This window comes from Jannaschia sp. GRR-S6-38 (genome assembly GCF_029853695.1).
In the GTDB taxonomy this organism is placed as follows: Bacteria; Pseudomonadota; Alphaproteobacteria; order Rhodobacterales; family Rhodobacteraceae; genus Jannaschia; species Jannaschia ovalis.
The window spans coordinates 1,768,963-1,992,349 of the sequence record NZ_CP122537.1 but is presented as its reverse complement, the minus strand read 5'-3'; the positions used below and the strand labels follow the sequence as shown (position 1 = coordinate 1,992,349).

Genomic DNA, 223,387 nt, shown 5'->3' with positions numbered 1-223,387 from the left:
AAGGACGAGCTTCTGGACGCCATCGAGGCGGCAACCGACGAGAACGGCCGCGGCAAGGGGCGCAAGGTCTCGCTGGAGCAGAAGACCAAGGACGAGCTGATGGACATGGCGCAGGAGCGCGACATCGAGGGCCGCTCGAAAATGGACAAGGACGATCTGGTGAAGGCGCTGGCCGATGACGACTGAGCTGAAGGACCTCAACGTCGACGCACTGAAGGATCTGGGCCGGGTGCAGAAGCTCGAGGGTCACAACGACATGACCCGCGACGAGCTGCTGGAGGCACTGGACGGCCCCGTCGACGACGCGCTGGCCAAGTGGCTCGGCAAGCCGCGCTCCGAGATCTACGAGGCCGCGGGCGAGGCCGGGATCGAGGACCGGAAGGACAAGCAGAAATGGGAGCTGCTCGAGGCGCTGGCGAAGAAGGGCTAGGGCTGCCGGGCCCTCAGCCGCCCAGCAGAAGCCCGATCCCCAGCCAAAGGTAGGAGAGCATCGCCAGGCCGAACAGCGTCTTCTCCAGCGCGCCCTGCCCGGTGGTGAAGGCGAAGCCGCTGCGCGCCACCTTCCAGGCGACGAAGCCGGCGCTCAGCACGACGAAGCCGAGGTTCAGCCAGAAGGTGTAGTCGATCGCGAAGAACTCGCGCTCGGTGACCGAGCGGACCTGCTCCGCGCTGGGCAGGATCCCCAGAAATGCGAAGCCGTAATGCAGGATCAGCGCCGTCGCCACGAGCACCACGAGGAAGACGCCCAGGATGTAGAGCGCCATGCGCCAGCCGTAATAGGTGGCGTTCATGCGCAGGACCGGGATCACCACGAGGTCGGAGAAGATGAAGGCCATGATGCCCGCGAAGCTGACCCCGTTGCCGTAGAGCACGGCGGCCAGCGGGATGTTCCCCATCGAGCCGATGAAGGTGAAGAAGGCCGCGACCGGCCCGACGAGCGCCTGCGCCAGCAACTCCCAGAAACCGGGGTCCGCGCCGCCGACGAACAGCCATTCGAAGAAGGCGCGCGGCACGAAGGCCGCGATGATGCCCGCGACGGTGAAACCGATGGTCACGTCCTTCCAGACCATCGCCCATTCCATGAAATAGCGTTGCGCCACTTCGGCCCAGCTCTCGCGCGACCGGATCCGGTCGGTCCAGTCGTCCTGCGCACCGCCCTCCGCCTCCGCGTCGCCTTGGCTTTCCTGCGCGCGCTCGCGCGCCGCGGCGACCGGCGCGAACCCGCGGGTCAGCCGGACGACCAGCCACATCAGCAGGATCAGCAGGACCCCGCCCACGTATTCCCCGACGACGAATTGCCAGCCCAGGAAGATGGCGATGATGATGCCCAGCTCGACCACGAGGTTGGTCGAGGCGAGCAGGAAGGCCAGCGACGGGACCAGCCCGGCCCCCTTGGCGAAGAGGGCCCGCGTCCCCGACAGGGCGGCGAAGCTGCAGGACGAGCTCAGGAAGCCGAAGACCGTGCCCATGGCGACGGCGCGCGGCCCCGCCTCGCCCATCTGCCGGCGCATGGCGGCGCGGGTCACGAAGACCTGAATCATCGCCGAGATCAGGTAGCCCAGCCCGAAGGCCCAAAAGGCGGTCCAGAACAGCCCCAGCGCGGTCGTGGCCGCCTGGTGCCAGGTGTCGAGGAAGGTGCCGTCCATTCCGCCTCCGGATCGTCGGGCCCGCATCGCGCGGCCCGGGGGGGAACGTGGCGCGGCGCCCGCGGTTCCGGTGCGGGGGGCCGCCCGGGCCTGTGCAATCCCGCCGAAATCGCTAAAGGGGCGCGCAGGTGCCGCAGGGCACGCCGGATTGCCGCGAAGGAGCGCCCCCGATGACCGCCGAGACCCGAATCGTCCTCTCCAGCGACCACGCCGCGATCCCGCTGCGCCGCGCGGTCGCCGACCATATCGCGGCGCAGGGCTGGGAGGTGGTCGATATCGGCCCGACCACGCTTGAAAGCACGCATTACCCCGAGCGCGGCGCCGAGGCCGCCCGCCGCGTCGCCGCGGGCGATTGCCGCCTCGGGATCTTGCTCTGCGGCACGGGACAGGGCATCATGATGGCCGCCAACAAGATCGACGGCGTCCGCTGCGGCGTCTGCGGCGATCCCTTCTCGGCGCGCATGATCCGCCAGCACAACGACGCCAACATGCTGGCCATCGGGGCGCGCGTGACCGGCGAGGGGCTGGCGCTCGAGATCGTCGACGCCTTCCTGTCGGCCGCCTTCGAGGGCGGGCGCCACGCCACCCGCGTCGCGATGATCGCCGAACTGGAGGGCTGACGCCCGGCCCGTTGCCGCTTGTCCCGGGGGCCCATCCCGTATAGCTGCGCCCGCGCTCCCCAACCCTTCGGAGGATATGATGGGCTACAAGGTCGTCGTCTGCGGCGCCACGGGGAACGTGGGCCGCGAAATGCTGAACATCCTGGCCGAGCGCCAGTTTCCCGTCGACGAGATCGCCGCGCTGGCGTCGCGCAAGTCGATGGGAACGGAGGTGAGCTTCGGCGACAAGACCCTGAAGACCAGGGATCTGGAGCAGTTCGACTTCACCGGCTGGGACATCGCCTTCTTCGCCATCGGCTCGGACGCGACGAAGAAATACGCCCCCGTCGCCGCGAAGGCGGGCTGCGTGGTGATCGATAACTCCTCGCTCTACCGCTACGACCCCGACGTGCCGCTGGTGGTGCCGGAGGTGAATCCCGAGGCCGTGGACGGCTACGCGAAGAAGAACATCATCGCGAACCCGAACTGCTCGACCGCGCAGATGGTCGTGGCGCTGAAGCCGCTGCACGACCGCGCCCGGATCAAGCGCGTCGTGGTGTCGACCTACCAGTCCGTCTCGGGCACCGGGAAAGAGGCCATCGACGAGCTCTGGGACCAGACCAAGGGCATGTACGTCCCGGGCCAGGAGCGCGAGCCGTCGGTCTATACCAAGCAGATCGCCTTCAACGTCATTCCCCATATCGACGTCTTCATGGAAGACGGCTCGACCAAGGAGGAATGGAAGATGGTGGCCGAGACCAAGAAGATCGTGGACCCGAAGATCAAGGTCACCGCGACCTGCGTCCGCGTGCCGGTCTTCGTGGGCCATTCCGAGGCGATCAACATTGAGTTCGAGGACCATCTCGACGAGGACGAGGCGCGCGACATCCTGCGCGAGGCGCCCGGCGTGCTGGTCGTCGACAAGCGCGAGGACGGCGGCTACGTCACGCCGGTCGAATGCGTGGGCGATTACGCCACCTTCGTCAGCCGCATCCGGCAGGATTCGACCATCGATAACGGGCTGAACATTTGGGTCGTCTCCGACAACCTCCGCAAGGGCGCGGCGCTGAACGCCGTGCAGATCGCCGAGACGCTCGGGAACCGGATGCTGAAGAAGGGGTGATCGCCCCGGCGGCGGCCCCGGCGGGGCCGTCGCGCCCGCCACCGGCGGCCCCCGTCATCCGATAACGCCCGCCCGGCTGCTGACAACGCGGCGGCGCCCTGCGACACTCCGCGCCGACCCTCAGCCGGAGCCCGACCATGCGCCTTGCCCTCGTCCTCGCCATCCTGCCCGGCCTCGCCTTTGCCGAGGACGTCACGGTGCTCGCCCCCGTCACCGCCGCGACGATCTTCCCCAACGGCCTGACCCTGACCCGCGAGGGCCGCGCCGAGCTTCCCGCCGGCCGCCACCGTCTGCTCATTCCCATGCCCGAGGATGCGGGCTTCCTGCCCGATCTCGCGCTCACCGGCGCGGCGCTCGGCCCGGTCGAACGGCTGAGCGACGCCGTGGCCGACGGGCGCGGCCTGTTCGATGCGGCCCAGCGGGCCGCCTTCGACGCCATGGAGACCGCCGAGGCCGCGCTGGAGAACGCCCGCGACGCCGCCGACCGGGCCCGCACCGAGGCCGAGGCGGCGGAGGCGGCACAGGCCTTCTGGCGGTCGATCACCGGCGAGGCGCTGACCGGGCTCGACCCGCAGGCGCTGGCCGCGACGGCGGCACAGGTGGCCGAGGGCGTCGCCGCCGCGCAGGCCCGCGCCATCGCGGCGCGCGCCGCCGTGCGGCAGGCGCGGGACGCGATCGAGGCGGCCGAGCGCGACCTCGCCCAGGCCCGCCGCGACCTCGCGGCGACCGGGCCCGATTTCGGACCCGTCGACATGCTGGCCGTCGCCGTGACGCTGGAGGCGCCGGGCGCGGTCGCCGTGACCTTGACCCAGCCCGGCGCGGGCGGCTGGGCGCCGGTCTACGACGCGACGCTGGACGAGGATGCGGGTCGGCTGACGCTCGCGCGGAAGCTGCGCGTCACCCAGCGCTCGGGCCTGCCGATGCGGGACGTGGCGCTGACGCTCTCGACCGCGGACCCCTACGCCCAGACCGCGCCCACCGAGCCGCAGCCCGACCTCGCGCGGATCGTGCCGCAGGACGCGCCCGCGCGCGGCAGCTTCCGCGAGGCCGAGATCGCCTCCGACATGATGCGCGCCGCCCCGGCCCCGGCGTTGGCCGAACAGGTCGTGGCGGGCGTGCGCCTCGACGGGCCGGTCGTGACCTATGCCTATCCGCGTCCCGCGACCCTGCCGACGGGCGGCGACCCGGTGGTGCTGGCGCTCGACGACCTCGTCTTCGACGCCCGCCCCTTCGCCCGGGCGGTCCCGCGCCGCGACACCACCGCCTTCCTGATGGCCGAATTCGAGAACACCACGCCCGAGCCGATCCTGCCCGGCGCGCTCACCCTGTTCCGGGGCGACGCCCGGGTGGGCGAGGCGCGGCTGCCGCTGATCCCGGCGGGCGACGAGGCGGAGCTGGCCTTCGGGCCGCTGCCCGCGATCCGGCTGGAATTCGTCGCGCTCGACAACGAGACAGGCGATCGCGGCATCATCACCAGCAGCGCGACGCGGGTGCAGGACCTCGTCTACCGCATCCGCAACCTGTCGGACGCGCCCGAGACGGTCGAGACGCGCATCGCGCTGCCCTTCTCTGAGCAGGAGGCGCTGGAGCTGGATGTCCGTGTCCGCCCCGAACCCGACCGGACCGATATCGAGGACAAGCGCGCCGTGGGCGAATGGGTGTTGCCGCTCGCGCCCGGGTCGGAGACCGAGATCCGCGTCCGGATCGAGGCCGGCTGGCCCGAGGGGCAGATCCTGATCTGGGAGCCCTGAGCGGCGCGGCGGCGGCTAGAACCGTTCCGCCCGCAGCACCTCGCAATCGGTGACCGAGACGACGCCGATATGGCTCTCGACCACCTCGAAGGCGGCGTCGAGCAACCCGTCCAGCCGGTCGGGCCGGACGATGCAGACCACCGCGACCATGCCGCCCGCGCGGCCGATCTGGCCCGCGCGCGTCCAGTGCCCCGACCGCCCCGATCCGCCATGCACCGGCAAGACGGTGAAGCCCGTCACCTCGGCGGCCAGCAGCGCCTCGGTCAGGCGGCGCTCCATCATAGCCTCGATGATGATCTCGACGCGCTTGGCGGAATGGGTCTGCATCGCATCAGCCTCCGGTGATCAGGCGGGCGGCGGCCAGGTAGATGGCCAGCCCCAGCGTCAGGTTGAAGGGGAAGGTCACCCCCAGCGAAAGCGTCAGGTAGATCGACGGGTTGGCCGCGGGAAGGGCGACGCGCATCGCCGCGGGCACCGCGATGTAGCTGGCCGAGGCGCCAAGCACCATGAACAGCATCGTGCTGCCGGTGCCGAGGCCCAGCATCACGCCCGACAGCCCGCCCGCCGCCGCGCCGATGAGCGGCATGGTCAGCCCGAAGATCAAAAGCCCCGGCCGCAACACCGCCCGCGCTTCGCGCAGGCCGCGCCCCGCGACCAGCCCCATGTCCAGAAGAAACAGACAGAGCACGCCCTGGAACGGCGCCACGATGAAGGGCGCGATCCGGTCCAGCCCCTCGGCGCCGGTGATCCAGCCGATCACGAAACTGCCCACCAGCAGCACGATCGAGCCGTTGAGCAGGATCTCGCGCCAGAGATCGGCGTCGAGGCTGCGCCCCTCGCCCGAGCGTGCCACCAGCCAGAGCGCCGACAGGATCGCCGGCGCCTCCATCACCGCGGCCACGGCCACCATCCAGCCGTCCGAGGCGATGCCCGCCCCTTCCAGCACCGAGGTGCCTGCGACGAAGGTCACGATCGAGATCGAGCCGTAATGCGCCGCCACCGCCGCCGCATCGAGCGCCGAGAGCCGCGTCATCACCCTGAGCAGCGCGAAGGCCGCGAAGGGCAGCGCGAAGGAAAGGACCGCCCCCGCCAGCAGCGCGCCCAAGAGCGTGGGGCCGAGCCCCGCCTCGTTGACCGCCGCGCCGCCCTTGAAGCCGATCGCGAACAGAAGATAGATCGACAGCCCCTTCGCCACCGCCTCGGGCACCGACAGCTCGGAGCGCGCGAGCGCCGCGAACAGGCCCAGCGCGAAGCTGAGGATGATGGGCGAGGTCAGGTTGCCCAGCGCGAGCGACAGGAACTCCATGGCGGCCTCCGGGTCAGTCTGGCCCCGTTGGTTGCCCGGCCGCGGCGTGGGGTCAACATCGGTACTGAACGCGCGTTCAATTGGCCGGGCGGCGTTGCAGCCTCACCCGCATCCGCGCTCAGAGCGGCGCGAAGGCATCGGTCCGGGCATCGTAGATCTCCAGCGCGCCCCGGGTAATGTCGTTCCACAGCCCGTGCAGCGCCAGGTCGCCGGATTTCACCGCCTCGGCGACGAAGGGGAAGGTCATCAGGTTCTCGAGCGAGATCAGCACCGCCTGCTTCTCCAGCGCCTCCATCCGCGCGTCAGCATCCGCGATCCCGCGCACCGCCTCCCAGCCGGGGCGCAGCAGGTCCATCCAGCGGCCCACGAAGCTCTCGGCGCGCTCGAGCTCGGGCGCGTGGCCCGAACACATCGCCTCGCAGCCCTTCACCCCGCCGCATTGCGAATGGCCCAGCACGATGATCTGGCTGATATGCAGCGCCGTCACCGCGTATTCGATCGCCGCCGAGGTGCCGTGGCGCAGCCCGTCGGGCTCGTGCGGGGGGACGAGATTGGCGATGTTGCGGTGGATGAAGAACTCGCCCTGCTCGGCCCCGAAGATCGAGGTCACGTGCACCCGGCTGTCGCAACACGAGATCACCATCGCCCGCGGCCGCTGGCCCTCCTGCGCGAGGCGCCGATACCACGCCTCGTTCTCGGCGAAGGTGGTGGCCTTCCAGCCGTGGTACCGCTTGACCAGCGAGCCGGGCAGAGGCTGAGCGTATCTCATTGCGTCCCTCGTTTGCGCATCCGTTCGCGCATCGTCGCCGTTCTAAGCAGCAGATCCCCTCAATTCGAGCGAATTCTCCGGATCATCGTCACCTTTGCGCCGCCGTCTCGCCCGCCGCGCCCGGCACTCAGGCCGCGAAGCAGCCGGCCTGCGAGCGACGAGGACCCGAGACCATGCAAGCGACGATCACGCCCTTCCGGCCAGCCCCCGAGGCGCTGGATTTCGACCACGACGCCCTGGCGGCGATCTGCCGGACCCACGGCGCGGAGGCCGAGGCGGTGATCGCCGAGACCCTCGCCGAGATCGAGACGCGGCTGAGCACGCTGCGTGACGGGCCCGCGGGCCGCGCGGGGCTCGGCCGCGAGGCCGAGGCGCTGCTGGCGCTGGGCCAGCGGATCGGGATGCGCAACCTCGTGGTCGCGGCCGAGGCGCTGGGCCGTTGCCTCGCCGCCGGCGACGCCGCCGGCCTCGCCGCGGCGCGGGCCCGGCTGGTCCGCCTGGCCGAGCCCGAGCGCGCCCGCCACTGGCATGTGCAGACCGACAACGCGGGCTGACCGACCCGCGCCTTGCGCTTGCAGCGCGGACCGCCTCGGCTAGTGTGTGCCGCGCCGCGATCCGCGCGGCGCGAGAGGTCCCGCATGACGCCACGCTTCGCCGCCCCAGACACCCGCGCCGTCCCGGTGCGGCTGATCCCGCAGGACGGGTTCGACGACTGGCTCGACCGGCAGGACGACCCGGTGCGCGACTGGGTCACCGCCAATGCCTTCACGGGCAAGGCGGGACAGGTGCTGCGCGTGCCCGGCCCGGATCTGGGGCTGGCGCGCGTGCTGATGGGCTGGGGCCGCCGCAAGGACCGCCAGCGCACGCGCTTCCTCGCCGCCCGCGCGGCCGAGGCGCTGCCACCCGGCACCTACGCGCTGGAGGGTGAGCTGACCGCCAACGAGGCCGAGGAGGCCGCGCTGGGCTGGCTGCTCGCCGGCTATGCCTTCACCCGCTACAAGGCGAACGGCCGCGAGGCGCCGATGCTGCGCGCGCCCCGCGGCGTCGATGCCGCCCGGGTCGAGGCCATCGCCGCGGGCGAGTGCCTGACCCGCGACCTGATCAACACCCCCGCCGCCGACATGGGCCCGGGCGAGCTCGAGGCCGCGATCCGCGACCTGGGCGAGCGTTTCGGCGCCAAGGTCGTGACCACCACGGGCGACGCCCTGCAGGACGCCAATTTCCCGTTGATCCACACCGTCGGCCGCGCCGCCGCCCGCGCACCGCGCCTGGTCGAGCTGACCTGGGGCGACGAAGGCCCGGCGCTGACGCTGGTGGGCAAGGGCGTCTGTTTCGACACAGGCGGGCTCAACCTCAAGCCCGGCGGCTCGATGGCGTTGATGAAGAAGGACATGGGCGGCGCGGCCACGGTGCTGGGGCTGGCGCAGATGATCATGGCGTCGGGTATGCGACTGCGGCTGCGCGTGCTGGTCCCCGCGGTCGAGAACGCCGTCTCGGGCGACGCCTTCCGGCCCGGCGACGTGCTGACCGCGCGCGACGGCACCACGGTCGAGATCAACAACACCGACGCGGAAGGCCGGCTGGTTCTGGCCGACGCGCTGGCGCTCGCGGTCGAGGACGCGCCCCCGGACCTGCTGGTCTGCATGGCCACGCTGACCGGCGCGGCGCGGGTCGCCGTGGGACCCGATCTCGCGCCCTTCTACACCGATGACGACGCGCTCGCGATGGCGCTCGCCCATGCCGGCACGCGGGTGCGCGACCCGCTCTGGCGGATGCCGCTGCACCGGCCCTACGAGAAGATGATCGAACCCGCGATCGCCGATCTCGACAACGCGCCCTCGGGCGGCTTCGCGGGCTCGATCACCGCGGCGCTGTTCCTCGACCGCTTCGTGCGCGACCGCGCGCGCTTCGTCCATTTCGACATCTATGGCTGGCAGCCGTCGGCCGCCCCGGCGCGGCCCAAGGGCGGCGCGGGACAGGGCGCGCGCGCGATCTTCGACGCGCTGCCCGGGGTGCTGGACCTGTGAGCGCGCTCGACCCCCGCATGACCCCCGCCAACGGCCATGCCGCCGCGCATGAGCTGCGCGGCGTGGTCGAGGCGACGCGCTACGTGAAGGGCACGATCCGCACCGTGCAGCAGCCGCTCGTGAACCTCTCGGACGCGCCGCGGGGCGAACGCGCGAGCCAGCTTCTCTTCGGCGAGGCCTTCCGCGTCATCGACGAGCGCGACGGTTTCGCCTTCGGCCAGTCGCTGCGCGACGGCTATTGCGGCTACGTGCTGGGCGGGGCGCTCACCCGGCAGGACGCCGCGACCCACTGGGTCGCCGCGCCGGCGACGCATCTCTATCCCAAGCCGCGGCTCAAGGCGCCGCCCGAGGTCGCGATCTTCTTCGGCAGCCATGTCCGCGTCACCTCGGACATGGGGGATTTCCAGAAGATCTCGACCGGGCATTTCGTACCCACCGGCCACCTGCAGAAGCTGCGCGCGCGCTTCGCCGACCCGGTGGGCGTGGCCGACATGTTTCTCGGCACGCCCTATCTCTGGGGCGGATCCTCGCGCTGGGGCATCGACTGTTCGGGCCTCGTGCAGCAGGCGCTCATCGCCTGCGGCCATGACTGCCCGCGCGACAGCGACCAACAGCGGGGCCTCGGCCGCGAACTGCACCCCGAGGAGCCGCTGCAGCGCGGCGACCTCGTGTTCTGGGACGGCCATGTCGGCTTCATGTCCGACGCGGAGATGCTGCTGCACGCCAACGCCTTCCACATGGCCGTCGCCTACGAGCCGCTCTCCGAGGCGCGCGCCCGCATCGCGGCCAGCGGCGGCGCCGGCCAGGGATCGGGCGAGATCGCGGCGCGGCGGCGGATCGAACCCACCCGCTAGGCCCGGCTAACGCAGGGCCCGCTCGGCGTTGTCCTGCATCCGCGTCAGGAGGTCGAAGGCCGCCGCGCGCTCGCGCTCGGACAGGCCATCGAGCAGCACCGCGTTCACACGTTCGTGGAAGTCGCGAAGGTGGTCGAGCGCCCGGCCCTTCTCGGTCAGGCCCACGATGGTGGCGCGGCGGTCGGTGGCGTCCCTGTGCCGAGTGACGAGGTCGCGGGCGACCATGCGGTCGACGATCCGCGACATGGCCGGCAGCCCCGTCCCCACCCGTTCGGCCAGCGCGCCGACGGTCAGGTCCCCCTCCCGCCACAGGCATGACAGGACCACCCATTGCGGCAGCGACAGCTCATGCGGCTCCAGCAGGCGCTGGCACAGCGCGTTCATGCGCCCGGTCGCGAAATTGAGCTGCCGGCCGATGGAGCGCAGGCTCGGCCCGTTTTTTGTTGCCATGTAAATCGATTCGCGTTTTACTTTACGTGTAAAGCAACTCTAGCCACCCGCCGCGCCGCGCTCAACCGTCTCCACCCGGGGGCGGAGGCCGCTGCCGCAGGAACGAGAAGGACATGACATGGCCAAGAAGGTTCTTATGGTCGGCTGGCACCCGAGCGTCGTCGATTACGCCAAGTATCCGGGGCTCACCCCGGAAAAGCTCGAAGGCGCGCTCCGCGCCGATGAGCGCAAGCTCAACGATCAGGGCTACGACGCCGCCATCGGCTTTCTCTTCGACGGGGACGGGGCCACGGACCAGCTGGTCGAGACGCTGAAATCCGACTCCTACGACGTCGTCATGATCGGGGCGGGCGTGCGCAAGGATGACGACCATTTCCTCGTCTTCGAACGGCTCGTGAATATCGTGCACGAACACGCGCCATCCGCGCGCATCGCCTTCAACACCGGACCCACGGATTCCGACGCCGCGATCCAGCGCTGGGCGTGACGGCCCGCCCCCGGTCGCGCGCCCCATTCAGTCCACCGAACGGATCAGCTTGCGCTCCAGCACGCGCAGCACCGTCTTCAGGTCATGGCCGCGGCGCAGGATGCGGCCGTCCATGCCGACGACGCTCCACATGCCCTGGCGGCTTGCCATCTTGGGACGCTTCTCGATGCGGTAGATCGGATGCTCGGCGGTGCGGCGGAAGACGCTGAACACCGCTACCTCGCGCAAGGCCGAGATCCCGTAATCGCGCCACTCGCCCGCCGCGACCATGCGGCCGTAGAGCGACAGGATCGGCCCCAACTCGGTCCGGTGAAAATGCACGGCGTCGGAGGCGGGGGGCTGACCCGGGGGCATCGCGTTCATGGACCGAAGGTGGCCCGCCCGGCCCGGCCTTTCAAGCGGCTTGCCACCGCCCCCGCCGGAAAGCCTGCCACGCCACCGCCCCGAAAAGACCCCAAGCCGGACCCGATGACGTCATCCGGGACTGGCAGAGATGGAGTCGTAGGAGCGAAAGCTCAAAGCCTTCCGGGCACGGCGCAACATCGCCCCCACCCAGTGCGCCGTGTCCGGGGGCCTACGATTGACACCCTGTCTCTCAGCGCGGCCCCGTCTCCCCCCGGCGGGGCCGCTCGCGTTTGCGGGGGCCCGCGCTCAGGCGCGGACCAGCGCCTCGTAGCCTTCCGCGATATTGCGCGTCAGCGATCCGACCTCGAAATTGTAATCGCCGATCTGGCCCACCGGCGTGACCTCGGCCGCGGTACCGGTCAGCCAGCATTGCTCGAAGCCTTCCAGTTCGCCCGGCTCGATATGGCGCTCGTGCACCTTCACCTGACGCTCCTCCAGCATGCCCAGAACGGTCTGCCGGGTGATGCCGTTGAGGAAGCAATCCGGCGTCGGCGTATGCACCTCGCCATCCTTGACGAAGAAGATGTTGGCCCCCGTCGCCTCGGCCACGTAGCCGCGGTAATCCATCATCATCGCGTCCGAGCAGCCCTTCGCCTCGGCGGCGTGCTTCGACATGGTGCAGATCATGTAGAGCCCGGCCGCCTTGGCATGGCTCGGCGCCGTCTCGGGCGAGGGGCGCTTCCACTTGGCGATGTCGAGCTTGGCGCCCCGCGTCTTGGCGTCGCCGTAGTAATTGCCCCAGGCCCAGGTCGCGACCGCCATCCGCACCGGGTTGCGCCGCGAGCTGACGCCCATGTCCTCGCCCGCGCCGCGCCAGGCCAGCACGCGGACATAGGCATCCTCCAGCCCGTTGGCCGTCATCGTCTCGTATTTCGCGGCCTCGATCTCGTCGACCGTCCAGGGGATCTCCATGTCGAGCTGGCGGCCCGAGAAGAGCAGCCGCTCGGAATGCCTGCGGCTTTCGAAGATCTTGCCGCCATAGGCGCGCTCGCCCTCGAAGACGGCGCTGGCGTAATGCATCGCATGCGTCAGCAGGTGGACATTGGCGTCCTGCCAATCGACCAGCGCGCCGTCCATCCAGATCTTGCCTTCCAGTTCCGCGTAAGACCCAGCCATGGCCCCCTCCCTTCCACATGTGTCGCAAATCAGTCCGGTGCGGACATAATGTTGCGTCAAAACTGAGCGTGGCTACCAATCCGGTCTTGGAATGTCAACAACACTGACGTAGTTTCCCGGTCAGGGAGGGCTTCATGGCCGACGACCGCATCGATAGCGAGAACCTGCTCTTCCTGACCGACGAGCAGCTGCGCCGCGCCATCGAGGCGATGTTCTTCGCCTATCGCGGCTTCACCGCCGATCCCGACCGGATCCTTGCCGGCAAGGGTTATGGCCGCGCCCATCACCGCGCCATCCATTTCATTCACCGCATGCCCGGCACCACGGTCAATAACCTCCTGTCGATCCTGGGCGTCACCAAGCAGTCGCTCAACCGCGTGCTGCGCACCCTGGTTGAGGATGGACTGGTCGACAGCCGGGTGGGCGAGCGCGACCGCCGCGAGCGCCACCTCCACCTCACGCCCGAGGGCGCCGCGCTGGAGCGCGAGCTCTCCGACGCCCAGCGCACCCGGATGCGCGCCGCCTTCCGCGAGGCGGGCCCGCAGGCCGTCGCTGGATTCCGCCAGGTCCTCGAACATATGATGGACCCCGATATGCGGCGGCACCTGGCTGCCGGGCGGGAGGGCGAGCGGTGAGCGACAGCGGGGCCCAGGGCAGCGGCGCGCAGGCGCAGCAGGCGCATGTTTTGCTGGTCGATGACGACGACCGGATCCGCGACCTCCTGCGCAAGTTCCTGGGCCGCCACGGCTACCTGACGACCGGCGCGCGCGATGCCGACCACGCGCGGCGCCTGCTGGCGGGGCTTGATTTCGACCTCGCCGTGCTCGACGTGATGATGCCGGGCGACAACGGCTACGTGCTCTGCGCCGAACTGCGCGAGACCCGCGACATGCCGATCCTGATGCTGACCGCAAAGGGTGAGACCTCGGACCGGATCACCGGGCTCGAGGCTGGCGCGGACGACTATCTCCCGAAGCCCTTCGAGCCGCGCGAATTGCTGCTGCGGCTCAAGGCCCTGCTGCGCCGCGCGCCGCAGGCGGCGGGCGCGATGCCGAAGATGCTGCAGCTCGGGCCCGTGCGCTACGACCTGGAGCGCGGCGAGATGTGGCGCGGGCAGGACCCGATCCGCCTGACCGCGACCGAGATGACGCTGATGCGCATCTTCGCCGCCACCCCGCACGAGCCCGTCAGCCGCGCCACGCTGGTCGAGAAGCTCAGCCGCGACGGCGAGGCCACGGGCGAGCGCGCGGTGGACGTACAGGTCACCCGCCTGCGCCGCAAGCTCGAAGCCGATCCCAAGCAGCCCCGCTACCTGCAGACGGTGCGCGGCGAGGGCTACATGCTGGCGCCCGACTGAGCGCGCGGGAGCGAGGGGCCGGCCCCTCGCGCTCCCCGAGGTATTTCCGGCCAGAGGACGACCATGACCCTGCTGATCGACCATCCCGACACGGATGCCCATGCCAACCCGCCGGGCCACCCCGAGCAGGTCGCCCGCCTGCCCGCCATCCGCGCCGCGCTGGCCGACATGGCGCTGACCCGCGAGACGGCGCCGCCCGCCGCGCCCGAGGCGGTGCTGCGCTGCCACCCGCAGGATTTTCTCGACGGGCTGGCCGCGGCGGCGCCCACGGAGGGGTTCGTGCAGCTCGACCCCGATACCTGGCTCTCGCCCGGCACGCTGCGCGCGGCCTGGCTGGGCGCCGGCGCCGCGGTCCGGGCGGTCGACGCGGTCCTCGGCGGCGCAGCCCCCAACGCCTTCTGCGCCATGCGCCCGCCCGGCCACCATGCCGAGCGTACGACGCCGATGGGGTTCTGCTATCTTGGCAACGTGGCCATCGCCGCGAAACACGCGCTCGCAGCGCATGACTTGGCCCGCGTCGCGGTGGTGGATTTCGACGTCCATCACGGCAACGGCACGCAGGACCTGCTCTGGGACGAGGCGCGCACGCTTTTCGTCTCGACCCACCAGTCGCCGCTCTGGCCCGGCACCGGCGCGGCCGACGAGACCGGGACGCAGGACAACGTGATGAACCGTCCGCTGCCGCCGGGCAGCGACGGCGCGTTGATCCGCCAGGTCTGGGAGGCCGAGATCGCCCCCCGGCTCGACGCCTTCGCGCCGGAGCTGGTAATCGTCTCGGCGGGCTTCGACGCCCATGCCGACGACCCGCTGGCGCAGCTGCAATGGGATACCGACGACTTCGCCTGGCTCACCGACCGCATCTGCGACCTGGCCGCGCGGCACGCCGACGGGCGGGTGGTGTCGTGCCTGGAAGGCGGCTATGACCTGCCCGCGCTGGCGGCTTCCGCGGCTGCGCATGTGGACGTGCTACGGAGACGGGGCGATGGCTGACGAGATCGGGAAGATGAGCTTCGAGCAGGCCATCGCGGCGCTGGAGGAGGTGGTGACCCGTCTCGATTCGGGCGAGGTCCCGCTCGACGAGAGCATCGCGCTCTACGAGCGGGGCGCGAAGCTCAAGGCGCGCTGCGAGGCCAAGCTGAAGGAAGCCGAGGCGAAGGTCGAACAGATCACGCTCGACGCCGACGGCGCCCCCACCGGCACCCGGCCCGCCGACCAGACGTGAGCCTGGAGACGACCCTGCGCGACGCGCAGGCCGGGATCGGGGCGGCGCTGGACGGGGCGCTGGCCGGGTTCGACGGGCCCGTGGGCGACGCGATGCGCCACGCGCTCGCGGGCGGCAAGCGGCTGCGCGGGATCCTGGCGCTCGAATCGGCGGCGCTGTTCGACGTGCCCGCCGACCGCGCGATGCGCGCCGCCTGCGCCATCGAGGCGGTCCACGCCTACAGCCTGGTGCATGATGACCTGCCTTGCATGGACGATGACGACCTGCGCCGCGGCCGGCCCACGGTGCACCGCCAATGGGACGAGGCGACCGCGGTTCTGGCCGGCGACGCGCTGCAGACGCTGGCCTTCGAGCTGCTGGCCGATCCCGCGACCGACCCCGACGGCGCCATCCGCGCCGACCTCGTGTTGACGCTGGCGCAGGCCGCCGGCGCAGCCGGCATGGTGCGCGGCCAGGCGCTCGACATCGCCGCCGAATCGGCCGCCGCGCCGTTGAGCCTCGACGAGATCAAGGCGCTGCAGCGCCTCAAGACCGGGCGGCTGCTGGAATGGCCCTGCCGCGCCGGCGCGATTCTCGGCCGCGCCGATCCCGCGCCGCTTCTGGACTATGCCGCGAAGCTGGGCCTCGCCTTCCAGATCGCGGACGACCTTCTGGATGTCGAAGGCGATGCCGATGCCGCCGGCAAGGCGCTGCGCAAGGACGCCGCCGCGGGCAAGGCGACCTTCGTCTCGCATCTGGGCGCCAAGGCCGCGCGCGCCCGGGCCGTCCAACTGGTGGAACAGGCCGAGATGTCAGTTTTGATTTACAGCGAAAAGGCGGCTACCCTGCGGAAGATCGCCCGCTACGTCGTGGCCCGCGACAGGTGAGGATGACATGACCAACCAGACCAACCGCCCCGCCACGCCGCTTCTGGACCGCATCGGAAGCCCGGCCGACCTCAAGGCGCTGACCGACCGCGAATTGCGCCAGGCCGCCGACGAGCTGCGCGCCGACACCATCTGGGCCGTCAGCCGCACCGGCGGGCATCTGGGCGCCGGGCTCGGCGTGGTCGAGCTGACCGTGGCGCTGCACGCCGTGTTCGACACGCCCCGCGACAAGCTGATCTGGGACGTGAGCCACCAGTGCTATCCCCACAAGATCCTGACCGGCCGCCGCGACCGGATGCTGACCCTGCGCCAGAAGGACGGGCTCTCGGGCTTCACCAAGCGCAGCGAATCGCCCTACGACCCGTTCGGCGCGGCGCATAGCTCGACCTCGATCTCGGCGGCGCTTGGCTTCGCGATGGGCCGCGAGCTGGGCGCGCCGGGCGTGGGCGACGCCATCGCGGTGATCGGCGACGGCGCGCTGTCGGGCGGCATGGCCTACGAGGCGCTCAACCACGCGGGGCACCTCAAGAAGCGCCTGATCGTGATCCTCAACGACAACGAGATGTCCATCGCGCCGCCGGTGGGCGCGATGTCGTCCTATCTTTCACGGCTCTACGCCGGCGCCCCGTTCCAGGAGTTCAAGGCCGCCGCCAAGGGCGCCGTCGGCTTCCTGCCGCCGCCGCTCCAGGAAGGCGCGCGCCGCGCCAAGGAGATGCTCAAGGGCCTTGCCGTCGGCGGCACCCTCTTCGAGGAGCTGGGCTTCTCCTATGTGGGCCCGATCGACGGCCACGACATGGATAGCCTGCTGCAGATCCTGCGCACCGTAAAGGTGCGCGCGACCGGGCCGATCCTGATCCACGCCATCACCCAGAAGGGCAAGGGTTTCCGCCCCGCCGAGGGCCGCTCCGACAAGGGCCATGCCACCGCCAAATTCGACATGATCACCGGCGAGCAGAGCAAGGCGCCGTCGAATGCGCCCAGCTACACCAAGGTCTTCGCGCAGAACCTGATCAAGGAGGCCGAGCATGACGACCGCATCGTCGCCATCACCGCGGCCATGCCCGACGGCACCGGGCTGAACCTCTTCGCCGAACGCTTCCCCAAGCGCTGCTTCGACGTGGGCATCGCCGAGCAGCACGGCGTGACCTTCTGTGCCGGTCTCGCCGCCGCGGGCATGAAGCCCTTCGCGGCGATCTACTCGACCTTCCTGCAGCGCGGCTACGACCAGGTCGTCCACGACGTCGCCCTACAGAACCTGCCCGTGCGATTCGCCATCGACCGCGCCGGGCTGGTGGGCGCCGACGGCGCCACCCATGCCGGCAGCTTCGACGTGGCCTATCTCTCGAACCTGCCCAATTTCACCGTGATGGCCGCCGCCGACGAGGCGGAGCTCTGCCACATGGTCGCCACCGCTGCCGCGCATGACGCGGGCCCCATCGCCTTCCGCTTCCCGCGCGGCGAGGGCGTGGGCGTCGAGATGCCCGAGCGCGGCCAGCCGCTGGAGATCGGCAAGGGCCGCATGATCCACGAGGGCGAGCGCGTCGCGATCCTGTCCTTCGGCGCCCGCCTGGGCGAGGTGCGGGCCGCCTGCGAGGCTCTGCGCGCCCGCGGCATCGACCCGACCATCGCCGACGCGCGGTTCTCCAAGCCGCTCGACCGCGACCTGATCCTGCGGCTAGCGGCCGAGCACGAAAGCCTGATCACCATCGAGGAAGGCGCCGTCGGCGGCTTCGGCAGCCACGTGGCGCAGCTCCTGGCGCAGGAGGGCGTGTTCGACACCGGCCTGCGCTTCCGGTCGATGGTGCTGCCCGACGCCTTCATCGATCAGGGCGGCCCGCGCGACATGTATGCCAGCGCCGGGCTCAACGCCGAGGATATCGAGGCGCAGGTCCTGCGGCTCTGCGATGTCGAGGTGATCGGCAAGCGCGCCTGAGCGCGGGCCTTAATCGTATCGAAAGGCTTGGCGGCTAGCCCGGGCGGGTTCCCGCGCCCGAGGTGCCATGATCCGCTCCGCCGTCTTCTTGCCCCGACTGCCGCGGGCGCGTTCCCTGCCGCGCCCGGGCTACGGCCGCGCGGGCAAGCGCGCGCTGGACCTGGCGCTGGCGCTCTTGCTCGTCCCTCTGCTGGCGCCGGTCGTCGCGGGGATCGCGCTGGCCATCCTGATCCGCGATGGGCGCCCGGTCTTCTACGGCTCCGAACGCATGGCCGCGCCCGATCGCGGCTTCACCCTGTGGAAGTTCCGCACGATGCGCGCCGCGGCCGGCGGGCCCGGCATCACCGGCGGCGATTGCGCGGGCCGGATCACGCCGCTCGGCCGCTGGCTGCGCCGCCACCGCCTGGACGAGCTTCCACAGCTCTGGAACGTACTGCGCGGGCAGATCAGCTTCGTCGGCCCGCGCCCGCCGCTGCGGCGCGTGGTGGCGGCGAACCCGCGCCTCTATGCGCAGGTGCTGCGCGCGACGCCCGGCGTCACCGGGCTCGCAAGCGTCACCTGCGCGGCGTGGGAGGGGCGGCTCCTCGCCGCCTGCCCCACCCGCGCCGCGACCGAGGCCGCCTATGCCGCGCGCTGCGTGCCCCGCAAGGCGCGGCTCGACCTGCTCTACCTGCGGCGCCGCTCGCTGGCGCTCGATCTCTGGCTGATCGCGCGCACGGCGGCGCGATTCCTGCCGCGATCCGCGCCGCGGCCTCAGCCCCGGTCGAACCGCGCGAAGAGCTCGACATGCGGCGACCAGCGGAACTGGTCCACCACCATGACCGGCCCCATCGCGAAGCCCGCCGCGACCAGCGTGGCCGCGTCGCGCGCGAAGGTCCCGGGATCGCAGCTCACGAAGGCCACGCGCCGCAAGGTCGAGGCTGCGATCTCCGCCACCTGCGCGGCCGCGCCCGCGCGTGGCGGGTCGATCACCGCCGTGTCGAAGCCGGCCAGCTCGTCGGATGTGAGCGGTGCGCGGAACAGGTCGCGCCGCACGGCGTCCACCGCCTTCAGCCCCGGCGCATGCCGCGCCCCGGCCGCCAGCGCGGCGACTTGCGGCGCCTCGCCTTCGACCGCTTGGACGGGCGCGATGGCGGCCGCCGGAAAGCTGAAGGTCCCGCAGCCCGCGAACAGGTCGACGATCCGCCCCGCCCCCGCGACCGCCGCGGTGACCGCGGCGACCAGCGCGGCCTCGCCCTCCGCCGTGGCCTGCAGGAAGGCGCCGGGCGGCGGCACGACGCGCACCCCGCCGAACAACTGATAGGGCGGGCTCTGCTGCAGCGCGGTCTCGCCGTTCCAGGTGATCCGCGCGAATTCCGCCCCAAGCGGCGCCAGCGCCAGCATCGCCTCGCGGTCGAAGGGCTTCGCCCCCGTGATCGCCAGGTCCAGCCCCGCGGGCCCCTGCGTGACATGCAGCGCGATCTCGGCCCCGCGCGGCGCGGCGATCCGGGTGATCGCCTCCAGATGCGGCAGGGCGGCCATGATCTCGGGGCGCAGAAGGCGGCAGTCGGGGATCGCCACGATCTCGGTCCCGCCCGCGACGTGGAAGCCCAGCTGTGCGCCCTTCTTCGTCTTGCGCCCCGCCAGAACCGCCCGGCGGCGGCTGCCCGGCGGCGAGGTCACGGGCGCGCCCACCTCCGCGGCGAGGCCCGCGCGGGCCAGCGCCCCGCGCACCCGCTCCGCCTTCCAGGCGGCGACGAAGCCGTCCGCGGCATGCATCAGCCGGCAACCGCCGCAGCGGCGGAAATGCGGACAGGGTGCCGCCACGCGGTCGGGGCTGGGCGTGACGATCTTCGGCGCCGCGATCCGGTCGCCCGCGATCGCGCCCGTCACCACCTCACCCGGCAGGCTGCGCGGCACGTAGACCGGCCCCGCCGGCCCCTCGGTCACCCCATCGCCGAGCAGGCTCAGCCGCGCGACGGTCAGGGTCGCGTCCTCCGCGTCACTCGGCGGCGACATCGTCCTCGGTCCCGATGAAGCCGCCCGATTGGCGGTTCCAGTAGCGCGCATAGACCCCGCCCCGCGCCAGCAATTCGTCATGGGTGCCCTGCTCGGCGATGCGGCCCTCCTCCATCACCACGATCCGGTCCATCCGCGCGATGGTGGACAGACGGTGGGCGATGGCGATGACGGTCTTGCCCTCCATCACCCGCTCCAGCGCCGTCTGGATCGCGGCCTCGACCTCGCTGTCCAGCGCGCTCGTCGCCTCGTCCAGCACCAGCACCGGCGCGTCCTTCAGGATGGCGCGGGCCAGCGCGATGCGTTGCCGCTGCCCGCCCGAGAGCTTCACGCCGCGCTCGCCCAGATAGGCGTCGTAGCCGCGATTGCCCTTGTGGTCGCGCAGCCCGGTGATGAAGTCATGGGCCTCGGCGGCCTTCGCGGCGGCGACCATCTCGGCCTCGGACGCGCCGGGCCGGCCATAGAGGATGTTGTCCCGCGCCGAGCGGTTGAACATCGCCGTCTCCTGCGTGACCATCCCGATCTGATGCCGCAGGCTGTCCTGCGTCAGCTCGCGCAGGTCGTGCCCGTCCAGCGTGATCCGCCCGGCCTCCGGGTCGTAGAGCCGCAGGAGCAGCGCGACCAGCGTCGACTTCCCCGCCCCCGACGCGCCCACAAGCCCCAGCTTCTCGCCCGGGGCCAGTTCCAGCGACAGGCCGCGGATGCCGCCCTCCTCGCGCCCGTAGGTGAAGGTGACGTCCTCGACCTCGATCCGGCCCTCGGCCCGCGGCAGGTCGCGCGCGCCGGGCGCGTCGGCCAGCGTCCAGCGCGGCGTCAGCGTGTGCATCCCGTCCTCGACCTCGCCCACATTGGCGTACATCTCCATCAGCGTGAAGCTGACCCAGCCGGTCATCTGGGCGATGCGGATCGCGATGGCGCCCGCGGCGGCGATGGCGCCGGGCGTGGCCTGCCCCGCCTGCCAGAGCAGGATCGTCCCGCCGATCAGCAGCACCGGCAGGAACCCCGCGATGGCCATCAGCGCGAAGCGGAACCCCGCCGAGACATAGCCGAAATCGATCGCCCGCTCGCGAAAGGCGGACATTGCGTCCAGCGCGGCGCGGTCCTCGTGATCGGCATGGCCGAACAGCTTGACGGTCTTGATGTTGGTGATCGTGTCGACGACCTGCCCGGTCACCATCGCCCGCGCGTTGGCCCGCGCCTTGGAGCGCTTGCGGATATGCGGCATGAACCCTCGGATCAGCGCGATATAGGCCGCCATCCAGACCGTCAGCGCCAGTGCGATCCGCCAGTCGATGGCGATCAGCAGCACCGCCGAGCCGATCAGCGACGATGCCGCGAAGGCCACCACGTTGATCGTCTCGGAGGTCACCGCCGTCACCGCGCGCGCGGTCTGCATCTGCTTGGTCGCGATGCGCCCGGCGAAATCATTGTCGAAGAAGGTGACCGCCTGCCCCATCGTCCAGCGATGCAGCCGCGACTGCACCAGCGGATAGACCGAGGGCTGCACCGACACGCCGTTGAACGCCGCCGAGGTGCCGAAGATCAGCGGTCGCAGCACGGTGTAGAACAGCACGAAGCCCGTGAGCAGCATCACGTTGCGGGCGAAATACCCCTCCGGCCCGGCCAGCGCGCTGTCGATCACCGCGCCCAGCAGGAAAGCGGTCACGACCTCGGTCACCCCTGCCGCCGCCGAGGCCGCGAAGGCCACCCACAGAACCGGCCAAGCGCCCGACAGGCACCAGCGCATGAAGGCCATCAGCGTGTCGGGCGGCGGCCCGTCGGCATGTTCGAACGGGTGGATCAGCCGCGCGAGGGGGCGGAACGGGTTCATTCCGCGGCCTCGGTCGCCGCGCGCGTATCGATGAACCCGCCCGATTGCCGCTTCCAGAACGAGGCGTAGAGCCCGCCCTGCGCCAGAAGCGCGTCATGCGGGCCCTCCTCGATCACGCGGCCCTCGTCGATGACGAGGATGCGGTCCATATGCGCGATGGTGGACAGCCGGTGGGCGATGGCGATGACGGTCTTGCCCTCCATCATGCCGTAAAGCGTGTCCTGGATCGCCGCCTCGACCTCGCTGTCGAGCGCGCTGGTCGCCTCGTCCAGCACAAGGATCGGCGCGTCCTTCAGGATGACGCGGGCCAGCGCGATCCGCTGCCGCTGCCCGCCCGAGAGCTTCACGCCGCGCTCGCCGACATGCGCGTCGTATCCGCTGCGCCCCTCGGGGTCCTGCAGATCGAGGATGAACGCATGCGCCTGCGCCTTCCGCGCCGCGGCCTCGACCTCGGCCTGGCCGGCATCCGCTCGCCCGTAGCGGATGTTGTCGGCGACTGAGCGATGCAGCAGCGAGCTGTCCTGCTGCACCATCCCGATGGCGTGGCGCAGGCTGACCTGGGTCACCCGCGCGATATCCTGGCCGTCGATCTCGATCCGCCCCGCCTCCGGGTCGTAGAAGCGCAGCAGAAGCTTCACCAGCGTCGACTTGCCGGCACCCGACCGGCCGACGATGCCGACCTTCTCGCCGGGCGCGACCCGCAGGTCCAGGTCGACCACCCCGCCGGTCCCGCCACCATAGCGATGCGTCACGTCGCGGAAATCGATCGCGCCCGCCGTCAGGACCAGCGGCTTCGCATCGGGATCGTCGGTCAGCCGGATCGGCTGGGCGATGGTCTCCATGCCCTCGGCCACGACGCCGAGGCTGCGGAAGAAGGTCGACAGCGCCCACATGATCCAGCCGGTCATCGCGTTCAGCCGTAGCACCAGCGCCGTCGCCGCCGCCACCGCGCCCACCGAGGCCGCGCCCTGCAGCCACAGGATCACCGCCCAGCCGACCACGCCCACGATCAGCAGCCCGTTCAGCGCGACGAGTGCCACGTCCATCAGCGTGAAGATCCGCATCTCGGCGGCGAAGGTCTCGCGCGTCGTCTCGATCGCGTCGCGCGCGTAGGACAGCTCCTGCCCCTCATGCGCGAAGAGCTTGACCGAATGGATGTTGGTATACGCGTCCACCACCCGCCCCGTCGTCATCGACCGCGCGTCCGAGCTGGCCTTTGAGGCGGGGCCCACCTTGCGCATCGTCCAGCGCACCAGACCGCCGTAGAGCACAAGCCAGCCCGCCAGCGGCAGCAGCAGGCGCGGATCGGCGTCGAGCAGCAGGATCGCCGCGCCGATCACATAGGCCAGCGCGAAGGTGATCGCGTCGAAGACCTGGAAGATCGCGTCGCCCGCCGCGGTGGGCGTCTGCATGATCCGGTTCGCGACCCGGCCGGCGAAATCGTTCTCGAACCAGCCCACCGACTGGCGCAGCACCTGGTTGTGCGCGCGCCAGCGGAACATCGCGCCCATCTGCGGCAGCACGCCGTTGTTCAGCAGGAGCACGTCCAGCGCCTGCACCGCGGGCCGCAGCAGCAGCACGAAGAGCGCCGCGGCCAGCAGCTCCAGACCGTGATCGGCGACCAGATCGGCGGGCGTCGTCCGCGCCAGCAGGTCCACGATGCGCCCCATGTAGAAGATCAGCCCGATCTCGATCGCCGCCACCAGCACCGACATGATCCCGCTGAGGACGAAGAGCTTGTGGAACGGCCGCGTCCACGTCCTCAGGAACGGCCAGAGCCGGTCGGGAGGCGTATCGTCCTCGACGTGATCCAGGTAGGGATCGACAAGTCTTTCGAAACGGCGGAACATTCGGGAGGCCCTCGGGCTGCCCTCTCCGATATAGCCTCTCAGGCCAGAAAAACCATCAGCCCGGAGGCCGCCAGTGCCGCCGCCATGACGGAGGTGAAGACCCGCCAGGCCAGCGGCGTCGTCAGGAGATAGGCCAGGAGCGTCCCCGCGAAGGTCCAGAACAGGCAGACGAACAGGTTGATGCCCGAGAACGCGCTGCCGATCCGCAGCGCCTCCAGCCCGGCGGGCAGCCCGCTGGCATAGCCCGAGGCGGCGGCCAGCGCGACGATCCAGATCTTGGGATTGACCCACTGGAACAGCACCGCCTCGACGAAGGTGAAGGGGCGGTCCTTCTCGCCGTCGACCTTCGCCCCGCGCGAGCGCAGGAGTTTCCAGGCCATCCACAGGATCCAGCCCACCGCGATCACCTGCAGCGTCAGCTTCAGGGCGGGCAGCGCCAGCAGTACCGCGCCGACCCCCAGCGCCGTCAGCGCCGAGGTCACGCCCACGCCCGCCGCCACGCCCAGGACATGCGGGATCGTCGGGCGGAATCCGAACCGCGCGCCCGAGGCGGTCAGCAGGATGACGTTCGGGCCGGGGGTGAACAGCCCCGCGAAGACGAAGAGGTAGAGCGGATCCAGCATCCCGGCTTGGTGACGCCCTTCGCGCCCCGATGCAATCGCGCTCGCATGCGGATCGGCCGGGCCGGGGGCCAGCCCCCGGACCGCCGAGGTATTTCCGGCCGGAGGAAGCTCAGCCCCGCGCGATGGCCGCCAATGCGTCGCGGTCCAGCCGGCCTTCGCTGTCGCGCCAGGCCGTGCGCGCCCGCTCCAGCGCTTCGCCCAGCGCCGGGCCGGAGAGGTCCGGCATCAGGTCGCGGGCCGTGAGCGGGAAGGCCGCCGCCGCGCCGGCCGCCGCGCCCGCGAGCGCCGCCGGATCGACCGGCTGACCCGTCAGCGCGGCGCGGATCCGGAGCGCGTCCCCGGCCCGCGCGCCCAGCGCATCGCCCAGCGCGAAGGGCGCCATCCCGTCCCGCGCGCCCTGCGACAGCGCCGCGAGCTCCCGCGTCTCGGCCTTCGACAGCCGCAGGCCCGACGCGTCGCCCCCCAGCGCCGCCATCCGCGCCACCCAGTCGTCCACCCCCAGATGCACCGCCGGGGCCAGCACCGCCGCATCGGCGCCGGGCAGCACATGCGCCAGGATCCCCGTCTGCGCCATCGCCGCCACCGCCGGCGCCGGGTCGGGCGCGGCCAGCAGCCGGCGCATCTCGTGGCCCACGCGCTCGGCGCTCAGCCGGTCCAGCCCCGCCTGGTGGGCCGCGCAGGCGGCCAGCCCCTCGGCATCGAGCCCCAGCGCGGGATCGCCGTACCAGGCGGTGAAGCGGAAGAAGCGCAGGATGCGCAGGTAATCCTCGTGGATGCGGTCGACCGGGTCGCCGATGAAGCGCAGGTGCCGCGCGCGCAGGTCGGGCAGCCCGCCCAGCGGGTCCACCACCGCGCCCGTGGCATCCGCGTAAAGCGCGTTCATCGTGAAATCCCGCCGCGCCGCGTCCTCGGCCACGTCGTCCGAGAAGGCCACGCGCGCGCGGCGGCCATCCGTCTCCTCGTCGCGGCGGAAGGTGGTGACCTCGTGCGGCTTGCCGGCCGAGACGACGGTCACCGTGCCGTGGTCGATCCCCGTGGGCACCGGCTTCAGCCCGGCCGCGCGGGCCAGCTCGGCCACCGCCTCGGGGCGCGCATCGGTGGCGATGTCGATATCGGCCACCGGCGCACCCAGCAGCGCGTTGCGCACGCAACCGCCGACCGCCAGCGCGCGATGCCCGGCCCCCTCCAGCATGGCGAAGACCGCCTGCGTGGCCGGGTCCGTCAGCCAGTCATCCTCGATCCGCATCCACCCGTTCCGCCATGCCCCGCAGGATGCGCGCCGTGGCACCCCAGATGTAATAGGGACCATAGGGCACGGCGTAGTAGCGGCGCCACTCCCCCCGCCAGCGGCGGCGCTCCACGACATAGGCGCCCCGGTCCAGCAGATGCGCCAGCGGCACGTCGAACACCTCGTCGACCTCGCCCGGCTCGGGGACCGGGTCGAATCGCGCGACATGGGCCAGCACCGGGGTCACGGCGAAGCCGGTCACCGTCTCGTGGGCGGGCAGGCGCGTCAGGATGCGCGCCGCGCCCGCGGGCAGGCCCACCTCCTCGGCGGCCTCGCGCAGGGCGGCGGCCTCGGGCGTCTCGCCCGGCTCGTGCTTGCCGCCGGGAAAGGCGATCTGGCCCGGGTGGTGGCGCAGCCGCGAGGACCGCTTGGTCAGCAGCACCCGCAGCCCGCCATCGCCCTCCAGCAGCGGCACCAGCACGGCGGCGTCGCGCAGCACGCGGCGGCCGGGCAGCACGACATCCGGGTTCAGGTCAAAATCCGACGAGGGCGGCGCCGGGCGATCCAGCGCCGCCAGAAGGGCCTCAGGCGTCATCGGCGCCCTTCGTGGCCTCGAAGCCCAGCGTCTCGGGGTCAAACTCGTAATGCGCCCCGCAGAACTGGCAATCGGCGGTGACGATGCCGTCATCGGTCGTCATATGGCCGATATCCTTGGCCGAGTAGATCGACAGCGATTCGCGCACCTTCTCGGCGGAGCAGGAGCAGCCGAAGCGCACCGGCTGCGGGTCGAAGACGCGCGGCCCCTCCTCGTGGAAGAGCCGCAGCAGCAGGTCGGTGGGCGCGAGGCCCGGGCCGATCAGCTCCAGCTCGTCGGTGGTGTCGAGCAGGATGTTCACGCGGTTCCAGTTCTCGCCCGCATCCTCGTCCAGCACGTCGGAGGCCGAGAGCAGCCCGCCCTCGCCCGAGCCGCCATCCCCGGCGGCGCCCATGCCCAGCTTCGGCATGTGCTGGATCATCACGCCGCCCGCGCGCCACTGCTCGTCCCGGCCGGCCAGCCGGGACCGGCCATGGGCCAGCGCGAAGCGCGTGGGCAGCTGCTCGGATTGCGCGAAATAGGTCTCCGCGCAGCTCGACAGGCTCCCGCCCGAGATGGGCGTGATCCCCTGGTAGGGCTGCATGTCCGGACCCTGGTCGATCAGGATCGCGAAATAGCCCTTGCCGATCAGGTCGAACGGCTGCGCCCCGTTCAGCGTCATCTGCCCCAGCCGGTCGGAATCGTAGCTGGCATAGGCGCGGATCCGCGCCGGCGCGCCGTCATCGGTGGGGCTGTAGTAATCGGTCGCGATCAGCCGCGCCGGCCCGTCGCCGCGCACCTGCAGCGACAGCTTCCAGCGCAGCTTGATCGTCTGGCCGATCAGCGCTGTCAGAAGCGCCATCTCGGCCACCAGCGACTCGATGGCGGGGGGGTAGGCGTGTTGGGCCAGCACCTCCTCCAGCACGCCATCGAGGCGCGCGACGCGCCCGCGGATGTCGCTGGCGTCGAGCTGGAAGGGCAATACGGTGTCGTCCCACAGAAGGGTTGTCGCGTCGCTCATGGCGGGATCCTCGTCTCGCGGCCCGGGGTGCCACGGGGGCGGCCGGGCGGCAATGGTTGGGCCCTAGATAGGCCCGCCGCCGGGTGACGCAAGGCGATGGCGGCGGGGGCCCGGCCAGCCGGCGCGCGGCCGCTCCGGGGGCCCGATCCCGCGCCGCCGGTCCGGGCGTCGCCGGGCCGGTCGCCTTCGCGCCGCGCAGGGAGGGCGAGGATGATCCTGCCGACCTCCGTCGCCCTGCCCAACCGCAGGTGCTGGGTTATGCACCCGGCGCCCGCGCCTTGCATCGCAAAAAGCCCGACCGGTTCGGTCAATCGGGTTTTGAGGCGTCCGGCCCGGGCGGCCCGGCCCGCCCAGATCCGGCCCCCTTAAGCGACCACCCGCCCGGTTGCGCCCCGGCCCGGCGGGGCCCAGACAGGCGGCATGCTCCCCGTCTTCGGCCCCCCGCCCCGTCCCGCGCAACGCTGGCGCCACCGCCCTGGCGCCTATGCCGTGCTGATCCGCAACGGCCGCGTGCTGGTGACCGAGCAAGACGACGGCACGACCGTCGAGATCCAGCTTCCGGGCGGCGGCATCGACCCGGGCGAATCGCCCCTGCCCGCGCTGGCCCGCGAGGTGCTCGAGGAGACCGGCCATTCCTGCCGCATCCTGCGCCATCTCGGCAGCTTCCGCCGCTTCACCTTCATGCCCGATTACGGCTTCCACGCCGAGAAGCTCTGCCATGTCTTCCTCGGCCGCCCGGGCCTGCGCCTCGGCCCGCCGCGCGAGGCGGGGCATCGCGGGCTCTGGCTGACGCCGCAGGCGGCGCTGGCGCGGCTGGCCAATGCCGGCGACGCCGCGATGCTGGCCCGCGCGATCCGCTAGGCGCCCCCGAAGCGCAGCATCAGCATCGAGATGTCGTCGTCGAAATCGCGCCCGCCCGCATGGGCGTCGAGCGCCGCGCCGACATGGTCCAGCGCCGCCTCCGTCGCCTCGGGCACCCGGCCGAGGATCGCGGCCAGCCCGTCCTCGCCCAGCATTGCGCCGCCGCGATCCATGCATTCGGTCAGCCCGTCGGAATGGCACATCAGCATGTCGCCCGGAGCCATGCGGTCGCGGACGCATTCGAACCGCGCCCCGGGCAGAAGCCCCACCGGCGGCCCGCCGCCGCCCAGCGTCTCGACCCGGCCGTCCGCCCGGCGCAGCAACGGGTGCGGATGCCCCGCCTGGCACAGCTCCACCGCCCCGCTCTCCAGATCGACATAGGCCAGCACGGCGGTGAAATAGATATCCGAGCCCAGCTCGCGCAGCATGAAATCGTTGAGCCGGTCGATCACCCGGTCGGGCCGCGACGGCGGCGCGCCCGGGTCGTGGAAGGCGATGTTGCGCTGCGGCGACCTCCAGGAGAATTTGCCCGCCAGCCGCCCGGTCAGCAGCGCCGAGGCGATGCCGTGCCCCGACACGTCGATCGAATAGAGCGCGATCCGCGTGGGCGAGATCGCGAAATGCCCCACCAGGTCCCCGCCCACCTGCCCCGAAGTCACCAGCCGCAGGCTCACCTCGGACCCGGCGACGCGGATATGGGCCGGCGGCAGGAAGGCGCGCTGCAGCTGGCGCGCCTCGGCAAGGTCGCGCTGGATCAGGTCGTGCATCCGCTGCAGCTCGCCCAGCGCGGCATCGGTCTGCGCGTTCCGCTCCAGGAGCTGGGCCTCCATCTGCAGGATGCGCCGCCCGGTCTGCACCCGCGCCCGCAGCTCGGCGGGATCGAGCGGGCGGGTGACGAAATCATCGGCCCCCGCCTCCAGCCCGCGGGCCTTCTGCGCCCGGTCGGTGACCGAGGTCATCAGGATCATGTAGACGTATTCGTCGCGCCCGAAGGCGCGCACGGCGCGGCAGAAATCGGGACCGTCCATGCCGGGCATCTGCCAGTCGCTCAGGATCATGCGGATCGACGGGCCCGGCTGCAGAAGCCGGCTCAGCGCGACGCCGGGATCGGGCGCCGTCTCGACCTCGAGCCCGGCGCGGCGCAGCACAGCGCTCAGAAGCCCGCGCTGCGAGGCGCTGTCGTCGACGACCAGGACCCGGATCGGCGCGAGCGGGACGAAATCGGCGGGCACGGGAAAATGGCGCATGGGGCAGATCGCAGCGACGGGGGCCGGACCTGCCTAGAGGCCGCTGCCTAACGCAATGTGAAGACGCGAATTGCGCCGATCCCGGGCCGCGGCGTTAACCGCGCCTTCACCCCCCGCGCGCCAGGCTCGCGCCATGATCGATCGCAGCCGCCTTGCCGAGCTCGAGGCCGAAATCGGCGCCGAGGATACCGCCATGATCTTCGCCCTCTACCTCGAGGAGGCGGAGGAGGCCGTGGCCCGCATCGCCGCCGGGCTGCCGCCCGACGACCACCGTCGGGCACTGCATTTCCTGCGCTCGGGGGCGCTCAATATCGGGCTCATCGGCGTGGCCGACGCCGCGGATGCGGGCGCCGCGCCCGTGCCCGCCACGGCGCAGACGCTGGCCCGCGCGCTGGCCGATGCGCAGGCCGCCTGGCCCGGGCCCGCGACGCCGTATGTGGGCCCGCCCTGATCTGCGCGGGCCGCGCGGCTCAGATCACAAGCTCGCCCAGCATGGGATCGTCGCTCAGATCGGTCCAGGTGAAGCCGCTTTCGCCCATCCGCGCCTCCAGCCGGGCGAAATTCTCCGGCGCGCTGGTCTCGATCCCGATCAGGACGCTGCCGAAATTGCGCGCCGATTTTTTCAGGTATTCGAACCGCGCGATATCGTCCTCGGGCCCCAGGATATCGAGGAAATCGCGCAAGGCGCCGGGCCGCTGCGGCATCCGCAGTACGAAATACTTCTTCAGCCCGGCGAAGCGCATCGCCCGCTCCTTGACGTCCGGAAGCCGCTCGAAATCGAAATTACCGCCCGTGGTGACGCAGACGACCCGGCGGCCCTCGATCTCGGGACCGAGATCGCGCAGCGCGTCCACCGACAGCGCGCCCGCCGGCTCCAGCACGATGCCCTCGGTGTTCAGAAGCTCCTGGATGGTGATGCAGATCCGGTTCTCGGGCACCCGCAACACGTGCTGCGGCGGCACCTGGCGCAGATGCGCGAAGGTGCGGTCGCCGATCCGCGCCACCGCCGCGCCGTCCACGAAATTGTCCAGCCGCTCCAGCGTCACCGGATGGCCCGCGGCCAGCGCGGCGGTCAGGCTCGCGCCGCCCATCGGCTCGACCAGCCGGATCTCGGGCATGCGCGGCAGGTCCGGCCCGCGCGCGCGCAGATAGGCCAGCATCCCCGCCGACAGCCCGCCCCCGCCCACCGGCAGCACGATCATATCGGGCGGCTCGGGCATCTGCTGCAGCATCTCGACGGCCACGGCGGCCTGCCCCTCGATCACGTCGTCATCGTCGAAGGGCGACAGGAAATGCGCCCCGCTCTCGGCGCAGAAGGCCTTTGCGGCGGCCAGCGTGTCGTCGAAGAAATCGCCCGTTAGCCGGATCTCGACCCGGTCGCCGCCGAACAGCCGCGTCTTGTCGATCTTCTGGCCGGGCGTGGTGACCGGCATGAAGATCACGCCTTCCATCCCCAGGTGCCGGCACATCCAGGCCACGCCCTGCGCGTGGTTGCCGGCGCTGGCGCAGGCCACGCGCCCGCCGCCCAGCTTGCGCATCGCGTTGAACGCGCCGCGCAGCTTGTAGGACCGCACCGGGGTCAGGTCCTCGCGCTTGAGCCAGATATCGGCGTTGAACCGGTTCGAGAGATAGTCGTTGCGCGCCAGCGGCGTCGCCGGGAACAGGTCGCGCATCGCCGTGGCCGCGGCCTCGGCGCGGGTGACGAAGTCAATCAACGGGCCGGCCCTCGACCACGTGGCCGTAGAGCACCGTCAGCAGCGACACGCCCAGCAGCAGGCCGATCCAGCCCACCACCGCCTGGTAGATCACCGTGATCAGCCCCATCGCCCCGTCGATCGCCGTGGGCAATTGCAGCAGCAGCGAAAAGCCCACCGTCAGCAGCGCCAGCACCGCGAGCGTGCCGAAATGGCCCTTGGTGTACTCCAGCGCCTCGCGGAAGCTCATGCTGCGGCCGATCGCGCAGGCCGGCAGCACGACGGCCAGCCGGTAGAAGACGATCATCGCCGCGAACATCGCGGCCGAGCCCATGACCAGCGTCGCGAAACCGCTCGGCATGGCCATGGCGAGCGTCGCGATGGGGATCGAGACGACGAGAACGGTCGCCGCGACCAGCAGCCCGATCAGGAAGGTGCGGCCCAGATAGCCCAGGATCTCGGGCCCGTGCAGCGGCGGCACCCAGCCCGTCGGACGCTCCTCGATCAGCACGTAGCGGTGCCAGGCCAACGCCACCCAGATCGTCACCGCCAGGTTCACCAGCGCGACCAGGAGGCTGTCCGTGATATAGCCCGGATCGACCTCCGCGCCCTCGGCGCCGATCAGCGTGCCCATGCCGGCCGCGTCGGGATAGCGCGTCGACAGCCACAGGCCCGCCCCCACCACCAGCGCGTAGGGCACCGCCGAGACGCGGAGCGCGTCGGGCAGGTTGTCCAGCAGGAGCGTGATGGCCCTGACGAACATCTTCCAGCCTAGCATGGGTCTCTCCGGGGATGGCGGTTCCCGACGTGCCTAAGCCGCGCCCCCGGTCCCGTCAACGCGGCCCCGTCGGCACGGTCCCGCCGGAACGCGCCGACGGGCGGCGGCGTTGATACCGGTAACAAACCTGCAGGAGAACCAAATGCTTCGTCCCCTTACCGTCGCCGCCGCCATCGCGCTGACCGCCCCCATGGCCCTTGCCGACGCGCATTCCGACAGCCCCTTCGCCGACGGCACGCTGCAATACGGCGAGGATTACCTCGCCACCACGCTGATCGGCACCCGCGTGCACATCACCGAGGACGAGCTCCTGCCCGGCGTCGCGCTGGCCACCGGCACCGTCGACGAATGGGACGATATCGGCGAGATCGGCGACATGATCATCGGGGTGGACGGCACGCTCGACGCCGTGATCATCGATGTCGGCGGCTTCCTCGGCCTGGGCGAGCGCGAGGTCGCCATCAAGTGGTCCGCCCTGCGCGGCGTCTACGAGGAGGACAACCTGCAGGAGTATTTCCTGGGCCTGAACCTCACCCGCGAAGAGCTCGAGGCCGCCCCCGAAGTCACTCGCGTCCCGGTGCAGTGACGCCCCCGCGCGGGGGGCCAAGCGCCCCCCGCGCCCCCGATGCGCCCTTGCGATGGCTGCGCGGACGGCCTACCCGCGTGGCCAAACATCGGAGGACCGCATGGACGCGCCCAAGAAAGTCGTGCTCGCCTATTCCGGCGGGCTGGACACCTCGATCATCCTCAAGTGGCTGCAGACCGAATACGGCTGCGAGGTGGTGACCTTCACCGCCGATCTGGGCCAAGGCGAGGAGCTGGAGCCCGCCCGCAAGAAGGCCGAGATGATGGGCGCCGCCTCGATCCATATCGAGGATCTGCGCGAGGAATTCGTCCGTGATTTCGTCTTCCCGATGTTCCGCGCCAATGCCGTCTACGAGGGGCTCTACCTGCTCGGCACCTCGATCGCCCGGCCGCTCATCTCCAAGCGCCTGGTCGAGATCGCCGCCGCCGAGGGCGCCGACGCCGTGGCCCATGGCGCGACCGGCAAGGGCAACGACCAGGTCCGGTTCGAACTGGCCGCCTACGCGCTCAACCCCGACATCAAGGTCATCGCACCCTGGCGCGAATGGGACCTGACCAGCCGCACCAAGCTCATTGACTTCGCCGAGAAGCACCAGATCCCGATCGCCAAGGATAAGCGCGGCGAGGCGCCCTTCTCGGTCGACGCGAACCTCCTGCACACCTCGTCGGAGGGCAAGGTGCTCGAGGATCCGGCCGAGGAGGCGCCCGATTACGTCCTGCAGCGCACCACCCGCCCCGAGGACGCGCCTGACACGCCCGAGATGGTCGAGATCAGTTTCGAGAAGGGCGACGCGGTGGCCATCGACGGCCAGGCCATGTCGCCCGCCGCGATCCTGACCCGGCTCAACGAACTGGGCGGCAAGCATGGCTGCGGCATCCTCGATCTGGTCGAGAACCGCTTCGTCGGCATGAAGTCCCGCGGCATCTACGAGACGCCGGGCGGCGCGCTCCTCTTGGAAGCGCATCGCGGGATCGAGCAGATCACGCTCGATTCGGGCGCGGGGCACCTAAAGGACTCGATCATGCCGCGCTACGCCGAGCTCATCTATAACGGCTTCTGGTTCTCGCCCGAGCGCGAGATGCTGCAGGCCCTGATCGACAAGAGCCAGGAGCACGTCACCGGCACCGTGCGCCTGAAGCTCTACAAGGGCGCGGCCCGCTGCGTGGCGCGCTGGTCGGACCACTCGCTCTATTCCGAGGCGCATGTCACCTTCGAGGACGATGCCGGCGCCTACGACCAGCGCGACGCCAAGGGCTTCATCCATCTCAACGCGCTGCGCCTGAAACTGGTGGCCAACCGCAACAAGCGGGTGGGCTGAGACGGCGATGGCGGCGGGCCGGTTCCTGTCCGGGAATTGGACCGCCCCCCGCCGCCCCCGGCACATCGCCTGATGGCCGCGATCCCCCGCCTCTTGCTGACCTTCGCGATCTGCGTCGCGGGCGTCGTGGCGTTCCGGCTTCTCGCCCTGCCGCTGCCCTTCCTGCTGGGCCCGCTCTTCGCCTCGTTGATCGCCGCGCTGGCGGGGCTCCGGCTCGCCAGCTGGCCCCCGCTCACCGATACGATGCGCACGATCCTGGGCCTCGCCGTCGGCGCCTCGCTCACCCCGGCGCTGGCCGCGCAGCTTCCCGCCATGGCCCTGTCGCTGATCCTCGCGCCGCTCTTCCTGATCGCGGCGGGGGCGGCGGGCTATCCCTATCTCCGCCGGGTCTGCGGCTTCGACAAACCCACGGCCTTCTACGCCGCCATGCCCGGCGGGCTGCAGGACATGCTGATTTTCGGCGAAGAGGCGGGCGGCGACCCCCGCGCGCTTTCGCTGCTCCACGCCACGCGGGTCCTTCTGATCGTGACGGTCGTGCCCGCGCTGCTGACGCTGATCTGGTCGATCGACCTGACCGCGACCCCCGGCGCCCCCGCCACCGAGTTCGACCCGTCCGAGCTGGCGATCATGGCTCTTGCCGCCGTGGTCGGCTGGCGCGCGGCGAAATGGATCGGCCTCTTCGGCGCCTCGATCCTCGGGCCGATGATCCTCGCGGGCGGGCTCTCGCTTTCGGGCGTCATCACCCAGCGCCCCCCGGCCGAGGCGATCCAGGCGGCGCAGTTCTTCATCGGCATGGTCGTGGGCGTGAAGTATTCCGGTATCACCATGGCCGAGGTCCGCCGCTTCCTCGTCGCCGGGCTGGGCCACGGCCTCGTCCTCACCGTCATCGCCGCCATCTTCGCCGAGGCCGTGGTGCTCGCGGGCCTCGCCCCGCAGCTCGACGCGATCCTTGCCTTCTCGCCCGGCGGTCAGGCCGAAATGGCGCTTATGGCCATCGTCGCGGGCGCCGACGTGGCCTATGTCATCATGCACCACCTCGTGCGCATCATGCTGGTCATCACCTGCGCGCCGCTGGTGTTCCGCTGGCTGCGCTGACGCAAGGAAGGCTCCGCGATGCAACTCGATCTCGACTGGGAATTCGTCGCCGACACGGTGATGGGTGGCGTCTCGCAGGGCCGCGTGACGCGCGAGACCGTGGACGGGCGCGACGCTGCCCGGCTCACCGGCCAGGTCTCGCTCGACAATGATGGCGGCTTCATCCAGATGGCCGCCGATCTCGACCCCTATGGCCGGCCCGTCGATCTGTCGGCCTATTCCGGGCTGACCTTCGACGCCTTCGGCAACGGCGAGAGCTACGAGCTGCGGCTGCGCACGGCCGACCTGACGCGGCCCTGGCAATCCTACCGCATGAGCTTCACCGCCCCGCCGCGCTGGACCCGCGTGACCGCGCCCTTCGCCGAACTGGACGCGCACCGGACCGACGCGCCCTTCGATCCCGCACGGGTCCGGCGGCTGGGCATTCTCGCCGTGGGCCGCGCCTTCGCGGCGGATGTCGCGATCACGGGCCTCGCGCTCCTGACCACGAAGCCGTGAGGGGGGCTGGCGCAACCCGCCCCGCCCGCCGCACGTTCGGAAGTCAAAGGAGACCTGCAATGCCCCTCGCCCGATCCCTCGCGCCCGCCCTCGCCCTCCTCGCCCTCGCGCCCCGGCCCGCCGCCGCGCAGGACACCGACGCCACCGCCATCGTCGCGGGCGGCTGCTTCTGGTGCGTCGAGGCCGATTTCGAAAGCGTGGGCGGCGTGGGCGACGTCGTCTCGGGCTTCACCGGCGGCACCACGCCCGATCCCGAATACCGCGCTAGCGGCGATCATATCGAAGCCGTCCGCATCCCCTTCGACGCCTCGCAGATCAGCTACCGCGAGGTCGTGGACCTGTTCCTGCGCTCGATCGACCCGCTCGATGCCGGCGGGCAGTTCTGCGACCGCGGCCTCGAATACACCACCGCGATCTTCGTCGACGGCCCCGAGCAGCGTGCCGCCGCCGAGGCCGCCCTGGCCGAAGCCGAGGCCGAGCTCGGCCGCGAGATCGTCACCCCGATCCGCGACGCCTCCGAATTCTACCCCGTGGGCGACTACCACCAGGACTACTACAAGTCCGACGAACGGCTCGCCTTCTCCTCGGTTGGCTTGGCCGTCCCGAAATCCGTGGCCTACAAGCGCTACCGCGAAGGCTGCGGCCGCGACGCGCGGGTGCGGCAGGTCTGGGGCGACGACGCGCCGTTCCTGCCCGACGCCAAGGGCTGAGCGCCGCAAATCACGTCCGACACGGATCACCCGCAGATCACCCGTGGATCACCCACGAAATTCAGCGCCGTTTCCACCCCCGCCGCGCCCCCGGCGTCTTCGAGTGGAACTCGGGCGGCCGCTTGCGGATCCAACCGATGAACTTCGCCAGCCTCGGGTGACGGCGCAGGTCTTCCGGCGTGTTCCAGACCCGCGCCAGCTCCGCTTCCGAGGCGCTGGCGTGGATCTCGTTGTGGCAGATCTGGTGCATCAGGACGACCGGCCCGCCCTTGCCCCCGCGCAGCTTCGGGACGAGGTGATGCAGGCTCTGCTTCGCCGCCGCGGGGATCGGCCGTTCGCAGAGCGCGCAAAGCGGCAAGCCCGTCTCCGGGTCGACCGCGTTGCCTTCGGGGATCGTCTGCGCCATGGCCCACAGGATGGAGCGAGAGCGCAGACAGGCAAGCGTCGCCGTGATCGGCGCGGGGCCCGCCGGGCTGATGGCGGCGGAGGCGGCATCCGGCGCGGGCGCGCGCGTCGCGGTCTACGACCACATGCCCAGCCCCGCCCGCAAGTTCCTGATGGCCGGCAAGTCGGGCCTGAACATCACCAAGGTCGAGCGCGATTTCGCGGCGGCCTATGATTGCCCGCACCTCCTTCCGTTCCTGCGCGATTTCGGCCCCGACGCGGTGCGCGCCTGGATGGCGGGGCTGCGCCAGGAGAGCTTCGTCGGCTCCACCGGCCGGGTCTTCCCCACGGCGATGAAGGCCTCGCCCCTGCTGCGCGCCTGGCTCGCCCGGCTGGACGCCGCGGGCGTCACCCTGCACCGCCGCGCCCGCTGGACCGGCTGGGACGGCGATGCGCTGACCTTCGCGGACGGCACGAGGGCATCGCCCGACGCGACCGTTCTGGCGCTCGGCGGCGCGTCCTGGCGCAGGCTCGGCTCGGACGGGGAATGGGCAGCGCGGCTCCCCGATCTGGTCGCACCCTTCGCGCCCAGCAATATCGGCTTCCGCGTCGACTGGTCCGCGCATATGGCCCGCCATTTCGGCAGCCCGCTCAAGAATATCGGCCTGATCGTCGGCGGCCGAACCCATCGCGGCGAAATCACCCTCTCGGCCGAGGGGCTGGAAGGCGGCGGGCTCTATCCGCTGACGCCCGAGCTGCGCGCCGGCGCGCCGCTCGCGCTGGATCTCAAGCCCGATCTCGCCATCGACGCCCTGCGCGGACGTCTCGCCCGCGCGACCGGCAGCTTGTCGAACCGGCTCCGGAAGCTGGGGCTGACTCCGGCGATGATCGCACTGGTCCACGAGGTCGCGCGCCCCCTGCCCGACGACCTCGCGCCCCTGCTCAAGGCCCTGGCCATCCCACTGCAGGGCCCACGCCCCATGGACCAGGCGATCAGCACCGCGGGCGGGCTGCGCTGGGACGCGCTCGACGGCGACCTGATGCTGCGCGCCCGCCCCGGCACCTTCGCGGCCGGCGAGATGATCGACTGGGAGGCGCCCACCGGCGGCTACCTGCTGACGGCCTGCCTCGCCACCGGACGTCATGCGGGGCGGGCCGCGGCGGCCCATGCCGGGGCCCGTCTTCCTCTGGCCGGAAATACCCTCGGGGATCCGGGGGGCTAGCCCCCGCGGTCCGACCCCTCAGCGCCAGTCCCGCAACCAGTCCAGCGATGCCTCGGTCGCGCCCTCGGGCCGGTATTCGGCCCCGAATGGCGCGTCCCAGTCCAGCGCGGGCAGGAGCCGATCATAGGCGATCTCGCCGCGATCCGGGCGGCCCCGGTCGGGCACGCCCGCGAATTGCACATGGCCCACGATCTCGCGGATGTCGCCGAAGCGGCGGGTCAGGTCGCCCTCCATCACCTGCACGTGGTAGCAGTCGAACATCAGCTTCAGGTTCGCCCGGCCCATCGCGTCGATCAGCACGGCGGCCTGCCCGGTCGTGGTCAGGAAGTAGCCCGGCGCGTCGTAGCGGTTGAGCGGCTCGATCAGGATCGTCAGGTCGGGCGCGGCGTCGCAGGCGTAGTGCAGCGTCTCGCGATAGGCGGTCTCGGCCTGCGGGCCCTCCGCTATACCGGCCATGACATGCACGGCACCCGCGCCAATGGCGCGCGCGTAGGCCACCGCCTCGTCCACCGCCTCGCGCGCGGCGACGCCCTGGCCGGGGATCGCCGACAGGCCCCTCGTCTCGCCCCGCCGCGTGTTGAGCCCGAGGCAGGGCAACCCCGTCTCCTCCAGCGCCGCCTTCACCTCGCCTGCCGGCACGTCGTAGGGCCAATGCATCTCGACCGCGTCGAAGCCCGCGTTCTTCGCGGCGCGGATGGCGTCGGGCAGCGGCGTTTCGGGCCAGAGGAAGCCCAGATTGGCCGAAAATCTCATGCGTCCCACTCCAGGTCGAAGCGCGCGATCACGGCGCGCTGCTGCGCCCCGGTCAGCGCGCGCGGGTTCAGGCCGCGGGTCAGGAGCGCCAGCTGCGCCGTGGCCTCCAGCTCCTCGATCGCGTTGCAGGCGGCCTCCACGTCACGGCCCGCGACCACGGGCCCGTGATTGGCCAGCATGACCGCCGAGCGTTTGCCCGCCAGCCCGCGCACCGCCTGTCCCATGGCCGGATCGCCGGGCAGGAAGAAGGGCAGCAGTTCCACCGGGCCGAGCTGCATCATGCCGTAGGGCGTCAGCGGCGGCAGGAATTCCTCCCCCGGCTCGGTCAGCAGCGACAGCGCGACCGAATGGCAGGAATGCAGATGCACCACCGCGCCCGCCGTGCCCCGCGTGTCGTAGAACGCGCTGTGAAGCGGCATCTCCTTGGTGGGCCGATCGCCGTCGACATGATTGCCATCGGCGTCGAACCGGGCCAGCCGGCCGGGGTCGAGCCGCCCAAAGCTGGTGCCCGTGGGCGAGACGAGGAGGCCGCCATCCTCGGTGCGCGCCGAGATGTTGCCCGTCGAGCCATGCGTCAGCCCCCGCTCGAAGAGCGACCGCGCCAGAAGGCAGAGCGTCTCGCGCAGGCGCGCCTCGGCGCTCACGGCAGGGTCACCCCGGCCTGGGCGGCGTAGACCTTCGCGACGGCGGCGTCGTCCTCGGCCTGAAGCCCCATTTCCGCGGCGGCGCGGAAGCGGGCCAGCGCGGTCTCGGTCAGCGGCATCTCGATCCCGGCGGCCTTGGCGATGTCGCCCACGATGCCCAGATCCTTGAGCCAGATCGGGATGGCGGAGCGCGGCGTGTAATCGCCGTCGCGTATATGGGGACCGCGGTTCTCGAGCATCCAGGACGTGCCGGCACAGGCGGGGATGACCTCCATGAACTGCGCCGGGCTGACGCCCTGGGTCATGCCGAAGACCATCGCCTCGGCCATGGCGGCGATATGGGTGCCCGCCAGCATCTGGTTGACCGCCTTCATCGCCGAGCCCGCGCCGACCGCGCCCAGCTCGAACACCGTCTCGGCCATCGCGTCGAGCGCGGGGCGCGCGGCGGCGAAGGCCTCGGGCGAGCCGGCGGCCATGATCGACAGCTTCCCCTCCGCGGCCTTCACCGCCCCGCCCGAGATCGGCGCGTCGAGATAATGCAGCCCCAGCGCCGCGCAGCGGCCGGCCATGTCGCGGGCGAAATCGGGCGCGACCGTCGCGCAGGCGATGACGACGGCGCCCTTGCGCATCTCGCCCGCGATGCCGCCCGCGCCGAACAGCACCTCCTCGGTCTGCGCGGCGTTCAGCACGACCAGAACCGCGGCATCCAGATCGCCGACCGCGATCTCGCTGCCGCCATCCAGGACGGCATCGGGCCGGACGTCGTGGCCCACGACCCGGTGCCCCGCGCGCAGAAGCGACCCCGCCATCCCGAGGCCCATCGAGCCCATGCCCCAGACACCCAGATCAGCCATGTGCGACGGCCTTCCGGAAGGCGGGGCGCGCCCGCATGCGGTTCATGTGCTCGCGCAGCCCCTCGGGCAGGTCGAACTTGAGGCCCGCCGCCCAGCCGCAGCAATGCGCCAGCAGGAAATCGGGGATCACCGGCTCCTCGCCCATCAGGAAGGGGCCGTCGCCGAGGATCTTCTCCATCACCTCCGCGTAGCGGCCGAACTGCCAGCGCAGGCTGTCCTTGACCGCCGGGACGCGCTGGTCCTCGGGCAGCACGAAACTGTGCTTGGCATAGGACCAGAGCACGGCGTCGAAGGTCTCGTTGATGGTGTTGGTCAGCGCGTCCTGCCGGGCCCGCAGATAGCTGCCCGCCGGATGGGTGAACCGGCCGGCGCGGTCGGCCAGCATGGTCATCATCGCGACCGAGTCGAAGAGCGGCCCCTCCTCGGTCTCCATCACCGGGATCTTGCCGTGCGGCGACACGGCGAAGGCTTCGGGCGATCGCGGCATGACGGGGACGAATTCGAACTCGGCCCCAAGCTCCTCCAGCAGCCAGAGCGGCCGCATCGCCCGGGACTTCACCTGGCCGTAGAGTTTCAGCATCGCCCCTCCCCGGCGGCCCCGTCAGGACCGCGCCATCATCGCGAGCCGGATCAGCGCCCGCTCCATCACCGCCATCTGAGGCGCGCGGGAGGATGAACGCAAGGTCAGGTCGGTCTCCATCAGGAGGGCGAGCGCCTGCTCGAGCTTCGCCGCGCCCCAGCCGCGGACCTGCCGGTCCATCGCGTCGCGGCGCGGGCCGAAGACCGGCGGGCGCAGGTTGCCGACGCCGCCGCCAACCGCCGCGGCATGCAGCTGCTGGAAATGCCGGGTGGCGAAGATCACCAGCTGCACCGCGGCGACGCCCTGCCCGCCCAGGCGCTGCATCAGCGGGCCGATCGCCTGCGCGCGGCCCTCGGCGGCGGCGGCGATCACCTCGTCGGTCTCGGCATCGACGGTGGCGGGGGCCATGGCGGCGACGGCCTCGGGGGTTGCTTCCTCGGCCCCTGCATAGAGCGCGATCTTGGTCAGCGTCTGGCGGAAATCGCCCGGGTCCAGCGCGGCGGCCAGCGCCTCGACGTCGCGCCGCGCCTCGGATGTCAGGCGCAGCCCCTCGGCGGCGATGGCCGCCTCGATCTCCTCCTGGCCCATCGGGTCGTCGTAGAGCGCGACGGCCACGGCCTTGGCATGGCCCTCGAACCCCTTGCGCAGCTTGGAGGTCTTCTTGAGCGAGCCGGCCGTCACCACCAGCGCGGCGTCGCCCTCGGCCCAGTCGCCCAGCGCGGCGAGGATCGGGGCAGCCTGAAGCTCGGTCACGCCGTCAACGAAGACCACGCGCGGGCCGGGGAAGAACCCCACGGCCTTCACAGCGTCGGTGACCGCGGCGGGATCGGCTTTCGCATCGGCCCCGGTCATGCGGGTCAGGCGAATCTCGGCCTCGGCCTCGGGCCCGGCGAGATTGGCGATAAGCTCCTGCCGCTTCAGCGCGACGCGCATCGCGTCGGCGCCGTAGATCAGCGCCCCCGCCGTGCCCGGATCGGGCCGGGCGAAGAAGCGCGTGGCGGCCGCGCCGTGCAGGTTCACGGGTCGAGGCGCGGCGCTTCGGCGAGCAGCCGGGCGACCACGGCATTGGCGAGGATCACGGCGAGGCGGCGCTGGGCGTCGCGCTCGGACTCGAGGGTCGAGATGGTCGAGCCCGTGGCCGAATAGGCGGTGAAGCTGGTCTCGCGCCCCGAAAGCACCGGCGCGTCGGTGCCGACGGGCGACAGCGTCCAGTCGAGCCGGCCCTCGATGTTGAAGCGGGTGATGTTGTTCGACCCGTCGATGGCCAGCGCGACCTCGTCGGTGACGAGCGCGTATTCGAGGTCGTAGCGGGGCGTCGCGGGCAGGCCCAGCCGCTCCTCGATCTGGCGGACGAAGGCGAAGGCGATGTCGGTATCGGGCTCGGTCGCAAGCACCGCACCGCGCAAGGCGGCCGCCTCGCCCGCGGGGCCGTAGACCGGCGCGAAGCCGCAGCCCGCCAGCACGGCCAGCGCCGCGGCCAAAAGGCCCCGGCGGGAGATCTCAGACCACGACATTCACGATCCGCCCGGGCACGACGATCAGCTTCTTCGGGCTGGCCCCGTCGAGGATGCGCTGCACGGCGTCGTCGGCCATCACCGCGGCCTCGACACCCGCCTTGTCCATCGCCTTGGGCACCGTGATCTCGGAGCGTTTCTTGCCGTTGACCTGGATCGGCAGCGTCACGCTGTCCTCGACCAGAAGCTCGGGATCGGCGACGGGCCAGGGCGCCTCCATGACGTAGCCCTCGCCGCCCAGCAGGTGCCAGACCTCCTCGGCCAGGTGCGGCGTCATCGGCGCCATCAGCTGCGCCAGCACGCGCATCGCATCCTTACGGGTCCCTGCGCCGGCATCGGATCGGTTCAGCGTGTTCGTGAACTCGTAGAGCTTGGCGACGGACTTGTTGAAGGCGAAGCCATCGATACCCTCGGTCACCTCCCGGATGGCGCGGGCGGTGGCGCGGCGCAGCTCCAGATCGGCCGCGTTCGGAGCGCGGTCGGCGCGGGCGATATCCTCGGCCAGCCGGTGGACGCGGCGCAGATGCTTGTGCACCGCCTCCGCGCCCTCGGGCGTCCATTCGAAATCGCGCTCGGGCGGGCTGTCGGAGATGACGAACCAGCGCGCGGTGTCGGCGCCGTAATTGGCGACGATATCCATCGGGTCGACGACGTTCTTCTTCGACTTGGACATCTTGATCGCGGGTACGATCTCGATGGCCTCGCCCGTCGCGGTGACGGTCTTCGTCGCAAGGTCGACCTCCTCGGGGAGGTGATAGACCGTGCGGCCGCGATCGTCCTTGGTGACATAGGCCGGATGCGTGACCATGCCTTGCGTGAACAGCGCCTCGAAGGGCTCGCGCGCGCTGTCGGGCAAGTGGCCGGTTTCGTTCATCGCGCGGGCGAAGAAGCGGCTGTAGAGCAGGTGCAGGATCGCGTGTTCGACGCCGCCGATATACTGGTCCACGTTCATCCAGTAGGCGACGTCCTCGGGCACGGTGGGCGTGTCGGCATCGGGCGCGGTGAAGCGGACGAAATACCACGAGGAGTCCACGAAGGTGTCCATCGTGTCGGTCTCGCGCCGGGCCGCCGCGCCGCAGGCCGGGCAAGACACGTCGCGCCAGGTCGGATGCCGGTCCAGCGGGTTGCCGGGCATGTCGAAGCTGACATCGTCGGGCAGGCGGACGGGCAGGTTCGCCTTCTTCTCGGGCACCACGCCGCAGGCGTCGCAATGCACGACGGGGATCGGACAGCCCCAGTAGCGCTGGCGCGACAGGCCCCAGTCGCGCAGGCGGTATTGGACCCGGCCCTCGCCGATACCCTGCGCCTCGGCCCAGTCGATGGTCGCCTCGATCCCTTCCGTCCCCGTGGCGGTGCCGAGGCCCGCGGGGCTGTCGATATAGGCGACCGTCTCGGTCTTGGGCGGCACGAAGGCCTCGTCGGCGATCGCGAAATCCTCGGCCCCGACCGGCTTGAAGGTCGCCACCACGGGCAGGTCGTATTTGCGCGCGAAGTCCAGATCGCGCTGGTCATGGGCGGGGCAGCCGAAGATCGCGCCGGTGCCGTAATCCATCAGCACGAAATTCGCGACCCAGACGGGCAGCGTGCCGCCCAGCGGGTTGGCGACCGTCAGACCGGTGTCGTAGCCACGCTTCTCGGCCTTCTCCAGCGCCTCCTCGGTGGTGCCGCCGCGGCGGACATCGACGGCGAATTTCGCCAGATCAGTATCGTCCCGGGCCAGCGCCTTCGCCAGCGGATGCTCGGGCGCGATGGCGATGAAGGACGCGCCGCGCAGCGTGTCGGGGCGAGTGGTGTAGATCTCGATGCCGTCATGGCCGTGGACGGGCTGCGACAGCGCGAAGGTCATCTGCAACCCGCGGGAGCGCCCGATCCAGTTTTCCTGCATCAGGCGGACCTTTTCCGGCCAGTCCTTCAGCCCCTCGAGCGAGTCCAACAGGTCCTCGGCCATGGTCGAGATGGCGAAGGCCCATTGCGTCAGCTCGCGCCGCTCGACCTCCGCGCCGGAGCGCCAGCCCTTGCCGTCGATCACCTGCTCGTTGGCGAGCACCGTCATGTCGACCGGGTCCCAGTTCACGACCGCGGGCTTGCGGTAGACCAGCCCGGCCTCCAGCATGTCGAGGAACAGCGCCTGCTGCTGGCCGTAATATTCCGGATCGCAGGTGGCGAATTCGCGCGACCAGTCGATCGACAGGCCCAGCGGCTTCATCTGGCCGCGCATCACCTCGATGTTCTGGTAGGTCCAGTCTTTCGGATGCCCGCCCGAGGCCATGGCCGCGTTCTCGGCCGGCATTCCGAAGGCGTCCCAGCCCATCGGGTGCAGCACGCTGAAGCCGCAGGACGCCTTGTAGCGCGCGATCACGTCGCCCATCGTGTAGTTGCGCACATGCCCGATATGGATGCGCCCCGAGGGATAGGGGAACATCTCGAGCACGTAGTATTTCGGCTTCTCGCTGCGCCGGGCCCGGAACAGGTCGGCCTCGGCCCAGGCCTGCTGCCATCGGGCCTCGATGGCGGAGGGGTCGTAGCTCATCGCGTCGGTCCTCGGGATCCGGCCGCGCGGGCCGGTCGGAACAAAAGGTCGTCGGGCGCGCGCTTACAGCGTGCTGTCGCGGATGCGAAGCTGGCGCGCGCGAGTCAGGATCGCGTCTTCGATGGCGCGTTGCGTCTCGCGGCTGACGGGTCCGCCGCGGGTGCGGAGCGCGACGTTCAGGCTGCGGGCGTCCAGCGCGGGGTCCTGGACGTAGACGGTGGCCTGGTAGGCGCGGCCGCCGCCCGGGGGCGTGCCGTAGCCGAACTGGATGATCCCCGAGAAGGGATCGGCATTGGCGACCGGCATGAAGGACAGAACGTCCAGCGAGGCGGCCCAGAGATAGCGGTTCACCTCGAGCGTGACGTTCGGGTCGTCGTTCACCTCGAACAGGTCGAACACCGAGGATTGCCGCGAATTGGCGCGCCGAGCGCGCAGTTCGGCGGTCGGGTTGCTCTGGTTGGCGATCCGGGTGTCGCGGTCTTGCCCGAAGATCGATCCGCCGCAGCCCCCCAGGAGCGTCACGAGCGCCAGCCCCCCGATGGCCGTGATTGCGGTTGTGCGCGGCATCCTGCGTCCCCCTGTGATCCTGCGCAGATGCCTAGCCCATTCGCCCGCTTGCGAACAAGCCCGCGCGCGCGCCGCACGCCCGGGCTCGCGGGCACGGCGGGGCCGGGAAAGCACTGTTGCGCCCTTGCACCATGGCCGGGGGCAAAACCCGTGGCGGTGCAGGGGCTTCCTTGCGGCAACATGCGGGATGTTGGAAATGCTCCCTACGCCCAACGCGATTCCCGTGGTGGGGACGAACTTCTAACGAGGGAAAACTATGAAAAAAGTTCTCTTTGCTTCGACCGCGCTGGTTGCCCTGACGGGCGCTGCCTCGGCCGACGTCACCCTCTCGGGCTTCGCCGAGATGGGTATCTTCGATCCGGGTGGCTTCGTCGTTGTTGACGCTGTTACCGCGGGCGGCACGACCGTCGTCACCGGTGGCTCGATCTCGGAGGCCGAAACCGACATCGGCTTCTTCACCGATATCGGCGTGACGTTCACCCTGTCCGGCGAAACCGACAACGGCCTCGTCTTTGGCGCTTCCATCGGCCTCGAAGAAGCTCAGGACGGTATCGCCAACGACGTCGAGGACGACTTCTCGGTCTTCCTCTCGGGCGCCTTCGGCACCCTGACGATGGGCGACACCGACGGCGCGCTCGACTGGGCCCTGACCGAGGTGGCCTTCGCCGCTGGCGCCATCGCCGACGACCACACCGAGCATGCTGGCTACAACGGCAACTCGGGCCTCGACGGCCTGTATGATGGCCAGATCGTCCGCTACGACTATTCCTTCGGCAACTTCGGCTTCGCCATCTCGGCCGAGCTGAACGACTCGCAGGACACGTTTGCTACCGCGACGACCGGCGACGGCTTCTTCAGCCCGCGTGACAACGACGATGTCTTCGGCATCGGCTTCAAGTATGACACGTCCTTCGGTGGCACTGACTTGGCTTTCGGCCTGGGTTACCAGATGGCGTCGATCTACTTCGACGACGACTCGGATAGCGGTCCGAACGCTGCTCAGGACATCGACGTGGACGCGCTGGGCGCCTCGGTTACCGCCACCTTCGCCAACGGCTTCACCGCTGGCCTGAGCTATGTGACCTACGAAAACCATCTTCCGGTTCAGGGCGCGAATGTCGCTGCTTTCGCTGGCGGTGATCTTCCGAGCGCCGGTGTCGTCGGTGGTCGTTTCCTCACCCCCGGCGAAGATACCGATCATATCGGCGTCGGCATCGGCTACTCCTTCGGTGCGTTCTCGGTCGGCGTGAACTATGGTCAGTATGACCATGACGCCGGTGTCGAGATCGAGGGTTACGGCATTGCCGCCAACTACGATCTGGGCGGTGGTGCGATTATCCAGGCCGGCTACGGTCACTCGGATATCTCGATCCCCGACCTCGATGGCGACCCGCTCGACACCACTTTCGACGCGGACTCGGCCGACGCCGACCGCTTCTCGCTGGGCGTTCGCATGAACTTCTGATCCACCCGGATCGGATCTCAGTCGAAGGGCGGGCCTTGTGCCCGCCCTTCTTCGTTTGGCATGACCGGGGCCTCCGCCAGTCCCGAGGTGCCGCCTTGTCCCTGCCCGACATCACCGCCCGCATCGAAGCTGCCTGCGACCGCGCCGGGCGGTCGCCCGCCGAGGTGACGCTGATCGCCGTCTCGAAGGTCCAGCCGCCCGACCGCGTCGAGGCGGTGTTGCAGGCCGGCCACCGCGTCTTCGGCGAGAACCGCGTGCAGGAGGCGCAGGGCAAGTGGCCCGACTGGATGGCGCGCTACAAGGGTATCGAGCTGCACCTGCTGGGGCCGCTGCAATCCAACAAGGTGCGCCCGGCGCTGGAGCTGTTTCACGCCATCCACTCGGTCGACCGCCCCAAGATCGCGCGCCGCATCGCCGATATCGCGCAGGAGATCGGGCAGTGCCCGCAGCTCTTCCTGCAGGTCAACACCGGCGCGGAGGCGCAGAAGGCCGGCATCCTGCCCGCCGAGGCCGACGCCTTCATCCGCGAGGTCCGCGCGATGGACCTGCCCGTCGCGGGGCTGATGTGCATCCCGCCGGTGGACGAGACCCCCAGCCTGCATTTCGCGCTGCTGGCCAAGATCGCGGAACGCAACGGCCTCGCGGGGCTCAGCATGGGCATGTCCGCCGATTTCGAGGCGGCGATCGCGCTGGGCGCCACGCATGTGCGCGTGGGCTCGGCCATCTTCGGCGAACGGGTGACGGCCTAGCCGCGCACCACCAGCCGCGTCCCGAAACCGATACGCCGGGCCATCCAGCGCAGGTCGCGCGGATCGAGGCCCACGCAGCCCTCGGTCGGGGCGCCCGGCCGCCGCCAGCGATGGATGAAGATCGCGCTGCCCCTCCCGCGTTCGGCGTGCGGCCAGTTCCAGCCGGTCAGGATGACGAGGTCGTAGAGCGGATCGGGCCGCATCAGCCGCTCGGCCGAAGCGTCGAGCGGCGCGCGCGCCATCAGGTTGTAATCCGCGTGGCGCGGGTCGTCGCACCAGAGGTCGCGCGGCCGGATTGGGACGGCCCAATCGGCGGGCCGCGCCATTCGGTCGGGGCGGTAGAGCATGCCGACGATCCGGTGCACCCCCGAGGGCGTCGCGCCGTCGCCCTCGCGCTTGTCGGCGCGCACGCCGCCGCGCCCGACCGTACAGGCCAGCCGCCGTCCCCGGAACCGCAGGCCCGCGGGCGTAACGACCAGATCCTCGGGCCCGGTCTTCCTCTGGCCGGACGGAGCGGCCTCGGAGCCCGCCCCTGTCGCCGCCCCCCGGGCGAGCCAGCCGGGCTGGCGCGCGCCCGTCACTCCAGATGCCCCGACTTGCGCCGCTTTACGTCCAGATAGGCCGCGTTCTCGGGAGTCAGGCCGACATGAAGCGGAACGCGCTCGGCGACCGCGATCCCCTGCCCCTCCATCATCTGCAGCTTGCGGGGATTGTTGGTCATCAGCCGGACGGACCCGATCCCCATCCGCCGCAGCAGCGCGGCGCCGATGCGGAAATCGCGCTCGTCATCCTCGAAGCCCAACCGGTGATTGGCCTCGACCGTGTCGAAGCCCTGATCCTGCAGGTCGTAGGCGCGCATCTTGTTGGCGAGCCCGATGCCCCGCCCCTCTTGGTTGAGATAGAGCAGCATCCCGCCCCCGGCCCCCGCCATCGCCGCCATCGCGGCATGCAGCTGCGGGCCGCAATCACATTTGAGCGAACCCAGCACGTCGCCGGTGAAACAGGCGGAATGCAGGCGCACCAGGACCGGGGCCGCGCGATCGACGCGGCCGATCTCGATGGCGTAATGCTCCTCCCCGGCCAGCCCCTCGCGAAAGACATGGACGCGGCCGGCGCGGTGCACGGCAAGCGGCACGCGCGCGGCGGCCACCTCGTCGGGCGGCGGCTCAAGCGGCAGGTCGGCGGGCAGCACCGTGATCCCCGGCGGCGGCGCTGCCGCGACGCCGATCACGGCGGGCAGGAGCTGCGCGGTCTTGGCGAGCGCCACGCCGCGCCGCCACGGGTCCGCGTCGCCGTTCCGCAGGGTCGAGAGCGGCCCCTTCATCGGCATGCGCAGATCGTCCGCCGGGTCGGCCACCGCGCGCAGCCAGGCGGCGTCCGCCCCCTCGGGCACGGCGATACGCGCGATGTCGCCATCATAGGCGCGCGCCTTCAGCGTCGCGGCCCGGCGCCCCGAAACGCCCATCACCAGCGGCCCGGCAGCCCGCATCGCCGCCAGGCGTTCGGGGCGGATCGTCTCGACACTGGCCATCAACCAGTCGCCGATCGCGACCGGCAGCCCCACGCGCAGATCGCCCCGCGCGCGGGCGAGCAATTCGGCGGGCTGCGGCTCGAGCATCGGGACTCCCTGTAACATTGCGCGCGGCGGGCCCGCACGCCGCCTTCACATATGAAACAATTCGCCCCTTGGCGACACGTCGCCGTGAGTCGCGCGCCCGCCATCTTGGCGCGGCGCGGTCCTTGCGACACTTTCGGGGCGAAGAGTTCCGGAGGCGACGATGGCCAATTTGAAAAAGATCCTGCTGGTGGACGACGATGACGACCTGCGCGACGCGCTGGCCGAACAGCTGGTGATGACCGAGGATTTCGACGTGTTCGAAGCCGATAGCGGCGCCACCGGCATGGCCCGCGCGAAGGAGCAGCCCTACGACCTCGTGGTGCTGGATGTGGGCCTGCCCGACACGGACGGGCGCGAGCTGTGCCGCCTGATGCGCAAGCAGGGCGTCAAATGCCCGATCGTGATGCTGACCGGCCACGATACCGATGCGGACACGATCCTCGGGCTCGACGCGGGGGCGAACGACTACATCACCAAGCCGTTCAAGTTTCCCGTGCTTCTGGCGCGGATCCGCGCCCAGCTGCGCACGCATGAGCAGTCTGAGGACGCGATCTTCCAGCTCGGGCCCTACACGTTCAAGCCGGCGCAGAAGATGCTGGTGACCGAGGACGACCGGAAGATCCGTCTGACCGAGAAGGAGACGAACATCCTCAAGTTCCTCTACCGCTCGGGCGACGGCACGGTGGCGCGCGACGTGCTGCTGCACGAGGTCTGGGGCTACAATGCGGGCGTCACCACGCACACGCTGGAGACGCATATCTACCGCCTGCGCCAGAAGATCGAACCCGACCCCTCGAACGCGCGGCTGCTGGTCACCGAGAGCGGGGGCTATCGCCTGATGGCGTGATTCCCGGGCCACAGGCTGGGAAATTCGCGATTGCGTAGTTTTGATTTACCTTACGGAAAGGAATTTCACGCCCTACTCTGAGGATACCGACGCGTTCGCGGTCTATCGGACGCACCTCCCTGTTGGACTGGCCGGGCGTCCGCGTCCGGCCCTTTTTTTGGCCGGACCCAGCGCGCGCTGGCCGCGATGGCGTCGCCGCGCTAGCTTTTCGCCGAAAGGGGACGGCGCATGTCCGACGGGTTCGACGACTGGCTGGATCGCGTTCAGGCCTTCTACGGCGACCTGGCCCGCAACAACACGCGCGACTGGTTCGAGCCGCGCAAGGACGCGTGGAAGCGCGATATCGAAGGACCGGCGAAGCTGCTGGCCGAGATCATGGCCGAGGAGATCGCCCGGATCAGCGGCGATGCGCACCGGCCCAAACTGTTCCGGATCCATCGTGACGTGCGCTTCTCGAAGGACAAATCGCCCTACAAGACGATGCTGGCGATGCTCTGGGCCCCGCCCGGCGGCGGCGAGACCGCGCCCGCCTTCTATTTCGGCGTCGAGCCCGCCGCGACCTTCGTCGGCTGCGGCATGCCCGGGCTGGGGAAGGACGGGCTGGTGCGGTACCGCGCAATGGTCGACGCGCATGGCGACGAATTGGCGGGGCTGATCGCCGCGTCGGGCGGCCGGCTCGCCGATATCGGGCCCGAGCCGCTGAAACGCGTGCCCAAGCCCTATGCGCCCGACCATCCGCATGGCGATCTGCTGCGCCGCAAGGCGCTCGCGCTGGGGCTGCCCCTGCCGGATGACTGGCGCGATGCGGGGCTGGTGCCCGCGTTGACCGCGCGGATCGAACGGCTTCTGCCGTTCCGCGACCTGCTGGTGCGACAGCTCTGACGGGCGGGGGTGGTCCCCGCCCCCGCCGCCGGGCTAGGTGTGCCGACCACGCCACGTCGGAGCCCGCTGCCCATGTCCTTCACCCTCGCCACCTGGAACATCAACTCGGTCCGTCTGCGCGAGGATCTGGTCGCCCGCCTGCTGGAGGAGGAGGCGCCGGACATCCTGTGCCTGCAGGAATGCAAATCGCCGGTCGAGAAGATCCCCACGGCCGCGTTCGAGGCGCTGGGCTACAAGTGGCGCGTGGCGCGCGGGCAGAAGGGCTATAACGGCGTCGCGATCCTGTCGAAGCTGCCGCTGGAGGAAGCAGGCGCCGAGGATCACGCCGATCTCGGCCATGCCCGCCACGTCGCCGGCCGGCTCGAGAACGGCGTGACGATCCACAATTTCTACGTGCCGGCCGGCGGCGACATTCCCGACCGCGCGGAGAACGTGAAATTCGGCCAGAAGCTCGACTACCTCGCCTCGATGCGGGACGCCTTTCACGGCGCGCGTCCCGAGAAGTCGATCCTTGTCGGCGACCTAAACATCGCCCCGCGCGAGGACGACGTCTGGTCGCACAAGCAGCTTCTCAAGGTCGTCAGCCACACGCCGATCGAGGTCGAGGCGCTGGGCAAGACGCAGGAGGCCGGGCGCTGGGTCGACATCACGCGCAAGGACATCCCCGAGGGGCAGCTCTATTCCTGGTGGTCCTACCGCGCGCGCGACTGGGACGCGGCCGACAAGGGCCGCCGTCTCGATCACGTCTGGGCCACGCCGGACATCGCCAACGCGGCGCATTCCAGCCGCGTACTGCGCCATGTGCGCGGCTGGGAAAAGCCCTCGGACCACGCCCCGGTTCTCGCGACCTTCGACCTCTGAGCCGACGGGCCACCTTGGAAACCGACGCGCCCGCGCGCATATAGCGCCCGACGCCAAACGGGAGACGCCGCCATGATCGAACTGGGCCAGCCGCAAACCGCCCCCGACGCGGACCTCATCAAGGACGTGACCGAGGCCGACTTCATGGCCGACGTGGTCGAGGCCAGCCAGACGGTCCCGGTCATCGTGGATTTCTGGGCGCCCTGGTGCGGCCCCTGCAAGACGCTGGGTCCGCAGCTGGAAGCCGCCGTCACCGCCGCCAAGGGCCGCGTGAAGATGGCCAAGGTCGATGTCGACCAGGCCCAGCAGATCGCCGCACAGCTGCGCATCCAGTCGATCCCGACCGTCTATGCCTTCTGGCAGGGCCAGCCGGTCGACGGCTTCCAGGGCGCGATCAGCCAGGCCGAGGTGAAGGCCTTCGTGGACCGCATCGCCGCGATGGGCGGCGCGGGCGAGGACGAGGGGCTGGCCGAGGCCATCGCCGCCGCCGAGGAGATGCTGAGCGAGGGTGCGGCCGTCGACGCGGCGCAGACCTTCGGCGCGATCCTGGGCGAAGATCCCGAGAACGCCGCCGCGCTGGGCGGGCTGATCCGCGCGCATGTCGCGCTGGGCGAGCTGGACCAGGCGCAGTCGATGGTCGACACCGCCCCGGACGCCGTCGCCGGCACCGCGGAGATCGAGGCCGCGGCGGCGCAGATCGCGCTGGCCCGTCAGGCCGAAGCGGCGGGCCCCGTCACCGATTTGACCGCCGCCGTCGAGGCCGATCCCGACGATCACCAGGCCCGCTTCGACCTCGCGACCGCGTTGCAGGCGCAGGGCGACACCGAGGCGGCCATCGAGCAGCTGCTGGAGCTGTTCCGCCGCGACCGCGAGTGGAACGACGGCGCCGCGCGGACCCAGCTCTTCATGATCTTCGACGCGGCCGGGCCCAAGGATCCGGCCGTTCTGAAAGGCCGCCGGAAGCTTTCGTCGATGATCTTTGCCTGACGGATCGGGCGGGCTACCTGCGGATGATGTATCGCGCCTCAGACCTGCCCGAGACCCTCGCCGTCTTCCCCCTGCCGGGTGCGCTGCTCCTGCCGCGCTCGCGCCTGCCGCTGCACATCTTCGAGCCGCGCTACCTGCAGATGATCGACGATTGCCTCAAGTCCGAGCATCGTCTCATCGGCATGGTCCAGCCGCGGGCGCAGAAGGGATCCGACGGGCGGGCCTTGCAGTCGATCGGCTGCGCGGGGCGGCTGACGCAGCTCAGCGAGACCGAGGATCGGCGCTACATGATCACGCTCTCGGGCGTGTCGCGCTTCCGGATCATGCGCGAGATCTCGGGCTTCGAGCCCTATCTGAAAGCCGACGTGACCTGGACCGGGTTCGAGCGGGATCTCGGCCGGGTTGAGTCCGATACCGGCTTCGATCGCCCGGCCTTCCTGGACCTGCTGCGCCGCTATTTCGAGGACCAGGAGCTGTCGACCGATTGGGACAGCCTGAAGGATGCCGACGAGGAGTTGCTGATCAACTCGCTCTCGATGCTCTGCCCCTTCGATCCCGAGGAGAAGCAGGCGCTGCTTGAGGCGCCGTCGCTGGCCACGCGCCGCGAGACGGTGGTGACGCTGATGGAATTCGCCCTGCGCGGCAATTCCGGCGAGGAGACGCTGCAATGACCGACGCGCCCGAACACGACCGCCGGATGCTGGAGGCGCTGGTCTGCCCGCAAACCCATGGCCCGCTCAGCTACGACGCCGAGAAGCAGGAATTGGTGTCGAAATCGGCGGGGCTTGCCTATCCGATCCGCGGCGGCATCCCGATCATGCTGGCCGACGAGGCCCGGCGCCTCGACTGACCGTCAGCCGCGCATCAGCCGCGGCAGGTCGCCCGAGATCCCGGCCGCCTCGCGGATGAAGCGTTTGCGCAGGCCCGGCAGCGCCGAGATCGCTCCCATCCCAAGGTCGCGTCCGAGGCGGAGCAGCGGGTTGTCATTCGAGAAAAGCCGGTTCACCGCGTCGGTGGCGAACCCCATCGCCGCCGTGTCGAAACGGCGCCAGCGCTGGTAGCGGGCCAGCACGTCGGGCGCGCCGATATCCTCGCCCCGCCGGCGGGCGTCGCCCAGCACATGCGCCAGCGCGGCCACGTCTTTCACCCCGAGGTTCAGGCCCTGCCCCGCGATGGGATGGATGCCATGCGCCGCATCCCCCACCAGCGCGACGCGATCCGCCGCGAAGTCGCGCGCGAGCGTCAGGTCCAGCGGATAGGTCCCGCGCGCGCCGACGAGGCGGAAATCGCCGAGGAAGCTGCCGATCCGGGGGCGGAGCGCGTCCAGATACGCCGCCTCGTCCAGCGCGGCCAGCTCGGCCGCGACCTCGGGCGTCTCGGTCCAGACGAGGCTGGCGCGATTGCCGCGCAGCGGCAGGATCGCCAGCGGGCCGGGCGGCATGAAGAACTGATGCGCGATGCCGTGATGCGGCTTGTCGTGTTCGATCGCGCAGACCAGCGCGGTCTGGCCGTATTCCTTGCGCGCGCGCGTGATGCCCGCGCGCTCGGCCACACCGCTGCCGCGCCCGTCGCAACCCAGAAGAAGCCGGCCGGTCAGCGTCGCACCGGCCGCCTCGACGGTGATGGTGGGCCCGTTCGCGGCCTGGGCCGTGACGGTAACCCCGAAGCGCATCTCGATCTTCGGCTCGGCGTCGCAGGCGGCCAAAAGGACGGGGCGCAGATGCCGGTCCTCGACCATCTGACCCATGAACGCCTCGCCGATATCGGCCGCGTCGAAGGCGAGGTGCAGGGGCGAAGCGCCTTCCCCCGCGCGCCCGTCGCTGGCGCGGATGCCGGTGATCGGCTGGGCGTCGGCCTCGAGCCTCTCCCAGAGCCCCAGCGCGCGGAGCGCCCGCACCGAGCCCAGCGCCATCGCGTAGGAACGGCCGTCGAAATCGCCGGCTTCGAAGGCGTCGCGGTCGCGCGCGTCCAGCACGATGCTGCGCAGTCCGGCATCGGCCAGCGCGAGCGCGGTCAGCGGCCCGGTCAGCCCGCCGCCGACGATGATCACATCCGTATCCATGGCCTCCCATATGCGCGGGCGCGCGGCATTGTCCAACGCCGTCCCGCGCAATAGCGTGGCGCGAAATCGACGCGGGGGACGAGATGCAGGACTGGCTTTGGATGACCGGCGGCGCGCTGGGCCGCGGCATCGCCGCGGGCGAGATCGACCCGCGCGAGCTCTGCGAGACCTATCTCGCCGCGATCGACGCCAGCCCGCATTGCGACGTGATCTTCACCACCACAACGCCCGACCGCGCCCGGGCCGAGGCCGAGGCCGCCGCCGCGCGCGCCCGCGAAGGGCTGCGGCGCGGGCCGCTGGACGGCGTGCCGATCAGCTGGAAGGACCTGTTCGACAGCGCGGGCGTCGCGACCGAGGCGGGCACGGCGCTGCTCAAGGGCCGGGTGCCGCAGGACGACGCCGTCGTCCTGGCCACCGCGACGCTGGGCGGGTCGGTCTGCCTGGGCAAGACGCATATGTCCGAGCTGGCCTTCTCGGGCCTCGGGCTGAACCCGATCACGGCGACGCCGCCCAACCGCAACGACCCGAAGCTCGTGCCCGGGGGGTCGTCCTCGGGCGCGGCGGCCTCGGTGGCCTTCGGGCTGGCGCCCATCGGGATCGGGTCCGACACCGGCGGATCGGTGCGCAACCCGGCCGCCTGGAACGACCTGGTGGGGCTGAAGACCTCGCTCGGTCGCCTGCCGGTGGCGGGCACGGTCCCGCTGGTCGAGAGCATGGACACGATCGGCCCGCTGACGCGCAGCGTCGAGGACGCGGCCCTGGCGCTGGCCCTGCTGGACGGCGGGCGGCCCGCGGAACTGGCGGGCGCGACGCTGAAGGGCCGGCGGTTCCTCGTCCTCGCCGATTACCACGACAGCAGCCGCGACGCCCCGCGGGCGGCCTTCAAGCATGCCGTCGACCGCTTCCGCGACGCCGGGGCCACGATCGAGCGCGACGCGCTCGAACCGGTCGCAACCGCGATGGACCTGACGCCGCTTCTCTTTGCGCCGGAAGCCTACGCGATCTGGCGGGATGTCATCGAGGCCGCGCCGCACAAGATGTTCCCGCAGATCCTGGAGCGCTTCCGCGGCGGGCGCGACGCGACCGGGGCCGACGTGTTGGCCGCCTACCGCACGCGGGCCGCCGCGCAGGCCGAGTTCCTGCGCCAGACGGCCGGATACGACGCCGTCCTGCTGCCGAGCTCGGCCATCCTGCCGCCCGATCGCGAGCGGCTCTTGAAGGATGCCGAATACTACGTGTCCGAGAACCTGATGGCGCTGCGCAACACCCGGGTGGGCAATGTGCTGGGCCTGTGCGGGCTGACGCTGCCGACGGGCGTGCCCTCCTGCGGGGCGATGGCGCTCTGCCCGCCGGGGCAGGAAGAGCGGCTGCTGCGCCTCGGCGCGGCGATGGAGGCCGCCCTGACCTGAAAGCCACACCGCCCTGACGGGCCTCGCCTTTTCGTTGGACCCCGCACGCGCCCTCGGGCTATCGTGCCCGCTGACGGGGCCGTCAGAGCACCCGCGCGAGGCATGTTGGCATGAACGATCCAGAGCGGTTCTCCGCGCTGCCGGAATACGCGTTTCCCAGGCTTCGTCGCCTGATCGGAGAACGTGCGCCCGGCCGCGAGCCCGCGATCCAGATGACCATCGGCGATCCGCGCCATCCGCCGCCGGCCTTCGTGGCCGAGGAGGTGGCGCGCCATGCCGCGGCCTTCATGTCCTACCCCCCGAACGAGGGCGCGCCCGAATTGCTGGAGGCCATCGCCGGCTGGCTGGACCGCCGCTTCGGCTGGACCGCCGATCCCGCGACCGACCTGCTGGCGCTGAACGGCACGCGCGAAGGGCTCTACAACGTCGCGATGGCGCTCTGCCCCGAGACGAAGAACGGCCAGCGGCCCGTCGTGCTGACGCCGAACCCGTTCTACCAAGTCTATGCCGTGACCGCCTTGGCCGTGGCGGCCGAGCCCGTCTATGTCAACGCCACCGCCGAGACCGGGCATCTCCCCGATTTCGCCGCGCTGGATCCAGCGCTGCTCGACCGCACGGCGCTGGTCTATATCTGCTCGCCCGCCAACCCGCAGGGCGCCTGCGCCTCGATGGCCTATTGGCGCGACCTGCTGGCACTGGCGGAGCGGCACGATTTCATCATCCTCGCCGACGAGTGCTATTCCGAGATCTATTGCGGTACGCCGCCCGTGGGCGTGCTGGAGGCAGTGCGCGAAGTCGGCGCCGATCCAAACCGCGTGGTGGCCTTCCATTCGCTGTCGAAGCGCTCGAACCTGGCCGGGCTGCGGTCGGGCTTCGCCGTCTCCGGGGCCCGGAACATCGCCCGGATGCGCCAGCTGCGCGCTTATTCCGGCGCGCCCCTGCCCCTGCCCTTGCAGATGGCCGCGGCACGCGCCTGGGCCGACGAGGACCATGTCGTGGAGAACCGCGCGCTCTATGCCGCGAAGTTCGACGCCGCGCGCGAAATCCTCGGCAACGCGCATATCCCCGATGCGGGCTTCTTCCTGTGGCTGCCGGTTCCGCCCGCCATCGGCGACGGCGAGGCGGCGGTGCTGAAGCTCTGGACCGAAGCGGGCGTGAAGGTGCTGCCCGGCGCCTACCTGGCCCGCGACACCGAGGCCGGGAATCCCGGCAAGACCTATATCCGCGCGGCCCTGGTCGCGCCCCTGGACGAGACCGTGGACGGGTTGACCCGCCTGCGCGACTGCCTCCGAGACTGAGGAGCGAGACGGACATGGCGTACCAAGTCAGACAGCGCGATCCCCTTCTGGACAGCAACCTGCAGATCAGCCTCGCCCGCCGCGGGCGCGAGGGGCTGGGCGCGCTGATGGTCATCGCCGGCCTGCTGGTCGCGATGATGCTGGGCTCCTACCATCCCGACGACCCGTCCTGGCTGGCGGCGACCGATGCGGCGCCGCGCAACTGGCTGGGCATGGCGGGCGCGACGCTGGCCGCGCCGGTCTACCTGATCGTCGGCTATGGTGGCCTGGGCCTAGCCGCCGGTCTCATCGCCTGGGGCCTGCGCTTCGCGTTGCACCAGGGGTCCGAGCGGGCCCTGCCGCGCGCGCTCTTCGTGATGGGCTGGGTGCCGATCCTGTCGCTCTGGTGCGCGACGATGGTGCCCGGCGCGGGCTGGAGCCACGATTTCGGACTGGGCGGGCTGTTCGGCGACACGCTGCTGGGCGCGCTGCTCACGCTGTTGCCGATCACCGCGACGATCGGCCTGAAGCTCCTGACCGGGATGATCGCCATTCTCGCCGTCCTGAGCGGGGCCTGGGTTCTGGGCTTCACCCGCGACGACCTTCGCAAGGCGGCCCTGCTGTTCCTCGCGGGTCTCGGCAATGCGCTGCACCTCTTCCGCCTCGCCACCGGGTCGGCGGCGCGCGGCGCGGCCGGTGCGACCCTGCGCGGTTCCGCCGCGCTGCGCGAGCGTCGGGCCGTGGAGACGGAGCCCGAGAAGATCTACGAGGACGAGCTCGAGGAGGAGGACGCGCCGCGCCGCGGGCTGATGTCCTGGCTGCCCGCGCTGGGCCGCTCCGAGGCGCGCGACGAACGCCGCCGCGCCGATCCCCTGCTGGCCCATGATCCCGACATGCCCGATGACGACCGCGTGCGCGCGCGCATCGCCAGCGCCGTGCGCACCCGGGTCCGCCGCGCCACCATCTCCGAGGCCCTGCGCCAGCCGCCCGCCACCCCGGCGGCGCGAGCCGAGCCGGTGCTGACCGCCGCCGCGCGGACCGCCGCCCCGGCGGCTATGCCGCAGCCGCAGCAGCCCGATTACTTCACCGAGGCGCCGGATCTCGAGACCGACGCGCTGATCGAAGACGCCGCGCCGGCGCCGGCGCCCGGTCCGAAGACCCTGCACCGCAAGGTCGTCCAGCCCGCCGCGAAGCCCGTGCCGCCGTCCAAGCGCGCGCAGGCCGAAGCCCAGCCGGCGCTGCAATTCGAGGACAATGTCGCGGATTACGAGATGCCGCCGCTGAACCTGCTGGCCGACCCGGCCTCGATCGAGCGCCATCACCTCAGCGACGAGGCGCTCGAGGAGAACGCGCGCATGCTGGAGGCGGTGCTCGACGATTACGGCGTGAAGGGCGAGATCGTCTCGGTCCGCCCGGGCCCCGTCGTCACCATGTACGAGCTGGAGCCCGCGCCGGGCCTGAAGGCCAGCCGCGTCATCGGGCTGGCGGATGACATCGCGCGGTCGATGTCGGCGCTCTCGGCGCGCGTGTCGACGGTGCCGGGCCGCTCGATCATCGGGATCGAGCTGCCCAACGAGCAGCGCGAGAGGGTCGTGCTGCGCGAGATCCTGTCGGCGCGCGATTTCGGCGACGGCAACCAGGCGCTGCCGCTGGCGCTGGGCAAGGATATCGGCGGCGCGCCCATCGTCGCGAACCTCGCCAAGATGCCCCACCTTCTGATCGCGGGCACCACGGGCTCGGGCAAGTCGGTGGCGATCAACACGATGATCCTGTCGCTGCTCTACAAGCTGACGCCGGACGAGTGCCGGATGATCATGATTGACCCCAAGATGCTGGAACTCAGCGTCTATGACGGCATCCCGCACCTGCTGTCGCCCGTCGTCACCGACCCGAAGAAGGCGGTGGTCGCGCTCAAATGGGTCGTGGGCGAGATGGAGGAGCGCTACCGCAAGATGTCGCGCATGGGCGTGCGCAATATCGACGGCTACAACGGGCGGGTGAAGGACGCGCTGGCCAAGGGCGAGCTGTTTTCGCGCACCGTCCAGACCGGCTTCGACGACGAGACGGGCGACCCGATCTTCGAGACCGAGGAGTCGGTGCCCGAGAAGATGCCCTATATCGTCGTCATCGTGGACGAGATGGCCGACCTGATGATGGTCGCCGGCAAGGAGATCGAGGCCTGCATCCAGCGCCTCGCGCAGATGGCCCGGGCGAGCGGCATCCACCTCGTCATGGCGACGCAGCGCCCGTCGGTCGACGTCATCACCGGCACGATCAAGGCGAACTTCCCCACGCGGATCAGCTTCCACGTCACCTCGAAGATCGACAGCCGCACGATCCTGGGCGAGATGGGCGCCGAGCAGCTTCTGGGCATGGGCGACATGCTCTACATGGCGGGCGGCTCCAAGATCACCCGCGTCCACGGGCCCTTCTGCTCCGACGAGGAGGTCGAGGAGATCGTCAACCACCTCAAGAGCTTCGGCCCGCCCGATTACGCCGCATCCGTGCTGGACGGCCCCGACGAGGGGGTGACCTCCGATATCGACGCGGTGCTGGGGCTGGGCGGAAACACTGGCTCGGAGGACGCGCAATACGACGAGGCCGTCGAGATCGTCGCGCGCGACCGCAAATGCTCGACCTCCTACATCCAGCGCAAGCTGGGCATCGGCTACAACAAGGCCGCGCGCCTCGTGGAGCAGATGGAGGAGAACGGCGTCGTCACGCCCGCCAACCATGTCGGCAAGCGCGACATCCTCCTGCCCGACCCGAACGGCTGAGCGCGCCCCGCGTTTGCGTTGACCGAGGTCAAGGCGCGCCCATCGCGGGCCGGGCATCAAGATGGCCGGACCCGAGATGGAGGCGCGCGTCATGAACAAGCAGTCGAAGATCGTCCCGGCCGAGGAGCCGGTCCTGAAGGTCGCGCCCGAGGCCGGGCATTATCCCTATTCCAAGAAGCTGGCACGCGCGCGTTACGAGGCGGAGAAGGCCGCGCTTCAGGTCGAGCTTCTGAAGGTGCAGCATTGGCTGCAGGAGACCGGCCAGAAGGTCGTGATGCTGTTCGAGGGCCGCGACGCGGCCGGCAAGGGCGGCACGATCAAGCGCTTCACCGAGCATCTCAATCCCCGCGCCGCGCGGGTCGTGGCGCTGAACAAGCCCACCGAGGAGGAGCGCGGCCAGTGGTTCTTCCAGCGCTACATCAAGCATCTGCCGACCTCGGGCGAGATCGTTCTCTACGACCGGTCCTGGTACAACCGCGCCGGCGTCGAGCGCGTCATGGGGTTTTGCGAGCCCGACGAGTACCTGGAATTCATGCGCCAGACGCCCGAGTTCGAGCGGATGCTCACGCGCTCGGGCATCCGGCTTTACAAGTACTGGTTCTCGGTCACCCGCCCCGAGCAGCGCCGCCGCTTCGAGAGCCGCAAGACCGATCCGCTCAAGCGCTGGAAGCTCTCGCCGATCGACCGCGCCTCGCTCGACAAGTGGGAGGATTACACCGAGGCGAAGGAGGCGATGTTCTTCTACACCGACACCGCCGACGCGCCCTGGACGGTCATCCTGTCTGACGACAAGAAGCGCGCGCGGTTGGAATGCATGCGCCATTTCCTGTCCAGCTTCGACTATCCCGACCGGGACCCGAAGGTGGCGGTGCCGCCCGATCCGAAGATCGTGCACCACGCCCAGCACATCCTGCACGGGGCGGATCATATCCTCTCGGCCTCGCAGCATCCGGCCAATCGGCGCCGCTGACGCGGGTCGGCGCCTATCGCGGCGCCGTCATCGCATAGCGGCGGGACATCGCGGCAGATCGGCCCTATATCGCAGCCGACCTGATCCCGGAGTCCCTCCATGCGCATCCTCGCGACCTTCGCCCTGACCGCAACGCTCGCCGCCGCCGCCCTGCCCGCGCAGGCCCGGATCTCCGTTCAGGAGATCTCGAACTACCTGAATTCCTTCCGCTCGGCGCAGGCGGAATTCACGCAGGTCAATGCCGACGGCTCGATCTCGACCGGCGACCTGACGCTGCGCCGCCCGGGGCGTGCGCGGTTCGATTACGACGCGCCCAATCGCGGGCTGGTGATCGCCGGCGGCGGCCAGGTCGCGGTCTTCGACCCCGTCTCGAACACCGCGCCGGAGCAGTACCCGCTGTCGCAGACGCCCTTGAACCTGATCCTCGAGGAACAGGTGAATCTCGGCCGCTCGGGCATGGTGGTGCGCCACGAGGGCGACGACACGCAGACCGCCGTCACGCTGCAGGATCCGGCCAACCCGCAATACGGCAACATCCAGCTGGTCTTCACGCCCGCGCCCGTCACGCTGCGCCAATGGGTAATCACCGACGAGGGCGGCTCGCAGACGACGGTGATCCTGGGCGACATGCAGACCGACGTCTCGACGGGCGGCGGGCTGTTCAACATCCCGCTCGAGATGCAGCGGCGCGGCCTGTCGAACTGACCGCGCGGGCGCCGCTTCGGGCGGCGCCCCCGCTAGCGCGGCAGCGGGTTGCTGGCGGTCTTGTAGGCGGACCAATCCGCGATATCGGGATAATGCTTGCGCCGCCATTCCCGCACCCGCGGGTTCATCATCCGCCGCCAGACGGGCGGCACCATCGCCGCCGCGGTCATCACCGGATAGCCCGCGGGCAGCTGCGGCGCCTCGTCATCGCCATAGGTCTGCAGCAACGGGAAGGGGCGGTCGGGCTTGTAGTGATGGTCGGAATGGCGCTGCAGGTTGATCAGCAGCCAGTTCGACGCCTTCTGCGCCGAGTTCCAGGAGTGATGCGGCCGCACGGGTTCGTATTTGCCGTCGCCCAGATGGCGGCGGGTGAGGCCGTAATGCTCGACATAATTGACCAGCTCGAGCTGCCAGATCGCGGTGAAGGCCTGCACGAGGAACAGCACCAGCCCCAGCCAGCCGCCCAGGGCCATGGCCAGCGCCAGCATCCCGCCCTGCAGCGCGGCATAGCGCCAGAAGGGATTGCTCCGGTGCCAGGCGGGCAGCTTGCGGCGCGCCAGCATGTCCCGCTCCGCGCCCAGCGCGGAGGTCAGGCATTGCCACAGGACGCGTGGGAAGAAGCGGTGAAAGCCCTCGTTGTAGCGCGCCGTCACCGGATCGCGGGGCGTGGCGACGTAGCGGTGATGCACCAGGAGATGCTCGGACCGGAAATGCGAGTAGAGCACCATCGAGAGCAGGATGTCCCCCAGCCAGCGATCCAGCCGCGGCTTCTGGTGCATGAGTTCGTGGCTGTAATTGATGCCGATCGTGCCGCAGACCACGCCCACGCCGAAGAACAGCCCCCAAAGCGCCAGCGGCGTCAGGTGATCGGCGCGGGTGGCGTAGAAGATCAGGCCGAACAGCGTGACGAATTGCATGGGCGCCCAGATCAGCGTGATCGCGCGGTACCAGCCCAGGCCGTCGCGGCGGTTCGGATCGGCGTTGCGCTCCTCCTCGCCCGTGAGCAGGTCCAGCGCGGAATAGCCCAGCCAGGCATAGGCCGGCACCAGCAGCACCCAGGCCCCGCCCAGGACGGCGCCCAGCCAGATCACCGGCACCATGGTCAGCGAAAGCCAGAAGGGCAGCGCGGCCCAGGGCCTGCGCAGGGCCGCGTCCGGGTAGGCGGTGATGGTCATGCGTCGCGTCCTCGGATCGTCGTCGCGCGAGCTTACCGCAAGCGCGAAACCCGGCCAATGCGGCGGATGGAAACGCTACGTCGCCAGCGCGTGGGCCTTGCGGAACAGGGTGGGCAGCGCGTCGGGGTCGAGCGGGGCATAGGCGCCGCGATCGGGGTTCCCGGGCTGGTCGGTGTGATGGACCGTCAGCGTGAGCTGGAAATGCGTGAAGCCGTGCCGCACCTCGCCCAGCTCGCGCCAGGGCGCCTCGAAGGGGGGTGCGGGATCGGGCGCGTCGGACCAGTCGGAGGTCGGAAAGCCCAGCGTGCCGCCCAGCATACCGCGCCCGGGCCGCGTCTCGATCAGCCAGAGCTCGCCCTGCCGCGCGATGTAGAGATGCCCGCGCCGTTCGGGCCGGGGCGCCTTCGGCGTCTTGCGCGGCAGGTCGGGCGCGATGCCGGCGATCCGGGCGCCGCAATCCTCGGCGAGCGGGCACAGCATGCAGGACGGAGATCGCGGCGTGCAGATCGTGGCGCCCAGATCCATCATCGCCTGCGCGAAATCGCCCGGCCGGACCGCGGGTGTGATCGCGTCGGTCGCGGCGCGGATCGCGGGCTTGGCGGCCGGCAGCGGCGTCTCGATCGCCTCGAGGCGAGTCACCACCCGCTCTACGTTGCCATCGACCACCACGGCGCGGCGGTCGAAGGCGATCGCCGCGATTGCGGCGGCCGTGTAGGGCCCGATGCCCGGCAGCTTCAGCAGCGCCGGCTCGGTGTCGGGGAACGCACCGTCCAGCTCGTTCGACACGACCCGGGCGCAGGCCAGAAGGTTGCGGGCGCGGGCGTAATAGCCGAGCCCGGCCCATGCGGCCATGACCTCGGCATCCTCGGCGGCGGCCAGGGCGTGCACATCCGGCCAGATCGCGGTGAAGCGCGCGAAATAGTCCTTTACCGCCGCCACCGTCGTCTGCTGCAGCATCACCTCCGACAGCCAGATGCGGTAGGGGTCGGGCCGCGCGCTTGATGCGGGCGGCACCCGCCATGGCAGGTCGCGGGCATGAACGTCGTACCAGTCGAGAAGCCGCGCCGATCTTTCACGCATTGGTGACCCAATCCCCTGTTTCGCGTCCCGATTCCCCATGTAGGGTAGCGGGCGACAGGAGGAACCGCGACCGATGGCACAGCATCGCAAAGGCCCCCGCCGCGTTTCGACGCTGGTGGCGCGCGACATCGGCCGGATGGGCGAGTCGCGCGGCTTTTCCGAGACGCGGCTGCTGACCCATTGGGCCGAGATCGCCGGTCCCGACGTGGCCGCGATCAGCCGCCCGGTCAAGGTGGCCTTCCCGCGGGGCGGCATCGGTGCGGTCCTGACGCTTCTGACGACGGGCGCGCAGGCCCCGATGCTGGAGATGAAGCTGCCCGCGCTCCGCGAGAAAGTGAACGCCTGTTACGGCTACAACGCCATCAGCCGCATCGCGATCACCCAGACCGCGCCCACCGGCTTCGCCGAGGGCCAGGCCGCCTTCACGCCGAAACCGAAGCCCAAGCCCGCCCCCGACCCCGCCCTGCGCGACGCCGCGCGGAAGACGGCGGCGGGCGTATCGGATGACGGGCTCCGGTCATCGCTTGAACGGCTGGCAGAGAACATCATATCGAGACCGCGCGGCTGAGCCGCGACCCCTTACCGGAGAAGACAATGCTGACGCGACGCACCGCCCTGACCCTCCTTGCCACCTCCGCGCTCGCCGGCGCCGGGATGCTGGCCTTCGGACGCGGCGACGGCACCGCGCCGTTCGACATCTCCGCGCGCGCGCAGGGCAGCGTGCCCATCCCCGACATCACGCTGGGCGATCCGGCCGCGCCGGTGAAGGTGGTGGAATACGCCAGCTACACCTGCCCGCATTGCGCCGATTTCCACAACGACACGTTCAAGGATTTCAAGCGCGACTACATCGACACCGGGAAGGTGCATTTCACCTATCGCGAGGTGTTCTTCGACCGCTACGGCCTCTGGGCCGCGATGGTCGCCCGCTGCGCCGGTCCGGAGCGGTATTTCGGCGTGGCCGAGCTGCTCTACAGCACGCAATCCGACTGGGCCCGCGCAGGCGAGCCGGCGGACGTGGCGGCGGCGCTCAAGCGCGTCGGCGCACAGGCCGGCATGGATCAGGAGACGCTGGATGCCTGCATGCAGGATGCCGCCAAGGCCGAGAGCCTGGTCGCCTGGTACCAGGCCAACGCGGAGCGGGACGGCGTGCGCTCGACCCCGTCCTTCCTGATCAACGGCGACATGCACACGGGCAACATGAGCCTGGGCCAGATCGGCCAGCTCGTGGACGAGGCGGCCTAAAGGCCGAGCCGGTCGAGCGCCGCATCGAGCGGCGCCCAGTCCTCCAGCTCCAGCCGCACCGGCAGGGTCAGCACGCGCCCGCGCAGCGCGGCGGGTAGGCGCACGGCGTCCTTTTCCGTCGTGACGGGCTGCGCCGAGAGCCTGGCCGCCCGTTCGCCCAGCCGGTGCAGCAGCGCCGGGGTCAGCGGCTGGTGGTCGCCCAGCGCCTCGCTGCCCTTCAGATCGGCGCCGAGCGCGCGCAGCGTCTCGAAGAACTTCTCCGGCCGGCCGATGCCCGCGAAGGCGAAGACCGGCAGGCCGCGCCAGTCCATCCCGGTCGGCAGCGGCGCGAGACGGCCGCGCAGACGCGGCGGCGGCTCGGGCAGGTCCAGGCGCGCCTGCTGATCGTCGCTTCCGATCGACAGTGTGAAATCGCTGCGCTTCAGGCCGTCGGCCACGGGTTCGCGCAGCGGCCCCGCGGGGATGACCCGGCCATTGCCGAAGCCCGCGCCCGCGTCGACGACGACGAGCGAGAGGTCCTTTTCCAGTGCCGGGTTCTGGAAGCCATCATCCAGCAGCACGACCTGCGCCCCATCCGCTACCGCGGCACGCGCGCCCGCCGCACGATCTTTGGCCACCCAGACCGGCGCGAAGGCCGACAACAGGAGCGGCTCGTCCCCGACCTGCGCGGCGTCGTGCCGGGCCGGATCGACCCGCACCGGCCCGTCGAGCGACCCGCCATAGCCGCGCGAGACGACATGCGCCGTCACCTCCCGCGCGGACAGGCGCTCGGCCAGGGCGATCACGGTGGGCGTCTTGCCGGTGCCGCCGGCGGTCAGGTTTCCGACGCAGATCACCGGCACGTCCAGCCGCAGGCCGGGCCGCGCGACGCGGCGCGCCGTTGTCCGGGCATAGAGCGCCGCAAAGGGCGCGAGCGCAGCCGCGCGAAACCCCGCGGGACGGGACCAGAAGCCCGGCGCACGCATCAGCCGGTGCGGTCCAGCATGGCGAAGAGCAGGTCCATCGCCCGCTCGGTCACATCGGCCCCGGCCGAACAGACTTCCCATGCGGCATGGGCCAGGCGCGCGGCCTCGTCGGGTTCCAGCGCGCGGGCGACGGCGGGCCCCAGCGCATCGGGACCGGGCACGATCTGGGCGGCCTCGGCCTCCTGGAGACGCTGGAAGATATCGGCGAAGTTCTCGACATGGGGGCCGTGCAGGATGGCGGAGCCCAGCGCGGCGGGCTCGTAGGGGTTGTGGCCGCCGATCGGCACGAGCGAGCCGCCCATGAACGACACTGGGCTCAACCGGTACCACAGCCCCATCTCGCCCATCGTGTCGGCCACGTAGATCTCGGTCTCGGGCGTGATGTCTTCGCCGCGCGCGCGCTGCGCGACGCGCCAGCCCGCGGCGCGGAAGGCAGCGGTCACCGCGTCGCCCCGCTCGGGGTGGCGGGGGGCCACGATCATCAGCAAGCGATGCCAGGACCGGCGCGCGACCGCATGGGCCGTGCCGGCCATCTCGTCCTCGCCCTCGTGGGTCGAGGCCGCCAGCCAACAGGGCCGCCCCTCCAGCGCGGCGGCAAGCCGCACGCGCTCGGCCTCATCATGGGGAAGCGCGGCGGAGCCCTCCTTCAGCGTGCCCGTGATCTCGAGCCGCGCGAGGGGCAGGCCGAGATCCACGAGCCGGTCGGCAGTCGCCTGTTCCTGCGCCTGCACGTGTTCGATGCGGTGCATCAGCGACCGGGCCGCGCCGCGAAGCCAGCGCCAGCGGCCATGCGCGGCTTCGGTCATGCGGGCGTTGATCATCGCGATCGGAATGCCGCGCGCATGGGTCTCGTGCAGCAATGCGGGCCAGATCTCGCCCTCGGCCAGGATCGCGATATCGGGCGCCCAATGGTCGAGAAACCGCCGCATCCAGGGACGGACATCCAGCGGTACGTATTGATGCAGCGTCCGCGGCGGCAGCCGATCGGCCAGCACGACGGCGGAGGTCACCGTCCCGGAGGTCAGCAGGAAATGCAGGTCCGGCTGCTCCTCGCCCATGCGGCGGATCATCTCGAGCAGCGAGACGCTTTCACCGACCGAGGCCGCGTGCAGCCAGATGAGCTGACCCTCCGGCCGGGGCAGCGACGCGAGACCGCGGCGTTCGTCCAGCCGGGCAGGATCTTCCTTGCCCGCGTCGAGCCGCCGGCGCAGCGTCCGCTCGCCGAACCCGACGGCCCGGTTCGACCAGGCCAGATAGGTCGCCAATGCGGCCGACTGCGGCGGCATCGCGGTCAGCCCAGCTCCTCGGTGGGCGACGCCTCGGTCTCCTCGTCGCGCAGGCGATGAATATGGGCGATGAAATAGCGCATATGCGCATCGTCCACGGTGCGCTGCGCGGCGCCCTTCCAGGCGTCGTAGGCGCTCGCGTAATCGGGATACATGCCGACGATATCGATCTTGTCGACATCCGCGAACTGCGTCGAGCTGGGGTTCACCAACTCGCCGCCGAAGACGAGATGCAATCGCTGGACCATGAAGGGCTCCTGTCTGGTTTTCGGCAGGCTTAGCGCAGGCCGGTTGCGGGCGACAGGGGTCAGGCCAGCCCCGCGACCAGCGCCGCCTGGACCGCGCGCGTCCCGGCGACGACACCGTCGACCTGCGGATGCGGGTTGTTGAAGCGCAGGGGGCGGCCGCGCTGGTCCTGTGCGGTGCCGCCGGCCTCGGTCACGATCAGCGCGCCGGCGGCGATGTCCCATTCCCAGCTGGCGCGCAGGGTCACCATCGCGTCGAAGCGGCCCTCCGCCACCAGCGCCAGCCGGTAGGCCAGCGAGGGCACGAAGGCGGGCGCCACGGGCGGGCGCCCCTGCGCCCAGCGTTCGGGCTTGAAGTTGGACTTCGCGCCCAGCACGCGCGCGCCGTCCCAGTCGCCGCGCCCCGAAGGCGCGATGACGGTGCCGTCGCGGCTGGCCCCCTGCCCCTGGGCGGCAGTGTACATCCGGTCCTTGATCGGCAGGTGGATGGCCGCGGCCAGCGGCGCGCCGTTTTCGACGACGGCCAGCGCGTGACTGAAATCGCTTTCGCCCTTGATGAAGGCGCGGGTGCCGTCGATCGGATCGACGATGAAGACGCGCCCGCGGGTCAGGCGGTCGGAATCGTCGGGGCTTTCCTCCGACAGCCAGCCGTAATCGGGGCGCGCGGCGGTCAGCATCGCCCGCAGCATGGCGTCGATTTCCAGGTCCGCCTCGGTCACCGGGCCCTGGCCGTCATCCTTTTCCCAAATCTCGGGCCGCGCGCGGAAATACCGGCGCGCGATCTCGCCCGCCGCGCGGGCGGCGTCCTCGAGGAGCGCGCGGTCGGCGGCGGCGTCAGTCACCGGCAATCGTCAGCCCCTCGACCAGAAGCGACGGCACCTGCCGCCCGACCCAAGCGCGGGCGTCGTTGGCGGGCACGATGCTGCGCAGCATGTCGCGCAGGTTACCCGCCACAGTGCACTCGTTGACCGGGCGGACGATCTCGCCGTTCTCGACCCAGAAGCCCGAGGCGCCGCGGGAATAGTCGCCCGTCGTGGCGTTGATCGAGGAGCCGATCATCGACGTGATCAGAAGCCCCGTGCCCATCTCGGCCATCAGCTCCGCGCGGCTGCGCTCGCCCTGCGTGAGGATCACGTTGGAGGTCGAGGGCGAAGGCGGCGCGGAGGTACCACGCGCGGCGTTCCCGGTGCTGCCGGTGCCGAGCTTCCGTCCGGTGGCAAGGTCGGTGACCCAGCCGGTCAGCACCCCGTCGCGGACGATGTCGCGGCGGGCGACGGGCAGCCCCTCGCCGTCGAAGGGGCGCGAGCCCGAGACGCGGGGCAGCATCGGGTCCTCGGTCAGCGACAGGCCCGCGGGCAGCACCGCCGCGCCCAGCGCGTCGCGCAGGAAGCTGGCGCCGCGCGCCACGCTCGTGCCGTTGATCGCGCCCAGAAGATGCCCGATCAGCGCGCCCGCGACCCGCTCGTCGTAGATCACGGGCCAGGCGCCGGTGGGCGGCTTGGTGGCGCCGCGCCGGGCGATCGTGCGCTCGCCCGCGATCCGGCCGACCGTCTCGGGGTCGTCGAGATCGGCGAAATGGATGCGGCTGTCGCCGTAGTAATCCCGCTCCATCCCCGTGCCCTCGCCGGTGATCGCGACGCAGGAAAGCGAGGTTCCGGTGCGGCGATAGCCCCCGGCGAAGCCGTTGGTGGCGGCCAGCCAGATGCGCCGGTCACCATGGCCCGCGCCGGCGGCGGACACCTGGCTGACGCCGTCGACGGCCAGCGCGGCGGCCTCGGCGCGCGCGGCCATGTCCTGAAGCGCCTCGGGGCTGGGCGGATCCGCCGGATCGACGAGGTCCAGCCCCGCCACGTCCCAGTCGCGGGCCAATTGTTCGGGATCGGCGAGACCCACATGCGGATCCTCGGGCGCCTCGCGGGCCATCGCCACGGCGCGCTCGGCCATGCGCGACAGGGTCTCGGGCCGGGTGTCGCTGGCCGAGACGCAGGCCTGTCGCCGCCCGATCAGGACGCGCAGACCGATCTCGACGCCCTCGGACCGCTCCGCATGCTCGAGCCGGCCCTTCAGCACGTCGATCGACACCGAGGTGCCGTCGACCGCCAGGGCGTCGGCGGCCTCGGCCCCGGCCGTCTTGGCGGCGTGGAGCAGGGCGTCGGTCAGGTCGGAGAGATCTTGCATGGGCTCGCTCGCGTGGGGATGACGCTGAGGTAGTCCGCCGACCCCCGGCCCACAAGGCGGCGGCCCGAAAGGAAACGCCCCGCACGAGGGCGGGGCGCTTCCGGATCGGGTCGCGGGGCCCGCGTCAGCGCAGCGGCATGCCGTTCGCGCTGATGCCGCCGCCCTCGCTGAATTCGATGGTCGATTCCAGCTGGTCGTCGCCCACCGGGCGCGAGACCGCGCCGGCCATGCCCTTGAAGAAGCCCGCCTGCTCGGCCGGGACGAAGCCCAGCGCCACGAGGCTGTCGAGCAGCTGGAAGCCACCGTCGAGCGCAAGGGTGATCGAGCCCACGGGTGTGGTCGGATCGGGGGTCGGGAAGTCCAGGTCGCCCGATCCGCGCAACTCCGCCCCGGCGAAGGAAATCACCAGCTCGTTGATCGTCACGCCCTCCAGCTCGCCCGGCGGGCCCTGCAGCCGGGCCATCGCCTCCGGTCCGCCGAAGAGGTCGGCGGTCATCACCGCGCTGCCGTCGACATCCACGACGACGGTCGCAGGATCGCGCGGCAGCTGGCCGGTCGGGTCGAACAGGCTCCAGATCGAGTCGTCTACGACTAGGTCGCGCAGTACGAGCTCCATGCCCAGCGGGCGCGCCTCGGGGCCCGCGCCGACCGGGAGGGTGACCGAACTCGTCAGCTCGGCGATCGCGGCAGAGACCGGCAGCGGGAAGGCCGCGGTCTGGACCGTGACGCCGCCGCCCTGCGACCGGACGCCGTAGCTGAGCGTCGTCTCGTCGATGGCGACCTCGATGCCGCCCGCCTCCGACTGGCCGGTCAGCGTGAACGGACCCTGGTCGCCCGTGCCGTCCAGCGACAGCGTGCTGCCGGAATGGGTCATCTCGCCGCCATAGACGAGGCCAAGGTCGGCCAGCGAGGTCACGTCGCCCCCGGGCGCACCGGCGAGAACGCCCGCGAAATCCGACGCGATGCCCTCCATCGCGTAGGCCATCGAGAACGCCTCCGTCCCCGTCGCCTCGACGGTGACGGCCGCGCCATCCGCCGAGAGCGTCTGCGCGAAGGCATTCGGATCCTCGCCGCCCGAGATGTAGGTCGAGACGAGGCCGGTCAGGATCATGCCGAGGCTCGCGCTTTCGTCGCCGGCCGGATCCGCCATCGACCAGCTCACGCTGTCGGCGGCCATGTCGTAGACCCGCTGCGCGCCGTCCTCGCGCGCGACGATTTCCAGGCCCTCGTTGGCCAGCTGCGCGGATTGCGTGATGCTCTCGCCGTCGACCGTCGTCGTGGTCGAGATCTCGAAGCTCTGCGGCAATTCGATCGCGACGCTGCCGTCATCCTGCTCGACCATGCGGATCGGGCCAAAGCCCTCGCTCCGGGTCGCGGCGCCGCCGATATCGTTTTCGAAGCGGACGCCGTCGAGCGTCAGCACGCCGTCCTCGTAGCGCTCGTCGGCGGCGACGAGCGCGCCCCCGAACCGCCCGTAGAAATCCTGCCAATCGGCCCAGAGCGCCGGGCCGGACAGCTCGGCCCAAGCCGCGGGCGCGGTCGTGAGAAGGAGGGCCGCGGCCCCGGCGAAGGCATGTTTCGACATGGTGACGCTTCCTGTAGAGATATGCCGACAACTCAAGCCGACCCCGACGACCGGGTCAACCGGAGGCCCCCATGACCGACACGACTGCAATTGCGGGCAAGACCGTCCTGATCACCGGCGCGTCGCGCGGGATCGGCGCCAGCGCGGCGCGCGCGTTCGCCGCGGCCGGGGCCCGCGTGGTCCTGCTCGCCCGCGGCACGGACGCCATTGCCGATCTCGCGAAGGAAATCGGCTCCGACCAGGCGCTGGCCGTGCCTTGCGACGTGGCGCGCTGGCACGAGGTCGCGACCGCGGTGGAAGCGGCGCAGGAGGCCTTCGGATCGCTGGACGTCGTCATCAACAATGCCGGCGTGATCGAACCCATCGGCGACATGGCCGAGCTGGACCCGCAGGCCTGGGGCACGGTGATCGACGTGAACGTCAAGGGCGTCTATCACGGCCTGCGCGCCGCGATCCCGGTGATGGAGGCGCAGGGGTCGGGGACGCTGATCACGATCTCCTCGGGGGCGGCGCACCGGGCCTTGCCGGGCTGGTCGGCTTATTGCACCTCGAAGGCCGCCGCGAAGATGCTGACCGAGGCCGCCCATGCCGAGCATGGCGAGCGGCTGCGCGTGATGGGTTTGTCGCCGGGAACGGTGGCGACCGAAATGCAGCGGCAAATCAAGGCCTCGGGCGTCGGTCCGGTCGCGGAGCTCGATTGGGACGATCACATCTCGCCCGAATGGGTCGCGCAGACCTTGGTGTGGATGTGCACGCCCGAAGCCGACGACCTGCGCGGCACCGAGCTGTCGCTGCGCGAGGAGGGCCTGCGCGCCCGCATCGGCCTGACGTGATCCGGCAGGAGACGGCGGCGGGTGTCCTGACGCTCACGATCGACCGAACCAGGCGCGCCAATTCGCTGACCGCCGCGATGCTGGAGGATCTGGCCCAAGCCGTCGAGGCAGCCCATGACACGCGCCTGCTGGTGCTGACCGGAGCCGGCGACACGGTGTTCAGCGCCGGCGCCGACCTGGACGAGGCGCGTGCGGGCCTCGCGACCTCGCCGCTCTGGGAGCGGCTGTCGGGCGCCGTGGCCGCGTTTCCCGGCCTGCCGGTCGCCGCGCTGAACGGCACCTTGGCCGGCGGGGCCTTCGGGATGGCGCTGGCCTGCGACATCCGGCTGGCCGTGCCGCAGGCCAGTTTCTTCTATCCGGTGGCCAAGCTGGGCTACCTGCCGCAACCGTCGGACCCCGCGCGACTGGCCGCGCTGGTCGGCCCGGCGCGCGCGAAGCTGATCCTCGCCGCGGGCGCGCGGCTGGACGCCGCCGAAGCGCTGGCCTTCGGGCTGGTGGACCGCGTGGTCCCGGACGCGCGGGCGGCGGCGCGCGAGATGGCGGAGGACCTGGCCGACACGCAGGCCAGCCACGTCGCGGCGATCAAGGCGATGGTGCCGGGCTGACGCCCCTCAGCGACCCTTGCGCAGGTCGTCGAAGGCGCGCAACTCGCCGATCAGCGCTTCCATCCGATCGACGGGGATCATGTTCGGCCCGTCCGAGGGGGCGTTGTCGGGGTCTTCATGCGTCTCGATGAACAGGGCCGAGACGCCGACCGCGCAGGCTGCGCGGGCCAGAACCGGCGCGAATTCGCGCTGCCCGCCGGACCGGCCGCCCTGCCCACCCGGCTGCTGCACGGAATGGGTCGCGTCGAAGACCACCGGGTAGCCCGTCGCCTCCATCACGGGCAGGCCGCGGAAGTCGCTGACCAGCGTGTTGTAGCCGAAGCTGGTGCCGCGATCGCAGAGCAGGATCTTCTCGTTGCCGGCGCTCGCGACTTTAGCGGCGACATTGGCCATGTCCCAGGGGGCGAGGAACTGGCCCTTCTTGATGTTGATCGTCCGGCCTGTCCGGCCCGCCGCCAGCAGAAGGTCCGTCTGGCGCGACAGGAAGGCCGGGATCTGCAGCACGTCGCAGACCTCGCCCGCGGGGGCGCAGTGCCCGGGCTCGTGCACGTCGGTCAGGACAGGGCAGCCGAACTCGGTGCGGATGGCGTCGAGGATGCGCAGCCCCTCCTCCATCCCGAGGCCCCGCTCAGTCCCAAGCGAGGAGCGGTTGGCCTTGTCGTAGCTCGCCTTGAAGACGAAGCGGGTTCCCGTGGGCGCGCAGGCCGCCGCGATCCGCTCGGCCATCATGCGCGCATGGTCGAGGCTTTCGAGCTGGCAGGGGCCGGAGATCAGGGCGAAGGGCTCGGACCCGCCGACGGGGATGCCCGAGACGTCGACGATGCGGCTGGCGATGGGATCCATGGTCACGCTCCTAGCACGGCTTCGATCCGGGGAATGTCCGCCGGGTTATTGAGTTCCCAGAACACGCGGCCCCGCGCCTCGACCTCGACGCAGGCGACGGTGGCGCGGTTTTCGAGGAAGCGGAGCTGTTCCAGCCCCTCGCGGCGCTCCAGCTCGCCCTCGGGCCATTCGACATAGGCGCGCAGCGCATCCGGGCGGTAGGCATAGACGCCGACATGGTGGAAGACCGGGATCGGGTCGGGGCGCTTGCCCGGGTCGATATAGGGAATGACCTCCTTCGAGAAATAGAGACCGTGGCCCTTGCGGTCGAACACCGCCGTCGTGCCGCCGACGCGGCCTTCGCGGCGATCCTCGACGAACATCTCGTAGGTATGGGCGTCGCAGCGCAGCACCGGCGTGGCCACCGCCGCCTCGCGATCCTCGGCCATCCGCGCGATCAGGGCCTCGACGAACCAGGGCGGGGTCAGCGGCGCGTCGCCCTGCAGGTTCACGATCAGGTCGGCGTCGATCCGGTCCAGCGTCTCGGCGCAGCGCTCGGTGCCGTTCTTCGCCTCGGTGGAGGTCATGAGGACCGAGGCGCCGAACCCACGCGCATGCTCGGCGATGCGGTCGTCATCGGTGGCGACGTGGATCGCGTGGTTCCCTGCGACGGTCTGCGCGGCCTCCCAGGTCATGCGGATAAGGGATTTCGCGCTGCCATCCTTCTGGCGCAGCTCGGCCAGCGGCTTGCCGGGATAGCGGGTCGAGGCGTAGCGGGCGGGAATGACGATGGCCGTCTTCATGGGCCCTCCTCAGGCGACGCCGGCGCGCAGCAGGTCGTGGATGTGCAGCACGCCGACCGGGCGATCGTCCTCGCAGACGATCAGGACGTTGATCTTGCGTTCGTTCAGGATGGCCAGCGCCTTGGCGGCCAGCATGTCGGGCGGCACGGTCAGCGGGTCGCGGGTCGCGACCTCGCCCGCGCGGCGGTCCATCAGGTGATCCATGTTCCGGCGCAGGTCGCCATCGGTGATGACGCCCGCCAGCCGCCCGTCCTCGGTCACGGCGGCGATCCCGAGGCCCTTGGCGGTCATCTCGACCAGCGTCTCGCCCATCGGCGTCGCGACCTCGACCAGCGGCAGGCGGTCGCCCGAGGCCATGATCTGCGAGACCCGCGCCATCTGCGCACCGAGCTTGCCGCCCGGGTGGAAGACCGAGAAATCCTCGGCCCGGAAGCCGCGCAGCCGCAGGAGCGCGACGGCCAGCGCGTCGCCCAGCCCCAGCGTCAGCGTGGTCGAGGTGGTGGGCACCATGCCGATGCCGCAAGCTTCGGGCAGGCGCGGCAGGGTCAGGCGCAGGTCGGCCTGCTGCATCAGGGTCGACTCCGCGCGCGACGACAGGCCGATCAGCGTCACCCCGAAGCGCCGGGTATGGGCGACGATGTCGCGCAGCTCGACCGTCTCACCGGAATTGGAGATGGCGAGCACGATATCCTCGACCCCGATCATGCCGAGGTCGCCGTGGCTGGCCTCCGCCGGATGCACGAAGAGCGCGCGGGTGCCGGTCGAGGCGAGCGTGGCGGCAATCTTGCGGGCGATATGGCCGGACTTGCCGATGCCGGTCACGATCACGCGGCCCGGCGCGTCGGCGATGCGCGCCACGACCGCGGCGAAATCGGCGGGCATGTCGCGGGCCAGCGCCAGAAGCGCTTCGCCCTCGGTGCGCAGCACCTCGCGGCCGGTGTCGAGGGGATCGGTCATGGCGCCGGGGAATGGCGCGCCCGGGGGCGGGGGTCAATGGGCTTGCGGCCCGGGCTCAGAGCGCGATGCGGCGATCGGCGGGCACCAGCGCGTTGATCTGCGCGATGTGCTGCGGCAGGCAGATATCGAGGAAATCGTAGGTCTTCACGACATGCGCCCGCGCGGCCGGGCCCAGCTCGGCATGGGCCTCGGGGCGGGCGAGCACATCCACGACCTGCGCCGCGAGGTCGCCCGGGCGGAAGAAATCGACCAGCAGGCCCGTCTCGCCATGGGTGATCGCCTCGCGGACCGGGGGGACGTCCGAGGCGACGATGGTGGCCTCCATCGCCATCGCCTCTAGCAGCGACCAGGAGAGCACGAAGGGCATGGTCAGGTAGATGTGGCAGCGGCTGATCTGCACGACCTTGCGGAAGTCGCGATAGGGCAGCTGGCCCAGGAAATGCACGCGGTCCCAGTCGACCCGGTGGCCGACCTCGCGCTCCATCTCGGCCCGGAAGCCCCCCTCGGCCGCGCTGGCCTTGCCGTAGGACGCGCCGGAGCCGCCGACGATCAGCGCGCGCGCCTCGGGTCGCGCGTCGAGGATCTCGGGCAGCGCGCGCATGAAGACGTGAAAGCCGCGCGTGCGCTCCATGTTGCGGGCGACATAGGTGAAGATCTCGTCGGCCCGGGTCACCCGGCCCGCCCGGCCCAGTTCGAGCGCAACCTCGGGATCGGGGCCCAGCCGGTCGGTGCGGATGCCGTCATGGCAGACGTAGAGCTTGTCTTGGAACGGGTCGGGAAAGCAGTCGCGCTGCCAGCGGGTCGGAGCGAGGCCGCGATCGACCACGTGGAGCATCGAGTTGGGGATCGCGTTGCGTGCGTGCAGAAGGAAGGGCGCGGTGTCCGTCGCCGGCTCCTCGGGGTCGAAATTCACCGGCCCGCCATGCTCGCGGTAGTAGTATTCGAAGAACCCCAGGACCGGCGTGTCCGGCAGGACCTGCTTGAGAAACAGCATCTCGCCCCAGCCGGTATGGCCCAGCACGATGTCGGGGACGAAGCCGCCGGACTTGAGCCGTGCGATCGCGAGCGCGGCGCCATAGCCCGCGCCGGCGGCTTCCTCCCAGACGCGGGACAGGCCGTAGGCGCCGTCCTTCGGGACGTGGTGCGGGCGGTAGACGATCTTTCGGACCCCGGCCATCTCGGGAAGGTCGCGGCGCTGGGTCAGGAAGACGAGCTCATGCCCGCCCTGCCCGCGCAGCCAGTCGAGAAGCTCGCGGTACTGGCCGGGCATGTTCTGGTGGATGAAGAGGATCTTCAAGTCAGCGCCCGACGGCCTCGTAGGCTTCGAACCCGGCGCCGATGACGTCGTCGCGATCGTAGATGTTGCGCAGATCGGCCATCCGCGGTGTCGCCATGCCCGTCGCGATGCGGCGCAGGTCGAGCGCGCGAAACTCGTTCCATTCCGTCATCAGCACGATCAGATCCGCGCCCTTCGCCGCCTCGTAGGGGTCTTCGCACCAATGCACGCCGGGAAGCAGCGCCTCGCCCTCGCGTCGGCCCTCGGGATCGACGACGCGCACATGCGCCCCGCCGCCCACCAGCGCGGGCACGATGGTCAGGCTGGGCGCGGCGCGCATGTCGTCGGTGTTCGGCTTGAAGGTCACGCCCAGCACCGCGACGGTGCGGCCGTTGAAGCTGTCGTCGCAGAGGTCGCGCAGCTTCTCGATCATGCGGGTCTTCACGCCCTCGTTGACGCGCATCACCGTCTCGACGATCTGCATCGGGATCGCGTGCTCCTGCCCGATCCGTGCCAGCGCGGCGGTGTCCTTGGGGAAGCACGACCCGCCGTAGCCGGGCCCGGCATGCAGGAACTTGTTTCCGATCCGGCCATCCATGCCAATGCCCTTGGAGACGTTCTTCACATCCGCGCCGACGCGTTCGCAGAGCGCCGCGATCTCGTTGATGAAGGTGATCTTCGTCGCGAGAAAGGCGTTGGCCGCGTATTTGATCATCTCCGCCGACTCGAGGTCGGTGACCATGATCGGGAAGTCCCGCAGGTAGAGCGGGCGGTAGATGTCGGACATCACCTCGCCCGCGCGGGCCGTCTCGACGCCGACGACGACGCGGTCGGGGCGCATGAAGTCGTCGATCGCCGCCCCCTCGCGCAGGAATTCGGGGTTCGAGGCCACGTCGAACGCGGCCTCCGGGTTGGCGGCGCGCATCACCTCGGCCACCTTGCGGTTCGTGCCGACGGGCACGGTCGACTTGGTGACGACCACGGCATATCCGGTCAGGGCCTTCGCGATCTCCTCGGCGGCGGACATCACATAGGTCAGGTCCGCGTGGCCGTCGCCCCGCCGCGTCGGCGTGCCCACCGCGATGAAGATCGCGTCGGCCCCGTCGACGGCGTCGGTCAGGCTGGTCGTGAAGCTGAGGCGCCCGGCCTCGACATTGCGGGCGAGCAGGTCCTCCAGCCCGGGCTCGTAGATCGGAAGGCGTCCGGCCTCGAGCATCTCGATCTTGGCGGGGTCGCGGTCGACGCAGCAAACCGCGTGTCCGAAATCCGAGAAACACACGCCCGAGACGAGGCCGACATAGCCCGTGCCAATCATCGCAATCTTCATCTGCTCAACCTAACCTTCAAACGCCAAACGACCGGCCCGGACGGCGCCGCCGCCGGCCCGGGACCGCGCGAATGGCTGCACCATCCACGTTTGGCGGGATTAGGGCGAAGGTGCGGGCGCGGCGCAAGGGCCCAGGAGCGGCGCAATGCGGCAACACCGGGCGGGACCCGCGCCCCCGGGCCGGCGGCGAGGCCTAAGACGCCGTTAACTGTTCGGCCAGAGCGTCCCCTTCCAGCAAGGAGAGATGCCCCGATGACCCAATCGTCCGAACGATCCACCCGACTGGAGCTTCCCTACATCCAGGGAAACCAGGCCCAGAAACACATCACGCATAACGAGGCGCTGCGCACGCTGGACGCGATCGTGCAGCTTTCGGTGCTGGACAGGCTCTCCGCCCCGCCGGCCACACCGGACGAAGGCGACCGCTGGATCGTCGGGCCGGGCGCCTCGGACGCCTTCGCGGGGCGCGAGGGGCAGATCGCGGCGCGCGAGGACGGCGCCTGGCGCTTCCACGCGCCGCGACCGGGCTGGCTGGCCTGGTCGGTGGCCGAAGCGGGGCTGCTGGGCTGGGACGGGACCGCCTGGCAAGCCGTCGCCGCGCCGCCCGAGACGCTCGACCAGCTTGGGATCGCGACGGGCGCCGATTCGGAAAACAGGCTGGCCGTGGCGTCGGACGCGGTGCTGCTGACCCATGCGGGCGGGGGCATGCGCCTGAAGCTCAACAAAGGGGCCGCGTCAGAGACGGCATCGCTGCTGTGGCAATCGGACTGGTCGGGGCGCGCCGAGATCGGGCTGTCGGGCGATGACGACCTGCGCGTGAAGGTCAGCGCCGACGGCGGAAGCTGGCGCGACGCGCTGGTCGTGACCGCCGCCGACGGGCGGGTGCGCTTCCCCTCGGGCGTGGACGGCATCACGGATCCGGCCTTCGGAGCCGGCGGGGCGGTGACGGCCGCCTATATCGCCTCGCGCGGCGGGGACCTGGTCACCAACGGCACGGGCAGCCTCGGGACCGGCTACAACATCCCCGCCGGCATGACGGCGGACGGGTCCGAGACGCCCGACCTGCCCGCGGCCTTCGTCTATCGCGGCCATCTCGGCGCGGACCTCGTCGCCGCGGAGCGCGTCCCCGTCGATCCGAACCGCGTCTACGCGGCAAGCTGCCTCGTGTTCCAGGACGACATCGCGGGCGACTGGTCCGCCTTCGGCGACGGCAACCGCCACAAGCAGGCCATCGGCTTCGAGGGATTCGACGCGGACGGCCTCGCGATCCTGCCGCATCACCACATGCGCTGGGCCAATGGCGGCACGGACAGCCTGACGACGCTGGCCGCGCCGCTCGCGCCCGGTGACATGGAGATCGTACTGACCGACGGGACGGGCTGGAACGACGCGGGCGGGGCCGATCACGCGCGGGGCGTCGTCATCTACGGCTATCGCAACGCCGCCGGCCGGACCTACTCGCATTACAGCCGCCTGACCGCGTTCGACCTGTTCGACGCGGCGGGCGTCGATCGCGTGGCCGGGCGGATCACGCTGAAGACGGCCTTTCCCGCGAGCCTCGCCAACCCCGACGATCCCGGCGGCGTCTGGCCGGTGGGCACGCCGCTGGCCAACACCGACAGTGGCGCGGTCTTCAAGGCGGCAATCATGCCGTGGAGCGTGCTGCCGGGCGCGGACGCGTGGTATCGCTGCGCCAACCATATCGGCGGGATCGACCGGTCCGGCCGCAACCGCTTCGACAATTTCGCGCCCGGCACGGCCAGCGTGCGGATGCTGTGGCAGGCGAATTTCTCGAACCGCCCCGGCGGCGACGGCGGCTTCCCCGACACCGGATCCGACCACGCGGTCCGCTTCGCGGGGCCCTCGTTGCGCGCGCAGCCGCTGGCGGCGACGAAACCGAGGGCGGACGGCTCGGTTGGGATGAAGGTGCCGGCCTGGGATTACGACAGCGGCGGCTTCTGGCTGTCGGAGGCCGTGCCCGGCGTGACCCCCGTCTGATCTAGCGCTGCGCCGTGGCCCAATCGGGGTGGATCCATGGCGTGGCCTCCTCGGGCGGCAGCTGCCGTCCGAGGACGTGATCGGCGGCTTTCTCGCCCACCATGATCGAGGGGCCGTTCAGGTTGCCATTGGTGATCCGCGGGAAGATCGAGCTGTCGGCGAGGCGCAGGCCGTCGACGCCGATCACGCGAGTCTGGGGGTCGACTACGGCGCCGGGATCGTCGGCGGCGCCCATCCGGCAGGTGCCGCAGGGGTGGTAGGCGCTCTCCACATGCTCCCGGATCGCGTCGTCCAGCCCGGCATCTGTCCGGACGCCCTCGCCCGGCAGAATCTCGTGCCGGCGGAACGGCGCGAAGGCGTCCTGTTCGAAGATCTCGCGCGTCAGGCGGATGGTTTTGCGGAAATCGGCCCAGTCCTGCGGGTCGCTCATGTAGTTGAACCGGATGCGCGGGGCCGCCGCCGGATCGGCCGAGCGTAGCCGGACCGTCCCCCGCGAGGCCGAGCGCATGGGCCCGACATGGGCTTGGAAGCCATGCCCCTCCGCCGCCGCCTGCCCGTCGTAGCGCACGGCGAGCGGCAGGAAGTGGAACTGGATGTCGGGATATTCGACCCCGGCGGCGGAGCGGATGAAGGCCGCGCTTTCGAAATTGTTCGTGGCCCCCGGCCCGGTCCGCGTGAAGAGCCAGCGCGCCCCGACCCAGGCCTTGCCCAGCAGGCTCCAGTAGCGAAACAGCGTGACCGGCTGGCTGGCGGCCATCTGGACGTAGAGCTCCAGATGGTCCTGCAGGTTGCCGCCCACGCCCGGCCGGTCGCGCAGCACCGTGATCCCGGTCTCGCGCAGGTGGTCGGCCGGGCCGATCCCAGATTGCATCAGCAGCTTGGGCGAATTGATCGCGCCGGCGGCCAGGATCACCTCGGCCCGGGCTTCCACCAGTTGTCCCCCCGCCAGGCACACGCCCGTAGCGCGGCCCTCGGCGAACGCGACGCGCTCGACCAGCCCGCGCACGACCTCGCAGCGCTGCGTGGCGCGGGCGGGCTTGAGATAAGCATTGGCGGCGGACCAGCGGCGGCCCTTCCAGACCGTCTGCTCCATCGGGCCGAAGCCTTCCTGCTTCTCGCCGTTATAGTCGCCGGTCAGCTGGTAGCCCGCCTGCCGCCCGGCCTGCACGAAGGCGTCGTAGAGCGGGTTGTCGCGCCGCCCCCGCGTGATGTGGAGCGGACCGTCCGTGCCGCGCCAGGCGGGGTCGCCGCCATGGCCGCCATCGTGCCAGCTCTCCATCCGCTTGAAATAGGGCAGCACGTCGCGAAAGGCCCAGCCCATGGCCCCAGCCTCGGCCCAGTGATCGAAATCGCGGGCATGGCCGCGGACATAGACCATGCCGTTGATGCTGCTCGACCCGCCCAGCACCTTGCCCCGCGGCGTGGCCAGCACCCGGCCGCCCAGATACGGCTCGGGCTCGGAAAAATAGCCCCAGTCGTAGCGCGCCATGTTCATCGGGAAGGACAGCGCGCCGGGCATCTGGATCAGCGGGCCCGCATCGGTGCCGCCATGCTCGACCACCAGCACCGAATGCCCGGCCTCGACCAGGCGATAGGCGATCGCGCAGCCCGCCGAACCCGCCCCGACGACGACGTAATCCGCGATGAGACGGGTCATGTCAGTAGGCCGCCTCGACCGGGGTCATGCCGACATAGACGCTCTGGATCTCGGTGAAATGATCCATCGCGGCGCGCGCGTTCTCGCGCCCGATGCCCGACGCCTTGGAGCCGCCGAAGGGCAGGCCCGCGGGCGTCAGGTTGTACTGATTGATCCAGCAGGTCCCGGCCTGCAGCCGCGCCACGACGCGATGCGCGCGCGCCAGGTCCCGGGTGAAGAGGCCGGCGGAGAGGCCGAACTCGGTCGCGTTGGCGCGCGCAATCACCTCGTCCTCGTCCTCGAAGGTCAGGATCGACAGGACGGGGCCGAAGATCTCCTCGCGCACGCAGGTCATGTCGTCGGTGAGACCGGTCAGCACCGTGGGCTCGATCCACCATCCGGGACGGTCGATACGATGGCCGCCCAGCGCGACGGTCGCGCCCTCGGCGCGGGCGGTGTCGAGGTGGCGCAGGACGGTCTGCATCTGCGCCTCGGTGGTCATCGGGCCGAAATCCGTGGCCTCGTCCAGCGGATCGCCGATCCGGGCGTTGCGGGTGCGGGCGATCAGCCGGTCGGTGAAGTCTTGCGCGATATCCCCGTGCAGGAAGACCCGCGTCCCGTTCGAGCAGACCTGCCCGGAGGAATAGAAATTCGCGTTGATCGCGGCCGAGACGGCATCGTCCAGATCGGCGTCGGGGAACACGATGAAGGGCGATTTGCCGCCCAGCTCCATCGTGACGTGCTTCATCCGCTCGGCGGCGGCGGCGTGCACCTTGCGGCCCGTGGGGACCGAGCCGGTCAGCGTCACCTTGGCCACGCGGGGGTCAGTGGAAAGCGCGGCGCCGACCTCGCCCATGCCCTGCACCACATTGAACAGGCCCGCGGGCAGCCCGGCCTCGACCAGGATCTCGGCCAACTTCAGCGCGCAGAGCGGCGTCGCCTCGGACGGCTTGAAGACCATGGCGTTGCCGGTGGCGAGCGCGGGCGCGGCCTTCCAGCAAGCGATCTGGGTGGGGTAGTTCCACGCGCCGATCCCGGCGCAGACGCCCAACGGGCGGCGGATCGTGTAGGCCCAGTCGGCGCCGAAGGACATGGATGTCCCGGTCTGGTCCACGGCCAGCCCGCCGAAATATTCCAGCGCATCGGCGCCGGAAGCCGCGTCGGCCACGAGCGTCTCCTGCAGCGGCTTGCCGGTGTCGAGCGTCTCCAGCTCCGACAGTTCGCGATTGCGCGCGCGGATCAGATCGGCCGCGCGGCGCAGGATGCGGCCGCGCTCGGACGGGTCGGTGGCGGCCCAGTCGGCCTGGGCGAGGGTCGCCGAGTCCAGCGCGCGGTCGATCACGGCCCGCGTCGCGGCGTGGACGGTGGCCACGGTCTCGCCCGTCGCGGGATAGCGCACCGGGATCGGGGTACCGGCACCGTCCTCGAGATAGGCGCCGTCGACGAAATGCGAGGCGCGGGGCTGCGCGTCGGGGCGGGTCATCGGGCGTCCTTTCGTTCGATCGCGGCGCGGGCGTGGTCCATGACCAGTTCGGCCGAGGCCTCGGGCGTCATCCGGTCGCGGCGCAGGGCCTGGCGCACGTAGAGCCCGTCGATCAGGGCCGCGATCCCCTCGGCCAACGGCTCGGGTTCGGCGGTAAGCGGGCGCAGCGCGTGCAGCAGGTTCGAGCGCAGGCGGCCTTGATAGACATGCAGCAGCCGCCGCGCCTCGGGGCCGGCGAAAGCTTCGACATAGAAGGCGAGCCAGGCGGCCACGACCTCGGGTCGGAAGTTTGTCGGCCCGAACGAGGCCCGGATGATCGCCTCGAGACGCTCCAGCGGCGTGTCCGCCCGGGCCAGGCCGGCGCGCACTTCGGCGCCGAAATCCGACAGGACCCGGCGCATGGCCGCCAGCAGCATCCGATCCTTCGACCCGAAATAGTGATGCGCCAGCGCCGGCGACATGCCGGCGCGCTTGGCAATGCGGGCCACGGTCACGTCGCGGCCCGCGCCTTCCGCGATCTCGTCGATCGCGGCGCGGATCAGCGCGTCGCGGCGCAGGGGTTCCATTCCGGTGCGGGGCACAAGATACTCCGGCCAATGATCCAAGGGGTGGGGTTGTTGATTGACTAGTCAGTCAATATAACCCGCCCCAAACAACGTCAACAGGGAGCGACTTCACATGACCCGTCATATTCTTTCCGCCGTCTCGGCCCTCGCGCTGACCGCCGGCGCCGCCGCCGCGCAGGACAGCTGCGGGACCGTCACCTTCTCGGACGTGGGCTGGACCGACATCACCGCCACCACCGCGGTCGCCAGCGTCGTGCTGGACGCACTAGGCTACGAGCCCGACGTGAAGGTCCTGTCGGTGCCGATCACCTACACCTCGATGGCTGAGGGCGACATCGACGTCTTCCTGGGCAACTGGATGCCCACGATGGAGGCCGATATCGCCCCCTATCGCGAGGCCGGAACCGTCGAGACGGTCCGCGCGAACCTCGAAGGCGCCAAGTACACGCTGGCCGCCAATGCCGCCGCCGCCGCGCTGGGCATCGACAGCTTCGACGACATCGCCGCCAATGCCGACGCGCTGGACGGCAAGATCTACGGAATCGAGCCCGGCAATGACGGCAACCGCCTGATCCAGGCGATGATCGAGCAGGACGCCTTCGGCCTGTCGGAATTCGAGGTCGTCGAAAGCTCCGAGCAGGGCATGCTGGCGCAGGTCGACCGGCTGTCGCGCCGCGACGAGCCCATCGTCTTCCTCGGCTGGGAACCGCACCCGATGAACGCCAATTTCGAGCTGACCTACCTGGAAGGCGGCGACGATTTCTTCGGCCCCGACCTCGGCGGCGCGACGGTCTACACCAACACCCGCGCGGGCTATGTCGAGGAATGCCCGAACGTGGGCCAGCTTCTGCAGAACATGGAGTTCTCGCTGGCCATGGAAAACCAGATCATGGGCGCGATCCTCGATGGCGGCGCCGATCCGCGCGATGCCGCGCGCGACTGGCTGACCGCCAATACGGGCGTGCTCGACGGCTGGCTCGACGGCGTCACGACGCAGGATGGCGGCGACGCCATGGCGGCGGTGACCGCCGCGCTGCAGTAAGCGCATCGAGACTGACGCGGGGGGCGGGCCGCCCGCCCCCCGACACCCCGCCCGGGAAGGGACCCCATGGACTGGTTGACCGAAAACAAGCTGCCCGTCGGGCGGGCCGCGGCCAGCGGCTTCGACTGGCTGCAGACCAACCTCGCCGCGCTATTCGACGGGCTGTCACTGGTCATGGAGGCGATGATCGACGCAATCCTCTGGGTGATGCAGACGCCGCATCCGCTCCTCGTGATCGCCGCCTTCGTCGCGCTGACCTGGGCTCTGCAGCGCAGCTGGAAGGTCTGTCTCTTCGTGGCGCTCGGATTCCTGTTCATCCTCAACCAGGATTACTGGGAGGAGACGACCGAAAGCCTGACGCTGGTCCTGTCGGCCTGCGTCGTCTGCATGGCGATCGGCGTGCCGGTGGGGATCGCCGCGGCGCATCGGCCGCGCCTCTATGCCGGGATGCGGCCCGTGCTCGACCTGATGCAGACGCTGCCGACCTTCGTCTACCTGATCCCGGCCATCGTCTTCTTCGGCATCGGCATGGTGCCCGGCCTGATCGCCACGGTGATCTTCGTGCTGCCCGCCCCGATCCGCCTGACCCAGCTCGGCATCGCCTCGACGCCGACCGAACTTCGCGAGGCGGGCCTCGCCTTCGGCGCCACGCCGCGGCAGGTCCTGTGGAAGGTCGAGCTGCCCTATGCGCTGCCGCAGATCATGGCCGGCCTGAACCAGACCATCATGCTGTCGCTGTCGATGGTCGTGATCGCCGCGCTGGTGGGCGCCGACGGGCTGGGCGTCCCGGTGGTGCGCGCGCTCAACCAGGTGAACACCTCGCTGGGCTTCGAGAGCGGCCTCGTGATCGTGGTCGTCGCCATCATCCTCGACCGCATGTTGCGGATGGAGCGCAAATGACCCGCAATCCCGACGCCCCGCCCGCCGTCGAGTTCGACAACGTCTCGATCGTCTTCGGCGCGAATCCCGAGGCGGCGCTGCCGCTGATGGACGAGGGCCTCAGCCGGGCCGAGATCCAGGAGCGGACGGGCCAGGTCCTGGGCGTCCACGACTGCACCCTGACGGTGCGCGAGGGCGGCATCCTCGTGCTGATGGGGCTGTCGGGCTCGGGCAAGTCGACGCTGCTGCGCGCGGTGAACGGGCTCAATCCCGTGGCGCGCGGCGAGGTGCGGATCGAGGGCGGCGGCGGCATGGTCTCGGTCACCAAGGCCCGGCCCCGCGAGCTGCGCCGCCTGCGCCAGAGCCGCGTCGCGATGGTGTTCCAGCAATTCGGCCTGCTGCCCTGGCGCCGCGTGCGCGAGAATGTGGGCTTCGGGCTGGAACTGGCCGGCCTGTCCCGCGCCGAGCGCGACGCCGCCGTCGAGCGCCAGCTCGAGCTGGTCGGCCTGACCGACTGGGCCGATCACCGCGTCTCGGAGCTTTCGGGCGGCATGCAGCAGCGCGTGGGCCTGGCCCGCGCCTTCGCGACCGACGCGCCGATCCTCCTGATGGACGAGCCGTTCAGCGCGCTCGACCCGCTGATCCGCACGCGGCTGCAGGACGAGCTCCTGGAGCTGCAGCAGCGCCTGAAGCGCACCATCGTCTTCGTGAGCCACGACCTGGACGAGGCGTTCAAGCTGGGCGACGAGATCGCCATCATGGAAGGGGGGCGCATCGTGCAGTTCGGCGCCCCGGCCGAGATCTTCGGCAAGCCGTCGAACGACTACGTGCGCGACTTCGTGGCCCACATGAACCCGCTCGGCGTGCTGACCGCGCGCGACGCGATGCGGCCCGGAACCGACGGCACCGGCGACGCGGTGGATGTCGCGACCCCGATCAAGGACCTGATCCCGCTGGTCGCCCACCGCACGGAGCCGGTGCCGGTCGAGGAGAACGGGACGGTCATCGGCGCGGTCGATCCGCGCTCGCTGATGAGCAGCCTGGACCGGTAGCACGGCGATCTGGGACGCGGCCCTGCCGCGCGACGTGCGCCGCGAAGGCGCGGCTGAGCGGATCGACATTCCGGCCGGCGCGATCGCCGGGCCTCGCGGCCCGGATCGGTCCTCACCCCAGCATGCCCAGGTCGCCGTCGACGGCGATGGCCTGTCCCGAGATCGTGCGCCCGCGCGGGCTGGCGAGGAACAGGACCTGATCGGCGATCTGGCGGGCGGTCACGTAGTCCTTGATCGAGACATGGGCGAAGGCCTCGGCCTCGATCTCCGCCAGGCCCATGCCCCGGGCCTGCGCCCGCGCCTCCATCACCCGCCGCTGCCGGTCCCCGGCCACCAGCCCCGGCAGGATCGCGTTGGCGCGGATGCCGTCGGGCCCGAGCTCGAGCGCCAGCGACTTGGTGAACCCCACCACGCCCCATTTCGCCGCCGCGTAGGGCGCGCGCCGCGCGAAGCCCAGCCGTCCGGCAGCCGACGACATGTTGGTGATCGAGCCGTTCCGGCTCGCGCGCAGGGCCGGCACCGCCGCGCGGGTGATGTTGAACTGCCCCGTCAGGCAGACCTCCAGCGTGCGCGCCCAGTCATGGGGATCGATCTCCTCGACCGGGGCGGTGGGCCCGGCAATGCCCGCGTTGTTCACCAGCGCGTCCAGCCCGCCCAGATGCGCCACCGCCCGGGCGACGAAGCCCGCGGCGGCCGCCGTCTCGGCCACGTCGCAGATCTCGGCGAAGATCTCGGGCGCCTCGGATGACAGCTCCTCCAGCGCCGTCGGATCCAGATCGCAGACCGCGACCCGCGCCCCCTCCTCGCGGAAGGCCATCGCGATCTCGCGCCCGATGCCGCCCGCGCCGGCGGTCACGATCACCCGCGCGCCTTTCAGTTGCATGTCCATCGCCGCCCCCTCCACCGTGGCCATCAGAACCGGAGGACCGCATGCCCCGCAAGGTCATGATCACCTGCGCCGTCACCGGCGCCATCCACACGCCCAGCATGTCGCCGCACCTGCCCGTCACGCCGACCGAGATCGCCCAAGCCGCCGTCGGCGCGGCGGAGGCGGGCGCGGCCCTCGTCCACATCCACGCCCGCGACCCCGAGACCGGCGCGCCCGACCAGTCGCCCGAGGCCTTCGCGCCCATCCTGGGCGTGATCCGGCAGGGCTGCGACGCGGTCGTCAACATCACCACCGGCGGCTCGCCCGCCATGCTGGTCGAGGAGCGGGTGCGCCCGGCGCAAACCTTCGCGCCCGAAGTCGCGTCGCTCAACATGGGCACGATGAATTTCGGCCTCTACCCGATGCTGGCGCGCTACCAGACGTTCCAGCACGACTGGGAACGCCCCTTCCTCGAAGGCTCCGTCGACCGGCCCTTCCGGAACAGCTTCAAGGATATCGAGTACATCCTGCGCAGCTGTGCCGAGAACGGCACCCGCTTCGAGGTTGAGTGCTACGATATCGGCCATCTCTACACGCTGGCGCATTTCGCCGACCGCGGCGTGATCGAGCCGCCCTTCTTCGTGCAATCGGTCTCCGGCCTGCTGGGCGGCATCGGCGCGCATCCTGAAGATGTGGCCCATATGAAACGCACCGCCGACCGGCTCTTCGGCGACGACTACCTCTGGTCGGTGCTGGGCGCGGGCAAGAACCAGATGGCCGTGGCCGCGCAGTCGGTCACGCTGGGCGGGCATGTCCGCGTCGGGCTGGAGGACAGCCTCTGGATCGCGCCGGGCGAGCTGGCGACCAGCAACGCGCAGCAGGTGGCGAAGGCGCGCGGCCTGATCGAAAGCCTCGGCCACGAAGTCGCCACCCCGGCCGAGGCGCGGGAGATGCTGCGGCTGAAAGGTGGCGACCGCGTCGGCTTCTGAGCTTCAGCGCGCGTTCCAGGTGAAGAGCCGCTCGCCCGCGATCCGGTAGCCGTCGATCAGGTCGCGCGCGGCGTCCGAGGTCAGCCAGGCCTCCAGCCGCTCCGCGCCGGCGGCGTTGACGGAGGGGTGCGCCCGGGCGTCGACCGGCAGGAAGGCGTATTGGTTGAAGAGCATCGGATCGCCCGCGAAGAGCAGGGCCAGCCCGTCGCGATTGCCGAAATTGAGCCAGCTCGCCCGGTCGCTCAGCACATAGGCCCCCATGCCCCGCGCGGCATTCAGCGCCGCACCCATCCCGGCCCCGATGGGCCGGTACCAGCGCCCCTCGGGCGCGATCCCCGCGGCCTCCCAGAGCCGCAGCTCCGCCAGATGCGTCCCGCTGTCGTCGCCGCGGCTGACGAAGGGGGCCCCGGCATCGGCGATCCGGGCCAGCGCGGCCGCCGCCCCGCCGGCCCCCGCGACGCGGGCGGGATCGTCCGCCGGGCCGACGAGGACGAAGTCGTTATACATGATCTCGCGCCGGTAAGGGGCATGGCCCGCCGCGACGAAGGCGTCTTCGGCGGCGCGGGAATGCGCCAGCACCGCATCGACATCGCCCGCCGCCCCGAGGCGGAGGGCTTGTCCGCTGCCGACCACGAGAAGCTGGATGTCCAGATGGGTCGCGGCTTCGGCCTCGGGGACCAGCACCTCGGACAGGCCGGAATTCACGAAACTGGTGGTTACGGCCATGCGCAGCACCTCGGCCCGTGCGGGAAGGGCGAGCAGGAGAAGGGCGGCGAGCAGGCGGATCATTCGACGATATCCCCCTTCAGGAAGGCCGCGGCCTGCGGGGTGCGGGGGCCCGCGAAGAAGGCCGCCGCCGGGCCCGCCTCGGCCACGCGACCGTGCAGCATGAAGACCACGCGCGTCGCGATGCGCCGGGCCTGGCCCATGTCGTGGGTGGCCAGCACCACATGGGTGGTGGCGGCCGCCCGCGCCAGCCGGGCCTCGATGGCGCGGGTGGCGCGCCCATCGAGCGCGGCGCAGGGCTCGTCGGCGAACAGGACCTCCGGGTCGGTGATCAGCGCGCGGGCCAACGCCAGCCGCTGCGCCTCGCCGCCCGACAGGCTGGTCGCGCGCTGCGCCAGCTGTTCGCCCAGGTCGAAGGCGGCGGCCTGCGCCTCGGCGCGCGCGCGGGACGCGGCGCGGGATAAGCCGGCGAGGCGCAGCGGGAAGGCCAGGTTCGCCCGCACGCTGCGCCGCAAGACGATCGGCCGCTGTGCGACGAGGGCCTGCCGCGCCCGGGCCTCCGCCTCGGGCAGGGCCCAATCGACGCGGCCCACCGGCCGCTCCAGCCCGTGCATCAGCCGCAGAAGCATCGACTTGCCCGACCCGTTCGGCCCGATCACCGCGGTCACGCCCGTCCCCTCCAGCCGCAGGTCGACCGGCCCGACCAGAAGCCGGCCGTCCCGGCGCACCCCCGCGCCCCGCAATTCCAACGGCAGCGCGCTCACCACCGCCCCCGCCGCTCGGTCCGGAGCGCCCAGTGGCTGGCACCCGATACGCCGAGGGACAGGGCGATCAGCACCACGCCCAGCCCCAGCGCCACGGCGAAGTCGCCGCGCCCGGTCTCGAGCGCGATGGCCGTGGTCAGCACCCGGGTCGCGCCGTCAATATTGCCGCCGACGATCATCACCGCGCCCACCTCGCCGATGGCCCGCCCGAACCCCGCCAGCGCCGCCGTCAGCAGCGCGCGCCGCCCGTCCCAGAGCAGTACCGCCACGCGCTGCGCCCGCGTCGCGTTCAGCGAGATCAGCAGGTCGTGATACTCGGCCCAGAGGTCGCGCATCGCCTGATGCGCGATCGAGGCGACCAGCGGCGTGATCACCACGACCTGCGCCAGGATCATCGCCCAGGGCGTGTAGAGCAGGCCCAGAACCCCGAGCGGCCCGCCGCGCGACAGCATCAGGTAGACGGCCAGCCCCACCACGACGGGCGGCAGCCCGATCAGCGCGTTCATCACCGCGATCACCGCGCGGCGGAAGCGGAAGCGGCGGATGGCCAGCCAGGCGCCGAGCGGCATCGCGATGGCGCAGCCGATGGCAAGCGCCGTCAGCGTCACGAAGAGCGACCTTGCGGTGATCTCGATCAGCTCGCCATCGAGCGACAGGACGAGCTGACCGGCCCGCAGGAGGCCGGCGCCGAACTCATCCATGATGGCGCCGGAACATCTCGGGCGGCCTCCTTCGGTGGTCGGGCCGGGGCGGCCCGCCCCTCAATGGATCGACCGGCGCGGCGGACGCAATCCCCGGCGCTTCCCTTCCGGGCGCCGGGCGTGCAGCTTGGCGCGCGAACCAGACCGAGGACGCCATGGCCATCCGCAACCGCTTCGCCGAACTCCACCCCGAGATCACGGCCTTTCGGCACGACCTGCATCGCAACCCCGAGCTGCTCTACGATGTCGGGCGCACGGCCCGGAAGGTCGCGGGCGCGCTGCGCGCGATGGGCTGCGACGCGGTGCATGAGGGCATCGGCCGCACCGGCGTCGTTGCGCTGATCCACGGGCGCGCGCTCGGCCGCACCATCGGGCTGCGCGCCGACATGGACGCGCTGCCGATCCACGAGGCGACCGGCGCCGACCACGCGAGCACGGTGCCCGGCAAGATGCATGCCTGCGGCCATGACGGCCACACCGCGATGCTGCTGGGCGCCGCGCGCTACCTGGCCGAGACGCGCAATTTCGCGGGCACCGTCGCGGTCGTCTTCCAGCCCGCCGAGGAGGGCGGCGCCGGGGCCGAGGCGATGATGCGCGACGGCCTGATCGAGCGCTTCGGCATCGCCGAGATCTACGGCATGCACAACTCGCCGCTGCTGCCCGCGGGCGCCTTCGCGATCCGCCCGGGCCCGTTCTACGCCGCCGTCGACAGCTTCCGGATCGCGGTGCGTGGGCGCGGCGGCCATGCCGCGCGGCCCAACAACACGGTCGACACCACGCTCGCGGCCTCGGCCATCGTGGTGGCGGTGCAATCGGTGGTCAGCCGCAACACCGACCCGCAGCAGCCGCTGGTCATTTCGATCACCGCCTTCCGCACCGAGACGGACGCCTTCAACGTGATCCCCGACGCCGCGACGCTGCGCGGCACGATCCGCAGCTTCGACGAGGCCGCCCGCGAAAAGGCCGTGGCGGACCTGCGCCGGGTGATCGACCTGACCGCCGCCGCCTACGGCGCGACCGCCGAATTCAGTTTCGAGGAGGAACCCTATCCCGTCATGGCCAATCACGCGGCCGAGACGGATCACGCCGCCGAAGCCGCGCGCGCCGTCGCCGGCGCCTGCGACACCGACGCGCCACGGACGACGGGGGGCGAGGATTTCGCCTATATGCTCAAGGCCTGCCCCGGCGCCTATATCCAGATCGGCAACGGACCCTCGGCCGGGCTGCATCACCCCGAATACGATTTCAACGACGCGATCATCCCCGCAGGCTGTTCCTACTGGGTCGAGCTGGCCGAACGGCGCCTGCTCCTTTCGTAAGCCCGACTTACGAGAGGCGTTACGATTTCGCGTATTCGGTTAGCTGCGCCGACGGTGTAGGCTGCACCCGCCATGGGGAGGATGCAGGTGCTCGACGCGCGACCGGAGCGGACCGACGATTTCGAGGACCAGGCCACGCTGGCGGTCGAGGTCTGGCGCGGCGACGCGTCGGGCGGCGCGTTCGAGCGCCACACGGTGCCCGCCTATGAGAGCCAGACCGTGCTCGACGTGGTCGCCTGGATCCAGCAGAACACCGATCCCACGCTGACCTATCGCTTCGCCTGCCGGGTGGGGATGTGCGGCTCCTGCGCGATGATGGTGAACGGGGTGCCGCGCTGGACCTGCCGGACGCATGTCAAGAAGGTCTCGGGCGACGGACCCGTCACCATCGCGCCGCTGCGCAACCTGCCCGTGATCAAGGACCTCGCCGCGGACATGGATCCGTTCTTCGACAAATGGGTCGAGGCGGAGGCCGTGCACCACCCGTCGCGCACCCGCGCCGAGCCCATCGAGGAGATCGCGCCCGACAGCGCCGGCCGGGTCGAGGCCAATACCGGCATCGAGTGCATCAACTGCTCGATCTGCTACGCCGCCTGCGACACGGTCGCGGGCAACCCCGACTATCTGGGGCCGGCGGCGTTGCAGCGGGCCTGGACGCTTTTCAACGACGCCAAGGATGCGGGCCGGCTGGCGATCCTGGATGCGGTCTCGGGCACCGGCGGCTGTCACAACTGCCACAGCCAGGGCAGCTGCGCGGTGCATTGCCCCAACGACCTGAACCCGATGCGCGCCATCGCGGGGCTGAAGCGCGAGACCATGCGCCACGCCTGGAGGCGGCGCTGATGCTGGACCTGCGGCTCTACATGGCGCAGCGGATCACGGCGATGCTGATGGCGCCCTTCGTGCTCGTGCATCTGGGCGTGATGATCTACGCGATCCAGGGCGGGCTGAGCGCGGCCGAGATCCTGGGCCGGACGCAGGGCTCGGTCCTGTGGTTTCTGTTCTACGGCGGCTTCGTGATCGCCGTCGCGATCCACGCATCCATCGGGCTGCGGGTCATCGCGCACGAGCTTCTGGGGCTGGGCCAGCGCGCGCTCGATGCGGTGATGTGGGGCGCGGGGGCGCTGCTGCTGACGCTCGGGGGGTGGTCGGTCCTGGCCGTCACGCTGGGGCCGGGGCAATGACCGCCGCGCGCTACCGCAACCATCCGCTCTGGTGGGCCTTCGCGCTGCACCGCGCGTCCGGGCTGGCGCTCGCGCTGTTCCTGCCGTTCCACTTCGTCGTCCTGGCGCAGGCCCTGACCGCGCCGGAGGCGCTGGACGGGTTCCTCGCGCTGACCGCGAACCCGATGGTCAAGCTGGCCGAATTCGGCCTCGTCCTCGGCCTCGCCCTCCACATGTTCGGCGGGCTGCGGCTGCTGGCGCTGGAATGGCTGCCCTGGTCGGGGCGCCAGAAGACGCTGGCGGCGGGGGCGGCGGCGCTGTCGTTCCTGACCGGCACGGCCTTTCTCCTGCAGGCGATCTGACATGTCGAAGCCCGAAATCGAACGCCACGACACCGATATCCTGATCCTCGGATCGGGCGGCGCGGGCATGTTCGCCGCGCTCCACGCCCAGCAGACCGCGCCCGCGGGCACGCGCATCACCATGGCGGTGAAGGGGCTGATCGGAAAATGCGGCTGCACCCGGATGGTGCAGGGCGGCTACAACGTCGCGCTCGGGCCGGGCGACAGCGTCGCGCGGCATTTCATGGACACGATCGAGGGCGGCAAATGGCTGCCCGACCAGGACATGGCCTGGCGGCTCTGCGAGGAGGCCGTGACCCGCGTGCGCGAGTTGGAGAACGAGGTCGGCTGCTTTTTCGACCGCAACGGCGACGGCACGCTGCACCACAAGGCCTTCGCCGGGCAGACCGCCGACCGCACCGTCCACAAGGGCGACCTGACCGGCATCGAGATCATCAACCGGCTGATGGAGCAGGTGCTGTCGCGCCCGATCGAGAAGCTGCAGGAACACCGCGCCATCGGGCTGGTCCCGACCAAGGACGGCTCGGCGCTGGCGGGGGTGCTGTTCATCGACATGCGCACGGGCAAATTCCGCTTCGTGCGCGCCAAGACGGTGATGATGGGCACGGGCGGCGGCCCGACCATGTACAAGTACCACACGCCCTCGGGCGACAAGACGATGGACGGGCTCGCCATGGCCCTGCGCGCGGGGCTTCCCCTGCGCGACATGGAGATGGTGCAGTTCCATCCCACCGGGCTTCTGGCGGGCGACCACACCAAGATGACCGGCACCGTGCTGGAGGAGGGGCTGCGCGGCGCGGGCGGCCAGCTCGTGACCCATTCCGGCCAGCGCTTCATGTTCGACTACGACGCCAAGGGCGAGCGCGCCACGCGCGACGTGGTCAGCCGCGGCATCTATGCCGAGATGCGCAAGGCCAACGACCCCGAACAGGTCGGGGTCTTCCTCTCGATGGCGCATTTGGGTCCCGAAAACGTGGCGAAGAAATTCGCCGGCATGGTCAAGCGTTGCGCCGATTGCGGCTTCGACCTGGCGGGCGGCCTGGTCGAGGTGGTGCCGACCGCGCATTATTTCATGGGCGGAGTCGTGGTCGATCCGGACACGCGGACGGCGATGGAGGGGCTCTACGTCGCGGGCGAGGATGCGGGCGGCGCGCATGGCTCGAACCGGCTGGGCGGCAACGGGGTCGCGAATTCCACCGTCTTCGGCGGTGTGGCGGGCGACGTGATGGGTCGCGACGTGACCGCGATGGGTCTGCGCGAACCCGACGAGGCCGTGCTCGAGGCCGAGATCGCCCGCGCAATCCACCCGCTCAGCCGCACCGTGGGCCGGGTCCAATCCCTGCGCCACGCCCTGCAGGAGGCGATGTGGGAGGAGGTCGGCGTCATGCGGACCGCCGCCGGGCTGAGGCGCGGCATCGACCGCGTCGCCGACATCCGCCGCGAGCTGATGGCGACCGGCGTGGATGGTGGCAACCTCGCCTTCAACCTGACCTGGCACGACTGGCTCAACATGGCGTCGCTCACCGAGGTCTCGGACGTGATCGCCCGCGCGGGGCTCGCGCGCGAGAATTCGCGCGGCGCGCATTACCGCGAGGATTTCCCCGAACCCGGCGCGATGGAGGAGAGCTACTTCACCGTCGCCCGCAAGCATGGCGACGCCGTCGCCGTCGACCGCGAACCGGTGCGCTTCACCATCGTGCGCCCCGGCGAGACGGTCCTGCCCGAAGGCGAACCCGAGACGCTGGTCGCCGCCGCCGAGTGACGCCCGCGAAAGGAGGCCCCGCGATGATATCCATCGACCTGATCCAGAAGACCGCCGAGACGCTGATGGACAAGGCCGCGATCGAGATCCCCGATGACTACCTGTCCGGGCTGCAGCAGGCCGCCGCCGACGAGGAGGGCGACCTGTCCTCCTTCGTGCTGAAGGCGATGCTGGAGAATTACCAGGCCGCCAAGGAGGATCGCCGCGCGATGTGCGGCGATACCGGTACGCCGCGCTGGTACGTCAAGATGGGCAACGACACGCGGGTCGAAGGCGGCCCCGTCGCGCTGGAGGCCGCGCTGCGCCGCGCCACGGCGAACGCCACGAATGGCGTGCCCCTGCGGCCCAACCGGGTCCATCCGCTCTGGCGGACGGATCACGACAACAATGTCGGCATCGGCGCGCCCGAGATCGAATATGGCTACGAGCCGGCGGCGCCCGGAGAGGAATGGATCGACCTGATCACCGTCCACAAGGGCGGGCTCTTCGGCACCGATTACCGGATGCTGTTCCCCTCCGACGGGATCGAGGGGATCAAGCGCTTCTACCTCGACAGCCTCGTCGCCTTCGGGAAGCGCGGCCTGGCCTGCCAGCCCGCCATCATCGGGATCGGGCTGGGCGGCTGCAAGGACACCTGCATGGTGCTGGGCAAGCGCGCCGCCTGCCTGCGCACGGTGGGAGACCGCAACCCGGACCCGAAGATCGCCGCGCTGGAGGAGGAGTTCAAGGAGCTGGGCAACTCCATCGGCATGGGGGCGATGGGCTTCGTAGGCAAGTCGATGGTCATCGATTGCCATATCGAGGTCGGCTATTGCCACACGGGGGGCATGCAGATGTCGGTCCACGCCTTCTGCCTGTCCTCGCGCCGCGCCGTGGCGCGCATCTTCGCCGACGGCCGCGTCGAGCATCGCACCGATCCCGACTGGTTCACGCCCTACCAGCGGCGCGAGACGGTCGAATGGGAGCCCCAGGCCGTGGCCGCGGAATGAGGCGCCCGCTGGACGGGCTGCGCGTGCTGGACTTCACACATGTGATCTCCGGACCCTTCGCGACCTACCAGCTGGGGCTGATGGGGGCCGAGGTGATCCGCGTCGAACGGCCCGCCGGGGACGATTTCGTCCGCACCCATGGCGGGACGGAGCCGATGCGCGCCGCCGGCCTGGGCGCCAGCTTCCTCAGCCAGAACGCCGGCAAACGCTCCGTCGCGCTGGACCTGAAGACGGGTGACGGCCGCGCGGCGGCGCTGCGGCTGGCAGCGACGGCGGATATCGTGGTCGAGAATTTCCGCCCCGGCGTGGCCGACCGGCTGGGGATCGGCTTCGACGCCATCCGCGCCGCGCGACCCGACGTGATCTTCGCGTCCCTGACCGGCTTCGGGCCGGACGGCCCGCTGTCCGACCGGCCCGCCTATGACCACATCCTGCAAGGCATCTCGGGCCTGATGGCGATGACCGGCACACCGGAGAGCGGGCCGGTGCGCTCCGGCATCCCGATCGTGGACTACGTCGCGGGGCAGGCGCTGGTCACGGCGGTGCTGGCCGCGCTTCTGAACCGGCGGGACGAGGCGCAGCGCGTCGAGGTCTCGATGCTGGAGGCGCTGCTGGCCTTCATGGGCCCGCAGGCGGTGCATCAGGAAACGACTGGCGCGATCCGGGGGTTGGCGGGGAACGCCGCCTTCTCGGACAGCCCCTTCTCGGGCCGCTTCGCCTGCGCCGAGGGCGAGATCGTCGTCACGGCCAACACGCCCGCCCAGGTCGTGCGCTGCGCCACGGCGTTGGGCCGGCCCGACCTGGCCGATGCCCCGGCCGAGACCGTCGCGGACGCCCTGCCCGACCTGTTCGCGGCCGACACCGCCGATGGCTGGGAGGCCAGGCTGGCGGCCGCGCAGGTTCCCGCCGCGCGCGTCCGCAGCCTGCCCGAGATGCTGGCGCATCCGCAGATGGCCGACAGCCCCTGCTGGGCGCGGATCGACGTGCCGCCGATCGGCGCCAGCGTCCGCGTGCCGACCCTGCCGTTCCGTGCCCCCTGGACCCGCCCGCCGGGCCGCGTGCCGACCTTGGGCGAAGACACCGAGGCCGTTCTGGCCGAGACCCTGGAAGGAGCCCCGACATGAGCCCCAGAGAGATCGTGCTTTCGACCACCCCCACGCCCGAGGCGCTGGCCGAGCTGCGGCTGGGCGACATCGTCTACCTTGACGGGCTGATGTACACGGCGCGCGAGGGCGTCTACAAACGCGCGCTCGAGGACAAGGCCAACATCCCGATCGAGCCCTCGCAATCGGCGGCGAATTTCCACTGCTCGCCGGCCGCGCGGATCAATCCCGACGGCAGCTTCGAGATGGGCGCGGTGACCGCCACCGCATCCTTCCGCTTCGCCAAATGGCTGCCCGAATGGCTGGAGAAATCCGGCGCGAAACTGGTGATCGGCAAGGGCGGCATGAGCTCGAAGGACTACAAGTCCTACTTCGTACCGAACGGCGCGATCTACCTGTCGACCGTGGGCTACGGCACCGGCGCGCTGCTGGGCCGGGGCGTCGAGAACGTCGAGGCCGTGCACTGGCACGAGGAGCTGGGCCTCGCCCAGGCCATGTGGGTGATCCGCTGCAAGCGGATGGGCCCGTTCATCGTCGCCTCAGACATGGAGGGGAATTGCCTCTTCGAGCGCGAGAACGCGCGGATCTCTGAAGGGCTGGCGAAGGCCTACGAGGGCACGCGGCCAGCGACGCTTAAGCGCTTCGGCGAGACCGACGACAAGTCCGAGGAACTGATCGGCTGAGGCCGGTCAGACCAGGACCCTCAGCAGCAGGACCGCGCCCGAGACCAGCATCATCGCGATGATCAGCCGCCGGAACTGGTCGTCCTGCAGCCGCCGGAACACCGCGATCCCGATCTGCGCCGAGATCATCGTCACCGGCAGCGCGACGAGGATCAGCACCAGCGTCTCGCGCCCGTAGGCGCCGTTCCAGGCGAGCGTCAGCGCGGTCAGCCCCAGCACCGCGACGTTGAAGGGCTGCAGCACGGCGCGGACGTCGGATTTGGGCCAGGGCCGCAGCGCGCACCACATGGTCGGCAGAGCCCCCGACAGGGCCGCCGCCCCGCCCAGCAGCCCGCCGAGGAACCCCACGCCCATGTCGATCCCCGGCGTCGGGCGGGTGAGCTTGGGCAGCGCCGCGCGGAAGCTGAAGAACCCGCCATAAAGCAGCATGAAGAGCGCGATGGTCAGCTTCAGCGCATCCGCCGAGACGACCGCAAGCGCCGCGACGCCCAGCGGGATGCCCGGCAGCGCGGGCAGCAGGAAGCGCAGCAGGCGGCGCTTCTGCTCGAACATCGATGCCCGCACGATCCAGACGCCCTGCAACCCGCTGACGACCGACATCACCACGACGATCGAGACGGCCTGCAGCGGCGGCATGATCTGCAGCCAGAACCCCAGCGCGAAAAGCGCCGTGCCGAAGCCCGCCAGCCCGTTGATGAACCCGCCCGAGGCCGCGCCCAGCAGCAGGAGCGCCACCATTTCAAACGACATCGCGCAGCCTCGCCGTCTCGGGCGTCAGCTCGCCCACCGCGACCGCGCCGCGCAGGCGCAGCACCAGCTCGTCGATGGCGCGGGTCTTCAGACTGTCGGCGCGGGCGATCACGCCCAGATGCCGCTTCGGCGCGTCGGGGCCGAGCGACAGGCGCTTGAGCGGCAAGGGTCGCATCGTGTGGACCGAGCGGCGCGGCGCGATGGCCACGCCCATGTTGCACAGCACCATCGAGGAAATCGCTTCAAGCCCCTCCAACTCCATGACCTCTGTCACGGTGATCTTGCGGTCCTGCAGCCAGGCCTCGATCGTGGCGCCCACGACCGCGTCGCGGCTGAAGCGGATGAAGGGCTGGCTGCGCAGCAGCTCCAGCACGTCGTCGCTCTCGGTGTCGACGGCGGCCAGAAGGACGAGATCCTCGACCGCGACCTCGTGCCAGACATGCCCCTCCGGCACGTGGCCCGGGCGCGAGACGATGGCCGCGTCGATCAGCCCGCGCTCGACCTCGCGCAGGAGCGCGTTGGTCAGCCCGCCCTGCAGCCGGACCCGCAAGTCCGGCCAGGCCTTGCGCAGCGCCGAGACGGTCAGCGGCACCAGACCCGTCAGCGTCGTCGGCACCGCGCCCAGCAGAAGCTCGCCCGACAGCCCGTCATCGCCCAGGACGGACGGGACCAGCGCGTCATATTCGGCCACCACCTTGCGGGCCTTCGCCACCATGGCGCGGCCGACGGGCGTGAGTTGCGGGGTGCGGCGCGAGCGGTCGAACAGGGTCACGCCCCATTCGGCCTCGAGCGCCTTCATCTGCTGGCTGACGGCGGCATGGGTGACGAAGACCGCGTCGGCGGCCGCGCTGAAAGTCCCATGATCGTCGACCGCGATCAGGGTCCGGAGCATCCGGATCGACATCCGCGCCCTCCCCGACCGCGTATTGAAAGCAATACTTTCGTAAGCTGTAAATTTTTGGTGCTTTCTGATAGATTTTCCTTAACCCTATCCTTTGTCAAGGACCGCCACGCGCCCCTCGGGAGGAGGGAGCGCCAAGGCGCGGTCCGTGGAATGGGAGGATCGACATGACACGAATTCGCACGGGCGTTCTGGCCGCTGCACTGGCCGGACTGACCGCCACGGCGGCCTGGGCCGAGTATCCGGAACGGGCCATCAACATGGTCATTCCCTACGGCGCGGGCGGCGCGACCGACATCTCGGCCCGCTCCATCGCCGAGCCTCTGGGCAATGCCGTGGGCCAGCCACTGGTCATGGCCAACATCACCGGCGCGGGCGGGGCCACCGGCTCGGTCGCGGTGCAGAACGCGCAACCCGACGGCTATACGATGCTGTTCGCGCGCGTCGGCTCGCACAGCGTGAACCCGGCGATGAAGGCGACGCTGCCCTACACGCTGGACGATTTCCGCTTCGTCAACGTCTACGAGATCAACCCCTTCGCCTGCGCCGTGGCCGCCGGGTCCGACATCCAGTCGATGGACGACCTGATCGCCAAGGCCAATGGCGACGGCGTCGCCTTCTCCTCCTCGGGCGTGGGCTCGGGCCTGCACCTAGGCGCGGTGATGGTGCTCGACGCCTTCGGGGTCGAGGACGCGGCCAACACCGCGACGCATATCCCGCAGCAGGGCGGCGGCGCGGCGGCGACGGCGGTGCTCAACGGCACGGCCGATTTCCTCTGCACCAACTCCTCTTCGGTGGCGAGCTTCATCGCCAACGGCCAGATGCGTCCCCTGCTGGTGACCACGCCCGATCCGATCGAGGGCTTCGACGCCCCCTCGGCCGCGGATCTGGGCAAGCCCGAGCTGGAGCGCCTCGTGGGCTGGACCGGCATCGCCGGCCCCGCGGACCTGCCCGACGACGTCGCGGCCAAGTGGGGCGAGTGGATGGCCGAGGCCACGTCGGACGAGAACTTCCGGACCGTGATGGAAAGCCGCGGCTCGATCATCGAGCTGATGGGCCCGGAGGAGGCCAATGCCTTCATCCAGACCCAGTACGAAACCTTCCGCGCGCTCGTGGACGAGCTTGGCATGCGCATCGAAGGCTGACAGGCTGATCTGAGCCAGGGCGCGGCGGGCACCCGTTCGCCGCGCCCCATCCATCCGGAGAGCCGCCTTGCCCGAACGACGACTGCATCTCCAGCTCGGCATCGGGGCCGTGCTGGTCGCCGCGCTCCTGCTCTTCTGGGCGATCCCGACCTGGGTGTCCTCGCCCTCCAATGTCCGCAACATCGTGCTCTCGCCGCTGTTCTGGCCGAACACGCTGGCGGCGCTGACCGCGCTGATCGGGCTGTCCCTGATCGCGACCGCGCTGCGCCTGCCGCGGGCCGAGAAGGCCGCGTCGGATGTCCACGACCGGCCGCAGGCCGTCGCGCGGCTCGTCGGGGCCGCCGTGGTGATGGTCGTCACCTTCTGGGCCCTGCCGCGGCTGGGCCTCGTCTGGACGGCGATGCTGGCCTTTGCGGCGCTGGCCTTCCTGGTGAAGACGCGGCACCCGGGCTGGGCGCTGGGCTCGGCGGTCCTGGTGCCGCTCCTGCTCTATCTCTTCTTCGCCAAGGTCGCCGGGGTCGCGATCCCGCAGGGCGAATTCATAAGACTTCCGTGAAGGAGCGTTTCCCATGGGCCTGATGGACAGCCTGATGGCCGGCCTCTCGCTGGTCGGCAATGTCGAGGCCTTCCTCGCGCTGGGCCTCGGCGTCCTCATCGGCGTGATCGGCGGCGCGATCCCAGGCATGTCGGCCACCATGGCCGTCGCCCTGACCCTGCCCTTCACCTTCGCGATGCAGCCGATCACCGGCATCCTGCTGCTGCTTGGCGTCTACAAGGGCGGCATCTTCGGCGGCTCGATCCCGGCGATCCTGATCAAGACGCCGGGCACGCCTGCTTCCTCGGCGACGGTGCTCGACGGCTATCCGCTGGCCGAGAAGGGGCTGGCGGGCAAGGCGCTGGGCATGGCGCTCTGGGCCTCCTGCACGGCGGACCTGATCTCGAACCTGGCGCTGATCCTGTTCGCGGGCTGGCTGGCCAGCTTCGCGCTGTCCTTCGGCCCGCCCGAGTTCTTCACGCTGATCCTGTTCTCGCTGACGATCATCGCGGGCGTCTCGGGCGACAGCCTGCTGCGCGGCGCGCTCTCGGCGCTTCTGGGGCTGCTCCTGGCGACGATCGGGCTCGATCTCGTCTACGGCACCAACCGCTTCACCTTCAGCGACCCGAACCTGATGGGCGGGCTCAATTTCATCGCCGTTCTGATCGGTCTCTTCGCCATTCCCGAGATCCTGTCCATGGTCTGGAACCCCCGCGCGCATGAGGGGCAGACCCGGTCGCTGGGCGACAATTGGGTGACGATCAAGGAATACCTCGCCTCGTTCAAATCCATCGTCCGCGGCAGCCTGATCGGCGTGTTCCTGGGCTCGATCCCCGGCATCGGCGCGGCGCCATCCGCGTTTCTCAGCTATTCCGAGGCGCGGCGGAAATCGCCCAACAGGGCCAATTTCGGCAAGGGCGAGCTTGAGGGCGTCGCCGCCTCCGAGGCGGGCAATAACGGCGTGGCGGGCGCGACGCTGATCCCGCTCCTGGCGCTGGGCGTACCCGGCGACGTCATCACCGCGATCATCATGGGTGCCTTCATGATCCACGGGCTGCAGCCCGGGCCGATGATGTTCATCATCAACGTGGACATCATCTACGGGCTGTTCATCGGGCTGATCGTCAGCTCGGTCTTTTTGTTCTTCATCGGCTCGGTCGCGATCAGGGCGTTCAAGTTCGTGGCCGACATCCCGCGCGGCGTCCTGTTCCCGGCGGTGATGATCCTCTGCGTCTACGGAGTCTTCGCCGTGAACAACAACCTGTTCGACGTGGGCGTCATGTTCGCCATGGGTTGGGTCGGCTTCTTCTTCCTGCGGTTCCAGATCCCCGCCGCGCCCTTCCTGATCGCCTTCATCCTCGGCCCGCTTCTCGAGGACAATTTCCGGCAGGCGATGCTGATGTCGGGCTCCTCGCCGCTGATCCTGTTCCGGGGGCCGATCACCTGGGTCTTCTGGTCGCTGACCGCGATCACGGTGATCGCCATTGCGCGCGCCGGCTGGAAGGCCGCGCGCCGCCGGGGGACCCCGGCATGAGGGGCGCGGACCTTCTGATCGCGACGCTGAAGGCGGCGGGCGTTACGCGGATCTACTCGCTGTCGGGCAACCAGATCATGCCGGTCTACGACGCCTGCCTCACGGCGGGCATCCGGATCGTGCACACCCGCCATGAAGGCGCGGCCGTCTTCATGGCCGAGGCGCATGCCCAGATGACGGGCGAGGTCGGCGTGGCTCTGGTCACCGCCGGCTGCGGGCTGGCCAATGCGCTGGGTCCGCTTCTGACCGCGCGCGAATCCGACAGCCCGGTGCTGCTTCTGTCGGGGGACAGCCCGGTCGCGCAAGACGGGCGCGGCGCTTTCCAGGAGATGGACCAGACCGGCATGACCCGGCCCCTGACCAAGCTGTCGCTGCGGCCCCGCAAGCCCGCCGATCTGGGGCCCGCGACGGCGCGCGCGCTGCGCGTGGCGATGTCCGGCCGCCCCGGGCCGGTCCATGTCGCGCTGGCCTTCGATGCGGTCGAGGGCGACGCGGGCGACGCCCCCGTGCCCCTGGCGCCCCGGCGCGACCGCATGGCCATGGCCGGCGGCGAAGCCGCGCGCATCGCCGAGGCGATGGCCCGCGCCGCACGGCCGCTGATCCTGCTGGGCCCCGTGGTCTCGCCCACCCGCGAGCCGGGCCTGTCCGACGCGCTGGTCGACGCGCTGGACGCCCCTTCCATCCTGATGGAAAGCCCGCGCGGCCTGCGCGATCCGGCGCTGGGCCAGGCGGGCGCGGCCCTGCGCGAGGCGGATGTCGTGCTCTGCCTGGGCAAGCGGGTCGATTTCACGCTCGGCTTCGGCGCGCCGTTCCGCGACGATGCGCAGGTCTTCCTGGTCACGCCCGACCCGGCCGAGCGCGACCGCGCGCATCTCAACCTCGGCACCAAGCTCGCCGCGACCTCGACCGCCGATCCGCGCGACGCGGCCGAGGCGCTGATCGGCGCCGCGCAGGGCGGCGATCGTGACGCCTGGCGCGCCCGGGTGACCGACCTGCTCGACGCCCCGCCGCCCGAGCCCGATGCCACGGACGGGATCTCGCCCGCCCAGATCGGCGCCGCGGTGCAGCGCAAGCTCGACGCCGATCCGCGAAGCGTGGTGATCTGCGACGGCGGCGAATTCGGGCAATGGGCGCAGGCCACGACGCGCGCCGCACGGCGCATCACCAACGGCATCTCGGGCGCGATCGGCGGCGGGCCCTGCTATGCGCTGGCCGCGAAGATGGCCGATCCCGAGGCGCCGGTGATCGCGCTGGTGGGCGACGGCACGGTCGGCTTCCACTTCGCCGAGTTCGAGACCGCCGCGCGCGAGGGCGTGGCCTTCGTCGTCGTGGTCGGCAACGACCGCTGCTGGAACGCCGAGGCGCAGATCCAGATCCGCGATTACGGCGCCGACCGGCAGATCGGCTGCGACCTGAGCGGCGCGCGCTACGACGCGGCGGTGGCCGCGCTGGGCGGGCATGGCGAATACGTGACCGAGGCTGCCGGGCTCGACGCCGCGCTGGACCGCGCGCTGGCCAGCGGGAAGCCCGCGCTAGTCAATGTCGCGATGAAGGGCGCGGCGGCGCCCGCCGGGCATTGACGGACCACGTCCAGACCGTCGTCGCCGGGGCGGGCGTCATCGGCACCGCCATCGCCCGCGCGCTGGCGCAGGCGGGGCACGAGGTGCTGGTCCTGGAGGCCGAGGATTCGGGCCGTCACCACACCTCCGCGCGCAACAGCCAGGTGATCCATGCCGGCATCTACTACGCCCCCGGGTCGCTGAAGGCGCGGCTCTGCGTCCGCGGGCGCGAGATGCTCTACGATTTCTGCCGGACGCATCACGTCGACCACATCAACTGCCAGAAGCTGATCGTCGCCACATCCGACGCGCAGCTCGCGGAGCTGGAGACGCTCTGCGCGCGCGGGCGCGCGAACGGCGCGGGCGATCTGCGCGTGATCCCCGGCGCGGAGGCCAAGGCGCTGGAGCCGGGACTGGCCTGCCGCGGCGCCCTCGTCTCGCCCGAGACGGGCGTGGTCGATGCCAGCGCCTTCATGCACGCGCTGCAGGGCGAGGCCGAGGCGGCAGGCGCGGATTTCGCCCTTCGCGCGCCCCTGCGCCGCGTCACGCGGACGGCCGAGGGCTTCGCGCTCGACATCGCGGATGCGCATGGCACGCGCCTGACCTGCACCAACCTCGTCAACGCCGCCGGTCTCGGGGCCTGGGACGTGGCGCGCGCGATGGACGACCCCGGCATCGAGATACCGGTCCAGAACTTCGTGAAGGCCTGCTACTTTTCGCTGGGCGGGCGCCCCTCGCCCTTCGAGCGGCTGATCTATCCCGCGCCGGACGCGGCCTCGCTGGGCGTCCATTCGATCCGCGACACCGGCGGCCAGGTGCGCTTCGGACCCTCGGTCCATTACCTCGACGCGCCGGTGATCGACTATCGAAACGATGTGGATGCTGGGCCGTTCTACGACGCGATCCGCAAGTTCTGGCCCGGCCTCCCCGACGGCGCGCTGGCCCCGGATACCTGCGGCATCCGCCCGCGCATCACGCCGCCGGGCGAACCGCTGGCGGATTTCATGATCCGCGGGCCGGGGGATCACGGGGTGGCCGGGCTCGTGCATCTGTTCGGGATGGAAAGCCCCGGCCTGACCTCCTCGATGGCGGTCGGGGAGCACGTGGCGGCGATGCTGGCCTGAAACGCAGAACGCGGCCCCGAAGGGCCGCGTCCGGTTCTTGTGATCGCGCTTGGGTCAGCCGTGCAGGTCGAAGCGGTCGAGCTCCATCACCTTGGTCCAGGCGGCGACGAAGTCCTTCAGGAAGGTCTCCGCCTTGTCGGATTGCGCGTAGTATTCGGCAATTGCGCGCAGCTGCGAGTTCGAGCCGAAGACGAGGTCGCAGCGCGTGCCGGTCCAACGCTCTTCGCCGGTCTTGCGGTCGCGCGCGACATAGCGCGTCGCGCCCTCGCTCTCCGGCTTCCACTCGGTGCCCATGTCGAGCAGGTTGACGAAGAAATCGTTCGTCAACACGCCCGGACGGTCGGTCAGAACGCCGTCCTTGCCGCCGGCATGGTTGGCGTCCAGCGCACGCAGACCGCCCACCAGCACCGTCATCTCGGGCGCCGTCAGTGTCAGCAGCTGCGCCCGGTCGACCAGCAGTTCTTCCGGCGAGGCGGTGAACTCGACCGCCTGGAAGTTGCGGAAGCCTTCGGCCCGCGGCTCGAGCGGCTCGAAGCTCTCGGCATCCGTCTGCGCCGCGCTCGCGTCCGTGCGGCCCGGCGTGAAGGGCACCTCGACCGCGTGGCCGCCAGCCTCGGCCGCCTGTTCGACCGCGGCGCAACCGCCCAGCACGATCAGGTCGGCCAGGCTGACCTTCGTGTCGCCCTTCGCGTCGAACTCCGCCTTGATGGCCTCCAGCTTCGCCAGCACGTCGGCCAGCTGCGCCGGCTGGTTCGCTTCCCAGTCCTTCTGCGGGGCCAGGCGGATGCGCGCGCCGTTGGCGCCGCCCCGCTTGTCGGACCCGCGATAGGTCGAGGCCGAGGCCCAGGCCGTCTGGATCAGCTGCTGCGCCGGGACGACCGCCAGCAGCTTGGCCTTCAGCTCCGCGATATCGGCCGCGTCGACCAGCGGGTGATCCACCGGCGGGATCGGATCCTGCCAGATCAGATCCTCGGCCGGGACCTCGTCGCCCAGGTAGCGGATCTTCGGGCCCATGTCGCGATGGGTCAGCTTGAACCAGGCCCGTGCATAGGCATCGGCGAAGGCCGCGTGATCGTCGCGGAACTTCTCCGAGATCTTGCGATAGGCCGGGTCCGTGATCAGCGCGATATCGGTGGTCGCCATCATCGGCGGATGCCGCTCGTCGTCATGCGCGTCGGGCACGATGTCCTGCGCTTCCGGCTGCTTGGGCTTCCACTGATGCGCGCCGGCGGGCGACTTGGTCAGCTCCCAGTCCCAGCCGAAGAGCGTCTCCCAGTAGGAATTATCCCAGGTCGTGGGCGTGGGCGTCCAGGCGCCTTCGAGGCCCGAGGTGACGGTGTGCTTGCCGTTGCCGGTCTCGTAGGGGTTCTTCCAGCCGAAGCCCATATCCTCCATCGCCGCGCCCTCGGGCTCCGCGCCCAGCAGGGTCGCGTCACCGTTGCCGTGCGCCTTGCCGAAGGTGTGCCCGCCCGCGATCAGGGCGACAGTCTCCTCGTCGTCCATCGCCATCCGGGCGAAGGTCTCGCGGATGTCATGGGCGGATTGCTCGGGATCCGGGCGGCCGTCGGGGCCTTCGGGGTTCACGTAGATCAGGCCCATCTGGACCGCGGCCAGCGGGTTCTCGAGGTAGCGGCCCTCGGACTGGTCGCCGTAGCGCGCCTTGCCGTCGAGCCAGGTGTCCTCGGTGCCCCAGTAGATGTCCTCCTCGGGCTCGTAGATATCGGCCCGGCCGCCGCCGAAGCCGAAGGTCTTGAAGCCCATCGTCTCCATCGCGACGTTACCAGCCAGGATGAACAGGTCGGCCCAGCTGATCGCGTCGCCGTATTTCTGCTTTATCGGCCAAAGCAGGCGGCGCGCCTTGTCGAGATTGCCGTTATCGGGCCAGGAGTTCAGCGGCGCGAAGCGCTGCGAGCCCGAGGACGAGCCACCGCGGCCATCGGCGGTCCGGTAGGTGCCGGCGGAGTGCCAGGCCATGCGGACGAAGAACGGGCCGTAATGGCCGTAATCGGCGGGCCACCAGTCCTGGCTGTCGGTCATCAGATCGGCCAGGTCCTGCTTCAGCGCCTTCAGGTCGAGCGTCTTGAACGCCTCGGCATAGTCGAAGGCCTCGCCCGTGGGCGTCGTCTGCGGCAGGTTCTGGTGCAGGATGCGCAGGTTCAGCGCGTTGGGCCACCAGTCTTTGTTGGTGCGCCCCTTGTTGGTGGTGTGAAGCGTGACACCGTGGATGACCGGGCACTTGCCCGCGCCGCTGTCGGATCCGTCCATCATCGTCTCTCTCCCGTCTCGAAGCCCGCGCGGGGCCGAATGATGCGTCCCGATACCAGCCCGGGGCCATTTGCAAAAGTTGCATTTTCCAATCCGCTCTATAACCAGAGCCTATGAAGAACCTGACCCTCCGACAGTTCCGCTATTTTGAGGCGCTGGCCCGGCACGGGCATTTCGGCCGCGCGGCCGAGGCCTCGGCGATCTCGCAGCCCGCGCTCTCGGTCCAGATCCGCGAGATGGAGGAGACGCTGGGCGTGGCGCTCTTCGAACGCGGCCCGCGGGGGGTGACGCTGACCGGCGTGGGCCGCGAGGTGGCGGGGCGCGTGCGCGACATCCTGCGGCATGTGGACGAGCTGGGCGACCTCGCGCGCCTGTCCCGCGGCGCGCTCTCGGGGCGGGTGCGGCTGGGCATCATCCCGACGGTCGCGCCCTATCTCCTGCCGCGCCTGACCGAGGCACTCGCCGCCGCCTATCCGGGGCTGGAGCTCGACCTGCGCGAGACGATCACCCCCCGGCTCGTCGAGGCGCTGGAGCAGGGGACGCTCGACGCGGCCATCGTCGCGCTGCCCGTGTCCGAGCCCTCGCTGGCCGAGGCGCCGCTCCTGTCGGAGGCCTTCGTGCTGGTCCGCCCGGCGGCCGAGGCCGACCGCCCGATGCCCGACCCCGCGGCGCTGGCGCGGATGAAGCTGCTGCTTCTGGAAGAGGGCCATTGCTTCCGCGACCAAGCGCTGGAGGTCTGCGCGCTGCGGCCGAACGCGCGGCGCCACGGGCTGGAGGCCGCCTCGCTCTCGACGCTGGTGCAGATGGTCGGCGCGGGGCTCGGCGTCACGCTGATCCCCGAGATGGCCGTCGCGGTCGAGGCGCGTTCCGCCCCCGTCGCCATCGGCCGCTTCCCCGACCCGCCGCCCGCGCGCAGCATCGGGCTGGTCTGGCGCCGGACCTCGCCGCTGGGTCCGCAATTGGCCGAGCTGGCGCGCACCCTGCGCGACGGGCTGGGCTAGCGGCGCGGGGCGGTCAGGTCGTCTCGACCACGAAATCGGGCCGGATGCCGCTGGCCGCGATCGCGCCCGCGACGTCCCGCCCCTTCAGAAGCCCGTGCCCCGTCACCAGCGCCGAGGCCACGCCCGCGACCTGCGCGCCCAGCACGTCGGTGTGCAGCGCGTCGCCGACCATCAGCGCGCGGCGTCCGGGGCGGTGACCCAGCCGGTCGAAGGCGAGGTCGAAGATGTCGGCGAAGGGTTTGCCGTGAAAGCGCGGCGCAACGCCCGTCGCATCGGCCAGCGCGTGGGCCCAGTGCCCGGGCTCGCGCGAGGCGCCGTTCTCGCGCGGCGCAGCGAGATCGGGATTGCCGACCAGCACGGGGCGCGGGCGGTCGCGAAGGGCCCGGACCAGTCGATCCTGCCGCGCCTCGGTCCAGATGGCCGAGCCGATCAGGAGAAACCCCTCGGCCGCCTCGTAATCCGCCGGATCGTCGCCGAGGAACCGCAGGTCCAGCCCCTCCAGATCGGCGCGGCCGAGGTCGGGATTGGCCATGACACCCCAGTGGCGTCCGGCCTCGCCCGTCAGCGCGGCCAGCAGGGCCTTCCGGCTCGTCACCACGTCCTCGGGCGCGAAGCCGAAGCCCAGCCGGTCGTATTTCTCCATGAGCTTCGCATGCGGGAAGCCCGCGGCGTTCGACACGACCAGCACCCGCTTGCCCGCATCGCGCAGCGCGTGGACACGCTCGACAGCGCCGGGGATGGCGCCATCGCCCACATTCAGCACGCCGAAGGCGTCCAGCAGAAAGATGTCGAACCCGTCGGCGATCTCGGACAGGTCGCGCGCGGGCGCGCAGGCGCCGCCCGGCCCGGCCTCGGGCAGGCGCGCGCGCACGGCCTCGTAGCCCGCGAAGATGTCGCCGAAATCGCTCAGATGATCGCGCCCCGGACCTTGGCCGAGACCCATTCCGAGATCACCACCGCGAACAGGATCACCAGAAGGATCAGCGAGACCTGCGGCCAGGCCAGCGTGTTGAGCGAGGCCTGCAGTTGCAGCCCGATTCCGCCCGCGCCGACCAGCCCCAGCACGGTCGATTCCCGGATGTTGATGTCCCAGCGGAACACCGCGATCCCCGCGAAGGCGGGCGCGATCTGCGGGACGATGCCGAAGGCCATGACCTGCCAGCGCGATCCGCCCGTCGCGGTGATCGCCTCGACCTGGCTGCGGTCGATCTCCTCGATGGCCTCGTAGAGCAGCTTGGCGCAGAAGCCGATCGAGCGGATGGCGATGGCGCAGATCCCCGCGAAGACGCCCGGCCCGATGATCGCGATCAGCAGAAGCGCCCAGATCAGCGAGTTGATCGAGCGCGTCGCCACGATGATCAGGAGCGCCAGGGGCCGCACGAAGACGCGCGAGGGGGTGGTGTTGCTGGCCGCCAGGAAGGCCACCGGAACCGCCATGACCAGCGCGGCCATGGTGCCCAGCGTGGCGATGTTGATCGTGTCCCAGATCGGCAGCCAGAGGCTGTCCATGTAGGACCAGCGCGGCGGCGTGGCGCGGGTGAAGATGTCGGACGCGATGCGCGGCGCGTCCCAGACGAAGAACCAGGTCGTCGATTCCGAGATCCGGACCCAGCACCACAGGAAGGCGGCGAGGCCCAGCAGCCATCCGAACCAGCGGACCATGGATTGGCCCGTCGTGCGCTTGCGCCAGGCGGGGCCGGCCGTCGTTTCGATCACCGGCATGTCACTGCACCCGCGCACGGACGATGCCGCTGAGATATTCGAGCGCCATCACGATGCCGATGATGATCAGCAGGATGGCCGCCGCCGTGTCGTATTCGTACCGATCGAAGGCGGTGTTCAGCGTCGCGCCGATCCCGCCCGCGCCGACGAGGCCGAGGATCGCGCTCTCGCGGAAATTGATGTCGATCCGGTACATCGACAGGCCGATGAGCCGGGGGATGACCTGCGGCTGGATGCCGTAGGTGATCCATTGCGACCAGCGCGCTCCGGTCGCGCGGACCGCCTCGGCCTGGCTGCGATCCATCGACTCGATATCCTCGGCCAGCAGCTTCGACAAAAAGCCGATGGTCGCGAAGCTGAGCGTCAGGAAGCCCGCCAGCGGCCCGAAGCCGAAGATCGCGACCAGCAGGATCGCCACGATGATCTCCTGCAGGGCGCGGCTGACGGCGATGATGCCGCGGCAGATCATGTAGACCGGCAGCGGCGCGATGTTGCGCGCGGCCCCCAGCGCGATCGGGATCGAGATCAGGATGCCCACCACCGAGGACGCCACCGTCATCACGATGGATTCCAGCATGCCGCTCCAGATGTCGGAGGCGCGCGAGGTGAAATCGGGCGAGGTGAAGGCCAGCACGAAGGCCCAGCCTCGGTCCAGACCATCATAGACCCGGCCCCAGTCGACCTCGACCGAGGCGATGGCCAGCACGAGATAGACCAGGAGCCCGAGCCCCAGCACCCAGCGCAGCCAGGCGCGCTGGACCAAAGGCGGCTTGCGCCAGCGGGTGCCCAGCATGTCGTCGAGTTCGCGATGGCTCATTCCGCGGCCTCCACCGGCGCCTCGTCGTCCTTCTTGATCGTCGCTTCCCAGTCTTCCTCGCCGTAGATCTCGGTCAGCTTGTCGGGGCTGAGCCCGTCGGGCGGGCCGTCATAGACGATCTCGCCGAAGCGCAGGCCGATGACGCGCTGCACGAAGCGCTGCGCCAACGCGACGTCGTGGATGTTGATGATCGCGGCCAGCCCCCGCTCCTCGCAGAGCTCGCAGATCAGCCGCATGATCTGGCGGCTGGTCTTGGGGTCGAGCGAGGCGGTCGGCTCGTCGACCAGCAGAAGCTTGGGGTCCTGGATCAGCGCGCGGCAGATGCCCACGCGCTGGCGCTGCCCGCCCGATAGCTCGTCGGCACGCTTGTCGGCCATGTGCAGAAGGCCCACGCGGTCGAGAAGGCGGAACGCCTCGTCCACGTCCTTCTGCGGGAAGCGGCGGGCGAGCGAGCGCCAGAAGCCGACATAGCCCAGCCGGCCCGACAGCACGTTCTCCATCACCGTCAGGCGCTCGACCAGGGCGTATTCCTGGAAGATCATGCCCATCCGGCGGCGTTCGCGGCGCAGCGCGCCCTGGCCCAGGCCCGTCAGCTCGGTCTCGGCCAGCCAGACCTTGCCCGAGGACGGCTCGACCAGCCGGTTGATGCAGCGGATCAGGGTCGATTTGCCCGCGCCCGAGGGCCCGATCAGCGCCAGCACCTGCCCCGAGGGCACCTCGAGATCTACGGCCTTCAGCGCCTGGTCGCCCGTCTTGTAGGTCTTCACCAGCTTCTCGAGCCGCAGCATGGTCCGTCTCCCCCCGGATGTCTCGCGCGGCGACCCATGGCCGCCGCGCGCGCTGTCGTCAATCGCGCGCGATCACTCGCAGGCGTAGCTGACGCCGTTGGCGGCGTCGATCTTGCGGATGACGTCCCAGAACTCCTGGTAGGTCATCTCGAGGAACTGCGCCTCGCCGTTCTTGGAGAATTCCTCCTCCAGCGACGTGCCCTCCCACTCGAAGCTGAAGAAGGCGTCGCGGATCGACTGCTGCAGCTCGGGCGTCAGGTTGTAGACCGTGCCGTATCCCGTCGTCGGGAAGGTCTGCGAGGTGTAGATCACCTTGAGCTGGTCCTCGGTGACCACGCCACGCTCCAGCATCCGCTCCTTGACCGAGTTGGCGATGGCGGCGGCCGGGTAGTCCTGGTTGGCGACGCCCAGGATCGAGTTGTCGTGCTTGCCCGAAAAGACCGGCTCGAAATCGGCGCCCGCTTCCATGTCGAAATCCGACTTCAGGATCGCCGAGGGCGCCTTGAAGCCCGAATTCGAGGTCTCGGAGGTGAAGGCCAGCTGGCCGCCCTTGATGTCCTCGACGGCGTCGATCCCGCTCTCCGGATGGGTGATGATCTCCATCTCGTAGCCGAAAGAGCCGTCCTCGCCCGCCATGATAGTGAAGGGCCGGAAGCCCGCGCAATTGACCGCCAGCGGGTTCGAGCCGGTGTTGAAGCCCGCGATATGCAGGCGGCCCGAGCGCATCGCCTCGATCTGCGCGGCGTTGTTCTGGACGGGGAAGAACTCGACGTTCTTGCCGGTCTGCTCCTCCAGATAGGCCAGGAAATCGGCCCACGCGGTCGCGTAGACGGCGGGGTCCTCGACCGGGGTGTAGGCGAAGATCAGCGTGTCCGGGTCGATCTGGTCGGCCGGATCCGCGGGCACGTCGGCGATCAGGTCGCCATCGGTGTCGCAATAGCGGTCGTCCAGATCGCCGCGCGGGCAGTCCTGCGCCATGGCGGGCGCTGCGGCGAAGGCGATCGCGCCCAGCGCGACGGCGCCCAGAAGTCGGGTCTTGGTCATCTCTCTCTCCCTGTTCTGCGGGCCCGTCTTCGGCGGACCCGCGGTTTCCGCGCCGCCCCTCTGAGGCAACTGGATGACAGGACCATGACGGCCCGCGCGAAAATCGTCCAGTTCCCGTTGCCCTCTCGGGCCGGTCAGGCGCCGTGATAATCGCGGAACCAGTCCACGAAGCGGTCGATGCCGGTCTGCAGCGGCGTGACCTGGCGGGGCCCGATCAGCGCGTCCTGCAGGGTCGTGTCCGCCCAGGTCGCAGGCACGTCGCCGGGCTGCATCGGATGCATCTCGCGAAGCGCCGCGCGGCCCGCGGCCCGTTCGATCGACGCGACGAACTCGGCCAGCTCGGTCGGGCGGCCGGTGCCGATATTGACGATCCGGTGCGGCGCGACCGGGCTCAGGCTGTCGAAATCGCCCGCCGGCGCGTCGCCGGGCGGCACGTCGATCAGCGCGACCAGCCGCTCGACGAGGTCCCCCACGAAGGTAAAGTCCCGCCGCATGTCACCGCCGTTGAACAGCTTGATCGGCCGCCCCTCGAAGATCGCCGAGGTGAAGAGCGACGGCGCCATGTCGGGCCGGCCCCAGGGTCCGTAGACGGTGAAGAACCGGAACATGGTCGTGGGCAGACCGTAGAGATGGGCGTAGCTGTGCGCCATCGCCTCGGTGGCCTTCTTGGTCGCGGCGTAGAAGGACATCTGGTGATCGGCGCGGTCGATCTCGCGGTAGGGCATAGCCGTGTTCGCGCCGTAGACCGAGGAGGTCGAGGCCAGCAGCAGATGCGCCGGCGGTCGATGGCGCGCCGCCTCCAGCAGCGCAAATGTCCCGCGCAGATTGGCATCGACGTAATCGCCCGGCGCCTCGATCGAGTGCCGGACCCCGGCCTGCGCAGCGAGATGGATGACGGCGTCGAAGGGCCCGGCCCCCCAGGCCCGCGCGAAGGCGTCCGGATCCTCCAGCCGCCCCTCGACCCAGGCGAAGCCGTCCCGCGGCTCCAGCCGCGCGTTGCGCGCGCGCTTGAGCGCGGGGTCGTAGTAATCGCTCATCGCGTCGAGCCCGGTCACCCGCCAGCCATCGTCAAGCAGACGCGCGGCGACGTGATGCCCGATGAACCCGGCCGAGCCGGTGACGAGAGCGTGACGCGGCGCGGTTCGGGTTTCGGCCATGATGCCGTCATGCCCGCCCGCCCCGCGACCTGTCAAACGCCGCGACGCGGTTATGGAAAGCCTAAGCGCGAGCGGCTAGTCATGGGGCCGGAGCCGCAACGCCGAGGGATCATGCACGTCGAGGACACCGCCCTGCCGGGCGTGAAGCTGCTGATCCCGGTCCGTCACGGCGACGCCCGCGGCTTCTTTTCGGAGACCTGGAACCGCGACCGCTTCGCCGCCGCCGGCATCACCGCCGAGTTCGCGCAGGACAACCACTCGCTCTCGGCGCAGGCCGACACGGTGCGCGGGCTGCATTTCCAGGCCCCGCCGCGGGCGCAGGGCAAGCTCGTGCGCTGCGGGCGCGGCGCGCTGTTCGACGTCGCCGTCGATATTCGCCGCGGCTCGCCCTACTATGGCCAGTGGGTCGGCTACGAGCTGAGCTTCGACAATGGCCGCATGCTCTGGATCCCCCCGGGCTTCGCCCACGGCTTCGCGACGCGCGAACCTGGGACCGAGATCGTCTACAAATGCACCGACACCTATTCGCCCGCGCATGACGGCGCGCTGGGCTGGGACAGCTGCGGCATCGACTGGGGCCTGACCGGCGACCCGATCCTGTCCGACAAGGACCGCGCCGCCCCGCCGCTCGCCGATTTCGACAGCCCCTTCACCTGGGACGCGCCATGAAGATCCTCGTCACCGGCGGTTGCGGCTTCATCGGCTCGGCCGTGGTACGCGCCGCGATCCCGGCGGGCCACGCCGTCGTCAATCTCGACGCGATGACCTATGCCGCCGACCCCCGCAACGTGGCCCAAGTGGCCGAACATCCCGCCTACGCGTTCGAGCGGGCGGATATCCGCGATCGCCCGGCGCTCGACCGGGTCTTCGCCCGGCACGCGCCCGATGCCGTCCTGCATCTCGCGGCCGAAAGCCATGTCGATCGTTCGATCGACGGCCCGGCCGATTTCGTCGAAACCAACGTGACCGGCACCTTCAACCTGCTGGAATCCGCGCGCGCTTTCTGGATCGCACAAGGCCGGCCTGCGGGCTTCCGCTTCCACCACGTCTCCACCGACGAGGTCTTCGGCTCGCTCGGACCGACCGGCCAGTTCACCGAGGACACGCCCTACGACCCGCGCAGCCCCTATTCGGCGTCGAAGGCGGCCTCGGACCACCTCGTCCGCGCCTGGCACGAGACCTACAGCCTGCCGGTGTTGCTGACCAATTGCTCCAACAATTACGGGCCCTATCACTTCCCCGAGAAGCTGATTCCCGTGGTGATCCTGAACGCGCTGCACGGCCGGCCGATCCCGGTCTACGGGGAAGGCGCCAACGTGCGCGACTGGCTCTTCGTCGAGGATCACGCCGACGCGCTGCTGACCGTGCTGGCGCGCGGGACGGTGGGGCGCAGCTACAATATCGGCGGCGAGAACGAGGCCCGGAACATCGACCTCGTCCGCGCGATCTGCGCGATCCTCGACCGGCTGCGCCCCGACGGCGCGCCGCATGACCGGCTGATCCGCTTCGTGGCCGACCGCCCGGGCCACGACGCCCGCTACGCCATCGACCCGACCCGCATCCGCGCCGAGCTGGGCTGGCGGCCCTCGGTCACGCTGGAGGCGGGGCTGGAGCGGACCGTGCACTGGTATCTCGACCGCGAGGATTGGTGGCGCCCGCTGATGGACCGGCAGGGCGTGGGCCAGCGCCTAGGGACCGGGGGATGATCCTCGTCATCGGACGAACCGGGCAACTGGCCACCGAGCTGGGGCGCCGTCCGGGCACGCGCTGCCTCGGCCGGACGGAGGCCGATCTGACCGATCCCGAGGGCTGCGCCGACGCCATCCGCCGCGCCGCGCCCGCGGCCGTGATCAACGCCGCCGCCTGGACCGCCGTCGACGCCGCGGAGGAGGACGAATTCGGCGCGCATCTGGCCAATGCCCGCGCCCCCGCCGCCATGGCCCGGGCCTGCGCCGGGCTGGGCATCCCCTTCGTCCAGGTCTCGACCGATTACGTCTTCGCCGGTTCGGGCGACGCGCCGCACGCGCCCGACGCGTCGACGGCCCCGCTCTCGGCCTATGGGCGCACAAAACTCGCGGGCGAGGCGGCGGTGCGCGCCGCGGGCGGGCCGCATGCCGTCCTGCGCACCTCCTGGGTGGTCAGCGCGCATGGCTCGAACTTCGTGAAGACCATGCTGCGGCTGGGCCGCGACCGGGGCAGTCTTCGCATCGTGGCCGACCAGGTGGGCGGGCCGACCCCGGCACGCGACCTCGCCGCCGCCTGCGCCACCATCGCGCAGGCCCTGGTGGACGCGCCGGATCAATCTGGCACCTATCACTACGCCGGCGCGCCCGACATCAGCTGGGCGGGCTTCGCGCGCGCCATCTTCGAGACGGCCGGCCTCGCCTGTACCGTCACCGACATCCCGACCGCCGACTACCCGACGCCCGCGCCCCGGCCGCTCAACTCGCGCCTCGACTGCCGCACGATCGAGGCCGCCTTCGGCCTGGCGCGACCCGACTGGCGCGCGGGCCTGCGCGACATCCTGCACGACCTCGGAGAGATTCCATGACACGCAAGGGCATCATCCTCGCCGGCGGGTCGGGCACGCGGCTCTACCCGATCACCATGGGGCTCTCGAAACAGCTCCTGCCGATCTACGACAAGCCGATGATCTACTACCCGCTCTCGGTGCTGATGCTGGCCGGCATCCGCGAGATCGCGATCATCACCACGCCGCAGGATCGCGACCAGTTCCGCCGCACACTGGGCGACGGGGCCCAATGGGGCCTGCGGCTCGACTATGTCGAACAGCCCAGCCCCGACGGGCTGGCGCAGGCCTATCTGCTGGCCGAGGAATTCCTCGACGGCGCGCCCTCGGCTATGGTGCTGGGCGACAACATCTTCTTCGGCCACGGCCTGCCCGACCTGATGGCCGATGTCGGCCCCGAGGGCGGGACGGTCTTCGGCTATCACGTGGCCGATCCCCAGCGTTACGGCGTGCTGGAGTTCGACCCCGAGGGCGGCGTCCGCGGCATCGTCGAGAAGCCGGCCGTCGCGCCCTCGAACTACGCGGTGACGGGGCTCTATTTCCTCGACGGCACAGCGCCCGAACGCGCGCGCGCCGTCACGCCGTCCGACCGGGGCGAGCTGGAGATCACGGCGCTTCTGGAAAGCTACCTGCGCGACGGCGCGCTGTCGGTGCGGACCATGGGTCGGGGCTACGCCTGGCTCGACACCGGCACGCACGGCTCGCTTCTCGATGCGGGCAATTTCGTGCGCACGCTGGAGGAGCGGCAGGGCCTGCAGGCCGGGAGCCCCGACGAGATCGCGTTCCAGCAGGGCTGGATCGACGCCGATGCGCTGCGCCAGCGGGCGGCGATGTTCGGCAAGAACGCCTATGGCGACTACCTGACGGGGCTCTTGCGCGAATGACGCCGCTGCGGATCGCGCGGGTCGAGGGCTTCGCCTTCCGCCAGCCGCTGACCGACCCGGTCGCGACCTCCTTCGGGATCATGCGCGACCGGCCCGCCGTCTTCGTCCGGATCGAGGATGCCGAGGGCGGCTTCGGCTGGGGCGAGGTCTTCGCCAACTGGCCCGCCGCGGGCGCCGAGCATCGCGTGCGCCTGCTGGTGCAGGACGTGGCCCCGTTGCTGATTAGGCAGGCCTTCGACGACCCGCCCGCGCTGTTCCGCCATCTGGACGCGGCCACGCGCATCCGTGCCCTGCAATGCGGCGAACCGGGGCCGTTCGCGCAAGTCGTCGCCGGGCTGGACATCGCCGCCTGGGATCTCGCGGCGCGGCGGCGGGGCCTGCCCCTCGCGCGCATGCTGGGGGCCACGCGCGACGCGATACCTTGCTATGCCAGCGGCATCCCGATCGCCCGGGCGGGCGCGATGGTCGCCGCCGCCCGCGCCGCGGGCTTCCCGGCGGCCAAGGTGAAGGTCGGATTCGGTCCGGGCGAAGCGGCGCAGGTCAATCGCCTGTTGGCCGAGGCCAGGATCGCGATCATGGCCGATGCGAACCAGGCCTGGGAGGCGGATGCGGCGGCGGATTTCCTCGACGCGGTGGACGGGCTCGCCTGGCTGGAGGAGCCGGTGATCGCCACCGCGCCGGACGCGGTCTGGGCCCGGCTCGCCCGCCGCGGCACGCCGCTCGCGGGCGGCGAGAACCTCGCGGGCGCGCAGTTCGACGCGGCCATCGCCGCCGGGCATCTCTCCGTGATCCAGCCCGACGTCGCGAAATGGGGCGGCATCACCGGCTGCCGCGCGGTGGGGCGCGCGGCGGTGGCCGCCGGCCGGCGCTACTGCCCGCATTTCCTCGGCGGCGGGATCGGGCTGGCCGCTTCGGCGCATCTGCTGGCCGCGGTGGGCGGCGACGGCCTCTTGGAGGTCGACGTGAACCCGAACGCGCTACGCGACGCCTTCGGGGGCGATTACGCCGGACGCTGGACCGTCCCCGACACCCCCGGCCTCGGCATCGCGACGCTGCCCGAGGCGCTGGCGCCCTTCCTGACCCTGCACGAATCCGCCTGAGGCGCCCCCCCGCGCCGGCGCGGTTGCGCCGTGCGGCGGGCTTCTCTACCGTCACGTTTGTGAAACGCTGTTCCGCATAGTGAAATTGCGGATCTCTGGGAGGAGACATCATGAAATTGCTGACCACCACCGCGGCCGCGCTGTGCCTCGCCGCCTCCGCCGCCTTCGCGCAGACCACGCTGATCCTGGGCGAGGCCGGCCCGAACCGCGGCGCCCGCGCCGCCGCGCTGCAAAGCTTCGTGGACGATCTCGAGGCGCGCACCGACGGCGCGGTTCAGGTGGACGTGCAATGGGGCGGCGCGCTCTTCAAGGCGAACGCGGCCGCGGGCTCGATCGCCGACGGCGTGGCCGATCTGGGCACCGTCATCGGCGTCTACTTCCCGCAGGAGATGATCGGCTACGGCATCGCCGACCTGCCGCTGCGCAACGCCGATGCCTGGGTCGGGATGCGCGCCACCGACGCGCTGATGCGGGCCTCCGAGGCCATCGAGCAGCAGCTGGCCGACCAGAACCTCGTCTATATCGGCACCTTCACCACCTCGGCGGTGAATATCGGCTGCAAGGACGCGGCCATCCGGTCGGTCGACGACATCGAGGGCCTGAAGGTCCGCGGCGTCGGCGCCTATGGCGACACGTTCAAGGATTTCGGCGCCAACATGGTCGCGATGTCGATCTACGACGCCTATCAGGGTCTCGACACCGGGCTTCTGGATTGCAGCCAGGGCTACAGCTACGCCATCGCCGCGCTCAAGCAGCAGGAGGTGATCGACAGCTACACCCTGCTCGATTGGGGCCAGGTCGGCGCGCTGGGCATCTTCATGAACAAGGACATGCATGACAGCCTCGACCCGGCGGTGCAGGCGGCGCTGGCCGAGGCGGGCATCGCCATGGCCGACACGCTGGGCGAGCTCATCACCGCCGACAACGCGAAGGCGATCGAGACGATGCGCGAGGCGGGCGTCGAGATCATCGAGCTGGACGCCGCCGAGCGCGACAAGCTGGTCGCCCAGGGCACCCGCTACGTCGCCCAATGGGTCGAGCGCGCGAACCAGTCGGGCCTGAACGGCGAGACGCTCCTGGCCGAGTACGAGACGCTGCTCACCCAGTTCGCGGACGAGCGCGACGCGCAGGGCTACCCCTGGGAGCGCTGAGCCTCTCCGGGCGCGCCCGATCCCGGGCGCGCCCCACCCTCCCCGCGAGAGAGACATGCTGCATCGCATCGAACGCCTTCTGCTGGACCTGTCGGTCCTGGCCATCCTGGGCCTGGGCCTTCTGATCACGACCTCCGTGGTGATGCGCGCCACGATGGGCGGGGCGATCCCCGACACCATCGTCATCGTGCGCGAGCTGATGGTCGCCGCCATCGTCCTGCCGCTGGCCGCCGCGACCACTGCGCGCGCCCATATCGTGGTCGAGTTCCTGTCCAAGCGGATGCCGCGCCGTGTCCAGGACTGGCTGATCGTGGCCGGCAGCCTCGCCGGCTGCGCCGCGCTCTCGCCGCTGATCTATGCCGGCTGGCGCGAGGCGACCGAGACGCTGGCCTCGGGCACCTTCTTCTTCGGCGAGCTGGCGCTGCCGAAATGGCCGGGCCGGGTGATCTTCCTGATCGGCATGTGCTTTTGCTGGATCCGCCTTCTGCTGATGGCCGTGGCCGATATCCGCACGATCCGCGCCGGCGGGCATCTGGACCCCGCCGCGACCGCCGAAGACCTGATGGAGACGCCGTGATGGACGGCAGCACCGTCGGCCTCGTCGCCTTCGCTTCGGTCATCGGCCTTCTGGCGATCCGCGTGCCGATCGCCTTCGCGCTGGCGGGCGTCGCCACGGTGGGCAGCTTCGTGATGTTCGCCTTCCGCACCGGCGAGTTCATGCCCTGGCGCGCGGTCCGGCCCACCACCTCGATGGTGTTCTCCAACAGCTTCGACCTAATCCATTCCTATGACCTGTCGATGATCCCGCTCTTTGTGGCTTTGGGCCACATCGCCTACCGCGCGGACATCACGACCAAGATCTACCACGCCGCCCGCGTCTGGCTGGCCCGCCTGCCCGGCGGCGTCGCCATGGCCTCGGTCGTGGGCTGCGGCGGCTTCTCGGCGATCACCGGATCGTCGATCGCCTGCGCGTCGACCATGGGCCGCATCTGCTCGCCCGAGATGCTGCGCATGGGCTACGACACGCGGCTGGCCACGGCCTCGGTCGCGGCGGGCGGGACGCTGGGCTCGCTCATTCCGCCCTCGGTCCTGTTCATCATCTACGGCATCTTCACCGAGACCTCGATCTCGGCGCTCTTCCTCGCGGGCATCCTGCCCGGCCTTCTGTCGCTGGCGGGCTTCATCCTGGTGATCTGGATCTGGGTCCATCGCGACCCGTCCGCGGCCCCGATCCCCGAGGGGACGACGACGATGGGCGAACGCGGCCGCGCCGCGCTGGACGCCTGGCCCGCCGTCGCGCTCTTCGCGATCATCGTGGGCGGCATTTACGGCGGCATCTTCACCGCGACCGAGGCGGCGGCGATCTGCGTCACCGCGGCCGTGCTGATCGGCTTCGCCCAGCGCACGTTGACCTTCCGCGCGCTCTGGGACGCGCTGCGCGAAACGGCGATCCAGACCGCGTCGATCTTCCTGATCGCCGCGGCGGCCAAGATCTTCGTGGCCTTCATCGCGCTGACCGGTGTGGCCCCCGACATCGTCGGCGTGGTGACCGAGGCGGCGCTCTCCCCGGTCGTGCTGCTGATCGCCATCGCCGCGATCTACCTGGCACTCGGCATGTTCCTCGATCCAATCGGCATCATGGTCCTGACGCTGCCGCTGATGATCCCGCTGGTGGAAGGCTACGGCTTCGACCTGATCTGGTTCGGGGTGGTGGTGATCAAGCTACTCGAGATCGGGCTGATCACCCCGCCCGTGGGCCTGAACGTCTTCGTCATCGCCAGTGTCGTGGGCCGCGAGGTCGGGATCGACCGCATCTTCGCGGGCATCCTGCGCTTCCTGACCATCGACGTGTTGGTGCTGATCCTGATCATGACCTTCCCCATCATCTCGCTTCTCATCCCGGGGAGCATGTGATGGAGGACCGCCGCTTCGCCACCACGCTCGCCCGCGGCCTGTCGGTCCTGCGCGCCTTCCGCGCGGGCGAAGACGGGTTGGGCAATGCCGAGATCGCCGAACGGACGGGCCTTCCGAAATCCACGGTCTCGCGGCTGACCTTCACGCTGCAAAGCCTGGGCTACTTGACCCATGCGCGGCGCCACGATCTCTATCGGCCGGGGCCCGCGCTGCTGGTTCTGGGCAACCTCGCCGCCGCCTCGATCGGCTTCGTCGAGATGGCCGGCCCGCTGATGCAGCGGCTGGCGGACGAGACGGGGACGATGTCGATGCTCCTGGTGCGCGATGGCGGCCGGATGCTGATCGTGCGCACCTGGCGGCCGAACGGCATCGCCTCGCTCTGGCTGGAGGTCGGGGCGCGGCCGCCGCTCAACGGCTCCTCCTCAGGCCACGCGCTTCTGGGCGCACTGGGGGCGGATGGCTTCGACGCGGTCGTCGCGGATGCCGGGGGCGAACGCGGCCTCACGCCGGAGCGCGCCGCCGCCGTCCGCCGCGACGCGGGCGACCAGCTTCTGACGCGCGGCTTCGTCATCGCCGATCCGGCGGAATATTTCGCCCCCAACATCCACGCCGTCGCCTGCCCCTATCACCCGCGCGAGCTGGGCGAGCCCGTGGTCTTCACCTGCGGCGCCCTGCCCGAGATGCTGCCCGTCGACGCGATGGAAACCCGCGTCGGCCCGGCCCTGCGCGACGCCGTCCGCGAGCTGGAGCGCATGATGGGCCAGGCGCCGGCCCCCGTCGCCGCGCGCGGCGTCTGAGACGAGAGAGGAGCCGAGATGCCCGAGGTGCATTACGAGACGCAAGACGGCATCGCCGTCATCACCGTCGAGAACCCGCCCGTGAACGCGCTGGGCCAGGCCGTGCGCGCGGGGCTCGCGGAGGCCTTCGACCGGTTCGCCGCGGACGGTGCGGCGCAGGTCGCGGTCCTGATGGGCGCCGGCCGGCTGTTTCTCGGCGGTGCGGACATCACCGAATTCGGCAAGGCGCCCCTGGCGCCGTCCCTGCCCGATGTGATCGCCGGGATCGAGGCCAGCCCGAAGCCCGTCCTTGCCGCCATCCACGGCGCGGCGCTGGGCGGCGGGCTGGAGGTCGCGCTGGGCTGCCACTGGCGCATCGCCGCGCCGGGCACCCGGCTGGGCCTGCCCGAGGTGAGCCTCGGCATCCTGCCCGGCGCGGGCGGCACCCAGCGCACGCCCCGCCTGATCGGGCTGGAGGCGGCGGGCCGGATGATCGCCAGCGGCAAGCCCATCCGCGCCGAGGAGGCCGTCGAGAGCGGCCTGATCGACCGGCTGGCCGGGGGTGATCTCCGCGCCGCCGCGCTGGCCTTCGCCGCCGAGCTGAAGGGCGAGGCCCCGCGCCGCACCCGCGACCTGCCCGCCCCGCAGGGCGACCTGTCCGACCTGCGCGCGGCGACCGCGGCGAAGACCCCGGGCCAGATCGCGCCGGTGACCGCGCTCGACGCCGTCATGGCGTCCACGCGACTGCCCTTCGACGACGGCATCGCCGAGGAACGCCGCCTGTTCCGGCACCTCCTCGACACGCCCCAGCGCGCCGGGCTGATCCACGCCTTCTTCACCGATCGCGCGGTCGCCAAGGTGCCCGGCCTCGATGCCGCGCCGCGCGCGATCGACCATGTCGGCGTCGTCGGCGGGGGCACGATGGGCGCGGGCATCGCCACGGCCTGCCTGCTGGCGGGGCTGCGCGTCACGCTGGTCGAACGGAACGCCGAGGGGCTGGACCGCGCCCGCGCGACCATCGACGGCAATCTCGACACCGCGGTGCAGCGCGGCAAGCTCACCGCCGACAAACGCGCGGGCCTCGCCCCAGCCTTCGCCACGGAAATGGACGCCCTCGCGGAGGCCGACATCGCCATCGAGGCCGTCTTCGAGGCGATGGACGTCAAGCGCGAGGTCTTCGCCACGCTCGACCGCGTCTGCAAGCCGGGCGCCGTGCTGGCCACCAACACCTCCTATCTCGACGTGAACGAAATCGCCGTCGCCACGGACCGACCAGCAGACGTGGTGGGCCTGCATTTCTTCTCGCCCGCCCATGTCATGAAGCTGCTGGAGGTCGTCGTCACCGACGCCACGGCGCCCGATGTCACCGCGACCGGCTTCGCCCTGGCCAAGCGGCTGGGCAAGATCGCGGTGCGCGCGGGCGTCTGCGACGGGTTCATCGGCAACCGGATCCTGTCGGCCTATCGCGCCGCCGCCGACCGCATGGTGCTGGACGGCGCCTCGCCCTACGCGATCGACGCCGCCATCCGCGATTTCGGATTCCCGATGGGCCCCTACCAGGTCTCGGACCTGGCGGGGCTCGATATCGGCTTCATGACGCGCGAGCGGCTGAAGGCCGAGGGCGCGCCGCAGGGCCGCCGCGCCACCTTCGCCGACGCGCTCTACCATGCCGGGCGGCTGGGCCGGAAAACCGGCAAGGGCTACTACAATTATACCGCGGACAAGCGGGGGGCCGAGGATCCGGAGGTCGAGCGCATCGTCGCGGAAAGCCGCACGGGCCCCGCGCGCGCGCTCGACGCCGACGAGATCACCCGCCGTTACATGGCCGCGATGGTCAACGAGGCCGCCCGCGTCGTGGCCGAGGGCATCGCCGCCCGCCCGCTCGACGTCGATGCCGTCCTGCTGCACGGCTACGGCTTCCCACGCTGGAAGGGGGGCCCGATGCACTGGGCCGACGCGCAGGGGCTGGATACGATCCTCGCCGATATCGAACGCTTCGCCGCGGAGGAGCCCGACTTCTGGCAGCCCGCCCCGCTCCTGCGCGACCTCGCGCGGGAAGGCGGTGCCTTCGCCGATCTGAACCGAAAGGACACCGCATGACCGACGCCGTCATCGTTTCGACCGCCCGCACCGCCATCGGAAAGGCCGGGCGCGGCACGTTCAACGACACGCATGGCGCCGTCATGGGCGGGCATGTCGCGAAGGAAGCCGTCGCCCGCGCCGGGATCGAGCCCGAGCTGCTGGAGGATTCGATCTGGGGCTGCGGCTATCCGGAATACGTCACCGGCGGGAACATCGCCCGTCAGGTCGTGATCCGCGCGGGCCTGCCCGACAGCGTGGCGGGCACCACCGTCAACCGCTTCTGCGCCTCCGGGCTGCAGGCCATCGCGATGGGCGGGCACATGATCGCGCAGGAAGGTGCCAAGGCGGTGCTGGTCGGCGGGCTGGAAAGCATCAGCCTGGTCCAGCCGCCCGCGCGCCATTCGCGCGAGGCCTTCCTGGAGCAGACGCGCCCCGATCTCTACCTGCCGATGATCGAGACCGCCGACATCGTCGCCGCCCGCTACGGCATCAGCCGCGAGGCGCAGGACGAACTGGGCCTGCAGAGCCAGCAGCGCACCGCCGCCGCGCAGGCGGCCGGGCGCTTCGACGCCGAAATCGTGCCGATCACCGTCACGATGAAGGTCAAGGACAAGGAAACGGGCGAGGTCTCCGCGCGCGAGCACACCATCGCGCAGGACGAATGCAACCGCCCCTCGACCACGCTGGAGGGGCTCCAGAAGCTGGAGCCGGTGCGCGGCGCGGACCAGTTCATCACCGCCGGCAACGCGTCCCAGCTCTCCGACGGGGCCTCCGCCCTCGTGATGATGGCCGCGGACGAGGCCGAGCGGCGCAACCTCGAGCCGCTGGGCCGGTTCCGGGGCTTCGCCGTCGCGGGCTGCCATCCCGACGAGATGGGCATCGGCCCGGTCTTCGCCGTGCCCCGCCTGCTGGAGCGGCACGGCCTGAGCGTGGGCGATATCGACCTGTGGGAGCTGAACGAGGCCTTCGCCAGCCAGCTCCTCTATTGCCGCGACAAGCTGCGCATCGACAACGAGATCCTGAATGTCGACGGTGGCTCGATCGCCGTGGGCCATCCCTTCGGCATGACCGGCGCGCGCATGACGGGCCACCTCCTGATCGAGGGCAAGCGCCGCGGCGCGAAGCTGGGCGTCGTCACCATGTGCATCGGCGGCGGCCAGGGTGCCGCCGGCCTGTTCGAAATCTTCTGAGAAAGGGGTCCGACCATGAACCTCGATTACACCGACGCGCAGAAGACCTTCCGCGACGAAGTCCGCGCCTTCCTCGACGCCAAGCTGCCCGAGCGCCTGACCGATGCGGGCCGCAAGGGCCGGGCGCTGACCAAGGACGACCACGAGGAATGGCACGCCATCCTCAACGAGAAGGGCTGGCTGGCGGGCAGCTGGCCCGAGGAATTCGGCGGCGCGGGCTGGGACGCTGTGCAGCGCCACATCTTCGAGGACGAGACCACCGCCCGCGGCGCGCCGCGCATCGTGCCCTTCGGCGTCGCCATGCTGGGCCCGGTGCTGATGAAGTTCGGCTCCAAGGCGCAGCAGGACCATTACCTGCCCCGCATCCTCGACGGCACCGACTGGTGGTGCCAGGGCTATTCCGAACCGGGCGCAGGCTCCGATCTCGCCAGCTTGCGGACCGAGGCGGTGCGCGACGGCGACCACTACATCGTCAACGGCCAGAAGACCTGGACCACGCTCGGGCAATACGCGAACTGGATCTTCTGCCTCGTACGCACCTCGAAAGAGGGCAAGCCGCAGAAGGGCATCAGCTTCCTGCTCATCGACATGAACAGCCCCGGCGTCGAGGTGCGGCCCATTGTGCTGCTCGACGGCACGGCGGAGGTCAACGAGGTCTGGTTCAGCGATGTCCGCGTGCCGGTCGAGAACCTGGTGGGCGAGGAGAACAAGGGCTGGACCTATGCCAAGTACCTGCTGACGCATGAGCGCACGAATATCGCGGGCGTGGGCTTCGCCAATGCCGGGCTCGCCAATCTCAAGCGCATCGCCCGGGCCGAACGCGCCGGCGGCCGCCCGCTGATCGAGAACCCGCATTTCGCCGCCCGCGTGGCCCGGGTCGAGATCGACCTGATGGCGATGGCCACCACCAACCTGCGCGTCGTCTCGGCGGCGGCGGCGGGCAACGCGCCGGGCGCCGAGTCCTCGATGCTCAAGATCAAGGGCACCGTCATCCGACAGGAGATCAACCACCTGACCCGCAGCGCCATCGGGCCCTACGCCATGCCCTTCCAGTCCGAGGCGGTGGAGGGCGACAACGCGGGCGCCATCGGCCCCGACTACGGCGCCCGCGCATCGGGGCAGTATTTCAACAACCGCAAGCTCTCGATCTATGGCGGATCGAACGAGGTGCAGCGGACGATCATCGCCAAGTCGATGCTGGAGCTCTGAAGATGAATTTCGAACTCAGCGACGAAGCGCGGATGCTGCAGGACGGCCTGCGCCGCTTCCTGCGCGAGACCTATGACGCGAAGACCCGCAACGCCGCGGCCGAGGCGCCGCAAGGCTTCCCGCGCGCGGTCTGGGACGGGCTGGCCGAGATGGGCGTGATCGGGGCGCTCTTCACCGAGGATCAGGGCGGCTTCGGCGGCACCGGCTTCGATATCGCGCTCGTCTTCGAGGAACTGGGCCGCGCCGGCGCGGTCGATCCCATGCTCGACACCGGCGTGCTCTGCGGCGGGCTGCTGGCGGAGCTGGGCGATACGGAGGCGGTCGAAGGCGTGATCGCCGGCGGCACGCAGCTAGCCCTCGCCCATGGCGAGCCGGGTGCGCGCTACGACAGCAGCACGGCCGAGACCGCCGCCGCGCGGGACGGCGACGCCTGGCGCCTGACCGGGCGCAAGGCGGTCGTCGTCAATGCCGCCGCGGCCGAGGCCTTCCTCGTGACGGCGCGCACCGATGCGGGGCTGGGCCTGTTCCGCGTCGAGGCCGCGGCGCTCGATTTCCGGCCCTATCCGCTGAACGGCGGCGGCACGGCGGCGGAACTCGCGCTCGACGCCGCGCCCGCCACGCTGCTGGCCGAGGAGGCGGGCGCCATTCTCGCCCGCGCCGAGGCGCGCGCCACGCTCGCCATCTGCGCCGAGGCGCTGGGCCTGATGGAAGCGATCCGCGGGTTGACCGCCGACTACCTCAAGACCCGCAAGCAGTTCGGCCAGCCCATCGGCAAGTTCCAGGTGCTGCAGCACCGCATGGCCGATATGCTGATCGAGATCGAGCAGGCGCGCTCCGCCGTGATCAACCTCGCGGGCAATCTCGACGGGCCCGACCGCGACCTGCATGTCGCCGCAACCAAGAACCTGATCGGCGAGGTCGCGCGGCTGGTGGTCGAGGAGTCGATCCAGATGCATGGCGGCATCGGCATGACGATGGAGTACGATCTGGGCCATCTGGCGAAGCGGCTGACCATGGTCGACCACCGCTTCGGCGACGCCTTGCACCATCTCGAGCGCTTCATCGCGCTGCGCGCGGCCTGAGCCATGGCGGACGGGATCATCGAGGGCGAGACCGGCACCCAGCGCCTGCTGGGCTACGTGCTGGACGTCGGGCGCGGCGACGGGCGGGCGCGCTGCCGCCTGACGCTGACGGAAGATCACCTGAACCGCCACCGCGCGCTGCATGGCGGGATCGCCGCGGCCTGTCTCGACAATGCGCTGGGCGCGACCGCCAGCCTGACCGTGGACGACAGCGGCACCGCGCCCTTCCTCACCGTTTCGATGACGCTCAACTTCCACGCCCCCGCCCATGCGGGCGACGCGCTGGAGGCCACGGGCCGGGTGACCGGCGGCGGGCGCAGCCTCGTCTTCGTCGAGGGTGAGCTGCGCGCCGGCCCCCGGCTGATCGCCACCGCCACCGGCGTCTTCAAGCGCGTCCCGCCGGAGCGGCTGGCATGACCGACCCGGTCTTCGACACGCCCCTGACCCGCGCCTTCGGCACGCGCCTGCCGATCGTGGCGGGCGGCCTGATGTGGTTGTCGAACGCCGACTACGTCGCCGCCTGCGCCGAGGCGGGCATCATCGGCTTCATCACCGCCGCCAGCTTCCCGGACCCGGCTGACCTGCGCGCCGAGATCGCGCGCGCCCGCGACCTCTGCGACGGCCGCGCCTTCGGCGTGAACGTCTCGATGCTGCCCAAGCTGGTCGAGGGCGAGCACGTGGCCGAAACCTTCCGCCTGATCGCGGGCGAAGGCGTCGCCCATGTCGAGACCTCGGGCCGCAATCCCGAGCCCTACCTGCCGATCCTGAAGGACGCGGGCATCACCGTGCTGCACAAGGTGCCCTCGGTCCGGTTCGCCCAGAAGGCCGAGCGCGTCGGCGTCGACATGGTCGCGATCGTGGGCGCCGAATGCGGCGGACATCCCGGGCTCGACCTGATCGGCACCGTCGTCAACGAGGCGCTGGCCGAGCGGCGCCTCGGCATCCCGTTCCTGATCGGCGGCGGCATCGGAACCGGCAGCCAGCTCGTCGGCGCGCTGGCCGCGGGCGCCGCGGGCGTCGTCATCGGCACGCGCTTCCTCGTGGCCGAGGAGCTGCCCGCCCATCCCGACTACAAGGCGGCCATGGCCGCGGCGGGCGAGCGCGATACGCTCCTCACCATGGCGAGCGTCCGCAACACGATCCGCACGCTGGCCAACGACACCGCGCAGGAGGTCGCAGCGATCGAGCGCGACGACCCGCAGGTCGGGATCGACCGCCTGATGCCGCTGGTCTCGGGCAAGATCGGGCGGCAGGCTTATGCCACCGGCGACGTGTCGCGTGGTATGCTCTCGGCGGGTCAGGCGCTGGGCTTCGCGGATCGCGTCGCGCCGCTGGCGCGGATCGTGGCGCAACTGGAATCCGAGGCGGAGACGGCGCTGGCGCGCCTGCGCCCCGCGCCCCTGCGAAAGGCCATGTGATGGAGCTCATCCACCATCTCGTCGAAACCGCCGCCGCGGCGCGGCCTGAGGGCATCGCCATCATCGATTGCGACGGCCGCCCGGTCACCTATGCCGAACACGCCGCCGCCATCGACGCCGTCGCCGGGGTGCTGGCCGCGCAAGGACTCGGCCCGCGCGACCGCCTGCTCCTTGTGGCCGAAAACTGCCACGCTACCACCGTCCTGATCTTCGCCGCCGCGAAGCTGGGCGCGGTGGCCGTGCCGGTGAACGCGCGGATGACGGCGGCCGAGCTGGCGAAGATCGCGGCGCATTGCGGCCCGCGCCTCATGGCCTTCACCGCCGCCGTCTCGCCCGATGCGGCGGCCCATGCCGCGGCCGCGTGCGCCGAGGCCTGCGTCATTCCCGGCATCCGGCTCGCGGCCTGGACGGGCGCGCCGACCCCCGCCGCCGATCCGGAGACGGCGGTCATCCTCTACACCACCGGGACCACGGGCGACCCAAAGGGCGTGATGCTGACCCATGGCAACCTGCGCTTCGCCGGCCTGACCTCGGCCAATTTGCGCAACATGGAGGCCACCGACACGATCTACGGCGTTCTGCCGATGACGCATGTCTTCGGGCTGGCCTCCATGCTGATGGCAGCCACCACGGTTCACGCGACCATCCGGCTGGAAGCCCGCTTCTCGCCCGCCGCCCTGCACGCGGCCCTGATCGACGGCGCCACCGTCTTCCCCGGCGTGCCGCAGATGCACGCGCTCCTGATGGATCACGTCGCGCGCGGCGGGCTGCCCGGTCTGACGGACGCGAAGCTGCGCTACGTCTCCTCCGGCGCGGCGCCGCTCGACCCGGCCTGGAAGCGCAAGGCCGAGGCGTTCTACGGGCTGCCGCTACAGAACGGCTACGGCATGACCGAATCGACCGCCGGGATCTGCGGGACCCGCAATCCGATCGGCACCCCCGATGTCAGCGTGGGCCCGGCCCTGCCCGGCATCGAGATCAAGCTGGACGAGGCGATGGGCGGCGGCGAGGCGGGCGTGGGCGAGATCCTGACCCGGGGGCCGCATGTGATGGCCGGCTACTATCGCAACCCTGCGGAGACGGCGCGCGTCCTGTCGCCGGAGGGCTGGCTGCGCACCGGCGATCTCGGGCGCCTCGACGCCGACGGCCGCCTGACCGTGGTCGGCCGCTGCAAGGAGCTGATCATCCGCGGCGGGTTCAACGTCTACCCGCCCGAGGTGGAGGCCGCGCTCAACGATCATCCCGACGTGATACAATGCGCCGTGATCGGCCGCGCGAAGCCCGGCGGCGACGAGGAGGTGCTGGCCTTCGTGCAATGCGTCGACCCCGACGCGCTCGACGTCGCGGCATTGCGCGCCTTTGCGGCCGAGCGGCTGGCGGCGTACAAGCGCCCCGAACGCATCATCGCCGCGACGGCCCTGCCGGCCGCGCCGACGGGAAAGATACTGAAACACCGTCTCGTGACCCATTTCGCCGACCGATTGGCCGACCCCGAGACCCAGACCGCCTGAGGAGACGACCATGCCCAAGGACACCCAAGCCCCCGGCTTCGGCCCCGACCTCGCCAGCTTCCAGTGGGACGACCCGCTGCGGCTGGAAGACCAGCTCTCCGAAGACGAGCGGATGCTGCGCGACGCGGCGAACGCCTTCGCCCAGACCGAATTGCAGCCCGTCGTGCGTGAGGCCTATGCCAAGGAAACCGCCGCACCGGAGCTCTTCCCGAAGATGGGCGCCGCGGGCCTTCTGGGCGCCACCTTGCCGGAGGAATATGGCGGGCTCGGCGCGAGCTACGTCACCTACGGCCTGATCGCGCGCGAGATCGAGCGCGTCGACTCGGGCTATCGCTCGATGATGTCGGTGCAGTCGAGCCTCGTGATCTACCCGATCCACGCCTACGGCTCGGAGGCGCAGCGCCGCAAATACCTGCCCGGCCTCTGCTCGGGCGAGCTGATCGGCTGCTTCGGCCTGACCGAGCCCGATGCCGGGTCCGACCCCGCCGGCATGAAGACCGTCGCGAAGAAGACCGATGGCGGCTACGTCCTCTCGGGCTCGAAGATGTGGATCTCCAACGCGCCCTTCGCCGATGTGTTCGTCGTATGGGCCAAGTCCGAGGCGCATGACGGCAAAATCCGCGGCTTCGTGCTGGAAAAGGGCATGAAGGGTCTGTCGGCCCCCAAGATCGGCGGCAAGCAGAGCTTGCGCGCCTCGACCACGGGCGAGATCGTCATGGACGGCGTCGAGGTCGGCGAGGACGCGCTGCTGCCGGGCGTCTCGGGGCTGAAGGGGCCGTTCGGCTGCCTCAACCGCGCGCGCTACGGCATCGCCTGGGGCGTGATGGGCGCGGCCGAATGGTGCTGGCACGCGGCGCGGCAATACGGGCTCGACCGCAAGCAGTTCAAGCGCCCGCTGGCGCAGACCCAGCTCTTCCAGAAGAAGCTCGCCGACATGCAGACCGAGATCGCGCTGGGCCTGCAGGCCGCGCTGCGCGTCGGTCGCTGCATGGACGAGGGCGTGGCCGCGCCCGAGCAGATCAGCCTGATCAAGCGCAACAATTGCGGCAAGGCGCTGGATATCGCCCGGCTGGCCCGGGACATGCATGGCGGCAACGGCATCTCCGAGGAATACGGCGTCATCCGCCACATGATGAACCTCGAGACGGTGAACACCTACGAGGGCACCCACGACGTTCACGCCCTGATCCTGGGCCGCGCGCAGACCGGGCTGCAGGCGTTCTTCTGAGCGCGACGGAGAAGGGGGAGATCTTTCGTACGAAAGACCTTCCCTTCTGGCCTCAGTCCTCCAGCCGCAGGCGGGGCGACAGCGCCGCGGGGTCCATCTTCAGGTGGATGATCGCCGGCACCCCCGCCGCCCGCGCCCGCTCCAGCGCGGGCGCGAAGGCCGCATCCTCCGCCACCGTTTCACCATGGCCGCCATGCGCGCGGGCCAAGGCGGCGAAATCCGGGTTCTTCAGCACCGTGCCCGAGACCCGCTTCGGATAATGCTTCTGCTGGTGCATCCGGATCGACCCGTACATGCCGTTGTCGCAGACCAGCACGATGACGTTCGCGCCTTCGGCGCAGGCCGTGCCGAATTCCTGGCTCACCATCTGGAAGCAGCCATCCCCGGCCAGGCAGATCACCTCGCGCGCGGGATCGTGCAGCTTGGCCGCGATCGCCGCCGGCAGCCCGTAACCCATCGAGCCGGAGGTCGGCGCGAGCTGGCTGCGCCAGGCGCGGTAGCGGTGGTAGCGATGCGCCCAGGCCGAGTAGTTGCCCGCCCCGTTGGTCAGGATCGCGTCGCGCGGCAGCACCGCGCCCAGATGCGCGATCACGCGCTCCATCTTCAGCGCGCCAGGCGTCTCCTCGGGCCTCTGCCAGGCTTCGTAATCGGCCCGCGCCCCGGACAGCCAGTCGCCGCCCGCCCGCGCCCGCGCGGCGGCCGCCAGTTGCACCGCCACCGGCCCGGGCCGGCCGACGACCGCGAGCTCCGGGCGATAAACGCGGCCCAGCTCGGACGGGTCGGCATGGACATGGATCAGGGCCTGCGCCGGCACCGGCGGGGTCAGCAGCGTGTAGCCCGAGGTCGTCATCTCGCCCAGCCGCGCGCCGAGGCTCAGGATCACGTCAGCGTCCCGCACGCGCTGCGCGAGCTTCGGGTTGATCCCGATGCCGACATCGCCGGCATAGTTCGGGTGGTCGTTATCAATGTAATCCTGGCAGCGGAAGGACGCGCCGACGGGCAGGCCCATCACCTCCGCGAAGGTCCCGATCGCGGCATGGGCCTCGGCGCTCCAGCCGCCGCCGCCCACGATCACGAAGGGCCGCTCCGCCGCACCCAGCCGGTCCAGGATGGCGGCGATGTCGTCCTCCGCCGCCTTGCCCGAGGGCAGGCTGGCCGCCGGGACCGCCGCGCCCCCGGCCGGCCCCGACAGCATGTCTTCGGGCAGCGTCAGCACCACCGGCCCCGGCCGCCCCGATTGCGCGACGTGGAAGGCATGGCTGACATATTCGGGGATGCGGTCCGCCCGGTCGATCCGCGCCACCCATTTGGCGAGCGGGCCGAACATGCCGCGGTAATCCACCTCCTGGAAGGCCTCGCGGTCGCGCTGGTCCGAAGCCACGTCGCCCACGAACAGCACCATCGGGGTCGAGTCCTGCATCGCCACATGCACGCCCGCGCTGGCATTCGTCGCGCCGGGGCCCCGCGTCACGAAGGCCACGCCGGGCCGACCGGTCAGCTTGCCCATCGCCTCGGCCATCATCGCCGCGCCGCCCTCCTGCCGCGCGACATGGACCGGGATGGCGGCATCGTGCAGCCCGTCCAGCGCGGCGAGGAAGGACTCGCCCGGGATGCAGAAGACGCGCTCGACGCCCTGCGCCGCGAGGCAGTCGATCAGAAGGGCGCCGCCATGGCGCGCGGGACTGGACATGGATCGCTCCCCCTTGGTGCGCCGCCTTGGTGCCACGCGCGCGCGGCGCCGCCAAGCGTTGCGCGGCTGCCATCGGCGCGGGGTTTTGCGCCCGCCCGGCTTGTCATTCGCTGCGCCGCGCGGCCTATCCGGAGCCATGTCCTTCGATCCTCCCCGCCGCGTCCTGATCGTGGTCGAGAACCTGCCCGTCCCCCTCGACCGCCGCGTCTGGCTGGAGGCGACGACCCTGCGCTCCGCGGGCTACGCGGTCTCGGTGATCTGCCCCATGGGCCGCGGCTGGGACGCGGCCTACGAGGAGATCGACGGCGTCCATATCTACCGCCACCCCGCCCCGCCCGAGGCGCATGCCGGCGCGGTGGCCTATGCGCGCGAATACCTGCACGCGATCCGCCACTGGTTCCGGCTGGCCCGGACCGTGCGGCGCGAGCGCGGCTTCGACGTGATCCACGGCTGCAACCCGCCCGACCTGATCTGGCTCCTGGCGCTGCGCTACCGCCTGGCCGGGGTGCGCTATCTGTTCGACCATCATGATGTCTGCCCCGAGCTCTTCGAGGCCAAGTTCGGCAAGCGCGGCCTGCTCTACGGCGTCATGCGCCTCTGGGAGCGGATCACCTTCGCCTGCGCGCAGGTCTCCATCGCCACCAATGAAAGCTTCGCCCGCATCGCTCGGGACCGGGGCGGCATGGCCGCCGAGGACGTGTTCGTCGTCCGCTCCGCCCCCCGGATCGAGAAATTCACTCCCGGCCCCGGCGACCCCGCCTATCGCCGCGCGGGCACCGTGCTGGGCTGGATCGGCATCATCGGCCAGCAGGAGGGGCTGGAGATCATGGTCGCCGCGGTGGGCCATCTCGTCCGCGAACTGGGAAAGGACGACGTGCATGTCGTCGTGATCGGCTTCGGCCCGCACCAGGACGCGGTCGAGGCCGAGGTCGCGCACCTGGGGCTCGCCGATCACTTCACCTTCACCGGCGCGCTCTACGGCGAGGCGATGCTGGCGGCGCTGAATGCCTGCGATATCGGGCTGGCGCCCGATCCGAAGAACGCGATGAACGACATCTCCACCATGAACAAGGTCATGGAATACATGACGCTCGAAATGCCGCTGGTGCAGTTCGACCTGACCGAGGGCCGCGCCTCGGCGGGGGATGCCGCGCTCTACGCCCGCGCCAACGATCCGGAGGATTTCGCGGCGAAGGTGGCGTGGCTGATGGACCACCCCGAGGAGGCGCGCGCCATGGGCCGGCGGGGGCGGGCTCGCGTGCTCGAGCGGCTGAGCTGGGACCATTCCGCGCCGCAGCTTCTGGCCGCCTACGAGCGGGTGTTCTCGAAGGGCTGATCCCCTGCCCGGCCCGGGACCGACTACTCCGGCAGATGCCCCGCGATCTGCGGCAGCGCGGCGTCGAGGAAGCCCTGCAGCCGCGCCTCGGCCTGATCCACGGCCTCGTTGTCGCGCACCCGCGTGACCAGCCGCACGATCGTGCCGTCGCTGCGGCCCGCGACCAGCCCGTCGCGCAGCGCCGAGAACTTGGCCTGCCAGGCGGAGGTGAGGCGCGTGCCGCGCTGTTCGAACCAGTACCAGACGAGCTGGCGCTCCAGCCCCTTGCGGATCACCGCGCGGTTGACCTCGAAGCCCTGCGGCACGCTCTGCTGGCGCAGCTCGGCGATCTCCCAGCCGCCCGCGGGCAGGCAGACCTCGGGCGAATGCAGCCCCGCCCCGTTGGTCTGCCGCGCGTACCACGCCACGAAGAGCGAGACCGGCGCCGCGGCCCCGGGCGCGACGTAATCGGCGACCAGCGTGTCCGAGGCGGCCAGCACGCGCCGCGTCTCGTCGTCGAGCGACGCCCGCTGTCCGTCCCAGGCGCCGATGCGCATCGGGAAGGGCGCGAGCGGCGCGCGCGCGATGTCGTCCGGCGCGGGGGCCGGGCGGTCGAGCGCCAGCGCCCCGGCCGCCATAAGCGCGAGCCCCGCCAGCGCCCCGGCCCCGCCGATCGCCGGCAGATGCGCCGCCTGGCGGGCCAGCCCGTCGGTGTCGAGATCCAGCATCGGCCCGGTCGTACCGCGGAAGGCGGCCAGGGCGCGCGCGGTGCCGAGCAGGATCGCGAGGCAGAGGCCGAACACCACCCAGCCCTCGAAGAGATGCGAGAACCCTTCGGCATGGGCGATGCCGAATCGGTCAACGAGGATGCCGATCACGCCGATCCGCGCGGCGTTCAGGAGGACGGCCAGCGGCGCGGCCATCAGAAACAACAGCGCCTTATGCGCGAAGGGTCCGCGATAGAGGATCGCCACGAGATAGGAGAAGCTGAGGATCGGGAAGAGATAGCGCAGCCCCGAACAGGCTTCGGCCACCTGCAGCTTGTAGACGCCCAAGTCGATCACATGGCCTTCCAGCAGCACCGGAACGCCCGCCAGCGTCACCAGCGCCACGCCGATCTCGGCCGACACGGTCTGCAGCGCGGTCGAGACCTGCCAGAACACGACCTGCGGCAGCGGCAGCATGAAGATCAGGTGGAAGACCGAGGCCCAGTGCCGCCGGCCCCGCGTCCAGCCCATCGCGGCCAGCACCAGCGCCATGACCCACAGGATCAGCCCGTAGGTCACGAGGTCGGGGATGCCCGTGCGATTGCCCGCCAGCGCCAGCAGCAACGCGACCACGCCCAGCGCGAGGCCCGGCCGGCGGTCGGGCGCGGCGTCGGGCGGGGCGGGGGCGTCGCGCATCTCGCGCAGGAACAGAAACAGCGAGATCAGCGGGATCAGCGGCCCGTGGCTGTATTCCGGCGTCAGCCAGGCCGCGACCAGCGAGACGAGGCCCGGCCAGAACACGGGCAGCGACACGCCGAGCGCGAGGCCCAACGCCGCCAGACCCCAAGGCGGCGCGGCGCGGGTGGCGGCGCCGGTCCAGGCCATGCGCTCAGCCGTCCTTCGGCAGCGCGTCGAGCCGGGCCTGCGCGTCGCGGGCCAGGGGCGCTTCGGGTCCGGCCAGGTCCAGCACCGCGGCGAAGGCCGCGGCCGCGGCCTCGGTCTCGCCCAGCGCGGCATGGACCTGCCCGAGGCGCAGTTGCACGCCCGGATCCGCGGGCATGCCCCGCGCGGCGCGGCGCATCAGCGGCAGCGCGCCCTGCGCGTCGCCGCGCAGGAAGTCGATCCAGCCGATCGTGTCCGAAACCTCGGGCCGCGCATCGCCGCGCAGGGGCGCCACGATCCGCGCCGCCTCGGCCAGCGCGGCGGGGTCGTCGGTCGTGACCGAGATCAGCGCGGCGAGGTTGTTGGCGACCATCGCGTTGCGCGGCGCGTCGGCATGCAGCGCACGGAGAAGCGCGATGGCGGCCGCCGTGTCGCCCGACGCCGACAGGCGATCCGCCTCCAAGAGGCGCAGCGGCAGCGAGATCCGGGTGATCGCGCAGCCCGCGCGCCAGCACCGCCGTCGCACCCGCCAGGTCCTGCTGCCCGGCCTTCAGGCCGAACAGGCGCAGCGTCGCGGCCTCGGCCAGCTCGGGATGATCGAGCAGCGCCTCGTAGGCGCCCGCCGCCTCGGCCAGCCGGTCGGTCAGGCCCAGAAGTTCCGCCCGGATCAGCGCCAGCGCCGGCGCGTCGGGATATTCGGCGCGAATCGTCTCGATATGGCTCAGCGCCAGCGGCGCCTCGTCGATGGCGATCAGCTCGGAGACGGCGCGGGTCAGCGCCGGCTGTTCCAGGCTTTCGGGATCGTAGAGATCGCCCAGCCCGTCGCGGCGCGGTTCCCGCTTGAGAGCGACGCCCGCACGCAGCGAGGCCGCGGCCGCGGCGGCCGCCTCGCCCGGGATGCGGTCGATATGCGCGGCGGCCTGCAGCGCCCCGCCCCAGTCGCCCGCATCGATATGCAGCTCGCCCAGCAGGCGGCTGACGCCCAGATGGCCCGGCGCCGCGTCCTGCGCAGCCTGCAGCACGCGCAGCGCCAGCCGGTCGCGGCCCTCGCCGATCAGGGCGCGGGCATAGCGCTCGGTCTCGGCGGCGGCATGGCCGGAGACCTGCGCGGCCTGCGCAAGCTGCTCCATCGCGAGACCCGGATTGCCGTCCAGGCTGTGCGCGGCGGCCATCAGGTTCAGAAGATCGGTGTCGCGCGGCGATTGCGACAGCGCGGAGCGCAGGTCGACGATGGCGTCCTTCGGGCGCTCCGCCTCGATGGCCCAGCCGGCGCGCAGCTTCAGCGCGCCCACCTCGCCCGGATCGGCGCCCAGCACGGTCTCGACCTCGGCGCGCGCCTCGCGGCGCTCGCCCTGCCGGTCCAGCATCCGGGCCAACAGAACGCGGATCATCCGCGCCTCGCCGCCCTCCTCGCCCTCGGCCAGAAGCGTGCGCAGCCCGTCGATCGCGCCCGCGCGCTCGCCGGTATCGAAGCGGATCGCCCGCTCCATCGCGGCATAGAGCCGTGCGCCCGGCCCGTCGCCCGCCGCCTCGCGCTGGCGCGCCAGCTCGGCCAGCGCGGCATCGGGGCCCTGGGTGCGCAAGAGGAACCGCACAAGGACGGCGCGTGCGCCCACATCGTCGGCCGGGGCCCCGTCGGTCAGGGCCCGCAGGACCTGTCCCGCCTCGGTCACGCGGCCTTGCGACATGTGCCGGGCCACCAGCATCGACACGATCTCGGGGTCGCTCGGGTAGAGCGCGACCAGCTCCATCAGGCGCTGATCGACCGGGTCCTCGCGCCCGTCATCGGCCAGGAGGCGGATGCGCATCACCTGCAGGTCGGCGCGGTAGGGGTCGCGGCCCAGCGTGTCGTCGAGGATCGCCAGCGCCTCGGCCTCGCGCCCGGCATCGAGCGCGGCCTCCAGCGCGATGCGCAGCATCACCGGCTCGTCGGGGCGCGCCGCGCGCAGCGGGGCGATGGTCTCGGCCAGCGCGTCGCGGGCGCGCGGATCGTTCTCGCGCATCGCGTCGCGGAAGGCGACCGCATGGCGCAGGATGGCGGTCTCGGACGCGTCCGGGGCGATACCCTCGGCGATGTCGGCATGGCGGCGCAGCGCGTCCCAGTCGGTCTGCATCACCGCGATCTGTCCCAGCGCGAAGCGCCACTCGACCCGGTCGGGCTGGCGTTCGGACAGCAGCGTGTATTCGCGCGCGGCCTCGCGCAGATAGCCCTGCGACAGGAACATCCGGCCCAGCGCGATCCGCGTCTCGGCATGGTCGCCGTCGATCTTGAGGATGTTGCGATACTGGATCAGCGCGCGGGCGAAGTCGCGGTCCTCGACGAACGCCTCGGCCGAGGCGAAGAGCTCGTCGATACGCGCCTCGTCGGATTGGCATCCTGAAAGGAGGACGACCGCGACGGAAGCCGCGACCGCCAGCCGCTTGAACGGTCTGACTGTCATTTGAATATCCACTGCTCGTTCTTCTTTTTGGAAACCCTGCCGGACCGGGGCCCGTGCGGCCAGCGCAGCGGCATGACCCGGCCGCGATGCTCACCGACCTGTGGCGCGCAGGACAACACCGACGGTCGCCGCGATGATGCGCAGATCGGCGCCTAGGCCGAGCGCCGCATCGTAGGACATGTCGAACTCGGCCCGGGCGGCAAAGCTCGTCCGGCCGCGGCCCGCGACCTGCCAGGCGCCGGTCAGTCCGGGGCGCAGGCGATAATAGGCGCGCCCGGGATAGAGCGCGCGCTGCTCGGGCAGCATCGGGCGCGGTCCGACCAGGCTCATATCGCCGGTCAGCACGTTGAAGACCTGCGGCAGCTCGTCGATCGAGACGGCGCGGATCAGCCGGCCGACCCGCGTGATGCGCGGATCGCGGCGCAGCTTCTGGTCGCGCGCCCATTCGGCGCGGGCCTCGGGATCGGCGGCCAGGTGCCGCGCCAGCGCGGCATCGGCATCGACGACCATCGAGCGCAGCTTCCACATGCGGAACCGCCGCCCGCCGAGGCCCAACCGCTCCTGCGCGTAGAAGGGCGAGCCGCCGTCCAGCGCCACCAGCGCCGCGAAGACCGCGATCACCGGCAGGATCGCCGGCAGCGCCAGCAGGACCAGCGTCACGTCCAGCACCCGCTTGAGATGCGCGCGGTAGCTGAGCCCGGGCGCGACGGTCGCGCTGCGGGCGGCCACGGGCGTCGCGACGGCGGTCTCGGGATCGAATCGCAGGGTCATGGATGGGGCGCCTCGTCTGTCGTGCCGCGGACGGAGCTGCCCGCGTCGTTAACCCTCATGACGGGGGATGAGGCGGATTCGATGGCAGGTGGCGGGGCAAATGTGGCGGGGCCGGACAGATTTCGGGTCAGCTTCGCGCAAGACCGCATTTGCGCCTTCATCCGCCCCGGAATCGCCTCGGACCCCGCCTTATTCGCGACGGATTCCGGCACGAGGTTGGGACCGTGGTTAATGCGACCGAACGAGTCGCCGGCAAGACGAACGAGGCCACGGGCAGATTACGGGACGGAAGACGATGGCAGACGTCGAAGACCTCTATAGAGCGCAATACGGGATGGACGGCCGGCCCTTCGGCGTCCTCGCCGACGCGGAGCTGAGCTATTGCGGCCCCGGCGTCGTCCGTGCGCATGCTGCCCTGGAATACGGGCTGATGACGGGCGCGCCCTTCATCGTCCTGACCGGCGACGCCGGCACCGGAAAGACCTCGCTCCTGCTGCGGATCATGGCCGATGCCGATCCCGCGCAGCGCGTGGTCCTGATGTCCGGGCTGCGCCAGGGCACCGGCTCGGTCCTGCCCTGGGTCCTTCAGGCGCTGGGCGAGGACATCGCCGCCGACGCCGCGCCCACCGAGCTTTTCACCCGGCTGCAGGACGCGCTGATCGCGGAATACGCCGCCGGACGCCGCATGGTGCTGGTCGTGGACGAGGCCCAGAGCCTGTCGACCGCCGCGCTGGACGAGCTGCGGATCCTGTCGAATATCAACACCGCCGCGGACCAGCTTCTGCAGGTCGTGCTGTCGGGCCACAGCCTGCTGCGCGACCGGCTGCGCGCCCCCGAGCTCCTGGGCCTTGCCCAGCGCGTCGGCGTCTGGGCCGCCCTGCCGCCGCTGTCGCGCGCCGCGCTGGCCGATTACGTCGCCGCCCGCCTCGCCGCCGTCGGCGGGGCCGAGGACCTGTTCGAGCCCGCCGCGCTGTCCCTGATCCATTCGGTGACCTCCGGGCTGCCGCGCTCGGTCAACCAGCTCTGCGAGATGACGATGATCTTCGCGCTGTCCGAGACCGCGCCCACGATCGGCGCCGCGCTGGTCCAGCAGGTGCTGGAACAGGACATGTTCCTGGCGCCCCTGGCCGCCGCACCCGACCGGCCCTCCGGCCCCGCGACCCGCCCCGGCCGCCTGCGCCTGGCCAGCGGGGCCTGAGGCATGTCCGACGTCCTATTCTACCTTTCGCTGTTCAAGCGGCGCCTGCCCTGGTTCCTGCTGGCGCTCTTCGTCTGCACGGGCTCGGGCCTGGGCGTCGCGATCAGCCTGCCGCCGGTCTACGAGGCGGGCGCGCGGCTCGTCGTCGAGGCCGAGAAGATCCCCGACGAGCTGGCCGCCTCGACCGTGCAGACCGCCGCCTACGAGCATCTGCAGATCATCGAGCAGCGCGTGCTGTCGCGCGAGGCGCTCCTCGATATCGCCAACCGCCTGAACGTCTACGAGGGCGAGCGCCCGGCCCCCGACGAGATCGTCGAGGATCTGCGCGAGCGCATCGTCTTCACCATCGATGGCGCCGAGAACCGCCGCGACACCGAGCGTGCGACCATGCTGGACATCCGCTTCGAAGCCGGCAGCGCCGTCATGGCCGCCTCGGTCGCCAACGAACTGGTGACCCGCGTCATGGCCGAGGATGTCGAGATGCGCACCTCGGTCGCCCGGCAGACGCTGGAATTCTTCGACCAGGAGGTCTCGCGCCTGCAGCAGGAGCTGTCGGCCAGCGGCGCGACGCTGATGGCCTTCCGCCAGGAGCACGAGGAGGCCCTGCCCGGCACGCGCGAGCTGCAACTGTCGCGCGTCGCCGATATCGAGGAAGAGCTGTCCCGCATCGCCCGCGAAAGCGACGCGCTCAAGCGCGAGCGCGAGCGCCTGACCCGCCTGCACGAGACGGTTCGCCGCCGCGAGGCCGGCAGCAACCTGCGCGCCAGCAGCTACGAGGGCCGCCAGATCGTCGCCCTGCGCGAGACGCTGGCCGACCTGCCCCAGGGCGACCCGGGCATCCCCGAGATCGAGGACCGCATCGCGCGCCTCTCGCGCCGCCTCGACGCCGACCGCAACGAGGGCGCCGGCGGCCGCTCCGCCTATCACCGCCATCGCGACGAGATCGACGGCAAGCTGGCCGAGGCCGCCGAGCTGCGCCGCCTGCTGCTCGAGGAGCTTGAGCGGCTGCGCGGGGGGCTGGCCCGCGCGCCGGTCAAGGCCGCGCAATTGGCGTCGCTGGAAGAAGACCACCAGAACCTGCGCGCGCTCTACAACCAGGCCGTCGAGGCCAAGGCCATGGCCGAAACCGGCGACGCGATCGAGGCGCTGTCGAAGGGCCAGCGCGTCGCGGTGATCGAACAAGCCGCCATCCCGCGCAAGCCCGCCCGCCCCAATCGCGAGGCGGTGGCGCTGGCCGGCTCGGGCCTGGGCGTCGCCATCGGCCTGATGATCGTCGTCCTGCTGGAGCTGCGCCTGGGCTTCCTGCGCCGCCCGGTCGACCTGCAGCGCCATCTGGGCATCGTGCCTCTGGCGACCCTGCCGATCCTCGCCGGGCCCGAGACCCTGCCCGCCGACGCCGTCGCCAAGCGGCGCATCCGGCCCGCCCTCGCTGTGGCCTTCGCCCTGCTCGGCCTGACGCTTGCCGGCGCCGCCGTCGGCGGCTGGCTGCCCGCGCCGGACGACCTTCTCGCGCGCGCCGCGCGCCTCCTCGAATTCTGACCCGACCGCCCCGGAAGGACACGACATGGACCGTCTTCAAGCCGCCATCCGCCAGGCCCGCGCCGCGCGCGACGCCGTTCTCGCCCGCAGCGCCACGATGCCGGAGGTCGACGAGCCCACGGGCGAGGCGCTGATGGCCTGGGCCGGGCTGGACGCCTTCGAGCCCGATCCCCGGCACCTGGAGCGCAACCGGATCGTCACCCGCGAGGACGGCCCCCGCAGCGCGCCCTTCGACGTGCTGCGCACGCGGATCCTGCAACAGGCCGAGACCAAGGGCTACAAGCGCATCGCCATCACATCGCCCGGCCCCGGCTGCGGCAAGAGCACGGTGACGCTGAACCTCGCGCTGTCGCTGGCGCGGCAGACCGACGTGCGCACCATCGTCGTCGATTTGGACCTGCGCCGCCCGATGCTGGCGCGACTCCTAGGCCTCGACGGCGAAAAGCACATCCCCCGCGCCATCGTCGAACGCGCCGACCCGGCCGGCGAGATGACGCGCCTGGGCGACAATCTCGCCATCGCGAGCACCGCGCGGGCCGTACGCGACCCCTCGGCGCTGATCCACGGCCGCTCGATGGCGCAGTTCCTCGACCGCCTCGCCGATCAGTTCGAGCCGGACCTGATCCTGCTCGACCTGCCGCCCGTCATGGTCAGCGACGACGCAATCGCCTTCATGCCCAATGCCGATGCCGCGATGATCGTCGCCGCGGCCGAGCAATCGACGCTGCGCCAGGTCGATGCCTGCGAGCGCGACCTCGCGGCGCAGACCAATGTGCTGGGCGTGGTGCTGAACAAATGCGCCCATCCGGGCGACGGGCATGCCTATGGATACGGCTATGGCTACGGCTACGGGGCGAGCGCCTGACGCAGCATCCACAGCATCCGGGCCATGCGGATCCGCAGCAGCGTCCCCGCCGCGCGCCAGCGCTCGCCGGGGGTGAGAGTTCGGGCGCGCAACACGCGGGGCAGATGCGCCAGCACCGAGACCGGCATCAGCAGTGCCCGGCCCACCCAGGCCAGCCGCCCGCGCCCCTCGGCCCGGTGCAGCGCCCAGGCCTCGTCGGTCAGGCGGCGCCACTTGGCGCGCAGCGCAGGCCAGTCGGCGCGGGACGGATGCCCGACGCGCATCTCGGCCACGTAGCCCAGCGTGAAGCCCGCCGCCCGCGCGCGGTGCGAATAATCCTTGTCCTCCGACACCGCCGGCCGGAAGCCGCCCAGCGCCGCGTGCACCTCCCGGCGCGTCACCAGGTTCCCGCTGCCCAGGAAGCCCACCTCGTCGAGATAACGGCGCATGTCGAAGGCGAAGGTCGTCTCGAAGGCCTCGGCCCCGCTGCGCGGCGGCGGCGTCTCGTCGAAGATCTCCACGTCGCCGCCCACGAGGTCGGCCTCCCGCGCCGCGCACAGCGCCGTCGCGACCCAGCCGGGCCCCGGCACGCAATCGGCGTCGAGAAACAGCAAAAGCTCCGCATCCGTCTCCGCCGCGCCGCGGTTGCGCGCGGGCCCCGCGCCGGGGCGCGTCTCGCAGAGCAGCCTCACCTCCGGGAAGTCGCGCCGGAGCCAAGCGCCCGGATCGCTGTGCGAGCCGTTATCGACCACCAGCACCTCGACGCAATCGGGCAGGTCGCCCATCAGCGCGGCGAGGCAACGCGCCAGCCGGTCGGGATCGTTGAAATGCGGGATGATGACGGCGGCGCGGGGCCCGGCCGCCCCGCTCGTCCGGGAAGGGGATGTCACGCCTGCTCCCGCCTCTGGATCGGCCCGGTCGCGGGCGCGGTGCTTGACCCGAGCATGGCGCGGCCCGCACAAGCCGGCAACCCGCGCCGCCGCGCCACCCTTGCCGCCTGTTGCCCCGATGCTTCGTTCCGCCTTCCTTCTCCTGTCCGGCAATGCGGCCCATTCGGCGCTGCTCTTCGCGCGCAACCTCGCGCTGGCGGCGCTGATCCCGGTCGAGGATTACGGCATCGCCGCCACGCTGGTCGTCGCCATCGCGGCGGTCGAGATGGCCTCGGCCTTCGGGCTGCAGCAGCAGATCGTGCAAGCCCGCGACGGGGACGACCCGCGCCTGCAGGATGCGCTGCAGGGCTTCCAGCTGTTCCGCGGCCTGCTGGCCACCCTTCTGATGCTGGCGCTGGCCTGGCCGCTGGCGTGGTTCTTCGCCGTGCCGCAGGTCGCCTGGGGCTATGCCGCGCTGGCTCTGGTGCCGTTCTGCAACGCGCTGCAGCATTTCGACATGCATCGCTACAACCGCGCCGGCCGCTTCGGCGCGCTGATCGGGGTGCAGACGACCCCGGCGCTGGTCTCGCTGATCCTGATCTGGCCGTTGGCCTGGTGGCTGGGCGACTGGCGCGTGATGCTGGGCGCGCTGGTGGCCTATGCCGCGCTGGCCGCGATCCTGTCGCATGTCGTCGCCGAACGCCGCTTCCGGCCGGTCTTCGACGCCGCGCTCTGGGGCCGGACGCTGCGCTTCGGCTGGCCGATCCTGCTCAACGCGGGACTTCTGTTCTTCGTGATGCAGGGCGACAAGATGATCGTCGGGCGGCTCGCCGGGATGGAAAGCCTCAGCAGCTTCGCGCTGGCGGTGACGCTCACGCTGACGCCGTCGCTCGTCCTGGCGGGCAGCCTGGGCACCGCGAGCCTGCCGAAGCTCTCGGAGCTGGCCGACCGGCAGGCGGACTTCGCCGGGGCCACCGCCCGCTTCATCGCGCTGTGCATCCTCTGCGGGATGGCGCTTGGACTGGTGGGCCTGGTCGGGGCGTCGATCCTGCCCGCTTTCGTCGCGGGCACGGCCTGGGCGCCGCTCGCGACGCTGGTCGGGCCGATGGCCGTGATGCAGGGCATCCGGCTGGCCAAGACCGGGCCGGCCCTCTCGGCCCTCGCGCGCGGCGATACCGCGAACGCGGTCGTGTCGAACCTGCCACGCATCGCGGCGCTCATCGTGGGCTGGGTGGCGCTGTCGAACGGCGCGGATGTGCTGTGGCTTGTCTGGCTGGGCTGCGCCGCGGAAGGCGCGGGCCTTGTGCTGTCGGCCTGGGCCTTCGCGCGCGCCGCGGGCACGCCCCTGCCCTGGCGCAGCCTCGCGTTGGCGGCGGCCGGGTTCGGCATCCTCGTCGCGGCGGCGGTGGCGCTAGGCTGACGCAGCCGCGTCACACCCCGGGCCCCGACGCGCCCGCCCGAGGCGAAAAGCCTTGGCGCGGGCAGCACCGCCTGCCTAGCCTGACTCCAAAGGCCCCGAATGAGAGGGCCCCGAGCGAGCAGTTCGCCGGCCCCGACCGGCAGGAGAACAGGCGATGATCCATTCCCGCGGCATCCTTGCCCGCGCCATCGGCGTGGCATGGCTGGCGGCCTGCGTCGCGCTCCCCGCCGCCGCCGAGCGCGTGGTCCGCTCCACGCCGGACAGCCTCGCCACCGACCTGCAAGGCGCGGGGCCGGGCGACGTCTTCTCGCTGGCGCCCGGCACCTACGCGCCGCTCGCGGTGACCGGCCTGGCCGGAACGCCCCAGGCACCCATCGTCCTGCGCGCCCATGACCGCGCCGACCCGCCGCGCCTCGCGGGGCTGACGCTGCGCGATGTGGCGGGCGTGACGCTGCGCGGCCTGACTCTCGCCCCGCCCGCGACGGCCCCGGACCAGCCGAACCTGATCGCCGACAGCCGCTTCGTCCGGCTCGAGAATATCATGATCGACGGCCCCGACGCGCTGCGCCGCACCGGCCTGCGCATCGTCGACAGCCGCGACCTGCTGATCACCGGGGCCGAGATCACCGGCCTGCGCACCGGCCTGCTCGTCGCCTACAGCGAACGGGTCGAGATCCGCGCCTCGCTTCTGCACGGGCTTGGCTCGGACGGGATGAACTTTGCCGCGGTTGCGGACCTGCTGGTCGAGGACAACACGATCCGCGATTTCTCGACCCGCCGGCCCGAGGGCGCGCATCCAGACATGATCCAGTTCTGGACGAACGGCACGACGCGCCCCAGCCGCCGGATCACGATCCGCGGCAACCGGCTGATCTCGGGCGACGGGCCATGGAGCCAGTCGATCTTCATGGGCAACGAGACGGTCGACGAGCTCCAGCCCGAGGCGGAGATGCTGTACGAGGACGTCACGATCGAGGACAACGTGATCGTCAACGCCCATCTGCACGGCATCTCGATCGGCGACACGTCCGGGCTGACGATCCGTCGCAACACCGTGGTCCGCGACCCGAAGGCCCTGGAGGTCGCGGGCGATCCCAATCTCTCCACCCCGGTGATCCGCATCGCCGACGGGGCGCGCGACGTGCTGGTTCTGGGCAACGTGGCCCATGCCGTCCCGCAGGGGGATACGCGCGAGGACTGGCTGATCGCGGGCAACCTAATCGTGCAGGACCGCCGCCCCTTCCAGCCCGGCCATTACGAGGCGGTGTTCCGCACCGTGGACCGCACGCGTCCCGCCCGGCTGGGCGATTTCCGCCCCCATGCCGCGGGCCCCCTGGCCGGCCGCGATGTGGGCGCGCCGATGCTGCGCGGCCCCTCCGCGCCCGCCGCAGACGACGCGCCAGCGGACTTGCCCGACGCCATCGCCCTGCGCCCCGAGGCGGAGGCCCTTCGCATCGCCAACGGCGTCGACGCGCCGCTGACCGTGGCCGTGCCCGACGGCCGGATCCTGCTGGGCGATCTGCAGCCGCAGACCCGGCTCAGCGTGGACCAGACCTCGCCGCTTTTCGGGGCCGAGGCGTTCCGGCTGGCGCTGCGCCTGCATTCCGACGGCAGCCGCCGCGGCGGGGGAGGTGCTTCGCCTGCACCAGGCGCTGGTCATGACCGTCGGGGATCGCGGCACCGTCGAGGTGGCGCTGCATACCGACGCCGCGCGGACCATCCGCCTCGCCACCCGCGCCTCGGGGCCGGTGCCCGCCGAAGGCCGCGACATCGTCATCGGCTTCGACGCGATCGAGGGCCGCCTCTGGGCCGAGATCGACGGCAAGCCCGCGGGCGACATCCTGGCCGAGGGCCGAATGCCGCAGGCCGCCCATTGGGGTCTGACCTTCGGCAATCCCTTCGGCACGCAGGACACGTTCGAGGGCTGGATCAGCGCCTTCACGCTGGACGTGCGCCATCCCCGGCTGCGCGAGGCGCAGCTGCGATGACCGCCGCGACCACGGATCTGCGGGGCGCCGCCCCCGCCACCGGATCGGCGTCGCGCGCGCTGGTGCCGCTCTACCTCCTGGCGGTCGTCGTGCCGGTCGGAATGCATCTGGGCCCGCTCTACCTGACCGGCCTGCGCATCCTGCTTCTGGCCGTGACGCTGCCCCTGCTCGCGCAGCTGCTGCGCGGCCGCTACGGACCGGTGATCGCGACCGATTGGCTCTTCGTGGGATTCGCCGCATGGATGACGCTCGCCCTTCTGGCCAACAATCCCGACCGCGTGATCCAGCAGGCCCCCTCGGTGGGCGTCGAGTTCCTCGGCGGCTACGTCATCGCCCGCGCCACGATCCGCAGCGTCGAGGCGTTTCTCGGCTTCTGCCGGATCATCCTTCTGGTCATCCTGATCGTGCTGCCGGCGGCGATATACGAGGCCCTGACCGGCGCCTCGCCGATCGTCCGGGCCATCGCGGCCCTCCCCGGCCTCGTCTCGGTCGACGAGGTCCCGTCCGATCCCCGCCTCGGGCTCGAACGGGTGCAGGCCATTTTCGCGCACCCGATCCATTTCGGCCTGTTCTGCTCGATCGCCTTCTCGATGACCTTCGTCGGCCTGAAGGACACCATGTCCGACACCCGCCGCTGGCTCGCCGCCGGCGCCGTCGCGGGCGCGGGGTTCCTCGCGCTGTCCTCGGGCGCGCTGCTGGCCATCGCGCTGCAGCTCGGCATGATCGTTTGGGCCGCCACCTTCCGGCGGCTGACCTGGCGCTGGTGGCTGCTGGTGGGGCTCTTCGCGCTGGCCTATGCCACGGTGGGCCTGCTGTCGAACCGCACGGCCATCCAGGTCTTCCTCAGCTACGCCACCTTCTCGGCCCATAACGCCTATTGGCGGGCCATCATCTTCGAATGGGGGATGATGAATGTCTGGGCCAATCCGATCCTCGGCATCGGGCTCAACGAATGGGTCCGGCCCGACTGGATGCACTCCTCCTCGGTCGACAATTTCTGGCTGCTGACGGCGATGCGCTACGGCCTGCCGGCTTTCGCGCTGCTGACGGCAGGCTGGCTGACGATCCTGGTCCGGCTGATGCGCCTGCCACTCGCCGCCGAAAGCCGCGAGGGGCGGATCCGCCGGGCCTGCGTCTTCACGCTGATCGGCCTGGCCTTCACGCTGGCGACCGTCCATGTCTGGACCAACATCTACTCCTTCACCTTCTTCATCCTCGGCTCGACGGCTTTCCTTTTGCATCCGGCCGAACCGAGCGAGGTGGCGCCCGATGGGCCGCGGCCCGGCAAGGGCGAGCGCCAAACGCGGGCGGAGCGGGCGCGCCGTCCCGCCCCGAGCTACACCCGCTTCCCCGAGCCGCAGGGCGCGGCCCGCCCGCCCCGCTACGCGCGACGATGAGCCTGCCGCGCCTCGGGGTGGTCATCGTCACCCATCGCGCGGCGGAGGTAATCGACGCCTGCCTCGACAGCCTCCTGGCCGCGCCCGGCGTGGCGCTCCGCGTCGTGGTCGTCGACAATGCCTCGCCCGACGACACGGTAGCGCGCCTCCGCGGCCGCGTCGCGCCGGCGCCCCACCAACTCGAGGTGATCGAGGCGCCGAATGGGGGCTTCGCGGCCGGGGTGAACCGCGGCCTCGAGCGATTGCGCGCCGATCCCGGGCTCGCGCGGTTCTGGATCCTCAACCCCGACACGATCGTCCCGCCCAAGACGCCCGCGCGCTTCGCCACTCATCCCGCGCCGGAGGGCTGGGCGATGATCGCCGGTCGCGTGCTCTATGCCGAGGAGCCGGGCGGCATCCAGATCGACGGCGGCGTCATCGACTGGCGCACCGGCGTGACGCGCAACCTGAACCAGCACGCGCCCGCCGACGCCACGCCGCCCGATCCGGCGCGGATCGACTTTGTCACCGGCGCCAGCCTCGTCGCCTCGCGGGCCTTCATCGAATGCGCGGGCCCGATGCCGGAGGGGTATTTCCTCTATTACGAGGAGGTGGACTGGGCGCAGCGCCGCGGCACGATGCCGATTCTGCACTGCCCCGAAGCCGTGGTCCGCCACGTCTCGGGCGCCTCTATCGGCTCGGCCGGCGCGCGGCGCCGCGCCTCGCCCTTCTCGGAATGGTTCAAGCATCGCGCCCGGATCGCGTTCCTGCGGCGCTGGCGTCCCCGGTCGGTGCCCGGCGGGCTGGCCTTTGCGGTGGCCAAGGCGGGCCAGCACGCGCTGCGCGGCGACGGGGCCGCGGCCCGGGCCACGCTGGCGGGAGCGTTCGGGCGGGGCCCGACCCGCGCGGTGCGGGAGGAGATGGCCCGGGCCGGCATCGACCCGGCGCGGCTTTAGGGCCTGCGCGGAAGTAACGCCGGACGGCCCGCCCCGCGCGACGCTCAGCCCGCCATCCCGGCCCGAATGCGCTCCAGCGTGGCCGACGCCACCGCGACCCCGCCGCCCGCCCGCGCCCGCGCCGCGGCGCGCCCGTCGCCGGGCAGGCGCGCGCCCGCCTGCTCGCGGACCGCACCCGCGAGCGCCGCCATCCGGTCCGCGAAGGCCCCGCCCGAGGTCGCGCCCGGATCGAGGGCGAGGAACATCTGCCCCGTCGCGGGCGGCCCGCCCACCGGGCCCGAGAAGGGCGAGGCATCCTTGCCCAAAACCGCCCCGGTCATCGCCGCCGCCAGCGTCTCGACGATCAGCGCAAGGCCCACGCCCTTATAGCCACCCGCCGGCGCCATCGAGCCCTTCAGCGCGACGGCCGGATCCGTCGTGGGATTGCCCTCGGCATCCAGCGCCCAGCCTTCGGGGATCGGCCGGCCCTCGCGGTTGTGCTTCATGATCTCGGATTTCGCGATGACGCTGGCCGACTGGTCGATCAGCAGCGCGGCGCCGCCTTGCCCGTCTGGCGCGGCCAGCGAGATCGGGTTGGTGCCCACCACCGGCACCGACCCGCCGCCCGGCGCGATCGAGGCGGGGGCGTTGGTGAAGCCCAGCCCCAGCAGCCCCTCGCCCGCGATCCGCGCCGTGTGCACGCCGAGGACACCGCAATTGTAGCTGTTCCAGATCGCCAGCGCCGCCACGCCGTTCGCCCGCGCCGCCGCCAGCATCGGGGCCAGCCCGGCCTCAATCGCCGCATGGGCGAAGCCGTTGGCCGCATCGACGCGGATCACGCCGGGCTTCGGGTCTCGACCCGCGGCGCGGCATCGCCCCGGACCTTTCCGCAGCGCAGGTGTTCGGCATAGATCGGGATATAGGCCAGCCCGTGGCTCGCCACGCCATCCGCCTCGGTGGCGGCGGTGGCGCGGGCCAGCGGGCGGGCCTGCAGCTCGCTCGCGCCCGCGGCCACCAGCGCGTCGAAGGCCAGCGCCTCGATCTCGTCCAGCGTCAGGGTTTCGTGGGTCATCGGGCGATCCTCTCAGTCGGTGTCGGTCAGGCCGGCGCCCGCGCCGTCGTCGCGGCCGAGATGGGCGGGGGCATAGATGCGGCGGGCGAAGGCGTCGAGCCGCGCCACCGCCTCCGGGTCGCTGGGCGCGGGCGTGGCGGGCCGCACCGGCGGCAGGGCGGGCATCTCGCAAGGGGCCAGCGTCACGTCGGCCCGCGCGGGCATCGCCGCGCCGCGCCAGACCGGGTCGGGCCCAAGCGCCGCACCCCCGCCCGGCCAGTCCACCGCAAGCGCCCGCCCCGTCTGCGACGCGACCAGCGCGACCTGCGGCACCAGCAGAAGCGGCGCCAGCACGCAGCGCAGCCGCAGGGGCCCGGTCGCCAGCCGGTCGGCCAGCGCCGCGCCGGTGCAGATCGGGCAGAGCGCCTCGCCCCGCGGGCGCCAGTCCCCGGCCCCCGGGACCGGCATCATCGGCGGCCGCCCGTCGATCGCGGGCAGCAGCGCGGCCAGCGCCGCCACGCCGGGGCGGCCATGCTCGGCCAGCCAGCGCGTCGCCATGCCCGCCTCCTCGGCCAACCCCCAAGGCAGCCCGGCGCCGCGCGCGGACTTGCGGGCCAGCGCCTCGATCTCGCCGCCGGACAGGTTCACGGCGCCGTCATTGCGGCAGGCCGGCCCAGGGCTCGGCTCCGCAGGCGGGCAGCTCCTCGGGGTAAGGCGCGCCGCGGAACATCTCGATCCGCAGCCAGCGGTCGGAGCGCGGATCGAACCGCCCCGCCCCGAAGAAGCTGAGCTTGGCGCGCAGCATGTCGAAGGGGCGCAGATCGCCGGCCGCGAGGTCGTCGCGGATCTCGGCGTAAGGATGCCGCGCAGCGATCTGGGCGCGGCGCACGGCGTGGCGATGCTCGGGATGCGCGATCAGGAAATCGGCGACCGCGCCCGTGGCCCCGGCCAGCGCGGCGCGCAGTCGCGCGGCGTCGCGCGCGCAGGTCAGCGGCTGGGCATAGGGCTCCAGCTCGGGACAGGCCGCGCCCAGCCGCGGCTCCATCTTGTCGGCGGAGGTGAACCAGATCCGGGCCGGCGCGCCCTGCGGCGCGCCCGGATGGACGCGCGCGACGATGGCCCGCAGATCCGCCACCGACATCGCGCCGTCGATGGCGAAGCAAGCGGCCTCGTCGGCGGCCATCCCGTCGGCCAGGTCGTCGACCAGGTGCCCGTGCGGCTCCATCATCAGCGAGACCAGCATCTCCTGTCCCTCGACCGACAGCGCCGCCTGCGCCCAGGTCCAGAGCAGGCCCCAGCTCTCCACCGGCTGCGCCACCAGCCGCTCCATATCGGCGCGCAGCCCCGCCAGCTTCTCGGCCTGCGCGGGATGGCGCGACTGCCAGCCTGCGACATTCGCGGCGGCCCGGTCGCGCGCGGCCTCGAACCCCGCGATCGTCTCGGGCGTCACCGGAGCGTCCAGCACGCGCGCCAGCGCGGTCTCGCGCGCGGCGATCCAGCGATGCAGCAGCGCGGGGTGGTTGACCAGGAAGGGCGCCATGCCCAGCCCCGTCGAATTGCCGATCCCGAAGCGGCGGCGCAGCGCGGGCTCGAGCGTCACGGCGGTGTCGGGCGCGCGCGCGGCGGCCATCGCCTCCACCTGGTCCATCACGAAGCTCCGGATCAGCCAGACGGTCAGCATCTCGGGCTGGAAGGGGGCCGCGAATTCGGGCCGGTCGCAGATCCGCGCGCGGTCGGCGGCGCCGAACTTGCCCGAACCGTAGACCGCCGTCGTCCGCATCAGATAGCCCACCGCCTCGACCCGCAGGGGGTCGGGCTGCCGCCCGGCGGCCAGCGCGTCGACGACATGCGCGAAAAGGCGCACCGACCGGTTGGCCCGGCTCAGGCACAGCTCGCCGGGTCCGATCCGCCCCGCCTCCTGCCGCGGCACATTGGCCTCCAGCCGGGCGAGGTCGGCCTCGGTCGGCACCCCGTCATGCAGCGCGAAGGTCGCGTCCCAGCGCGTCGCGATCACCCGGTCCGATCGGTCCGCATCGGCCAGGTCATGCGCGAAGCAGACCAGCGAATAGGCCCGCTCGGGCCCCTGTGCGGTATAGACCGCGCGCCCCGTGCCGTCCGCGGCGATCTCGAAGAGCGGTCGGGTCACGCGCCAGCCCTCGGCCTTCAGCCGCCGCAGCAGCACACGCATGAAGCTCAGCCGGCACTGGTGGAAGGCGCCCATCCGCTCCAGGCGCATGACCTGCTCGGGCGGCCGCAGCGGGCTCACGCCGCGCCCGGGCCGAAGCCCGCCTCGAAGAAGCGCATCCAGTTCTCGCCCATGATCCCGTCGACCTCCGGCGCCGAGAAGCCGGCATGGCGCAGCCCTTCGGCCAACCCGGGGAAATCGCGATTGTCGCGGAACCAGTCCGGCTGCGGCGGAAAGCCGGGCGCCGCCGCGCTGCCCTCGCCGTAATCGACGGCCCGGGTCCAGCGCCCCGTCCGCATCCATTCGACGACGCTGTCGGGCTGATCCTGGCACAGGTCCGACCCGATCCCCAAATTCTCCGCGCCGACCAGCTCGGCGGCGATCGCCGCGCCCTCGCAGAACTGCTGCAGCGTGCAATCCGACCCGTCCTTGAGGTGATGGGGATAGAGCGACAGGCCCAGCATCCCCCCCGACGCGCCCAGCGCGCGCAGCACGTCGTCGGAGAAGTTGCGCCGCGCCGGGTGCCACGACGCGGGGTTGGCATGGGTGATGGCGATCGGGCGGGACGAGACCTCCATCGCCTCGAGCGTCGAGCGGTCGGCGGAATGGCTCATGTCGACGACCATGCCGACGCGGTTCATCTCGGCCACCACGGCGCGGCCCATCCGGGTCAGGCCCGGGTCCTCCGCCTCGTAGCAGCCCGTCGCCAGCAGCGACTGGTTGTTGTAGCTCAGCTGCATGATCCGCAGGCCCAGCCGGTACAGGATCTCGACGAGCCCGATATCGTCCTCGATGGGGCTCGGGTTCTGCGCGCCGAAGACGATGGCGGTGCGCCCCGAGGCGGCGATTTCGCGGATCTCGGCGGCGCTGCCGGCCGGCGCGATCAGATCGGCATGGCGGGCGAAGCGCTCGTTCCACGCCTCCATCCGCAGCACCGTCTCGCGGAAGGTCTCGTGATAGGCGATCGTGACGTGGACGGCATCCAGCCCGCCCGCGCGCATCTGGCGGAAGACGGTCTCGGACCAGTTGCAATATTGCAGGCAGTCGATGCGGAACCCCATGCCGTCACAAGGCCACAGGACGCAGCGTCAGGCAATCGACCTGATGCGCCCGGCCGGCGAAGAACCCGTTAACCCTGTTTGCCTAGGGTGCCCGGATGATGCGGGCGACTCGATACGGCGTGATCCTTCTGGCGATGTGGCTCAGCGCCTGCGCGCTGCCGCGCGGCGCGGGGGTCGCGGCGGAGGTGCTGGCCGGCCCGGCCGCCAAGCGGGGCTTCGCCATCGTCGCCGTGACGCCCGACGCGGTGGCGCGCTTCGCGGCGGAGCCCGCCGCGCGCTGGATCGGCGCGGGCGGGCCGCGCGGCGCCGTCATCCGCCCCGGCGACCGGGTGACGGTCACCGTCTGGGACGGCAGCGGCAATTCGCTCCTCGCCGATCCGGGTCGCCGCAGCGCGACCCTGGCCGACCTGCCCGTCGCGCCCGATGGCCAAGTCTTCCTGCCTTATGTCGGCGCCACGCCCCTCGCCGGGCTGGGCGAGGCGGCGGCCCGCGCGCGGCTGCAGGCGGCGCTCTCGGCGCTGGCCCCGGACGCGCAGGTGCAACTCGCCGTGGCCCGCGGCCCGCGCGGCAGCGTGGACGTGCTGGGCGGCGTCGCGGCACCCGGCGCCTACCCGCTGCCCGAGGGCGGGCTGGACGTCCTGGCGGGGATCGCGGCGGCGGGCGGCGTGGCGCCGGGGCTCGGCAACCCGCGCGTCCTGCTGCGCCGGGGCGGCGCGGTCTATCGCGCGCCGCTGGCCGATCTCGTCGCGGGCCATGGCGGCGCGGCGCGGCTGGCGGGCGGCGACACCCTGATGATCGAGGCCGACGACCGCTACTTCCTGTCGATCGGCGCCGCGGGCTCGGAGGCCATGCACCCCTTCCCGCGCGAGGCGCCCAGCGCACTCGACGCGCTGGCGGCGATGGGCGGTGTCGATGCGGCGCGGGGCAATCCGGCCGGCATCCTGGTCCTGCGGGATTATACCGGCGCGGCGGCGGCGCCGCCCGAGGGCGCGCGCATCGTCTTCACCCTCGACCTGACGGCGGCGGAGGGGCTCTTCGCCGCGGGGCGCTTCCCGGTGCGGTCGGGCGATCTGTTCTATGTCAGCGAAAGCCCCATCGGGGGGGCGCGGGCGGTGCTTTCGCTGGTGGGGGCGGTCTTCGGGCTGGGCGCCGCGCTCAGCGACTGAAGGCCGGACGAGCCGCCGCCGCGTCGAGCCCGCGCACCAGCGCCTCGGCGATGCCGGGCTCCGACAGGGCGTGGCCCGCGAAGGGCACCGTGTGCAGATGCCCGCCGGCCCAGCCCTGCGCCAGCGAATGCGCCGAAACCGGCGGGCAGATCATGTCGTAACGGCCCTGTACGATCAGCCCCGGCACCTCGGCGATCCTGTCCAGATTGGCGCGGATCCAGCCGTCATGCTCGAGGAAGCCGCGATGCGTGAAATAGTGGTTCTCCAGCCGCGCGAAGGCGCGCGCGTATTCGCCCCCCGGCTCGCCCGTCCGGCCCTGGCTGCCCATCGAGGCCAGCGCGTTCTCCCAGGCGGCCCAGGCGCGCGCGAAGCGGGCCTGGTCATGCGGCAACCCGTTGAACAGCCGCCGGTTATAGGCGGCGATCAGGTCGTCCTGCTCCTCCTCGGGGATGAGCGACCGGAACTGCGCCCATTGGTCGGGCCAGAATTGCCCCGCCCCGCCGCCGTAGAACCAGTCGAGCTCGCGCTGCTCCATCAGGAAGACGCCGCGCAGGAACAGCCGCGCCGCGCGCTCAGGGTGGCGGATCGCGTAGATCAGCGCCAGCGTCGCTCCCCAGGAGCCGCCGAAGACGGCCCAGCGCTCGATCCCCAGCATCTCGCGCAGGAATTCGATATCGGCGACCAGATGCCAGGTCGTGTTGTCGCGGATGCTGGCATGCGGGCGCGAGCGACCGCAGCCGCGCTGGTCGAACAGCACGACGCGGTAGCGTTCGGGGTCGAAGAAGCGCCGCATCATCGGCGAACAGCCGCCCCCCGGCCCGCCATGCAGCACCACCACGGGCAGCCCGTCGGGATTGCCGCATTGCTCCATGTAAAGGGTGTGGCCGTCCCCCACATCGACCATCCGCTGATCGAACGGATCGATCGGCGGATAGAGCGCCGTGGCGCTGGCGTGCTGCGGGTTCCTGTCCATCTTCGACCTATATAGACCTCCGGGGTGGCCACACCATGACATCGCGGGGTTCATTTTCCATGACGACGACGATCGACGACGCCGAGATCGAGAAATTCCAGGCCATGGCGGCCGAATGGTGGGATCCGAACGGCAAGTTCAAGCCGCTGCATATGCTCAATCCCTGCCGGCTGGACTACATCACGACACAGATCGCCGAGGAATTCGACCGCGACATCGCGTCCGAGACCCCGTTCGCGGGGCTGCGGCTTCTCGATATCGGCTGCGGCGGCGGCCTGCTGTCCGAGCCGATGGCCCGCCTGGGGGCGGAGGTGGTGGGCGTCGACGCCGCCGGGCGCAACATCCCCGTGGCCCAGGCCCATGCCGCGCAATCCGGGCTCGAGATCGACTACCGCCACACCTCGGCCGAGGCGCTGGTCGCCGCGGGCGAGCCCGGTTTCGACGTCGTTCTGAACATGGAGGTGGTCGAGCACGTCGCCGATCCGCTGGCCTACCTGACCGCCTGCTGCCAGCTTCTCAAGCCCGGCGGGCTGATGATCTGCTCGACGATCAACCGGAACCCGAAAAGCTACGTCATGGCGATCTTCGGCGCCGAGCAGGTGATGCGCTGGCTGCCCAAGGGCACGCATGAATGGTCGAAATTCATAACCCCCGACGAGCTCTTCGACCTCATCGGCCAGGCCGGGCTGGAGCCGGTCGACCGCATGGGCTTCGTCTTCAACCCGATCACCTGGTCCTGGCGCCTGTCCGAGCGCGACCTGTCGGTGAATTACGTCACGGCCAGCCGTAAGCCGGGCTGAGGCGGGGCCGGGCGCTCAGGCCCCGTAGCGGGCCAGGAACACGTCCACCGCGCCCTCGACCACGCGGTCGACCTCCGCCGGCGTCACCGACTTGCGGATGCCGAACACCATCTCGGTGAAGAGATGCGCGTGGCAGAGCTCGATGAACTGATGCGCGGCCAGGTCGACATCCGGCACCGACAGATCGCCGCGGCGCGTGGCCTCGGTCAGATAGGCGCACATGCGTTCGTGGAAGACCGCCGGTCCGGTGCGGAAGAACTCGCGCCCCAGCTCCGGGAAGCGGTCGCTCTCGGCCACGCACATGCGGAAGATCGACTGCCCGAAATCCGACAGGACGAGCCCCAGCGTCCGGGTCGCCGCGTCGCGCAGCACCTGCGCGGGGGCGGCGTACTCCTCCATGATCTCGGACGCGCCCTCGATCTGGGCGCGGCACTCGGCCTTGGCGACCTCCATGAAGAGAAGCTTCTTGTCGGCGAAATAGCTGTAGAGCGTGGCCTTCGACACGCCCGCCGCGCGGGCGATGTTGTCGACGCTGGCGCCTTCGTAGCCATCGGCCAGGAACACGCTGCGCGCCCCTTCGAGGACCTGATCGAACTTGCGACCTTTCTTGATCGGCGTGACGTCGTTCATCGGCCCTCCCCTCCCTGCGACCATATAGACGCGGCCCGACCCCGCACAAGCGCATTGGCCGGGCCGGACCCTGCGTCCGACGGGCTTGCGTTCGGGCCGCCCCCGCCCATACTCGCGCCATGATCCCCGGCTTCGCCTCCCGCCGCCGCTTCGCGGACCTCTCCGAGCAGGAGATCCTCGCCCTCGCCATCTCGTCCGAGGAGGACGACGCGCAGATCTACCGCCTTTATGGCGAACGGTTGCGCGACGACTTCCCCGACAGCGCCCGCGTCTTCGACGCCATGGCCGCCGAGGAGGACACCCACCGCCGGCGCCTGATCGATTTGCACGCCAAGCGCTTCGGCGACGTGATCCCGCTGATCCGCCGCGAGCATGTCTCGGGCTTCTACGCCCGCCGCCCGGTCTGGCTGGTCGAGAGTCTCGGTATCGACCGCATCCGCAGCGAGGCCGCGGGGATGGAGCGCGACGCGCATCGCTTCTACGTCCGGGCCGCCGCGCGCAGCTCCGACCCGGCGACGCGCAAGCTGCTGGGCGACCTCGCCGCCGCCGAGGCCGGGCACGAGACCCGCGCTGAAGAGATCAGCGCCGAGGCGCTGGGGCCCGAGGCCCGCGAGGTCGAGGACGAGCGCGGCCGCCGGCAATTCGTGCTGACCTGGGTGCAGCCGGGCCTTGCCGGGCTGATGGACGGCTCGGTCTCGACCCTGGCGCCGATCTTCGCGGTGGCCTTCGCGACGCAGGACACCTGGACGACCTTCCTCGTCGGTCTCGCCGCCTCGGTCGGCGCGGGCATCTCGATGGGCTTCACCGAGGCCGCCTCCGATGACGGCCAGCTCTCGGGCCGCGGCTCGCCGGTCAAGCGCGGCTTCGCCTCGGGCATCATGACGACGGTGGGGGGCTTGGGCCACGCGCTGCCCTACTTGATCCCCGATTTCCGCCTCGCCACCACCATCGCCATCGCCGTGGTCTTCGTCGAACTCTGGGCCATCGCCTGGATCCAGAACCGCTTCATGGACACGCCGTTCTGGCGCGCCAGCCTGCAGGTCGTGGTCGGCGGCGCATTGGTGCTGGCGGCGGGCGTTCTGATCGGCTCGGGCTAGCCGCCCGCCGGCCTCAGAGCTCCAGATCCACCCAGATCGGCAAATGGTCCGAGGCCCGCAGCGCGTGGCTGCGCGCCAGGACGCCGCTGCCCGACACGCCGACCCCCGGGCCCGCCAGGAACCGGTCCAGCCGCAGCGTCGGGCGCTGGGCGTGGAAACTGGGGCCCGGCGCGACCTCCTGCCAGCCGCGCGGCAGCGGCAGGCGGCCCCATTCGTTCAGATCGCCGCCCAACAGGACCGGCCCGCCCATCCGCCGCACCGTGCCGACCACGCGGCGCAGCTGGCGCAGCCGGTCGATGCGCCGCAGGCCCAGATGCAGCGCGCCGACCACCAGCCCGCCCTCCAGCCGAACCAGCGCCGCGCCGCGCGGCTCCAGCCCCGGCAGGTCCAGCGCGATCACCTCGAATGCCGCGATCCCCTGCCGCATCAGCACCGCATTGCCGTGATGCCCGATCGACGGCGTGTCCGGATCGGCATCGACCCAGTCCCAGCCCGCCGCCCGCATCATCGCCGGCGGCAGGGCCGGGGGCCGCGGGGGAAGCCGCTTGTCGGCCTCCTGCAGCAGCGCGACGTCCGGCCCCACCAGCTCCAGCACCCGCAGCACCCGCGCCGGGTCGCGCCGCCAGTCGAGCCCGAAGGCCTTGCGGATGTTCCAGCTCGCGACCCGCAGCCGCCGCGTCACAGGAGCGGCCCGAACAGCCGCGCGACGGGCGCCAGCGCGCGGATGTGGCGCGGCGGCGGGTCGGGCAGGGGTGCGGCGCGGGCGAAGTCGCGCGTCAGCATCGCCTCGACCTCGGCGGCGAAGCCCGCATCCTCGACCAGCGCCGTCTCCTCGAAATTCAGAAGCGCCGAGCGGATGTCGAGATTGATCGTCCCGACCGAGGCGATCTCGTCGTCGATCAGCATCACCTTCTGATGCATGAAGCCCGGCTCGTATTGCAGCACGTCGATGCCCACCCGGGCGAATTCGCGCGCGAAGCCGCGGGTTGCGTACCAGGTCACCCATTTGTCCGCGGGCCGCGGGATCAGGATCCGCACGTCCACCCCGCGCAGCTGCGCCAGCTGCAGCGCCGTGAGCAGGTCGGTATGCGGCACCAGATAGGGCGTCGCGATCCACAGCCGCCGCTGCGCCAGCCCGACCAGCGCGCAGAGCAGCAGGCTGCCGCGCTCCTGCGCGTCGGTCGGGCCGAACCCGGTCACCAGGCCCAGCCGCCCGCCCGCCTCGGACCAGTCGGGCGCCTCGAGCGGCGGCAACGTCTCGCGCGTGACCGCCTCCCAGTCGGCGGCAAACAGGTCGCGCAGCTGGGCCACCATCGGCCCCTCGATCTGCAGGTGCGTGTCGCGCCAGGCGTCGTAATGCTTGCCCCCGTCGACATATTCCTGCGCCGCGTTGATGCCGCCGGTGAAGCCCACGCGCCCGTCCACCACCACCGTCTTGCGGTGGTTGCGGAAGTTCAGCCCAATCCGCCCGCGCGGGCTGCGCCGCCCCGGCACGCCGCGCACGTTGATCCCGGCCTCGCGCAGCTCGTGGATGTAGCGCGGGCCCAGCGTCAGCGACCCGATCAGGTCGAGCAGCACATAGACCCGCACGCCCCGCTCTGCGGCGGCGATCATCCGGTCGCGCAGCTCCAGCCCGACCGCGTCGCGGCGCAGGATGTAGAACTGCACCAGGAGCTCGGTCCGGGCCGCGTCGATGGCGGGGAAGATCGCGTCGAAGGTCGGCCCGCCATCGATCAGCAGGTGCAGCTCGTTGCCCGCGCTCAGCCGCGCATGGGTCACGCCCCTCAGCCGGCCCAGCCGCGCCGGGCGCGCGTCGTCTCCGGTGTCGTCGAGATGGCGGTGATCGGGCTTCTGGTTGATCCGGCTGACGCCCCCGAACACCATGAAAAGCGGCAGCGCCACCAGCGGCCAGGCCAGCAGAAACACCACCCAGGCCGCCGCGCCCTGCGGCGTTCGCGCCGTCGACAGCGCCGCGCGCGCCCCCGCCAGCCCGCCCACCAGCAGGACCGCCCGCAGCCACAGCGGCAGATCGAAAATCGGGTCCATGCGCCGTCACCCCTCTCTGCGCCCCGCGAACCGCGCCGCGACTTCTGGACAGCCCCCGCGCCGCCCGCTAGCCCTTCGCCCCATGCTGGCGATCTTCCTGAAGACCCTGCCGTTCTTCGGCCTGATCGCCCTCGGATACGAGGCCGGCCGGCGCAATTTCTTCACGCCGGAAGCGACCGCCTATCTCACCAAGTTCGTCTTCTACTTCGCGCTTTCGGCGATGCTGTTCAACTTCGCCGCGAACCTGTCGCTGGCCGAGATCTTCGATCCGACCTTCCTGATCGCCTATCTCTGGGGCTGCGCGATGGTCTATCTGGTGGCCACCGCCGTGGGCTTCCTGCGCGGGCTGTCGGTGGCCGAATGCGCGGTCGAGGCGCAGGTCGCGACCATCGGCAATGTGGGCTTCCTCGGCATCCCGATGTTCGTGCTGCTGCTCGGCCCCGAAAGCGCGGGGCCGATGCTGATGGTGCTCGCCGCCGACCTGATCGTCTTCTCCTCGCTGATCGTGATCCTGATCACCGGCTCGCGCGAAGGCCGCGTGGGGCTGGCGACGATGCGCACGGTGGGCCTCGGCCTCGTGAAGAACCCGATGATCATGTCGATCGGCGCGGGCATCCTCTGGTCGGCCACCGGGCGCGAGCTCTGGACCCCGGTGAACGAGTTCCTGTCGATCCTCGGCGCCGCCGCCACGCCGGGCGCGCTCTTCGCCATCGGCGCCTCGCTCGCCGGCAAGACGGCCGAGCGGATCTCGGTCGCGGGCTGGCTGACCTTCTGCAAGCTGGCGCTGCACCCGGCCGCGGTGGCGCTTTCGGCACTGGTGCTGTTCCCGGTGGCCGATCCCTTCGCCGCGCAGGTGATGATCTCGGCGGCCGCCTTGCCCGTGGCGGGCAACGTCTACATCCTCGCGCAGCATTACGGCGTCGCGCCCCAGCGGGTCAGCGCCGCGATCCTGATCTCCACCGCCGTGTCGATCGTGACCGTCTCGGCGATCATCGGCCTGCTCACGGGAGGGGCGCCATGAAGACCATCTCCGAGAACCGCTGCTTCGGCGGCATCCAGGGCGTCTACACCCACGCCTCCGAGGCGACGGGCACCGACATGACCTTCGGCCTGTTCCGCCCCGAGCATCCGACCGGCGCCGTGCTGTGGTACCTGTCGGGCCTGACCTGCACCCACGAGAACGCGATGACCAAGGCCGGGCTGCAGGGCTGGGCCGCCGAGGCCGGGCTGACCGTGGTCTTCCCCGACACCTCGCCGCGCGGCGGCGGCGTGCCCGACGACGACGCCTTCGACATGGGCCAGGGCGCGGGCTTCTATGTCGACGCGACCCGCGAGCCCTGGTCCAAGCATTTCGGGATGGAGCGCTACGTGACCGCCGACCTGCCCGAGACCGTCTTCGCGGCCTGGGATCTCGACGAGACGCGGCAGGGCATCACCGGCCATTCCATGGGCGGCCACGGCGCGCTGACGCTGGCGCTCAAGCATCCCGGCCGCTTCCGCGCCGTCTCCGCCTTCGCGCCGATCTGCCACCCCTCGGCCAGCGAATGGGGCCGCGACCAGCTCGCCGCCTATATCGACCAGCCCGAGGCCCATGACGCCACGCATCTTCTGCTCGACGGCGCGGCCCTGCCGCCCTGCTTGATCGACACCGGGACCGACGACCAGTTCTGGGACAAGCTCGGCACCGACGTCTTCGCCCGCGCGCTCGCCCGGACCCGCAGCGAGGCGGCGCTGCGCCTGCAGAAGGGCTATGACCACAGCTATTTCTTCGTGGCGAGCTTCGCCGCGGCCCATGTTGCCTTCCATGCCGAGCATCTCGCATGACCGCCCGCGCCCCCGTCGCGGCCGTCGTCTTCGATATCGGCAACGTGCTGATCGAATGGCAGCCCGAGCGCTTCTACGACGCGCAGATAGGCGAGGCGCGGCGGCGCGAGGTCTTCGCCGCCGTCGATCTGCACGCGATGAACGACCGCGTGGACCGGGGCGAAGGCTTCCGGGACGTGATCTACGGCACCGCCGCCGCCCATCCCGACTACCGCCCCGAGATCGAGATGTGGCACGACCGCTGGATCGAGATGGCCGCCCCCGCGATCCCCCGCTCGGTCCGCGTGCTGCGCGCGCTGCGCGCCCGCGGCGTACCGGTCCACGCGCTGACCAATTTCGGCATCGACAGCTTCGCGCTGGCGCAGCGGCATTACGATTTCTTGTCGGAATTCGACCAGGCCTTCGTCTCGGGGCACCTCGGCATCATCAAGCCCGAGCCCGAGATCTTCGCCCGGGTCGAGGCCGGGCTCGGCCTGCCGGGCGAGGCGCTGCTCTTCGCGGATGACCGGCCCGACAATATCGACGCCGCCGCCGCGCGCGGCTGGCGCACACATCTCTTCGAGGGCCCTGACGGCTGGGCCAACCGGCTGGTGGACGAGGGCCTGCTCACCCCGGACGAGGCCGCCTAGCCCGCCACCGCCGCCAGAAACCGCTCCATCGCCACCGGCTGCAGCGCGCCCGGCGCCGCGAAGGGATTCGAGAAGGCGTGGATGAAGAACAGGATCAGCCCCGTGAAGGCCCCGAAACAGGCCATCAGCATCAGGTTCCGCCGCCGCGGCGGGAAGGTGAACCAGGTGGCCGCGATCAGCACCGTCCCCGCGACGGCCGCGATCCAGAACAGCCCCGCCAGCCCGTGCAGCCCGTGCACCGCGCGGCGGTCGCGCATCTCGGCGATGCGATGCGCCGCCTCCAGCATGTGCACCCGCAGCGCGACCTCGCGCGGGGTGGCGGCCGGCAGGTCCAGTACCGCCTCGTAGGCCGCGCCCCAGACCGCCCAGCCCCGACCGCCGGGGGCATAGCCCTCGCCCAGCGCCGGCCATTCCACCTCGGCCACGGTGCGCGCGTAATCGACCATCAGCGCCTGGCGCGCCGCCGTGCCCGCCCCGCCATGGCGCGCGAAATCATTGTAGAGATCGGCCACCGCCGAGGCCTCGACCACCAGCTCGCCCTGGATCTCGCGGTAATCGCCCAGAAGCTGCGCGAAGACGAGCGCGAGGATCAGCCCGTGCAGCGCCGAGATCCGGAACATCACCGATCCCGACAGGTCCCGCGCCTCGCCCGCGCCGTCCCCGGACAGGCCGCGCGCCCCGAAGCGGCGCGTGACCGAATAGGTCGCCAGGACCAGCGCGACCGCAGCCGCGACGAAGCCGGCGGCCAGGGCGAGGGTCGGGAGGAGGTCGGCCGTCATGGCGCGAGACTGCCCGCCCCCCGGCATGCCGTCACCCCCTTTCGACCCCGCGCCCTAGGAAGCGCCGCGCCGCGCCGCTACGGTCGCGGCCGAGGATGCGAAACGGACAGACATCATGACCCCCACGATCATCGGCCCCGAGGCCGAAGCCGCGCTCGACTGGATGGACCTGACCCGCGCGATCGCCGCCGGCCACGAACTGCCCCGCGCCGAGGTGAAGGACATCTTCCTCTACCGCGGCGACGACACCATGCTGTCGCGCGCCGCCTGGATCGACGGGCTGGGGTCGCTGGTGAAGACCGCGCTGATCTTCCCCGGCAACACCGCCCGGGGCAAACCCGCCGTCGGCGGCGCCGTCTCGGTCTTCTCGGACACGGACGGGACGCTGGCCGCGATGCTCGACTTCGTGCTGGTCACCAAGTGGAAGACCGCGGGCGATAGCCTGCTCGCCGCCACGCGGCTGGCGCGGCCCGACAGCCGCGAGGTGCTGATCGTGGGCTCCGGCGCGGTCGCGCGCTCGCTCGTCGAGGCCTATTCCGCGGCCTTCCCCGACGCGCGCTTCCGCATCTGGTCGCGCAATCCCGACAACGCCGCCCGACTGGCCGCCGAAACGGGCGCGCGGGCCGTCACCGACCTCGCGGCCGAGGTCGGGCGCTCCGACATCGTGACCTGCGCGACCATGGCGACCGATCCGGTGATCCGCGGCGAATGGCTGCGCCCGGGCACCCATCTCGACCTGATCGGCGCCTACCGCCCCGACATGCGCGAGGCCGATGACGACGCCCTGCCCCGCGCCACGCTCTTCGTCGACAGCCGCGAAACCACGCTCGACCATATCGGCGAGCTGAAGATCCCGCTGGCCGAAGGCGTGATCGACCGCGCGGACGTGGTCGCGGATTACTACGACACGGGCGCGATGCGCCGCGCCTCCGCGGACCAGATCACGCTCTTCAAGAACGGCGGCGGGGCCCATCTCGACCTGATGGTCGCGCGCTACATCCTCGACGCCGCCGGCTGACCCGCTGCCGCCCGGACGCCCCTAGAGCAGCCCCTCCGACCGAAAAGACAGCGCGCGCGCCTTGCCGACGATCAGGTGGTCGTGCAGCACCAGGCCCAGCACCTCGGCCGCGTCGCGGATGGCGTGGGTCATGGTGATGTCGGCCTCCGACGGGGTCGGGTCGCCCGAGGGATGGTTGTGTACCAGGATCAGCGCCGAGGCGTTCAGCGCCAGTGCCCGCTTCATCACCTCGCGCGGATAGACCGGCACGTGATCCACCGTGCCCTGGGCCAGCTCCTCGTCGGCGATCAGCACGTTCTTGCGGTCGAGATACAGTACCCGGAACCGCTCGGTGTCCTGATGCGACAGCGCGGTCTGCAGATAGTCCAGCAGCGCGTCCCAGGACGACAGCACCGGGCGTTTTAGCACGCGGGCGCGCGCCATGCGATGGCCCAGCGCCTCCAGGATCTTCAGCTGCTCGATCACCGCCGGGCCCACGCCCGGCACTTCGGCCAACCGCGCGGCGGGTGCGGCCATCACGCGGTTCAGGTCGCCAAAGACCCGCAGGAGCCGCTTGGCCAGCGGCTTCACGTCGCCGCGCGGCAGGGCGCGGAACAGCAGAAGCTCCAGCAGCTCGTAATCCGGCATCGCCGCCGCGCCGCCCTCCATGAAGCGGGCGCGCAGCCGGGCGCGGTGGGCGAGACGGTGATCGGGCTCCGACGCCTCGGCCGGCGGCACGGTCACGGGCCCCGCGAAGAGACCCGGCAGCGGGGCCTCGGACAAGCGATCGGGCGGGCAGTCGGGCGGACGGCGGGACATGGGCTCCGGTCTGCCCCGCCCGTCCCTAACGAGAGGTTAATCCGCCGCGTCGGCCCGGGTCGGGTGGAAGCGCCCGGCGGCCGAGGGGGTGAAGATCTCCGCCCCCGTGGCGGTCACGCCGATCGAATGCTCGAACTGCGCCGAGAGCGACTTGTCGCGCGTCACCGCGGTCCAGTCATCGGCCAGCACCTTGGTCTCGGGGCGGCCAAGGTTGATCATCGGCTCGATGGTGAAGAACATGCCCTCTTCCAGCACCGGCCCGGTGCCCGGCCGGCCGTAATGCAGCACGTTGGGCGGCGCATGGAACACCCGGCCCAGCCCATGGCCGCAGAAATCGCGCACCACCGACATGCGATGCGCCTCGGCATAGGCCTGGATGGCGAAGCCGATATCGCCGAAAGTGGCGCCGGGCTTCACCGCCTCGATCCCCTTCATCAGCGAATCATGGGTCACCTGCATCAGCCGCGCCGCCTTGCGCGACGGCTGGCCGGCCACGAACATCCGGCTGGTATCGCCGTACCAGCCGTCGACGATCACCGTGACGTCGATGTTGAGGATGTCGCCGTCCTTCAGCTTCTTGTCGCCCGGGATGCCGTGGCAGACGACGTGGTTCACGCTGATGCAGGAGGCATGGGCATAGCCCTTGTAGCCGATCGTGGCCGAGGTCGCGCCGGCGGCCTCGACCCACTCCGTGATCATCCGGTCCAGCGCGCCCGTCGTGACCCCCGGCGCGACGTGATCCGCGATCCGGTCCAGGATCGCCGAAGCCAGCGCGCCCGCCTTGCGCATGCCGGCGAAATCCGCGTCCTCGTGGATGCGGATGCCGTCGCGCGTGAGCCTGCCGCGATGTTCGTCCAAGGGGGCCTCCGGTCGGTTCGGCAGATGATGTAATGCGGCCCGCGCCGAATATCCACCGCCCCGGCCATGGCCGCGCGCCGGGGCGCGCCCTATACCTTCGGACGACCCCAGAGCCGAGGACCCCCATGCCCAATCCCACCGCCGCGATGCTGGTCATCGGAGACGAGATCCTGTCGGGGCGCACCCGCGACGCGAACATGCACCACCTCGCGGGCCAGCTCGCCCTGCGCGGCATCACCCTGTCCGAGGTGCGCATCGTCTCGGACGATCACGAGGCCATCGTCGCCGCGCTGAACGCGCTGCGCGCGGCCTGGGACCACGTCTTCACCTCGGGCGGCATCGGGCCCACACATGACGACATCACCGCCGACGCCATCGGCGCGGCCTTCGGCGTGCTGGTCGATATCCGCGACGACGCCCGCGCGCTCCTCGCGGCGCATTACGAACGCACCGGCGGCGAGCTGAACGCGGCCCGCCTGCGCATGGCCCGCATCCCCGAGGGCGCGACGCTGATCGAGAACCCCGTCAGCACCGCGCCGGGCTTCACCATCGGCAATGTCCACGTCATGGCGGGGGTGCCCGCGGTCTTCCAGGCGATGGTGGCCAGCGTCCTGCCCACGCTGACCGGCGGCGCGCCGCTGGTCTCGACCTCCACCCGGATCGACCGCGGCGAGGGCGACATCGCCGGCCCGCTGGCGGCGCTCGCGGCCGAGTATCCGGACGTGGCGATCGGCTCCTACCCGTTCCAGAAGGACGGCAAGTTCGGCGCCAATATCGTCATCCGCGGGCAGGACGGCGCGCAGGTCGCGGCTGCGACCGACCGTTTGTCGGAGCTGCTGTGACCGACGGCCCCGACTGGCAGGCCGTCATCGACGCCTGCTGGCCGCCCGCGCGGACCGAACGCGCGGGCCCCTGGACCCTGCGGATCAGCCCCGGCGCGGGCGGGCGGGTCAACGCGATCTCGGGCGACCGGGACGCGGCGCTGCACGCGCCCGCGACGCTTGACCGGGCCGAGGCGGCGGCGCGCGCGAACGGACAACGCCCCAGCTTCGTCGTCTGGCCCGACCAGCCCGAACTCGACGCCGCGCTGGCCGCGCGCGGCTACCGCGTCGAGGATGCCGTCCATCTCTACGAGATCGCCGTGGCCGATGTCGCGCAGGGCGTCATGCCCTATGCCACCGCCTTCACCATCTGGCCGCCCTTGCAGATCATGCGCGACATCTGGGCCGAGGGCGGCATCGGCCCGGCCCGCCAGGCCGTCATGGCCCGCGCCGCCCGCCCCGCGGGCATTCTGGCCCGGGTCGACGACCGCGCCGCCGGGGTGGGCTTCGTCGCGGCGCACGGGCCCGTCGCGCTGCTCTCGGCGGTCGAGGTGCTGGCGCGCCACCGCCGCAAGGGCGTCGCCCGCAACATCCTGCGCGCCGCCGCGCATTGGGCCCGGGACCAGGGCTGCACGCGGCTGGCGCTGGTCACCACGCGCGACAATCTGCCGGCCAATTCCGCCTACGCTTCCAGCGGCATGCGGAACGTGGGAGGTTACCACTACCGCCGACACCCGGATCCCGCATGACCGACACGACCGACCTGCCCACCGCGCTCGACCTGCCGCCGGTGGATCCGCTCCCGCCCGAGACGCAGCGCTATTTCGACATTTGCGTCGAGAAGCTGGGCTTCGTGCCCAACGTGCTGCGCGCCTATGCCTTCGACATCGACAAGCTCAACGCCTTCACCGCGATGTATAACGACCTGATGCTGGCCCCCTCGGGCCTGTCGAAGCTGGAACGCGAGATGATCGCCGTCGCCGTCTCCGCCGAGAACCGCTGCTTCTACTGCCTCGTGGCCCATGGCGCCGCGGTCCGCCAGCTTTCGGGCGATCCGGCACTGGGCGAGGCCATCGCGATGAATTACCGCGTCGCGCCCATCGACGCCCGCCAGCGGGCCATGCTCGACTTCGCCGTGCAGATGACCCGCGCCTCCGCCACCATCGGCGAGGCCGAGCGCGAGGCGCTCCGCGCCCATGGCCTCTCGGATCGCGACATCTTCGACCTCGCGGGCGTGGCGGGCTTCTTCAACATGACCAACCGCGTCGCCTCGGCCATCGCGATGCAGCCCAATCCCGAATATCACGGGCAGGCCCGGTGAGGGCCATCCTCGCGCTCGTCCTGACCGCCCTGCCCGCGCTCGCCGCGGCACCCGAATTGCCCTTGCCCGGCACCCCCAGCCTGACCGAGGCGCAACCGCTTTCGACACACCGGATCGCCACCGGGCCCTATGCCGGCGGCCTGCCGGTCGAGGCGGTGGAGGGCGCGGTGACGCGGCGCATCTGGCAGGTCGAGGCGCCGGGCGCGACGACGCTGCAGATCCTCGCGCCCCTGCGCGACGCGCTCCAGGCCGCGGGCTGGCAGGTGGTCTTCGAATGCGCCACCCGCGCCTGCGGCGGCTTCGACTTCCGCTTCGAGATCGACGTGACCCCGGCGCCCACGATGTTCGTCGACCTCGCCGATTACCGCTACCTCGCCGCAAGCAAGGACGCGGCGCGGCTGTCGATGCTGGTCAGCACCTCCGGCGATCTCGCCTATGTGCAGGTGACCGATGTCGATCCCGGGGCCGAGGTCGCGGCGATCACCAAATCCGCCTCCGATCCGCGGCCCGCGGCGCTGCCCGCCGCCACCGGCGACATCGCCCGGGACCTGCGCGAGCGCGGCCGCGCGGTGCTGGCCGATCTCGACTTCGCCACCGGCTCGACCGAACTCGCGGGCGACAGCTACGCCTCGCTCGACGCGCTGGCCGCCTGGATGCGCGCCAATCCCGAGACCCGCGTCGCGCTGGTGGGCCACACCGATGCCGAGGGCAGCGCCGAGGGCAACATGGCGATCTCGCGCAGCCGCGCCGACAGCGCGCGCGCCATCCTGACCGGCCCGCTGGGCATCGCGCCCGCCCGGCTCGAAACGCAGGGCGTGGGCTTCTTCGCCCCCCTCGCCGCCAATGACAGCCCCGCCGGGCGCGAGGCCAACCGCCGCGTCGAGGCGGTGGTGATCTCGACCGAATGACGCGGGCGCGGCGCCACGGGCGTGACCCCGCGGTCACGATCCCGACCCCATTCCCACCGCGGCTTGCGACCCGCGAACCCCGCGCCTAACGGTCCCCGACCGCAGCTTCCGGAAAGGGCCCAGCCTTGCTGACCACCGCCCGACGGCTCCTCCTCCTTCTCGTCCTCCTTAGCCTGCCGCTGGCGGCCCGGGCCGAGCCGATCCGCGACTGGAGCGGGCCCTATGCGGGCCTGACCCTCGGGGTCGCCGACGGATCGACCCGCGTCACCGGCAACCGCTTCACCTACAACCAGAACCGCGCCGTGAACCGCGTCGACCACGACTATCGCGGCGGCGTCTTTGACGGCGTGGCGGGGTGGAACTGGCAACGCGGCCGTCTCGTCTTCGGCCCGGAGCTGTCGCTGGGCTATGGCGACCTGCAATCCGCGCTGGTCTTCAACACCGACAACGACATCGACCAGGTGCGGATCGACTGGCAGGCCAGCCTCACCGCCCGGCTGGGCGTCGCGCTGGGCGACGCGCTCGTCTACGCGCGGACGGGCCTCGCCTTCGCCCGGACGCGCAACGTGGGCGGCGACGTGAATGGCGGCGTGCTGAACCTCTCCGACGCGCATCGCCGCCAGACGGTCGATCACGGCGTGACCTTCGGGCTCGGGGTGGAACAGGCGCTTGCCGCGAACCGCCGCGTCCGGCTCGAATTCAGCCAGACCGAGTTCGAGACCTATTCCCTGGCCAACCAGGACGGCGCGCCGGGCTCGCAGGTCTACGTGGTCGAAAACGGCCCGATCCGCGCCGTCCGGATCGGCCTTCTCTGGGCCTTCTGACCCGGCACCCGCCATCGCCGTTGCCTCGTTTCGCCATCGGCGGTATGTCGGATTACATAGGTTGTCCGACGTCGCCCGCGTCGCTTCGGAGCGTACAGACCCCGGAGCCCGCCCCCATCGAGAGGATCGCGCCATGGCCGCGGATCCGGATCTGATCCGGCTGGAGCGCGACGCGCTCTACGCGGATGACGACGTCGCCCGCGCGCTGATCGATGCCGACCTGACCTATCGCAGCGCCAATCCCGCCTTCGCCCGGATGACCGGCCTCGATCTCGCCGACATCATTGGCCGGACCATCCCGCAGATCCTGCCCGATTTCGAACGGGCCGCGGCGACAGCCTATGCGGAGATGCTCGCAACCGGCCGGCGCGTCGGACCGATCGAGGCGCTCGGCAAGACCCCGGCGCGGCGGGCCGAGCCGCGGAGCTTCCGCGCCGACATGCTGCCCGTCCGCGACGGCGCGGGCCGGATCGTCGCCGCCTCGCTCAGCGTCGTCGACATCTCCGAGCTCAAGCAGCTCGAGGACAGCCTCGAACGCAGCCGCGAAACGCTCGCCGCCGCGCTGGCCAGCGTGCCGCTCGGGGTGGTCGAATACGACGCCGTCGCGCAGGTCGCGCGGTGGGACGCCCATTCCAGCAGCTTCCTTGGCCTGCCCGCGCGGCCCCATATCCTCGGCCTCACGGAGGTGTTCGACCTGATCCATCCCGACGACCGCGACCGCGTGCAGACCGCCATCGCGGCCGGCGAGGACCCGAACGGTCCGGGCCGCTTCACCCTCGAGCACCGCGTCATCCAGCCCGACGGCACGATCCGCTGGATCGAAGTGCACGGCCAGTACCGCTTCGTCCGCCACGGCGAGGTGCTGATCGCGGCCGGCGGGATCGGCGTCGCCTCCGACATCACCCGGCGCAAGACCGACGAGGAGTTCCGCGCGCTTCTGCTGCGCGAACTCGAACACCGGGTGAAGAACGCCCATTCCATCGTCCAGGCCATCAGCCGCCAGACCGCGCGCAGCGTCGACACGCTGGAGGCGTTCATGGAGGTCTTCGACGCCCGGCTCGAAGCCATCCGCGCGACCAACGACATCATCTCGGGCAGCGTCGAGACCGGCGTCGCGCTCGACGCGCTGATCCGCTCGCAGATGCGGCCCCTGCTGGGGCAGCGCTCGGGGCTCTACACGCTCGACGGCCCGCCCCTTGCCCTCGGAAGCGGCGTGGCGCAGAGCCTCGGGCTCGTCATCCATGAGCTGACCACCAACGCGCTCAAATACGGCGCGCTCTCGCGGCCCGGCGGCCGGGTGCAGATCGCCTGGCGACCAGACGGCTCCGACCCGGGCCTCTTCACCCTGACCTGGACCGAACGCGGCGGCCCAGCGGTGCGCGAACCGGACGCGCGCGGCTTCGGAAGCCTCCTGATCCGGTCCAGCACCACCAAGTTCCCGGGCGCCGCCTGCGACGTGGACTTCGCCCCCGAGGGGCTGCGCGTCACGCTGACCCTGCCTCTCGACGAAACGGCACCGCAGCCAACGCGCGGCTGAGCCCACGCGAAAAGGGCCGCCCCGAAGGACGGCCCGTCGCGTCGCGGCCCCGGCGGCTCACCAGTCGCCCGGACCCCGGTCGCGGAAGCTTTCCACCAGGAAGTCGATGAAGGCGCGCACCTTGGGCTGGGTGTAGCGGCCCGGCGGATAGACCGCGTAGATGCCCTGCATCTCGGGCGGATGGTTCTCGATCGCCGGCACCAGCCGGCCGTCCTTCATCGCGTCGGCGTAGAGGAAGTCCGGCAGGAAGGCGATGCCCAGCCCGTTCACCGCGGCGTTCAGCAGCGACTGGCCGTCATTGACCGTCAGCCACCCGGCCGAGCGGACCTGGCGCTTCTCGCCCGAGGGCGCGGTCAGCCGCCAGACCGAGCCGTTGGCCTGGTTCGAGTAATGCAAGAGCTTGTGCTCGTTGAGATCGTCGATCCGCTGCGGGCGGCCGTATTCCTCGAGATACTGGGGCGAGGCGATCATCTGCTTGTGCGTCTCGGCCAGCTTGCGGGCGCGCAGCGAGCTGTCCTCCAGGTCGCCGATCCGCACCGCGAGGTCGAACCCTTCCGAGATCAGCTCCACGTAGCGGTTGTTCAGCACCATGTTGACGGTGATGTCGGGATAGGCGTGCAGGAAGCTGCCGAGGATCGGGCTGAGATGGTTCACCCCGAAATCCGTGGCCACCGACACGCGCAGAACCCCCGAGGGCGCCGATTGCATCGAGGTCACAAGCGCATCCGCCTCGCCCGCATCGTTGAGCACGCGGCGGGCGCGGTCGTAATAGGCCAGGCCGATCTCGGTCGGGCTGACGCGGCGGGTGGTGCGGTTGAGCAGGCGCGCCCCGAGCCGCGTCTCCAGCGAGGAGACGTGCTTGGACACCGCCGATTTCGAGATGCCGAGTTTCTTGGCGGCATCCGTGAAGCCACCCTGGTCGACGACCGTGGCGAAGGCTTCCATTTCAGACAGGCGATCCATGCGGCAGGTCCTCGGCAAACAACTGTGGCCATCAGGATTGCCGTCGGATTGGGGCGAAATCGGGTCGTGGCCCGGCCAATCGTGGGATGGTTTCGGGATTTAAGCGGGGCGGGAAACGCCAAACCCCTGAAAAACGCTTAAGAAACCCTTAACATCGTTAAGGATTTCCACCTCTCGCTACAGCGAAGCGGCCAGTCTCGCGCCCTGATCAATCGCGCGTTTGGCGTCCAATTCGGCCGCCACGTCGGCCCCGCCGATCACGTGGCAGGCGATGCCCGCATCCGCCAGCGCGTCGGCCAGCGACCGCTCCGGGACCTGCCCCGCGCAAAGCACGATCGTGTCCGCCTCGACCAGCTTCGGCGTCTCGTGCGCCTCGCCGAAGCTGATCTGCAGCCCGTCCTCGGTGATGCGCTCGTAATTCACGCCCGGCACCATCTTCACGTCCTTCATCGCCAGCGACGCGCGGTGGATCCAGCCGGTGGTCTTGCCCAGCCGCTTGCCCAGCTTCTCGGCCTTGCGCTGCAACAACGTGATCTCGCGCGCCGAGGCCGGCGGCCGCGGACCCTCGGGCTCCAGCCCGCCGCGATGGTCCTCGGGATCGGCCACGCCCCATTCGCGCAGCCAGGCGGCCAGGTCCTCGGTGGTGCTGTCGCCGCCCGAATGAGTCAGGAAATCCGCGGTGTCGAAGCCGATCCCGCCCGCGCCGACGATGGCGACGCGGCGGCCGACCTCGACGCGCCCGCGCAGCACGTCGATATAGCTGACGACATTGGCGCCGTCCTGCCCGGGAATGCCCGGATCGCGCGGCGCGACGCCGGTGGCGATCACCACCTCGTCGGCGCCCGTCAGGTCGCCCACGCCCGGCGCCTCGCCCAGCCGCAGCGTGATCGCCGGGTGGTCCACCATTCGCGCCATCCAGTCGACCAAGCCCACGAACTCCTCCTTGCCCGGGATGACCTTCGCCATGTTGAGCTGGCCGCCCACCTCCGGCGCCTTGTCCCAGAGCGTCACGCGATGGCCGCGCTGCGCGGCGACCATCGCGACGGTCACGCCCGCCGCGCCCGCGCCGACCACGGCGATGTCGCGCGGCGTCTCCGCGGGCGCGTAACGCAGCTCGGTCTCGTGACAGGCGCGCGGGTTCACCAGGCAGGAGCTGATCTTGCCGCCGAAGGTATGGTCCAGGCAGGCCTGGTTGCAGGCGATGCAGGGCGCGATATCCGCCGCTCGGCCCTCCATCGCCTTCTTCACGAAATCCGCATCCGCGAGGAACGGCCGGGCCATCGACACCATGTCCGCGCAACCCTCGGCCAGCACGCCCTCGGCCACCTCGGGGGTGTTGATCCGGTTCGAGGTGATGACCGGCACGCCGACCTCGCCCATCAGCTTCTTCGTCACCCAGGTGAAAGCCGCCCGCGGCACGCTGGTGGCGATGGTCGGGATGCGCGCCTCGTGCCAGCCGATCCCGGTGTTCAGGATCGTCGCGCCGGCCGCCTCGATCTTGCGGGCGAGGCTCACCACCTCGTCCCAGCTCTGCCCGTCTGGCACCAGGTCGATCATGCTCAGCCGGTAGATGATGATGAAATCGTCGCCCACCGCCGCGCGCACGCGCTTGACCACCTCGACCGGCAGGCGCTGCCGGTTCTCGACCGAGCCGCCCCAGCGATCCGTCCGCTTGTTGGTATGCGCCACCAGGAACTGATTGAGGAAATACCCCTCCGAGCCCATCACCTCGACCCCGTCATAGCCCGCCGCACGGGCCCGCTTGGCCGCCGTGGCGATATCGGCGATCTGCTTCTCGATGCCGTCCTCGTCCAGCTCCTTGGGCGGGAAGGGCGAGATCGGCGATTTCACCGGGCTCGGCGCCACGCAATCGGGGCTATAGGCATAGCGCCCGGCATGCAGGATCTGCATCGCGATCTTGCCGCCGGCGTCGTGCACCCGGTCGGTGACGATCCGGTGATTGGCGATATCCGCATCCGAGAACAGGCCCGCCGCGCCCGGGAAAACACCGCCCTCGCGATTGGGCGCCATGCCGCCGGTGACCATCAGCCCGACCTCGCCCGCCGCCCGCTCGGCATAGAAGGTGGCGACACGGTTCCAGTCCTTGGTCTCCTCGAGCCCGGTATGCATCGAGCCCATCAGCACGCGGTTCTTCAGCGTGGTGAAGCCCAGGTCGAGCGGGGCGAGCAGATGCGGGTAATCGGTCATGGGCAGGATCCTCCGCGGGCGACAATGGGGATGCGGCGGCCCGCTGTCACGCCGGAACGCCGCGTCAGAGCGGCGCGGCCGTCAGTCGCCCCCGGCCACGTGCCGCCGGAACGCGGTCTTCAGGAGCGCCACCTCGGCGCGCAGCGCGTCGAGCTCGGCGCGCAGGTCCTCGGCGCGGTCCAGCCCGCAGATCACCGTCACCCGGTCCAGCACCGTGCCGTCGGGCGTGCGGATCAGCACCGTCTGCGTCCCGTCGGTCAGCGCGGCCGGGCCCAGCTCGCCCTCGACCTGCCAGCCGCCCCCCTCCAGCGGCGACTGCGTCAGGTGCCCCAGGCTCTCGCCGCCCAGCGCCATCTCCAGCGCCGGCGGCTCGCCCGCGCCGGTCAGCACGCCGCGATAGGTGCCCCCGGTCACGGCGGCGCGGTTCAGGATCCAGTCCATGGCGCTCCTCCTCTCAGATGTCGGCGCGCGGGCGGCGCGCCAGCGTCAGGTCCTCGACCACCACCCGGTTCATCGCCGGCCGCTCGAAGATCAGGTCCAGCCAGGCATGCTCCAGCTTGTCGGGATTGATCTCCTGGAAGCCCAGGTCGAACTCCGCCCCCAGCGCGGCCTCGGCGCCGTTCGCGGGCATCAGCTCGCTGACGAGCTGCTCGATATTGGGCCCCTGCCGGATGTTGAGCCGCACGAACATCTCCGCCGGGCGCTCGCGCCGGACCCGCGCCTTGACCGCCACGATATGCGACCGACGCAGCCCCCGCGCGCCCATCCGCGGCAGGTCCAGCGCCAATGACAGGAAGCTGCCGTCGAAGCCCAGCGCGTCCAGCGACAGCGCGAAGGGCGCGGGCGCGTCGGGGTCGCGGCGGCGCGACTGGCGCAGCGTGATCTCGGCCAGCGGGCAGTCGTGGAACAGCGTCACCCCCTCGGCCAGCGCCGTGCCGCCCGTGACCCCCGCGATCACCGGCGGGCGCAGCGCCGCGGCCCAGGGCAGCGGCCGCCAGGCCCAGTCGCATTGCGGCGGCCGGGCGATCCCGTCCTGCGCGATCCGCGGACGCAGAAGCGCGCGGTCGGCCTCGGCGCTCAGCCGGCGCGCCGCCTCAGAGAGCTCGCGCGCCGCGGGCGCCAGCGCCGCCAGGTCGGCCGGGTCCATCCCGGGCGCCGCCGCGGCCGCCTGCCGCCACGCGGCGACGGCCCGCCGCCGGCGCAGCGACTCGACAAGCCCGGGCAGCCGGATCGCCATTCAGAGATCCATGTAGATATGTTCCTCGGCCGCGGCCCCCGGATGCGTCGCCGCGCCCAGCCGGGCCGAGCCCACGAGCTGCGCGTATTTCCACAGCGCGCCCGAGGCGTAGATCGTCTTGCGCGGGCCTTTCCAGTCGGCCTTGCGCGCCGCCATCTCGTCCTCGGAGACATCGACCGAGATCGTGCCCTCGATCGCGTTCAGCGTGATGACGTCGCCGTCGCGCACCAGCGCGATGGGCCCGCCATGCGCGGCCTCGGGGCCGACATGGCCGACGCAGAAGCCGCGCGTCGCGCCCGAGAAGCGGCCATCGGTGATCAGCGCGACCTTCTTGCCCATGCCCTGCCCCGACAGCGCCGCCGTGGTCGCCAGCATCTCGCGCATGCCCGGGCCGCCCGCGGGGCCCTCGTTGCGGATGACGATGACCTCGCCCTCCTCGTATTGCCGCGCCTTCACCGCCTCGAAGGCGTCCTCCTCGCATTCGAAGACCCGCGCCGGGCCCGAGAAGACCTGGTGCTCCTCGGCCATGCCCGCGACCTTCACGATGGCGCCGTCGGGGGCGAGGTTGCCCTTCAGCCCGACCACGCCGCCGGTCTTGGTGATCGGCGTCTCGATCGGATAGATCACGCGGCCATCGGCCTCCAGCGTGACGCGGTCGATCTCCTCGCCGATGCTGCGGCCCGTCGCGGTCATGCAATCCTCGTGGATCAGGCCCGCCTTGCGCAGCTCCTTCATCACCACCGGCACGCCGCCCGCCTCGTAGAGATCCTTGGCCACGTATTGGCCGCCCGGCTTCAGGTCGACGAAATAGGGCGTGTCGCGGAAGATGTCGCAGACATCGCCGAGGTCGAATTCGATCCCCGCCTCGTGGGCGATGGCCGGCAGGTGCAGCCCCGCGTTGGTCGAGCCCCCGGTGCAGGCCACCACGCGCGCCGCGTTCTCCAGCGACTTGCGGGTGACGACGTCGCGGGCGCGGATGTTCTTCTCCAGAAGCCGCATCACCGCCTCGCCCGAGGCGACGGAGTAATGGTCCCGGCTCTCATAGGGCGCGGGCGCGCCGGCGGAATTGGGCAGCGCCAGGCCGATCGCCTCGGACACGCAGGCCATGGTGTTGGCGGTGAACTGGCCGCCGCAGGCGCCCGCGCTCGGGCAGGCCACGCGCTCCAGGATCTCCAGCTCGGCATCCGACATGTTGCCCGCCTGGTGCTGGCCCACCGCCTCGAACACGTCCTGGACGGTGACGTCCTTGCCGTTCAGCCGACCCGGCAGGATCGAGCCGCCATAGATGAAGACCGAGGGCGTGTTCAGACGCACCATCGCCATCATCATTCCCGGCAGCGACTTGTCGCAGCCCGCGAGCCCCACGATCGCGTCGTAGCAATGCCCGCGCATCGTCAGCTCGACCGTGTCGGCAATCGCCTCGCGCGAGGCCAGGCTCGACCGCATCCCCTCGTGGCCCATCGCGATGCCATCGGTGACGGTGATGGTCGTGAACTCCCGCGGGGTGCCGCCGCCCTGCTTCACGCCCAGCTTCACGGCCTGCGCCTGCCGGCTCAGCGCGATGTTGCAGGGCGCGGCCTCGTTCCAGCAGGTGGCGACGCCGACCCAAGGCTGATGGATCTCTTCCTCGCCCAGGCCCATGGCATAGAAATAGGACCGGTGCGGCGCGCGTTCCGGCCCCTCGGTCACGTGCCGGCTGGGCAGTTTCGACTTGTCCGTGGGGCCCTTGAGCATCACCGTCTCCTCGTCTCGCGGTCGCCCGTCTGGATAGACGCCGCGCCCCAGCGGGACAAGCGCGATTGCCGGATGGGCAACGCCCGTCTAGGCTGCCCGAAAAACGAGCAAGAGGGCAGCGGGCATGTGGACCAAGCGCTTCGAGGCGTTCGTCGCGCCGGCGCGCACCAAGCCGCAGATCTGGAGACTGGCCGCCGGCCTCGTGCTGGTGGTGGCAGTCTATGCCGGCTGCGTCGTCGCGCTGCTGGGGCTGGTCTGGGCGATCGCCGGGACCGAGGCGCTGCAGGGCTGGATGCAGCGCATCGCGCAGGCCGGGACGCCCACGGCCGTCCTGATCATGCTGGCGAGCTTCATCGGCATGCTGATCGGGCCAATTCTGGCCGCGCGCTGGCTGCACAAGCGGCCGGGCCGGACCTTGCTCGGCCCGCGGCTCTGGGCGGGATTCGGGCTGGGTGCCGCGATCACGGGCCTCGTCTTCGCCGCCAACATGCTCCTGATCCCCGCGCCCTTCCCGCTGGTCCCCAACACGCCGCTCGACCTCTTCTTGACCTTCCTGCCCGCGGCCCTTCTGGGCATCGCGCTGCAGACCGGCGCCGAGGAGGTGCTGTTCCGCGGCTACCTGCAACAGCAGCTCGCCGCCCGCTTCGCCAGCCCGGTGGTCTGGATGCTGCTGCCGTCGCTCGCCTTCGGCGGGCTGCATTACGCCCCGGCCATGGCCGGTCAGAACGCCTGGCTTCTGGTGGCGGCGGCGACGCTGTTCGGGCTTGTGGCCGCCGACCTGACGCGGGTCACCGGCTCCATCGGGGCCGCCTGGGGCATTCATTTCGTCAACAACGCCACCGCGATCCTGTTCATCGCGCTCGACGGCTCGCTCTCGGGGATGTCGCTTTTCAAGACGCCCTTCACCGCCGCCGATACCGACATCCTGCGTCCGCTGATCGCGCAGGACATGCTGGTGACGGTGATCATCTGGGCCTGCATCCGTCTCTGGCTGGCGCGCCGCGACCGCACCGCCCCGGCCTGACCGCGCCGGCGGCCGGCATCGGGGGCGAATTGCATTCCCCCGGGCCGCTCTCTATCTCGAGCGGGCAGACAAAGGACACGCGATGAACTGGATCTCGAACTACGTCCGGCCCAAAATCAACAGCCTCTTCTCGCGCCGCGAGGTGCCCGAGAACCTGTGGACCAAGTGCGACGAGTGCGGGACGATGCTGTTCCACCGCGAGCTCCGCGACAACCAGCGCGTCTGCACCAATTGCGGCCACCACATGCATATCGCGCCGCGCGAACGCTTCGAGGCGCTGTTCGACGGCGGCACCTTCACCGAGGTCCGCGTCCCCGCCCCGGTCGAGGACCCGCTCAAGTTCCGCGATCAGAAACGCTATCCCGACCGCCTGCGCGCCGCCCAGAAGGCCAGCGCCGAGCACGAGGCCATGCTGGTCGCCGAAGGCGAGATCCACCGCACCCCCATCGTCGCCGCCGCGCAGGATTTCGGCTTCATGGCCGGCTCCATGGGCATGTATGTCGGCAACGCCATCATCGCCGCCGCCGAACGCGCCGTCGCGCTGAAGCGCCCGCTGGTCCTGTTCTCCGCCGCCGGCGGGGCGCGCATGCAGGAGGGCATCCTCAGCCTGATGCAGATGCCGCGCACCACCGTCGCGGTCGAGATGCTCAAGGAAGCCGGCCTGCCCTATATCGTCGTGCTGACCCATCCCACCACCGGCGGCGTCACCGCCTCCTACGCGATGCTGGGCGACGTCCAGATCGCCGAGCCGAACGCGCTCATCTGCTTCGCCGGCCCCCGTGTCATCGAGCAGACGATCCGCGAAACCCTCCCCGAGGGCTTCCAGCGCGCCGAATACCTGCTCGATCACGGCATGCTCGACCGCGTCACGCCCCGCGGCCAGTTGCGCGACGAGATCGCGACGATCCTGCGGATGCTGACCGGCGAGGGCCCGGTCGTGCATGGCGACCTGCCGAAGCCCGTCGAGACGACGCAGCCCGACCCCCTGCCGGTGCAGGACGCGCTGCCCCCGACGGATGCGACGGCCGATCCGAACGCGCCGAAGCCCCCCGCCGGCTGACCATGGCCCTGGCGCTCGGATCGATCTGCGGCCTCGCCATCGTGATCGTCATGAACCGCGCCGGCATGCTGGCGGAGCGGTCCGGCCTCGCCGTCCTCCTCGCCGCCATCGCCGCCTTCTGGCCGGTCTTCGCCATCGCCGACGGCCATGACGAAATCCTGCACCTCGCGGTCTTCGCCGGGTTCCTCGCCTTGGCCCTCGCCGGCTTCGTCCGCGGCGCCTTGTGGCTTGTGGCGGGCCTTGCGCTGCACGGGCTCTGGGATGCGGGACTCGCGCTCGGGCGGCCGCCGGGCCCGGCCTTCTGGCCCGCCTTCTGCGCCGCGCTCGACCTCGCGGCGGCCGCGGCGCTCGCGCTGCTCTGGCGCCGGGGCCGCCTCGCATGATCGTCGGCTCCGACACCGTGCTCGACCGGCTGATGGCGCTGCACCCGAAGGTCATCGACCTCGTGCTCGACCGCGTCCATCGCCTGCTCGCGGCGCTCGGCCATCCCGAGACGCGCCTGCCGCCGGTGATCCACATCGCGGGCACCAACGGCAAGGGCTCGACGCTCGCGATGATCCGCGCGGGGCTCGAAGGCACGGGCGCGACCTGCCACGCCTATACCTCGCCGCATCTGGCGCGCTTCCACGAACGCATCCGCCTCGCCGGGACGCTGATCGGCGAGGCCGCGCTGACCGATCTGCTCGAGGAATGCGAGGCCGCCAATGACGGCGCGCCGATCACCTATTTCGAGATCACGACCTGTGCGGCGCTCCTGGCCTTCGCGCGCACGCAGGCCGACTGGACCCTGCTCGAGGTCGGGCTGGGCGGGCGGCTCGACGCGACCAATGTCGTGGTCCCGCGGCTGACCGTCATCACCCCCGTCTCGATGGATCACGAGGCCTATCTGGGCGACACCCTGGCCAAGATCGCCGCCGAGAAGGCCGGCATCCTCAAGCCCGGCGTGCCCTGCATCGTCGGCCCGCAGGCGGACGAGGCGCTGGAGGTGATCGAATACCGCGCCGCCCGCCTGGGCGTGCCGCTGCAGGTCCACGGCCAGCATTGGCACGTGACCGAGGAAAACGGCGGGCTGGTCTTCCAGGACGAGACCGGGCTGATGGACCTGCCCATGCCGCGGCTGATCGGCCGCCACCAGGTCCAGAACGCCGGCATGGCCGTGGCCGCCCTGCGCGCGCTGGGCCGGGCCGAAGGCGCGGCGGCGGCGATGCGCGACGCGCATTGGCCGGCGCGGATGCAGCGGCTGAAATGCGGGCCGCTGGTCGACGCGGCGGGCGCGGCCGAGCTCTGGCTCGACGGCGGGCACAACCCGGCGGCGGGCGCCGCGCTGGCCGAGGCGCTGACCCGCCTGCCGGACCGGCCCCTGCATCTCGTCTGCGGGATGCTCAACACCAAGGACGCCGCGGGCTACATGGCCCCGCTCGCGCCCCGCGCGGTGCATCTGCACGCCGTGTCGATCCCGGGCGAGGCGAACACGCTCACCCCCGCCCAGACCCGCGCCGCCGCCGACCGCGCGGGCATCCCCTCCTCCGAGGCCGCCTCCGTCGCCGAAGCCGTCGCCGCCATCACCGCCCGCGAGCCCGGCGCGCGGATCCTGATCTGCGGCTCGCTCTACCTCGCCGGCCGCATCCTGCGCGACCACGCCTGAGGCGGGGGGCTCGGGCCGACGCCGAGCGACGCCCGAAGCACATGTCTCCCCCGCCGCCCGGAGGCCCGCGCCCGACCGGGTGGGCGCGGACGCGCCCGCCATGGGGCGGGCGGGCGCGTGCCGGGCCGCAATGCGACCCGGCGGATCGGCCGGAGACGGCGCGCCGCCCGGCTCGCCATCGCGCAACGAACCTCGGGCCCCCGCCTTCCACGCCGCATTGATCCCCGCCCCGGCCCGGGCGATAGATCGGCCATGATCCGCACGGCCCGCCTCGCCCTCCTCGCCGCCGCCCTCGCCGCCCCGGCGCAGGCCGCCACCCATGCCTTCTGCTGGGTCGGCGCGAACGGCTATCGGATGGAGGGGTACATCGCCTATCCCGACACGCTCGCCGGCCGCGTCATCACCCAGGACGAGGTGACCGGCTTCGGCATCTCCGGCTGGCGCGCCGAGCGCTATCTCGGATCCTGGTCGCTGAAGGACCTGACGCCCGAGACGACCTGGGTGCTGCGCTTCGACACGCGCGCGCAGGCCTTCCCGATGGGCGGCCTGCCGGCCGAGGGCACCTACCAGGCCTGGAACGCGAACGGCTTCGTCACCGATTGCGGCGATCCGGGCTTCGGCTTCAACGGCGGCAACCAGGCGCAGGACATCTGCGTGGACGGCGTCTTCATCGAGGAGTCGGGCGTCCCGCCGGACACGCCGCTCTCGGCCGCGCCCGACACGTCGAACCCCTGCGGGCCGCTGCCCATGTCCCGGAACGCGCGGCGCAAATGACGCTCGAAGCCTTCGCCGCCCGTCATCCGACGCTCTGGCGCCTCTCGCCGCGGGGCAGTGCGGACGGGATCCGCCGCCACGGCCTGCTCTCCGCCGCGACGCTGGCCGCGCGCGCCGGGGTCACGCTGCCCACCGGACGCCGCCGCCGCGCGATGCCCTTCGCCCTGCCCGACGGCACGCCGGTGCAGGTCACCGACAATTCGCCCCTGTCCGAGGCGAAGCTGGCCCGCGTCCTCGATGACGGGCTCACGCCCGCGGATTGGATCGCGATGCTGAACGCGCGCGTGTTCTTCTGGCCGGACCGGCGCCTGGGCGCGGGGAACCTGCGCGCGCGGCGGCGCTTCGGCTACGTCGACGAATGGCACCGCTTCGACACCGCCGCGGTTCTGGCCCCGGCCTGGGATCGCGCCGAGATCGCGCCCTTCAACACCGGCGCGACGCTGCACACCCCGCCGCGGCGGGGCCACGCGACCTTCGCGCCGCTCGACGGGCTCGACCTCGCCGAATGGCGCGAACGGCGCCGCCGGGCGGGGGCGGTGCAGGGCCGCGACGCGGTGCGCGAGGTGACGGTCCGCGGCGACCTGCCCGAGGCCGCATCCGCGCTGATCGGGGTCGAGCACGCCTGAATTCACGTCCGACACGGATCACCCGCAGATCACCCGTAGATCACCCATGAAATTCCGGCCGGATTTTCACTCGGCAGCCGCCTCCGCACCCCAGCCCTCCGACTGCATCTCGCGCAGCCGGCTCGCGGTCCGCGCGAACTCGAACACGTCCCCGCCGCCCAGCGCCTCGGGCTCCGCCTCGGCGCTCACGATCAGCCGGACCTTCGCCTCGTAGAGCGCGTCCACCAGCGTCACGAAGCGCCGCGCCTCGTTGCCATGCGCGCGGTCCAGCCGCGGCACGTCGGTCAGGATCAGCACCCGCAGCGCGCGTGCCAGCGCCAGGTAGTCCCCCGCCCCGAGCGGCCGCCCGCAGAGCTCCGCGAAGCTCGCCCGCGCCACGCCCGCGGCATAGTCGTCCAGGCGCAATTCGCGCCCCTTCACCCGCAGCACCAGCGGCCCGTCCGCCCCGTCCGAAAAGCGCGCCCAGACCTCGTCCAGCGCGCCCCCGCCCACGAAATAGCTGGGCGATCCGGCCAGCCGGTCCTGCCGCCAGTCGCGCGGACTCGTCAGTTCGTGCACGATCATCCGCGCCTTCACCATCTCGATGAACGGCAGGAACAACGCGCGGTTCAGCCCGTCCTTGTAGAGATCGTCCGGCGGCCGGTTCGAGGTCGTCACCACGTGGACGCCGCCGTCCCACAGCTTCTCGAACAGCCGACCCACCACCATCGCATCTGTGATGTCGGTGATCTGCATCTCGTCGAAACACAGAACCTGCACCGCGTCGATCACGCTGTCGGCGAAGGGCCCCAGCGCGTCGCGCGTGCCGGCGGCGCGGGCCTCGTGCATCGCCTCGTGGACCTCCTGCATGAAGGCGTGGAAATGCACCCGACGCGACGGCACCGGCGATACCTCGTGGAACAGGTCCATCAGCATCGACTTGCCGCGCCCGACCCCGCCCCAGAGATAGGCGCCCATCGGCCCCTCGGGCGGCTTGGCGCGCAGCCCGAGGAAGCCGCGCTTCGCCGGGCGGGCCAGCTTGTCGCGGATGCGGTCCAGCGGCTCCAGCGCGGCCTCCTGCGCGGGGTCGCGGTCGATCCGGCCCTCCGCCACGCGGGCGTCGTAGATCTCGTGCAGCGTCATGTCCCGTGGCCTAGCGCGCGCGTCCCGGGGCGTCCATCAGCCGCGGTGGCCCAGCCCGGCGATCACGCCGCGCAGCTCGGCCAATCCGCGCATCCGTCCCGCCAGCGGATAGCCCGGATGCGTGCCGCGGCGCGCGTCGTCGAGCAATTCGTGGCCGTGATCGGGGCGGAACGGGATCGGCCGGCCCGTCGCCGCCTCGGCCGCCAGCAGGGAAGCGACCAGCGCGACCATGTCGGTGTCGCCCGCCAGATGTGCGGCCTCGGTGAAGCTGCCGTCGGGGTCTTTCGCCACGTTGCGCAGATGGGCGAAATGGATCCGGTCGGCGAAGCGACGCGCGATGGCGGGCACGTCGTTTCCCGGGTTGGCGCCGAGCGAGCCGGAACAGAGCGTCAGCCCGTTCTCCGGCGCGTCTTGGGCGTCGAGGATCCAGGCGATGTCATCGGCATCCGACACGATCCGTGGCAGGCCCAGGATATCGCGCGGCGGGTCGTCGGGATGCACGCAGAGCCGCAGGCCCAGCGCCTGCGCGGTGGGCACGACCTCCGCCAGGAAGCGCGCGTAATGCGCCTGCAGGGCCGCCCGGTCGATCCCCCGATAGATCTCCAGCGCGCGGCGCAGGCCCCGCAGATCGTAGCGGTCATAGGCCCCCGGCAGCCCCGCCATGATCGACCGCAGAAGCGTCGCGCGGTCGTCTTCGGTCGACTGGCCGAACCAGGCGCCGGCGGCGGCGATCACCTCGGGCGGGTAGTCGTCGCGCGCGGCCTCCCGCTCCAGCATGTGCAGCTCGAACGCCGCCATCCGCGGCGCGTCGAAGCGCAGGGCGGTGCCGCCAGGCGGCACGGGATGGGCCAGGTCGGTGCGCGTCCAGTCGAGAAGCGGCATGAAGTTGTAGCAGACCGTGCCGATCCCCTCGGCGGCGAGATTGGCGAGGCTCTGGCGGTAATTGGCGAAGAGCCCGGGCCCCGCCTCGCCGCGCTTGATCGCCTCGTGAACCGGCAGGCTCTCGACGACCGCCCATGTGAAGCCCGCGCCTTCGATCGCGTCGCGGCGCGCGGCGATGGCGTCGCGCGGCCAGACCTCGCCATAGGGGATCTCGTGCAGGGCGTTGACGATGCCCGCCGCGCCGGTCTGCGCGATCTCGGGCAGGGTGATGCGGTCGAGCGGGCCGAACCAGCGCCAGGTCTCGATCATCGGGCGATCCTTTCGGCGGTGGTGATGGCGCCGCGGGTGGCGAGCTCGGCATGGAGGCGCGTTAGCGGCGCGCGGATGCGGGCGGCCAGATCGGCGTCGAACACGACGCGCAGCCCGAGCAGGGACGCCACCGGATCTGCCGCCCGAGCCCGCGCGCGTAGCTCCTCGGCCAGCGGGTCGCGCAGGTCGAGAGGCCGCCCGGCCTCGTCCGTCCCGCCGACATGGCGCATCCAGGCCGCGACGACCGCCAGCAGCCCCTCGGCCTCGGCCCCGGCGTCCAGCCGGTCGCGCAGCGTGCCGAGGATGCGCTGCGGCAGTTTCTGACTGCCATCCATGGCGATCTGCAGGGTCCGGTGCCGGATCGCCGCGTTGTCGTAACGCGCCAGCAGCGCGTCGGCATAGGCGGCGAGGTCGGTGCCCGGCGGGGGTGTCAGCGTGGGCACGATCTCGGACCAGAGATGGCGGGTGAAGGCGCGCAGCACCGGGTGGGCAACCGCCTCGGCGATGGTTTCATGCCCCGAGAGAGAGCCCAGATAGGCCAACGCCGAATGCGTGCCGTTCAGCATCCGCAGCTTCATCGCCTCGAAGGAGGCCACGTCCGACACCATCTGCACGCCCGCGCGCTCCAGCGGCGGGCGCGCGCCATCCACGAAGGCGTCGGTCACGACCCATTGGCGAAACGGCTCGTGCACCACGGGCGCCGCGTCGTGCCGCCCGGTCAGGCGCGCGACCGCGGCGATGTCCTCGGGCGTCGTCGCGGGCACGATGCGGTCGACCATGGTGGCGGGAAAGGCGCCCTCGGCCGCGATCCAATCGGCGAGCGCGGGATCGATGCGGCGGGCGAGCTCCAGCACCACGCCGCGGATCAGCGCGCCGTTATCGGGAAGATTGTCGCAGGACAGGACGGTGAAGGGCCGGTGCCCCGCGGCCCGGCGCGCGGCCAGCGCGCGGGTCAGGAACCCGGGGGCCGAGCGCGGCAGGGGAGCCGCGAGGTCGTGGCGGATATCGGGGTGATCGGGGTTCAGGCGTCCGGTCGCGGGATCGTGGCAATAGCCCTTCTCGGTCACGGTCAGGCTGACCACCCGGATGCCCGGATCGGCCATCGCGTCCAGCACAGCCCGCGGGTCTTCGGGCGCGACCAGTATGTCGCGGAGCTGTTCGATCACCGCGGCGCGGGGGCCGTCAGGCCCGCGCTCCAACGCGGTATAGGCGAAGCCCTGCGGGGCCAGCGCATCGCGGGTGGCGGGGCTCCGCAGGCTGACGCCGATCACGCCCCAATCGCCGCCCACCTCCTGCAGGATCGGCAGCCCGAACGCCCGGAAGAACGCGCCCGGCCCCAGATGCAGCCAGCCCGGTTTCGGGCGCGCGGCACCGCCGGGGGCGAGGCGCGGCGCGGTCACGCCCGGTCCAGCCGGTAGGCGCGTTTCGCCAGGTTGTAGGCCAGGTCCTGCGCCACTTCATGGGCGTCGGCCTCGGCCAGTCGGCCGGTCGCGACGAGGGTCGCGAGATAGGCGCAATCGACCCGGCGCGCGACGTCGTGGCGCGCCGGGATCGAGCAGAAGGCCCGCGTGTCGTCGTTGAACCCGGCCGTGTTGTAGAACCCCGCCGTCTCGGTCACCGCCTCGCGGTAGCGGCGCATCCCCTCGGGGCTGTCGAAGAACCACCAGGCGGGCCCGAGCAGGAGCGCCGGATAAACCCCGGCCAGCGGCGCCAGTTCGCGGGAATAGGCGGTCTCGTCGAGGGTGAAGACGATCACCCGCAGCCGGGGATCGGTGCCATGCGCCGACAGGAGCGGGCGTAGCGCGGTGACGTAATCGGTGCGGGTCGGGATGTCGAAGCCCATGTCGCGTCCGTGGCTGGCCAGCATCGCGGCGGAATGGTTGCGCGCCGCGCCGGCGTGGATCTGCATCACCAGCCCGTCCTCGAGCGACATGCGCGCCATCTCGGTCAGCATCTGGCCGCGGAAGGTCTCGGCCTCCTTCGCGCTCGCCTGCCCGGCGCGCACCCGGTCGTAGAGCGCGGCGGCCTCCGCCTCGGGCAGGTCCTCGGTCCGCGCGGTGGGGTGGCCGTGATCGCTGGCCCGGGCGCCCATCGCGACGAACTCCGCGCGGCGAGCGCGATGGGCAGCGAGATAGCTGCGCCAGCTGGACACATCCTCGCCCGTCATCGCGCCCAGCGCGTCGACATTGCGCGCGAAGCCCTCGTGATCCGGGTCCACCACGGCGTCGGGCCGGTAGGTCGGGATGACATGGCCGCCCCAATCGGAGGCGCGGATCGCGGCATGGGCTTCCAACGGGTCAAGCGCCGAGTCGGTCGTGGCCAGCGTCTCGACGCCGAAGCGGTCGAACAGCGCGCGGGGCCGGAAGCCGTCCTGCGCCAGGCAGTCGGACAAATGGTCGTAGCAGGCATCGGCCGTGGCCGCGACGAGCGGCGGCGTCCAGCCGAAGACATGCTCCAGCGCGTGGTCGATCCACATCGCCGGGGGCGTGGCGCGCAGCAGGTGGTAGTTGGCCGCGAAGACGCGCCAGATCGCGCGGCCATCGGTTTCGACCGCACCGCCATCGGCGCGCGGGACGCCCAGCGCGTCGAACGGCACGCCCTGGCTGAAGAGCATGCGGAAGACGTAGTGATCGGGCGTCACGAACAGGCGAGCCGGGTCGGGAAAACGGTCGTTCCCGGCGAACCAGGCGGGGTCGCAATGGCCGTGCGGGCTGACGATCGGCAGATCCGCCACCGCGCCGTAGAGCGCGCGCGCCAGGTCGCGGGCGCGGGCCTCCAGCGGGAACAGCCGATCGGGGTCGAGACGCGGCATCGCTTTCCTCGCGGCGCCGGGACGGGCCGTCCGATCAGGGCTAGGAAAGAAAGCCCGCCCGGTCAATTTCCGTTGCGGGCCGCCGCGGGGCCGGTGAGAAACGGGCATGACCGCCGCAGCCCCGCCCCGCGCCCCGCGCATCCTCTCGATCGGCGAATGCATGGTCGAGCTGGCCCCGGCGGGCCCGGATGGCCTGTTCCGCCGGGGCTTCGCCGGCGACACGATGAACACCGCCTGGTATCTCGCGCGGCTGCGGCCCGACTGGGCCGTCGGCTATCTCAGCGCGGTCGGGCAGGATACCATCTCGGACGCGATGCTGGCCTTCATGGCGCAGGCGGGGATCGCGACCGAGCATGTCGCGCGGCGCGCCGACCGGACGGTGGGGCTCTACTTGATCGAGCTGCGGGACGGCGAACGCAGCTTCGCCTATTGGCGCGACCGCTCCGCCGCGCGGCGCCTGGCCGAGGATGCGGACGCGCTGGACCGCGCCTTTGCGGGGACCGACCTGATCTACCTCTCGGGGATCACACTCGCGGTGCTGAAGGGCGACGGGCGCGCGCGGCTGTTGGACCGGCTGGCCGCCGCGCGCGCGGGCGGCGCGCGGATCGCCTTCGACCCGAACCTGCGCCCGCGGCTCTGGCCCGGGACGGCCGCGATGTGCGCCGCGGTGACCGAGGCGGCGGGGCTGGCCGATATCGTCCTGCCCTCGCATGACGACGAGGCCACGCATTTCGGCGACGTCGACCCCGCGGCGACGCGGGACCGCTATGCCGCGCTGGGCGCGGGAACGGTGGTCGTGAAGGACGGGCCGGGCGATATCCTCGCCGTCTCGGACGGGATGCGCGCGGGCCTCCGCCCCGACCCGGTCGCCCGGGTCGTCGACACGACCGCAGCGGGCGACAGCTTCAACGCAGGGTTCCTGGCGGCGCATCTCGCGGGCGAGAGCCTCGACGCGGCACTGCGCGCGGGGGCGGCGCTGTCGGCCCGGGTCATCGGCGGGCGCGGGGCGCTGGTCGAGATCTGAGCGGCGCGCTCAGCTGCCCGCCCGGTGCCGCCGCCGCATGCCGCCCGGCCGTCCCGGCAGGTCCAGCGCCGCGTCGGCGCGGGGGGTTCGCGCGACGAGCTTGCCCTTCGACACCACCGCCAGCCGCGTCGCCCGCAGGCGCAGCGCCTCGACCGGGTCGCCCGCGTCCAGCACCACCAGCGAGGCGGTGCAGCCGGGCGCGAGGCCATAGCCCTCCAGCCCGATGATCGCGGCATTGGTCTCGGTCACCATGTCGAAGCAGCGGCGCATCTCCTCCGGATGGCTCATCTGCGCGACGTGCAGCCCCATGAAGGCCACGTCCAGCATGTCCGCCGTGCCCAGCGGATACCACGGGTCGCGCACGCAATCCTGCCCCCAGCCGACCGCGATGCCCGCGGCCTGCATCTCCTTCACGCGGGTCAGGCCTCGGCGCTTGGGGAAGCTGTCGTGGCGGCCCTGCAGCATGATGTTGATCAGCGGGTTGGGGATCGCCGCGACCCCGGCCTCCGCGATCAGCGGGATGAGCTTGGAGACGTAGTAATTGTCCATCGAATGCATTGAGGTCAGGTGCGAGCCCGCGACGCGGCCCTGAAGCCCCAGGCGCTGCGTCTCGTAGGCCAGCGTCTCGATGTGGCGCGACATCGGGTCGTCGGTCTCGTCGCAATGCATGTCGACGGGCAGGCCCCGCTCGGCCGCCAGTTCGCAGAGCGCGGTGACCGAGCGCGCGCCGTCCGCCATGGTCCGCTCGAAATGCGGGATCCCGCCCACGACGTCGACGCCCAGATCGAGCGCCCGGACCGTGTTGTCCCAGGCCGCAGGGTCGCGGAACAGGCCGTCCTGCGGGAAGGCCACGAGTTGCAGGTCGAGATAGGGACGGACGATGTCGCGCACCTCGAGCAGGGCCTCGACGCCCAAGAGCCGGTCGTCGCAGGTGTCGACATGGCTGCGGATCGCCAGCAGGCCCATCGAGACCGCCCAGTCGCAATAGGCCAGCGCGCGGTCGCGGACCGCCTCGTGGGTCATCACGCCCTTCAGCTCGCCCCAGAGCGCGATGCCTTCGAGCAGCGTGCCGGAGCCGTTCACGCGCGGGATGCCGTAGCTGAGCGTCGCATCCATGTGGAAATGCGGGTCAACGAAGGGCGGGCTGACGAGGTCGCCGGTCGCGTCGACCGTCTCGCGCGCCTCGCCCTCCAGCCGCGGCTCGACGGCGGCGATCCGGTCGCCGCTTATGCCGATATCGGCCACGCGCCCGTCGGGCAGCGTGCCGCCCTTCACGATCAGGTCGAACATCAACGCTCCCCCCGGTTGAACGGCACCATCAGCGCGGCCGGGACGGCGGCGCGGCGCGACATGACCACGAGGGCCAGGATGGACAGAATATAGGGTGCCATCAGGAAGATCTGGTACGGTACCTCGGCCCCGAGCGGCGTCTGCTGCAGCCGCACCTGCAGCGCGTCGAAGGCCGCAAAAAGCACCGCGCCCAGCAGCGTCTTGCCGGGCTTCCACGCGCCGAAGACAACCAGCGCGATGCAGATCCAGCCCCGCCCGTTGACCATCTCGAAGAAGAAGCTGTCGAAGGCCGACATCGTCAGGAAGGCCCCGCCCACCGCCATCAGGCCCGATCCCACGATCACCGCGCCCATGCGCAGCCCGGTGACCGACAGGCCCTGCGCCGCGACGGCCGAGGGGTTCTCGCCCGCCGCGCGGATGGCGAGGCCCAGCGGCGTGCGCCACAGGACCAGCGCGACGATCCCGGCGGTGGCGAAGGCCGCGTAGGTCAGCGGCGTCTGGGTGAAGAGCGCGGGACCCAGAAGCGGCAGATCCGACAGGATCGGCACCGGCCATTCGGTGAAGGCCGCAATCTTGGGCGGGCTCGTGACCTCGGGCAGGGCGAGGCGGTAGGCGAAGTAGGTCGCGGCCGTCGCCAGAAGCGTGATCCCCAGGCCCACGACGTGCTGCGACAGGCCGAAGGGCACGGTCAGGACGGCGTGCAGAAGCCCGAAGCCCATCCCCGCCAGAAGCGCCACGCCGACGCCGGGCCAGAGGCTTAGGCCGGAATAGACCGCCATCCAGCCCGCGAAGGCGCCGGTGACCATGATCCCCTCGATCCCGAGGTTCAGGACGCCCGCGCGTTCGCAGATCAGCTCGCCCATGGCGGCGAAAATCAGCGGGCTCGCGATGCGGATCGCGGCGGCCCAGAAGCTGGCCGAGAGCAGAATGTCGACGATCTCGGTCATCCGCGCCGCACCCGGAAGCGCGTCAGCATGATCGCCAGCACCATCGACAGGAGCGCCGTCGCCAGAAGGATGTCGGCCAGGTAGGTCGGCACGCCCGCCGCGCGGGACATCGAGTCGGCGCCGACGAAGACGCCCGCCACGAACAGCGCGGCGACGACCACGCCCAGAGGGTTCAGAAGCGCCAGCATGGCGACGATGATGCCGGTGTAGCCGAAGCCCGGGCTCAGATCCAAGGTGAGCGACCCCTTGGCGCCCGCCACCTCCGAGAAGCCCGCCAGCGCCGCCAGCCCGCCCGACAGGATCGCGGTGCGGATCAGCGTGGCGCGGACGGGCACGCCCGCGAAATGCGCGGCCTCGGCATTCATGCCCACGGCGCGCATCTCGTAGCCCCAGATCGTGCGCGTCTGGATCACCCAGACCGCCCCCGCGCAGATCAGCGCGAGGCCGAAGCCCCAATGCAGGCGCAGCCCCTCGACGATGCGCGGCAGCCGCGCCTCCTCGACCAGGCGCGCGGATTTCGGCCAGCCGAGCCCCATCGGATCTTTGAGCGGCCCTTCCAGCAGCATCGACACGAAGAGCAGGACCACGAAGTTCAGAAGAAGCGTCGTCACCACCTCGTCCACGCCGAAGCGGGTCTTGAGGAAGGTCGGCACCAACAGCGCGACCGCCCCGCAGGCGATCGCCGCCAGCGCGAGCGTGGGCAGCAGAAGCGCGGCGGGCCAGCCCAGATAGCCGGTGCCGAGGACGACCGTGGCCACCGCGCCGAGATAGAGCTGCGCCTCGGCCCCGATGTTCCAGAGCTTGGCGCGGAAGGCCACGGCGACGGCGAGGCCGGTGAAGATCAACGGCGTCGCGCGGTTCAGCGTCTCGAGCAGGGCGAAGCGCGAGCCGACAGCCCCCTCGACGATCAGGCCCAGCACCGAGAGCGGCGCGGCCCCGGCCAGCGCGGCGAGGCCCGAGGCGAAAATCACCGTCGCCGCGAGCGCCAGCGCGGGCAGGCCCAGCGTGCGCAGCGACGTGGGCCGGACGACGGGTTCAAGCCGCATGGTCGAAGCCCTGCCCGGCCATCCAGCCGCCCAGTTGGGCCGGCGTCATCGTGCCCCGCGGGAAGGCCGGCGAAAGCCGCCCGCGCGAGATCACGTGGATCACGTCCGACAGCGCGATCACCTCGTCGAGATCCTCGGAGATCAGCACCACGCCCGCGCCCCGGTCGCGCGCGGCCAGGAGCTGTTCGTGGACATAGGTCAGCGCGCCGATATCGAGCCCCCGCACCGGCTGGTTGGCGAGGATCAGGTCGGGCGCGGTCTCCAGCACGCGGCCGAGGATCAGCTTCTGCATGTTGCCCCCCGACAGGAGCCGGATGCGCGTGGCGGGGCCGGGGCAGCGGACGTCGTAGCCTGCGATCACCCGCTCGGCGAAGGCGCGCGCCTCCGACCAGTCGAGCCAGCCGCCCCGGCTGAAGGGCGCGCGGGCGTAGCGCTCGAGCATGACGTTCTCGGTCAGGTCCATATCGGCGACGGTGCCGGTGCGGTGCCGGTCCTCGGGGATGCGGGCGATGCCCGCGCCGGTCGCGGTGCGGGGCGACCAGTCCACGGGCGGCGCGCCCTTCAGGCGGAAGGTGCCGGCGCGGGGCTCGACCAACCCGCCCAGCAGGTCGGCCAGCGCGGCCTGCCCGTTGCCCGAAACGCCCGCCAGGCCTACGATCTGTCCGCGCCGCACGACCATGTCGACGCCGCGCAGGCCCGGCGCCCCGCCGCGCGGCGCGGTGTCGACGGCTTCCAGTTCGACGACCGGTTCGCCCGGCGCGTGGTCGCGCAGCTCCGGCGCGGGAATGTCGCTGCCGACCATCATCCGGGCCATCGCCTCGCGGTCGGTATCGGCGGTCCGCGCCTCGGCCACGACGCGGCCGTGGCGCAGCACGACGACCCGGTCCGAGATCGCCTCGACCTCGTGCAGCTTGTGACTGATGAAGATGACCGACAGGCCGTCCGCCACGGCCTGCCGCATCGTGGCGAACAGGCCCTCGGTCTCCTGCGGGGTCAGCACGGCGGTCGGCTCGTCGAGGATCAGGATCCGCGCGTCGCGGTAGAGCGCCTTGAGGATCTCGACCCGCTGCCGCTCGCCCACCGTCAGCGCGCCGACCATCGCGTCCGGATCGACCTGCAGCCCATAATCCCGTGCCAGGCGCGCGACCTTGGCGCGCGCCGCGCGGCGCCCGGCGCGCAGCGACCAGAGCGGGCGCGTGCCCAGCACGATGTTGTCGAGCACGCTGAGATTGTCGGCCAGCGTGAAATGCTGGTGCACCATGCCGACGCCGGCGGCCAGCGCGGCGCCGGGGCTGCCTTCGGGCAGGGGCCGGCCCCGCACCTCGATCGTGCCGGCATCGGGGGTGTAGGCCCCGAACAGGATGTTCATCAGCGTGGTCTTGCCCGCGCCGTTCTCACCCAGCAGGGCCACGACCTCACCGCGGCGCAGGCTGAAGGACACCGCGTCGTTGGCCAGAACCTGGCCGAAGCGCTTGGTGATACCATCGAGGCGGAGGACGACCTCCGCCCCGTCTTCCGGTCCGGTCACGTCACTGCGACTTCGGCTCGCTGTCGTCGATCTCGACGGCGAAGGTGCCCGCCTTGATCGCGGCCTCGCGCTCGGCCACCAGGTCCATCGCGTCCTGCGGCACGCGGCCCTCGAAGGTGCCCAGCGGCGCGAGGCTGGAGCCGCCGCGATCCATGAAGCTGTAGCGCCCGTAATCGGCGGCGGTGAACTCGCCCGCCTTCACGGCCGCGATCGCGGCATCCATCGTCGGCTCGAAATGCCAGATCGCCGAGGCGACGACCGTGTCGGGATAGTCCGCCTGCGTGTCGATGACGTTGCCGATGGCCAGCACGTCACGCTCGGCCGCGGCATCCGAGACGCCGAAGCGTTCGGCATACATCACGTCGGCGCCGTTCTCGATCATGGCGAAGGCGGTTTCCTTGGCCTTGGGCGGGTCGAACCAGGAGCCGATGAAGCTGACCTGGAAGCTCGCCTCGGGGGCGGTCTCGCGAACACCGGCCATGAAGGCGTGCATCAGGCGGTTGACCTCGGGGATGGGAAAGCCGCCGACCATGCCGATATTGTTCGTCTCGGTCATCGACCCGGCGATGATGCCCGACAGGTAGGCCGCGTCCTGGATGTAGTTGTCGAAGACGGCGAGGTTCGCGGGGCCCATGTCCTCCTTGAAGCTGGATCCCATCAGGAAAGCGGTGTCGGGATAGTCGGCGGCGACCTCGCGCGCCTCCTGCTCGGCGCCGAAGATCTCGCCCACGATCAGGTCGACCCCGCCCTCGGCATATTCGCGCATCACGCGCGGGTAGTCGGTGTTGGCCACGTTCTCGGTGTATTCATACGCGATCTCGCCGCGCTCCTCGGCGGCGAGCGCGGCCTTGTGGATGCGGCTGACCCATTGCTGCTCGACCGGGACGGTGTAGATGCCCGCGACCTTCAGCGGCTCATGCGCATCGGCCATCGCGGCGGGGGCGAGCGCGGCGCCGGTCAGGGCGGCGGCCAATCCCAGCATCAGCCTGCGGGTGAGCGGGGTTCGGATCAGTCGGGTCATGGCAGGCTCCTGGCAGAAGGTTAACGCGGGCGGAGCGTCCGCCGCGGGTCCGCCCCTGTCAAGCCGCCCGGGCGGGTCGCGCAACCGATCTTGGGCACGCGCAAGAAATACGCGTTTGACGGCGCGGCCTGCCACGGCATCTTGCGGGTCGAAGCTGCCGGAGCGCGCCGATGACCCGCACCCCCCTGATGACGCCCGTCCTGATCTCGGGCTGCATCGTCCTGATGGTGGGCTTCGCCATCCGCGCCAGCTTCGGCGTCTTCCAGATCCCCATCGCGTCGGAATTCGGCTGGCCACGCGCCGAGTTCAGCCTCGCCATCGCGATCCAGAACCTCGCCTGGGGGATCGGCCAGCCGATCTTCGGCGCGCTGGCCGACCGCTTCGGCGACCGCAAGGCCATCGTCGCGGGCGTGATCTGCTACGCGGCGGGGCTGGTGCTCTCCTCCTTCGCGGTGACGCCGGGGGCGCATCAGCTGCTGGAAATCCTCGTGGGGTTCGGCATCGCGGGGATGGGCTTCGGCGTGATCCTCGCGGTGGTGGGCCGCGCCACCTCGGACGAGAACCGCTCCATGGCTCTGGGCGTGGCCACCGCCGCCGGGTCGCTGGGCCAAGTCTTCGGCGCGCCGCTGGCCGAATGGCTGCTGGGCTTCTATTCCTGGCAGGAGGTCTTCGTGATCTTCGCGGTCCTCGTCGCGCTGCCGCTGCTCACGCTGCCGATGATGCGCGCGCCCGCGGCGTCGAAGCCCACGCTCGGGGAATCGATGGGCCGCATCCTGCGCGGCGCGGTGCGCGATCCGTCCTACGGGCTGATCTTCGTGGGCTTCTTTTCCTGCGGCTACCAGCTGGGCTTCATCACCGCCCACTTCCCCGCGATGGTGACCGAGATGTGCGGGCCGATCGACCCGAACGGGGTGCTCTACTCCTTCGGGGTCACGACCACCTCGGCGCTGGGCGCGGCGGCCATCGCGCTGATCGGCCTCGCCAACATCGCGGGCACGCTCTACGCGGGCTGGCTGGGCAAGCGGCTCAGCCGCAAGAACCTGCTGGCGGGTATCTATCTCGGCCGCACCATCATCGCGGCACTGTTCATCGCGCTGCCGATCACGCCCCTGTCGGTCATCCTGTTCTCGGTGGCGATGGGCGCGTTGTGGCTTGCGACGGTGCCGCTGACCTCGGGGCTCGTCGCGCATATCTACGGGCTGCGCTACATGGGCACGCTCTATGGCCTGGTGTTCTTCAGCCACCAGCTCGGCAGCTTCCTGGGAGTCTGGCTGGGCGGGACGCTCTACGATTCGACGGGCAGCTACGTGACCGTCTGGTGGGTCGGCGTGGGCGTGGGTCTGCTCTCGGCGCTGGTCCATCTGCCGATCAACGAGACGCCGCTGAAGGCCCGCGTCCCCGGCGGGCTTGCCGCAGGGTAAATCCCTGTCATTCTGACGGGACCGCCCCCGACAGGAGAGACCCGATGCGCATGATCTTCGCCCTCTGCCTTCTGGCCCCCGCCGCCTTCGCGCAGCAGGCCGCCGATGCCGTCGCGCCGGAGGCCGCGACCGGACTTGCCCCCGAGGCGCCGGCCCCCGTCACCGCACAGGACTGGATGGTCGCCGCCGCCAATCCGCTGGCCGCCGAGGCCGGGGCCCGGGTCCTGCGCGAGGGCGGCAGCGCCGCCGACGCCATGGTCGCGGTGCAGGCCGTCCTGGGCCTAGTCGAGCCGCAGAGCTCGGGTCTGGGCGGCGGCGCCTTCCTCGTGTGGTACGACGCCGCGACCGGCGCGCTGACGACGCTGGACGGGCGCGAAACCGCGCCGATGGCGGCGACGCCCACGCTGTTCCAGGTCGATGGCGAGCCCATGGGCTTCTTCGACGCGGTCGTGGGCGGGCTTTCGGTGGGCACACCCGGCACGCCCCTGCTGATGGAGGAGGCGCATCGCCGCTGGGGCCGCGCCAATTGGGGCGGGCTCTTCGACGAAGCCATATCCTTGGCCGAGGACGGCTTCGCCGTCTCCCCGCGCCTCGCCACGCTGATCGCGGACGATGCCGAGCGGCTTTCGAGCTCCGAGGCGACGGCGGCCTATTTCCTGCCCGGCGGCACGCCGCTGGCCGAGGGCGCGACGCTGGTCAACGCGGCCTATGCCGAGACGCTGCGCGCCTTCGCGCGCGACGGGTCCGACGCCTTCTATTCCGGTCCGGTGGCCGAGGGGATCGTGGCGACCATCCGCGGCGCGGCGCAGCCCGGCGTCCTGACGCTGGACGACCTCGCCGCCTATGACGTGGTCGAGCGCCCGGCGGTCTGCGCGCCCTATCGCGGCGCCGAGATCTGCGGGATGGGGCCCCCGTCGTCGGGCGCGCTGACCGTCGGCCAGATCCTGGCGCTGATCGAGCCCTACGACATCGCCGCGTTGGGTCCCGACGACCCGCAGGCCTGGCGGCTGATCGGCGACGCCTCGCGCCTCGCCTTCGCGGATCGCGGCCGCTACATGGCCGACAGCGACTTCGTGCCGATGCCACGGCTGCTGGATCCGGGCTACCTGGCCGAGCGCGCGGCGCTGCTGGCCGGCGACGACGCCCTGCCGGAGGTCACGGCCGGCACGCCGCCCTGGGACCACGCCGCACTGGAGCTGGCCGACGACACCTCGCTGGAGCTACCCTCGACCTCGCATATCTCGATCGTCGATTCCGCGGGCAACGCGCTGTCGATGACCACCACGATCGAGAACGGCTTCGGCTCCCGCCTGCTGGCGCCGGGCGGATTCCTTCTCAACAACGAGCTGACGGATTTCTCCTTCCGGACGCATTCGGATGGCGTGCCGATCGCCAATCGGGTCGAGCCGGGCAAGCGGCCGCGTTCGTCGATGTCGCCCACCATCGTGATGCGGGACGGCGCGCCGGTGATGGTCGTGGGCTCGCCCGGCGGCTCGCGGATCATCGGCTACGTGGCCAAGACCATCGTCGCGCATCTGGACTGGGGCATGGACGTGCAGCAGGCCATCGCGCTGCCGCATCTGGTGAACCGCTTCGGCACTTACGACCTGGAGGAAGGCACCGCCGCGGCGGCGCTGGCCGAACCGCTGGCCGCGCTGGGCTACGAGACGAATATCCGGGGCCTGACCTCGGGCCTGCACGCCATCGCCATCGCCGCGGACGGGCTGACCGGCGGGGCCGATCCGCGCCGCGAGGGGGTCGCCATCGGCGAGTAGGCCGCGCCTATTCGGGCGCTTCGCAGGCCTCGCCCCGCGCGCAGGCCAGCGCGGCGTTCACGACCTCGTCCGTCGCGGTCAGCGCGAAGCGCGGGCAGGGCCCCTGCTCCAGCACGAACCGGTCCTCGCGGCGCTCGATCAGGGCGACGACCTCCCCCTCCGGGACCGCGCCGCACCAGGCGGCCTCGCAGCCGATCTCGATCGTCACGGCGGTGCGCGCCGGCTGGACAAAGCCCTGGGCCGACGCGACCTGCCCGGTAAACAGGGTCTCGACGCTGTAGTCCTGCTTGTCGTTCGGATCGCCCTCCGGGCCCTCGGGCTGGTCGGGCAGCGGCGCGAAGATGCCGCGGGCCAGGACATAGGTCGCCTCGGAGTCGCTGGCGGCCTGGAAACTGCCCTGCATCGTGGGCGCGAGGCAGGAGAGCGCGGCGGCGGGCTGGGCCAGGAGCGCGGCGGCGAGAGCGGCGGGGATGGCGCGGAACATGAATGGTCTCCGGGTTTGGGTCATCCGTTGATCCGTCGCGGCTGGCACGCAACGCAAGCCGTATCGGATAGCGACGGCGGGGCCTTGCCGGTCAGATCAGACCGAATCCCGCGAAGACGCGGGCATAGAGGTCGCGCTTGAAGGGCACGATCGCGTCCAGAAGCGCATGGGCCTCCATCCAGCGCCATTGCGAGAATTCGCGCTCGTGGACCTCGAGATCGACGGCGTCGTCCGGCCCGTCATAGAGGAACCGGTACCAATGCTGCGCCTGCCCGCGAAAGCGCCCCTTCCAGAGCTTCGGCACCAGGTGCGGCGGCAGGTCGTAGGCCAGCGGCTCGGGCAGGTGGCCCAGCATCTCGACCATGTCCGCGGTCAGGCCGGTCTCCTCGCGCAGCTCGCGCAGGGCGGCGGCCTCGGGCGTCTCGCCGGGGTCGATCCCGCCCTGCGGCATCTGCCAGGCGCCGGGCGTGTCGATGCGCTCGCCCGCCCAGACCAGCCCCTGCGGGTTCGTCAGGCAGACGCCCGCGCAGGGACGGAAAGGCAGATGGGCGATCTGGTCGGGGGTCATGGGAACGCGGGCGGGCCGGGCGGCCCGCCCCCGGCGGCTCACTTCGCCGCCGTCTCGATGGCCGACAGCCCCTTCAGGATGTCGATCGCGTAGGCGAGCTGGTAATCCTCGTCGCGCAGTTCGGCGGCCTCGACGGCGGCCTCCTGCTCCTGGCGGACCTGCTCCTGCTGCTCGTCGGTCAGGCTGTCATTTCCCAGAGCGCCGCGCAGGCCCGCCTCGGAGCGGCGGGGACGGTCCGTCTCCTCCTCGGCGGTCTCCTCCTCGGGGACGCGGGGCGGCTGCACCACGACGATGTCGGGCGAGATGCCCAGCGCCTGGATCGAGCGGCCCGACGGCGTGTAGTAGCGCGAGGTCGTCAGGCGGATCGCGCCGTCGCCCTGCACCGGCATGATCGTCTGGACCGACCCCTTGCCGAAGGACTTGGTGCCCACGACCACCGCGCGGCGGTGATCCTGCAGCGCGCCCGCCACGATCTCGGAGGCGGAGGCCGAGCCGCCATTGATCAGCACGACCATCGGCTTGCCCTCGGCGATGTCGCCGGCGCGCGCGTTGAAGCGGTCGCCCTCGTCGGCCTCGCGCGAGCGGGTCGAGACGATTTCGCCCTGCTCGAGGAACGCGTCGGCCAGCGCCACGCCCGCGGTCAGCAGGCCGCCGGGATTGTTGCGCAGGTCGAGCACGATCCCGTTGACGCTCTCCAGCCCGCCGGCCTCGGCAAGCACCTCCTCCAGCCCGGCGCGCACATTGGGCAGGGTCTGGTCGTTGAAGGTCGAGACGCGGACGACGACGCTGTCGCCTTCCTGCCGCACGCGGGCCGCGGTCAGCTTGATCGTGTCGCGGGTGATCGTGATGTCGAGCGGCTCTTCCAGCCCCTCGCGCACGATGGTCACGATGATGTCCGAGCCGACGGGCCCGCGCATCAGGTCGACCGCCTCCTCCAGCGTCAGGCCCAGTAGCGTCTCGCCATCGACGGCGGTGATGAAGTCGCCCGCCTCGACGCCCGCCTCGTAGGCCGGGGTGCCGTCCATCGGGGTGATGACCTTCACGTAACCCTCTTCCTGCGTGACCTCGATGCCGAGGCCGCCGAACTCGCCGCGGGTATCGGTCTGCATGTCCTCGAAATCGCGCGGCGGCAGATAGGAGGAATGCGGGTCGAGCGAGGTCAGCATGCCGTTGATCGCGGCCTCGATCAGCTCGCCCTCGTCGACTTCCTCGACATATTGGTTGCGGATGCGCTCGAAGACGATGCCGAACAGGTCCAGCTGCTCGTAGACGCTGGCCTGGTTCGCGTTTTCCTGCGCGAGGAGCGGCCCGGCGATCTGCGTGGTCGCCAGGATGCCAGCAACCATTCCGGTCGCGGCGGCCATCGCGGTCTTTCTCATGGGTCGTTTCCCTACTCGTCTTTGGCGAACCAGGTCGCCGGGTCCACGGGCCTCCCGGCCTCTCTCACTTCCACATAAAGCGTCTCCGGCCGGGATACGCCACCACCGGACAATGCGTCGCGGAGGAAATCGCCCGCATCCGGCACCGATCCGCCCATCAAACCAAGCGGCGCGGACGCCGCAACGATCTCACCGGCGCGACCATAAACCTCCGACAGCCCGGCGAAAACCAGCAAGGTCCGGGGCTCGGGCTCCAGGATGATCACGTTGCCGTAATCGAGAAGCGGGCCCGCATAGCGGATCGTGCCCGCCGTGGGTGCCGTCACCAGCGCGCCCGCGGCGGTGGCCAGCACGAGGCCCGGGCGGACGATTCCCGCGGCGTCCGGCTCCTGGTATTCACGCAGCAGGGTGCCCGCGACCGGAAGCGGCAGGGGCCGGGCCGGCGCGGCATCGACCGCCGCGGGCAAGGCGCCCAGCCCGTCGGCGAAGGCCTCGAGCGTGTCGACGCGGTCGCGCAGCCCGGCCACCCGCGCGGCGTCGGCGGCGAAGCGTTCGGGCAGCGGCGCGCGGTCGGTGATCGCCTCGGAGAGCGCAGCGCGCGCGGCCTGCACGCCGGTCAGCCCCGCCCGCAGGCTTTGCGCGGCGGTCTCCTCCAGGCGGCGCAGCTGCTGCAATTCGGAGAGGTCGCGGCGCAGCACCTCGGCCTCGCGGTTCAGCGCGGGCGTGATCTCGCCCAGCATCATCGCGCTGCGCGCCGTGCCCAGCGCCCCGGAGGGATGCAGCAGCAGGAGCGGACCGGGCGACCGCTCGATGGTCGAAAGCGCCGCGACCAGCCGCGCGATCTCCCCCTCGCGCGCGGCCAGGTCCGTGGCCAGCGCCGTCTCGCGGATGGCAAGCTGGCGCAGCCCGTCGCGCAGCGCCGAGAGGCCGGTCTCGTAGGCGCGCACCACGCCGGTCAGGGCGGTCACGCGATCGCCAGCGCTCTGCGCCGCGTCCAGTGCCAGCGCCGCCTCGGCGAGCTGGCCCGCCGCGCGGCGCGCCGTGTCGGCCGATTGCGCCTGCGCGGCGCCGGCCAGCAGGGCCCAGAGCAGAAGCGCGCGCAGTATCATGCGATCAGGCTCTGGCCCGTCATTTCTTCAGGCGGCGCGATCCCCATGAGCTCCAGAAGGGTCGGGGCCAGGTCGCCCAGCCGCCCATCGCGCAGCCGCGCGCCCTCGGGCCCGCCCCAGAGGATCACCGGCACGGGGTTGAGCGTGTGGGCCGTGTGCGCCTTCCCCGTCTCGGGGTCGATCATGGTCTCGCAGTTGCCGTGGTCGGCGCAGACGATCATCGCCCCGTCGCCGCCCTCCAGCGCCTCCAGCACCGCGCCGAGACCGGCATCCACCGCCTCGCAGGCCTTCGCCGCGGCCTGCAGATCGCCGGTATGGCCCACCATGTCGGGATTGGCGTAATTCACCACGATCAGGTCGTAGCCGTCGCGGATCGCGCCGACGAAGGCTTCGGTGACGGCGGCCGCCGACATCTCGGGCTGCAGGTCGTAGGTCGCCACGTCGGGCGAATTCGGCATGGTGCGGTCCTCGCCGGGCTCCGGGTCCTCCTTCCCGCCGTTCAGGAAGAAGGTCACATGGGGGTATTTCTCGGTCTCGGCGACGTGGAACTGGCGCAGCCCCTTGGTCGCGACCCAGTGGCCCAGCGTGTTCGGGACGGTCTGCTTGGGAAAGACGGTCGCCATGAAACGGTCGTGCTTCTCGGAATAGTCGACCATGCCCAGCATGTGCAGGTCGGGCCGCTCGCCCGCGTCGAACCCGTCGAAACCGGGCGCGGCCAGGGCCGACAGGATCTCGCGCGCGCGGTCGGCGCGGAAGTTGAGGCAGAAGAACCCGTCGCCGTCGCGCATGCCCGCGTAGCCGTCGATCACGGTGGGCTGGATGAATTCGTCGCTCTCGTCGCGGTCGCGCGCCGCCCGCACCGCGGCGGCAGCATCCGGGGCGGCCTCGCCCATCGCGTGCACCATCGCGTCCCAAGCGCGCCTGACGCGGTCCCAGCGGTTGTCGCGGTCCATCGCGAAATAGCGCCCCGACAGCGTGCCGACCCGCGCGCCGTCGGGCAGGTCGGCCAGAAGCTTGTCGACGAAGTCCTCGGCCGATCGCGGCGGCACGTCGCGGCCGTCGGTCACCGCGTGCAGCACGACCGGCACGCCCGCCGCCGTTACCGCCTCGCAGGCCGCGATCACGTGGTTGATATGTCCATGCACGCCGCCATCCGAGATCACGCCCATCAGATGCGCCGTCCCGCCCGAGGCCTTGAGCGCGTCGATCCAGCCGGTCAGCGCCTCTTCGCGCGCGAAGCTGCCGGTCTCGATCGCGTGGTCGATCAGGCCCAGATCCATCCGCACGACGCGGCCCGCGCCGATATTCATGTGCCCGACCTCGGAATTGCCCATCTGCCCCTCGGGCAGGCCCACATCGGGGCCGTAGGTGACCAGCGTCGCGTGGGGGCATTCGCGCATCAGCCGGTCGAAATTGGGCGTGTCGGCCACGTCCGGCGCGGATTGCTCGGGCCGGTCGCTGATGCCCCAGCCGTCGAGGATGCACAGGATGACGGGTTTCTTCTGCATGGGATCGGCCTCCGCGGCGGTTCCGGCCCGTTCTAGGCCGGGCTCAGGCACGATGGTAGGGGGCGCCCGCCAGGATCGCGGCGGCGCGGTAGAGCTGTTCGGCGAGCATCACGCGGACCAGCATATGCGGCCAGACCACCGCGCCGAAGCTGATGGCGAGATCGGCGCGGGCGCGGAGCTCGTCCGTCAGCCCGTCGGCCCCGCCGATCACGAAGGCCACGTCGCGCGCCTGGTCGCGCCAGGTTTCGATCTGCCGGGCGAGCTCGGGCGAGGTGAGCTGGCGGCCGCGCTCGTCGAGGATCGCGACGGCCGCGCCGGGTGGCAGGGCCCGCGCGATCAGATCGGCCTCCGCCCCCTGCCCCGCGCCCCTGGCGTCCAGTTCGACCAGATTGATCGGCGGCAGGCCCAGCGCGCGCCCGGTCCGGGCGAAGCGGTCGAGATAGTCGTCGACCAGCACCTTCTCGGGCCCCTTCCGCAGGCGGCCCACCGCGACGAGATGCAGCTTCATGGGCGCGCCCGGGCTCGGGCCGGCGCGGGGTCCGGGCGCATCACGTCCGCCGGGCGATCAGTTCGGCCGCTTCGCCTCGGACGGGTCCTGCCACATCTTCTCCAGCTGGTAGAACTCGCGCACTTCCGGGCGGAAGATATGGACGATCACGTCGCCCGCATCGACGAGGACCCAGTCGCCCTGCGCCTTGCCCTCCGTCCGCGCGGTCCGGCCCAGCCGGTCCTTCAGGCGGTCGGCCAGCTTCTCGGCGATGGCGGTGACCTGACGCGTCGAACGGCCGGAGGCCACGACCATGTGGTCGGCCACGGCGGACTTGCCGTTGAGGTCGATCTGCACGACGTCCTCGGCCTTGTCTTCGTCCAGCGATGTCAGGATGAGAGCCAGCAACTCGTCGCTGGCGGCGGTGCCCTTGCGGGCCGGGCCGGCCTGGTCGGCGGCAATGGTTTGGGCAGACAGGGGTCTGATCCTCCGGGTCTGGGGCGGCCCCGGCGGGGGCCTTAATATAATGATAACACCGGCATCGGTCGCCGGGCAATCTTGCCATCGATATGGGCGGCGAACCGCCCGGCTTCAACCGGGTCCCGGCTCGCGCGCCGGCCCGTCCGGATCGCCCGCCGGGCCTTGCGCCGCACGCTCCGCGGCGGACCGGGGCGCATCGGTGCGCAGCTCCTCGGGGTTGAGCACGCGCATCTCGCGCTGCGGGAACGGGATCGAGATGCCGTGCTCCTGGAACGCGTCCCAGAGCGCGAGATAGACGTTGCCGCGGATATTGGTCAGCCCGTCGGTCGGGTCCGAGATCCAGAAGCGCAGGATGTAGTCCACGCTGGAGTCGCCGAAGCCCACGATGTGACAGACCGGCGGCTTGATCGACAGCACGCGCTTGGTGCCCGACGCCGCCTCGATCGCGACCTTGCGGACGAGGTGCGGGTCGTCGCCATAGGCGGTGCCGAAATAGATATCGAGCCGAACGAAGCTGTTGGAATGCGACCAGTTCACCACCTGCCCGGTGATCAGGTCCTCGTTCGGGATGAGGTATTCCTTGCCGTCCCGTGTGGTGATGGAGACGTAGCGCGCGGTCAGCGTGGTCACCCAGCCGAAGGTCTCGCCCAGCGAGATGACGTCGCCGGGCTTGATCGACTTGTCGAGCAGGATGATCACGCCCGAGACGAGGTTCGACACCACCTTCTGCAGGCCGAAGCCGAGGCCCACGCCGATGGCGCCCGACAGGACCGCGAGCCCGGTCAGGTCGAACCCCACCGCCTTCAGCCCGATGAAGAACGCCCCCGCATAGAGGACGATCTGCAGCATCTTCACGACCAGCACCTTCATCGAGGGGCTGAGATCCTCGTTCTGCGAGATGCGGGAGGCGGTGGTCTTGGACAGGAAGCGCGCGAAGAAGAACAGCACGCCAATGACGACGACAGCGGTCAGCAGCGACAGGATCGAGATGCGGAAATCGCCGATCTCCAGCGCGACGGTATCGAGCGCGTCGCGCGTCTCGTCCCAGATGCCGAGGTAGAAGAGCGTGACGTAGATCCAGAGCGCCCAGGTCACGATCTTGCGCAGGAACGGGTTGCGGACCAGCCGGGCGACGAAGCTGACGATCATCCAGGCCGTTCCGATGGTCGCCGCGAGCCCCACCAGATAGCTGCGCGACGGCCAGGTCACCTGCTGCATCGTGACGTAGACGGCCCAGGCGATGGCCGCGAAGAACACGAGCCCCAGCCGGTTGCGCAGGATGACCAGTGCGCGGAGCTGCCATTTCGGCCGCCCGGTCTGGCCGCGCATCCAATGCGTCATCCGCTCCGCGACGATGCGGCGCAGGCCGTAGGCCAGCGCGATCAGCCCCAGGACGATCAGCAGCTGCCACAGCTTCCAGCCCGGCTGCAGCAGATCGCCCGCGAACAGCGTCGCCTGGCTCCACAGGCGGGCCAGTTCGTCGGTCAGCGGGATCGTTTCGAGGATGGCCTCTTCCATCGGCCCTCTATGGCGCAGCTTGCGGCGCGGGGGCAACGGGGCTATCCGACATGGCGATGAAACGCGTCCACGACCTCAGCGATCATGCCTTCCTGCCCTGGCGGTTCTTCGGGCGGACGCGCGGGGTGACCGCGCGCGGCTAGGCGCCGTTCCTTCACGACCCCGGGGTCATCGCGACGACCGGATGACCCCAATTCGTACAAGTTCCGACCGGGAGGCCGCCATGGCCGGCAAGACGCTCTACGACAAGATCTGGGATGCCCACCTCGTGCACGAGGCCGAGGACGGCACCAGCCTGATTTATATCGATCGCCACCTCGTCCACGAGGTGACCAGCCCGCAGGCCTTCGAAGGCCTGCGCCTGGCGGGGCGCGGCGTGCACGCGCCCGACAAGACCATCGCCGTGCCCGATCACAACGTGCCGACCACGGCGGGGCGCGAAGATCCCAAGAACATGACCGAGGACAGCGCCGTGCAGGTCGCCGCGCTCGACCGCAACGCGCGCGAGTTCGGCATCCACTACTACCCGGTCAGCGACGTCCGGCAGGGCATCGTGCATATCGTCGGGCCCGAACAAGGCTGGACCCTGCCCGGCATGACCGTGGTCTGCGGCGACAGCCACACCGCGACGCATGGCGCCTTCGGTGCGCTGGCGCATGGCATCGGCACCTCCGAGGTGGAGCACGTGCTGGCCACCCAGACGCTGATCCAGAAGAAGTCGAAGAACATGAAGGTCGAGATCACGGGCCAGCTCGCGCCCGGGGTCACGGCGAAGGACATCACCCTGTCGGTGATCGGCAAGACCGGCACGGCGGGCGGCACCGGCTACGTGATCGAGTATTGCGGCGAGGCGATCCGCGCGCTGTCGATGGAAGGCCGCATGACCGTCTGCAACATGGCGATCGAGGGCGGCGCCCGCGCGGGCCTGATCGCGCCGGACCAGGCGACCTTCGACTATGTCCAGGGCCGGCCCCACGCGCCGAAGGGCGCGCAGTGGGAAGCGGCGATGAACTGGTGGAAGACGCTCCAATCCGACGACGACGCGCAGTGGGACAAGGTCGTGACCATCGCCGGCGAGGAGATCGCGCCGGTCGTCACCTGGGGCACCTCGCCCGAGGACGTGTTGCCGATCACGGCATCCGTACCGGACCCGTCCGATTTCACCGGGGGCAAGGTCGCCGCCGCGCAGCGTTCGCTCGAATATATGGGGCTGACGCCCGGCACGCCGCTGCGCAACGTCGCCATCGACACGGTCTTCATCGGCTCCTGCACCAATGGCCGGATCGAGGATCTGCGCGCCGCGGCCGCGATCCTGAAGGGCAAGAAGATCAAGGACGGGATGCGCGCCATGGTCGTGCCCGGCTCGGGCCTCGTGCGGGCGCAGGCCGAGGAGGAGGGCCTGGCCGATATCTTCAAGGCGGCGGGCTTCGAATGGCGCCTCGCCGGCTGCTCGATGTGCCTGGCGATGAATCCCGACCAGCTCCAGCCGGGCGAGCGCTGCGCCGCCACGTCGAACCGCAATTTCGAGGGCCGGCAGGGCCGCGGCGGGCGCACGCATCTGATGTCGCCCGCCATGGCCGCCGCGGCCGCCGTGACCGGCCACCTGACGGATGTACGCGACCTGATGTGACGCGGGCGCGGATGCGGAATGGGAGGGGGCGGTCCTGGCGGGCCGCCCTTTCCAGTTCATGGCGCTGAGAATTGTTCGCGTCGCGGTGTCGGCATGAAGCCCATGCCTTCAGATCGCTCTATGCCACTTCTATATCGACGAGGTGCAGATAGCAGACACAGCTCGCTTGCAAACGGCAGATTGCCCGGACCTGACGAAAGTAGGCTATCGTGAGGTCGCGTCACTTATCTCCAATTCTACCACTTCCGTGCCAATGCCGGCGTAAGCGTAAAGGGACCGTGCTAGGCGCGCTGCGCCTTTGTCGCAAGTGATAAAGATTGGACAGCGTGCGGCATTCTCGATGTGAACCCCGTCACGGAACTGTCCTAAAAAATACTGCATCCGGCTCTCGGTACTCCCTTTCTTAACGCGCCGATCCCTGACCAGCCCGCACAGGAACAGCGTGAATGCCAACCCAGCAAGTTCTCCAGTCACACGGCCCTCTGGGCGCCTCCAAAAACCTTGCGGGAAACGATCCTGAATGGCTTCCCGCTCGTTTTTTCTCAAGGCATGTAAATACGAACGAAACAGCTTCCTTGTCCGCGACTTCATCCAATTGCGCGAAGTTTGGCGGAAGGCGTTCTTTCAGCTTCATCAAGCTTTTTTCCGATTCGTTTCGGATCTGCTCGAAAGGAAGATTCTCGATAAGTGCGCACATCTCACCCCGAGCCTTGAAAAACGCGTCCTTCGCTTGCCCCCCGACTTCCGACCCGAGCAAATCCCAATCAACATCACGCCACAAATTCTGCCAAAGACACGTCATCTCTGTCGACATTTCGGCTTTCAAGCATTGCGGATCAGTCTCACCCAACCATCCAGTGGCAAAATGTAAGACATGGAGCATGCTCTCCATCAAGGACTGAGCTTGCTGGATCGCGTCCGCCGGCTCCAAAATCAACTCCCGAGCTTTACCCAGAGAAAGATTGGATTGCGCACTCGACGCATTTTGGAATTCCATTAAATACACAGGTAATTCCTCAAGGACCTCGACGAACTGCGCAGGCCCGGAAGCCGCGCGACATTCATCGACATGTGTCATTGTGTACACAAAGACAGCGTTTTTCAATTGCAGATTTTTCAATCTCCCAAACAGTGCTTCTCTTGCCCCTCTACCCCTCCGTAAATGGCTGAGTATGTTCTGGTCTAAGTAAACGGCTAAGACATTTCTGGGGACGTTCATGTTTGGAACCAACTTCGGATTAGCGAGAACTAATAGCCCTAAATATGGGATCGGCCAACGTGATACGAAAAAGAATAACGAAGCCCGCGTCTTCGCTTCGGACTGACTGCCGTCATTGCGTGCTGCCACATGAAGAGAAGTTCTTCCGCGGATCGGACATTCAGGACAGACGGCACTCAACAGTCTTTCGAACGCACTTTTCAATATCGCGTCGTCCCCGCAAGGTGGTCCGCCCGAAGACGCATCACTAAATGCCAAAGGGCGGCCTCGGCGGGCCGCCTATTGTCCTGCATGTCGCGGGTTCAGTTCGCGGCGAGGGCCTGCGGCGCGGGCAGGTCGCCCAGCATCAGGATGTCGCCCACCGCATCGCATCCCGGGACGGTCAGGGATACGGGCTGGACCTCGGTCGGGATGCCCGGCGTGGCCTGGATCGTCGTGCCGGTGACGGCTTGCCCGCAATTGGCCTGCGTCACCGGGATCTCGACCGCGATGGCGGCCGGGTTTCCAGCGGGCACGGTGTAGACTAGCGCCTGCCCAGCACCAGGCAGCGACGGGTCGCCCAACGAGATGAGGTAGCCGCCCTTGCCGGACAGGGCGCGCGTCATATCGCGCGGCGTATCCGGCGCGACATGCCCGTCCTCGCCGTATCCCGCGCCGCCTTCGAAGGCGTGCAGTTCAAACCCCGCGGGGCCCTGCCATTGCAGCGCGATGCGGCGATAGGCGCCCAGGTCCGCCATCTGCTCCAGCGCCGTAACCGGATCGCGCCCCGCGACGGCGACCGCCACGGCAGCGGCGGCGGACAGCACCGGGATTTCGAGCGCGGCGCGCCCGTCGGCGTCGAGGCGCAGCGCGAATTCGAGATCGCCCTGGATAACGTCCATCCGCGCGCCGGCATCGCAGGGCGCTTCGACATCGACCGCAAGGGTCGCGGCGGCGAGGCGGGTCGTCTGCAGCGTGACGGTGCAATCGACGGCGCTGGCGCGCAGCTCCTGCACTTCCGCGACGGGGCGGATCGGCGCGGCCGCGAGGCGCGGCATCGCGACCGGGGGTTCGGGCATGTCGGGGAGCGCTGCGAGCGCGCGGCCGCCGCTGCGGGCGGGCGCGGGCGTCGGCGCGGCGGGGGCCTCGATGGCGGTCGGCGCGCGCTCGGGCGTGCGGCCGACGAATTGCATCGAGAAGGTCCAGAGCCCGGCGAGCACGGCCAGCGCGGCGGCGGCCAGCCGGAGCTTCGGCTGCGCCGAGAGATGCGCCACCGCGGTCGCGGCGAACATCTCGACACGGCCGGGTGCGCGGGTCGGCGAGTCGCCGGCTTCGGGTTCAGCTGTGGATTGGGTCGGGTCGGTCATGTCTGCAAGCCCCGGAAAACGATCTGTTTCCACGGTAATGCAGCACGATTCGGGCGATTCCGGGACGCGGAGCTGCCGAAAGCCGGGCGCCCCGGCGCCTCAATAGGCGCCGTGGCAGTGCTTGAACTTCTTCCCCGACCCGCAGGGGCAGGGATCGTTGCGGCCGGGGTTGCCCCAGGTCGCCGGATCATCCTCGACGAAACCGGGCGCGGCGCCGTCGGCGGCGGCCACGGGCTCGGTCACGGGCTGCGGCTGGGCGGCGGCGACGGCCTGCTGCTGCGCCTTCTGCTGCGCCATCAGCTTCTCGATCATCTCGCGCCGCTCCTCCTCGGAGAGGGGCCGGATTTGCGCTAGCTTCTTCGTGACCTCGGCGCGCAGGCTGTCGAGCATGGTCTCGAAGAGCTGGAAGCCCTCGGTCTTGTACTCATTGAGCGGATCGCGCTGCGCGTAGCCGCGGAAGCCCACGACCGAGCGCAGATGCTCCAGCGTCAGAAGGTGCTCGCGCCACTTGGCGTCGATCGTCTGCAGCAGGACCTGCTTCTCGATCTGACGCATCTGGTCGGCGCCGAAGGCATCGGCCTTCTCGGCCATCAGCTTGTCGGTCGCGTCGTAGAGGCGTTCGCGCATGACCTCCTGGTCGACGCCGTCCTCCTCGGCCCATTCGGCGACCTTCGCATCGACGGCCAGCTGGTCCTGCACCGCGGCCTGCAGGCCCTCGGCATCCCACTGGTCGGCATAGGTCTTCGGCGGCAGGTACTGATCGACCAGGTCGTCGACGACCTGGTGGCGCATGTCCTGCGCGATCTCGCCGATCTCCTCGGCCTCCATGATCTCGAGCCGCTGCTCGAACACGGCCTTCCGCTGGTCGTTCATCACGTCGTCGAACTTCAGCAGCTGCTTGCGGATGTCGAAATTGCGCCCCTCGACCTTGGCCTGCGCACGCTCCAGCGACTTGTTCACCCAAGGGTGGATGATCGCCTCGCCTTCCTTCATCCCCAGCGTGCTGAGCACCTTCTCGAGACGCTCGGAGCCGAAAATCCGCATCAGGTCGTCGTCGAGCGACAGGAAGAAGACCGAGCGGCCGGGATCGCCCTGCCGGCCCGAGCGGCCGCGCAGCTGGTTGTCGATGCGGCGGCTCTCGTGGCGCTCGGTGGCCAGCACGAAGAGCCCGCCTGCGGCCAGGACCCTGTCCTTGTCGGCGGCGACCTCGGCCTCGATCCGGGCGCGGACTTCATCGGGATCGGCCTGCGGATCGGCGGCCAGCGCCTGCAGCACCCGCATCTCGACATTGCCGCCGAGCTGGATGTCGGTGCCGCGGCCGGCCATGTTGGTGGCAATGGTGATCGCGCCGGGCTTGCCCGCATCGGCGACGATCTGGGCCTCCTTCTCGTGCTGGCGGGCGTTGAGCACGTTATGCGCCAGCCCCTCCTGCTCGAGCAGCTTCGACAGCATCTCGGATTTCTCGATCGAGGTCGTGCCGACGAGGACCGGCTGGCCCTTCTCATGCGCGGTCTTGATCTCGCCGACGATGGCCGCGAACTTTTCCTGCGCGGTGCGGTAGACCTGGTCGTGCTCGTCCTCGCGGGCGATCGGCCGGTTGGTCGGCACCTCAACCACGCCGAGGCCGTAGATCGACATGAACTCCTCGGCCTCGGTGGCCGCGGTGCCGGTCATGCCGGCCAGCTTGTCGTAGAGCCGGAAGTAATTCTGGAAGGTGACCGAGGCCAGCGTCACGTTCTCGGGCTGGATCGGCACGCCCTCCTTCGCTTCGATCGCCTGGTGCAGGCCGTCCGACAGGCGGCGGCCGGGCATCATGCGGCCGGTGAACTCGTCCACCAGCACGACGTCGTCGCCCCGCACGATGTAATGCTGGTCCTTCTGGAACAGCTTGTGCGCGCGCAGGCCTTGGTTGACGTGGTGGACGATCGTCGTCGACTCGGGATCGTAGAGCGACTGGTCCTGCGGAAGGATGCCCGCCTCGTGCAGCCGGTCCTCGAGGAACTCGTTGCCCTCGTCGGTGAAGGTCACGCTGCGCTGCTTTTCGTCCAGGGTGAAGTGCTCGTCCGTGATCTCCGGGATGAAGGCGTCGATCCGGGTGTAGAGGTCGCTGCGATCCTCGGAGGGGCCCGAGATGATGAGCGGCGTCCGCGCCTCGTCGATCAGGATCGAATCGACCTCGTCCACGATCGCGAAATGGTGGCCGCGCTGCGCCATCTCCTTGCGGGAGGCGCGCATGTTGTCGCGCAGGTAGTCGAAGCCCAGCTCGTTGTTGGTGGCGTAGGTCACGTCGGCGGCGTAGCCCGCGCGCTTCTCCTCGTCGGACTGGCCGGGGACGACGACGCCGGTGGTCAGGCCGAGCGCGCCGAACACCTTGCCCATCCAGTCCGCGTCGCGGCGCACGAGGTAGTCGTTGACCGTGACGATATGCACGCCCTTGCCGGTGAGCGCGTTCAGATAGGCGGGGAAGGTGGCGACCAGGGTCTTGCCCTCGCCGGTCTTCATCTCGGCGATATTGCCCTGGTGCAGGAAGATGCCGCCCAGAAGCTGCACGTCGAAAGCCCGCAGGCCCAGTGCGCGGCGGGCCGCCTCGCGGCAATTGGCGAAGGCCTCGGGCAGAACCGCGTCCAGCGCCTCGCCACCCGCGACGCGCGCCTTCAGCGCTTCGGTCCGGGCCTTGATGTCACCGTCCGACAGCGCCTGGAACTCGGGCTCCAGCGCGTTGATCGCCTCGACGGTCTTCAGCGTCGCCTTCACCTTGCGGTCGTTCGGCGTGCCGAACACCTTCTTCGCTATCGCACCCAGTCCCAGCATGTTCGTCCTTGCCTCGTGCCCTTGCCGACCGGCAACGTGCCCCATATCAGAATGGGAAAATCAAGCGGGCGGGCACGGTGAAAATTCGCTTCCAGCGCACTTAAGACCCGCCCTGACAGGTGTCAACGAACGCACCCAGGGACGCCACATGCGAACGGCCCGCCGGGCCGGAAAGGACGACCATGAAACGACTGATGACCGGGGCCGCGACGGCTCTCGCGCTGACCGCGCCCGCGATGGCGCAGGATGCCGGCACGGTGCTGGCCACCGTCAACGGCACCGAGATCACGCTGGGCCATCTGATCGCCATGCGCGAACGGCTGCCGGCGCAATATCAGCAGCTTCCCGACGCGGCGCTCTATGAGGGAATGCTCGAGCAGCTGATCCAGCAGCAGGTTCTCGCCGACGCCGCCCGGGAAGACCTGTCGCGCGCCAACGAGATCGGGCTGGAGAACGAGGCACGCGCCTACCTGGCCGGCCGCGTGATCGACCAGGCCGCCGAGGGCGATATCAGCGATGCCGAGCTCCAGGCCGCCTATGACGCCGAATACGGCGCCACCGAGCCCGCCACCGAATACAATGCCAGCCACATCCTGGTGGAGACCGAGGCCGAGGCGCAGGCGATCCTGTCGCAACTGCAGGACGGCGCCGATTTCGCCGCCCTGGCGCGCGAGGAATCGACCGGCCCGTCGGGGCCCAATGGCGGCGAGTTGGGCTGGTTCGGCACCGGCATGATGGTGCCCGAGTTCGAGAACGCCGTGACCGCGCTCGAGCCGGGCGAGCTGGGCGGGCCCGTGCAGACGCAGTTCGGCTGGCATGTCGTGAAGCTGAACGAGACGCGCCAGCAGGCCGCGCCGGAGCTGGACCAGGTGCGCGACGCGCTGCGCCAGCAGGTCGTGTCGGACCGCGTCGACGCCACCGTCGAGGGCCTTGTCGAGGGCGCCGAGGTCGAGCGTGCGGAGATCGAGATCGATCCCGCGCTGATCCGGCAGACCGAGCTTCTGGAGTAGGTGATGGGCAAGGACGGGAAGAAGCTGAAGAAGCTCAAGAAGAAGGCCCGCAAGCTCAAGGCGCAGCTGGCCGAGCTCGAAGCGCGGGTCACCGGGCCGAAGGGCCCGCTGGTCGCGCCGCTGGCGCAGCCGCTTCCCGACCTTCCCGCCATCGACGGCGTCCGCTTCGCCACGGCGCAGGCGGGCGTCAAGTACAAGGGCCGCACCGACGTGATGCTGGCCGAGATCGCGCCCGGCGCCTCGGTGGCAGGGGTCTTCACGCGCTCCTCGACCCGGTCGGCCGCGGTGCTCGACTGCCAGGAGAAGCTGAAGGCCCGGACGGGCTCCGGCGGCTGGGCGATCCTGGTGAATTCCGGCAACGCGAATGCCTTCACCGGCGCGGCGGGCGGGCTGTCGGTCGATGCCATCGCGCAGGCCACGGGCCAGGCGCTGGGGCTGCCGGCGGCGCGGGTGCTGACCGCCTCGACCGGGGTGATCGGCCAGCCGCTGCCGCATGACCGCATCGTTGCCGCGCTCGACGGGCTGGCTGGCGGGCTGGACCCGGACGGCATGGCCGGAGCGGCGAAGGCGATCATGACCACGGACACCTTCCCCAAAGGCTGCGTCCGCACGGTCGAGATCGACGGCTTGCCGGTCACCATCGTGGGCATCGCCAAGGGGTCGGGGATGATCGCGCCCGACATGGCGACGATGCTCGCCTACATCTTCACCGACGCCAAGATCTCCGAGACGGCATTGCGGACGATGGTGAAGGACCTGACCAAATCGACCTTCAACGCGATCACCGTGGACAGCGACACCTCGACCTCGGACAGCCTGATCGTCGCCGCGACCAACCGGTCGGACCACGCGCGGATCACCTCGGCCCGCAGCACCGAGGGCCGCGATTTCAAGGCGGCGCTCGCCGACGTCATGCACGAACTCGCGCTGCAGATCGTGATGGATGGCGAGGGCGCGACCAAGCTGGTCGAAGTCCATGTCACAGGCGCCGCCAACGCGCTCGACGCCCGCCGCGTCGCCTCGGCCATCGCCAACAGCCCGCTGGTGAAGACCGCCATCGCCGGCGAGGACCCGAACTGGGGCCGCGTCGTCATGGCCGTGGGCAAGTCGGGCGCCCGGGCCGACCGCGACAAGCTGCGGATCGCCTTCGGCGACATTGTCGTGGCCGAGAATGGACAACTGGCCGAGAGCTATACCGAGGAGGCGGGCGCCTCCTACATGACGCGCGACCGGATCCTGCTGCATGTCGATCTCGGGCTGGGCGAGGCGGAGGACCGGATGTGGACCTGCGACATGACCTACCGCTACATCGAGATCAACGCGGACTACCGCTCGTGACGCAGCCCGCGCCGCCGCAGGAACGGGTGGCCGTGAAGACCGTGCTCGTCGCGGCCGTCGCGCTGATCGATCCCGACGGCCGCGTGCTGCTCGCGCAACGGCCCGCGGGCAAGTCGATGGCGGGCCTGTGGGAGTTTCCGGGCGGCAAGGTCGAGCCGGGCGAGACGCCCGAACACGCGCTGATCCGCGAATTGCACGAGGAGCTGGGCATCGACACCTGGGCCTCCTGCCTCGCGCCGCTGACCTTCGCGTCGCATGGCTACGAGAGCTTCCACCTGCTGATGCCGCTCTTCGCCTGCCGGAAATGGCAAGGACAGCCGCAGCCGCGCGAGGGACAGGCCCTGAAATGGGTCCGGGCGCGCGATCTGCGCGACTACCCGATGCCGCCGGCGGACATCCCGCTGATCCCGGTGTTGCGAGAATGGCTCTGATTCCGCAGCAAATTCAAAGCCTGCTCAGAATTAAGGCGACATTCGGACCGATCGGACCATATCTAGGCCACAATTCGGATACGGTCGGAGAGGTCGGACCATGCTGAAAACCGTGACGATCGGCAGCTGCCTGTCGATTCAGGGAATCTTCGTGCAGATGCTCACGGACGGGCTGATGCAGGTCCAGGTGGGATCGCGCATCTTCACCGGCCGCCCGATCTGACCCCGCGCGGCCGCGCGGCCGCGCTCAGATCCAGCCGGACAGGTTTTCCTTCACGATCGCGGCCAGCGCATCCATATGCGCATCGTCATCGTTGAGGCAGGGGATGTAGGTGAAGGTCTCGCCGCCCGCTTCCTCGAAGCTCTCCTTGATCTCCTCGTTGATTTCCTCGAGCGTCTCGATGCAATCCGCGGAAAAGGCGGGCGCGATCACGGCGATGTTCTTCTTGCCGTCTTCCTCGGCCAGCCGCGCGACTTCCTCGACCGTGTAGGGCTTCAGCCATTCCTCCGGGCCGAACTTGGACTGGAAGGTGGTGACGATCTTGTCCTTCTCCCAGCCCAGGCGCTCGCGCAGCAGGCGCGTCGTCTTCTGGCACTGGCAATGGTAGGGATCGCCCTCCATCAGGTAGCGCTTCGGCACGCCGTGATAGGAGCAGACGAGGATGTCCGGCTCCGTCTCCGCGTCGGCATAGGCGCGCTCGACCGACCGGGCCAGCGCGTCGATATAGCGGGGATCGTCGGAATAGGCCGGGACCGTGCGCACGGGCGGCTGCCATTTCAGGCCCATCAGCACGCGGAAGAACTGGTCGTTCGCGGTAGCCGTCGTCGCCCCGGCATATTGCGGATAGAGCGGGAAGAACACGATCTTGGTGCAGCCCGCGGCCTGCATCTGCTCGACCTTCGACTTGGTCGAGGGATTGCCGTAGCGCATGCAGTAATCGACCACGACGCGGTCGCCGAAGGCCTCCTGCATCCGTTCGGCCATCTTGGCGGTCTGGGCCTTGGTGATCGTGGCCAGCGGGCTTTCGCCCTGCGCCTCGTTCCAGATCGACTTGTAGGCCGCGCCCGAGGAGAACGGGCGCTTCGACAGGATGATCCCCTGCAGAAGCGGCTGCCAGAGCCAGGGCGAGTAGTCGATCACCCGACGGTCGCTGAGGAATTCGTTCAGGTAGCGGCGCATCGCCCAGTAGCCGTAGCCGTCCGGCGTGCCGAGATTGGCGAGCAGGACGCCGATCTTGCCCATGCGGACCTTCGGATGGTCGGCGGGGGCGTGCGGCAGCGCGGTGGCGGTCATCATGTTCATCGGTCTTCGCTCCCCAGTTCCTTCACGCCCAGCGCATCCGCCAGCCGGGCTTGCGCCGATCCCGGGCGCAGCGGCTTCGGCTGGTCTTCCGACGGGGCCCATCCGGTCAGGTAGACCGTCTGGAACGTCGCGCGGATGCCGTCCCCATCGGGGAAGGCGTCCTTATAGATTTGGTTGGCCACGCTGAAAAGATCGCGCGGCGGCGTCGATCGGTGGCGCTGCGCCAGCGCGTTGCTCTCGCCCATGGCCCGCAGGTCGCGGGCCAGATGCGGCAGGTCGCGGTAGCGCACGGCTTGCGTGGTCACGTCGGCCACGGGCAGCGCCAGCCCGGCGCGCTGCAGCAGCGCGCCCAGGTCCCGCACCTCGCCCATCGGCCCGACCCGCGGGCTGAGACCCCCGGTGACCTGCGCCTCGGCCTCGGCCAGCGCGGCGCGCAGCTCGGTCAGGGTCTCCCCGCCCAGCGTCGCGACCATCATCAACCCGTCGGGCTGCAGGGCGCGCCGGCACTGGATCAGCTGGCCCACGGGGTCGTCCGCCCAATGCAGCGCCATCGCGTGGATCACGAGATCATGCGCCTCCGGCTCCAGCGCGAGCGTGTCCGTATCGGCCACGACGCGCGCCCCCGGCCGAAACCCGGACCAGAGTTCCTGCTGGCCGGTCACGATCGCGGGCTTCGTAAAGCTTCTGTTAACGTCCTTCAGCCTCTCCTCCAGCTCGTCCATCGCCGCCTCGTGCAGAAACCATGCGGTTCCGTCGGCGCGGGCGCGGTGCAGGGCCAGGGCGTGGCGATCGGTCAGGGGCTCTCGGGACATGGCGGGGAGATAGGCGATGCCGCAAGGTTTGCAAACGCCGGGGCGGCACGCGGGACGGATCGTCGCGGGGCTGCGCGACATGCTCTATCCCAACCGCTGCCTGACCTGCGAGGCCCGGGTCGAGGATCGCGGCGGGCTCTGCCCCGATTGCTGGCGCGACACGCCCTTCATCTCGGGCGCGGCCTGCGGGCTCTGCGGCGTGCCGCTGCCCGGCGCCGATGACGGCCCGGCGCATTGCGACGAATGCCTCACCCTCGCGCGGCCCTGGGACGAGGGACGGGCCGCGCTCCGCTATGCCGGGGGCGGGCGGCGCATCGCGCTGGCCTTCAAGCATGGCGACCGGACCGAGATGGCGCCGGCGCTGGCCGCCTGGATGTATCGCCGGGCCCGCGACCTGGTCGGCCCCGAGACCGTCTTCGTCCCCGTCCCCCTGCATCGCTGGCGCCTTCTGCGGCGGCGCTACAACCAGTCGGCCCTGCTGGCCGGGGCCCTCGCCGCGCGCAGCGGCGGGACCTTCGCGCCGCTGGCGCTGGAGCGGGTGCGCCACACGCCGAGCCAGGATCATCGCGGCGTGTCCGACCGCTTCGCGAACCTGGCGGGGGCGATCCGGCTGGCCGCGGCGGCCGACCTCGCCGGACGCCACGTGGCGCTGGTCGACGACGTGATGACCTCGGGCGCGACGATGGCGGCCTGTGCCGACGCGCTGCGACGCGGCGGCGCGGCACGGATCACCGCGCTGGTCCTCGCCCGCGTTGCGAAGGACGGCTGAGACCTTATATGTCCGGTGAGAGCCCCATCAGTACGCGCCATGACCACCGTCGAAGTCTACACCCAGCCGCTTTGCGGTTTCTGCACCGCCGCGATCCGCCTGCTGAAGGCGAAGGGCGCGCAGGTCGTCGAGCACGACGTCTCGACCGCCCCGGGCAAGCGCGCCGAGATGATGCAACGCGCCAATGGCCGCCGCACCACGCCGCAGATCTTCGTGGGCGACACCCATGTCGGCGGCTGCGACGATCTCTATGCGCTGGACTCCGCGGGCAAGCTGGAACCGCTTCTCGCGACCGGATGAGGGTCGGGCTGGTCCAGCTCACCGCCTCCGACGATCCGGAGGCCAACCTGCCCGAAACGCTGGGCCATGTCGCCGAGGCCGCCCGACAGGGCGCAGGCTTCGTCCTGACCCCCGAAGTCACAAATTGCGTCTCGACCGATCGCGCGCGCCAGCGCGACGTGCTGCGCCCGGAAGCGGAGGACCCCACGCTGGCCGCGCTGCGGCAGGCCGCGCGCGCGCATGGCATCTGGCTGCTGATCGGCAGCCTGGCCCTGCGCAGCGCCGATCCGCAGGGGCGGTTCGCCAACCGGTCCTTCCTGGTGGCACCCGACGGCAGCGTCGCGGCGCGCTACGACAAGATTCACATGTTCGACGTGGCGGTCGACGCGACTGAGACCTATCGCGAATCGGCGGGTTACCGGCCCGGGGAGTGCGCGACGCTCGCGCAGACGCCCTTCGCCCCGATCGGCATGACGATCTGCTACGACATCCGCTTTCCCGCGCTCTATCGCCGCCTCGCGCAGGCCGGGGCGCAGATCCTGACCGTGCCCTCGGCCTTTTCCCCGGTCACCGGCGCCGCGCATTGGGAGGTGCTGCTGCGCGCCCGGGCGATCGAGACGGGCTGTTTCGTGCTGGCGCCGGCGCAGACCGGGTCCCATCCGGCGGCGGAAGGACGGGCACGCCGGACATGGGGCCATTCGATGGCCGTCGCACCCTGGGGCGAGGTGCTGCTCGATGCCGGGGTCGAGCCCGGCGCCTATGTCTGCGAGGTCGACCTCGAAGCGGTGGCCGCGGCGCGCGGCCGGGTGCCGTCGCTCGCGAACGAGCCGCGTTGGGAGGGACCATGAACGACGCCCGCCCCGAGACCGAAGCCCGGGAGGAAGCCGAGCGGCTGGCCGTCGCGCTCTTCTCCGAGATGCTGACCGCGGACCAACTGGTCCGCGCGCGCCTCAGCCGTGCGCTGCCCAAGGGGATGGAGCTGTCGCATTTCGTCGTGCTGAACCACCTCGCGCAGATGCAGGCCGAACGCTCGCCCGCCGAATTGGCGCGCAGCTTTCACGTCACCCGGGGCGCGATGACCAACACCCTGGCCAAGCTGGAATGGGCCGGGCATGTGCATATCCGGCCCGACTGGGACGACGCCCGGCGCAAGCGCGTCTCGATCAGCCGCGCCGGGCTGGCCGCCCGCGAGGCCGCGTTGGGCGCGATCCGGCCGATCCTGACCCGCGTCGTACGCGAAGTGGGCGCGCATCGCGCCCGCGCGGCGATCCCGGTGCTGCGCGAGATCCGGATCCGCTTCGAAGGCTCCGACGATGCCGGCTGACGGCGCGGCCTAGTCGACCCGGCGCACCATCATCTGCGTGCCCTGCATCCGCGTCTCCAGCCGCTTGATCTCGCCCACGAGGTCCGAGAGCTTGCGCTTGCCGTAGGTCCGCGTGTCGAAATCGGGCGCCTCGGCGACGATCTGGCTGCCCAGCGCGCCCAGCGCGTACCATTCGTCGTCTTGGTCCATCCGTTCCATCGCGCGCAGGATGAGCGGCAGCGCGTCCTGCGGCTGCTGCTTCCGGCTGGCCGCGCGGCCGCCGGCTTCCGGCTGCGGCTCGTCGACGATGTTCTCGATCATGATGAAGCGATTGCAGACGTTGCGCAGGCTTTCGGGGGCCTTACCCTCGCCGATGCCGATCACCTCCAGTCCCTCCTCGCGGATGCGCGAGGCGAGGCGCGTGAAGTCGCTATCCGAGGAGACCAGCACGAAGGCGTCGAAGCGCCCGGTATGCAGTACGTCCATCGCGTCGATCACCAGCCCGATATCGGAGGCGTTCTTGCCCTTGGTGTTGGCCGTCTCCTGATGCGCGACCAGCCCCAGCTCCAGCACCTTGTCGGACCAGCCCCGCAGTTGCCCCGAGGACCAGTCGCCATAGACCCGGCGCAGGCCCGGCTCGCCCAGCGAGGTGATCTCCTTCATCACCGCCTGCGCGAATTTGGCGGGGATGTTGTCGGCGTCGATGAGAACGGCGAGGAGCGGGCGGTCGCGCTGGGACATGGTCTTCCTTTCGGCTGGGCGCCGGGGGCCTGCGCCTCCGGCTCGCCGTGCAGTATGGCCGGCCGGAGGAAGATGGAACCCCGTCGTCAATAGGTGACGACGCTGCGGATGCTTTCGCCCGCATGCATCAGGTCAAACCCCTTGTTGATCTCGTCGAGCGACAGGTGATGGGTGATCATCGGATCGATCTCGATCTTGCCGTCCATGTACCAGTCGACGATCTTCGGCACGTCGGTCCGGCCGCGCGCGCCGCCGAAGGCCGTGCCGCGCCAGACGCGCCCGGTGACCAGCTGGAAGGGGCGCGTCGCGATCTCGGCGCCTGCCGGGGCCACGCCGATGATGACGCTCTCACCCCAGCCCTTATGCGCCGATTCCAGCGCGGTGCGCATCACCTGCACGTTTCCGGTCGCGTCAAACGTGTAATCCGCGCCGCCGCCGGTCAGCTCGACCAGATGCGCGACCAAGTCGCCCGCGACCTCCTTGGGGTTCACGAAATCGGTCATGCCGAACCGTTCGGCCATAGGCTTCTTATCGGGGTTCAGATCGACGCCGACGATCTGGTCGGCGCCCGCCAGACGCAGGCCCTGGATCACGTTGAGCCCGATGCCGCCCAGACCGAAGACGATGGCGGTCGAGCCGATCTCGACCTTGGCGGTGTTGATGACCGCGCCGATGCCCGTGGTCACGCCGCAGCCGATATAGCAGATCTTGTCGAACGGCGCGTCGGAGCGAACCTTGGCCAGCGCGATCTCGGGCAGGACGGTGTGGTTGGCGAAGGTCGAGCAGCCCATGTAATGCAGGATCGGATCGCCATCGAGCGTCGAGAATCGCGAGGTGCCGTCCGGCATCAGCCCCTGCCCCTGCGTGGAGCGGATCGACTGGCAGAGGTTGGTCTTGGGGTTCAGGCAGTATTCGCATTCGCGGCATTCGGGCGTGTAGAGCGGGATGACGTGATCGCCCTTCTTCAGCGAGGTCACGCCGGGGCCCACATCCACCACCACGCCCGCGCCCTCATGGCCCAGGATCGCGGGGAACAGCCCCTCCGGATCGGCGCCCGAGAGGGTGAATTCGTCGGTATGGCAGATGCCGGTGGCCTTGATCTCGACCAGCACCTCGCCCGCCTTGGGCCCCTCGAGATTGACCTCCATGATTTCGAGCGGCTTGCCCGCTTGCACGGCGACGGCGGCCTTGGTGCGCATGTGTTCCCCTCCGGTTATTGCCTGTCACGCTGGGATATCGCCCGATGGATTGCAACGAACGAGTGGAGGCACCGATGCGACACGCGATCCCCCTTCTGGTCCTTCTGGCGGCCTGCCAGTTCGAGGACGAGGCCATCGACGATCCCTGCCGCGCCCGGGAATACGGGGCGCTGGTCGGCACCAATATCGCGGCGGTCAGCCTGCCCGCCGAGCTGAACCACCGGATCGTCGGGCCCGACACGGCGGTGACGATGGATTTCATGCCCGACCGGCTGAACGTGCTGGTCGACCGGCAGGGCCGGATCTTCGGCCTGCGCTGCGGTTGATCGCGGTCAGGCCGGGACCGGGCCGCTCGCCGCCGCCATGCGCAGATGCAGCGCGGCGAGGTCGGCATCCCGACCCGCGGTCAGCGCCGCCATGACCTGGCCGTCCTTCACGTAGCGGGCCAGGAAGGGCCCGTCCTCGGGCGCGCCGTCGAACAGGATCTCGTCCCAATCCTCGGCATGGCCGAGATAGCGGTATTGCCGGGCGAGCGCCGTCCAGAAGAAC

Annotated in this window: 219 protein-coding genes and 2 pseudogenes (2 of these 221 running past the window's edge); 117 read left to right on the top strand and 104 right to left on the bottom strand. The window is 70.8% G+C overall.

What is annotated here, in order from left to right; genetic code table 11:
• A protein-coding gene (locus P8627_RS10135) for a Rho termination factor N-terminal domain-containing protein (RefSeq protein WP_279963980.1) crosses the window boundary here: on the top strand, positions 1-186 show its end. 459 nt of this gene lie to the left of the window's left edge; the window shows 186 of its 645 coding nt (coding positions 460-645); its start codon lies beyond the left edge, outside the window; it ends in the stop codon at positions 184-186.
• Positions 176-430: a hypothetical protein gene (locus tag P8627_RS10130; protein ID WP_279963979.1), complete on the top strand. Its 255-nt coding sequence runs from the start codon at positions 176-178 to the stop codon at positions 428-430. Before P8627_RS10135 ends, P8627_RS10130 begins: the two co-directional genes overlap by 11 nt.
• A gap of 13 nt (positions 431-443) precedes the next feature.
• On the opposite strand, the gene P8627_RS10125 is transcribed toward P8627_RS10130, so the two are convergent.
• Complete coding sequence (locus tag P8627_RS10125; RefSeq protein WP_279963978.1) at positions 444-1,646, bottom strand: permease; 1,203 nt, start codon at positions 1,644-1,646, stop codon at positions 444-446.
• 170 nt (positions 1,647-1,816) lie between these two features.
• Here P8627_RS10125 and rpiB point away from each other — a divergent pair, with 170 nt between their 5' ends.
• The 3 genes from rpiB (at position 1,817) to P8627_RS10110 (ending at position 5,119) form a co-directional block, all read left to right on the top strand.
• Positions 1,817-2,266 carry a ribose 5-phosphate isomerase B gene (gene rpiB, locus P8627_RS10120; RefSeq protein ID WP_279963977.1) on the top strand — a complete coding sequence of 150 codons (450 nt, stop codon included), beginning with the start codon at positions 1,817-1,819 and terminating at the stop codon, positions 2,264-2,266.
• Between the two features lie 79 nt (positions 2,267-2,345).
• Entirely contained in the window at positions 2,346-3,368 is a 1,023-nt protein-coding gene (locus tag P8627_RS10115; protein ID WP_279963976.1) for an aspartate-semialdehyde dehydrogenase, read from the top strand.
• A gap of 137 nt (positions 3,369-3,505) precedes the next feature.
• Positions 3,506-5,119, top strand: coding sequence for a DUF4139 domain-containing protein (locus P8627_RS10110; RefSeq protein WP_279963975.1), 1,614 nt, complete (start codon positions 3,506-3,508; stop codon positions 5,117-5,119).
• 15 nt (positions 5,120-5,134) lie between these two features.
• On the opposite strand, the gene P8627_RS10105 is transcribed toward P8627_RS10110, so the two are convergent.
• From P8627_RS10105 to P8627_RS10095, 3 genes are all read right to left on the bottom strand, one after another.
• Positions 5,135-5,446, bottom strand: coding sequence for a P-II family nitrogen regulator (locus tag P8627_RS10105; protein ID WP_279963974.1), 312 nt, complete (start codon positions 5,444-5,446; stop codon positions 5,135-5,137).
• A 4-nt stretch (positions 5,447-5,450) separates the two neighbouring features.
• Entirely contained in the window at positions 5,451-6,425 is a 975-nt protein-coding gene (locus tag P8627_RS10100) for a sodium-dependent bicarbonate transport family permease (RefSeq protein ID WP_279963973.1), read from the bottom strand.
• 118 nt (positions 6,426-6,543) lie between these two features.
• Entirely contained in the window at positions 6,544-7,194 is a 651-nt protein-coding gene (locus P8627_RS10095) for a carbonic anhydrase (RefSeq protein ID WP_279963972.1), read from the bottom strand.
• A gap of 173 nt (positions 7,195-7,367) precedes the next feature.
• Here P8627_RS10095 and P8627_RS10090 point away from each other — a divergent pair, with 173 nt between their 5' ends.
• The 3 genes from P8627_RS10090 to P8627_RS10080 all read left to right on the top strand — a co-directional run bounded on the left by P8627_RS10090 (position 7,368) and on the right by P8627_RS10080 (position 10,075).
• Positions 7,368-7,748: a hypothetical protein gene (locus P8627_RS10090; protein ID WP_279963971.1), complete on the top strand. Its 381-nt coding sequence runs from the start codon at positions 7,368-7,370 to the stop codon at positions 7,746-7,748.
• Between the two features lie 84 nt (positions 7,749-7,832).
• Complete coding sequence (locus P8627_RS10085; protein ID WP_279963970.1) at positions 7,833-9,221, top strand: leucyl aminopeptidase family protein; 1,389 nt, start codon at positions 7,833-7,835, stop codon at positions 9,219-9,221.
• A gap of 17 nt (positions 9,222-9,238) precedes the next feature.
• Positions 9,239-10,075 carry a C40 family peptidase gene (locus P8627_RS10080; protein ID WP_279963969.1) on the top strand — a complete coding sequence of 279 codons (837 nt, stop codon included), beginning with the start codon at positions 9,239-9,241 and terminating at the stop codon, positions 10,073-10,075.
• A gap of 6 nt (positions 10,076-10,081) precedes the next feature.
• Here P8627_RS10080 and P8627_RS10075 read toward each other — a convergent pair whose 3' ends face one another.
• Positions 10,082-10,525, bottom strand: coding sequence for a MarR family winged helix-turn-helix transcriptional regulator (locus tag P8627_RS10075; protein WP_279963968.1), 444 nt, complete (start codon positions 10,523-10,525; stop codon positions 10,082-10,084).
• Positions 10,526-10,643: 118 nt separating this feature from the next.
• Between P8627_RS10075 and P8627_RS10070 the strand changes: the two genes are divergently transcribed.
• Positions 10,644-11,012: a hypothetical protein gene (locus P8627_RS10070; protein ID WP_279963967.1), complete on the top strand. Its 369-nt coding sequence runs from the start codon at positions 10,644-10,646 to the stop codon at positions 11,010-11,012.
• 27 nt (positions 11,013-11,039) lie between these two features.
• On the opposite strand, the gene P8627_RS10065 is transcribed toward P8627_RS10070, so the two are convergent.
• Positions 11,040-11,375 carry a DUF2794 domain-containing protein gene (locus tag P8627_RS10065; protein WP_279963966.1) on the bottom strand — a complete coding sequence of 112 codons (336 nt, stop codon included), beginning with the start codon at positions 11,373-11,375 and terminating at the stop codon, positions 11,040-11,042.
• Between the two features lie 288 nt (positions 11,376-11,663).
• On the bottom strand, positions 11,664-12,533 hold the full coding sequence (locus tag P8627_RS10060) for a branched-chain amino acid aminotransferase (protein ID WP_279963965.1): 870 nt from the start codon (positions 12,531-12,533) through the stop codon (positions 11,664-11,666).
• Positions 12,534-12,667: 134 nt separating this feature from the next.
• Here P8627_RS10060 and P8627_RS10055 point away from each other — a divergent pair, with 134 nt between their 5' ends.
• From P8627_RS10055 to P8627_RS10025, 7 genes and pseudogenes are all read left to right on the top strand, one after another.
• Positions 12,668-13,168, top strand: coding sequence for a MarR family winged helix-turn-helix transcriptional regulator (locus P8627_RS10055; RefSeq protein WP_279963964.1), 501 nt, complete (start codon positions 12,668-12,670; stop codon positions 13,166-13,168).
• Positions 13,165-13,890, top strand: coding sequence for a response regulator transcription factor (locus P8627_RS10050; RefSeq protein WP_279963963.1), 726 nt, complete (start codon positions 13,165-13,167; stop codon positions 13,888-13,890). Before P8627_RS10055 ends, P8627_RS10050 begins: the two co-directional genes overlap by 4 nt.
• Positions 13,891-13,953: 63 nt before the next feature.
• Positions 13,954-14,880, top strand: a complete 927-nt coding sequence (locus P8627_RS10045; RefSeq protein ID WP_279963962.1) for a histone deacetylase family protein — start codon at positions 13,954-13,956, stop codon at positions 14,878-14,880.
• A complete protein-coding gene (locus P8627_RS10040; RefSeq protein WP_279963961.1) occupies positions 14,873-15,112 on the top strand; it encodes an exodeoxyribonuclease VII small subunit in 240 nt (79 codons plus the stop codon). Before P8627_RS10045 ends, P8627_RS10040 begins: the two co-directional genes overlap by 8 nt.
• Positions 15,109-15,978 carry a polyprenyl synthetase family protein gene (locus P8627_RS10035; RefSeq protein ID WP_407932933.1) on the top strand — a complete coding sequence of 290 codons (870 nt, stop codon included), beginning with the start codon at positions 15,109-15,111 and terminating at the stop codon, positions 15,976-15,978. Before P8627_RS10040 ends, P8627_RS10035 begins: the two co-directional genes overlap by 4 nt.
• A gap of 7 nt (positions 15,979-15,985) precedes the next feature.
• Positions 15,986-17,911, top strand: a complete 1,926-nt coding sequence (dxs, locus tag P8627_RS10030) for a 1-deoxy-D-xylulose-5-phosphate synthase (protein ID WP_279963960.1) — start codon at positions 15,986-15,988, stop codon at positions 17,909-17,911.
• A gap of 115 nt (positions 17,912-18,026) precedes the next feature.
• Positions 18,027-18,644, top strand: a pseudogene (locus P8627_RS10025) (sugar transferase); the annotation flags it as partial.
• A 20-nt stretch (positions 18,645-18,664) separates the two neighbouring features.
• Here the strand turns inward: P8627_RS10025 and P8627_RS10020 are convergent.
• From P8627_RS10020 to hslO, 7 genes are all read right to left on the bottom strand, one after another.
• On the bottom strand, positions 18,665-19,909 hold the full coding sequence (locus P8627_RS10020; protein WP_279963959.1) for a class I SAM-dependent RNA methyltransferase: 1,245 nt from the start codon (positions 19,907-19,909) through the stop codon (positions 18,665-18,667).
• Positions 19,893-21,740, bottom strand: coding sequence for an ABC transporter ATP-binding protein (locus tag P8627_RS10015; protein WP_279963958.1), 1,848 nt, complete (start codon positions 21,738-21,740; stop codon positions 19,893-19,895). The genes P8627_RS10020 and P8627_RS10015 overlap by 17 nt, the downstream gene beginning before the upstream one ends.
• A complete protein-coding gene (locus P8627_RS10010) occupies positions 21,737-23,590 on the bottom strand; it encodes an ABC transporter ATP-binding protein (protein ID WP_279963957.1) in 1,854 nt (617 codons plus the stop codon). Before P8627_RS10010 ends, P8627_RS10015 begins: the two co-directional genes overlap by 4 nt.
• A 38-nt stretch (positions 23,591-23,628) precedes the next feature.
• A complete protein-coding gene (locus P8627_RS10005; RefSeq protein WP_279963956.1) occupies positions 23,629-24,213 on the bottom strand; it encodes a LysE family translocator in 585 nt (194 codons plus the stop codon).
• A 109-nt stretch (positions 24,214-24,322) separates the two neighbouring features.
• Complete coding sequence (locus tag P8627_RS10000) at positions 24,323-25,459, bottom strand: CCA tRNA nucleotidyltransferase (RefSeq protein ID WP_279963955.1); 1,137 nt, start codon at positions 25,457-25,459, stop codon at positions 24,323-24,325.
• Positions 25,443-26,036 (bottom strand): NUDIX hydrolase, encoded by a 594-nt coding sequence (locus tag P8627_RS09995; protein ID WP_279963954.1) that lies wholly within the window; start codon positions 26,034-26,036, stop codon positions 25,443-25,445. Before P8627_RS09995 ends, P8627_RS10000 begins: the two co-directional genes overlap by 17 nt.
• Positions 26,026-27,036, bottom strand: a complete 1,011-nt coding sequence (hslO, locus tag P8627_RS09990; protein WP_279963953.1) for an Hsp33 family molecular chaperone HslO — start codon at positions 27,034-27,036, stop codon at positions 26,026-26,028. The genes P8627_RS09995 and hslO overlap by 11 nt, the downstream gene beginning before the upstream one ends.
• Positions 27,037-27,456: 420 nt before the next feature.
• On the opposite strand from hslO, the gene P8627_RS09985 reads away from it, so the two are divergent.
• Positions 27,457-27,897 (top strand): NUDIX hydrolase, encoded by a 441-nt coding sequence (locus P8627_RS09985; protein WP_279963952.1) that lies wholly within the window; start codon positions 27,457-27,459, stop codon positions 27,895-27,897.
• Here P8627_RS09985 and P8627_RS09980 read toward each other — a convergent pair.
• A complete protein-coding gene (locus P8627_RS09980) occupies positions 27,894-29,144 on the bottom strand; it encodes a PP2C family protein-serine/threonine phosphatase (RefSeq protein ID WP_279963951.1) in 1,251 nt (416 codons plus the stop codon). The two genes, P8627_RS09985 and P8627_RS09980, sit on opposite strands and share 4 nt — an antisense overlap.
• Before the next feature lie 133 nt (positions 29,145-29,277).
• Between P8627_RS09980 and P8627_RS09975 the strand changes: the two genes are divergently transcribed.
• On the top strand, positions 29,278-29,595 hold the full coding sequence (locus P8627_RS09975; protein ID WP_279963950.1) for an Hpt domain-containing protein: 318 nt from the start codon (positions 29,278-29,280) through the stop codon (positions 29,593-29,595).
• Between the two features lie 19 nt (positions 29,596-29,614).
• Here P8627_RS09975 and ilvA read toward each other — a convergent pair whose 3' ends face one another.
• Together ilvA and P8627_RS09965 are read right to left on the bottom strand one after the other, a co-directional pair.
• Positions 29,615-30,859, bottom strand: a complete 1,245-nt coding sequence (ilvA, locus tag P8627_RS09970; RefSeq protein WP_407932932.1) for a threonine ammonia-lyase IlvA — start codon at positions 30,857-30,859, stop codon at positions 29,615-29,617.
• Positions 30,852-31,616: a hypothetical protein gene (locus tag P8627_RS09965; protein WP_279963949.1), complete on the bottom strand. Its 765-nt coding sequence runs from the start codon at positions 31,614-31,616 to the stop codon at positions 30,852-30,854. Before P8627_RS09965 ends, ilvA begins: the two co-directional genes overlap by 8 nt.
• A gap of 142 nt (positions 31,617-31,758) precedes the next feature.
• Between P8627_RS09965 and P8627_RS09960 the strand changes: the two genes are divergently transcribed.
• From P8627_RS09960 to msrA, 5 genes are all read left to right on the top strand, one after another.
• The gene (locus tag P8627_RS09960) at positions 31,759-32,202 is read left to right on the top strand and encodes a PRC-barrel domain-containing protein (protein ID WP_279963948.1); all 444 of its coding nucleotides are present in this window, start codon (positions 31,759-31,761) and stop codon (positions 32,200-32,202) included.
• Between the two features lie 100 nt (positions 32,203-32,302).
• Entirely contained in the window at positions 32,303-33,520 is a 1,218-nt protein-coding gene (locus tag P8627_RS09955) for an argininosuccinate synthase (protein ID WP_279963947.1), read from the top strand.
• A gap of 72 nt (positions 33,521-33,592) precedes the next feature.
• Entirely contained in the window at positions 33,593-34,615 is a 1,023-nt protein-coding gene (locus tag P8627_RS09950; RefSeq protein WP_279963946.1) for an AbrB family transcriptional regulator, read from the top strand.
• An 18-nt stretch (positions 34,616-34,633) separates the two neighbouring features.
• Positions 34,634-35,113: a CIA30 family protein gene (locus tag P8627_RS09945; protein WP_279963945.1), complete on the top strand. Its 480-nt coding sequence runs from the start codon at positions 34,634-34,636 to the stop codon at positions 35,111-35,113.
• 59 nt (positions 35,114-35,172) lie between these two features.
• Positions 35,173-35,823 (top strand): peptide-methionine (S)-S-oxide reductase MsrA, encoded by a 651-nt coding sequence (msrA, locus tag P8627_RS09940; RefSeq protein WP_279963944.1) that lies wholly within the window; start codon positions 35,173-35,175, stop codon positions 35,821-35,823.
• Between the two features lie 61 nt (positions 35,824-35,884).
• Here the strand turns inward: msrA and P8627_RS09935 are convergent, their stop codons facing one another.
• On the bottom strand, positions 35,885-36,229 hold the full coding sequence (locus P8627_RS09935) for an HNH endonuclease (protein ID WP_279963943.1): 345 nt from the start codon (positions 36,227-36,229) through the stop codon (positions 35,885-35,887).
• 10 nt (positions 36,230-36,239) lie between these two features.
• On the opposite strand from P8627_RS09935, the gene P8627_RS09930 reads away from it, so the two are divergent.
• Positions 36,240-37,430 carry a TIGR03862 family flavoprotein gene (locus P8627_RS09930; RefSeq protein WP_279963942.1) on the top strand — a complete coding sequence of 397 codons (1,191 nt, stop codon included), beginning with the start codon at positions 36,240-36,242 and terminating at the stop codon, positions 37,428-37,430.
• A gap of 18 nt (positions 37,431-37,448) precedes the next feature.
• Here the strand turns inward: P8627_RS09930 and P8627_RS09925 are convergent, their stop codons facing one another.
• From P8627_RS09925 to P8627_RS09890, 8 genes are all read right to left on the bottom strand, one after another.
• Positions 37,449-38,183 carry a hydroxypyruvate isomerase family protein gene (locus P8627_RS09925; RefSeq protein WP_279963941.1) on the bottom strand — a complete coding sequence of 245 codons (735 nt, stop codon included), beginning with the start codon at positions 38,181-38,183 and terminating at the stop codon, positions 37,449-37,451.
• Entirely contained in the window at positions 38,180-38,827 is a 648-nt protein-coding gene (otnC, locus tag P8627_RS09920; protein WP_279963940.1) for a 3-oxo-tetronate 4-phosphate decarboxylase, read from the bottom strand. Before otnC ends, P8627_RS09925 begins: the two co-directional genes overlap by 4 nt.
• A complete protein-coding gene (ltnD, locus tag P8627_RS09915) occupies positions 38,824-39,681 on the bottom strand; it encodes an L-threonate dehydrogenase (protein WP_279963939.1) in 858 nt (285 codons plus the stop codon). The genes otnC and ltnD overlap by 4 nt, the downstream gene beginning before the upstream one ends.
• Positions 39,674-40,261 (bottom strand): glutathione S-transferase family protein, encoded by a 588-nt coding sequence (locus P8627_RS09910; protein WP_279963938.1) that lies wholly within the window; start codon positions 40,259-40,261, stop codon positions 39,674-39,676. Before P8627_RS09910 ends, ltnD begins: the two co-directional genes overlap by 8 nt.
• A gap of 21 nt (positions 40,262-40,282) precedes the next feature.
• Positions 40,283-41,281 (bottom strand): DNA polymerase III subunit delta, encoded by a 999-nt coding sequence (gene holA / locus P8627_RS09905; protein WP_279963937.1) that lies wholly within the window; start codon positions 41,279-41,281, stop codon positions 40,283-40,285.
• Positions 41,278-41,775: a hypothetical protein gene (locus tag P8627_RS09900; RefSeq protein WP_279963936.1), complete on the bottom strand. Its 498-nt coding sequence runs from the start codon at positions 41,773-41,775 to the stop codon at positions 41,278-41,280. The genes holA and P8627_RS09900 overlap by 4 nt, the downstream gene beginning before the upstream one ends.
• Entirely contained in the window at positions 41,762-44,305 is a 2,544-nt protein-coding gene (gene leuS / locus P8627_RS09895; protein ID WP_279963935.1) for a leucine--tRNA ligase, read from the bottom strand. The genes P8627_RS09900 and leuS overlap by 14 nt, the downstream gene beginning before the upstream one ends.
• Before the next feature lie 63 nt (positions 44,306-44,368).
• Positions 44,369-44,872, bottom strand: a complete 504-nt coding sequence (locus P8627_RS09890; RefSeq protein ID WP_279963934.1) for a DUF3576 domain-containing protein — start codon at positions 44,870-44,872, stop codon at positions 44,369-44,371.
• Between the two features lie 256 nt (positions 44,873-45,128).
• Between P8627_RS09890 and P8627_RS09885 the strand changes: the two genes are divergently transcribed.
• Positions 45,129-46,337 carry a porin gene (locus P8627_RS09885; protein ID WP_279963933.1) on the top strand — a complete coding sequence of 403 codons (1,209 nt, stop codon included), beginning with the start codon at positions 45,129-45,131 and terminating at the stop codon, positions 46,335-46,337.
• Between the two features lie 95 nt (positions 46,338-46,432).
• A complete protein-coding gene (locus tag P8627_RS09880; RefSeq protein ID WP_279963932.1) occupies positions 46,433-47,086 on the top strand; it encodes a YggS family pyridoxal phosphate-dependent enzyme in 654 nt (217 codons plus the stop codon).
• Here the strand turns inward: P8627_RS09880 and P8627_RS09875 are convergent.
• Both P8627_RS09875 and ribA read right to left on the bottom strand, forming a co-directional pair.
• On the bottom strand, positions 47,083-47,565 hold the full coding sequence (locus P8627_RS09875) for a L,D-transpeptidase family protein (RefSeq protein ID WP_279967446.1): 483 nt from the start codon (positions 47,563-47,565) through the stop codon (positions 47,083-47,085). The two genes, P8627_RS09880 and P8627_RS09875, sit on opposite strands and share 4 nt — an antisense overlap.
• A 98-nt stretch (positions 47,566-47,663) precedes the next feature.
• A complete protein-coding gene (ribA, locus tag P8627_RS09870) occupies positions 47,664-48,704 on the bottom strand; it encodes a GTP cyclohydrolase II (RefSeq protein WP_279963931.1) in 1,041 nt (346 codons plus the stop codon).
• A 160-nt stretch (positions 48,705-48,864) separates the two neighbouring features.
• On the opposite strand from ribA, the gene P8627_RS09865 reads away from it, so the two are divergent.
• The 6 genes from P8627_RS09865 (at position 48,865) to P8627_RS09840 (ending at position 53,131) form a co-directional block, all read left to right on the top strand.
• Positions 48,865-49,551: a response regulator transcription factor gene (locus P8627_RS09865; RefSeq protein WP_279963930.1), complete on the top strand. Its 687-nt coding sequence runs from the start codon at positions 48,865-48,867 to the stop codon at positions 49,549-49,551.
• Positions 49,552-49,779: 228 nt separating this feature from the next.
• Positions 49,780-50,433 (top strand): DUF2461 domain-containing protein, encoded by a 654-nt coding sequence (locus P8627_RS09860; RefSeq protein ID WP_279963929.1) that lies wholly within the window; start codon positions 49,780-49,782, stop codon positions 50,431-50,433.
• A 72-nt stretch (positions 50,434-50,505) separates the two neighbouring features.
• Entirely contained in the window at positions 50,506-51,294 is a 789-nt protein-coding gene (locus tag P8627_RS09855) for an exodeoxyribonuclease III (RefSeq protein ID WP_279963928.1), read from the top strand.
• A gap of 72 nt (positions 51,295-51,366) precedes the next feature.
• On the top strand, positions 51,367-52,281 hold the full coding sequence (locus P8627_RS09850; protein WP_279963927.1) for a co-chaperone YbbN: 915 nt from the start codon (positions 51,367-51,369) through the stop codon (positions 52,279-52,281).
• Positions 52,282-52,307: 26 nt separating this feature from the next.
• Positions 52,308-52,952 carry an LON peptidase substrate-binding domain-containing protein gene (locus tag P8627_RS09845; protein WP_279963926.1) on the top strand — a complete coding sequence of 215 codons (645 nt, stop codon included), beginning with the start codon at positions 52,308-52,310 and terminating at the stop codon, positions 52,950-52,952.
• Positions 52,949-53,131, top strand: a complete 183-nt coding sequence (locus tag P8627_RS09840) for a Trm112 family protein (RefSeq protein ID WP_279963925.1) — start codon at positions 52,949-52,951, stop codon at positions 53,129-53,131. Before P8627_RS09845 ends, P8627_RS09840 begins: the two co-directional genes overlap by 4 nt.
• A gap of 3 nt (positions 53,132-53,134) precedes the next feature.
• Here P8627_RS09840 and P8627_RS09835 read toward each other — a convergent pair whose 3' ends face one another.
• Entirely contained in the window at positions 53,135-54,379 is a 1,245-nt protein-coding gene (locus P8627_RS09835) for an FAD-dependent monooxygenase (protein ID WP_407932931.1), read from the bottom strand.
• A 47-nt stretch (positions 54,380-54,426) separates the two neighbouring features.
• On the opposite strand from P8627_RS09835, the gene P8627_RS09830 reads away from it, so the two are divergent.
• The 5 genes from P8627_RS09830 (at position 54,427) to P8627_RS09810 (ending at position 61,481) form a co-directional block, all read left to right on the top strand.
• On the top strand, positions 54,427-55,752 hold the full coding sequence (locus P8627_RS09830) for an amidase (RefSeq protein WP_279963923.1): 1,326 nt from the start codon (positions 54,427-54,429) through the stop codon (positions 55,750-55,752).
• Positions 55,753-55,862: 110 nt separating this feature from the next.
• Entirely contained in the window at positions 55,863-57,050 is a 1,188-nt protein-coding gene (locus P8627_RS09825; RefSeq protein WP_279963922.1) for an aminotransferase class I/II-fold pyridoxal phosphate-dependent enzyme, read from the top strand.
• Positions 57,051-57,064: 14 nt separating this feature from the next.
• Entirely contained in the window at positions 57,065-59,806 is a 2,742-nt protein-coding gene (locus P8627_RS09820; RefSeq protein ID WP_279963921.1) for a DNA translocase FtsK, read from the top strand.
• Positions 59,807-59,897: 91 nt separating this feature from the next.
• Positions 59,898-60,776: a polyphosphate kinase 2 gene (gene ppk2 / locus P8627_RS09815; protein ID WP_279967445.1), complete on the top strand. Its 879-nt coding sequence runs from the start codon at positions 59,898-59,900 to the stop codon at positions 60,774-60,776.
• A 99-nt stretch (positions 60,777-60,875) separates the two neighbouring features.
• Positions 60,876-61,481, top strand: a complete 606-nt coding sequence (locus P8627_RS09810; protein ID WP_279963920.1) for a LolA family protein — start codon at positions 60,876-60,878, stop codon at positions 61,479-61,481.
• Positions 61,482-61,513: 32 nt separating this feature from the next.
• Here P8627_RS09810 and P8627_RS09805 read toward each other — a convergent pair whose 3' ends face one another.
• Positions 61,514-62,656: an alkane 1-monooxygenase gene (locus P8627_RS09805; RefSeq protein ID WP_279963919.1), complete on the bottom strand. Its 1,143-nt coding sequence runs from the start codon at positions 62,654-62,656 to the stop codon at positions 61,514-61,516.
• 75 nt (positions 62,657-62,731) lie between these two features.
• Positions 62,732-63,736, bottom strand: coding sequence for an A/G-specific adenine glycosylase (locus P8627_RS09800; protein WP_279963918.1), 1,005 nt, complete (start codon positions 63,734-63,736; stop codon positions 62,732-62,734).
• 73 nt (positions 63,737-63,809) lie between these two features.
• Here P8627_RS09800 and P8627_RS09795 point away from each other — a divergent pair, with 73 nt between their 5' ends.
• Positions 63,810-64,304: a DUF721 domain-containing protein gene (locus P8627_RS09795; protein WP_279963917.1), complete on the top strand. Its 495-nt coding sequence runs from the start codon at positions 63,810-63,812 to the stop codon at positions 64,302-64,304.
• A 26-nt stretch (positions 64,305-64,330) separates the two neighbouring features.
• Complete coding sequence (locus tag P8627_RS09790) at positions 64,331-64,981, top strand: DsbA family protein (RefSeq protein ID WP_279963916.1); 651 nt, start codon at positions 64,331-64,333, stop codon at positions 64,979-64,981.
• On the opposite strand, the gene lpxK is transcribed toward P8627_RS09790, so the two are convergent.
• The 6 genes from lpxK to P8627_RS09760 form a co-directional block, all read right to left on the bottom strand.
• Positions 64,978-65,946 (bottom strand): tetraacyldisaccharide 4'-kinase, encoded by a 969-nt coding sequence (gene lpxK, locus P8627_RS09785; protein ID WP_279963915.1) that lies wholly within the window; start codon positions 65,944-65,946, stop codon positions 64,978-64,980. The two genes, P8627_RS09790 and lpxK, sit on opposite strands and share 4 nt — an antisense overlap.
• Positions 65,946-67,232, bottom strand: coding sequence for a 3-deoxy-D-manno-octulosonic acid transferase (locus P8627_RS09780; protein ID WP_279963914.1), 1,287 nt, complete (start codon positions 67,230-67,232; stop codon positions 65,946-65,948). The genes lpxK and P8627_RS09780 overlap by 1 nt, the downstream gene beginning before the upstream one ends.
• 5 nt (positions 67,233-67,237) lie before the next feature.
• Positions 67,238-67,480 (bottom strand): DUF4170 domain-containing protein, encoded by a 243-nt coding sequence (locus P8627_RS09775; RefSeq protein WP_279963913.1) that lies wholly within the window; start codon positions 67,478-67,480, stop codon positions 67,238-67,240.
• Between the two features lie 59 nt (positions 67,481-67,539).
• A complete protein-coding gene (locus P8627_RS09770) occupies positions 67,540-68,319 on the bottom strand; it encodes a 3'(2'),5'-bisphosphate nucleotidase CysQ (protein WP_407932930.1) in 780 nt (259 codons plus the stop codon).
• Positions 68,312-69,655, bottom strand: coding sequence for a TldD/PmbA family protein (locus tag P8627_RS09765; RefSeq protein WP_279963911.1), 1,344 nt, complete (start codon positions 69,653-69,655; stop codon positions 68,312-68,314). The genes P8627_RS09770 and P8627_RS09765 overlap by 8 nt, the downstream gene beginning before the upstream one ends.
• A 124-nt stretch (positions 69,656-69,779) precedes the next feature.
• Positions 69,780-71,240, bottom strand: coding sequence for a hypothetical protein (locus P8627_RS09760; protein ID WP_279963910.1), 1,461 nt, complete (start codon positions 71,238-71,240; stop codon positions 69,780-69,782).
• A 71-nt stretch (positions 71,241-71,311) separates the two neighbouring features.
• Here P8627_RS09760 and P8627_RS09755 point away from each other — a divergent pair, with 71 nt between their 5' ends.
• Together P8627_RS09755 and P8627_RS09750 are read left to right on the top strand one after the other, a co-directional pair.
• On the top strand, positions 71,312-72,073 hold the full coding sequence (locus P8627_RS09755; protein WP_279963909.1) for an SDR family oxidoreductase: 762 nt from the start codon (positions 71,312-71,314) through the stop codon (positions 72,071-72,073).
• The gene (locus tag P8627_RS09750) at positions 72,070-72,678 is read left to right on the top strand and encodes an enoyl-CoA hydratase/isomerase family protein (RefSeq protein ID WP_279963908.1); all 609 of its coding nucleotides are present in this window, start codon (positions 72,070-72,072) and stop codon (positions 72,676-72,678) included. The genes P8627_RS09755 and P8627_RS09750 overlap by 4 nt, the downstream gene beginning before the upstream one ends.
• A 6-nt stretch (positions 72,679-72,684) precedes the next feature.
• On the opposite strand, the gene kdsA is transcribed toward P8627_RS09750, so the two are convergent.
• The 5 genes from kdsA to P8627_RS09725 are packed head-to-tail and all read right to left on the bottom strand — an operon-like array spanning position 72,685 to position 77,863.
• The gene (kdsA, locus tag P8627_RS09745; protein ID WP_279963907.1) at positions 72,685-73,521 is read right to left on the bottom strand and encodes a 3-deoxy-8-phosphooctulonate synthase; all 837 of its coding nucleotides are present in this window, start codon (positions 73,519-73,521) and stop codon (positions 72,685-72,687) included.
• 2 nt (positions 73,522-73,523) lie between these two features.
• Positions 73,524-74,303, bottom strand: a complete 780-nt coding sequence (locus tag P8627_RS09740; RefSeq protein WP_279963906.1) for a 3-deoxy-manno-octulosonate cytidylyltransferase — start codon at positions 74,301-74,303, stop codon at positions 73,524-73,526.
• Positions 74,304-74,312: 9 nt separating this feature from the next.
• On the bottom strand, positions 74,313-75,260 hold the full coding sequence (locus tag P8627_RS09735) for a KpsF/GutQ family sugar-phosphate isomerase (RefSeq protein WP_279963905.1): 948 nt from the start codon (positions 75,258-75,260) through the stop codon (positions 74,313-74,315).
• 55 nt (positions 75,261-75,315) lie between these two features.
• Complete coding sequence (locus P8627_RS09730; RefSeq protein WP_279963904.1) at positions 75,316-76,557, bottom strand: glycosyltransferase; 1,242 nt, start codon at positions 76,555-76,557, stop codon at positions 75,316-75,318.
• Position 76,558: 1 nt separating this feature from the next.
• Positions 76,559-77,863, bottom strand: coding sequence for a UDP-glucose dehydrogenase family protein (locus P8627_RS09725; RefSeq protein WP_279963903.1), 1,305 nt, complete (start codon positions 77,861-77,863; stop codon positions 76,559-76,561).
• Positions 77,864-78,115: 252 nt separating this feature from the next.
• On the opposite strand from P8627_RS09725, the gene P8627_RS09720 reads away from it, so the two are divergent.
• Positions 78,116-79,861 carry a DUF2793 domain-containing protein gene (locus P8627_RS09720; protein WP_279963902.1) on the top strand — a complete coding sequence of 582 codons (1,746 nt, stop codon included), beginning with the start codon at positions 78,116-78,118 and terminating at the stop codon, positions 79,859-79,861.
• A 1-nt stretch (position 79,862) separates the two neighbouring features.
• On the opposite strand, the gene betA is transcribed toward P8627_RS09720, so the two are convergent.
• The 3 genes from betA to betI are packed head-to-tail and all read right to left on the bottom strand — an operon-like array spanning position 79,863 to position 83,546.
• Positions 79,863-81,518 carry a choline dehydrogenase gene (gene betA / locus P8627_RS09715; protein ID WP_279963901.1) on the bottom strand — a complete coding sequence of 552 codons (1,656 nt, stop codon included), beginning with the start codon at positions 81,516-81,518 and terminating at the stop codon, positions 79,863-79,865.
• Position 81,519: 1 nt separating this feature from the next.
• The gene (betB, locus tag P8627_RS09710) at positions 81,520-82,980 is read right to left on the bottom strand and encodes a betaine-aldehyde dehydrogenase (RefSeq protein WP_279963900.1); all 1,461 of its coding nucleotides are present in this window, start codon (positions 82,978-82,980) and stop codon (positions 81,520-81,522) included.
• Positions 82,977-83,546, bottom strand: a complete 570-nt coding sequence (betI, locus tag P8627_RS09705) for a choline-binding transcriptional repressor BetI (protein ID WP_279963899.1) — start codon at positions 83,544-83,546, stop codon at positions 82,977-82,979. The genes betB and betI overlap by 4 nt, the downstream gene beginning before the upstream one ends.
• Before the next feature lie 112 nt (positions 83,547-83,658).
• On the opposite strand from betI, the gene P8627_RS09700 reads away from it, so the two are divergent.
• From P8627_RS09700 to choV, 3 genes are all read left to right on the top strand, one after another.
• A complete protein-coding gene (locus P8627_RS09700; protein WP_279963898.1) occupies positions 83,659-84,588 on the top strand; it encodes a choline ABC transporter substrate-binding protein in 930 nt (309 codons plus the stop codon).
• A gap of 66 nt (positions 84,589-84,654) precedes the next feature.
• Complete coding sequence (gene choW, locus P8627_RS09695; protein WP_279963897.1) at positions 84,655-85,488, top strand: choline ABC transporter permease subunit; 834 nt, start codon at positions 84,655-84,657, stop codon at positions 85,486-85,488.
• On the top strand, positions 85,485-86,519 hold the full coding sequence (gene choV, locus P8627_RS09690) for a choline ABC transporter ATP-binding protein (RefSeq protein WP_279963896.1): 1,035 nt from the start codon (positions 85,485-85,487) through the stop codon (positions 86,517-86,519). Before choW ends, choV begins: the two co-directional genes overlap by 4 nt.
• Before the next feature lie 112 nt (positions 86,520-86,631).
• Here the strand turns inward: choV and P8627_RS09685 are convergent, their stop codons facing one another.
• Positions 86,632-87,432, bottom strand: a complete 801-nt coding sequence (locus P8627_RS09685; RefSeq protein ID WP_279963895.1) for an SDR family oxidoreductase — start codon at positions 87,430-87,432, stop codon at positions 86,632-86,634.
• 17 nt (positions 87,433-87,449) lie between these two features.
• On the opposite strand from P8627_RS09685, the gene P8627_RS09680 reads away from it, so the two are divergent.
• Complete coding sequence (locus P8627_RS09680; RefSeq protein ID WP_279963894.1) at positions 87,450-88,376, top strand: BKACE family enzyme; 927 nt, start codon at positions 87,450-87,452, stop codon at positions 88,374-88,376.
• A 3-nt stretch (positions 88,377-88,379) separates the two neighbouring features.
• Here P8627_RS09680 and P8627_RS09675 read toward each other — a convergent pair whose 3' ends face one another.
• Genes P8627_RS09675 through P8627_RS09665 form a run of 3 tightly spaced genes read right to left on the bottom strand, consistent with a single transcriptional unit; the run spans position 88,380 to position 90,567 of the window.
• Positions 88,380-89,165: a substrate-binding domain-containing protein gene (locus P8627_RS09675; protein ID WP_279963893.1), complete on the bottom strand. Its 786-nt coding sequence runs from the start codon at positions 89,163-89,165 to the stop codon at positions 88,380-88,382.
• Positions 89,162-89,869 (bottom strand): ATP-binding cassette domain-containing protein, encoded by a 708-nt coding sequence (locus tag P8627_RS09670; RefSeq protein WP_407932929.1) that lies wholly within the window; start codon positions 89,867-89,869, stop codon positions 89,162-89,164. The genes P8627_RS09675 and P8627_RS09670 overlap by 4 nt, the downstream gene beginning before the upstream one ends.
• Positions 89,863-90,567 (bottom strand): ABC transporter permease, encoded by a 705-nt coding sequence (locus tag P8627_RS09665; RefSeq protein WP_279963891.1) that lies wholly within the window; start codon positions 90,565-90,567, stop codon positions 89,863-89,865. Before P8627_RS09665 ends, P8627_RS09670 begins: the two co-directional genes overlap by 7 nt.
• A gap of 155 nt (positions 90,568-90,722) precedes the next feature.
• Between P8627_RS09665 and P8627_RS09660 the strand changes: the two genes are divergently transcribed.
• From P8627_RS09660 to P8627_RS09625, 8 genes are all read left to right on the top strand, one after another.
• Positions 90,723-91,886, top strand: coding sequence for an amidohydrolase (locus tag P8627_RS09660; RefSeq protein WP_279963890.1), 1,164 nt, complete (start codon positions 90,723-90,725; stop codon positions 91,884-91,886).
• Positions 91,887-91,973: 87 nt separating this feature from the next.
• Complete coding sequence (locus tag P8627_RS09655; protein ID WP_407932928.1) at positions 91,974-92,729, top strand: succinate dehydrogenase/fumarate reductase iron-sulfur subunit; 756 nt, start codon at positions 91,974-91,976, stop codon at positions 92,727-92,729.
• On the top strand, positions 92,729-93,070 hold the full coding sequence (locus P8627_RS09650) for a succinate dehydrogenase (RefSeq protein ID WP_279963889.1): 342 nt from the start codon (positions 92,729-92,731) through the stop codon (positions 93,068-93,070). The genes P8627_RS09655 and P8627_RS09650 overlap by 1 nt, the downstream gene beginning before the upstream one ends.
• Positions 93,067-93,411 (top strand): succinate dehydrogenase, cytochrome b556 subunit, encoded by a 345-nt coding sequence (gene sdhC / locus P8627_RS09645; RefSeq protein WP_279963888.1) that lies wholly within the window; start codon positions 93,067-93,069, stop codon positions 93,409-93,411. The genes P8627_RS09650 and sdhC overlap by 4 nt, the downstream gene beginning before the upstream one ends.
• A gap of 1 nt (position 93,412) precedes the next feature.
• Complete coding sequence (locus P8627_RS09640) at positions 93,413-95,173, top strand: L-aspartate oxidase (protein WP_279963887.1); 1,761 nt, start codon at positions 93,413-93,415, stop codon at positions 95,171-95,173.
• A 23-nt stretch (positions 95,174-95,196) separates the two neighbouring features.
• Positions 95,197-96,162: a fumarate hydratase gene (locus P8627_RS09635; RefSeq protein WP_279963886.1), complete on the top strand. Its 966-nt coding sequence runs from the start codon at positions 95,197-95,199 to the stop codon at positions 96,160-96,162.
• The gene (locus P8627_RS09630) at positions 96,159-97,286 is read left to right on the top strand and encodes a CaiB/BaiF CoA transferase family protein (protein ID WP_279963885.1); all 1,128 of its coding nucleotides are present in this window, start codon (positions 96,159-96,161) and stop codon (positions 97,284-97,286) included. Before P8627_RS09635 ends, P8627_RS09630 begins: the two co-directional genes overlap by 4 nt.
• Positions 97,283-97,948 (top strand): fumarate hydratase C-terminal domain-containing protein, encoded by a 666-nt coding sequence (locus P8627_RS09625; RefSeq protein ID WP_279963884.1) that lies wholly within the window; start codon positions 97,283-97,285, stop codon positions 97,946-97,948. Before P8627_RS09630 ends, P8627_RS09625 begins: the two co-directional genes overlap by 4 nt.
• Positions 97,949-97,954: 6 nt before the next feature.
• Here P8627_RS09625 and P8627_RS09620 read toward each other — a convergent pair whose 3' ends face one another.
• Positions 97,955-98,698: a sulfite exporter TauE/SafE family protein gene (locus P8627_RS09620; RefSeq protein WP_279963883.1), complete on the bottom strand. Its 744-nt coding sequence runs from the start codon at positions 98,696-98,698 to the stop codon at positions 97,955-97,957.
• A complete protein-coding gene (locus P8627_RS09615; protein ID WP_347882268.1) occupies positions 98,688-99,590 on the bottom strand; it encodes a LysR substrate-binding domain-containing protein in 903 nt (300 codons plus the stop codon). Before P8627_RS09615 ends, P8627_RS09620 begins: the two co-directional genes overlap by 11 nt.
• Before the next feature lie 176 nt (positions 99,591-99,766).
• On the opposite strand from P8627_RS09615, the gene P8627_RS09610 reads away from it, so the two are divergent.
• From P8627_RS09610 to P8627_RS09590, 5 genes are all read left to right on the top strand, one after another.
• Positions 99,767-100,744, top strand: a complete 978-nt coding sequence (locus P8627_RS09610; protein ID WP_279963881.1) for a tripartite tricarboxylate transporter substrate binding protein — start codon at positions 99,767-99,769, stop codon at positions 100,742-100,744.
• Positions 100,745-100,811: 67 nt separating this feature from the next.
• Positions 100,812-101,300, top strand: a complete 489-nt coding sequence (locus P8627_RS09605) for a tripartite tricarboxylate transporter TctB family protein (protein WP_279963880.1) — start codon at positions 100,812-100,814, stop codon at positions 101,298-101,300.
• Between the two features lie 13 nt (positions 101,301-101,313).
• A complete protein-coding gene (locus P8627_RS09600; RefSeq protein ID WP_279963879.1) occupies positions 101,314-102,813 on the top strand; it encodes a tripartite tricarboxylate transporter permease in 1,500 nt (499 codons plus the stop codon).
• Complete coding sequence (locus P8627_RS09595; RefSeq protein WP_279963878.1) at positions 102,810-104,393, top strand: thiamine pyrophosphate-binding protein; 1,584 nt, start codon at positions 102,810-102,812, stop codon at positions 104,391-104,393. The genes P8627_RS09600 and P8627_RS09595 overlap by 4 nt, the downstream gene beginning before the upstream one ends.
• Positions 104,390-105,496 carry an NAD(P)/FAD-dependent oxidoreductase gene (locus P8627_RS09590; protein WP_279963877.1) on the top strand — a complete coding sequence of 369 codons (1,107 nt, stop codon included), beginning with the start codon at positions 104,390-104,392 and terminating at the stop codon, positions 105,494-105,496. The genes P8627_RS09595 and P8627_RS09590 overlap by 4 nt, the downstream gene beginning before the upstream one ends.
• Positions 105,497-105,550: 54 nt before the next feature.
• Here P8627_RS09590 and katG read toward each other — a convergent pair whose 3' ends face one another.
• Entirely contained in the window at positions 105,551-107,761 is a 2,211-nt protein-coding gene (gene katG / locus P8627_RS09585) for a catalase/peroxidase HPI (RefSeq protein WP_279967443.1), read from the bottom strand.
• Between the two features lie 113 nt (positions 107,762-107,874).
• Between katG and P8627_RS09580 the strand changes: the two genes are divergently transcribed.
• Positions 107,875-108,762 carry a hydrogen peroxide-inducible genes activator gene (locus P8627_RS09580; RefSeq protein WP_279963876.1) on the top strand — a complete coding sequence of 296 codons (888 nt, stop codon included), beginning with the start codon at positions 107,875-107,877 and terminating at the stop codon, positions 108,760-108,762.
• Positions 108,763-108,775: 13 nt separating this feature from the next.
• Here P8627_RS09580 and P8627_RS09575 read toward each other — a convergent pair whose 3' ends face one another.
• The 6 genes from P8627_RS09575 to P8627_RS09550 all read right to left on the bottom strand — a co-directional run bounded on the left by P8627_RS09575 (position 108,776) and on the right by P8627_RS09550 (position 114,290).
• On the bottom strand, positions 108,776-109,705 hold the full coding sequence (locus tag P8627_RS09575) for an HAD-IIA family hydrolase (protein ID WP_279963875.1): 930 nt from the start codon (positions 109,703-109,705) through the stop codon (positions 108,776-108,778).
• Positions 109,669-110,484 carry a phosphonate ABC transporter, permease protein PhnE gene (phnE, locus tag P8627_RS09570; protein ID WP_279963874.1) on the bottom strand — a complete coding sequence of 272 codons (816 nt, stop codon included), beginning with the start codon at positions 110,482-110,484 and terminating at the stop codon, positions 109,669-109,671. Before phnE (P8627_RS09570) ends, P8627_RS09575 begins: the two co-directional genes overlap by 37 nt.
• Position 110,485: 1 nt before the next feature.
• Entirely contained in the window at positions 110,486-111,301 is an 816-nt protein-coding gene (gene phnE, locus P8627_RS09565; RefSeq protein ID WP_279963873.1) for a phosphonate ABC transporter, permease protein PhnE, read from the bottom strand.
• The gene (phnC, locus tag P8627_RS09560) at positions 111,298-112,089 is read right to left on the bottom strand and encodes a phosphonate ABC transporter ATP-binding protein (RefSeq protein WP_279963872.1); all 792 of its coding nucleotides are present in this window, start codon (positions 112,087-112,089) and stop codon (positions 111,298-111,300) included. The genes phnE (P8627_RS09565) and phnC overlap by 4 nt, the downstream gene beginning before the upstream one ends.
• 72 nt (positions 112,090-112,161) lie before the next feature.
• On the bottom strand, positions 112,162-113,133 hold the full coding sequence (gene phnD / locus P8627_RS09555; RefSeq protein WP_279963871.1) for a phosphate/phosphite/phosphonate ABC transporter substrate-binding protein: 972 nt from the start codon (positions 113,131-113,133) through the stop codon (positions 112,162-112,164).
• Between the two features lie 134 nt (positions 113,134-113,267).
• Positions 113,268-114,290, bottom strand: coding sequence for an NAD-dependent epimerase/dehydratase family protein (locus tag P8627_RS09550; RefSeq protein ID WP_279963870.1), 1,023 nt, complete (start codon positions 114,288-114,290; stop codon positions 113,268-113,270).
• A gap of 111 nt (positions 114,291-114,401) precedes the next feature.
• On the opposite strand from P8627_RS09550, the gene rfbC reads away from it, so the two are divergent.
• The 17 genes from rfbC to P8627_RS09465 all read left to right on the top strand — a co-directional run bounded on the left by rfbC (position 114,402) and on the right by P8627_RS09465 (position 132,365).
• On the top strand, positions 114,402-114,959 hold the full coding sequence (gene rfbC / locus P8627_RS09545; protein ID WP_279963869.1) for a dTDP-4-dehydrorhamnose 3,5-epimerase: 558 nt from the start codon (positions 114,402-114,404) through the stop codon (positions 114,957-114,959).
• Positions 114,956-115,996 (top strand): dTDP-glucose 4,6-dehydratase, encoded by a 1,041-nt coding sequence (gene rfbB / locus P8627_RS09540; protein ID WP_279963868.1) that lies wholly within the window; start codon positions 114,956-114,958, stop codon positions 115,994-115,996. Before rfbC ends, rfbB begins: the two co-directional genes overlap by 4 nt.
• Positions 115,993-116,841, top strand: coding sequence for a dTDP-4-dehydrorhamnose reductase (rfbD, locus tag P8627_RS09535; protein ID WP_279963867.1), 849 nt, complete (start codon positions 115,993-115,995; stop codon positions 116,839-116,841). The genes rfbB and rfbD overlap by 4 nt, the downstream gene beginning before the upstream one ends.
• Positions 116,838-117,704, top strand: a complete 867-nt coding sequence (gene rfbA, locus P8627_RS09530) for a glucose-1-phosphate thymidylyltransferase RfbA (RefSeq protein ID WP_279963866.1) — start codon at positions 116,838-116,840, stop codon at positions 117,702-117,704. The genes rfbD and rfbA overlap by 4 nt, the downstream gene beginning before the upstream one ends.
• The gene (locus P8627_RS09525) at positions 117,701-118,804 is read left to right on the top strand and encodes a mandelate racemase/muconate lactonizing enzyme family protein (RefSeq protein WP_279963865.1); all 1,104 of its coding nucleotides are present in this window, start codon (positions 117,701-117,703) and stop codon (positions 118,802-118,804) included. Before rfbA ends, P8627_RS09525 begins: the two co-directional genes overlap by 4 nt.
• A gap of 110 nt (positions 118,805-118,914) precedes the next feature.
• The gene (locus P8627_RS09520) at positions 118,915-119,955 is read left to right on the top strand and encodes a C4-dicarboxylate TRAP transporter substrate-binding protein (protein ID WP_279963864.1); all 1,041 of its coding nucleotides are present in this window, start codon (positions 118,915-118,917) and stop codon (positions 119,953-119,955) included.
• 55 nt (positions 119,956-120,010) lie between these two features.
• A complete protein-coding gene (locus P8627_RS09515) occupies positions 120,011-120,532 on the top strand; it encodes a TRAP transporter small permease (RefSeq protein ID WP_279963863.1) in 522 nt (173 codons plus the stop codon).
• Positions 120,532-121,869 (top strand): TRAP transporter large permease, encoded by a 1,338-nt coding sequence (locus P8627_RS09510; protein WP_279963862.1) that lies wholly within the window; start codon positions 120,532-120,534, stop codon positions 121,867-121,869. The genes P8627_RS09515 and P8627_RS09510 overlap by 1 nt, the downstream gene beginning before the upstream one ends.
• Entirely contained in the window at positions 121,869-122,666 is a 798-nt protein-coding gene (locus tag P8627_RS09505) for an IclR family transcriptional regulator (RefSeq protein ID WP_279963861.1), read from the top strand. Before P8627_RS09510 ends, P8627_RS09505 begins: the two co-directional genes overlap by 1 nt.
• Before the next feature lie 18 nt (positions 122,667-122,684).
• A complete protein-coding gene (locus P8627_RS09500; protein WP_279963860.1) occupies positions 122,685-124,745 on the top strand; it encodes a 3-hydroxyacyl-CoA dehydrogenase NAD-binding domain-containing protein in 2,061 nt (686 codons plus the stop codon).
• Positions 124,742-125,917, top strand: coding sequence for an acetyl-CoA C-acyltransferase (locus tag P8627_RS09495; RefSeq protein WP_279963859.1), 1,176 nt, complete (start codon positions 124,742-124,744; stop codon positions 125,915-125,917). Before P8627_RS09500 ends, P8627_RS09495 begins: the two co-directional genes overlap by 4 nt.
• 15 nt (positions 125,918-125,932) lie before the next feature.
• The gene (locus P8627_RS09490) at positions 125,933-127,126 is read left to right on the top strand and encodes an acyl-CoA dehydrogenase family protein (RefSeq protein WP_279963858.1); all 1,194 of its coding nucleotides are present in this window, start codon (positions 125,933-125,935) and stop codon (positions 127,124-127,126) included.
• Positions 127,127-127,128: 2 nt separating this feature from the next.
• Positions 127,129-128,208, top strand: a complete 1,080-nt coding sequence (locus P8627_RS09485) for an acyl-CoA dehydrogenase family protein (protein ID WP_279963857.1) — start codon at positions 127,129-127,131, stop codon at positions 128,206-128,208.
• A 3-nt stretch (positions 128,209-128,211) separates the two neighbouring features.
• The gene (locus tag P8627_RS09480) at positions 128,212-128,625 is read left to right on the top strand and encodes a PaaI family thioesterase (RefSeq protein WP_279963856.1); all 414 of its coding nucleotides are present in this window, start codon (positions 128,212-128,214) and stop codon (positions 128,623-128,625) included.
• Positions 128,622-129,626, top strand: a complete 1,005-nt coding sequence (locus tag P8627_RS09475; RefSeq protein WP_279963855.1) for an NAD(P)H-dependent flavin oxidoreductase — start codon at positions 128,622-128,624, stop codon at positions 129,624-129,626. The genes P8627_RS09480 and P8627_RS09475 overlap by 4 nt, the downstream gene beginning before the upstream one ends.
• The gene (locus P8627_RS09470; RefSeq protein ID WP_279963854.1) at positions 129,626-131,137 is read left to right on the top strand and encodes a class I adenylate-forming enzyme family protein; all 1,512 of its coding nucleotides are present in this window, start codon (positions 129,626-129,628) and stop codon (positions 131,135-131,137) included. Before P8627_RS09475 ends, P8627_RS09470 begins: the two co-directional genes overlap by 1 nt.
• A gap of 10 nt (positions 131,138-131,147) precedes the next feature.
• A complete protein-coding gene (locus P8627_RS09465; protein ID WP_279963853.1) occupies positions 131,148-132,365 on the top strand; it encodes an acyl-CoA dehydrogenase in 1,218 nt (405 codons plus the stop codon).
• Positions 132,366-132,417: 52 nt separating this feature from the next.
• Here P8627_RS09465 and P8627_RS09460 read toward each other — a convergent pair whose 3' ends face one another.
• Entirely contained in the window at positions 132,418-134,055 is a 1,638-nt protein-coding gene (locus tag P8627_RS09460; protein WP_279963852.1) for a thiamine pyrophosphate-binding protein, read from the bottom strand.
• 136 nt (positions 134,056-134,191) lie between these two features.
• On the opposite strand from P8627_RS09460, the gene P8627_RS09455 reads away from it, so the two are divergent.
• Positions 134,192-135,391, top strand: a complete 1,200-nt coding sequence (locus tag P8627_RS09455) for a glycosyltransferase family 4 protein (RefSeq protein ID WP_279963851.1) — start codon at positions 134,192-134,194, stop codon at positions 135,389-135,391.
• Positions 135,392-135,414: 23 nt separating this feature from the next.
• On the opposite strand, the gene xrtD is transcribed toward P8627_RS09455, so the two are convergent.
• Both xrtD and P8627_RS17065 read right to left on the bottom strand, forming a co-directional pair.
• Positions 135,415-136,962, bottom strand: a complete 1,548-nt coding sequence (gene xrtD / locus P8627_RS09450; protein ID WP_407932927.1) for a VPLPA-CTERM-specific exosortase XrtD — start codon at positions 136,960-136,962, stop codon at positions 135,415-135,417.
• Between the two features lie 4 nt (positions 136,963-136,966).
• Positions 136,967-137,137, bottom strand: a complete 171-nt coding sequence (locus P8627_RS17065) for a hypothetical protein (protein WP_407932979.1) — start codon at positions 137,135-137,137, stop codon at positions 136,967-136,969.
• Positions 137,138-137,375: 238 nt separating this feature from the next.
• Here P8627_RS17065 and P8627_RS17060 point away from each other — a divergent pair, with 238 nt between their 5' ends.
• The gene (locus P8627_RS17060; RefSeq protein WP_407932926.1) at positions 137,376-139,340 is read left to right on the top strand and encodes a hypothetical protein; all 1,965 of its coding nucleotides are present in this window, start codon (positions 137,376-137,378) and stop codon (positions 139,338-139,340) included.
• 150 nt (positions 139,341-139,490) lie between these two features.
• On the opposite strand, the gene P8627_RS09440 is transcribed toward P8627_RS17060, so the two are convergent.
• Positions 139,491-140,171, bottom strand: a complete 681-nt coding sequence (locus P8627_RS09440) for a sugar transferase (protein ID WP_279963849.1) — start codon at positions 140,169-140,171, stop codon at positions 139,491-139,493.
• 295 nt (positions 140,172-140,466) lie between these two features.
• Here P8627_RS09440 and P8627_RS09435 point away from each other — a divergent pair, with 295 nt between their 5' ends.
• Genes P8627_RS09435 through P8627_RS09425 form a run of 3 tightly spaced genes read left to right on the top strand, consistent with a single transcriptional unit; the run spans position 140,467 to position 143,773 of the window.
• A complete protein-coding gene (locus P8627_RS09435) occupies positions 140,467-141,369 on the top strand; it encodes an ExeA family protein (RefSeq protein ID WP_279963848.1) in 903 nt (300 codons plus the stop codon).
• Between the two features lie 3 nt (positions 141,370-141,372).
• On the top strand, positions 141,373-142,908 hold the full coding sequence (locus P8627_RS09430; protein ID WP_279963847.1) for a GumC family protein: 1,536 nt from the start codon (positions 141,373-141,375) through the stop codon (positions 142,906-142,908).
• A gap of 25 nt (positions 142,909-142,933) precedes the next feature.
• Entirely contained in the window at positions 142,934-143,773 is an 840-nt protein-coding gene (locus P8627_RS09425; protein ID WP_279963846.1) for a CpsD/CapB family tyrosine-protein kinase, read from the top strand.
• Here P8627_RS09425 and P8627_RS09420 read toward each other — a convergent pair.
• Positions 143,755-144,642 carry a glycosyltransferase family 2 protein gene (locus P8627_RS09420; RefSeq protein WP_279963845.1) on the bottom strand — a complete coding sequence of 296 codons (888 nt, stop codon included), beginning with the start codon at positions 144,640-144,642 and terminating at the stop codon, positions 143,755-143,757. The genes P8627_RS09425 and P8627_RS09420 overlap by 19 nt on opposite strands.
• A 118-nt stretch (positions 144,643-144,760) precedes the next feature.
• Between P8627_RS09420 and P8627_RS09415 the strand changes: the two genes are divergently transcribed.
• The 3 genes from P8627_RS09415 (at position 144,761) to P8627_RS09405 (ending at position 150,361) form a co-directional block, all read left to right on the top strand.
• A complete protein-coding gene (locus P8627_RS09415) occupies positions 144,761-146,041 on the top strand; it encodes an oligosaccharide flippase family protein (RefSeq protein ID WP_279963844.1) in 1,281 nt (426 codons plus the stop codon).
• Positions 146,042-146,195: 154 nt separating this feature from the next.
• Positions 146,196-149,426, top strand: a complete 3,231-nt coding sequence (locus P8627_RS09410) for a right-handed parallel beta-helix repeat-containing protein (RefSeq protein WP_279963843.1) — start codon at positions 146,196-146,198, stop codon at positions 149,424-149,426.
• Entirely contained in the window at positions 149,423-150,361 is a 939-nt protein-coding gene (locus P8627_RS09405) for a glycosyltransferase family 2 protein (RefSeq protein WP_279963842.1), read from the top strand. Before P8627_RS09410 ends, P8627_RS09405 begins: the two co-directional genes overlap by 4 nt.
• 44 nt (positions 150,362-150,405) lie before the next feature.
• On the opposite strand, the pseudogene P8627_RS09400 reads toward P8627_RS09405, so the two are convergent.
• The 4 genes and pseudogenes from P8627_RS09400 to P8627_RS09385 all read right to left on the bottom strand — a co-directional run bounded on the left by P8627_RS09400 (position 150,406) and on the right by P8627_RS09385 (position 154,637).
• A pseudogene (locus P8627_RS09400) lies at positions 150,406-151,412 on the bottom strand (Ldh family oxidoreductase).
• 12 nt (positions 151,413-151,424) lie between these two features.
• Positions 151,425-152,039 carry a DUF3726 domain-containing protein gene (locus P8627_RS09395; RefSeq protein ID WP_279963841.1) on the bottom strand — a complete coding sequence of 205 codons (615 nt, stop codon included), beginning with the start codon at positions 152,037-152,039 and terminating at the stop codon, positions 151,425-151,427.
• A 7-nt stretch (positions 152,040-152,046) separates the two neighbouring features.
• Entirely contained in the window at positions 152,047-153,657 is a 1,611-nt protein-coding gene (locus P8627_RS09390) for a hypothetical protein (RefSeq protein ID WP_407932925.1), read from the bottom strand.
• Positions 153,654-154,637 carry a membrane dipeptidase gene (locus P8627_RS09385; RefSeq protein WP_279963840.1) on the bottom strand — a complete coding sequence of 328 codons (984 nt, stop codon included), beginning with the start codon at positions 154,635-154,637 and terminating at the stop codon, positions 153,654-153,656. The genes P8627_RS09390 and P8627_RS09385 overlap by 4 nt, the downstream gene beginning before the upstream one ends.
• Before the next feature lie 95 nt (positions 154,638-154,732).
• Between P8627_RS09385 and P8627_RS09380 the strand changes: the two genes are divergently transcribed.
• Complete coding sequence (locus tag P8627_RS09380; protein WP_279963839.1) at positions 154,733-155,803, top strand: polysaccharide biosynthesis/export family protein; 1,071 nt, start codon at positions 154,733-154,735, stop codon at positions 155,801-155,803.
• Here the strand turns inward: P8627_RS09380 and pip are convergent.
• A complete protein-coding gene (gene pip, locus P8627_RS09375) occupies positions 155,793-156,776 on the bottom strand; it encodes a prolyl aminopeptidase (RefSeq protein WP_279963838.1) in 984 nt (327 codons plus the stop codon). The genes P8627_RS09380 and pip overlap by 11 nt on opposite strands.
• Positions 156,777-156,835: 59 nt before the next feature.
• Between pip and ubiG the strand changes: the two genes are divergently transcribed.
• Positions 156,836-157,576, top strand: coding sequence for a bifunctional 2-polyprenyl-6-hydroxyphenol methylase/3-demethylubiquinol 3-O-methyltransferase UbiG (ubiG, locus tag P8627_RS09370; RefSeq protein WP_279963837.1), 741 nt, complete (start codon positions 156,836-156,838; stop codon positions 157,574-157,576).
• Positions 157,577-157,591: 15 nt separating this feature from the next.
• Here ubiG and P8627_RS09365 read toward each other — a convergent pair whose 3' ends face one another.
• Positions 157,592-158,206: a TetR/AcrR family transcriptional regulator gene (locus tag P8627_RS09365; protein WP_279963836.1), complete on the bottom strand. Its 615-nt coding sequence runs from the start codon at positions 158,204-158,206 to the stop codon at positions 157,592-157,594.
• Between the two features lie 119 nt (positions 158,207-158,325).
• Between P8627_RS09365 and mbfA the strand changes: the two genes are divergently transcribed.
• On the top strand, positions 158,326-159,303 hold the full coding sequence (mbfA, locus tag P8627_RS09360) for an iron exporter MbfA (protein ID WP_279963835.1): 978 nt from the start codon (positions 158,326-158,328) through the stop codon (positions 159,301-159,303).
• 13 nt (positions 159,304-159,316) lie between these two features.
• On the opposite strand, the gene P8627_RS09355 is transcribed toward mbfA, so the two are convergent.
• Together P8627_RS09355 and P8627_RS09350 are read right to left on the bottom strand one after the other, a co-directional pair.
• Complete coding sequence (locus P8627_RS09355; protein WP_279963834.1) at positions 159,317-159,985, bottom strand: endonuclease/exonuclease/phosphatase family protein; 669 nt, start codon at positions 159,983-159,985, stop codon at positions 159,317-159,319.
• Positions 159,982-161,349, bottom strand: a complete 1,368-nt coding sequence (locus P8627_RS09350; protein ID WP_279963833.1) for a phospholipase D-like domain-containing protein — start codon at positions 161,347-161,349, stop codon at positions 159,982-159,984. Before P8627_RS09350 ends, P8627_RS09355 begins: the two co-directional genes overlap by 4 nt.
• An 82-nt stretch (positions 161,350-161,431) precedes the next feature.
• On the opposite strand from P8627_RS09350, the gene P8627_RS09345 reads away from it, so the two are divergent.
• The 3 genes from P8627_RS09345 to P8627_RS09335 are packed head-to-tail and all read left to right on the top strand — an operon-like array spanning position 161,432 to position 163,802.
• Positions 161,432-162,370 (top strand): AEC family transporter, encoded by a 939-nt coding sequence (locus P8627_RS09345; protein WP_279963832.1) that lies wholly within the window; start codon positions 161,432-161,434, stop codon positions 162,368-162,370.
• Entirely contained in the window at positions 162,367-163,173 is an 807-nt protein-coding gene (fghA, locus tag P8627_RS09340) for an S-formylglutathione hydrolase (protein ID WP_279963831.1), read from the top strand. The genes P8627_RS09345 and fghA overlap by 4 nt, the downstream gene beginning before the upstream one ends.
• Positions 163,170-163,802, top strand: a complete 633-nt coding sequence (locus tag P8627_RS09335; protein WP_279963830.1) for an HAD family hydrolase — start codon at positions 163,170-163,172, stop codon at positions 163,800-163,802. Before fghA ends, P8627_RS09335 begins: the two co-directional genes overlap by 4 nt.
• Here the strand turns inward: P8627_RS09335 and P8627_RS09330 are convergent.
• Positions 163,799-164,581, bottom strand: coding sequence for a bestrophin-like domain (locus tag P8627_RS09330; RefSeq protein WP_279963829.1), 783 nt, complete (start codon positions 164,579-164,581; stop codon positions 163,799-163,801). The genes P8627_RS09335 and P8627_RS09330 overlap by 4 nt on opposite strands.
• Positions 164,582-164,696: 115 nt before the next feature.
• On the opposite strand from P8627_RS09330, the gene P8627_RS09325 reads away from it, so the two are divergent.
• On the top strand, positions 164,697-165,599 hold the full coding sequence (locus P8627_RS09325) for an ornithine cyclodeaminase family protein (protein ID WP_279963828.1): 903 nt from the start codon (positions 164,697-164,699) through the stop codon (positions 165,597-165,599).
• Positions 165,600-165,620: 21 nt separating this feature from the next.
• Here P8627_RS09325 and radC read toward each other — a convergent pair whose 3' ends face one another.
• Both radC and map read right to left on the bottom strand, forming a co-directional pair.
• Positions 165,621-166,397 (bottom strand): RadC family protein, encoded by a 777-nt coding sequence (radC, locus tag P8627_RS09320; protein ID WP_407932924.1) that lies wholly within the window; start codon positions 166,395-166,397, stop codon positions 165,621-165,623.
• Positions 166,398-166,433: 36 nt separating this feature from the next.
• Entirely contained in the window at positions 166,434-167,255 is an 822-nt protein-coding gene (map, locus tag P8627_RS09315; RefSeq protein ID WP_279963826.1) for a type I methionyl aminopeptidase, read from the bottom strand.
• A gap of 125 nt (positions 167,256-167,380) precedes the next feature.
• Here map and P8627_RS09310 point away from each other — a divergent pair, with 125 nt between their 5' ends.
• From P8627_RS09310 to P8627_RS09285, 6 genes are all read left to right on the top strand, one after another.
• Positions 167,381-168,097, top strand: a complete 717-nt coding sequence (locus P8627_RS09310; RefSeq protein ID WP_279963825.1) for a competence/damage-inducible protein A — start codon at positions 167,381-167,383, stop codon at positions 168,095-168,097.
• On the top strand, positions 168,094-168,825 hold the full coding sequence (locus P8627_RS09305; protein ID WP_279963824.1) for a GNAT family N-acetyltransferase: 732 nt from the start codon (positions 168,094-168,096) through the stop codon (positions 168,823-168,825). The genes P8627_RS09310 and P8627_RS09305 overlap by 4 nt, the downstream gene beginning before the upstream one ends.
• Positions 168,822-169,397, top strand: a complete 576-nt coding sequence (locus P8627_RS09300) for a peroxidase-related enzyme (protein ID WP_279963823.1) — start codon at positions 168,822-168,824, stop codon at positions 169,395-169,397. Before P8627_RS09305 ends, P8627_RS09300 begins: the two co-directional genes overlap by 4 nt.
• Complete coding sequence (locus P8627_RS09295) at positions 169,394-170,305, top strand: OmpA family protein (protein WP_279963822.1); 912 nt, start codon at positions 169,394-169,396, stop codon at positions 170,303-170,305. The genes P8627_RS09300 and P8627_RS09295 overlap by 4 nt, the downstream gene beginning before the upstream one ends.
• Positions 170,306-170,430: 125 nt before the next feature.
• Entirely contained in the window at positions 170,431-171,129 is a 699-nt protein-coding gene (locus P8627_RS09290; protein WP_279963821.1) for an outer membrane protein, read from the top strand.
• 133 nt (positions 171,130-171,262) lie between these two features.
• A complete protein-coding gene (locus P8627_RS09285; protein WP_279963820.1) occupies positions 171,263-172,666 on the top strand; it encodes a sensor histidine kinase in 1,404 nt (467 codons plus the stop codon).
• 57 nt (positions 172,667-172,723) lie between these two features.
• Here P8627_RS09285 and P8627_RS09280 read toward each other — a convergent pair whose 3' ends face one another.
• From P8627_RS09280 to ilvD, 5 genes are all read right to left on the bottom strand, one after another.
• Positions 172,724-173,629 (bottom strand): LysR family transcriptional regulator, encoded by a 906-nt coding sequence (locus P8627_RS09280; RefSeq protein WP_279963819.1) that lies wholly within the window; start codon positions 173,627-173,629, stop codon positions 172,724-172,726.
• Positions 173,630-173,806: 177 nt separating this feature from the next.
• Positions 173,807-175,837: an NADPH-dependent 2,4-dienoyl-CoA reductase gene (locus tag P8627_RS09275; RefSeq protein ID WP_279963818.1), complete on the bottom strand. Its 2,031-nt coding sequence runs from the start codon at positions 175,835-175,837 to the stop codon at positions 173,807-173,809.
• Positions 175,838-175,918: 81 nt separating this feature from the next.
• Positions 175,919-176,278 carry a hypothetical protein gene (locus P8627_RS09270; RefSeq protein WP_279963817.1) on the bottom strand — a complete coding sequence of 120 codons (360 nt, stop codon included), beginning with the start codon at positions 176,276-176,278 and terminating at the stop codon, positions 175,919-175,921.
• Between the two features lie 13 nt (positions 176,279-176,291).
• A complete protein-coding gene (locus P8627_RS09265; RefSeq protein WP_279963816.1) occupies positions 176,292-177,074 on the bottom strand; it encodes a DUF6478 family protein in 783 nt (260 codons plus the stop codon).
• Positions 177,075-178,808, bottom strand: coding sequence for a dihydroxy-acid dehydratase (gene ilvD / locus P8627_RS09260; protein WP_279963815.1), 1,734 nt, complete (start codon positions 178,806-178,808; stop codon positions 177,075-177,077).
• A 124-nt stretch (positions 178,809-178,932) separates the two neighbouring features.
• Between ilvD and P8627_RS09255 the strand changes: the two genes are divergently transcribed.
• From P8627_RS09255 to P8627_RS09230, 6 genes are all read left to right on the top strand, one after another.
• The gene (locus P8627_RS09255) at positions 178,933-179,832 is read left to right on the top strand and encodes a CPBP family intramembrane glutamic endopeptidase (RefSeq protein WP_279963814.1); all 900 of its coding nucleotides are present in this window, start codon (positions 178,933-178,935) and stop codon (positions 179,830-179,832) included.
• Between the two features lie 82 nt (positions 179,833-179,914).
• Positions 179,915-180,892 (top strand): acetyl-CoA carboxylase, carboxyltransferase subunit beta, encoded by a 978-nt coding sequence (gene accD, locus P8627_RS09250; RefSeq protein ID WP_279963813.1) that lies wholly within the window; start codon positions 179,915-179,917, stop codon positions 180,890-180,892.
• Between the two features lie 2 nt (positions 180,893-180,894).
• Positions 180,895-181,275 (top strand): hypothetical protein, encoded by a 381-nt coding sequence (locus P8627_RS09245; RefSeq protein WP_279963812.1) that lies wholly within the window; start codon positions 180,895-180,897, stop codon positions 181,273-181,275.
• Complete coding sequence (locus tag P8627_RS09240; protein ID WP_279963811.1) at positions 181,272-182,537, top strand: bifunctional folylpolyglutamate synthase/dihydrofolate synthase; 1,266 nt, start codon at positions 181,272-181,274, stop codon at positions 182,535-182,537. Before P8627_RS09245 ends, P8627_RS09240 begins: the two co-directional genes overlap by 4 nt.
• Positions 182,538-182,789: 252 nt before the next feature.
• Complete coding sequence (locus tag P8627_RS09235; protein ID WP_279963810.1) at positions 182,790-183,311, top strand: hypothetical protein; 522 nt, start codon at positions 182,790-182,792, stop codon at positions 183,309-183,311.
• Complete coding sequence (locus P8627_RS09230; protein ID WP_279963809.1) at positions 183,308-183,937, top strand: DUF7002 family protein; 630 nt, start codon at positions 183,308-183,310, stop codon at positions 183,935-183,937. Before P8627_RS09235 ends, P8627_RS09230 begins: the two co-directional genes overlap by 4 nt.
• Positions 183,938-184,003: 66 nt before the next feature.
• Here the strand turns inward: P8627_RS09230 and zapE are convergent, their stop codons facing one another.
• From zapE to uxaC, 4 genes are read right to left on the bottom strand one after another with little or no spacing between them, the layout of a single operon-like run.
• Positions 184,004-185,059 carry a cell division protein ZapE gene (zapE, locus tag P8627_RS09225; protein ID WP_279963808.1) on the bottom strand — a complete coding sequence of 352 codons (1,056 nt, stop codon included), beginning with the start codon at positions 185,057-185,059 and terminating at the stop codon, positions 184,004-184,006.
• 36 nt (positions 185,060-185,095) lie between these two features.
• A complete protein-coding gene (uxuA, locus tag P8627_RS09220; RefSeq protein ID WP_279963807.1) occupies positions 185,096-186,250 on the bottom strand; it encodes a mannonate dehydratase in 1,155 nt (384 codons plus the stop codon).
• Entirely contained in the window at positions 186,247-187,650 is a 1,404-nt protein-coding gene (locus P8627_RS09215) for a mannitol dehydrogenase family protein (RefSeq protein WP_279963806.1), read from the bottom strand. The genes uxuA and P8627_RS09215 overlap by 4 nt, the downstream gene beginning before the upstream one ends.
• Positions 187,647-189,062, bottom strand: coding sequence for a glucuronate isomerase (gene uxaC, locus P8627_RS09210; protein WP_279963805.1), 1,416 nt, complete (start codon positions 189,060-189,062; stop codon positions 187,647-187,649). The genes P8627_RS09215 and uxaC overlap by 4 nt, the downstream gene beginning before the upstream one ends.
• Before the next feature lie 106 nt (positions 189,063-189,168).
• Between uxaC and P8627_RS09205 the strand changes: the two genes are divergently transcribed.
• Positions 189,169-190,086, top strand: coding sequence for a sugar kinase (locus tag P8627_RS09205; RefSeq protein ID WP_279963804.1), 918 nt, complete (start codon positions 189,169-189,171; stop codon positions 190,084-190,086).
• 9 nt (positions 190,087-190,095) lie between these two features.
• Here P8627_RS09205 and P8627_RS09200 read toward each other — a convergent pair whose 3' ends face one another.
• Genes P8627_RS09200 through P8627_RS09180 form a run of 5 tightly spaced genes read right to left on the bottom strand, consistent with a single transcriptional unit; the run spans position 190,096 to position 195,918 of the window.
• Positions 190,096-191,376: an amidohydrolase family protein gene (locus P8627_RS09200; RefSeq protein ID WP_279963803.1), complete on the bottom strand. Its 1,281-nt coding sequence runs from the start codon at positions 191,374-191,376 to the stop codon at positions 190,096-190,098.
• A complete protein-coding gene (locus tag P8627_RS09195; protein WP_279963802.1) occupies positions 191,376-192,323 on the bottom strand; it encodes an ABC transporter permease in 948 nt (315 codons plus the stop codon). Before P8627_RS09195 ends, P8627_RS09200 begins: the two co-directional genes overlap by 1 nt.
• Entirely contained in the window at positions 192,320-193,369 is a 1,050-nt protein-coding gene (locus P8627_RS09190) for an ABC transporter permease (protein ID WP_279963801.1), read from the bottom strand. The genes P8627_RS09195 and P8627_RS09190 overlap by 4 nt, the downstream gene beginning before the upstream one ends.
• Positions 193,359-194,897 (bottom strand): ABC transporter ATP-binding protein, encoded by a 1,539-nt coding sequence (locus P8627_RS09185; RefSeq protein ID WP_279963800.1) that lies wholly within the window; start codon positions 194,895-194,897, stop codon positions 193,359-193,361. Before P8627_RS09185 ends, P8627_RS09190 begins: the two co-directional genes overlap by 11 nt.
• A 1-nt stretch (position 194,898) precedes the next feature.
• A complete protein-coding gene (locus P8627_RS09180) occupies positions 194,899-195,918 on the bottom strand; it encodes a BMP family protein (RefSeq protein ID WP_279963799.1) in 1,020 nt (339 codons plus the stop codon).
• Between the two features lie 170 nt (positions 195,919-196,088).
• On the opposite strand from P8627_RS09180, the gene P8627_RS09175 reads away from it, so the two are divergent.
• Positions 196,089-197,339, top strand: coding sequence for an MFS transporter (locus P8627_RS09175; RefSeq protein WP_279963798.1), 1,251 nt, complete (start codon positions 196,089-196,091; stop codon positions 197,337-197,339).
• Positions 197,340-197,383: 44 nt separating this feature from the next.
• Positions 197,384-199,114, top strand: a complete 1,731-nt coding sequence (ggt, locus tag P8627_RS09170; RefSeq protein ID WP_407932923.1) for a gamma-glutamyltransferase — start codon at positions 197,384-197,386, stop codon at positions 199,112-199,114.
• Positions 199,115-199,121: 7 nt separating this feature from the next.
• Here the strand turns inward: ggt and P8627_RS09165 are convergent, their stop codons facing one another.
• The 8 genes from P8627_RS09165 to P8627_RS09130 all read right to left on the bottom strand — a co-directional run bounded on the left by P8627_RS09165 (position 199,122) and on the right by P8627_RS09130 (position 206,647).
• A complete protein-coding gene (locus tag P8627_RS09165) occupies positions 199,122-199,598 on the bottom strand; it encodes a hypothetical protein (protein ID WP_279963797.1) in 477 nt (158 codons plus the stop codon).
• 91 nt (positions 199,599-199,689) lie between these two features.
• On the bottom strand, positions 199,690-200,166 hold the full coding sequence (locus tag P8627_RS09160; RefSeq protein ID WP_279963796.1) for an RNA pyrophosphohydrolase: 477 nt from the start codon (positions 200,164-200,166) through the stop codon (positions 199,690-199,692).
• A gap of 38 nt (positions 200,167-200,204) precedes the next feature.
• The gene (locus P8627_RS09155) at positions 200,205-201,545 is read right to left on the bottom strand and encodes a S41 family peptidase (RefSeq protein ID WP_279963795.1); all 1,341 of its coding nucleotides are present in this window, start codon (positions 201,543-201,545) and stop codon (positions 200,205-200,207) included.
• 11 nt (positions 201,546-201,556) lie between these two features.
• Positions 201,557-202,654, bottom strand: coding sequence for a murein hydrolase activator EnvC family protein (locus P8627_RS09150; protein ID WP_279963794.1), 1,098 nt, complete (start codon positions 202,652-202,654; stop codon positions 201,557-201,559).
• Complete coding sequence (gene gpmI, locus P8627_RS09145; RefSeq protein ID WP_279963793.1) at positions 202,651-204,162, bottom strand: 2,3-bisphosphoglycerate-independent phosphoglycerate mutase; 1,512 nt, start codon at positions 204,160-204,162, stop codon at positions 202,651-202,653. The genes P8627_RS09150 and gpmI overlap by 4 nt, the downstream gene beginning before the upstream one ends.
• A gap of 43 nt (positions 204,163-204,205) precedes the next feature.
• A complete protein-coding gene (rlmH, locus tag P8627_RS09140) occupies positions 204,206-204,670 on the bottom strand; it encodes a 23S rRNA (pseudouridine(1915)-N(3))-methyltransferase RlmH (protein ID WP_279963792.1) in 465 nt (154 codons plus the stop codon).
• A 57-nt stretch (positions 204,671-204,727) separates the two neighbouring features.
• The gene (rsfS, locus tag P8627_RS09135; protein WP_279967439.1) at positions 204,728-205,111 is read right to left on the bottom strand and encodes a ribosome silencing factor; all 384 of its coding nucleotides are present in this window, start codon (positions 205,109-205,111) and stop codon (positions 204,728-204,730) included.
• A 129-nt stretch (positions 205,112-205,240) separates the two neighbouring features.
• Positions 205,241-206,647: a mechanosensitive ion channel family protein gene (locus tag P8627_RS09130; RefSeq protein WP_279963791.1), complete on the bottom strand. Its 1,407-nt coding sequence runs from the start codon at positions 206,645-206,647 to the stop codon at positions 205,241-205,243.
• 223 nt (positions 206,648-206,870) lie between these two features.
• Between P8627_RS09130 and leuC the strand changes: the two genes are divergently transcribed.
• On the top strand, positions 206,871-208,277 hold the full coding sequence (gene leuC, locus P8627_RS09125) for a 3-isopropylmalate dehydratase large subunit (protein ID WP_279963790.1): 1,407 nt from the start codon (positions 206,871-206,873) through the stop codon (positions 208,275-208,277).
• Between the two features lie 403 nt (positions 208,278-208,680).
• On the opposite strand, the gene P8627_RS09120 is transcribed toward leuC, so the two are convergent.
• The 3 genes from P8627_RS09120 to secA form a co-directional block, all read right to left on the bottom strand.
• Positions 208,681-209,355, bottom strand: a complete 675-nt coding sequence (locus P8627_RS09120; protein WP_279963789.1) for a hypothetical protein — start codon at positions 209,353-209,355, stop codon at positions 208,681-208,683.
• A gap of 443 nt (positions 209,356-209,798) precedes the next feature.
• Positions 209,799-210,842 (bottom strand): hypothetical protein, encoded by a 1,044-nt coding sequence (locus P8627_RS09115; RefSeq protein ID WP_279963788.1) that lies wholly within the window; start codon positions 210,840-210,842, stop codon positions 209,799-209,801.
• A 99-nt stretch (positions 210,843-210,941) separates the two neighbouring features.
• Entirely contained in the window at positions 210,942-213,653 is a 2,712-nt protein-coding gene (gene secA, locus P8627_RS09110) for a preprotein translocase subunit SecA (protein ID WP_279963787.1), read from the bottom strand.
• A gap of 182 nt (positions 213,654-213,835) precedes the next feature.
• Here secA and P8627_RS09105 point away from each other — a divergent pair, with 182 nt between their 5' ends.
• From P8627_RS09105 to P8627_RS09090, 4 genes are all read left to right on the top strand, one after another.
• Entirely contained in the window at positions 213,836-214,663 is an 828-nt protein-coding gene (locus P8627_RS09105; RefSeq protein WP_279963786.1) for a peptidylprolyl isomerase, read from the top strand.
• Positions 214,664-214,666: 3 nt separating this feature from the next.
• Entirely contained in the window at positions 214,667-216,001 is a 1,335-nt protein-coding gene (argJ, locus tag P8627_RS09100) for a bifunctional glutamate N-acetyltransferase/amino-acid acetyltransferase ArgJ (protein WP_279963785.1), read from the top strand.
• Positions 216,002-216,033: 32 nt separating this feature from the next.
• Positions 216,034-216,432: an 8-oxo-dGTP diphosphatase MutT gene (gene mutT, locus P8627_RS09095; RefSeq protein ID WP_279967438.1), complete on the top strand. Its 399-nt coding sequence runs from the start codon at positions 216,034-216,036 to the stop codon at positions 216,430-216,432.
• Positions 216,433-216,532: 100 nt separating this feature from the next.
• Entirely contained in the window at positions 216,533-216,655 is a 123-nt protein-coding gene (locus P8627_RS09090; RefSeq protein ID WP_279963784.1) for a hypothetical protein, read from the top strand.
• A 24-nt stretch (positions 216,656-216,679) separates the two neighbouring features.
• On the opposite strand, the gene hemH is transcribed toward P8627_RS09090, so the two are convergent.
• A complete protein-coding gene (gene hemH, locus P8627_RS09085) occupies positions 216,680-217,735 on the bottom strand; it encodes a ferrochelatase (RefSeq protein WP_407932922.1) in 1,056 nt (351 codons plus the stop codon).
• Positions 217,732-218,547 (bottom strand): methyltransferase domain-containing protein, encoded by an 816-nt coding sequence (locus P8627_RS09080; RefSeq protein WP_279963783.1) that lies wholly within the window; start codon positions 218,545-218,547, stop codon positions 217,732-217,734. The genes hemH and P8627_RS09080 overlap by 4 nt, the downstream gene beginning before the upstream one ends.
• 16 nt (positions 218,548-218,563) lie before the next feature.
• Between P8627_RS09080 and P8627_RS09075 the strand changes: the two genes are divergently transcribed.
• The 4 genes from P8627_RS09075 to P8627_RS09060 are packed head-to-tail and all read left to right on the top strand — an operon-like array spanning position 218,564 to position 220,919.
• Entirely contained in the window at positions 218,564-219,316 is a 753-nt protein-coding gene (locus P8627_RS09075) for a ComF family protein (protein WP_279963782.1), read from the top strand.
• A 39-nt stretch (positions 219,317-219,355) separates the two neighbouring features.
• On the top strand, positions 219,356-219,616 hold the full coding sequence (grxC, locus tag P8627_RS09070; RefSeq protein WP_279963781.1) for a glutaredoxin 3: 261 nt from the start codon (positions 219,356-219,358) through the stop codon (positions 219,614-219,616).
• Positions 219,613-220,443, top strand: coding sequence for a carbon-nitrogen hydrolase family protein (locus P8627_RS09065; protein ID WP_279963780.1), 831 nt, complete (start codon positions 219,613-219,615; stop codon positions 220,441-220,443). Before grxC ends, P8627_RS09065 begins: the two co-directional genes overlap by 4 nt.
• Entirely contained in the window at positions 220,440-220,919 is a 480-nt protein-coding gene (locus P8627_RS09060; RefSeq protein WP_279963779.1) for a MarR family winged helix-turn-helix transcriptional regulator, read from the top strand. Before P8627_RS09065 ends, P8627_RS09060 begins: the two co-directional genes overlap by 4 nt.
• 9 nt (positions 220,920-220,928) lie before the next feature.
• On the opposite strand, the gene P8627_RS09055 is transcribed toward P8627_RS09060, so the two are convergent.
• Positions 220,929-221,639: an NYN domain-containing protein gene (locus tag P8627_RS09055; protein ID WP_279963778.1), complete on the bottom strand. Its 711-nt coding sequence runs from the start codon at positions 221,637-221,639 to the stop codon at positions 220,929-220,931.
• An 86-nt stretch (positions 221,640-221,725) separates the two neighbouring features.
• Positions 221,726-222,838, bottom strand: a complete 1,113-nt coding sequence (locus P8627_RS09050; protein ID WP_279963777.1) for an S-(hydroxymethyl)glutathione dehydrogenase/class III alcohol dehydrogenase — start codon at positions 222,836-222,838, stop codon at positions 221,726-221,728.
• 74 nt (positions 222,839-222,912) lie between these two features.
• Between P8627_RS09050 and P8627_RS09045 the strand changes: the two genes are divergently transcribed.
• Positions 222,913-223,164, top strand: coding sequence for an I78 family peptidase inhibitor (locus P8627_RS09045; protein ID WP_279963776.1), 252 nt, complete (start codon positions 222,913-222,915; stop codon positions 223,162-223,164).
• 6 nt (positions 223,165-223,170) lie between these two features.
• On the opposite strand, the gene P8627_RS09040 is transcribed toward P8627_RS09045, so the two are convergent.
• Positions 223,171-223,387: the final stretch of an FAD-dependent oxidoreductase gene (locus P8627_RS09040; RefSeq protein ID WP_279963775.1), read on the bottom strand. 1,289 nt of this gene lie beyond the right edge of the window; the window shows 217 of its 1,506 coding nt (coding positions 1,290-1,506); its start codon lies off the right edge, out of view — the gene reads right to left on this strand; the stop codon is at positions 223,171-223,173.

Bases quoted from the DNA above. Each gene is read 5' to 3' on its own strand.
- lpxK (WP_279963915.1), bottom strand. From the start codon at position 65,946: ATGCGTGCGCCGGGCTTCTGGTCCCGTCCCGCGGGGTTTCGCGCGGCT.
- P8627_RS09090 (WP_279963784.1), top strand. From the start codon at position 216,533: ATGCTGAAAACCGTGACGATCGGCAGCTGCCTGTCGATTCAGGGAATC.
- P8627_RS09650 (WP_279963889.1), top strand. From the start codon at position 92,729: ATGCTGGACCTGCGGCTCTACATGGCGCAGCGGATCACGGCGATGCTG.
- P8627_RS09245 (WP_279963812.1), top strand. From the start codon at position 180,895: ATGGCCCTGGCGCTCGGATCGATCTGCGGCCTCGCCATCGTGATCGTC.
- P8627_RS09150 (WP_279963794.1), bottom strand. From the start codon at position 202,654: ATGATACTGCGCGCGCTTCTGCTCTGGGCCCTGCTGGCCGGCGCCGCG.
- dxs (WP_279963960.1), top strand. From the start codon at position 15,986: ATGACCAACCAGACCAACCGCCCCGCCACGCCGCTTCTGGACCGCATC.
- P8627_RS09345 (WP_279963832.1), top strand. From the start codon at position 161,432: ATGCTGGCGATCTTCCTGAAGACCCTGCCGTTCTTCGGCCTGATCGCC.
- P8627_RS09255 (WP_279963814.1), top strand. From the start codon at position 178,933: ATGTGGACCAAGCGCTTCGAGGCGTTCGTCGCGCCGGCGCGCACCAAG.
- P8627_RS09615 (WP_347882268.1), bottom strand. From the start codon at position 99,590: ATGCTCCGGACCCTGATCGCGGTCGACGATCATGGGACTTTCAGCGCG.
- P8627_RS09325 (WP_279963828.1), top strand. From the start codon at position 164,697: ATGACCCCCACGATCATCGGCCCCGAGGCCGAAGCCGCGCTCGACTGG.
- P8627_RS09270 (WP_279963817.1), bottom strand. From the start codon at position 176,278: ATGGACTGGATCCTGAACCGCGCCGCCGTGACCGGGGGCACCTATCGC.
- P8627_RS09425 (WP_279963846.1), top strand. From the start codon at position 142,934: ATGGACCGTCTTCAAGCCGCCATCCGCCAGGCCCGCGCCGCGCGCGAC.
- grxC (WP_279963781.1), top strand. From the start codon at position 219,356: ATGACCACCGTCGAAGTCTACACCCAGCCGCTTTGCGGTTTCTGCACC.
- P8627_RS09960 (WP_279963948.1), top strand. From the start codon at position 31,759: ATGCTTCGTCCCCTTACCGTCGCCGCCGCCATCGCGCTGACCGCCCCC.
- mbfA (WP_279963835.1), top strand. From the start codon at position 158,326: ATGATCCCCGGCTTCGCCTCCCGCCGCCGCTTCGCGGACCTCTCCGAG.
- P8627_RS09455 (WP_279963851.1), top strand. From the start codon at position 134,192: ATGTCCTTCGATCCTCCCCGCCGCGTCCTGATCGTGGTCGAGAACCTG.
- P8627_RS09275 (WP_279963818.1), bottom strand. From the start codon at position 175,837: ATGACCGATTACCCGCATCTGCTCGCCCCGCTCGACCTGGGCTTCACC.
- P8627_RS09525 (WP_279963865.1), top strand. From the start codon at position 117,701: ATGACGCCGCTGCGGATCGCGCGGGTCGAGGGCTTCGCCTTCCGCCAG.
- P8627_RS09430 (WP_279963847.1), top strand. From the start codon at position 141,373: ATGTCCGACGTCCTATTCTACCTTTCGCTGTTCAAGCGGCGCCTGCCC.
- P8627_RS09160 (WP_279963796.1), bottom strand. From the start codon at position 200,166: ATGACCCCCGACCAGATCGCCCATCTGCCTTTCCGTCCCTGCGCGGGC.
- P8627_RS10020 (WP_279963959.1), bottom strand. From the start codon at position 19,909: ATGTCGCCGCCGAGTGACGCGGAGGACGCGACCCTGACCGTCGCGCGG.
- P8627_RS09765 (WP_279963911.1), bottom strand. From the start codon at position 69,655: ATGCAAGATCTCTCCGACCTGACCGACGCCCTGCTCCACGCCGCCAAG.
- P8627_RS09060 (WP_279963779.1), top strand. From the start codon at position 220,440: ATGAACGACGCCCGCCCCGAGACCGAAGCCCGGGAGGAAGCCGAGCGG.
- P8627_RS09435 (WP_279963848.1), top strand. From the start codon at position 140,467: ATGGCAGACGTCGAAGACCTCTATAGAGCGCAATACGGGATGGACGGC.
- P8627_RS10010 (WP_279963957.1), bottom strand. From the start codon at position 23,590: ATGTTCCGCCGTTTCGAAAGACTTGTCGATCCCTACCTGGATCACGTC.
- P8627_RS10080 (WP_279963969.1), top strand. From the start codon at position 9,239: ATGACCCCCGCCAACGGCCATGCCGCCGCGCATGAGCTGCGCGGCGTG.
- P8627_RS09685 (WP_279963895.1), bottom strand. From the start codon at position 87,432: ATGGCCACGGTGGAGGGGGCGGCGATGGACATGCAACTGAAAGGCGCG.
- P8627_RS09740 (WP_279963906.1), bottom strand. From the start codon at position 74,303: ATGAAGACGGCCATCGTCATTCCCGCCCGCTACGCCTCGACCCGCTAT.
- P8627_RS09520 (WP_279963864.1), top strand. From the start codon at position 118,915: ATGAAATTGCTGACCACCACCGCGGCCGCGCTGTGCCTCGCCGCCTCC.
- P8627_RS09945 (WP_279963945.1), top strand. From the start codon at position 34,634: ATGCAACTCGATCTCGACTGGGAATTCGTCGCCGACACGGTGATGGGT.
- P8627_RS10130 (WP_279963979.1), top strand. From the start codon at position 176: ATGACGACTGAGCTGAAGGACCTCAACGTCGACGCACTGAAGGATCTG.
- P8627_RS09485 (WP_279963857.1), top strand. From the start codon at position 127,129: ATGAATTTCGAACTCAGCGACGAAGCGCGGATGCTGCAGGACGGCCTG.
- rfbB (WP_279963868.1), top strand. From the start codon at position 114,956: ATGAAGATCCTCGTCACCGGCGGTTGCGGCTTCATCGGCTCGGCCGTG.
- P8627_RS09735 (WP_279963905.1), bottom strand. From the start codon at position 75,260: ATGACCGATCCCCTCGACACCGGCCGCGAGGTGCTGCGCACCGAGGGC.
- P8627_RS09935 (WP_279963943.1), bottom strand. From the start codon at position 36,229: ATGGCGCAGACGATCCCCGAAGGCAACGCGGTCGACCCGGAGACGGGC.
- P8627_RS09890 (WP_279963934.1), bottom strand. From the start codon at position 44,872: ATGCCGCGCACAACCGCAATCACGGCCATCGGGGGGCTGGCGCTCGTG.
- phnD (WP_279963871.1), bottom strand. From the start codon at position 113,133: ATGACCAAGACCCGACTTCTGGGCGCCGTCGCGCTGGGCGCGATCGCC.
- P8627_RS10075 (WP_279963968.1), bottom strand. From the start codon at position 10,525: ATGGCAACAAAAAACGGGCCGAGCCTGCGCTCCATCGGCCGGCAGCTC.
- P8627_RS09780 (WP_279963914.1), bottom strand. From the start codon at position 67,232: ATGCCGCCGCAGTCGGCCGCATTGGCGACCTATCTGGCCTGGTCGAAC.
- accD (WP_279963813.1), top strand. From the start codon at position 179,915: ATGAACTGGATCTCGAACTACGTCCGGCCCAAAATCAACAGCCTCTTC.
- P8627_RS09115 (WP_279963788.1), bottom strand. From the start codon at position 210,842: ATGACCGACCCGACCCAATCCACAGCTGAACCCGAAGCCGGCGACTCG.
- P8627_RS09965 (WP_279963949.1), bottom strand. From the start codon at position 31,616: ATGCTAGGCTGGAAGATGTTCGTCAGGGCCATCACGCTCCTGCTGGAC.
- P8627_RS10105 (WP_279963974.1), bottom strand. From the start codon at position 5,446: ATGCAGACCCATTCCGCCAAGCGCGTCGAGATCATCATCGAGGCTATG.
- P8627_RS09475 (WP_279963855.1), top strand. From the start codon at position 128,622: ATGACCGACCCGGTCTTCGACACGCCCCTGACCCGCGCCTTCGGCACG.
- P8627_RS09045 (WP_279963776.1), top strand. From the start codon at position 222,913: ATGCGACACGCGATCCCCCTTCTGGTCCTTCTGGCGGCCTGCCAGTTC.
- ilvD (WP_279963815.1), bottom strand. From the start codon at position 178,808: ATGCTCAAGGGCCCCACGGACAAGTCGAAACTGCCCAGCCGGCACGTG.
- ppk2 (WP_279967445.1), top strand. From the start codon at position 59,898: ATGAACAAGCAGTCGAAGATCGTCCCGGCCGAGGAGCCGGTCCTGAAG.
- P8627_RS09850 (WP_279963927.1), top strand. From the start codon at position 51,367: ATGATCGAACTGGGCCAGCCGCAAACCGCCCCCGACGCGGACCTCATC.
- P8627_RS09885 (WP_279963933.1), top strand. From the start codon at position 45,129: ATGAAAAAAGTTCTCTTTGCTTCGACCGCGCTGGTTGCCCTGACGGGC.
- P8627_RS09810 (WP_279963920.1), top strand. From the start codon at position 60,876: ATGCGCATCCTCGCGACCTTCGCCCTGACCGCAACGCTCGCCGCCGCC.
- P8627_RS09235 (WP_279963810.1), top strand. From the start codon at position 182,790: ATGATCCGCACGGCCCGCCTCGCCCTCCTCGCCGCCGCCCTCGCCGCC.
- rfbA (WP_279963866.1), top strand. From the start codon at position 116,838: ATGACACGCAAGGGCATCATCCTCGCCGGCGGGTCGGGCACGCGGCTC.
- P8627_RS09480 (WP_279963856.1), top strand. From the start codon at position 128,212: ATGGCGGACGGGATCATCGAGGGCGAGACCGGCACCCAGCGCCTGCTG.
- choV (WP_279963896.1), top strand. From the start codon at position 85,485: ATGACCCGCAATCCCGACGCCCCGCCCGCCGTCGAGTTCGACAACGTC.
- P8627_RS09410 (WP_279963843.1), top strand. From the start codon at position 146,196: ATGATCCATTCCCGCGGCATCCTTGCCCGCGCCATCGGCGTGGCATGG.
- P8627_RS09440 (WP_279963849.1), bottom strand. From the start codon at position 140,171: ATGACCCTGCGATTCGATCCCGAGACCGCCGTCGCGACGCCCGTGGCC.
- betB (WP_279963900.1), bottom strand. From the start codon at position 82,980: ATGACCCGCCCCGACGCGCAGCCCCGCGCCTCGCATTTCGTCGACGGC.
- P8627_RS09335 (WP_279963830.1), top strand. From the start codon at position 163,170: ATGACCGCCCGCGCCCCCGTCGCGGCCGTCGTCTTCGATATCGGCAAC.
- P8627_RS10095 (WP_279963972.1), bottom strand. From the start codon at position 7,194: ATGAGATACGCTCAGCCTCTGCCCGGCTCGCTGGTCAAGCGGTACCAC.
- P8627_RS09500 (WP_279963860.1), top strand. From the start codon at position 122,685: ATGCCCGAGGTGCATTACGAGACGCAAGACGGCATCGCCGTCATCACC.
- P8627_RS09795 (WP_279963917.1), top strand. From the start codon at position 63,810: ATGGCACAGCATCGCAAAGGCCCCCGCCGCGTTTCGACGCTGGTGGCG.
- P8627_RS09265 (WP_279963816.1), bottom strand. From the start codon at position 177,074: ATGGCGATCCGGCTGCCCGGGCTTGTCGAGTCGCTGCGCCGGCGGCGG.
- msrA (WP_279963944.1), top strand. From the start codon at position 35,173: ATGCCCCTCGCCCGATCCCTCGCGCCCGCCCTCGCCCTCCTCGCCCTC.
- ribA (WP_279963931.1), bottom strand. From the start codon at position 48,704: ATGCTCGAGCCGCAGCCCGCCGAATTGCTCGCCCGCGCGCGGGGCGAT.
- P8627_RS09625 (WP_279963884.1), top strand. From the start codon at position 97,283: ATGAGCCCCAGAGAGATCGTGCTTTCGACCACCCCCACGCCCGAGGCG.
- P8627_RS09775 (WP_279963913.1), bottom strand. From the start codon at position 67,480: ATGGTCCAGCGATTGCATCTCGTCTTCGGCGGCGAGTTGGTGAACCCC.
- rpiB (WP_279963977.1), top strand. From the start codon at position 1,817: ATGACCGCCGAGACCCGAATCGTCCTCTCCAGCGACCACGCCGCGATC.
- P8627_RS10000 (WP_279963955.1), bottom strand. From the start codon at position 25,459: ATGCGGATCGAGGATGACTGGCTGACGGACCCGGCCACGCAGGCGGTC.
- P8627_RS09175 (WP_279963798.1), top strand. From the start codon at position 196,089: ATGACCCGCACCCCCCTGATGACGCCCGTCCTGATCTCGGGCTGCATC.
- P8627_RS09975 (WP_279963950.1), top strand. From the start codon at position 29,278: ATGATCGATCGCAGCCGCCTTGCCGAGCTCGAGGCCGAAATCGGCGCC.
- P8627_RS09280 (WP_279963819.1), bottom strand. From the start codon at position 173,629: ATGGATCGCCTGTCTGAAATGGAAGCCTTCGCCACGGTCGTCGACCAG.
- radC (WP_407932924.1), bottom strand. From the start codon at position 166,397: ATGTCCCGCCGTCCGCCCGACTGCCCGCCCGATCGCTTGTCCGAGGCC.
- P8627_RS09180 (WP_279963799.1), bottom strand. From the start codon at position 195,918: ATGACCCGACTGATCCGAACCCCGCTCACCCGCAGGCTGATGCTGGGA.
- P8627_RS09165 (WP_279963797.1), bottom strand. From the start codon at position 199,598: ATGTTCCGCGCCATCCCCGCCGCTCTCGCCGCCGCGCTCCTGGCCCAG.
- hslO (WP_279963953.1), bottom strand. From the start codon at position 27,036: ATGAGCGACGCGACAACCCTTCTGTGGGACGACACCGTATTGCCCTTC.
- P8627_RS10070 (WP_279963967.1), top strand. From the start codon at position 10,644: ATGGCCAAGAAGGTTCTTATGGTCGGCTGGCACCCGAGCGTCGTCGAT.
- uxuA (WP_279963807.1), bottom strand. From the start codon at position 186,250: ATGATCGAGACCTGGCGCTGGTTCGGCCCGCTCGACCGCATCACCCTG.
- P8627_RS09105 (WP_279963786.1), top strand. From the start codon at position 213,836: ATGAAACGACTGATGACCGGGGCCGCGACGGCTCTCGCGCTGACCGCG.
- ubiG (WP_279963837.1), top strand. From the start codon at position 156,836: ATGACGACGACGATCGACGACGCCGAGATCGAGAAATTCCAGGCCATG.
- kdsA (WP_279963907.1), bottom strand. From the start codon at position 73,521: ATGGATCCCATCGCCAGCCGCATCGTCGACGTCTCGGGCATCCCCGTC.
- rfbD (WP_279963867.1), top strand. From the start codon at position 115,993: ATGATCCTCGTCATCGGACGAACCGGGCAACTGGCCACCGAGCTGGGG.
- P8627_RS09510 (WP_279963862.1), top strand. From the start codon at position 120,532: ATGGACGGCAGCACCGTCGGCCTCGTCGCCTTCGCTTCGGTCATCGGC.
- P8627_RS09860 (WP_279963929.1), top strand. From the start codon at position 49,780: ATGTCCGACGGGTTCGACGACTGGCTGGATCGCGTTCAGGCCTTCTAC.
- P8627_RS09660 (WP_279963890.1), top strand. From the start codon at position 90,723: ATGGCCATCCGCAACCGCTTCGCCGAACTCCACCCCGAGATCACGGCC.
- P8627_RS09120 (WP_279963789.1), bottom strand. From the start codon at position 209,355: ATGACACATGTCGATGAATGTCGCGCGGCTTCCGGGCCTGCGCAGTTC.
- P8627_RS10085 (WP_279963970.1), top strand. From the start codon at position 7,833: ATGACGCCACGCTTCGCCGCCCCAGACACCCGCGCCGTCCCGGTGCGG.
- betI (WP_279963899.1), bottom strand. From the start codon at position 83,546: ATGGAACCCCTGCGCCGCGACGCGCTGATCCGCGCCGCGATCGACGAG.
- zapE (WP_279963808.1), bottom strand. From the start codon at position 185,059: ATGACGCTGCACGAGATCTACGACGCCCGCGTGGCGGAGGGCCGGATC.
- gpmI (WP_279963793.1), bottom strand. From the start codon at position 204,162: ATGCAGAAGAAACCCGTCATCCTGTGCATCCTCGACGGCTGGGGCATC.
- pip (WP_279963838.1), bottom strand. From the start codon at position 156,776: ATGGACAGGAACCCGCAGCACGCCAGCGCCACGGCGCTCTATCCGCCG.
- P8627_RS09845 (WP_279963926.1), top strand. From the start codon at position 52,308: ATGTATCGCGCCTCAGACCTGCCCGAGACCCTCGCCGTCTTCCCCCTG.
- P8627_RS09205 (WP_279963804.1), top strand. From the start codon at position 189,169: ATGACCGCCGCAGCCCCGCCCCGCGCCCCGCGCATCCTCTCGATCGGC.
- P8627_RS09460 (WP_279963852.1), bottom strand. From the start codon at position 134,055: ATGTCCAGTCCCGCGCGCCATGGCGGCGCCCTTCTGATCGACTGCCTC.
- P8627_RS09665 (WP_279963891.1), bottom strand. From the start codon at position 90,567: ATGGATGAGTTCGGCGCCGGCCTCCTGCGGGCCGGTCAGCTCGTCCTG.
- P8627_RS09955 (WP_279963947.1), top strand. From the start codon at position 32,303: ATGGACGCGCCCAAGAAAGTCGTGCTCGCCTATTCCGGCGGGCTGGAC.
- P8627_RS09930 (WP_279963942.1), top strand. From the start codon at position 36,240: ATGGAGCGAGAGCGCAGACAGGCAAGCGTCGCCGTGATCGGCGCGGGG.
- P8627_RS09755 (WP_279963909.1), top strand. From the start codon at position 71,312: ATGACCGACACGACTGCAATTGCGGGCAAGACCGTCCTGATCACCGGC.
- choW (WP_279963897.1), top strand. From the start codon at position 84,655: ATGGACTGGTTGACCGAAAACAAGCTGCCCGTCGGGCGGGCCGCGGCC.
- P8627_RS09055 (WP_279963778.1), bottom strand. From the start codon at position 221,639: ATGTCCCAGCGCGACCGCCCGCTCCTCGCCGTTCTCATCGACGCCGAC.
- ggt (WP_407932923.1), top strand. From the start codon at position 197,384: ATGCGCATGATCTTCGCCCTCTGCCTTCTGGCCCCCGCCGCCTTCGCG.
- P8627_RS09675 (WP_279963893.1), bottom strand. From the start codon at position 89,165: ATGATCCGCCTGCTCGCCGCCCTTCTCCTGCTCGCCCTTCCCGCACGG.
- P8627_RS09240 (WP_279963811.1), top strand. From the start codon at position 181,272: ATGATCGTCGGCTCCGACACCGTGCTCGACCGGCTGATGGCGCTGCAC.
- P8627_RS09725 (WP_279963903.1), bottom strand. From the start codon at position 77,863: ATGAAGATTGCGATGATTGGCACGGGCTATGTCGGCCTCGTCTCGGGC.
- P8627_RS10015 (WP_279963958.1), bottom strand. From the start codon at position 21,740: ATGAACCCGTTCCGCCCCCTCGCGCGGCTGATCCACCCGTTCGAACAT.
- P8627_RS10040 (WP_279963961.1), top strand. From the start codon at position 14,873: ATGGCTGACGAGATCGGGAAGATGAGCTTCGAGCAGGCCATCGCGGCG.
- P8627_RS10090 (WP_279963971.1), top strand. From the start codon at position 7,368: ATGCAAGCGACGATCACGCCCTTCCGGCCAGCCCCCGAGGCGCTGGAT.
- xrtD (WP_407932927.1), bottom strand. From the start codon at position 136,962: ATGGCCTGGACCGGCGCCGCCACCCGCGCCGCGCCGCCTTGGGGTCTG.
- leuS (WP_279963935.1), bottom strand. From the start codon at position 44,305: ATGAGCTACGACCCCTCCGCCATCGAGGCCCGATGGCAGCAGGCCTGG.
- P8627_RS09720 (WP_279963902.1), top strand. From the start codon at position 78,116: ATGACCCAATCGTCCGAACGATCCACCCGACTGGAGCTTCCCTACATC.
- rlmH (WP_279963792.1), bottom strand. From the start codon at position 204,670: ATGAAGCTGCATCTCGTCGCGGTGGGCCGCCTGCGGAAGGGGCCCGAG.
- P8627_RS09385 (WP_279963840.1), bottom strand. From the start codon at position 154,637: ATGGGGTTCCGCATCGACTGCCTGCAATATTGCAACTGGTCCGAGACC.
- hemH (WP_407932922.1), bottom strand. From the start codon at position 217,735: ATGAACATGATGACCGCCACCGCGCTGCCGCACGCCCCCGCCGACCAT.
- rfbC (WP_279963869.1), top strand. From the start codon at position 114,402: ATGCACGTCGAGGACACCGCCCTGCCGGGCGTGAAGCTGCTGATCCCG.
- P8627_RS09130 (WP_279963791.1), bottom strand. From the start codon at position 206,647: ATGGAAGAGGCCATCCTCGAAACGATCCCGCTGACCGACGAACTGGCC.
- P8627_RS09575 (WP_279963875.1), bottom strand. From the start codon at position 109,705: ATGGGTCTCGGCCAAGGTCCGGGGCGCGATCATCTGAGCGATTTCGGC.
- sdhC (WP_279963888.1), top strand. From the start codon at position 93,067: ATGACCGCCGCGCGCTACCGCAACCATCCGCTCTGGTGGGCCTTCGCG.
- P8627_RS09415 (WP_279963844.1), top strand. From the start codon at position 144,761: ATGCTTCGTTCCGCCTTCCTTCTCCTGTCCGGCAATGCGGCCCATTCG.
- P8627_RS10055 (WP_279963964.1), top strand. From the start codon at position 12,668: ATGGCCGACGACCGCATCGATAGCGAGAACCTGCTCTTCCTGACCGAC.
- P8627_RS09865 (WP_279963930.1), top strand. From the start codon at position 48,865: ATGGCCAATTTGAAAAAGATCCTGCTGGTGGACGACGATGACGACCTG.
- P8627_RS10005 (WP_279963956.1), bottom strand. From the start codon at position 24,213: ATGCTGGATCCGCTCTACCTCTTCGTCTTCGCGGGGCTGTTCACCCCC.
- P8627_RS09285 (WP_279963820.1), top strand. From the start codon at position 171,263: ATGGCCGCGGATCCGGATCTGATCCGGCTGGAGCGCGACGCGCTCTAC.
- P8627_RS09550 (WP_279963870.1), bottom strand. From the start codon at position 114,290: ATGGCCGAAACCCGAACCGCGCCGCGTCACGCTCTCGTCACCGGCTCG.
- P8627_RS10115 (WP_279963976.1), top strand. From the start codon at position 2,346: ATGGGCTACAAGGTCGTCGTCTGCGGCGCCACGGGGAACGTGGGCCGC.
- P8627_RS09580 (WP_279963876.1), top strand. From the start codon at position 107,875: ATGAAGAACCTGACCCTCCGACAGTTCCGCTATTTTGAGGCGCTGGCC.
- P8627_RS09195 (WP_279963802.1), bottom strand. From the start codon at position 192,323: ATGACCGAGATCGTCGACATTCTGCTCTCGGCCAGCTTCTGGGCCGCC.
- P8627_RS09200 (WP_279963803.1), bottom strand. From the start codon at position 191,376: ATGTTCGACCTGATCGTGAAGGGCGGCACGCTGCCCGACGGGCGCGTG.
- P8627_RS09790 (WP_279963916.1), top strand. From the start codon at position 64,331: ATGCTGACGCGACGCACCGCCCTGACCCTCCTTGCCACCTCCGCGCTC.
- P8627_RS09800 (WP_279963918.1), bottom strand. From the start codon at position 63,736: ATGCGTGAAAGATCGGCGCGGCTTCTCGACTGGTACGACGTTCATGCC.
- leuC (WP_279963790.1), top strand. From the start codon at position 206,871: ATGGCCGGCAAGACGCTCTACGACAAGATCTGGGATGCCCACCTCGTG.
- P8627_RS10100 (WP_279963973.1), bottom strand. From the start codon at position 6,425: ATGGAGTTCCTGTCGCTCGCGCTGGGCAACCTGACCTCGCCCATCATC.
- P8627_RS09900 (WP_279963936.1), bottom strand. From the start codon at position 41,775: ATGTCGTGGTCTGAGATCTCCCGCCGGGGCCTTTTGGCCGCGGCGCTG.
- P8627_RS09330 (WP_279963829.1), bottom strand. From the start codon at position 164,581: ATGACGGCCGACCTCCTCCCGACCCTCGCCCTGGCCGCCGGCTTCGTC.
- phnC (WP_279963872.1), bottom strand. From the start codon at position 112,089: ATGCTGCGGCTCGAGAAGCTGGTGAAGACCTACAAGACGGGCGACCAG.
- P8627_RS09380 (WP_279963839.1), top strand. From the start codon at position 154,733: ATGATGCGGGCGACTCGATACGGCGTGATCCTTCTGGCGATGTGGCTC.
- P8627_RS09490 (WP_279963858.1), top strand. From the start codon at position 125,933: ATGAACCTCGATTACACCGACGCGCAGAAGACCTTCCGCGACGAAGTC.
- ltnD (WP_279963939.1), bottom strand. From the start codon at position 39,681: ATGGCTGATCTGGGTGTCTGGGGCATGGGCTCGATGGGCCTCGGGATG.
- phnE (WP_279963873.1), bottom strand. From the start codon at position 111,301: ATGAGCCATCGCGAACTCGACGACATGCTGGGCACCCGCTGGCGCAAG.
- P8627_RS09350 (WP_279963833.1), bottom strand. From the start codon at position 161,349: ATGGACCCGATTTTCGATCTGCCGCTGTGGCTGCGGGCGGTCCTGCTG.
- P8627_RS09065 (WP_279963780.1), top strand. From the start codon at position 219,613: ATGAGGGTCGGGCTGGTCCAGCTCACCGCCTCCGACGATCCGGAGGCC.
- P8627_RS09980 (WP_279963951.1), bottom strand. From the start codon at position 29,144: ATGCGCCATTTTCCCGTGCCCGCCGATTTCGTCCCGCTCGCGCCGATC.
- P8627_RS17060 (WP_407932926.1), top strand. From the start codon at position 137,376: ATGGCGGCCGCCGTGTCGCCCGACGCCGACAGGCGATCCGCCTCCAAG.
- P8627_RS09680 (WP_279963894.1), top strand. From the start codon at position 87,450: ATGCCCCGCAAGGTCATGATCACCTGCGCCGTCACCGGCGCCATCCAC.
- P8627_RS09855 (WP_279963928.1), top strand. From the start codon at position 50,506: ATGTCCTTCACCCTCGCCACCTGGAACATCAACTCGGTCCGTCTGCGC.
- P8627_RS09155 (WP_279963795.1), bottom strand. From the start codon at position 201,545: ATGAGAAAGACCGCGATGGCCGCCGCGACCGGAATGGTTGCTGGCATC.
- P8627_RS09230 (WP_279963809.1), top strand. From the start codon at position 183,308: ATGACGCTCGAAGCCTTCGCCGCCCGTCATCCGACGCTCTGGCGCCTC.
- P8627_RS09985 (WP_279963952.1), top strand. From the start codon at position 27,457: ATGCTCCCCGTCTTCGGCCCCCCGCCCCGTCCCGCGCAACGCTGGCGC.
- P8627_RS09640 (WP_279963887.1), top strand. From the start codon at position 93,413: ATGTCGAAGCCCGAAATCGAACGCCACGACACCGATATCCTGATCCTC.
- P8627_RS10110 (WP_279963975.1), top strand. From the start codon at position 3,506: ATGCGCCTTGCCCTCGTCCTCGCCATCCTGCCCGGCCTCGCCTTTGCC.
- P8627_RS09405 (WP_279963842.1), top strand. From the start codon at position 149,423: ATGAGCCTGCCGCGCCTCGGGGTGGTCATCGTCACCCATCGCGCGGCG.
- P8627_RS09995 (WP_279963954.1), bottom strand. From the start codon at position 26,036: ATGACGCCTGAGGCCCTTCTGGCGGCGCTGGATCGCCCGGCGCCGCCC.
- uxaC (WP_279963805.1), bottom strand. From the start codon at position 189,062: ATGCCGCGTCTCGACCCCGATCGGCTGTTCCCGCTGGAGGCCCGCGCC.
- P8627_RS09515 (WP_279963863.1), top strand. From the start codon at position 120,011: ATGCTGCATCGCATCGAACGCCTTCTGCTGGACCTGTCGGTCCTGGCC.
- P8627_RS09190 (WP_279963801.1), bottom strand. From the start codon at position 193,369: ATGCGGCTTGAACCCGTCGTCCGGCCCACGTCGCTGCGCACGCTGGGC.
- P8627_RS09840 (WP_279963925.1), top strand. From the start codon at position 52,949: ATGACCGACGCGCCCGAACACGACCGCCGGATGCTGGAGGCGCTGGTC.
- P8627_RS10045 (WP_279963962.1), top strand. From the start codon at position 13,954: ATGACCCTGCTGATCGACCATCCCGACACGGATGCCCATGCCAACCCG.
- P8627_RS09600 (WP_279963879.1), top strand. From the start codon at position 101,314: ATGGGCCTGATGGACAGCCTGATGGCCGGCCTCTCGCTGGTCGGCAAT.
- argJ (WP_279963785.1), top strand. From the start codon at position 214,667: ATGGGCAAGGACGGGAAGAAGCTGAAGAAGCTCAAGAAGAAGGCCCGC.
- P8627_RS09470 (WP_279963854.1), top strand. From the start codon at position 129,626: ATGGAGCTCATCCACCATCTCGTCGAAACCGCCGCCGCGGCGCGGCCT.
- P8627_RS17065 (WP_407932979.1), bottom strand. From the start codon at position 137,137: ATGCCCGCGGATCCGGGCGTGCAACTGCGCCTCGGGCAGGTCCATGCC.
- P8627_RS09050 (WP_279963777.1), bottom strand. From the start codon at position 222,838: ATGCGCACCAAGGCCGCCGTCGCCGTGCAAGCGGGCAAGCCGCTCGAA.
- P8627_RS09820 (WP_279963921.1), top strand. From the start codon at position 57,065: ATGGCGTACCAAGTCAGACAGCGCGATCCCCTTCTGGACAGCAACCTG.
- P8627_RS10125 (WP_279963978.1), bottom strand. From the start codon at position 1,646: ATGGACGGCACCTTCCTCGACACCTGGCACCAGGCGGCCACGACCGCG.
- P8627_RS09300 (WP_279963823.1), top strand. From the start codon at position 168,822: ATGACCGACACGACCGACCTGCCCACCGCGCTCGACCTGCCGCCGGTG.
- P8627_RS09635 (WP_279963886.1), top strand. From the start codon at position 95,197: ATGATATCCATCGACCTGATCCAGAAGACCGCCGAGACGCTGATGGAC.
- P8627_RS09465 (WP_279963853.1), top strand. From the start codon at position 131,148: ATGCCCAAGGACACCCAAGCCCCCGGCTTCGGCCCCGACCTCGCCAGC.
- P8627_RS09760 (WP_279963910.1), bottom strand. From the start codon at position 71,240: ATGTCGAAACATGCCTTCGCCGGGGCCGCGGCCCTCCTTCTCACGACC.
- P8627_RS10060 (WP_279963965.1), bottom strand. From the start codon at position 12,533: ATGGCTGGGTCTTACGCGGAACTGGAAGGCAAGATCTGGATGGACGGC.
- P8627_RS09505 (WP_279963861.1), top strand. From the start codon at position 121,869: ATGGAGGACCGCCGCTTCGCCACCACGCTCGCCCGCGGCCTGTCGGTC.
- P8627_RS09620 (WP_279963883.1), bottom strand. From the start codon at position 98,698: ATGTCGTTTGAAATGGTGGCGCTCCTGCTGCTGGGCGCGGCCTCGGGC.
- P8627_RS09700 (WP_279963898.1), top strand. From the start codon at position 83,659: ATGACCCGTCATATTCTTTCCGCCGTCTCGGCCCTCGCGCTGACCGCC.
- P8627_RS09830 (WP_279963923.1), top strand. From the start codon at position 54,427: ATGCAGGACTGGCTTTGGATGACCGGCGGCGCGCTGGGCCGCGGCATC.
- P8627_RS10065 (WP_279963966.1), bottom strand. From the start codon at position 11,375: ATGAACGCGATGCCCCCGGGTCAGCCCCCCGCCTCCGACGCCGTGCAT.
- P8627_RS09080 (WP_279963783.1), bottom strand. From the start codon at position 218,547: ATGTCCCGAGAGCCCCTGACCGATCGCCACGCCCTGGCCCTGCACCGC.
- P8627_RS09825 (WP_279963922.1), top strand. From the start codon at position 55,863: ATGAACGATCCAGAGCGGTTCTCCGCGCTGCCGGAATACGCGTTTCCC.
- fghA (WP_279963831.1), top strand. From the start codon at position 162,367: ATGAAGACCATCTCCGAGAACCGCTGCTTCGGCGGCATCCAGGGCGTC.
- P8627_RS09075 (WP_279963782.1), top strand. From the start codon at position 218,564: ATGCCGCAAGGTTTGCAAACGCCGGGGCGGCACGCGGGACGGATCGTC.
- secA (WP_279963787.1), bottom strand. From the start codon at position 213,653: ATGCTGGGACTGGGTGCGATAGCGAAGAAGGTGTTCGGCACGCCGAAC.
- P8627_RS09805 (WP_279963919.1), bottom strand. From the start codon at position 62,656: ATGACCATCACCGCCTACCCGGACGCGGCCCTGCGCAGGCCCTGGGCC.
- P8627_RS09630 (WP_279963885.1), top strand. From the start codon at position 96,159: ATGAGGCGCCCGCTGGACGGGCTGCGCGTGCTGGACTTCACACATGTG.
- betA (WP_279963901.1), bottom strand. From the start codon at position 81,518: ATGACCCGTCTCATCGCGGATTACGTCGTCGTCGGGGCGGGTTCGGCG.
- P8627_RS09610 (WP_279963881.1), top strand. From the start codon at position 99,767: ATGACACGAATTCGCACGGGCGTTCTGGCCGCTGCACTGGCCGGACTG.
- P8627_RS09310 (WP_279963825.1), top strand. From the start codon at position 167,381: ATGCCCAATCCCACCGCCGCGATGCTGGTCATCGGAGACGAGATCCTG.
- phnE (WP_279963874.1), bottom strand. From the start codon at position 110,484: ATGCCGGTGATCGAAACGACGGCCGGCCCCGCCTGGCGCAAGCGCACG.
- P8627_RS09925 (WP_279963941.1), bottom strand. From the start codon at position 38,183: ATGAGATTTTCGGCCAATCTGGGCTTCCTCTGGCCCGAAACGCCGCTG.
- P8627_RS09910 (WP_279963938.1), bottom strand. From the start codon at position 40,261: ATGCTGAAACTCTACGGCCAGGTGAAGTCCCGGGCGATGCGGCCGCTC.
- P8627_RS09950 (WP_279963946.1), top strand. From the start codon at position 33,593: ATGGCCGCGATCCCCCGCCTCTTGCTGACCTTCGCGATCTGCGTCGCG.
- P8627_RS09365 (WP_279963836.1), bottom strand. From the start codon at position 158,206: ATGAACGACGTCACGCCGATCAAGAAAGGTCGCAAGTTCGATCAGGTC.
- P8627_RS09595 (WP_279963878.1), top strand. From the start codon at position 102,810: ATGAGGGGCGCGGACCTTCTGATCGCGACGCTGAAGGCGGCGGGCGTT.
- katG (WP_279967443.1), bottom strand. From the start codon at position 107,761: ATGGACGGATCCGACAGCGGCGCGGGCAAGTGCCCGGTCATCCACGGT.
- P8627_RS09495 (WP_279963859.1), top strand. From the start codon at position 124,742: ATGACCGACGCCGTCATCGTTTCGACCGCCCGCACCGCCATCGGAAAG.